The 225325-nt window shown below is 66.4% G+C and carries 213 protein-coding genes and 1 pseudogene (1 of these 214 cut by a window edge); 108 read left to right on the forward strand and 106 right to left on the reverse strand.

Annotated features, from left to right (window positions below; translation table 11 throughout):
• Nucleotides 1–274, reverse strand: a 274-nt coding sequence (locus tag QZ471_RS15160; protein WP_295465946.1) for a DegT/DnrJ/EryC1/StrS family aminotransferase, incomplete at its 3' end; no start/stop codon positions are given.
• Nucleotides 275–574: 300 nt separating this feature from the next.
• Between QZ471_RS15160 and QZ471_RS15165 the strand changes: the two genes are divergently transcribed.
• The 5 genes from QZ471_RS15165 (at nt 575) to QZ471_RS15185 (ending at nt 4099) form a co-directional block, all read left to right on the forward strand.
• Nucleotides 575–850: a hypothetical protein gene (locus tag QZ471_RS15165; RefSeq protein WP_295465197.1), complete on the forward strand. Its 276-nt coding sequence runs from the start codon at nt 575–577 to the stop codon at nt 848–850.
• Entirely contained in the window at nt 847–1137 is a 291-nt protein-coding gene (zapA, locus tag QZ471_RS15170; protein WP_295465199.1) for a cell division protein ZapA, read from the forward strand. Before QZ471_RS15165 ends, zapA begins: the two co-directional genes overlap by 4 nt.
• Before the next feature lie 327 nt (nt 1138–1464).
• Nucleotides 1465–2016, forward strand: a complete 552-nt coding sequence (locus QZ471_RS15175; RefSeq protein WP_295465201.1) for a chorismate mutase — start codon at nt 1465–1467, stop codon at nt 2014–2016.
• 11 nt (nt 2017–2027) lie between these two features.
• Nucleotides 2028–2705: a response regulator transcription factor gene (locus tag QZ471_RS15180; protein ID WP_295465203.1), complete on the forward strand. Its 678-nt coding sequence runs from the start codon at nt 2028–2030 to the stop codon at nt 2703–2705.
• Complete coding sequence (locus tag QZ471_RS15185; RefSeq protein ID WP_295465205.1) at nt 2702–4099, forward strand: sensor histidine kinase; 1398 nt, start codon at nt 2702–2704, stop codon at nt 4097–4099. The genes QZ471_RS15180 and QZ471_RS15185 overlap by 4 nt, the downstream gene beginning before the upstream one ends.
• 252 nt (nt 4100–4351) lie before the next feature.
• Here the strand turns inward: QZ471_RS15185 and QZ471_RS15190 are convergent, their stop codons facing one another.
• The 3 genes from QZ471_RS15190 to QZ471_RS15200 are packed head-to-tail and all read right to left on the reverse strand — an operon-like array spanning nt 4352 to nt 8292.
• Entirely contained in the window at nt 4352–5593 is a 1242-nt protein-coding gene (locus tag QZ471_RS15190) for a thiolase family protein (RefSeq protein WP_295465207.1), read from the reverse strand.
• Entirely contained in the window at nt 5586–6818 is a 1233-nt protein-coding gene (gene mhpT / locus QZ471_RS15195; protein WP_295465209.1) for a 3-(3-hydroxy-phenyl)propionate transporter MhpT, read from the reverse strand. Before mhpT ends, QZ471_RS15190 begins: the two co-directional genes overlap by 8 nt.
• Nucleotides 6819–6828: 10 nt before the next feature.
• Nucleotides 6829–8292 carry an alginate export family protein gene (locus tag QZ471_RS15200; protein WP_295465211.1) on the reverse strand — a complete coding sequence of 488 codons (1464 nt, stop codon included), beginning with the start codon at nt 8290–8292 and terminating at the stop codon, nt 6829–6831.
• Nucleotides 8293–8685: 393 nt separating this feature from the next.
• On the opposite strand from QZ471_RS15200, the gene QZ471_RS15205 reads away from it, so the two are divergent.
• The gene (locus QZ471_RS15205; protein ID WP_295465213.1) at nt 8686–9024 is read left to right on the forward strand and encodes an I78 family peptidase inhibitor; all 339 of its coding nucleotides are present in this window, start codon (nt 8686–8688) and stop codon (nt 9022–9024) included.
• Between the two features lie 48 nt (nt 9025–9072).
• Here QZ471_RS15205 and QZ471_RS15210 read toward each other — a convergent pair whose 3' ends face one another.
• Nucleotides 9073–9720, reverse strand: coding sequence for an HAD hydrolase-like protein (locus QZ471_RS15210; RefSeq protein WP_295465215.1), 648 nt, complete (start codon nt 9718–9720; stop codon nt 9073–9075).
• Between the two features lie 99 nt (nt 9721–9819).
• On the opposite strand from QZ471_RS15210, the gene QZ471_RS15215 reads away from it, so the two are divergent.
• The 5 genes from QZ471_RS15215 (at nt 9820) to QZ471_RS15235 (ending at nt 14867) form a co-directional block, all read left to right on the forward strand.
• Nucleotides 9820–10722 carry an alpha/beta hydrolase-fold protein gene (locus QZ471_RS15215; RefSeq protein WP_295465217.1) on the forward strand — a complete coding sequence of 301 codons (903 nt, stop codon included), beginning with the start codon at nt 9820–9822 and terminating at the stop codon, nt 10720–10722.
• 108 nt (nt 10723–10830) lie between these two features.
• Entirely contained in the window at nt 10831–11832 is a 1002-nt protein-coding gene (locus QZ471_RS15220) for a TRAP transporter substrate-binding protein (RefSeq protein ID WP_295465219.1), read from the forward strand.
• A gap of 3 nt (nt 11833–11835) precedes the next feature.
• Complete coding sequence (locus QZ471_RS15225; RefSeq protein ID WP_295465221.1) at nt 11836–12330, forward strand: TRAP transporter small permease; 495 nt, start codon at nt 11836–11838, stop codon at nt 12328–12330.
• A complete protein-coding gene (locus tag QZ471_RS15230; protein WP_295465222.1) occupies nt 12327–13613 on the forward strand; it encodes a TRAP transporter large permease in 1287 nt (428 codons plus the stop codon). Before QZ471_RS15225 ends, QZ471_RS15230 begins: the two co-directional genes overlap by 4 nt.
• 27 nt (nt 13614–13640) lie before the next feature.
• Nucleotides 13641–14867 carry an aminotransferase class III-fold pyridoxal phosphate-dependent enzyme gene (locus tag QZ471_RS15235; protein WP_295465224.1) on the forward strand — a complete coding sequence of 409 codons (1227 nt, stop codon included), beginning with the start codon at nt 13641–13643 and terminating at the stop codon, nt 14865–14867.
• Between the two features lie 52 nt (nt 14868–14919).
• Here QZ471_RS15235 and QZ471_RS15240 read toward each other — a convergent pair whose 3' ends face one another.
• Nucleotides 14920–15789: a LysR substrate-binding domain-containing protein gene (locus tag QZ471_RS15240; protein ID WP_295465226.1), complete on the reverse strand. Its 870-nt coding sequence runs from the start codon at nt 15787–15789 to the stop codon at nt 14920–14922.
• A 910-nt stretch (nt 15790–16699) separates the two neighbouring features.
• Here QZ471_RS15240 and QZ471_RS15245 point away from each other — a divergent pair.
• Both QZ471_RS15245 and QZ471_RS15250 read left to right on the forward strand, forming a co-directional pair.
• Nucleotides 16700–17506: a hypothetical protein gene (locus QZ471_RS15245; RefSeq protein ID WP_295465227.1), complete on the forward strand. Its 807-nt coding sequence runs from the start codon at nt 16700–16702 to the stop codon at nt 17504–17506.
• 3 nt (nt 17507–17509) lie between these two features.
• Nucleotides 17510–18076, forward strand: a complete 567-nt coding sequence (locus tag QZ471_RS15250) for a LemA family protein (protein WP_295465229.1) — start codon at nt 17510–17512, stop codon at nt 18074–18076.
• Between the two features lie 226 nt (nt 18077–18302).
• On the opposite strand, the gene QZ471_RS15255 is transcribed toward QZ471_RS15250, so the two are convergent.
• Together QZ471_RS15255 and QZ471_RS15260 are read right to left on the reverse strand one after the other, a co-directional pair.
• Entirely contained in the window at nt 18303–18785 is a 483-nt protein-coding gene (locus tag QZ471_RS15255; RefSeq protein WP_295465231.1) for a GNAT family N-acetyltransferase, read from the reverse strand.
• 37 nt (nt 18786–18822) lie between these two features.
• The gene (locus QZ471_RS15260; RefSeq protein WP_295465233.1) at nt 18823–19413 is read right to left on the reverse strand and encodes a TetR family transcriptional regulator; all 591 of its coding nucleotides are present in this window, start codon (nt 19411–19413) and stop codon (nt 18823–18825) included.
• A gap of 77 nt (nt 19414–19490) precedes the next feature.
• On the opposite strand from QZ471_RS15260, the gene QZ471_RS15265 reads away from it, so the two are divergent.
• The 4 genes from QZ471_RS15265 to QZ471_RS15280 all read left to right on the forward strand — a co-directional run bounded on the left by QZ471_RS15265 (nt 19491) and on the right by QZ471_RS15280 (nt 24748).
• A complete protein-coding gene (locus QZ471_RS15265; RefSeq protein ID WP_295465235.1) occupies nt 19491–20126 on the forward strand; it encodes a glutathione S-transferase family protein in 636 nt (211 codons plus the stop codon).
• A gap of 208 nt (nt 20127–20334) precedes the next feature.
• Entirely contained in the window at nt 20335–23028 is a 2694-nt protein-coding gene (gene mgtA, locus QZ471_RS15270) for a magnesium-translocating P-type ATPase (RefSeq protein WP_295465237.1), read from the forward strand.
• A 388-nt stretch (nt 23029–23416) separates the two neighbouring features.
• Nucleotides 23417–24175 (forward strand): SDR family oxidoreductase, encoded by a 759-nt coding sequence (locus QZ471_RS15275; protein WP_295465239.1) that lies wholly within the window; start codon nt 23417–23419, stop codon nt 24173–24175.
• 39 nt (nt 24176–24214) lie between these two features.
• Nucleotides 24215–24748: a DUF924 family protein gene (locus tag QZ471_RS15280; protein ID WP_295465241.1), complete on the forward strand. Its 534-nt coding sequence runs from the start codon at nt 24215–24217 to the stop codon at nt 24746–24748.
• Between the two features lie 11 nt (nt 24749–24759).
• On the opposite strand, the gene QZ471_RS15285 is transcribed toward QZ471_RS15280, so the two are convergent.
• On the reverse strand, nt 24760–25707 hold the full coding sequence (locus tag QZ471_RS15285; protein ID WP_295465244.1) for a GlxA family transcriptional regulator: 948 nt from the start codon (nt 25705–25707) through the stop codon (nt 24760–24762).
• Between the two features lie 97 nt (nt 25708–25804).
• Between QZ471_RS15285 and QZ471_RS15290 the strand changes: the two genes are divergently transcribed.
• Genes QZ471_RS15290 through QZ471_RS15300 form a run of 3 tightly spaced genes read left to right on the forward strand, consistent with a single transcriptional unit; the run spans nt 25805 to nt 28621 of the window.
• Nucleotides 25805–26605 carry an SDR family oxidoreductase gene (locus QZ471_RS15290; RefSeq protein WP_295465948.1) on the forward strand — a complete coding sequence of 267 codons (801 nt, stop codon included), beginning with the start codon at nt 25805–25807 and terminating at the stop codon, nt 26603–26605.
• A 27-nt stretch (nt 26606–26632) separates the two neighbouring features.
• Nucleotides 26633–27397 carry an SDR family NAD(P)-dependent oxidoreductase gene (locus QZ471_RS15295; RefSeq protein ID WP_295465246.1) on the forward strand — a complete coding sequence of 255 codons (765 nt, stop codon included), beginning with the start codon at nt 26633–26635 and terminating at the stop codon, nt 27395–27397.
• A gap of 51 nt (nt 27398–27448) precedes the next feature.
• Nucleotides 27449–28621 carry an MFS transporter gene (locus QZ471_RS15300; protein ID WP_295465248.1) on the forward strand — a complete coding sequence of 391 codons (1173 nt, stop codon included), beginning with the start codon at nt 27449–27451 and terminating at the stop codon, nt 28619–28621.
• A 34-nt stretch (nt 28622–28655) separates the two neighbouring features.
• Here the strand turns inward: QZ471_RS15300 and QZ471_RS15305 are convergent, their stop codons facing one another.
• Nucleotides 28656–29324 carry a nucleoside/nucleotide kinase family protein gene (locus QZ471_RS15305; protein WP_295465250.1) on the reverse strand — a complete coding sequence of 223 codons (669 nt, stop codon included), beginning with the start codon at nt 29322–29324 and terminating at the stop codon, nt 28656–28658.
• Nucleotides 29325–29599: 275 nt separating this feature from the next.
• On the opposite strand from QZ471_RS15305, the gene QZ471_RS15310 reads away from it, so the two are divergent.
• Nucleotides 29600–31063: a YdgA family protein gene (locus QZ471_RS15310; protein WP_295465252.1), complete on the forward strand. Its 1464-nt coding sequence runs from the start codon at nt 29600–29602 to the stop codon at nt 31061–31063.
• Between the two features lie 31 nt (nt 31064–31094).
• Here QZ471_RS15310 and QZ471_RS15315 read toward each other — a convergent pair whose 3' ends face one another.
• The 5 genes from QZ471_RS15315 to QZ471_RS15335 form a co-directional block, all read right to left on the reverse strand.
• Entirely contained in the window at nt 31095–33035 is a 1941-nt protein-coding gene (locus QZ471_RS15315; RefSeq protein ID WP_295465950.1) for a DUF4105 domain-containing protein, read from the reverse strand.
• A gap of 17 nt (nt 33036–33052) precedes the next feature.
• On the reverse strand, nt 33053–33373 hold the full coding sequence (locus tag QZ471_RS15320; RefSeq protein WP_058763100.1) for a DUF2388 domain-containing protein: 321 nt from the start codon (nt 33371–33373) through the stop codon (nt 33053–33055).
• 34 nt (nt 33374–33407) lie between these two features.
• Entirely contained in the window at nt 33408–33707 is a 300-nt protein-coding gene (locus QZ471_RS15325) for a DUF2388 domain-containing protein (RefSeq protein WP_295465255.1), read from the reverse strand.
• Nucleotides 33708–33809: 102 nt separating this feature from the next.
• Nucleotides 33810–34130 (reverse strand): DUF2388 domain-containing protein, encoded by a 321-nt coding sequence (locus tag QZ471_RS15330; RefSeq protein WP_295465257.1) that lies wholly within the window; start codon nt 34128–34130, stop codon nt 33810–33812.
• Between the two features lie 73 nt (nt 34131–34203).
• A complete protein-coding gene (locus tag QZ471_RS15335) occupies nt 34204–34413 on the reverse strand; it encodes a DUF1127 domain-containing protein (RefSeq protein WP_295465259.1) in 210 nt (69 codons plus the stop codon).
• Nucleotides 34414–34672: 259 nt separating this feature from the next.
• On the opposite strand from QZ471_RS15335, the gene argC reads away from it, so the two are divergent.
• On the forward strand, nt 34673–35626 hold the full coding sequence (gene argC, locus QZ471_RS15340) for an N-acetyl-gamma-glutamyl-phosphate reductase (RefSeq protein ID WP_295465261.1): 954 nt from the start codon (nt 34673–34675) through the stop codon (nt 35624–35626).
• A 198-nt stretch (nt 35627–35824) separates the two neighbouring features.
• Here argC and yihA read toward each other — a convergent pair whose 3' ends face one another.
• Complete coding sequence (yihA, locus tag QZ471_RS15345; RefSeq protein WP_295465263.1) at nt 35825–36463, reverse strand: ribosome biogenesis GTP-binding protein YihA/YsxC; 639 nt, start codon at nt 36461–36463, stop codon at nt 35825–35827.
• A 202-nt stretch (nt 36464–36665) separates the two neighbouring features.
• Between yihA and QZ471_RS15350 the strand changes: the two genes are divergently transcribed.
• The 3 genes from QZ471_RS15350 (at nt 36666) to QZ471_RS15360 (ending at nt 40046) form a co-directional block, all read left to right on the forward strand.
• On the forward strand, nt 36666–37295 hold the full coding sequence (locus QZ471_RS15350; protein ID WP_059230338.1) for a thiol:disulfide interchange protein DsbA/DsbL: 630 nt from the start codon (nt 36666–36668) through the stop codon (nt 37293–37295).
• Nucleotides 37296–37474: 179 nt separating this feature from the next.
• Nucleotides 37475–39235 carry a diguanylate cyclase gene (locus QZ471_RS15355; RefSeq protein ID WP_295465264.1) on the forward strand — a complete coding sequence of 587 codons (1761 nt, stop codon included), beginning with the start codon at nt 37475–37477 and terminating at the stop codon, nt 39233–39235.
• Between the two features lie 25 nt (nt 39236–39260).
• Complete coding sequence (locus QZ471_RS15360; protein WP_295465265.1) at nt 39261–40046, forward strand: N-acetylmuramoyl-L-alanine amidase; 786 nt, start codon at nt 39261–39263, stop codon at nt 40044–40046.
• A 15-nt stretch (nt 40047–40061) separates the two neighbouring features.
• Here QZ471_RS15360 and QZ471_RS15365 read toward each other — a convergent pair whose 3' ends face one another.
• Nucleotides 40062–41159: a GlxA family transcriptional regulator gene (locus QZ471_RS15365; RefSeq protein ID WP_295465267.1), complete on the reverse strand. Its 1098-nt coding sequence runs from the start codon at nt 41157–41159 to the stop codon at nt 40062–40064.
• Nucleotides 41160–41626: 467 nt separating this feature from the next.
• On the opposite strand from QZ471_RS15365, the gene choX (QZ471_RS15370) reads away from it, so the two are divergent.
• From choX (QZ471_RS15370) to choV, 4 genes and pseudogenes are all read left to right on the forward strand, one after another.
• Nucleotides 41627–42568: a choline ABC transporter substrate-binding protein gene (choX, locus tag QZ471_RS15370; RefSeq protein WP_295465268.1), complete on the forward strand. Its 942-nt coding sequence runs from the start codon at nt 41627–41629 to the stop codon at nt 42566–42568.
• A gap of 285 nt (nt 42569–42853) precedes the next feature.
• A pseudogene (locus tag QZ471_RS15375) lies at nt 42854–43108 on the forward strand (glycine betaine ABC transporter substrate-binding protein); the annotation flags it as partial.
• Between the two features lie 116 nt (nt 43109–43224).
• Complete coding sequence (gene choW, locus QZ471_RS15380) at nt 43225–44067, forward strand: choline ABC transporter permease subunit (protein WP_295465270.1); 843 nt, start codon at nt 43225–43227, stop codon at nt 44065–44067.
• 3 nt (nt 44068–44070) lie between these two features.
• Nucleotides 44071–45303, forward strand: a complete 1233-nt coding sequence (choV, locus tag QZ471_RS15385; RefSeq protein ID WP_295465273.1) for a choline ABC transporter ATP-binding protein — start codon at nt 44071–44073, stop codon at nt 45301–45303.
• A gap of 619 nt (nt 45304–45922) precedes the next feature.
• Here choV and QZ471_RS15390 read toward each other — a convergent pair.
• The 6 genes from QZ471_RS15390 to glyA all read right to left on the reverse strand — a co-directional run bounded on the left by QZ471_RS15390 (nt 45923) and on the right by glyA (nt 53436).
• The gene (locus QZ471_RS15390) at nt 45923–46780 is read right to left on the reverse strand and encodes a formyltetrahydrofolate deformylase (protein ID WP_295465275.1); all 858 of its coding nucleotides are present in this window, start codon (nt 46778–46780) and stop codon (nt 45923–45925) included.
• 100 nt (nt 46781–46880) lie between these two features.
• Nucleotides 46881–47510: a sarcosine oxidase subunit gamma family protein gene (gene soxG / locus QZ471_RS15395; protein WP_295465277.1), complete on the reverse strand. Its 630-nt coding sequence runs from the start codon at nt 47508–47510 to the stop codon at nt 46881–46883.
• A 15-nt stretch (nt 47511–47525) separates the two neighbouring features.
• Nucleotides 47526–50546, reverse strand: a complete 3021-nt coding sequence (locus QZ471_RS15400; protein ID WP_295465279.1) for a sarcosine oxidase subunit alpha — start codon at nt 50544–50546, stop codon at nt 47526–47528.
• Nucleotides 50543–50842 (reverse strand): sarcosine oxidase subunit delta, encoded by a 300-nt coding sequence (locus tag QZ471_RS15405; RefSeq protein WP_017639232.1) that lies wholly within the window; start codon nt 50840–50842, stop codon nt 50543–50545. The genes QZ471_RS15400 and QZ471_RS15405 overlap by 4 nt, the downstream gene beginning before the upstream one ends.
• Before the next feature lie 11 nt (nt 50843–50853).
• Nucleotides 50854–52104, reverse strand: coding sequence for a sarcosine oxidase subunit beta family protein (locus tag QZ471_RS15410; protein ID WP_295465281.1), 1251 nt, complete (start codon nt 52102–52104; stop codon nt 50854–50856).
• A gap of 78 nt (nt 52105–52182) precedes the next feature.
• A complete protein-coding gene (glyA, locus tag QZ471_RS15415; protein WP_295465283.1) occupies nt 52183–53436 on the reverse strand; it encodes a serine hydroxymethyltransferase in 1254 nt (417 codons plus the stop codon).
• 212 nt (nt 53437–53648) lie between these two features.
• Here glyA and QZ471_RS15420 point away from each other — a divergent pair, with 212 nt between their 5' ends.
• Together QZ471_RS15420 and QZ471_RS15425 are read left to right on the forward strand one after the other, a co-directional pair.
• Complete coding sequence (locus QZ471_RS15420; RefSeq protein WP_295465285.1) at nt 53649–55007, forward strand: PAS domain-containing methyl-accepting chemotaxis protein; 1359 nt, start codon at nt 53649–53651, stop codon at nt 55005–55007.
• Between the two features lie 85 nt (nt 55008–55092).
• On the forward strand, nt 55093–55521 hold the full coding sequence (locus tag QZ471_RS15425) for a universal stress protein (RefSeq protein WP_295465287.1): 429 nt from the start codon (nt 55093–55095) through the stop codon (nt 55519–55521).
• Between the two features lie 53 nt (nt 55522–55574).
• On the opposite strand, the gene QZ471_RS15430 is transcribed toward QZ471_RS15425, so the two are convergent.
• Nucleotides 55575–56354 carry an exodeoxyribonuclease III gene (locus QZ471_RS15430; RefSeq protein ID WP_059228839.1) on the reverse strand — a complete coding sequence of 260 codons (780 nt, stop codon included), beginning with the start codon at nt 56352–56354 and terminating at the stop codon, nt 55575–55577.
• A gap of 80 nt (nt 56355–56434) precedes the next feature.
• Here QZ471_RS15430 and pyrE point away from each other — a divergent pair, with 80 nt between their 5' ends.
• Nucleotides 56435–57076, forward strand: a complete 642-nt coding sequence (gene pyrE, locus QZ471_RS15435; protein WP_295465290.1) for an orotate phosphoribosyltransferase — start codon at nt 56435–56437, stop codon at nt 57074–57076.
• Between the two features lie 17 nt (nt 57077–57093).
• The gene (locus tag QZ471_RS15440) at nt 57094–57678 is read left to right on the forward strand and encodes a DUF4124 domain-containing protein (protein WP_295465292.1); all 585 of its coding nucleotides are present in this window, start codon (nt 57094–57096) and stop codon (nt 57676–57678) included.
• Between the two features lie 42 nt (nt 57679–57720).
• Here QZ471_RS15440 and argB read toward each other — a convergent pair whose 3' ends face one another.
• The 4 genes from argB to coaBC all read right to left on the reverse strand — a co-directional run bounded on the left by argB (nt 57721) and on the right by coaBC (nt 62981).
• Nucleotides 57721–58626, reverse strand: coding sequence for an acetylglutamate kinase (gene argB / locus QZ471_RS15445; RefSeq protein WP_295465294.1), 906 nt, complete (start codon nt 58624–58626; stop codon nt 57721–57723).
• Nucleotides 58627–58700: 74 nt separating this feature from the next.
• Entirely contained in the window at nt 58701–60095 is a 1395-nt protein-coding gene (gene algC / locus QZ471_RS15450; protein WP_205894681.1) for a phosphomannomutase/phosphoglucomutase, read from the reverse strand.
• Between the two features lie 1214 nt (nt 60096–61309).
• Entirely contained in the window at nt 61310–61765 is a 456-nt protein-coding gene (gene dut, locus QZ471_RS15455) for a dUTP diphosphatase (protein ID WP_295465296.1), read from the reverse strand.
• Nucleotides 61758–62981 (reverse strand): bifunctional phosphopantothenoylcysteine decarboxylase/phosphopantothenate--cysteine ligase CoaBC, encoded by a 1224-nt coding sequence (coaBC, locus tag QZ471_RS15460; protein WP_295465298.1) that lies wholly within the window; start codon nt 62979–62981, stop codon nt 61758–61760. Before coaBC ends, dut begins: the two co-directional genes overlap by 8 nt.
• 133 nt (nt 62982–63114) lie before the next feature.
• Here coaBC and radC point away from each other — a divergent pair, with 133 nt between their 5' ends.
• The 20 genes from radC to QZ471_RS15560 all read left to right on the forward strand — a co-directional run bounded on the left by radC (nt 63115) and on the right by QZ471_RS15560 (nt 89124).
• Nucleotides 63115–63789, forward strand: coding sequence for a DNA repair protein RadC (radC, locus tag QZ471_RS15465; RefSeq protein WP_295465300.1), 675 nt, complete (start codon nt 63115–63117; stop codon nt 63787–63789).
• 338 nt (nt 63790–64127) lie between these two features.
• Entirely contained in the window at nt 64128–65678 is a 1551-nt protein-coding gene (tssA, locus tag QZ471_RS15470) for a type VI secretion system protein TssA (protein ID WP_295465302.1), read from the forward strand.
• Between the two features lie 29 nt (nt 65679–65707).
• Complete coding sequence (tssB, locus tag QZ471_RS15475) at nt 65708–66202, forward strand: type VI secretion system contractile sheath small subunit (protein WP_295465304.1); 495 nt, start codon at nt 65708–65710, stop codon at nt 66200–66202.
• A gap of 14 nt (nt 66203–66216) precedes the next feature.
• Nucleotides 66217–67695 carry a type VI secretion system contractile sheath large subunit gene (tssC, locus tag QZ471_RS15480; protein WP_295465306.1) on the forward strand — a complete coding sequence of 493 codons (1479 nt, stop codon included), beginning with the start codon at nt 66217–66219 and terminating at the stop codon, nt 67693–67695.
• A gap of 6 nt (nt 67696–67701) precedes the next feature.
• Nucleotides 67702–68106, forward strand: a complete 405-nt coding sequence (gene tssE, locus QZ471_RS15485; protein ID WP_295465308.1) for a type VI secretion system baseplate subunit TssE — start codon at nt 67702–67704, stop codon at nt 68104–68106.
• A 4-nt stretch (nt 68107–68110) separates the two neighbouring features.
• Nucleotides 68111–69895, forward strand: coding sequence for a type VI secretion system baseplate subunit TssF (tssF, locus tag QZ471_RS15490; protein WP_295465310.1), 1785 nt, complete (start codon nt 68111–68113; stop codon nt 69893–69895).
• On the forward strand, nt 69859–70869 hold the full coding sequence (gene tssG, locus QZ471_RS15495; protein WP_295465312.1) for a type VI secretion system baseplate subunit TssG: 1011 nt from the start codon (nt 69859–69861) through the stop codon (nt 70867–70869). The genes tssF and tssG overlap by 37 nt, the downstream gene beginning before the upstream one ends.
• Nucleotides 70870–70884: 15 nt before the next feature.
• Nucleotides 70885–73413 (forward strand): type VI secretion system ATPase TssH, encoded by a 2529-nt coding sequence (tssH, locus tag QZ471_RS15500; protein ID WP_295465314.1) that lies wholly within the window; start codon nt 70885–70887, stop codon nt 73411–73413.
• The gene (locus QZ471_RS15505; RefSeq protein WP_295465316.1) at nt 73410–74906 is read left to right on the forward strand and encodes a sigma 54-interacting transcriptional regulator; all 1497 of its coding nucleotides are present in this window, start codon (nt 73410–73412) and stop codon (nt 74904–74906) included. Before tssH ends, QZ471_RS15505 begins: the two co-directional genes overlap by 4 nt.
• Nucleotides 74907–74918: 12 nt before the next feature.
• Complete coding sequence (locus QZ471_RS15510) at nt 74919–75047, forward strand: hypothetical protein (RefSeq protein WP_295465318.1); 129 nt, start codon at nt 74919–74921, stop codon at nt 75045–75047.
• Between the two features lie 14 nt (nt 75048–75061).
• Nucleotides 75062–76249, forward strand: a complete 1188-nt coding sequence (tagH, locus tag QZ471_RS15515) for a type VI secretion system-associated FHA domain protein TagH (protein ID WP_295465320.1) — start codon at nt 75062–75064, stop codon at nt 76247–76249.
• A 1-nt stretch (nt 76250) separates the two neighbouring features.
• Nucleotides 76251–76721, forward strand: coding sequence for a type VI secretion system lipoprotein TssJ (gene tssJ / locus QZ471_RS15520; RefSeq protein WP_295465322.1), 471 nt, complete (start codon nt 76251–76253; stop codon nt 76719–76721).
• 3 nt (nt 76722–76724) lie between these two features.
• Entirely contained in the window at nt 76725–78056 is a 1332-nt protein-coding gene (gene tssK / locus QZ471_RS15525; protein ID WP_295465324.1) for a type VI secretion system baseplate subunit TssK, read from the forward strand.
• Between the two features lie 2 nt (nt 78057–78058).
• Nucleotides 78059–78946, forward strand: coding sequence for a type IVB secretion system protein IcmH/DotU (gene icmH, locus QZ471_RS15530; RefSeq protein ID WP_295465326.1), 888 nt, complete (start codon nt 78059–78061; stop codon nt 78944–78946).
• A gap of 14 nt (nt 78947–78960) precedes the next feature.
• Nucleotides 78961–82389, forward strand: coding sequence for a type VI secretion system membrane subunit TssM (gene tssM, locus QZ471_RS15535; protein ID WP_295465328.1), 3429 nt, complete (start codon nt 78961–78963; stop codon nt 82387–82389).
• Nucleotides 82389–83120, forward strand: coding sequence for a PP2C family serine/threonine-protein phosphatase (locus tag QZ471_RS15540; RefSeq protein ID WP_295465330.1), 732 nt, complete (start codon nt 82389–82391; stop codon nt 83118–83120). Before tssM ends, QZ471_RS15540 begins: the two co-directional genes overlap by 1 nt.
• Nucleotides 83117–84085, forward strand: coding sequence for a serine/threonine-protein kinase (locus QZ471_RS15545; protein WP_295465332.1), 969 nt, complete (start codon nt 83117–83119; stop codon nt 84083–84085). The genes QZ471_RS15540 and QZ471_RS15545 overlap by 4 nt, the downstream gene beginning before the upstream one ends.
• Nucleotides 84086–84113: 28 nt before the next feature.
• Entirely contained in the window at nt 84114–86153 is a 2040-nt protein-coding gene (gene tssI / locus QZ471_RS15550) for a type VI secretion system tip protein TssI/VgrG (protein WP_295465334.1), read from the forward strand.
• Nucleotides 86154–86210: 57 nt separating this feature from the next.
• A complete protein-coding gene (locus QZ471_RS15555) occupies nt 86211–88622 on the forward strand; it encodes an N-acetylmuramidase domain-containing protein (RefSeq protein WP_295465336.1) in 2412 nt (803 codons plus the stop codon).
• Nucleotides 88603–89124, forward strand: a complete 522-nt coding sequence (locus tag QZ471_RS15560) for a hypothetical protein (RefSeq protein ID WP_295465338.1) — start codon at nt 88603–88605, stop codon at nt 89122–89124. The genes QZ471_RS15555 and QZ471_RS15560 overlap by 20 nt, the downstream gene beginning before the upstream one ends.
• A 121-nt stretch (nt 89125–89245) precedes the next feature.
• Here the strand turns inward: QZ471_RS15560 and QZ471_RS15565 are convergent, their stop codons facing one another.
• Entirely contained in the window at nt 89246–89923 is a 678-nt protein-coding gene (locus tag QZ471_RS15565) for a uracil-DNA glycosylase family protein (RefSeq protein WP_295465340.1), read from the reverse strand.
• 140 nt (nt 89924–90063) lie between these two features.
• Between QZ471_RS15565 and QZ471_RS15570 the strand changes: the two genes are divergently transcribed.
• Nucleotides 90064–90441 carry a glutathione S-transferase N-terminal domain-containing protein gene (locus QZ471_RS15570; RefSeq protein ID WP_295465342.1) on the forward strand — a complete coding sequence of 126 codons (378 nt, stop codon included), beginning with the start codon at nt 90064–90066 and terminating at the stop codon, nt 90439–90441.
• 61 nt (nt 90442–90502) lie between these two features.
• On the opposite strand, the gene QZ471_RS15575 is transcribed toward QZ471_RS15570, so the two are convergent.
• The 11 genes from QZ471_RS15575 to QZ471_RS15625 all read right to left on the reverse strand — a co-directional run bounded on the left by QZ471_RS15575 (nt 90503) and on the right by QZ471_RS15625 (nt 99841).
• Entirely contained in the window at nt 90503–91051 is a 549-nt protein-coding gene (locus QZ471_RS15575; protein ID WP_295465344.1) for a DUF3299 domain-containing protein, read from the reverse strand.
• A 167-nt stretch (nt 91052–91218) separates the two neighbouring features.
• Nucleotides 91219–91467 carry a GlsB/YeaQ/YmgE family stress response membrane protein gene (locus QZ471_RS15580; protein ID WP_295465346.1) on the reverse strand — a complete coding sequence of 83 codons (249 nt, stop codon included), beginning with the start codon at nt 91465–91467 and terminating at the stop codon, nt 91219–91221.
• A gap of 128 nt (nt 91468–91595) precedes the next feature.
• Entirely contained in the window at nt 91596–92678 is a 1083-nt protein-coding gene (locus QZ471_RS15585; protein ID WP_295465348.1) for a 5-(carboxyamino)imidazole ribonucleotide synthase, read from the reverse strand.
• Nucleotides 92675–93169, reverse strand: a complete 495-nt coding sequence (purE, locus tag QZ471_RS15590) for a 5-(carboxyamino)imidazole ribonucleotide mutase (RefSeq protein ID WP_027598658.1) — start codon at nt 93167–93169, stop codon at nt 92675–92677. The genes QZ471_RS15585 and purE overlap by 4 nt, the downstream gene beginning before the upstream one ends.
• 442 nt (nt 93170–93611) lie before the next feature.
• Nucleotides 93612–94532 (reverse strand): dihydrodipicolinate synthase family protein, encoded by a 921-nt coding sequence (locus QZ471_RS15595; protein WP_295465352.1) that lies wholly within the window; start codon nt 94530–94532, stop codon nt 93612–93614.
• Entirely contained in the window at nt 94529–95320 is a 792-nt protein-coding gene (locus QZ471_RS15600; protein ID WP_145008166.1) for an AraC family transcriptional regulator, read from the reverse strand. The genes QZ471_RS15595 and QZ471_RS15600 overlap by 4 nt, the downstream gene beginning before the upstream one ends.
• On the reverse strand, nt 95317–96552 hold the full coding sequence (locus QZ471_RS15605; RefSeq protein WP_295465355.1) for an FAD/NAD(P)-binding oxidoreductase: 1236 nt from the start codon (nt 96550–96552) through the stop codon (nt 95317–95319). Before QZ471_RS15605 ends, QZ471_RS15600 begins: the two co-directional genes overlap by 4 nt.
• Nucleotides 96549–96785, reverse strand: coding sequence for a (2Fe-2S)-binding protein (locus QZ471_RS15610; RefSeq protein ID WP_295465357.1), 237 nt, complete (start codon nt 96783–96785; stop codon nt 96549–96551). Before QZ471_RS15610 ends, QZ471_RS15605 begins: the two co-directional genes overlap by 4 nt.
• A complete protein-coding gene (locus tag QZ471_RS15615; protein WP_295465358.1) occupies nt 96779–97894 on the reverse strand; it encodes an FAD-dependent oxidoreductase in 1116 nt (371 codons plus the stop codon). The genes QZ471_RS15610 and QZ471_RS15615 overlap by 7 nt, the downstream gene beginning before the upstream one ends.
• Nucleotides 97891–98829: a 4-hydroxyproline epimerase gene (locus QZ471_RS15620; protein ID WP_295465359.1), complete on the reverse strand. Its 939-nt coding sequence runs from the start codon at nt 98827–98829 to the stop codon at nt 97891–97893. The genes QZ471_RS15615 and QZ471_RS15620 overlap by 4 nt, the downstream gene beginning before the upstream one ends.
• A 106-nt stretch (nt 98830–98935) precedes the next feature.
• Complete coding sequence (locus tag QZ471_RS15625) at nt 98936–99841, reverse strand: LysR substrate-binding domain-containing protein (RefSeq protein WP_295465361.1); 906 nt, start codon at nt 99839–99841, stop codon at nt 98936–98938.
• A gap of 154 nt (nt 99842–99995) precedes the next feature.
• On the opposite strand from QZ471_RS15625, the gene QZ471_RS15630 reads away from it, so the two are divergent.
• From QZ471_RS15630 to QZ471_RS15640, 3 genes are all read left to right on the forward strand, one after another.
• A complete protein-coding gene (locus QZ471_RS15630) occupies nt 99996–101429 on the forward strand; it encodes an aspartate ammonia-lyase (RefSeq protein ID WP_295465363.1) in 1434 nt (477 codons plus the stop codon).
• Between the two features lie 265 nt (nt 101430–101694).
• The gene (locus QZ471_RS15635; RefSeq protein WP_295465365.1) at nt 101695–102054 is read left to right on the forward strand and encodes a cupin domain-containing protein; all 360 of its coding nucleotides are present in this window, start codon (nt 101695–101697) and stop codon (nt 102052–102054) included.
• Between the two features lie 189 nt (nt 102055–102243).
• Nucleotides 102244–103452 carry a GGDEF domain-containing protein gene (locus QZ471_RS15640; protein WP_295465368.1) on the forward strand — a complete coding sequence of 403 codons (1209 nt, stop codon included), beginning with the start codon at nt 102244–102246 and terminating at the stop codon, nt 103450–103452.
• On the opposite strand, the gene QZ471_RS15645 is transcribed toward QZ471_RS15640, so the two are convergent.
• Nucleotides 103449–104237, reverse strand: a complete 789-nt coding sequence (locus QZ471_RS15645; protein WP_295465370.1) for a helix-turn-helix transcriptional regulator — start codon at nt 104235–104237, stop codon at nt 103449–103451. The two genes, QZ471_RS15640 and QZ471_RS15645, sit on opposite strands and share 4 nt — an antisense overlap.
• A gap of 276 nt (nt 104238–104513) precedes the next feature.
• Here QZ471_RS15645 and QZ471_RS15650 point away from each other — a divergent pair, with 276 nt between their 5' ends.
• Together QZ471_RS15650 and QZ471_RS15655 are read left to right on the forward strand one after the other, a co-directional pair.
• Nucleotides 104514–105968 carry an alanine/glycine:cation symporter family protein gene (locus tag QZ471_RS15650; protein WP_295465372.1) on the forward strand — a complete coding sequence of 485 codons (1455 nt, stop codon included), beginning with the start codon at nt 104514–104516 and terminating at the stop codon, nt 105966–105968.
• An 85-nt stretch (nt 105969–106053) separates the two neighbouring features.
• Entirely contained in the window at nt 106054–107037 is a 984-nt protein-coding gene (locus QZ471_RS15655) for an asparaginase (protein WP_295465374.1), read from the forward strand.
• Nucleotides 107038–107340: 303 nt separating this feature from the next.
• Here QZ471_RS15655 and QZ471_RS15660 read toward each other — a convergent pair whose 3' ends face one another.
• Nucleotides 107341–108243 (reverse strand): D-hexose-6-phosphate mutarotase, encoded by a 903-nt coding sequence (locus QZ471_RS15660; RefSeq protein ID WP_295465377.1) that lies wholly within the window; start codon nt 108241–108243, stop codon nt 107341–107343.
• Between the two features lie 173 nt (nt 108244–108416).
• Here QZ471_RS15660 and ampC point away from each other — a divergent pair, with 173 nt between their 5' ends.
• Nucleotides 108417–109565, forward strand: a complete 1149-nt coding sequence (ampC, locus tag QZ471_RS15665; RefSeq protein WP_295465379.1) for a class C beta-lactamase — start codon at nt 108417–108419, stop codon at nt 109563–109565.
• 212 nt (nt 109566–109777) lie between these two features.
• Here ampC and QZ471_RS15670 read toward each other — a convergent pair whose 3' ends face one another.
• The 4 genes from QZ471_RS15670 to QZ471_RS15685 all read right to left on the reverse strand — a co-directional run bounded on the left by QZ471_RS15670 (nt 109778) and on the right by QZ471_RS15685 (nt 115001).
• Nucleotides 109778–111448 (reverse strand): Na/Pi cotransporter family protein, encoded by a 1671-nt coding sequence (locus tag QZ471_RS15670; protein WP_295465381.1) that lies wholly within the window; start codon nt 111446–111448, stop codon nt 109778–109780.
• 164 nt (nt 111449–111612) lie between these two features.
• Entirely contained in the window at nt 111613–112365 is a 753-nt protein-coding gene (locus tag QZ471_RS15675; RefSeq protein ID WP_145008193.1) for a TerC family protein, read from the reverse strand.
• Between the two features lie 116 nt (nt 112366–112481).
• On the reverse strand, nt 112482–113816 hold the full coding sequence (locus QZ471_RS15680; protein ID WP_295465384.1) for a CitMHS family transporter: 1335 nt from the start codon (nt 113814–113816) through the stop codon (nt 112482–112484).
• A gap of 243 nt (nt 113817–114059) precedes the next feature.
• Nucleotides 114060–115001 carry a LysR family transcriptional regulator gene (locus QZ471_RS15685; protein WP_295465386.1) on the reverse strand — a complete coding sequence of 314 codons (942 nt, stop codon included), beginning with the start codon at nt 114999–115001 and terminating at the stop codon, nt 114060–114062.
• Between the two features lie 99 nt (nt 115002–115100).
• Here QZ471_RS15685 and QZ471_RS15690 point away from each other — a divergent pair, with 99 nt between their 5' ends.
• Nucleotides 115101–115853 (forward strand): SDR family oxidoreductase, encoded by a 753-nt coding sequence (locus QZ471_RS15690; RefSeq protein WP_295465388.1) that lies wholly within the window; start codon nt 115101–115103, stop codon nt 115851–115853.
• 69 nt (nt 115854–115922) lie between these two features.
• On the opposite strand, the gene QZ471_RS15695 is transcribed toward QZ471_RS15690, so the two are convergent.
• Nucleotides 115923–116825, reverse strand: a complete 903-nt coding sequence (locus tag QZ471_RS15695; RefSeq protein WP_295465390.1) for a homocysteine S-methyltransferase family protein — start codon at nt 116823–116825, stop codon at nt 115923–115925.
• A gap of 99 nt (nt 116826–116924) precedes the next feature.
• Here QZ471_RS15695 and QZ471_RS15700 point away from each other — a divergent pair, with 99 nt between their 5' ends.
• Both QZ471_RS15700 and QZ471_RS15705 read left to right on the forward strand, forming a co-directional pair.
• On the forward strand, nt 116925–117746 hold the full coding sequence (locus tag QZ471_RS15700; RefSeq protein ID WP_295465392.1) for an ABC transporter substrate-binding protein: 822 nt from the start codon (nt 116925–116927) through the stop codon (nt 117744–117746).
• Nucleotides 117743–118549 carry an amino acid ABC transporter permease gene (locus QZ471_RS15705; RefSeq protein WP_295465394.1) on the forward strand — a complete coding sequence of 269 codons (807 nt, stop codon included), beginning with the start codon at nt 117743–117745 and terminating at the stop codon, nt 118547–118549. Before QZ471_RS15700 ends, QZ471_RS15705 begins: the two co-directional genes overlap by 4 nt.
• On the opposite strand, the gene QZ471_RS15710 is transcribed toward QZ471_RS15705, so the two are convergent.
• Nucleotides 118546–119970 carry a PLP-dependent aminotransferase family protein gene (locus QZ471_RS15710; RefSeq protein WP_295465396.1) on the reverse strand — a complete coding sequence of 475 codons (1425 nt, stop codon included), beginning with the start codon at nt 119968–119970 and terminating at the stop codon, nt 118546–118548. The two genes, QZ471_RS15705 and QZ471_RS15710, sit on opposite strands and share 4 nt — an antisense overlap.
• 80 nt (nt 119971–120050) lie before the next feature.
• Between QZ471_RS15710 and QZ471_RS15715 the strand changes: the two genes are divergently transcribed.
• The 5 genes from QZ471_RS15715 to QZ471_RS15735 all read left to right on the forward strand — a co-directional run bounded on the left by QZ471_RS15715 (nt 120051) and on the right by QZ471_RS15735 (nt 123956).
• Nucleotides 120051–120683 carry an FMN-binding negative transcriptional regulator gene (locus QZ471_RS15715; RefSeq protein ID WP_295465398.1) on the forward strand — a complete coding sequence of 211 codons (633 nt, stop codon included), beginning with the start codon at nt 120051–120053 and terminating at the stop codon, nt 120681–120683.
• A gap of 14 nt (nt 120684–120697) precedes the next feature.
• Entirely contained in the window at nt 120698–121147 is a 450-nt protein-coding gene (locus QZ471_RS15720) for a GNAT family N-acetyltransferase (RefSeq protein WP_295465400.1), read from the forward strand.
• Nucleotides 121144–121809 carry a GNAT family protein gene (locus QZ471_RS15725; RefSeq protein WP_295465402.1) on the forward strand — a complete coding sequence of 222 codons (666 nt, stop codon included), beginning with the start codon at nt 121144–121146 and terminating at the stop codon, nt 121807–121809. The genes QZ471_RS15720 and QZ471_RS15725 overlap by 4 nt, the downstream gene beginning before the upstream one ends.
• Before the next feature lie 66 nt (nt 121810–121875).
• Nucleotides 121876–122598 (forward strand): response regulator transcription factor, encoded by a 723-nt coding sequence (locus QZ471_RS15730; RefSeq protein ID WP_295465404.1) that lies wholly within the window; start codon nt 121876–121878, stop codon nt 122596–122598.
• Nucleotides 122599–122600: 2 nt separating this feature from the next.
• Nucleotides 122601–123956 (forward strand): HAMP domain-containing sensor histidine kinase, encoded by a 1356-nt coding sequence (locus QZ471_RS15735; RefSeq protein ID WP_295465406.1) that lies wholly within the window; start codon nt 122601–122603, stop codon nt 123954–123956.
• A 430-nt stretch (nt 123957–124386) separates the two neighbouring features.
• Here the strand turns inward: QZ471_RS15735 and QZ471_RS15740 are convergent, their stop codons facing one another.
• The 8 genes from QZ471_RS15740 to QZ471_RS15775 form a co-directional block, all read right to left on the reverse strand.
• Complete coding sequence (locus tag QZ471_RS15740; protein WP_295465408.1) at nt 124387–126330, reverse strand: TonB-dependent receptor; 1944 nt, start codon at nt 126328–126330, stop codon at nt 124387–124389.
• Nucleotides 126331–126412: 82 nt separating this feature from the next.
• Nucleotides 126413–126847: a CBS domain-containing protein gene (locus QZ471_RS15745; protein WP_295465410.1), complete on the reverse strand. Its 435-nt coding sequence runs from the start codon at nt 126845–126847 to the stop codon at nt 126413–126415.
• Nucleotides 126848–126913: 66 nt separating this feature from the next.
• Nucleotides 126914–127759: a metal ABC transporter permease gene (locus tag QZ471_RS15750; RefSeq protein WP_295465411.1), complete on the reverse strand. Its 846-nt coding sequence runs from the start codon at nt 127757–127759 to the stop codon at nt 126914–126916.
• Nucleotides 127759–128613, reverse strand: coding sequence for a metal ABC transporter permease (locus QZ471_RS15755; RefSeq protein ID WP_295465413.1), 855 nt, complete (start codon nt 128611–128613; stop codon nt 127759–127761). The genes QZ471_RS15750 and QZ471_RS15755 overlap by 1 nt, the downstream gene beginning before the upstream one ends.
• Entirely contained in the window at nt 128613–129374 is a 762-nt protein-coding gene (locus QZ471_RS15760) for an ATP-binding cassette domain-containing protein (RefSeq protein ID WP_295465415.1), read from the reverse strand. The genes QZ471_RS15755 and QZ471_RS15760 overlap by 1 nt, the downstream gene beginning before the upstream one ends.
• Nucleotides 129371–130264, reverse strand: coding sequence for a metal ABC transporter substrate-binding protein (locus QZ471_RS15765; protein ID WP_295465417.1), 894 nt, complete (start codon nt 130262–130264; stop codon nt 129371–129373). The genes QZ471_RS15760 and QZ471_RS15765 overlap by 4 nt, the downstream gene beginning before the upstream one ends.
• Before the next feature lie 196 nt (nt 130265–130460).
• Nucleotides 130461–130592 (reverse strand): hypothetical protein, encoded by a 132-nt coding sequence (locus tag QZ471_RS15770; protein ID WP_295465419.1) that lies wholly within the window; start codon nt 130590–130592, stop codon nt 130461–130463.
• A 145-nt stretch (nt 130593–130737) separates the two neighbouring features.
• Nucleotides 130738–131787: an AraC family transcriptional regulator gene (locus QZ471_RS15775; protein ID WP_295465421.1), complete on the reverse strand. Its 1050-nt coding sequence runs from the start codon at nt 131785–131787 to the stop codon at nt 130738–130740.
• Between the two features lie 171 nt (nt 131788–131958).
• On the opposite strand from QZ471_RS15775, the gene QZ471_RS15780 reads away from it, so the two are divergent.
• Nucleotides 131959–133347: an NAD(P)-binding domain-containing protein gene (locus QZ471_RS15780; RefSeq protein WP_295465423.1), complete on the forward strand. Its 1389-nt coding sequence runs from the start codon at nt 131959–131961 to the stop codon at nt 133345–133347.
• A gap of 12 nt (nt 133348–133359) precedes the next feature.
• Nucleotides 133360–134226 carry an SDR family oxidoreductase gene (locus QZ471_RS15785; protein ID WP_295465425.1) on the forward strand — a complete coding sequence of 289 codons (867 nt, stop codon included), beginning with the start codon at nt 133360–133362 and terminating at the stop codon, nt 134224–134226.
• 56 nt (nt 134227–134282) lie between these two features.
• On the opposite strand, the gene oadA is transcribed toward QZ471_RS15785, so the two are convergent.
• Both oadA and QZ471_RS15795 read right to left on the reverse strand, forming a co-directional pair.
• Complete coding sequence (oadA, locus tag QZ471_RS15790; protein WP_295465426.1) at nt 134283–136088, reverse strand: sodium-extruding oxaloacetate decarboxylase subunit alpha; 1806 nt, start codon at nt 136086–136088, stop codon at nt 134283–134285.
• A 13-nt stretch (nt 136089–136101) separates the two neighbouring features.
• Nucleotides 136102–137517 (reverse strand): acetyl-CoA carboxylase biotin carboxylase subunit, encoded by a 1416-nt coding sequence (locus QZ471_RS15795; RefSeq protein ID WP_295465428.1) that lies wholly within the window; start codon nt 137515–137517, stop codon nt 136102–136104.
• A gap of 138 nt (nt 137518–137655) precedes the next feature.
• Here QZ471_RS15795 and QZ471_RS15800 point away from each other — a divergent pair, with 138 nt between their 5' ends.
• A complete protein-coding gene (locus QZ471_RS15800) occupies nt 137656–138630 on the forward strand; it encodes a LysR family transcriptional regulator (protein ID WP_295465954.1) in 975 nt (324 codons plus the stop codon).
• Here QZ471_RS15800 and QZ471_RS15805 read toward each other — a convergent pair.
• Together QZ471_RS15805 and hexR are read right to left on the reverse strand one after the other, a co-directional pair.
• On the reverse strand, nt 138560–138781 hold the full coding sequence (locus tag QZ471_RS15805) for a PA3496 family putative envelope integrity protein (protein WP_295465430.1): 222 nt from the start codon (nt 138779–138781) through the stop codon (nt 138560–138562). The genes QZ471_RS15800 and QZ471_RS15805 overlap by 71 nt on opposite strands.
• A gap of 74 nt (nt 138782–138855) precedes the next feature.
• Nucleotides 138856–139725, reverse strand: a complete 870-nt coding sequence (gene hexR, locus QZ471_RS15810) for a transcriptional regulator HexR (protein ID WP_295465432.1) — start codon at nt 139723–139725, stop codon at nt 138856–138858.
• A 344-nt stretch (nt 139726–140069) separates the two neighbouring features.
• Between hexR and QZ471_RS15815 the strand changes: the two genes are divergently transcribed.
• The 3 genes from QZ471_RS15815 to QZ471_RS15825 all read left to right on the forward strand — a co-directional run bounded on the left by QZ471_RS15815 (nt 140070) and on the right by QZ471_RS15825 (nt 143329).
• A complete protein-coding gene (locus QZ471_RS15815) occupies nt 140070–140588 on the forward strand; it encodes an Hcp family type VI secretion system effector (protein ID WP_059228695.1) in 519 nt (172 codons plus the stop codon).
• Nucleotides 140589–140730: 142 nt separating this feature from the next.
• Nucleotides 140731–142899, forward strand: coding sequence for a DNA helicase II (gene uvrD, locus QZ471_RS15820; protein WP_295465435.1), 2169 nt, complete (start codon nt 140731–140733; stop codon nt 142897–142899).
• Between the two features lies 1 nt (nt 142900).
• Entirely contained in the window at nt 142901–143329 is a 429-nt protein-coding gene (locus tag QZ471_RS15825; RefSeq protein WP_295465437.1) for an EamA family transporter, read from the forward strand.
• Between the two features lie 180 nt (nt 143330–143509).
• Here the strand turns inward: QZ471_RS15825 and QZ471_RS15830 are convergent, their stop codons facing one another.
• A complete protein-coding gene (locus QZ471_RS15830) occupies nt 143510–145270 on the reverse strand; it encodes a cation:proton antiporter (RefSeq protein ID WP_295465439.1) in 1761 nt (586 codons plus the stop codon).
• Between the two features lie 269 nt (nt 145271–145539).
• Between QZ471_RS15830 and QZ471_RS15835 the strand changes: the two genes are divergently transcribed.
• The 5 genes from QZ471_RS15835 (at nt 145540) to ybaL (ending at nt 150172) form a co-directional block, all read left to right on the forward strand.
• Nucleotides 145540–146400, forward strand: coding sequence for a TIM44-like domain-containing protein (locus tag QZ471_RS15835; RefSeq protein ID WP_295465441.1), 861 nt, complete (start codon nt 145540–145542; stop codon nt 146398–146400).
• A gap of 181 nt (nt 146401–146581) precedes the next feature.
• The gene (locus tag QZ471_RS15840; protein WP_007160107.1) at nt 146582–146983 is read left to right on the forward strand and encodes an SMI1/KNR4 family protein; all 402 of its coding nucleotides are present in this window, start codon (nt 146582–146584) and stop codon (nt 146981–146983) included.
• A gap of 69 nt (nt 146984–147052) precedes the next feature.
• Nucleotides 147053–147811: an SDR family oxidoreductase gene (locus tag QZ471_RS15845; RefSeq protein ID WP_059312981.1), complete on the forward strand. Its 759-nt coding sequence runs from the start codon at nt 147053–147055 to the stop codon at nt 147809–147811.
• A gap of 64 nt (nt 147812–147875) precedes the next feature.
• A complete protein-coding gene (locus tag QZ471_RS15850) occupies nt 147876–148358 on the forward strand; it encodes an acyl-CoA thioesterase (RefSeq protein WP_295465446.1) in 483 nt (160 codons plus the stop codon).
• A gap of 74 nt (nt 148359–148432) precedes the next feature.
• Nucleotides 148433–150172, forward strand: coding sequence for a YbaL family putative K(+) efflux transporter (gene ybaL / locus QZ471_RS15855; RefSeq protein ID WP_295465448.1), 1740 nt, complete (start codon nt 148433–148435; stop codon nt 150170–150172).
• Here ybaL and QZ471_RS15860 read toward each other — a convergent pair.
• Both QZ471_RS15860 and QZ471_RS15865 read right to left on the reverse strand, forming a co-directional pair.
• Complete coding sequence (locus QZ471_RS15860) at nt 150153–151121, reverse strand: energy transducer TonB (protein ID WP_295465450.1); 969 nt, start codon at nt 151119–151121, stop codon at nt 150153–150155. The genes ybaL and QZ471_RS15860 overlap by 20 nt on opposite strands.
• A gap of 131 nt (nt 151122–151252) precedes the next feature.
• Nucleotides 151253–152209: a CobW-like GTP-binding protein gene (locus QZ471_RS15865; protein WP_295465452.1), complete on the reverse strand. Its 957-nt coding sequence runs from the start codon at nt 152207–152209 to the stop codon at nt 151253–151255.
• Nucleotides 152210–152260: 51 nt separating this feature from the next.
• Between QZ471_RS15865 and QZ471_RS15870 the strand changes: the two genes are divergently transcribed.
• Nucleotides 152261–152611, forward strand: coding sequence for an NADH:ubiquinone oxidoreductase (locus QZ471_RS15870; protein WP_295465454.1), 351 nt, complete (start codon nt 152261–152263; stop codon nt 152609–152611).
• Between the two features lie 38 nt (nt 152612–152649).
• Here the strand turns inward: QZ471_RS15870 and QZ471_RS15875 are convergent, their stop codons facing one another.
• The 22 genes from QZ471_RS15875 to rpmH all read right to left on the reverse strand — a co-directional run bounded on the left by QZ471_RS15875 (nt 152650) and on the right by rpmH (nt 173624).
• Entirely contained in the window at nt 152650–153285 is a 636-nt protein-coding gene (locus QZ471_RS15875; protein WP_295465457.1) for a LysE family transporter, read from the reverse strand.
• Nucleotides 153286–153521: 236 nt separating this feature from the next.
• On the reverse strand, nt 153522–155357 hold the full coding sequence (gene glmS / locus QZ471_RS15880) for a glutamine--fructose-6-phosphate transaminase (isomerizing) (protein ID WP_295465459.1): 1836 nt from the start codon (nt 155355–155357) through the stop codon (nt 153522–153524).
• Nucleotides 155358–155424: 67 nt separating this feature from the next.
• Nucleotides 155425–156195 (reverse strand): DeoR family transcriptional regulator, encoded by a 771-nt coding sequence (locus tag QZ471_RS15885; protein ID WP_295465461.1) that lies wholly within the window; start codon nt 156193–156195, stop codon nt 155425–155427.
• 54 nt (nt 156196–156249) lie between these two features.
• Nucleotides 156250–157617 (reverse strand): bifunctional UDP-N-acetylglucosamine diphosphorylase/glucosamine-1-phosphate N-acetyltransferase GlmU, encoded by a 1368-nt coding sequence (glmU, locus tag QZ471_RS15890; protein WP_295465463.1) that lies wholly within the window; start codon nt 157615–157617, stop codon nt 156250–156252.
• Nucleotides 157618–157772: 155 nt separating this feature from the next.
• The gene (locus QZ471_RS15895; protein ID WP_007160117.1) at nt 157773–158198 is read right to left on the reverse strand and encodes a F0F1 ATP synthase subunit epsilon; all 426 of its coding nucleotides are present in this window, start codon (nt 158196–158198) and stop codon (nt 157773–157775) included.
• A 38-nt stretch (nt 158199–158236) separates the two neighbouring features.
• Nucleotides 158237–159613 (reverse strand): F0F1 ATP synthase subunit beta, encoded by a 1377-nt coding sequence (atpD, locus tag QZ471_RS15900; RefSeq protein ID WP_140219704.1) that lies wholly within the window; start codon nt 159611–159613, stop codon nt 158237–158239.
• Between the two features lie 30 nt (nt 159614–159643).
• Entirely contained in the window at nt 159644–160507 is an 864-nt protein-coding gene (gene atpG, locus QZ471_RS15905; RefSeq protein WP_058761371.1) for a F0F1 ATP synthase subunit gamma, read from the reverse strand.
• Nucleotides 160508–160555: 48 nt separating this feature from the next.
• Entirely contained in the window at nt 160556–162100 is a 1545-nt protein-coding gene (gene atpA / locus QZ471_RS15910) for a F0F1 ATP synthase subunit alpha (protein WP_058761370.1), read from the reverse strand.
• 18 nt (nt 162101–162118) lie between these two features.
• The gene (locus QZ471_RS15915; RefSeq protein ID WP_059228660.1) at nt 162119–162655 is read right to left on the reverse strand and encodes a F0F1 ATP synthase subunit delta; all 537 of its coding nucleotides are present in this window, start codon (nt 162653–162655) and stop codon (nt 162119–162121) included.
• 12 nt (nt 162656–162667) lie between these two features.
• Entirely contained in the window at nt 162668–163138 is a 471-nt protein-coding gene (locus QZ471_RS15920; RefSeq protein WP_059228655.1) for a F0F1 ATP synthase subunit B, read from the reverse strand.
• A gap of 55 nt (nt 163139–163193) precedes the next feature.
• Entirely contained in the window at nt 163194–163451 is a 258-nt protein-coding gene (atpE, locus tag QZ471_RS15925) for a F0F1 ATP synthase subunit C (RefSeq protein ID WP_003097235.1), read from the reverse strand.
• A 138-nt stretch (nt 163452–163589) separates the two neighbouring features.
• Nucleotides 163590–164453 carry a F0F1 ATP synthase subunit A gene (gene atpB, locus QZ471_RS15930; RefSeq protein ID WP_059228653.1) on the reverse strand — a complete coding sequence of 288 codons (864 nt, stop codon included), beginning with the start codon at nt 164451–164453 and terminating at the stop codon, nt 163590–163592.
• A 17-nt stretch (nt 164454–164470) separates the two neighbouring features.
• Nucleotides 164471–164875, reverse strand: a complete 405-nt coding sequence (locus QZ471_RS15935; RefSeq protein ID WP_295465530.1) for a F0F1 ATP synthase subunit I — start codon at nt 164873–164875, stop codon at nt 164471–164473.
• Between the two features lie 146 nt (nt 164876–165021).
• On the reverse strand, nt 165022–165894 hold the full coding sequence (locus QZ471_RS15940) for a ParB/RepB/Spo0J family partition protein (protein WP_295465532.1): 873 nt from the start codon (nt 165892–165894) through the stop codon (nt 165022–165024).
• A 9-nt stretch (nt 165895–165903) separates the two neighbouring features.
• Entirely contained in the window at nt 165904–166698 is a 795-nt protein-coding gene (locus QZ471_RS15945; protein WP_295465534.1) for a ParA family protein, read from the reverse strand.
• 9 nt (nt 166699–166707) lie between these two features.
• Complete coding sequence (gene rsmG / locus QZ471_RS15950) at nt 166708–167352, reverse strand: 16S rRNA (guanine(527)-N(7))-methyltransferase RsmG (protein ID WP_295465536.1); 645 nt, start codon at nt 167350–167352, stop codon at nt 166708–166710.
• Nucleotides 167352–169244, reverse strand: coding sequence for a tRNA uridine-5-carboxymethylaminomethyl(34) synthesis enzyme MnmG (gene mnmG / locus QZ471_RS15955; RefSeq protein WP_295465538.1), 1893 nt, complete (start codon nt 169242–169244; stop codon nt 167352–167354). Before mnmG ends, rsmG begins: the two co-directional genes overlap by 1 nt.
• 443 nt (nt 169245–169687) lie before the next feature.
• Nucleotides 169688–171052 (reverse strand): tRNA uridine-5-carboxymethylaminomethyl(34) synthesis GTPase MnmE, encoded by a 1365-nt coding sequence (gene mnmE, locus QZ471_RS15960; RefSeq protein ID WP_295465540.1) that lies wholly within the window; start codon nt 171050–171052, stop codon nt 169688–169690.
• Nucleotides 171053–171116: 64 nt separating this feature from the next.
• The gene (gene yidC / locus QZ471_RS15965) at nt 171117–172832 is read right to left on the reverse strand and encodes a membrane protein insertase YidC (RefSeq protein ID WP_295465542.1); all 1716 of its coding nucleotides are present in this window, start codon (nt 172830–172832) and stop codon (nt 171117–171119) included.
• 2 nt (nt 172833–172834) lie between these two features.
• Entirely contained in the window at nt 172835–173083 is a 249-nt protein-coding gene (gene yidD / locus QZ471_RS15970) for a membrane protein insertion efficiency factor YidD (protein WP_295465544.1), read from the reverse strand.
• On the reverse strand, nt 173076–173477 hold the full coding sequence (gene rnpA, locus QZ471_RS15975; RefSeq protein ID WP_295465956.1) for a ribonuclease P protein component: 402 nt from the start codon (nt 173475–173477) through the stop codon (nt 173076–173078). Before rnpA ends, yidD begins: the two co-directional genes overlap by 8 nt.
• 12 nt (nt 173478–173489) lie before the next feature.
• Nucleotides 173490–173624: a 50S ribosomal protein L34 gene (rpmH, locus tag QZ471_RS15980; protein ID WP_007160134.1), complete on the reverse strand. Its 135-nt coding sequence runs from the start codon at nt 173622–173624 to the stop codon at nt 173490–173492.
• 525 nt (nt 173625–174149) lie between these two features.
• Between rpmH and dnaA the strand changes: the two genes are divergently transcribed.
• The 4 genes from dnaA to gyrB are packed head-to-tail and all read left to right on the forward strand — an operon-like array spanning nt 174150 to nt 180288.
• On the forward strand, nt 174150–175619 hold the full coding sequence (gene dnaA, locus QZ471_RS15985) for a chromosomal replication initiator protein DnaA (protein ID WP_295465547.1): 1470 nt from the start codon (nt 174150–174152) through the stop codon (nt 175617–175619).
• Nucleotides 175620–175647: 28 nt separating this feature from the next.
• A complete protein-coding gene (gene dnaN / locus QZ471_RS15990; protein ID WP_058761357.1) occupies nt 175648–176751 on the forward strand; it encodes a DNA polymerase III subunit beta in 1104 nt (367 codons plus the stop codon).
• Nucleotides 176752–176761: 10 nt separating this feature from the next.
• Nucleotides 176762–177871 carry a DNA replication/repair protein RecF gene (gene recF, locus QZ471_RS15995; RefSeq protein WP_295465550.1) on the forward strand — a complete coding sequence of 370 codons (1110 nt, stop codon included), beginning with the start codon at nt 176762–176764 and terminating at the stop codon, nt 177869–177871.
• Nucleotides 177868–180288: a DNA topoisomerase (ATP-hydrolyzing) subunit B gene (gene gyrB / locus QZ471_RS16000; protein WP_295465552.1), complete on the forward strand. Its 2421-nt coding sequence runs from the start codon at nt 177868–177870 to the stop codon at nt 180286–180288. Before recF ends, gyrB begins: the two co-directional genes overlap by 4 nt.
• Nucleotides 180289–180671: 383 nt before the next feature.
• Here the strand turns inward: gyrB and QZ471_RS16005 are convergent, their stop codons facing one another.
• The 4 genes from QZ471_RS16005 to glyQ are packed head-to-tail and all read right to left on the reverse strand — an operon-like array spanning nt 180672 to nt 184989.
• Entirely contained in the window at nt 180672–181421 is a 750-nt protein-coding gene (locus QZ471_RS16005; protein ID WP_295465554.1) for a lysophospholipid acyltransferase family protein, read from the reverse strand.
• Nucleotides 181421–181963, reverse strand: a complete 543-nt coding sequence (gmhB, locus tag QZ471_RS16010) for a D-glycero-beta-D-manno-heptose 1,7-bisphosphate 7-phosphatase (RefSeq protein ID WP_295465556.1) — start codon at nt 181961–181963, stop codon at nt 181421–181423. Before gmhB ends, QZ471_RS16005 begins: the two co-directional genes overlap by 1 nt.
• A gap of 3 nt (nt 181964–181966) precedes the next feature.
• Complete coding sequence (glyS, locus tag QZ471_RS16015; RefSeq protein ID WP_295465558.1) at nt 181967–184024, reverse strand: glycine--tRNA ligase subunit beta; 2058 nt, start codon at nt 184022–184024, stop codon at nt 181967–181969.
• The gene (gene glyQ / locus QZ471_RS16020) at nt 184024–184989 is read right to left on the reverse strand and encodes a glycine--tRNA ligase subunit alpha (protein ID WP_295465560.1); all 966 of its coding nucleotides are present in this window, start codon (nt 184987–184989) and stop codon (nt 184024–184026) included. The genes glyS and glyQ overlap by 1 nt, the downstream gene beginning before the upstream one ends.
• A gap of 426 nt (nt 184990–185415) precedes the next feature.
• On the opposite strand from glyQ, the gene QZ471_RS16025 reads away from it, so the two are divergent.
• The 3 genes from QZ471_RS16025 (at nt 185416) to QZ471_RS16035 (ending at nt 187382) form a co-directional block, all read left to right on the forward strand.
• On the forward strand, nt 185416–185976 hold the full coding sequence (locus tag QZ471_RS16025; protein WP_295465562.1) for a DNA-3-methyladenine glycosylase I: 561 nt from the start codon (nt 185416–185418) through the stop codon (nt 185974–185976).
• Between the two features lie 114 nt (nt 185977–186090).
• Complete coding sequence (locus QZ471_RS16030; RefSeq protein ID WP_295465564.1) at nt 186091–186978, forward strand: lysophospholipid acyltransferase; 888 nt, start codon at nt 186091–186093, stop codon at nt 186976–186978.
• A 131-nt stretch (nt 186979–187109) separates the two neighbouring features.
• Nucleotides 187110–187382, forward strand: a complete 273-nt coding sequence (locus QZ471_RS16035; RefSeq protein ID WP_059228619.1) for a PilZ domain-containing protein — start codon at nt 187110–187112, stop codon at nt 187380–187382.
• Here the strand turns inward: QZ471_RS16035 and QZ471_RS16040 are convergent.
• On the reverse strand, nt 187373–187690 hold the full coding sequence (locus QZ471_RS16040) for a tetratricopeptide repeat protein (RefSeq protein WP_295465566.1): 318 nt from the start codon (nt 187688–187690) through the stop codon (nt 187373–187375). The two genes, QZ471_RS16035 and QZ471_RS16040, sit on opposite strands and share 10 nt — an antisense overlap.
• Before the next feature lie 217 nt (nt 187691–187907).
• Here QZ471_RS16040 and QZ471_RS16045 point away from each other — a divergent pair, with 217 nt between their 5' ends.
• The 3 genes from QZ471_RS16045 to QZ471_RS16055 are packed head-to-tail and all read left to right on the forward strand — an operon-like array spanning nt 187908 to nt 189709.
• Entirely contained in the window at nt 187908–188882 is a 975-nt protein-coding gene (locus QZ471_RS16045; protein ID WP_295465568.1) for a M23 family metallopeptidase, read from the forward strand.
• On the forward strand, nt 188863–189222 hold the full coding sequence (locus tag QZ471_RS16050) for a hypothetical protein (RefSeq protein ID WP_295465569.1): 360 nt from the start codon (nt 188863–188865) through the stop codon (nt 189220–189222). The genes QZ471_RS16045 and QZ471_RS16050 overlap by 20 nt, the downstream gene beginning before the upstream one ends.
• 16 nt (nt 189223–189238) lie before the next feature.
• Nucleotides 189239–189709, forward strand: coding sequence for a polymer-forming cytoskeletal protein (locus QZ471_RS16055; RefSeq protein ID WP_295465571.1), 471 nt, complete (start codon nt 189239–189241; stop codon nt 189707–189709).
• Here the strand turns inward: QZ471_RS16055 and rsmB are convergent.
• The 3 genes from rsmB to def are packed head-to-tail and all read right to left on the reverse strand — an operon-like array spanning nt 189693 to nt 192502.
• A complete protein-coding gene (gene rsmB / locus QZ471_RS16060; RefSeq protein ID WP_295465573.1) occupies nt 189693–190994 on the reverse strand; it encodes a 16S rRNA (cytosine(967)-C(5))-methyltransferase RsmB in 1302 nt (433 codons plus the stop codon). The two genes, QZ471_RS16055 and rsmB, sit on opposite strands and share 17 nt — an antisense overlap.
• A complete protein-coding gene (gene fmt, locus QZ471_RS16065) occupies nt 190991–191935 on the reverse strand; it encodes a methionyl-tRNA formyltransferase (RefSeq protein WP_295465575.1) in 945 nt (314 codons plus the stop codon). Before fmt ends, rsmB begins: the two co-directional genes overlap by 4 nt.
• Nucleotides 191936–191995: 60 nt before the next feature.
• Complete coding sequence (def, locus tag QZ471_RS16070) at nt 191996–192502, reverse strand: peptide deformylase (RefSeq protein WP_007160149.1); 507 nt, start codon at nt 192500–192502, stop codon at nt 191996–191998.
• Between the two features lie 233 nt (nt 192503–192735).
• On the opposite strand from def, the gene QZ471_RS16075 reads away from it, so the two are divergent.
• The 3 genes from QZ471_RS16075 to QZ471_RS16085 all read left to right on the forward strand — a co-directional run bounded on the left by QZ471_RS16075 (nt 192736) and on the right by QZ471_RS16085 (nt 195523).
• On the forward strand, nt 192736–193767 hold the full coding sequence (locus tag QZ471_RS16075; protein WP_295465578.1) for a LysM peptidoglycan-binding domain-containing protein: 1032 nt from the start codon (nt 192736–192738) through the stop codon (nt 193765–193767).
• A 53-nt stretch (nt 193768–193820) separates the two neighbouring features.
• Nucleotides 193821–194906 (forward strand): DNA-processing protein DprA, encoded by a 1086-nt coding sequence (gene dprA, locus QZ471_RS16080; protein ID WP_295465580.1) that lies wholly within the window; start codon nt 193821–193823, stop codon nt 194904–194906.
• 62 nt (nt 194907–194968) lie between these two features.
• Complete coding sequence (locus tag QZ471_RS16085; RefSeq protein WP_295465583.1) at nt 194969–195523, forward strand: Sua5/YciO/YrdC/YwlC family protein; 555 nt, start codon at nt 194969–194971, stop codon at nt 195521–195523.
• A gap of 2 nt (nt 195524–195525) precedes the next feature.
• Here the strand turns inward: QZ471_RS16085 and QZ471_RS16090 are convergent, their stop codons facing one another.
• Nucleotides 195526–198912 (reverse strand): PAS domain S-box protein, encoded by a 3387-nt coding sequence (locus QZ471_RS16090; protein WP_295465585.1) that lies wholly within the window; start codon nt 198910–198912, stop codon nt 195526–195528.
• A 168-nt stretch (nt 198913–199080) separates the two neighbouring features.
• Nucleotides 199081–200058: an NADPH:quinone reductase gene (locus QZ471_RS16095; protein ID WP_295465958.1), complete on the reverse strand. Its 978-nt coding sequence runs from the start codon at nt 200056–200058 to the stop codon at nt 199081–199083.
• 117 nt (nt 200059–200175) lie between these two features.
• On the opposite strand from QZ471_RS16095, the gene hemF reads away from it, so the two are divergent.
• Together hemF and aroE are read left to right on the forward strand one after the other, a co-directional pair.
• Nucleotides 200176–201105 carry an oxygen-dependent coproporphyrinogen oxidase gene (hemF, locus tag QZ471_RS16100; RefSeq protein ID WP_295465587.1) on the forward strand — a complete coding sequence of 310 codons (930 nt, stop codon included), beginning with the start codon at nt 200176–200178 and terminating at the stop codon, nt 201103–201105.
• Between the two features lie 5 nt (nt 201106–201110).
• The gene (gene aroE, locus QZ471_RS16105) at nt 201111–201926 is read left to right on the forward strand and encodes a shikimate dehydrogenase (protein ID WP_295465589.1); all 816 of its coding nucleotides are present in this window, start codon (nt 201111–201113) and stop codon (nt 201924–201926) included.
• Nucleotides 201927–202141: 215 nt separating this feature from the next.
• On the opposite strand, the gene QZ471_RS16110 is transcribed toward aroE, so the two are convergent.
• Complete coding sequence (locus tag QZ471_RS16110; RefSeq protein WP_295465591.1) at nt 202142–202567, reverse strand: hypothetical protein; 426 nt, start codon at nt 202565–202567, stop codon at nt 202142–202144.
• A 71-nt stretch (nt 202568–202638) separates the two neighbouring features.
• On the opposite strand from QZ471_RS16110, the gene QZ471_RS16115 reads away from it, so the two are divergent.
• A complete protein-coding gene (locus QZ471_RS16115; RefSeq protein WP_295465594.1) occupies nt 202639–202989 on the forward strand; it encodes a MerR family transcriptional regulator in 351 nt (116 codons plus the stop codon).
• A gap of 285 nt (nt 202990–203274) precedes the next feature.
• On the opposite strand, the gene QZ471_RS16120 is transcribed toward QZ471_RS16115, so the two are convergent.
• Nucleotides 203275–203826: a gamma carbonic anhydrase family protein gene (locus QZ471_RS16120; protein ID WP_295465596.1), complete on the reverse strand. Its 552-nt coding sequence runs from the start codon at nt 203824–203826 to the stop codon at nt 203275–203277.
• A 92-nt stretch (nt 203827–203918) separates the two neighbouring features.
• On the opposite strand from QZ471_RS16120, the gene prlC reads away from it, so the two are divergent.
• The 5 genes from prlC to QZ471_RS16145 all read left to right on the forward strand — a co-directional run bounded on the left by prlC (nt 203919) and on the right by QZ471_RS16145 (nt 209094).
• Complete coding sequence (prlC, locus tag QZ471_RS16125; protein ID WP_295465598.1) at nt 203919–205967, forward strand: oligopeptidase A; 2049 nt, start codon at nt 203919–203921, stop codon at nt 205965–205967.
• A complete protein-coding gene (locus tag QZ471_RS16130; protein WP_295465600.1) occupies nt 205964–206236 on the forward strand; it encodes a YheV family putative zinc ribbon protein in 273 nt (90 codons plus the stop codon). Before prlC ends, QZ471_RS16130 begins: the two co-directional genes overlap by 4 nt.
• A 365-nt stretch (nt 206237–206601) precedes the next feature.
• Nucleotides 206602–207066: an anti-virulence regulator CigR family protein gene (locus QZ471_RS16135; protein WP_295465602.1), complete on the forward strand. Its 465-nt coding sequence runs from the start codon at nt 206602–206604 to the stop codon at nt 207064–207066.
• Between the two features lie 272 nt (nt 207067–207338).
• Nucleotides 207339–208505 (forward strand): lactonase family protein, encoded by a 1167-nt coding sequence (locus QZ471_RS16140; protein ID WP_295465604.1) that lies wholly within the window; start codon nt 207339–207341, stop codon nt 208503–208505.
• Between the two features lie 199 nt (nt 208506–208704).
• Entirely contained in the window at nt 208705–209094 is a 390-nt protein-coding gene (locus QZ471_RS16145) for a VOC family protein (protein WP_295465606.1), read from the forward strand.
• A 7-nt stretch (nt 209095–209101) separates the two neighbouring features.
• On the opposite strand, the gene QZ471_RS16150 is transcribed toward QZ471_RS16145, so the two are convergent.
• Complete coding sequence (locus QZ471_RS16150) at nt 209102–210076, reverse strand: LysR substrate-binding domain-containing protein (protein WP_295465608.1); 975 nt, start codon at nt 210074–210076, stop codon at nt 209102–209104.
• Between the two features lie 105 nt (nt 210077–210181).
• Here QZ471_RS16150 and betC point away from each other — a divergent pair, with 105 nt between their 5' ends.
• The 3 genes from betC to QZ471_RS16165 all read left to right on the forward strand — a co-directional run bounded on the left by betC (nt 210182) and on the right by QZ471_RS16165 (nt 214482).
• Nucleotides 210182–211693 carry a choline-sulfatase gene (gene betC / locus QZ471_RS16155; protein ID WP_295465610.1) on the forward strand — a complete coding sequence of 504 codons (1512 nt, stop codon included), beginning with the start codon at nt 210182–210184 and terminating at the stop codon, nt 211691–211693.
• A 23-nt stretch (nt 211694–211716) separates the two neighbouring features.
• Nucleotides 211717–212640 (forward strand): choline ABC transporter substrate-binding protein, encoded by a 924-nt coding sequence (choX, locus tag QZ471_RS16160; protein WP_295465612.1) that lies wholly within the window; start codon nt 211717–211719, stop codon nt 212638–212640.
• Nucleotides 212641–212841: 201 nt separating this feature from the next.
• On the forward strand, nt 212842–214482 hold the full coding sequence (locus tag QZ471_RS16165; RefSeq protein WP_295465614.1) for a methyl-accepting chemotaxis protein: 1641 nt from the start codon (nt 212842–212844) through the stop codon (nt 214480–214482).
• Between the two features lie 9 nt (nt 214483–214491).
• Here QZ471_RS16165 and norR read toward each other — a convergent pair whose 3' ends face one another.
• Entirely contained in the window at nt 214492–216030 is a 1539-nt protein-coding gene (gene norR / locus QZ471_RS16170) for a nitric oxide reductase transcriptional regulator NorR (RefSeq protein WP_295465616.1), read from the reverse strand.
• Nucleotides 216031–216161: 131 nt separating this feature from the next.
• On the opposite strand from norR, the gene hmpA reads away from it, so the two are divergent.
• On the forward strand, nt 216162–217331 hold the full coding sequence (gene hmpA, locus QZ471_RS16175; RefSeq protein ID WP_295465618.1) for an NO-inducible flavohemoprotein: 1170 nt from the start codon (nt 216162–216164) through the stop codon (nt 217329–217331).
• An 86-nt stretch (nt 217332–217417) separates the two neighbouring features.
• On the opposite strand, the gene QZ471_RS16180 is transcribed toward hmpA, so the two are convergent.
• Nucleotides 217418–217645 (reverse strand): DUF1161 domain-containing protein, encoded by a 228-nt coding sequence (locus QZ471_RS16180; protein ID WP_059228574.1) that lies wholly within the window; start codon nt 217643–217645, stop codon nt 217418–217420.
• A 38-nt stretch (nt 217646–217683) separates the two neighbouring features.
• The gene (locus QZ471_RS16185) at nt 217684–217899 is read right to left on the reverse strand and encodes a dodecin (RefSeq protein ID WP_007160169.1); all 216 of its coding nucleotides are present in this window, start codon (nt 217897–217899) and stop codon (nt 217684–217686) included.
• Between the two features lie 219 nt (nt 217900–218118).
• On the opposite strand from QZ471_RS16185, the gene QZ471_RS16190 reads away from it, so the two are divergent.
• Complete coding sequence (locus QZ471_RS16190) at nt 218119–218442, forward strand: DUF883 family protein (RefSeq protein ID WP_059228573.1); 324 nt, start codon at nt 218119–218121, stop codon at nt 218440–218442.
• A 46-nt stretch (nt 218443–218488) separates the two neighbouring features.
• Here QZ471_RS16190 and QZ471_RS16195 read toward each other — a convergent pair whose 3' ends face one another.
• Complete coding sequence (locus tag QZ471_RS16195) at nt 218489–219385, reverse strand: LysR family transcriptional regulator (protein ID WP_295465622.1); 897 nt, start codon at nt 219383–219385, stop codon at nt 218489–218491.
• A 92-nt stretch (nt 219386–219477) separates the two neighbouring features.
• Here QZ471_RS16195 and trpB point away from each other — a divergent pair, with 92 nt between their 5' ends.
• A complete protein-coding gene (gene trpB / locus QZ471_RS16200) occupies nt 219478–220686 on the forward strand; it encodes a tryptophan synthase subunit beta (RefSeq protein WP_295465624.1) in 1209 nt (402 codons plus the stop codon).
• Nucleotides 220683–221489 carry a tryptophan synthase subunit alpha gene (gene trpA, locus QZ471_RS16205; protein WP_295465626.1) on the forward strand — a complete coding sequence of 269 codons (807 nt, stop codon included), beginning with the start codon at nt 220683–220685 and terminating at the stop codon, nt 221487–221489. The genes trpB and trpA overlap by 4 nt, the downstream gene beginning before the upstream one ends.
• Nucleotides 221490–222208: 719 nt before the next feature.
• Here the strand turns inward: trpA and QZ471_RS16210 are convergent.
• The 4 genes from QZ471_RS16210 to QZ471_RS16225 form a co-directional block, all read right to left on the reverse strand.
• Nucleotides 222209–222619, reverse strand: coding sequence for a DUF2141 domain-containing protein (locus tag QZ471_RS16210; protein ID WP_295465628.1), 411 nt, complete (start codon nt 222617–222619; stop codon nt 222209–222211).
• A gap of 10 nt (nt 222620–222629) precedes the next feature.
• On the reverse strand, nt 222630–223262 hold the full coding sequence (locus QZ471_RS16215; RefSeq protein WP_295465630.1) for an HAD-IA family hydrolase: 633 nt from the start codon (nt 223260–223262) through the stop codon (nt 222630–222632).
• Nucleotides 223263–223359: 97 nt separating this feature from the next.
• The gene (locus QZ471_RS16220; protein WP_295465632.1) at nt 223360–224985 is read right to left on the reverse strand and encodes a methyl-accepting chemotaxis protein; all 1626 of its coding nucleotides are present in this window, start codon (nt 224983–224985) and stop codon (nt 223360–223362) included.
• Nucleotides 224986–225110: 125 nt separating this feature from the next.
• A protein-coding gene (locus tag QZ471_RS16225) for a methyl-accepting chemotaxis protein (RefSeq protein ID WP_295465634.1) crosses the window boundary here: on the reverse strand, nt 225111–225325 show its end. 1411 nt of this gene lie beyond the right edge of the window; only the last 215 of its 1626 coding nucleotides appear in the window; its start codon lies beyond the right edge, outside the window — the gene reads right to left on this strand; the stop codon is at nt 225111–225113.

Genomic DNA, 225325 nt, shown 5'->3' on the forward strand with positions numbered 1-225325 from the left:
TGATCATGTTGGCGGTGGAGACCCAGGTCAGCGAGGGGGTGATCACCTCGTCGCCGGGGCCGATGTCCAGCGCCAGCAGGGTCACGTGCATGGCCGCGGTGGCCGAGCACAGAGCCACGGCGTGGGCCGCGCCCACCGAGGCGGCGAAGCGCTCCTCCAGCAGGTTGGCCTGGGGGCCGGTGGTGATCCAGCCCGAGGTGAGCACCTGGCTCACCGCGGCTACCTCCTCCGCACCGATGCTGGGGCGGGAGAACGGCAGGAAAGGCTCGTCCAGTACGCGCGGGGTAGCGTTCTTGGGCAGATCGGTCATGGCGGCTCATCCGAAACGAGGGGCGCCGGGGCAGGACAGCCGACGCGATGAGCCCAGACTAAGGCGTATCGCCTTACGGCCCCCTTAGCGCAACCTGACAACTGCCTGACAGCCGGTCAGGTCCCTGTCCACCCCCGTGAACTCCTTGGCAAAACAAGGGCTTAGCCCACGACGAACGGGGTGTCGGTGATCGGTGAGAAGCCTAGAATGTTCCCCCTGCCGCCCTTGGCAGCCCCGAACCTGACACGAGAGACGACCGCGCCCATGCTGGACAAGACCCTGAGCGAACTGGAAACCGCGATCCGCGACCTGCTGCAACGCAACCAGCGCCTGACCGCCCGGACCCAGGAGCTGGAGCAAGCCCTGGCGGCCGCGCGCGAGGAAAACGACACCCTGCAACTGAGCCTGATGGAGCAGGAAGAAGCCGGCGCCGGCACCCGCCAGCGTGTGGAAGGCTTGCTGGCCCTGCTGTCAGCACAGTCGGTCGAGCAGGCCGTGGCCGCCGACGCCGAGCAACGCCACGCGGCCAGCGTCGAGTGAAGAGCGCCAACCCGGGCGCCGACGACGAGGTAGAGGTGCTCGGTCGCCGCTATCGCTTCAAGGTGGCCGAAGGCGATCGCGCCGCCCTGCAGCAGGCCGCCGCCCGCCTGCGCGACGAATTGGTCGCCATCCAGGGCGACCGCCGCCGCGGCGATGCCACCGAACTGCTGGTGCTGGCCGCCCTACGCCTGAGCCTGGACACCGCCGCCGACGCCGGCGCCCTGAGTGCCCTCGACGCCCGCCTCCAGCTCCTCACTGCCGAGATGCGTGCAGCGCAGGAGGCCTAGGGCCTATCTATGCCCCCTGTTCCCCCTGGGAGAGGCTGGGGTGAGCCGCGTAGCCGCGCATGGTAGGTGACGCCACAGCCTCATCCACCGGGACATCGCCATTCGCGGCACGGCCCTTCGCGTGGAAAACGCGGCGCGGTTTTCCACCCTACCCCAGCCCAAATCCCGATACCGCTCCGCCCCCTTTCCCCCTGGGAGAGGGCTGGGGTGAGGGCAGCCCCAACGCCCCCGCCGTCCTCCCACGCAACCGCCCTCCCTCGCCAGCTTGACCACCCCGCCGCCCCGTGCGAGTTTCGATGCCCTTTTCCTTGCGCCCTGGAGGTCGTCATGTGTGGCGTTCGCTGGCTCGCCATCCCGCTCTTGAGCATCGCCCTGCAGGCCCAGGCCGCACCTGCGCCCCTGTCCGACCTGCTGGAGGCCATGGCCCAGCGCCTGGCCGTGGCCGACCAGGTGGCCCGCAGCAAGCACGACAGCGGCAAACCGGTACTCGATGAAGCCCGCGAGCGCCAGGTACTGCAGGACGTCGCCCAGGCCGCCCCGGGGGCACGGGTGAATCCGGCCACCGCCCAGACCTTCTTCGCCGCCCAGATGGAAGCCAACAAGCTGGTGCAATACGGCCTGCTGGCCGCTTGGCGCCGCGGCGAGCGCCCGCTGCCCGCCGCGAGCATCGATCTGGCCGCGCTCCGCACCCAGCTCAATGACCTGCAGGCGCGCCTGCTCGCCGGTCTGGCCGCCACCGGCGGGCTGCGCGCGGCCGCGGATTGCCCGGCGCAACTGGACCGCGCCCTCACCGCCCACCTCGCCGCCGCGCGGCCCGACGACCTCCACCGCCTGGCGCTGCTGCGGGCGCTGGGCGATTTCTGCGCCTTGCCGGACTAAGGACTTTCCCCATGCACATCCTGCTCGTCGAGGACGACGCCACCCTGGCGGACGGCATCCGCCGCGTCCTGGAAGGCCATGGCATGCAGGTCGACCTGCTGCGCAACGGCGCCGAGGCCGACGCCTGGCTGCGTACCACCCGCTTCGCCGTGGTGGTGCTGGACATCGGCCTGCCCGGCGGGCTGGACGGCTTCGAGGTGGTCCGTCGCCTGCGCCAGCGTGGCAGCGATCAGCCGGTCCTGCTGCTCACCGCCCGCGACGCCATCGACGACCGGGTGCACGGCTTCGAGGTGGGCGCCGACGACTACCTGGTCAAGCCCTTCGCCGTGCCCGAGCTGGTGGCGCGGATCAAGGCCCTGGCCCGCCGCGCCGGCGGCCAGAACAGTGCCGATCTGGTCCTGGGCGCCCTGCGTCTCGACACCGCGGCCCATCAGGCGCGCCTGGGCGATACGCCGCTGGATCTCTCCGCCCGCGAGTGGGCGGTGCTCGAGCACCTGCTGCGTCAGGCCGGCAAGGTGGTCTCCAAGCAGCAGATCATCGACGCCCTGGCGCCCTGGGGCAGCGAAGACCTGACCCATAACGCGGTGGAAGTCTATGTTTCGCGGCTGCGCCTGAAGCTCGCCGACTCCGGCGTCGGCATCCGCACCGTGCGCGGCTTCGGCTATCGCCTGGAGGAAGCCGCACCATGACCAGCGCCGCGCCCAGCCTGCGCCGCCGCCTGCTGAAATGGCTGGTGCTGCCGGTGCTGCTGGTCAACCTTGGCGGCGCGGTGATCAGCTATCAGTTCGCCCGCAAGCCGGCGTTCAGCGCCCTGGATGGCGACCTCACCGACGCCGCCATCCTGCTGCTGGAACAGCTGGAGGTGGATGGCAACGGCCGGCTGTGGCTCCCGGCGGAGGCCGACTATCTGCTGCGGCACAACAGCCACGACCACGTCTGGCTGGCGGTGCGTTCCCTCGATGGTCGTTTGCTGTTCGGCGACGAAGCTGTGCCGGCGCAGGAGGTGACCGACGAGATGCGCGATGGCCACACTACCGCCAGGCGCGCGCGCATCAACGATCGCTCCGTCTTCATGGTCGGCCGCCTCGGCAATGTGGCGGGCCAGCCGGTGGTGGCCAGCGTCGCCCAGACGCTCAGTCGCCACACCGCCGCCCTGCATCGCATGGTCATCACCCTGGTGGTGGTGCAGTTGCTGGTCGCGCTGCTGATCGCCGCCCAGCTGCTGTGGGCGGTACGCCGCGGCCTGAAACCCCTGGAGCGGCTGGAGCGCCAGCTCGACAGCCGCCACTACGACGACCTCGCGCCCCTGCGCGAGGAAGGGGCGCTGCGCGAGCTGGCGCCCTTCGTCACCGCCCTCAACAACCTGCTGCTGCGGGTGCGCGACGGCGCACGCAACCAGCGCGCCTTTCTCGACGACATGGCGCACCAGCTGCGCACCCCGCTGGCCGGCATCAGCACCCTGACCCAGTGGCTGCGCCAACGCCACGCCGGCGATGCCGACAGCGCTGCCGCCCTGGCCCAGCTGGAAGCCGCCACCGAACGCATGACCCGGCAGACCAACCAGCTGCTGACCCTGGCCCGGGCCGCCACCGCCCGCCTGGAAAGCCCGCCGCGCGAGCCTCTGCAGCTGGACGACCTGATCAACGAGGCCATGCCCAGCCAGCTGGCCGCGGCCGATCACCACGGTATCGACCTGGGCTACGAACTGGAACCGCAGACCATCCTGGGCAACGCCTTCCAGCTGCGCGACCTGCTCGACAACCTGGTGGACAACGCCCTCAGATACACCCCGCGCGGCGGCCAGGTCACGGTTCGCCTGCGCAGCCACGCCGGAGCGACCCTGCTGGAGGTGGAAGACGATGGCCCGGGGATACCCGAGGCCGAGCGCGAACGCATCTTCGAGCGCTTCTACCGCCTCGACCGCGGCATTCACGGTACCGGCCTGGGCCTGGCCATCGTCCGCGACATCGCCACCGCCCATGACGCCGGCATCGAATTGGCCACCCCGGCCAGCGGTCGCGGATTACGCGTGGCCATTCACTTCCCGCCACTGGTCCCGCTGCCCATGGAGGCAGTTCCCTAGGTGGGAGCCGAACGTCGCGAAGCCCGACAAGGGTGTCGCCATCCTGTACGCCTGCAAAGCCATCGCGGCCGCTCCTACAAAAGCATCACCCCCTGTAGGAGCGGCCGCATCGGCGGACCGCCATGGCCGCGATCAGTTCCCTAGCTTGGCGCTGAGCCCCGCGAAGCCCAACACACCGCAATCAATCCCTGGCACCTGCCCCTCACCCCAACCCTCTCCCCGAGGGAGAGGGAGCCCTCTAGCGCAACCGCCCTACTCCCGCCAACCCGGATTCTCCAGCAACACCGCCATCCCCTGACCGCCGCCGATGCACACCGCCGCCACCCCGTACCTGAGCCCCTCGGCGCGCAGCTGTCGGGCCAGGGTGATGGCCAGGCGCAGCCCGGTGGCGGCCAGCGGATGGCCGAGGGCGATGGCGCCGCCGTGCACGTTGAGCCGTTCCGGGTCCAGCTCCAGGGACCGCTGCACCGCCAGCAGCTGGGCGCCCTGGGCCTCGTTGATCTCCAGGCGGTCGATGGCGTCCAGGGTCAGGCCGGCGCGGTCGAGCAAGCCCTGGATGGCCGGCACCGGACCGCTGCCCATGAGCGCGGGCGGCACCCCCACCACGCAGGAGCCCCGCACCCAGGCCAGCGCCTGACCCGGCGCAGCGTCGGCGCCCCGCGCCAGCAGCACGGCGGCGGCACCATCGGCCACCGCGCAGCTGTTGCCAGCGGTCTGGACGCCGCCCTCGTGCACGGGAACCAGACGCGCCAGGGCCTCCCGCGAGGTCTCCCGCGGATGGCTGTCGCTGTCGACCACCGCGCAGCCGCGCGGCAGGCGCAACTCCCGTGGCTCCAGCCCGGCGCATTCGAAGCGTGCCGCCGCCACCGGTACGATCTCGTCCCGCCACCAGCCGCTGCGCTGGGCCGCCAGAGCCCGCTCGAAACTGCGCCACGCCCAGGCATCGACGTCTTCACGGGCGATGCCAAGACGCTGCGCCAGCCGCTCCGCAGTGGCGATCATGTCCAGTCCGGCCGCCGGATCCTTGAGCGCCTCCCAGAGAAAGTCGTGGAATTCCACCGGCGCGCCGAGGCGAAAGCCACTGCGGTGGGTATAGGCGGCGATGGGATTGCGCGTCATGGATTCGGCCGCCACGCACAGCACCTGGCTGGCCTGGCCGCTCTGCAGCTGGTCGCCAGCCTGGCGCAGCAGCTCCAGGCCGGTGCCGCAGACCCTTTGCACCTGCAGCGCCGGCACCGCCTCGGGCACCCCGGCATAGAGGCCGATATGCCGCGGCAGCAGATAGGCATCGAAGCTGGCCTGGGCCACCGCGCCGGCCAGCACGCTGTCCACCGCCTCGGCGTCATGCCCGCGCGCCAGCAGCGCCCGCGCCACGGCAATGCCCAGGTCGGTGGGCGACACCTGGCCGAGGGCACCATTCAGATCGGTCCAGGGCGTGCGCACGCCGTCCAGCAGCAGGACATCGTCGTACAGCGCGCTCAGGCCGTTACGCATGACCAGGCGCCTCTGCGGTGGTGGTGGCGGTCGGCGCCGGTGCCCGCCGGTGCAACAGGGCCAGCACCGCGCCCGCCGCCACCAGCACTGCCGGGGTGGTGGCCACCACCAGGGTCGCCGCACCACCGCCCAGGGCCAGGACCTGTCCCGCCAGCAGCGGTCCGGCCATGGCCCCGAGGCGCCCGACCGCCACCGCCGCACCGGTCCCGGTGGCCCGTACCGCCGCTGGATAGAGTTGCGGCGCCAGGGCATAGAGCACCAGCTGGCCGCCGACCACGAACAGCCCGGCGGTGAAACCGGCCAGGGCCACCAGCGGATAGGCCTTGGCCAGCCCCAGCCCGGCGAGGCCGAGCAGGATGCCCAGGTAGATGGCCAGCACCGTCAGCCGCGGCCGCCAGCGATCCATGAGCAGGCCGAACAGCACCGAGCCGATGCCGCCGCCGAGGTTGAAGAGGATCTGCACCCCCACCGCCTGGCCGCGGCTGAAACCCTGCCCCACCAGCAGCGACGGCAGCCAGTTGAGCAGCATGTACATCACCGTAAGGGTGAAGAAGTAGCCCAGCCACAGCAGCAGGGTGGTCGACAGCGGGATGGCGCCGAGCCAGGCCCCGCGCGGACCGCCCGCCTGAGTCCCGCCTCGATTGCGCAGAAAGCCGGCGGTCTCCACCAGGTAGCGCCCGAGCAGCGGCGCCACCAGCAGGGGGGCCAGGCCGCCGACGTAGAACACCGTCTGCCAGCGCCCCACGTCCAGCAGCCCCACCACCGCTGCCAGGGCACCGCCCAGGGGCACGCCGCAGTACATCAGGCTGACCGCCGTGGCCCGGGCGCGCTCGTCCACCGATTCGGCGGACAGGGCGATCAGATTGGGCAGGGCACCGCCCAGGCCGATGCCGGTGAGCAGCCGCGCCAGCAGCAGGCTCTCCAGACTCCAGACATGGGCGGTGGCCACCGAGAAGACGCCGAAGATCAGCACGCAGGCGATCAGCACCCTCTTGCGACCGATACGGTCGGCGCACCAGCCACCGATGAAGGCGCCGGGCAGCAGGCCGAGGATGCTGGCGCTGAACACCAGGCCCATCTGCCCCGGCTGGAAGCCGAAGGCCTTGGCCATGGCCGGGGCGGCGATGCCCATGGCCTGGAGATCCATGCCCTCCAGCAGGGCGACGATGAAGCACAGTACGAGGGTCAGGCGGGCCCCGGGCGGGGCGGTGGAGAGCAGGCGCATGGTGGACTCCTCAGAAGCGGAAGGTGGTAGCGACCATCAGGAAACTGGTGTCGTCGCCGTCGGCCTGGCGCACCGCGGCGCCGGCCTGGAAGTAGCTGTATTCCAGGTCCAGGGTCAGATTGGCGGTGGGCATCCAGCGCAGGTTGTTGCGCCAGAGATTGCCGGCCTTGCGCGCCGAGCTGGCGACGGTGCCCGGCACCGTGGTCATGCCCGGCAAGTAGACGCCGTCTTCGGTACTCTGCCGCCAGACGCCGAACAGGCCGCTCTCCAGCTGCAGGGTCGGGTGCGGCGCCAGGGTCAGCAGCGGCCCGACCAGGTAGAGATTGGCGAGGGTGGTGAGGCCGGAGTCGCCATAGAAGCCATTCTTCGGGTAGAGCGGATCGAAGGTGCCGACACGGTCGTCACCCAGGCCGTGATCGCCACTGGCGGCGTCCACCCGCAAGGCCAGGCGCGGCTTCCAGGCGCCGGTGAAGCGATAGCCGGTCTCGCTGCTCAGGCCCCAGGCACGGATCTGCGCCCCGGCCAGATGCCCGGTCTGCCCCGCCAGGTCCCAGGTCCAGTCCCAGGGACCGGCATTGCCGAACAGGCGGATGCCGGCGGTGTAACGCTTTTCCGCGCCGGTCAGGCCATCCAGGGTGCGCTGGTCGGTCTCCAGGCCGAAGCCATAGACATCCAGCTTGAGCGGCCCGGTCAGCGGCAGGGTGCCGTAGAGGCCGTAGAACTTGACCGCGTTGTTGGAGCCGTCGTCGAAGCTGTCTTCGCCGGTCACCACGGGTCGCAGGCCGAAGGCGTCCAGTCGATAGCCGTCCGGGCGACTCCAGGCCAGGCGCAACCCGTCGAAGTTGAGGCGGATATTGCGGGCATCGCGGTAGGTGACGAAGGCCTGGTTGCCGTAGCCCAGCTCTTGGCGGCCGACCCGGGTCATCAGCTTGCCGCCGGCCAGCGGCGTGTTGAGGTCGATGAAGGCCTGGTGCAGCTCGGTGCGGCTCTGGTCATAGGGGCCGTAGAGCGCCTTGTTCCAGGCGCGGGTGTTCTCCAGCTGGACGAAGGCACGCACGGCATCATCGAACAGGTGCAGGTCGGCGTGCAGCTGCAGACGCTGCTGGATGTAGTGATCGGTCGCCACCCCGCGCCGGCCGAAGACCGGATTGCGGATGGTGTCGAAGCGGTAGCGCGCCTCGGCACCGGTCTGCAGCCAGGCCGAATCGCTCAGCCGCTGGTAGCGCAGCCCATCGAAGGGATCGGTGCGCTTGGCCGGATCGTCGAGGAAGCGATAGTCCTCGACCCAGCGCGGTGGCCCGGGCGGCAACGGCCGCGCCGTCTCCAGGTTGTTGAGGGGTTTGGGCCGGGCGCTTTCCAGCGTGGTGGAAGGCGCAGCCAGGGCTCCCTGGCCGATCAGCAGGGAGGTGAGAGAGGCAAAGGCGAGGCACGAGCGAGCCCGTGCGCAGGCCTGGGGCGAGCGCGATGCTGACATGGAGTGACCGTCCTGACGAAAGAGGCGGAAGGCGCCGCGGGGCGCGTGGATCAGGGCCTAGCGGGCACGGATCGGATGAGGGTCAGGAGGCAAGACGGATGGATAGCGAGCTGACATGGCGGGTGTCCCTTTGTTGTTGTTGTCGTCACCTTTGGGGGCCGGGCGGCCCTGGTTCGATGATGGTCGATGGCAAAAATGGATCAAGCCATCCCGCGCGAATCTGGCCGATTACCGAACGTTATATTTATTAACTTTATCTGCCCAAGGCACCTCGCACGGGCCGCCATCGGCGTTGCCTGGCTCGCGATTTGTAACAATGCCCACCCTGGAGGGGTCCATGCAGAAGCCCGTACGGGTTAAGGTTCCTCCTCTCACGATCGAAAAGGCGAACTCATGAGCTTCAAGACCCCTCTCCTGCTGGCTGGCGCTGCGTTCTTCACCCTGCTGGCCGGTTGCAGCTCGCAGGCAACGCAGGACACTCCGGCAGCGGCGACCAGCCCGACCACGAGCGGTGCCGCCAGCAGCAGCGGCCGTTGCAACTCCGACCTGGTCCAGGATCTGGTCGGCAAGGCCCTGACCCCGGCCCTGGCCGAGGAAAGCCGTCAGCGCGCGGGTGCCCAGGTCGTCCGCGTGGTCCGTCCGCAGGACCCGATGACCATGGACTTCAACTCCCAGCGCCTATCCATCACCACCAGCGCCACCCTGGTGGTGCAGACCGCTACCTGCGGTTGAGCCATCGCACCGACCTGCCGGCTCAGGCCGCGCAGGTCGCGCCGTGCCCTACAGCCCGAAGCCCCGGCGCAAGGCGTCCACGCTGTGGAAGTGAAAAGCTGGGCACTGCCGCTCCAGCTCTTCCTGGCTGCCGAAGCCATAGCCCAGAGCCACCGCCGCCACACCGTTCGCCCGCGCAGCGATAAGATCGTGCTCGCGGTCGCCCAGCATCAGGCAGGTCTCCGGCGCAAGCCCTTCCGTCGCCAGCACATGGCGGAGCAACTCGGTCTTGTCACCGCGGGTGCCGTCCAGTTCGCTGCCGTGCAGGGCGGTGAAGAAGTCCGTCAAGGCGAAGTGCCTCATGATTTCCACGGCGAATACTCGCGGCTTGGCCGTCACCAGGTAGAGCTGTCGCCCGGCTGCCTGCAGGTTGGCCAGCAAGTCGCGGATGCCGGCATAGAGTTCGTTCTCGTACAGACCGGTCGCCCGGAAATACACCCGGTAGGCCTCCACCGCACGCCAGGCGCGCGCCTCGTCGAAGCCGTAGTGGGTCATGAAGCTCTGCAGCAGCGGTGGGCCGATGAAGACCTCCAGCCTGCGCAGATCGGGCTCCTCGATCCCCTCGGCGCGCAGCGCCACCTGAATCGCCCGGGTGATGCCCAGGCGTGAATCGGTGAGGGTGCCGTCGAGATCGAACAACAGGTGGGGATGATGCATGAAGCCTCCTGGGGTCACGTAGACGCCTGGCCAGTATGGCCAGGCCAGCCGGACATCGGTAGGCTCGCCCTTCTTTATGAAAACGAGTCTCGTTCGCCAATGCTCCCTGCGCTTTCCCGCTGCATGCCGCGCCTGTCCGCCGGGCTGGTCCTCGCCCTGCTGCTCCTAGTCCCTTGCGCCCAGGCCCGCCCCGTCGACGAACCCATGGATGCCAGCGTCCTCGTCCACCCCGGCCAGGGCTACACCTTCAGCGACCTGCGCCTGGATTCCGCCGACGGCGAGCGTCACTACCAGGTCTGGATCGCCCGCCCCGCCAGCCCGGCGCCGGCAACCGGCTATCCCGTGCTCTATCTGCTCGACGGCAACGCCGCCCTGGGCGGCCTGAATGCCGAGCTGCTCGATGACCTGGCCCGGCGCCCGCACCCGCCAGTGCTGGTCGCGGTGGGCTATGCGGGCGGCAAGCGCATCGATGGCCCTGGGCGGGCCTACGACTACACCCCCACTGCGCCCACCAGCGATCGCTTTCGCCAGCTGGCCACCGGCGGCGCCGATGGTTTTCTCGCCTGGCTGCTGGAGCGCCTGGAGCCAACAGTGGCGCAGCAGGTGCCCCTCGACCGCAGTCAGCGCGCACTCTGGGGCCATTCCCTGGGCGGGCTGTTCGTCCTTCACGCCCTGCTCACCCGCCCGGACGCCTTCGTCCGTGGCTACGCCGTCAGCCCCTCGCTGTGGTGGAGCCCCGCCGCCCTGCCCCCGGATGACCAGGCCCTGGCGCAACGCCTCCAAGGACATCCCGCCGAACTCGTTCTGCTGCAAGGCGGCAACGAGCGCGAGCTGCCCGCCCACTTCCAGAGCCAGGTCCCGGCCGACGCCACGCAACGCCTGGCCGACCGACTCGGCCAGGTCCCGGGCATAGCGGTGCACTTCGAAACCCTGCCGGATCTGGGTCATGGCCCCATGCTCCCGGCGTCGCTGCGCTGGGTGGTGGGCCACGTCGGACGCTGACGGCCGCTTATCCCAGCATTACGCATCTTTATCCAGCACAGCGGCAAAGCTTGGCAGTATCCCTGAGCAAGGGCGCCACCCCCGGCCCCCTCCCTCAGGAGCAGCACCATGCCGCAACGCCGGACCAAGGCGCGCCTCAGCTGGCTCGCCATCGCCCTCTCCACCACCCTGGGTCTGCTCGACCTGCAGAGCGCTTCCGCCGCCCGCGCCCTGCGCCTGGCCCACGCCTCCAGCAGCGACAGCCTGATCAACCAGGCGGTGCAGCGCTTCGCCGAGGAACTCAAGACCGAGTCCAAGGGCGAGCTGACCGTCAAGGTCTTCCCCGATGGCCAGCTCGGTGACGAAGGTCCCATCGCCGAGGGGGTCGGCAACGGCTCCATCGACATCGGCCTGGGCGGCGCGGTGGACGCCATAGATCCGCGTCTCAACGTGGTCTCCCTGCCCTTCCTGTTCCGCGACGCGGCCAACGTCCACGCCTTCCTCGACGGCCCCCAGGGCAAGGCCCTGCTGGGCCTCGGCCAGGACCATGGCTACGTGCTGCTGGGCGCCCTGGATTCGGGTTTCCGCCAATTCGCCAACAGCAAGCACCCCATCGTCGCCCCGGCCGACCTGGCCGGCCTGAAGATCCGTACCCCGCCGAATCCGGTCATCCTCGCCACCCTCAAGCAACTCGGCGCCCTGGCCCAGTCGATCCCCTTCGGCGAGGTCTACAGCGCCCTGCAATCCGGCGTGGTGGATGGCGTCGAGCCGGAAATGCGCGATTTCTACGACCAGAAATGGTTCGAGGTGGCCAAGTACCTGTCGCTGTCCAACTACATCTGGTCGGCCAACTACTGGTTCATGAACAAGGACACCTACGACAGCCTGAGCGAACCCCAGCGTGAAGCGCTGCGCAAGGCGACGCAGGACACCGTGACCTGGTATCGCGGCCAGCTGGACGCCACCTACGCCAAGGTCCTCGCCGAACTCAAGGCCAAGGGCGTGCAGGTCAACAGCGTCGACGGGGCGCCCTTCCAGGCCCTGGTCGATCCGGTCTACACCCGCTTCGCCGGTGAATGGGGCCAGGCCTTCGTCGACCAGACCCGCAGCGCCGCGCGCGAGGCCCGCTGAGCCATGAGCGATCCGACCCACGTACCGCACCGTCCCGCGCGACCCGAGCGCCTGTTGCAGGCCGTGGGCGTCCTCCTGTTCCTCGCCACCTTCGGCGCCATCACCGGCGGGGTGGTGGCGCGCTACTTCCACCTGCCCGGCTTCGAATGGTCCTTCGAGATCGCCGCTCTGAGCTTCGTCTGGGTCACCTTCGTCGGCTGCGTGCTGGCCGAGCTACGGGGCGAGAACGTGCGCTTCGTCGGCGTCCTGCTGCTCCTGCCACCCGCCGGCCAACGCGCCCTGCAGGTGTTCGGCTGCCTGGTGCTGCTGGGCGTCAGCCTCTGGCTGCTGACCAGCGGCTGGGCGGTGCTGGAGCGCTCCGGCCGGGTACCGACCCCGGTGCTGCGCTGGCCCTCCGGCCTGATGACCCTGGCGCTGGTCAGTGCCGCGGCCATGCTCGTCATCATTGCCCTGCTGCGGCTGTGGCGCCTCTGTATCCGCCGGGAGCCCCAGGCATGACCGTCCTCGCGCTGTTCCTCGCCTTCATCGTGCTGTTGCTGACCGGCATTCCCATCGTTTGGGCCATGGCCGGCGCCAGCATCGTCGCCCTGCTGGTGGGCGACCTGAGCATGCCGCTGGCCTGGCTCGCGCAGCAGACCATCCGTGGTGCCGATTCCGCCACCCTGAGCTCCATCCCGCTGTTCCTGCTGGCCGGCGAGCTGATGAATCGCGGCGGCCTGACCCGGCGCATCATGCGCATCGCCGAGCACTTCCTCGGTCGCTTCCGCGGCGGCCTGGGCCTGGTCAACGTCGCCACCGCCTTCGTCTACGGCGGCCTGACCGGCTCCGCCACCGCCGACACCGGCGCGGTGGCCAAGGTGATGATCCCGGCCATGGAAGAACGAGGTTATCCGCGCGCCTTCGCCGCCGCGGTCACCGCCGCCTCCGGCACCCTGGGCATCATCGTGCCGCCCAGCGTCATCCTCATCCTCTATGGCGTGCTGACCAATACCTCCATCGGCGGCCTGTTCGTCGCCGGCCTGATCCCCGGTGTGCTGCTGGCGCTGACTTTCATGGTCACCGCCTATGTGGTCGGGGTGCGCGAGAACTTCCCCAAGGTCGACGAGCGCCTGCCGCTGCGCGAGCTGCTGCGCGACTTCGGCTACGCCCTGCCGGCGCTGCTGATGCCGGTGCTGGTGCTCGGCGCCATCGTCAGCGGCTTCGCCACCGCCACCGAGGCCGCCGCCGTCTCGGTGCTCTATGCCCTGGCCGCCGGCGCCCTGGTCTATCGCGAACTGCGCTGGCGCGACCTGCTGCCGGCAATCCACGAAGCCGTGGTCACCACCGGCTCGGTGATGATCATCATGGCGGTGGCCATGCCCTTCGGCTGGATCCTCACCGTGGAGCAGGTCCCCCACACCGTGGCCGGCTGGATCGTCGACCTCCACACCGGCCCCTTGCTGACCATGCTGATGATCGTGCTGGCGCTCAAGGTGGTGGGCTTCTGGCTCGACCTCGGCCCGGCCATGATCATCCTCGCGCCCATCCTGGTGCCCATCGCCAAGGCCGCCGGCTTCGAGCCCTACCAGATCGGCCTGATCTTCACCGTGACCCTCGGCTGGGGCCTGTTCACTCCACCGATCGGCACCAACATCTTCGTGGTCTGCAACGTCGCCCGGCTGTCCATCGGCGAGGTCTCCTGGCGCCTGGTGCCCTTCTGGATCGCCACCGCCGTGGCCGTCGCCCTGCTCGTGCTCTTCCCTTCCCTGAGCGGCTGGTTGCCCCGCCTGCTCGGTTACTGATCAACCCGCAATCCGAGTATCCCTGTCATGACCTTTCTCGTGGGTGGAATCTCCAGCGCAGGACGCGCCCTGCCCGATCTCCAGGGCCACGCCTTTCGGGTTATCCGCTCCGCGGGCGCCTATCTCTGGGATGACCGTGGCCAGCGCTATCTCGACACCGCCATGGGCTTTGGCGCCACCCTGCTCGGCCATGCCCCGCCCCCGGTGCTGGAGGCGGTCGCCCAGGCCCAGGCCGACGGCCCCATGCCGTCCTTCGCCCATGCCCGCGAAGAAGCCGCCGCCGCCGCCCTGGCCGCTCGCTGCGGTGACCTGTCGCGGGTGATCTTCCTCAACACCGGCAGCGAGGCCGTGCACCTGGCCTGCCGCACCGCGCGCAGCGCCACCGGTCGCGGTCGCATCGTCAAATTCGCCGCCGCCTACGACGGCTGGTACGACCCGGTGGCCTTCGGCAACGTCCAGTCGCCCGCTGCGCGCATGACCGGCGCCCGCCCCGAGCGCGACGGCATGCTGCTGCTGCGCTACAACGACTTCGCCGACGTGGAGCGGCTGTTCACCGAATACGACGACATCGCCGCCATCCTCATGGAGCCGGTACTGGCCAACGCCGGTTGCCTGGAACCCGCCCCCGGCTACTTGCAGTACGTCACCGAGCGCGCCCATCGCCATGGCGCCCTGGTGATCCTCGACGAGGTGCTGATGGGCTTTCGCCTGCACGCTGGCCTCACCGGGCATTACCTGGGCGTGGACGCTGACCTCGCGGCAGTGGGCAAGGCCATCGGCAGCGGCATTCCGGTCGCAGCGTTGCTCGGCAAGCCGGCCATCATGGACCTGTTCGAGCGCGGCCAGGTGGTACGCGCCGGCACCTACAGCGGCAATCCGCCGGCCTGCGCCGCGGTGCTTGCCACCCTCGAGCTGCTGGTCAAGCAGGACTACTTCGCCCTGCTGGCCCGCGGCGACGCCCTGCGCGCCCGGCTGGTCAGCACCTTCGCTGCCCAGGGCCTGACCTTTTCCAGCAGCGGCTACGGCAGCGTCTTCACCCCCTGGGACCGCGCCCAGGCCCCCAGCGACTATGCCCAGGCCGAAACCAGCGTCGATGCCGAATGGACCCGCGCCCTGCACTTCGCCCTGCGCGCCCGCGGCGTACTGATGATGCCCGTCGCCTATGGCCGTCTGTACCTGACCTTCGCCCATACCGATGCGGTCCTGGCGGAGCTGGAAGCGGCCTTCACCGACGTGGCCCGGACCTGGGCGTAGGGATGGGACTGGTCCGAACAGTGCCGGCGCTTGGCGACTGTTCGGACAACGTCTAGGCGATCGCGGCGCGCTGCCGCTCCTGATAGCGATCACGGATGAAATTGGCCAGCCGCCGGGTGCTCAGCCGGGCCCCAGACGGCACCAGCAGCGCCAGCTCCAGTTGCGGCAGGGGTGGCAAGCCCTCGCCCACGCCCAGCACACGCCACCCCTCGGGTACCACCGAGGCCGGCAGCACCGTCACCGCCGCGCCCAGGCGCACGGCGGCGAGCACCCCGGGCAGATGAGACGACGAAGACACGATGCGCCAGGGCCGCCCGACCTCGTCCAGTGCCGCGAGGATGCCGGGGCGGGCGCGACAGCTGTCGGCGAACAGCGACAGCGGTAACACCTGCTCCCGTTCCGGACGTTTTCCCACCACGCTGCACCACACCTGGGCTTCTGCACAGAGCAACTCGCCGCTAGGCCGCCCGGCCTCGCGGGTGACGATGGCCAGGTCCAGATCCCCCATTTGCACCTGGGGCTCCAGCCGCTTGGAAAAGTCGCAGAGGATCTCCACCTGGATTTCCGGATGCTGCGCCGAGAAGGTCTGCAACAGCCAGGCGCCGAGGCTGTCCAGGTAGTCGTCGGGCATGCCGATGCGCACCCGGGTCGCCTCCAGCTTGCACTCCAGGGCGCACAGCGCCTCGTCTTCCAGGATCAGCATGCGCCGCGCATAGCCCATCAGGATCTCGCCCTGGGCGGTCAGGCGTACCCCCTTGCGACTGCGCTCCAGCAGTCGCTTGCCCACCCGCTCTTCCAGTCGGCTGACGATCAAACTTACCGCCGCCTGGGTCTTGCCAATCCGCTCGGCAGCCGCCGTGAAACCACCGTGATCGATCACCGCGATGAAGGTAGCAAGGGCATCGGTATCGAAATGGCGCATGGCGGGCTCGTAACGGCGGGAGACGATGAGCTCTGGCACGCAAATTACGTTCCGTTGTGGGCAGGTCTTTCGGTGGCTACCCCCAAGGCAGGAAGCTTCATGCCTGATCGCTTCACAGTTTCTGACTCGGCTACCAATCACGAGTCACGCCGTCACCATAGTCGAGGCGAGCGCGACAGAGGTGGCACTAGTGACCGCAATCCTGGGCTCCGTCTAGACAGCAAAGCCAAACCAGACCGGCCTCCTTGGGCTTAGCCGCTTGAATTTCCAAACACTTCTGCCCCTCAACAAAAATGCGTGCTGCGTCACGTATCTTCGTTACAATCCCCCGGTGACCTACAAGCAGGATGCTCAGCGAAGCCGAGGAAAGGCCAGTCACCCTCTCGCTACTCCTCATCTCTTTCAACTCATGCGCCGAACCTCGCGTACCGAGGCCATGCCTCCGCCTCGATATATCAGGCCATCGGCCGACCGCAATACGGAAAGCGGCCCGGTAGTGACCTGACCGGAGAAGAAAGTGACCCGTGAAAAGTTTGTGCCGGCTCGTACGGCCAACAGGCAATCCATCCGCGCCGAGACAAGCGCTTGCGGCCTGCTGAGCGCTCCTTTATCCACTCATCAAGCGTAAGAGACCATGGGCAGCCGTACACACAATAGTCGCTTATCGAAATTGTTGGCCGACACCTCCACGGCAGTGGCTGCAGCCACTACAAAGGATGAACTTCTTTCGGCCACCCAAGGCCTACGTGACTTCGAGGGGCCGCTCAGATTTTACAACGCTAGGCTGTGGGTCGTATCGGTAGTCCTGATAATGGCGGCGCTGGGATGCTGCGGGGTAACGCCAGAGTCGAAGCTTTGGCTTAGCCAATGGATAACGTGGGACCCGAGCTTGGTCTTGCTAGGTCTTTTCATGGTTTTCGTCGTCGCTGGATGGGCATGTATCGCCTTCATACGAAGGCGTAACAAATTGGTGCCGAAACTTGCAGAGGACATAACCTGGCGCGCTGCTGCACTCACCAATGGACTTGAGCCGACCGCCGCTTCCCTCGATTATCTATCTAGCCAATTCGGAGATTATCATCGAGGTAATTACAGCCGTGAAATCAACTATGCATTGGAGGGCACTTCACTGGGCCGAATGCATGAGCTGAAATATCACTACTACCAGTTACACTATGTTGACGAACAGATCGTATACACTAGAGTTTCAGATGGCAAGGGTGGTAGTAAGACGCGAAAGAGAAAAGTCTATCACCACTATTATCGCTACAGCCTAGTGATGGATTTCCCTTGGATCGCCAACATAGCGGTACGCGCCAGCAGCCATAAAGCGGTCGATCTGCGCCAGGTCTTCGAGCCCACCTCCAGCGATTTCAACAGTGCCTTCACGCTGACGGGCAGCGAAACCTTGGCTTGCGCCAAATTCGCCAAGCCAATCACCCTCCTGACGCTACTACGTCTGAACGAAAGATTAGTTGAGCTCAACCTGGAATTTTCAGCCGAAGGCCTGCTATGCCTTAGCTTTGATAATAAGAAGTTGCTCGAGCCGGATATGCCCTATGACCTGACCACACCAGAAGAGTTTTTCAAAGCCATAGAAGCTGGAGTCCAACTACCCAAGCTAATTGCCATCTTGTCCATCGTGCACGAACTCGCGGAGCAGCATGATGACAACTTCAGTCCTGCCACCCCATCCGCGGCTCTTCAAGGAGATTGAACAATGGACCCCATCGTTATCTTTGGCTTGATCCTAGTTGTCTTGGTGATCAGCCTGATCGTGCTCTACAACGGCATCATCGGCGCACACAACCGCGCCCAGCGGGCCTGGGCAGACGTGCTGACCTATGAGCGCCAGAAAACGAAGGTGCTCGATGCGCTTCAGCCACAGGTCGGTAATTACCAAGACTACGAGCAGAAGCTGCTGACCGACATCACTCAGCTGCGTAGCGCCATTGCGGGTCTCCCTGCCGAGGCGGATGGGCGGGCGCTCGTCACTACCGAAAAAGCCACCCTGGCGCTGCTGGATAGTCTGCGAGTGACCTATGAAGCCTATCCAGACCTAAAAGCCGCCGAGATCGTGACCTCTTTCATGCGCGAAATCGCCGAGCAGCAGGAGAACATCGGCGCGGCTGTCACGGTCTTCAACCGCGAAGTAGAGCTGTTCAACAACAAGATTCAGATGTTCCCGGGCTCGTTCGTCAATGGAACATTCAACAAGAAGAGCCCGATCACGCCCTTTTCCGACGCTGAGGCGCAAAAGGGGTTCGAATACAAACCGAACTTCTGAAGGCATACGACTGAACATGTTCGAAGCATAAGTTTCGCTATCTCGTGACACGCCGGGCTGAAGTCGTCTTCAGCACCGGCCCCCAGCTTCGCCCCTGCTGGAAGTCATTGTTTGGACTCATCCAGCTGGCTGCGTTTGCACGCAACAGCCGTGACGAGGCTCATTCAAAGCCGAACGAGCCCGTGGCTGCGGTCTTGGCAAAGAGCCCTCACCTGTCGGCCAGAACTCACAACCACCGATACATCACATAGCAATCCACCAACCCCAGACTCCTGTGCCGATAGGCCCTGGGCAGGGTGCCGACGATGGCGAAGCCATGCTTCTGCCACAGCCGCACCGCCACCTGGTTGCTGGCCACCACCGAGTTGAACTGCATGGCCTGGAAACCCAGCTCGCGGGCCACCTGTAGCGAATGCTCGCAGAGGGCGCCGGCCACGCCCTGGCCGCGGGCGGCGGGGGCGACCATGTAGCCGCAATTACAGACGTGATCGCCGGGGCCCAGGGCGTTGGCCTTGAGGTAGTAGCTGCCGAGGATCTGGCCGTCGCGCTCGGCGACGAAGGTCGCCCGGGGCAGTTCGACCCAAAGGCGCCAGGCGTCATCGCGGCTCATGTCCGGGTCGTAGGCATAGGTTTCCTGCGCCTGGGCGACCTGTTGGATCAGCGGCCAGACCTGGTCGAAATCGGCGGTTTCCAGGGGGCGAATCTGCATGGGTGACTCCGGCGAGTGATAGAGCCGCCAGTGTCGCCTAGCCCTCCGTGCCTGCCAAATCCTCGTCCGTTGCCAAGAGCGCCTGACCGCCCTGGCGACAGGCCGCCAGCAATTCCTCGGCGAGGCTCTCGTCATCCAACGCCCGCGCCAGGGCCACGCCGCCGATCAGGGTAGTGGCCAGTTGCAGCGCACGACGGCGACGCTGCGCCGACGCTCCGGGCAGATCGCGGGCGAGGCGCTGTACGAAGCGTTCGAAGAAGCGGGTGTAGCTATCACGAATAGCGGCCTCGCGGTGGGTGACGTCGGCCGCCAGGAAGGCCAGCGGACAGCGCAGCGCTTCGCCCTCGGCGTGCTCGCGACTCAGGTAGTGCTCGATCAGTTGATCAAGCCCCCGCTCGCCGAGGTCGTCGAGCCGAGCGCTGCCGACCCGTGCGGCATGGGCGATGGCCTGGTCGTAGACCTCGGTCTTGGTACGAAAGTGATGATAGAAGGCGCCGCGGGTGAGACCGGCATCGGCCATCAGCTCATCGAGGCCGACCGCATCGAAGCCCTTCAAGGCGAACAGGCGGGCGGCGCTGTCGAGGATGCGCTGGCGGGTCTGTTCGCGCTGATCGAGGGGCCAGGCCATGGTTGCTCCGGATTATGTTCTTGAACATAAGGTCTCCTTTGCCAGCATCGGGGCTTCTTTGCAAGGAGCCTTGAACCATGACGCCCTATCTCTTCGGTCCCGCCTTCAGCACCCTGGTCCGTAGCGTGCGCCTCCACGCCCTGGAAGGGGGCCTGGACCTGCCCTGTGGGCTCGCCCCCGCCGGCCAAGCCATCGCCTGGCGCAGCGAGGCCCATCTGGCGCTGCACCCCTTCGGCCAGGTGCCGGTACTGCTCGACGGCGAGCGCCGGATCTTCGAGACCCTCGCCATCTGCCGTCATCTCGATCGTCAGCGACGACCGGCGCGCGAGCTCAGCGCCGATCCGGAGCAGGACACCTGGGTCAGCGCCCTGCTCACCACGGTGGATACCCGCCTGGTCCGTCGCTATCTGCTGCGCGTCGCCGGGCCTCGCCCCGATCCTTTCCGCACGCGAGAAGAACAGCAGCACGCCAGCGCCGAGGTCAGCGCGACCCTGGCCGTGCTCGATCGCCAACTGGGCGAGCGGGATTTTCTTTGCGGCCCCGACTTCGGCCTGCCCGATGCCCTGCTGGCGCCGATGCTGGACTACCTGGAGCGCTTGCCGGAGCCGCGTTGGCTGACCGCCTGGCCGCGGCTTGCCGCCTATCTCGAGCGCCTGCGTCAGCGACCCTCCGGCCAGGCGATCCTGGTGCCGACCGACGTCGCCCTGCGTTAAGCCAGCCTTAACCCGCCTTTGCTGCAATCTTCGCGCGCCTGCGGCGTGCCCCCTTTGCCGCTTGGAGGCTACTGCAGCCGATGCGTCCCGACTCCAGTTCGTCATCGATCGCCAGGTAGCTGCCCATGGCCGCCTGGCGCGCCAGGCAGCCGCGACTCCCGCGCGCCACCGCCCGCAGATTCGTGGCCCCGCCACGGGGAGTCTTCCCATGTTCAAAGCCGTTACCCAGCCGCTCCTGGCCTTCTTCAGCCAACGCCTCGATCAGCGCCTGTTCCGTCGCCCCGCCCTCTGGCAGCGTTCAGCGGTGGACCAGGATCGTAGCGAGCCGAGCGCCGACTTCAGTCGCCGCCTGCACGAGGCGGCCGGTCTTGCCGAAGGTGAACTGCTGCGACGCCACCGTAGCAGTCCGCTGGGCCTGTCCGCGGCAGAGGCTGCCAAGCGACGCCTCGCCCAGGGTTTCAACGAGGTGGAACAGCAGCGCCGGCTCGGCGCCTGGCGCCATCTCTGGCTGAGCTATCGCAACCCCTTCAACCTGTTGCTGACGCTACTGGCCGGCGTCTCGGCGCTCACCGACGACCTGCCCGGCGCCGCTGTGATCGGCACCATGGTGCTGGTATCCACGGTGCTGCGTTTCGTCCAGGAATCGCGCTCCAATCACGCCGCCGAGCGGCTCAAGGCACTGGTCAGCACCACGGCCACGGTGCTGCGTCCGGAAGCCGGCAATCCCTTCGGCGTCGAGGTGCCGATTCGCGAGCTGGTGCCCGGCGACATCGTGCGGCTGGCGGCCGGCGACCTGATCCCGGCCGACCTGCGCCTGCTCAGCGCCCGCGACCTCTTCGTCGCCCAGGCCGCCCTCACCGGCGAATCCCTGCCGGTGGAAAAGCGCGCCCTCACCCTGACTGCCAGCGGCAGCGCCCTGGAGCTGGATAACCTCTGCTTCATGGGTACCACCGTGGTCAGCGGCGCCGCCACCGCCCTGGTGGTGGGCACCGGAGTCGGCACCTACTTCGGCAGCCTGGCCGAGCGGGTGGCCCACGTCACCGAGGAACCCAACGCCTTCCAGCAGGGGGTCAACCAGGTCAGCTGGTTGCTGATCCGCTTCATGCTGGTGATGGCCCCGCTGGTGCTGCTGATCAACGGCCTGACCAAGGGCGACTGGCTGGAGGCAGCGCTGTTCGCCCTCTCGGTGGCCGTTGGCCTGACGCCCGAGATGCTGCCGCTGATCGTCACCTCCACCCTGGCCAAGGGCGCCGTGGTGCTGGCCCGGCAGAAGGTGGTGGTCAAGCGTCTGGACGCCATCCAGAACTTCGGTGCCATGCAGGTGCTGTGCACCGACAAGACCGGCACCCTGACCCAGGACCGCATTGTCCTCGAACGCCATACCGACAGCCACGGCCGCCCCAGCGACGCCGTGCTGGAATACGCCTATCTCAATAGCCATTACCAGACCGGGCTGAAGAATCTGCTCGACGTGGCGGTGCTGGAGCACGCCGAACTGCGCGGCCTCAGCCTGGCCTATCGCAAGGTGGACGAATTGCCCTTCGACTTCGAACGCCGGCGCATGTCGGTGGTGGTGGCCGAGGGGCAGCGTCACCTGCTGGTGTGCAAGGGCGCCCTGGAAGAGCTGCTCGCCGCCTGCAGCCACGTCCGCGAAGACGGCGGCGACCGGCCGCTCACTGCCGAGCGCCTGGCGCACATCCGCGCCCTCACCGCCGCACTCAACGACGAAGGCCTGCGCGTGGTGGCCGTGGGCATCCGCGAACTGCCGGGCGACCAGCTCGACTATAGCGTCGCCGACGAGCGCGACCTGGTGCTGATCGGCTACATCGCCTTCCTCGATCCGCCCAAGGAGACCGCGGTGGCCGCCCTGCGCGCCCTCGCCGATCACGGTGTCGCGGTCAAGGTGCTCACCGGCGACAACGAGCGCGTCACCCGGCGGGTGTGCCGCGAGGTCGGCCTGAACGTCGACGGCCTGCTCACCGGTGCAGAACTCGACACCCTGGACGATCCCGCCCTGAGCGCGCGACTCACCACCACCACGGTGTTCGCCCGCCTCACCCCGGCCCACAAGGAGCGACTGGTGCGGCTGCTGCGCGACCAGGGTCTGGTGGTGGGCTTTCTTGGCGATGGCATCAACGACGCCCCGGCCCTACGCGCGGCCGACATCGGCATCTCGGTGGATTCGGCGGTGGACATCGCCAAGGAAGCCGCCGACATCATCCTGCTGGAAAAGAGCCTGCTGGTGCTGGAAGAAGGGGTACTGCAGGGCCGCAAGACCTTCGCCAACCTGCTCAAGTACCTCAAGATCACCGCCAGCTCCAACTTCGGCAACGTCTTCAGCGTCCTGGTGGCGAGCGCCTTCCTACCTTTCCTGCCGATGCTGCCGCTGCAGCTGCTGGTGCAGAACCTGCTGTACGACCTGTCGCAGACCGCCATCCCCTTCGATCACGTCGACGCCGAGCTGCTGGAGCGTCCGCAGCGCTGGCAGGTGGAGGACCTCGGCCGCTTCATGCTGTTCTTCGGGCCGCTGAGCTCCCTCTTCGACCTCATCACCTTTCTGATCCTGTGGCACCTCTTCGGTGCCGACAGCCCGGCCCAGGCGACGCTGTTCCAGACCGGCTGGTTCGTCGAGGGACTGCTGTCCCAGACCCTGGTGGTGCATCTGCTCCGCACCCGCCGCCGGCCCTTCGTGCAGAGCCGCGCCGCTGCCCCGCTGCTGCTCATGACCGGCGCCATCGTCGCCATCGGCCTGCTGCTGCCCTGCTCGCCCCTGGCCGGTTACTTCCACCTGCAACCCCTGCCGCTGGGCTACTTCCCCTGCCTGGTACTGCTGCTGGCGGGCTACGCCCTGCTGGTCCAGGAGATGAAGGGCTGGTTCTTGCAGCGCTACGGCTGGCAGTAAGGAAGGCGCACGGAGACCCGATGACCATCCCCTCCTCTCGGGAGAGCTGGAACGAGGACTGCCCAGCTCGATAACTGCAGGCTGACTGCGCCGCTTCCCCAGCCCACCCAACCATCCCCTCTCCCTCTGGGAGAGGGCTAGGGTGAGGGCCGCCAAGCTAGATAGCCAAGGGCTGACTCCACACCTTCCCCAGTACCCAACCACCCCCTCTCCTTCTGGGAAAGAGCTAGGGCAAGGGCGAGGACCGCCACCGGCTGACTCCAGCTTCGCCTCAGAGCACCTGAACCAACCCCCTCTCCCTCTGGGAGAGGGCTGGGGTGAGGGCACCCCCCACACTCCTCACGACCTGCTAGCCTTGGCAGCACCTTCGCCAGCCCAAGGATCACCCATGACCACCGCTCGCCCCATCGCCCTCGTCACCGGTGCCTCCCAGGGCATCGGCCGCGCCGTCGCCCTTGGCCTGCTGCAGGACGGCTTCCGCGTGGTCCTTGCCGCCCGCCGCGCCGAGCCGCTGGAGGCCCTGGCGGAGGAAGCCCGGCAGCAGGGTGGCGAAGCCCTGGCGGTCCCCTGCGACGTCACCGACGCCGCCAGCGTCGCAGCCCTCTTCGCTCGAATCCGCGACACCTACGGCCGCCTCGACCTGCTGTTCAACAATGCCGGCGTCGGTGCCCCGGCGGTCCCCATCGACGAACTGGACCTGGACGCCTGGCACCGCGCGGTCAACACCAACCTCACCGGCGTCTTTCTCTGCAGCCGCGCCGCCTTCGCCCTGATGCGCGAGCAGTCGCCCCGCGGCGGACGCATCATCAACAACGGCTCCATCTCCGCCCATACCCCACGCCCCTTCAGCGCCCCCTACACGGCCACCAAGCATGCCGTCGCCGGCCTGACCAAGGCCCTGGCTCTGGATGGCCGCGCCTTCGACATCGCCTGCGGCCAGATCGACATCGGCAACGCCGCCACCGAAATGACCGAGCGCATGGCCAACGGCGTCCTCCAGGCCGACGGCAGCACCGCCGTGGAGCCGCGCATGGACGTCAAGCACGTGGCCGACGCCGTCCGCTACATGGCCAGTCTGCCGCTGGACACCAACGTCCAGACCCTGACGGTGATGGCGACCAAGATGCCCTATATCGGACGGGGCTGAGGGGTTCCACGTGAAACCCGATCGGACAGGAAGCAGGAAATGAATCCAGCCGAGATCGTCTCCTTCTGGCGTGCCGCCGGTCGCCGCCAGTGGTTCAACGGCGGCCCCGCCTTCGACGTCGAGTGCCGCAAACGTTTCGAGACCACGCACCTGGCCGCCAGCCGCCGCGAGCTCGATGACTGGGCTAGCAGTGCCGAAGGCGCCCTGGCCCTCTGCCTGCTGCTCGACCAGATCCCACGCAATATCTTCCGCAACAGCGGTCACGCCTTCGCCACCGATGGCCTGGCCCTGCAGCACTCGCGCCAGGCAGTCGACGCCGGCCTTGATCAACAGATCGAAGCCGAGTTGCGCGCCTTCTTCTATCTGCCGTTCGAGCATTCCGAAACTCTGGCCGACCAGCACCGGGCGCTCGAATTGTTCGAGGCCCTGGGTATCGAGCACTACCGGCGTTACGCCGAGGCACACCTGGAGGTGATCGAGCGCTTCGGCCGCTTTCCACACCGTAACCGGGCGCTGGATCGGATCAGTACAGCAGAAGAGCAGGCGTGGCTGGATGCAGGCGGAGGTTTTTGAAGACCTGGGGCTCAGGCCAGGCGGCGGGCATCGCGGCGGATCATCTGGGGCGGCACACCGAAGCCGCGCACGAACACCTCGCGCAGGTGGCGACGATCGCGAAAGCCGGTCTCGCGGGCGACCGTTTCCAGCGAATGACGGGTCTGCTCGATCATCAGCCGCGCCGCCTCCAGGCGCAGTCCCTCGATGGCCTTGGCCGGCGACTGCCCCGTCTCCGCGGTAAATACCCGGCTGAATTGCCGCGGGCTCAGATGAGCCACCTCGGCCAGCTCCTCGACGCTCAGGGCACGATTCAGGTGCTGGCGGGCATAGGCCAGGGCCGTCTGGATGCGATCCGACTTGGGCGCCAGCGCCAGCAGCTCCGAATGCTGGGTCTGGCCGCCCGAGCGGAATTGCTGCATGACCAGCCGGTGCGCCACCGAGCGCGCTACCTCCATCCCCAGGTCCTTTTCCACCATGCCTAGCGCCAGATCCAGGCCAGCGGTCATGCCAGCGGAGGTCCACACCGGGCCATCGACGATGAAGATGCGGTCTTCCTCGACGCGGATCTTGGGATAGCGCTCCTGCATGGCCCGGGCGAAGGACCAGTGGGTGGTGGCCCGGCGTCCGTCAAGCAGGCCGGCCGCCGCCAGGGCGAAGCCGCCGGTACAGATACCAGCCGTACGGCGTGCCTGGGCGCCGGCCTGACGAACGAAGTCCAGCAGCGCTGGCGACGGCTCGGTGGCCAGGGGCGTCAGGTTGCCGACGATGAACCAGGTATCGGCGCGGCCCGGCGCAGTCAGGGCTTCGGTCTCCACCAGCAGCTGCTGCGAGGAACGCACTAGGCCGCCTTGCTCGGAAAAGATCGCCTGGGTGTAGAAGGCTTCCCCCAGAACCAGATTGGCGAATTCGAAGACGCTCTGGGTCGCCAGCGCCATCACCTGGAAGCGCTCGCCCAATACATAGCCGATCCGATGCATGGCCCGATCTCATGTCCTAAAACATGACTATAAGCGTCATTTGCGCCATCGACCAGGGCGCTCATCATGGCCTCACACCCACCCCGGAGACCTGATGATGACCCGCTCCCCGCAAGGTACTGCCCTGATCACCGGCGCCTCGTCCGGCATCGGTGCCCACTACGCCGAACAACTGGCCCAACGCGGCTACGACCTGATCCTGGTCGCCCGGGATCGCCAACGCCTGGACGCCCTCGCCCAGTGCCTGACCGACGCCACTCGCCAAAGTGTACAGGTCCTGCCGGCCGACCTGGCCGACCCTGCCGCGCTGGCCGAGGTCGAGCGCACCCTGCGGGAAGACGCCAGCCTCACCCTGCTGGTCAACAACGCCGGAATGGGCACCCATACCCCGCTGCTGCAGAGCGATCCGGCGCAGATGCTGCGGATGATCGCCCTCAACGTCACCGCTCTCACCCAATTGACCTATGCCGCCGTACCGGCCTTCGTCGCCCGCGGTCGCGGCGCCATCATCAACATCTCTTCCATCGTCAGCCTGGCGCCGGAGTTGCTCAACGGCGTCTATGGCGGCAGCAAGGCCTATGTCACAGCCTTTACCCAATCCTTGCAGCGCGAGCTGGCCGGGACCGGCGTGCGCGCCCAGGCCGTGCTGCCCGGCGCTACCGCCACCGACTTCTGGGAGCGCGGCGGCCTGCCGCTGGCGCACCTCGATCCAGAGATCGTCATGAGCCCGGCCGACCTGGTCGCCGCTGCCCTGGCCGATTTCGAGCGCGAGGTCGCCATCTCGATTCCCTCGCTGCATGACCTGTCCCGCTGGGAGACCTACGAAGCCAGTCGCCTGGCCATGGCCGACCAGTTGTCCAGCCGCCAGCTCGCCCCCCGTTATCACACCGCCCATTGATCTTGACCCCTGAGAGGAGCACACCCCATGAAACTGACCGACAACACCGTCTTCATCACCGGCGGCACCTCCGGCATTGGCCGCGCCCTGGCCGAGGCCCTGCACCGTCGCGGTAACCAGGTGATCGTCGCCGGTCGCCGCCAGGCGCTGCTCGACGAGATCGCCGCCGCCAATCCCGGCCTGGATACCGTGCTGCTCGACATCGGCGACCCGGCGCAGATCAAGGTCGTCGCCGCCGAAGTCATCGCCCGTCACCCCAACCTGAACGTGGTGATCAACAACGCCGGCATCATGCCCTTCGACGATGCCGGTGCCGGCGACCTGGACGATGCCCAGGCGGTGCAACTGGTCACCACCAACCTGCTCGGCCCGGTGCGGGTGAGCGCCGCCTTCATCGAGCACCTCAAGCGGCAGCCGGAAGCCACCCTGATCAACAACACCTCGGTACTGGCCTTCCTGCCGCTGGCGGCCACGGCGCTCTACTCGGCCACCAAGGCGGCCCTGCACTCCTACACCCTGTCCCAGCGCTTCCAGCTGCGCGACACCTCGGTGCAGGTGCTGGAGATCGCCCCGCCGTGGGTGGACACCGACCTGGTCCACAAGAGTGGCGACAGCCGCGCCATGCCCCTCGACGATTTCATCGCCGAAACCCTGGACAAGCTGGCCAGCGCCGAGACCGAGGTACTGGTGGATCGCGTGGTGCCGCTGCGCGCCAACCCCGGTCCCCAGGAGCATGCGCTGATCAACCAGTTCAACCTCTCGCTGGTCGAGAATCCCATCCCCGTCGCCTGACCTCGACACGCCGGCCGCCTCCTGCGGTTGGCGTGCGCTCTGGAGCCTCCCATGTCCTCATCTCCTTTGCCCGGCGCCCTGCGGCCCCTGAGCCTGGCCTACTTCGTCCAGGCGGTCGGGGCGCTGTCGGTCGTCGGCTGCCTGCAGGCGATCTCCCGCGAGTGGCAGCTCAGCGACAGCCAGAGCGCCTACCTGCTCAGCCTCTTCGGTGTCACCTTCGCCCTGGCGGCGCCCCTGCTGCAGATCCTGCTGGGCCATTGGCCGCGGCGGACCCAGGTGCTCGGCGGGCTGCTGCTGTTCAGCCTGGCCGCCCTGCTGCTCGCCTGCGCAGCCAATTACCCCACCCTGCTGGTCAGCCGGGTGTTGATGGGCGTAGGCGCGGGTTTCATCGGTCCGGTGCTGGGCGCGCTGGGCGCCGGTCTGGTCAGCCGCGAGCAACAGGGCAGCGCCATCGCCACGGTGCTGCTGGGACTGAGCCTGGCCAGCCTGGTGGGTCTGCCGCTGAGTGCCTGGGTCGCGACGGCCCTTGGCGTGCGCCCGCTGTTCGCCGGCATCGGCGGACTGGGGCTGCTCACCGCCGGGCTGATCCTCCGTCAGGTGCCCGACCGGGTCCCGGGCGAGCGCATCGCCCCAACCGTCGTGGTTCGGCTGCTGACCACCGCTCACTCGCTGCATGCCTTTCTGGTGGTGTTCTTCATCGCCGCCGGGGTGTTTTCCACCTACGCCTTCCTCACTCCCATCGTGCGCCAGGACTTCCACGGCAGCGCCGCCACCGTCTCCCTGGCGCTCGCGGTACTGGGTGTGGCCGGGGTGCTGGGCAACCTGCTGGTGATCCGCGCCGCCCGCCGCTTCAGTGCCGAACGGCTGCTGCTCGGTGGTCTCCTGCTACTGGCCCTGGCACTCTCGATCCTGGCCCTCGGCCAGGGCCGCTTCGCGGCGCTACTCCTGGGCCTGGTGGTCTGGGCGGTGGCCACCGACATCCTCTGGCCGTCCCAGCAGAGACGCATCCTCGAACAGCTCGCCGAGGTACGGGGCATCGCCCTGGCGCTGACCGCCTCCTTCATGTTCTGCGGCATCGGCGTCGGCACCTTCGTCGCCGGCCAGGTGTATCCCCGTCACGGCTTCCAGGGGCTACTGCTGACATCGCTGGGTTTCCTGCTGCTGGCGCTGTTCAGCCTGCAACGCTCCAATCGAGCCGCGGCTGCCCCGCCCCTGTCGGCGTGACTCCAGGCCCGCACGGGCAGCGACTGGCGGCGTGCTAGCCCTGGGCAGCCGCCCCATCCCGCCACTCCACCACCAGATCCGCCCGCGCCCGATCGCCGTCGATCAGTCGGGCATTGGGCTCGTCGGTACTTTCCACCCAGGCTTCGGCGTCCGCGCGGCTGCGGCCGAAGTGCATGTGGCGGGCGACCAGGCGAGCGCGGCGCTCCTCGGGGTCGACGCGTACGTACCAGCACTCGTCGAAGACTTCCGCCACGTCGCCCCAAGGCGCCTGGGTCAGCAGCAGGTAGTTGCCTTCGCTGATCACCAGTTGCGTCTCCGCATGGACCGGGATCGCGTTGGCGATAGGCTCCTCGATCTCGCGATTGAACAGCGGCGCATAGACGGTCTCGCCTGCCACTGGAGACTTGAGTCGCTGCAGCAGGGCGCGATAGCCACGGGCGTCGAAGGTGTCCGGAGCGCCCTTGCGCTGGGCTCGGCCCAGGCGAGCCAGTTCGCGGTTGGCCAGGTGATAGCCGTCCATGGGCACCACCACCGCCCGTTCGCCCAATGCCGCCGCCAGCAGCTCGGCCACCGTCGACTTGCCCGCACCGGGCGTGCCAGCAATGCCCAGCAAGCGGCGCCCGCCCTGGGCCAGCAGCGCCTCGGCGCGGGCCAGGAGTTCGGCGGGGAGTTGCAGGCCATCGACCGGACGCTGGCTGCTCATGCCGATATCCCCGGGAACGAATACGAAGGGCGGGCAAGCGAGGAAACGAAGACGGTCATGCAGCAGGCTCCGACAGGGGGAATCGCGGCACGCTAGCACCCACCGAATCGGCCGTCGACTCGGCACGCACATCGCTGGAAAGCCATCACAGTCTACCGCCCTCCGCGCGAACGGCCCGGCTTGCCCCTCGGCATCCGCCAGGCGCTCTCGTACACTCCGCTTCCGACTCGCCGCGGATTGCCTCCGCGCCTCGCTCACAAAGGGATTTGTCACCTATGCAGAAAACCCTCCTCACCACCCTGGCCGGACTGGCCCTGGTGGCCGTCGGCACCGGCATCGGCGGCGCCTGGTACACCGGTGGGCGCCTGGAAGGCGAATTGCGCCAGGCCGCCAGCCAGGCCCAGGCGGCGCTGCAGGCGCAGATGCCGGAGTATCCGCTGCAGCTCCAGCTGGCCGACTTCCAACGTGGCCTATTCAGCAGCACGGCCGTGTTCAGCCTCAGTCTGCAACCCGAAGGGAGCTCCTCCCCCGTGGAACTGCTGCGGGTGCAGGACAGCATCCAACACGGCCCCTTTCCGCTCGCGCGGCTCGGATCCCTGAAACTGGCCCCGGTCATGGCGGTCAACCGCTTCACCCTGGCCGAGACACCCGCCGCGACGGCCCTGTTCGGACTGACCAAAGGCGCCGATCCCGTGCGCCTCGATGCCACCCTGGGTTACGACCGCGGCATCGACGGCCAGTTACTGCTCGCCCCGCTGCACCTGGACCAACCCCAGGGCGCCGTGGCCTTCTCCGGACTGAACGCCAGCTTCCGCACCGACATGGACGGCCGCCAGTTGCGCCTGGAAGGCACGGTGGGGCAATTCAGCGTCAACGTCCACACCCCCGAGGGCTGGACCAAGCTGGAACTGGAAGGCTTCGCCCTGACCGGCGACAACCGCCGCAATGCCGATGGATTCTGGCTCGGCCCGGGCCAGCTACGCCTGGGACGGGTCTCGCTGGCGATGCCCGGCAGGCCCGAGGTGCAGCTGCAGGACCTGAGCCTTCAGGGTGACACCCAGCAACAGGGACAACGCCTGTCCGGGACGCTGAACGCCAGCCTCGCTCGCCTCGACATCGCCGGCCAGACCCTGGGCAAGGCCACCCTGAGCAGCCATTACAGCAATCTCGACAGCCCCGCCCTGGCGCAGCTGAACACCCTGCTCCAGCATCTGCAGCTGGATACCGAGGAAGGCCTCGATCCCACTACCCAAGCGACCCTGCAGCAGCAGTTGAACGACGTACTCGCCGCGCGCCCACAGCTGGTGGTGGACGAGTTGCGCTTCGACACGGCAAACGGCAGCAACCTGCTGCGGCTGGACCTGACGCTGGACAAGCCGGCGACCTACGACCTGCCGCCGGAGCAGTTGCTCGCCCAGATGCTGACTCGCCTCGACGCCCGTCTCTCGCTGGCCCGTGGCAGCCTGGTGGATGCCGTCCTGTTCCAGACCGGCGCCCCGCGCGACCAGCCCGCGTTGCGCCAACAGGCCCAGGCCACCGCCGAAGCCTTGGCCAGCATCGGGCTGAACAGCGGCCTGCTCAAGGCCGAAGGTGACGATCTGGTGGCCAGCCTGGCCTACGCCACCGGCCGCCTGACCCTCAATGGCCAGGAGGTGCCGCCGGAGCGGCTACTGGCACTGCTGGAGCGTCCGCAACCGCCGGCACCGGTCAAGCCCCAGGCGAAGCCGCCGAAGCGTTAGCGGCGCGGCGCTGAGCGCCCGCGCCGTTCGGCTACTTCAGCTCCAGGCCGCCGCTGGCCTTGTTCAGCTCGCGCAGATGCTTGCCCAAGAGGTCGAGGTTGGCCTCGGTGAGATCCAGCCCGCTGCGCGTCGCTGGCGAGAGCAGCTGGCGCACCTCGTCGTTGAGGGTATCCCTGAGACTGCGCAGATGGGCCTGGCGCTTCTGGCTCTCGGCGGTCAGCTGGTCCCACTCGCCGGGTTGCGGCAAGCCGTAGCCGTCGGTGCCGAGCAATTCGGCGGGGCGGCTGAGGTAGCCGCTGTCCTTGAGAATCTGCTCCAGGGCGCCACCGGCCTTGCCGAAGCGCGCCTTGTCCGCGGCGTCCTGGCCCAGGTAGCGATCCTTCAGTTCGGTCTGGGCCTGCAGCAGCGCCCGGCGATAGGCTGCCTGCTCCAGCAACAGCAAAGCCGCGCTGGCCCGCAGATCGGCGCGCTGGAATTCGGCACGGCGCTGCTGCGGGGTCAAGGCCAGCCAGGCCTCGACATCGGCCTGGGGCAGGTTCAGGCGCTCCTTGGCCACCTTGAACATGGCCTGGAAGCGCTCGCGGAAGCTGTCGAAGCGATAGCCCAGGCGCAGCGCCTCGCGTGGATCGTCCAGCACCGAGGTGTCCACCAGCCCCTTGATCCGCAGCGCATCCATCAGCCCGGTCGGGGTGATGACATCGAGCTGGGCCTGGGCCAGTCGCGGCACCCCGTCGTGCAGCAGCTTGAAGGTCTCCACCGCGCAGTTGTTGGTGATGAAGTAGTAATGACCGTCGTAGCTCCAGTGCACTTGGGCGGTGCGCTCGAGGAAGTCGGCGATTTCCGGACGGGTCAGCTTGAGCGGTACGGATTGCAGCCCCCGTAGCTCCACCTTGGTGTATTCGTCCACCACCTGGGCCAGCGGCAGCACGAACAGCCGCGAAGGATAGGAGCCGGTCAGGCCGCGCCAGCTGGAGAGTTGGACGTCGTTGACGAAGGCACGGAACGACAGCACCAGGTGATACTGCAGGTCCAACCGGCAATCCGGGCCGAGCGGCCGGCCAGGGGCGCAGACCACCAGCCGCAGCATGCTGTGGCCCCAGCGACTCATGACCTGTTCGTTGCCTTCGGCGAGCAGGTAGTCCACCGCGTAAACCCGCGCCGGATCGAGCCAGCCCAGGGGTGCCTCGCCGAAGTCGTTGCCGGCGTTGAGATAGGGATAGCGACCGGGGCAGGCATCGTGCGGTGGCGACCAGCCGAAGTGCTCGGCGAAGTAGCGCTGCAAGGCCGGCCGCCGGCAGGCATAGCTCGGATCGAGCAGGAAGTACTCCATGTTCACCGCCACAAATTCCTTCGGGTTGGTGAGTTCATAGAGATCCGGGCTGCGGGCGATGAAGAGATTCTTCGACTCGCGATTGCCGTGCTTGCGGGTCTTCACCTGCCAACCGGCCAGGTCCAGCAGGCGGGGATCGTCGGACAGGGTATAGCTGCGCCCGGCCTGGCCCTGGCACTTCAGCGGCAACTGGTCGGAATTCAGTCCCAGGCCGCCACAGGAGAGGATCAGATGGCGCTGTGCAGGCGTCCAGACCTGCTCGCGATCGTAGAAGTGGGTCAGTTCATGGAGCACCGTGGCCAGCAGCTCGCGGTGCTGGGTGCCGTGGGGGCGACCGGTCTGGATACGGGTGTCGCTGCCATCCACCAGGCTCGGCAGCAGCCGACGGTTGAGCAGCAGGTTGCGGCGATCCGCCTCGCCATAGGCATCGGTACGCAGCTCGTCGCTCCAGCGCACCGGGATGCGCTCGTCCAGCGCGGCCTTGAATTTGGGCGGCAGGTGCGCCTGGGCCTCATCCAGCAGGTGCTGGGTGGCCTGGATCTGCGCGGGCGTCAGCCCTTGGGTATCGAGTTCTAGATGCAGGGCGGCCTGGGCCCCGCCGAGGGCCAGGCCGGCCGTGAGGCCGGCCAGCCACTGCCGCAGCCGGCCGGCGCGGTTCTTCACAGTGCCAAGATGGCCTGGGCCAGCTGCAGATCGTTGGCTTCGCGTGCCGCCGGGAGCTGGTCGCGCAGGCTGCGGAAGGCTTCTTCCAGTTGCACGCCACGGATATCGCCGTTGCTGGCGACGAAGCTGGCGGCATCGCCGCGGGCAGCCTGGATCATCTTGGCGTCGCGGATGGAGGTGGTGGTATCGGAGGTGAAGTCGATGCTGCGCTGCAGCGCCCGCACCACGATGTTACTGGTGGCCACCAGGGTCTGGGCCTGAGCCAGGCTGGAAACGCCGAGGGTCAGGGCGGCGGCGATAAGCAGTGAACGGCGCATGGGTACTCCAGGGATGTCACGGAATTGAAACGGACTACTGACTCAGAATGGCCTCGGCGAGTTCCCGATCGCTGGCCTTGAGCGCCGGATCGGCCGCTCGTAGCGCCCGCAAGGTCTCTTCCAGTTGCGCGCCGCGCAGGGCACCGTCGGTGGCGACAAAGGCCGCGGCATCGTCACGCGCCGCCAGGACCAGCTTGTTCTGGAAGGGGGCGGTGGTGATCTGGCTGGTGCCATAGATGGTCTTCACCAGACCCTCGGTGGTGGAGTCGAACGCCAGGACCGGCGTGGCGAGGCAGAGACCGAGCAGCAGCCCGGCAGAACGACGGAAATACATGGATGGCGACCCTCCGGTGGCAGATGGTCGCCAAGGCTAACGCAGCCCCCCGCTCCGGGCTAGCCGGCACGCGCTGCAGGGGGTATTTCGCGGTGTTGCGACTCAGATGGCGAGGATTGCCTGGGCCAGTTGGGCATCGCTGGCCTGGCGCAATTCCGGTGCCTGGCTGCGCAGATGGCCCAGCGCCGCCTCCAGCCGTGCGCCGCGGATGTCACCGGCGCTGCCGACGAAACTGGCCGCATCGTCGCGGGCAGCCAGGACCACCTTGTCGTTCTTGAACGAGCCGGTGATGGCCGAGGTGGCATCGGACGTGGCGTCGATGGCGTCGACGATGATGTCCGTGGTGACGTAGAAACTCGACGCCGAAGCGGCGGTGGACAGGCAGAACAGCGCCGCGGCGGCGCCCAGGTGCAGGCTTTTCATGGGGGGCTCCCGTCTGGATGTGCCTGAGTGAGACTGCCGTCGACGCCGAGAAGTCTCAAGGCACCGCGCAATTTCATTCGCGCCAGAAGGGCTTGCCTCCTTCGTGATGCTGATCCGCCAGATTCAGACCCAGATCGGCCAGGGCACGGCCGTCCAGTCGCTGCAGCTGCCGACGCGAGGCGTAGCGCCGTTGCCAGGCAGCGAGCACCGCGAGCAGGCGGCGCAGACCGCAGCGACGCTCAGGCGACCGGGCGGATGAGGTAGCGAGTGGCAGGCTGTCCATGGCGATCTCCAGGGCCGCGAGAAAGGAGAGACCAGCTTCGCCGTTGCGCAGCGAACAGACCACTTACAGCCAGGAGTTACTGTACCTATACAATTAAACAGAAAATTCGTCTGTACCCATCCGGATCAGGAAGACCTGTCTATTCGGCCACTCTGCACCGGTCCGCCGCCGGACGACTGTATCCCCGCTCGACGTACCCCTGACCGAGACGAATCGCTACAATCGAGGCTTTCAGCGCCCATCCGCGAGAGGCACCGCCATGAGCTTCAAAGTTTTCGTCGACGGTCAGGAAGGCACCACCGGCCTGCGTCTGCTGGACTACCTGACCGGTCGTTCGGACATCGAACTGCTGCGCATCGACGAGAGCAAGCGCAAGGACCCGGTCGAGCGCGCGCGCTTCCTCAACGCCGCCGACGTGGCCTTCCTCTGCCTGCCCGACGCGGCCTCCCGCGAAGCGGTCAGCCTGGTCACCAATCCCAACACCTGCATCATCGACGCCAGCACCGCCTTCCGCACCGACAGCGGCTGGACCTATGGCCTGCCCGAACTGGCCCCGGGTCAGCGTGAAGCCCTGCGCGCCAGCAAGCGCATCGCCAACCCCGGTTGCCACGCTACCGCCTTCATCCTGTTGGCCCGCCCGCTGGTGGATGCCGGCCTGCTGGCCCCGGAAACGCCGCTCTCGGCCTTCTCCCTCACCGGCTACAGCGGTGGCGGCAAGCAGATGATCGCGGCCTATGAAGCCGGTGGCGACGCGCGCCTGCAGAGCCCGCGTCCCTACGCCATGGGCCAGGGCCACAAGCACCTGCCGGAAATGCGCGTGCAGAGCGGTCTGGCCGCGGCGCCGGTGTTCAGCCCCATCGTCGGCCCCTTCCTCAAGGGCCTGGCGGTGACCATCCCGCTGCACGCCAGCCAGCTGCGCCCGGGCACCACTGCGGCCGACCTGCAGGCGGCCCTGGCCCGTCACTACGAGGGTGAAGCCTTCATTCGCGTGGCACCGGTGGCTGCCGAGGAGGAGCTGGACAATGGCTTCTTCGACGTCCAGGCGTGCAACGACACCAACCGCGCCGATCTATTCGTCTATGGCAATGCCGAGCGCCTGACGCTGGTGGCGCGCCTGGACAACCTGGGCAAGGGCGCGGCCGGCGCAGCGGTGCAGTGCATGAACGTGCACCTGGGCGCCGACGAGGGCCTGGGGCTGGCCAGCGGGCGCTGAGCACCGCCCGGGCTTTAGTCCGATTTTTCGTGGCCGGGGCGAACCTTTTTCCCGGTGCCCCGTCTGAACAGCTGAACGGTTCGGATAGCCGTTCTGCTCCTTTGCTGTTTAGTGTTGGCAGATGCTGGACCGCCCTTTTGCGGTCCAGTCTTGAACTCCGGACTTCTCCCCTCCCCCCGATGGAAGTCCGGAGTTTTTTTATGCCTCGGCGACGGGCTCGTCCAGGCCCAGCCAACCGGCCAGCACCCGCTGGGCATCTTCCACCCCCTGGCGCTTGGGCGCCGAGAACAGCTGGATGCTGGCGGTATCGCCCCAGCCCTGGCGCAACTCGCGCTGCACCTTGAGCAGTGCGTTCTTCTGGGCGCCGAAGGCCAGCTTGTCGGCCTTGGTCAGCAGGATGTGCAGCGGCATGGAGCTGGCCTGGGCCCAGTCCAGCATCAGGCGGTCGAATTCGGTCAGCGGATGGCGGATGTCCATCATCAGCACCACGCCGCTGAGCGAATGACGGCTGCTCAGATAGGCCTCCAGGTGCTCCTGCCAGTGCTGCTTGAGCGGAATCGGCACCTTGGCGTAGCCGTAGCCGGGCAGGTCCACCAGGCGCCGTTCTTCGTCGAGCGAGAAGAAGTTGAGCAACTGGGTGCGGCCGGGCGTCTTCGACGTCCGCGCCAGGCTGGCATGGGTCAGGGTATTGAGGGCGCTGGACTTGCCGGCATTGGAGCGCCCGGCAAAGGCCACCTCGCGGCCGCTGTCGGCCGGGCACTGCTCGACCTTGGCGGCGCTGATGAGGAAGGACGCCTGCTGGCACAGACCGACGATGGGATTCTTGAAGCTGGACATGGGCGTACTCGCGACCGCGCGGCAAAGCCGGCAGTATATCGGATGCGCCCGGCCAGGACCGTGCCCTCTGGCAACCTGAACGAAGCCTGAACACGGCCGGCGTCCGGCGGACGGGCGACTAGGCGTGGCGGTGCGCCCGGCTACAATGCCCGCAATCCGTAACGCCCGGTTGGTGGGCGTGTCACCCTCCAGGAGTAGCCCCATGCGCAACCTGCTTTTCTCTGCCGTGTTCGCCGCCGCCAGCCTGTTCGGCGCGGCCGCCCATGCCGACGACATCCAGGCCGGCAAGCAGTACACCGAACTGAGCAGTCCGGTTCCGGTGTCCGAGCCCGGCAAGATCGAAGTGGTTGAGCTGTTCTGGTACGGCTGCCCGCACTGCTACGCCTTCGAACCTACCCTGAACGCCTGGGCCAAGAAGCTGCCCGCCGACGTCGCCTTCAAGCGCGTACCGGCCATGTTCGGTGGCATCTGGAACGTCCACGGCCAACTGTTCGTGACCCTGGAAGCCATGGGCGTGGAAGCCAAGGTGCACGACGCCGTCTTCGCCGCCATCCACAAGGAGCACAAGAAGCTGGCCACCCCCGAAGAGATGGCCGACTTCCTCGCTACCCAGGGCGTGGATCGCGACAAGTTCCTCAGCACCTACAATTCCTTCGCCGTGAAAGGCCAGGTGGAAAAGGACAAGAAGCTGGCCATGGCCTACCAGATCACCGGCGTACCGACCATGGTGGTCAATGGCAAGTACCGCTTCGACCTGGGCTCCTCGGGTGGTCCGGACGAGACCCTGAAGGTCGCCGACTTCCTGATCCAGAAAGAACGCGCCGCCAAGTAAGATCCTGCCGCCGCCGCGTCCTGCGGCGGCGGTTCCTCAGCTCGTCCCTCTCAAGCGGCCTCCGGTCGTCCTGCTCAAACTTTCCCCGTCCTGGCCGATACCCTAGCCACTAGCAAGTCGGCTGGCCGCCTCGTCGTGTGCCCGCCTGCTGGCCACCCTCAAGCCTTTGGAGCGGGCGGATGGAGCGCGCGGACGTCGAACGCTGGAAAAGCAAATACCTGGAAAGCCTCGAGAACCTGGAACGCCTGGAAAGCCGGTGGGAAAACCGCCTGGACCTGGTGCGCCGCGGTCTCGTGCGCAGCAGCCTGGCCGCCGAAGGCAACGATGTGGCGGTGGATGCCTGCCTGGTCGAATTGCGCGACATCCTCAGGCGCGACGACAGCGACGCCGACCTCGCCAAGCTCATTCCGCGCCTGGAACGCACGGTGCTCGACTCCGAGCAGCGCCGCGAACTGCGCACGCGGCAGGTCGCCGAAGCCTTCGCCGAACTCTGCCGCCTGCTGCTGAACCTGGAATTGCCGCGGGAACTGCGCAAGGCCCTCAAGGGCTTCGCCAAGCGCGCCCAGGCCGCCGCTGGCCAGCCCGGCGAGCTGCCCGCCCTGCTGGGTGAATTCAGCCGCCTGCAGCAACAGGCCCTGACCCACCTGCAACCCGAGCAACCTGCCCGCCCCGGTCTGCTGCAACGCCTGTTCGGCGAGCGCGGCGAAGCGGGTCCCGATACCACTGCCGAGCAGGCGACGCCGGCCGCGACCAGCGAACCGCCGGTGGCTACGCCCGCCCATACAGCGGCGGACGACGTACCGCCTGCCGTCGAGACCGCGCCGCGCACCGCGGAATCCGCGTCAGCGACGGCCGCCGATCCCGCCTATGCCCTGCCACCGGTCCCCGAGCCCGGCTACAGCGCCATCGCCCCGCATTTGGAAGCCACCCTGCTGCGGCTGCTCGACGATCTGGCCCTGCCCGACAGCCACAAGCCCCAGGCCGAGATCCTGCGACAACGCATCCAGGGTAGCCTCAACTGGTACGAACTGGTACCAGTACTAGACGACCTGTCGGTACTGGTCCTGGCGCTGAATCATTCCGGCCAGAGCGAATTCCAGCTTTACCTGCGCCAGCTCAATGAGCGGCTGGCCACCTTCCAGGCCGGCCTGGAAGACGTCCACGTCCATCGCCAGGACGGCCAGACCCAGGAGCGCGCCTTCGGCGATGCCCTGCGTGGCCAGGTCAACGAGCTGCAGAGCGAAGTGCAGGAGGCCACCGACCTGGACAGTCTCAAGCTGTCGCTGGACAGCCGCCTGGAAGGCCTGCTGACCAGCCTCGCCGAGCAGCAGTCGCAGCGGGAAACGCGCGAGCAGGACGCCGGTGCGCAACTGACCGTCCTGACCGAACGCGTCGCGACCATGGAGCGCGAAGCCCAGCAATATCGGGGTCATCTGGAAGAGCAGCGGCAGAAGGCTCTATGCGACCCGCTCACCGGCCTGCCCAACCGCGCCGCCTGGAGTGAACGCCTGGACCTCGAGGTGGCGCGTTGGCAACGTCATGGCGGTGACCTGCTGCTGGCGGTGCTCGACGTGGACCTGTTCAAGCGCATCAACGACGGCTACGGCCACCTGGCGGGCGACAAGGTGCTGAAGATCATCGCCAACGAATTGCAGCGCCGCCTGCGCAAGACCGACTTCATCGCTCGCTTCGGCGGCGAGGAATTCGTCGTGCTGCTGGGCGCCACCCCGGTCGCCGGCGCGGTCACCCTGATCGAACAACTGCGCGCTGCCGTGGCCGCCTGCCCCTTCCATTTCAAGGGCGAACGCGTGGTGGTCACCCTGTCCGCCGGTCTTGCAGCCTTTGCGCCGGGCGAAGATGCCGATACCGTATTCGAGCGTGCCGACCAGGCGCTCTACCGCGCCAAGCGCGCCGGACGCGATCGCCTGGAAGTGGCCTGACCCTTCCCATCCTCGCGAGGTAACCGTGCGCAACCTGTTCAAGCCCCTTTCCTGGCTGCTCTGCGGTCTGCTCCTGGCCGGCTGTTCCAGCGGGCCGCGTATCAACGACGACTACACCTCCCGTGACCAGGACAGCCGGGTGCAATACATCGTGCTGCACTACACGGCAGCCAATTCCCAGCAGTCGCTCAAGCTGCTGACCCAGGCCGGGGTCAGCGCCCACTACCTGATCGATACCGACGGCACCGTCTACCGCCTGGTGGACGAGAATCGCCGCGCCTGGCATGCCGGCGTCAGCGAGTGGGAAGGTCGCACCTGGCTCAACTCCAGCTCCATCGGCATCGAGATGGTCAACCTGGGCTTTCGTGACACCCCGGCGGGACGCCAGTGGTATCCCTTCAGCGAAGCCCAGATTCAAGCGCTGATTCCGCTGCTCAAGGACATCGAGCAGCGCCACGGCCTGGATCGCCACGCCATCGTCGGGCACAGCGACATCGCCCCGGGTCGCAAGCAGGACCCGGGCCCCCTGTTCCCCTGGGCGCGTTTGGCCGCCGCTGGACTGATCAACTGGCCCGACCCGGCCGTAGTCGCCCAGCGCCAGGCGAGCCTCGGCGGCGTGTTGCCGCCGCCGGCCTGGTTCCAGGATCAGTTGGCTCGGATCGGTTATGCGGTACCCCGTACCGGTGTACTGGATGCGGCGACCCGCGACGTCATCGGCGCCTTCCAGATGAAGTACCGGCCGGGCCGTTTCGACGGCCAGCCGGACCTGCAGACGGCGGCGCTGCTGCTCAGCCTGCCCAGCGGCCGCTAGGCAGGCTACGGCAGGTTACAGCCGCACGCTGGCGAAGGTGGACTCGCCCTGCGCCTGACTCAGGGCAGCGAGCGCCGAGGACGCCGGCATCAGCGACAGTTCCTGGGACAGCGGCATCAGCGCGATGGGCTGCTGGATGGTCGGGCCCTGGCGCTCGTCACGCGGCGGGATACCGAAGTATTCGCGATAGCACTTGGAGAAGTGCGGCGTGGAGACGAAACCACACACCGAGGCGACCTCGATGATCGACAGGGTGGTCTGCTTGAGTAGCTGCCGAGCGCGGATCAGGCGCAACTTGAGGTAGTAGCGCGACGGCGAGCAGTGCAGGTACTTCTGGAACAGTCGCTCCAGCTGGCGCCGGGAGACGTCCACGTAAACCGCCAGTTCGTCGAGGTCGATGGGCTCTTCGAGATTGGCCTCCATCAGCGCGACGATCTCCTGCAGCTTGGGCTGGTTGGTGCCCAGCATGTGCTTGAGCGGCACGCGCTGATGATCCTGCTCGTTGCGGATGCGCTCGTAGATGAACATTTCCGAGATGGCCGCCGACAGCTCGCGACCGTGCTCGCGACCGATCAGGTGCAGCATCATGTCCATCGGCGCGGTACCGCCCGAGGCGGTGCAGCGATTGCGATCAATGGTGAACAGGCGGGTGCTGAGCACCACCCGCGGATAGGCTTCCTGCAGGGCCGCCAGGGTTTCCCAGTGCACGCTGCAGTCGTAGCCATCGAGCAGGCCGGCACGGGCCAGGGCCCAGCTGCCGGTGCACACCGCGCCAAGCTTGCGCCCCTGGCGCGCCTGGCTCTGCAGCCAGGTGCAATGCTCGCGCGAAACGCTGCGCTGGATGCCCACGCCACCGCAGACGATCACCATGTCCATGGCCGGGGCGGCGCTCACCGCGCTGTCCGGAGTGATCTGCAGGCCATCGCTGGCCCGTACCGGGCGACCGTCCAGACTCAGGGTGCACCAGCGATAGAGCTCGCGCCCCGACAGCTGATTGGCCATCCGCAGCGGCTCCACGACTGACGCCAGGGAGATGAGCGTGAAATTGTCCAGCAGCAGGAAGCCGATGGACTGGATGGCACGGGGCTGGGCGGGGGACGGACTGGGCGACATGGTAGGACTCTCCTTCACGCAGGCTGAGGCCCTTTTTCTGGGCTCTTTTGAACTCCGACGAACGGCTGGCCAATAGGCGAGGTGTCGCGGACGCGTAAGTCATGTCGCAAATCCCATGCCGACATCGGGCGAACCTCCCACTTTGCGCGTTGTCTGGAACGGGCAACCCGCGGCCCAGGGCGAAATGCCCTTGATTAGATAAGGATTTATTTGCGACCAAACGGATCCGATACCGACCATCAGGCTGCTGGCACTTCGCCATAAGCCGGGGAGCGGTAACACCTGCACGTAACGGTCGCGCGCCAAAATGTAGCAACGCCACTCAGCCAGCACGGTTCTAGGTCAGGGCCGGCGACCGTTCGTCGCCCTTCTGCCCGCATGCGGCGCAAAGCGGTAAATCCCCGAACCAGACGGCGCGGTACATGCAGCACGACGGTTTCAACCCTTCTCGATCCTTGGAGTCCAGGATGAAGATCGTCCCCTGCGTTCTGCTGTCCGGCCTGTTGCTGGGCGCGACGGCCCAGGCCGCCACCGAACCCGAAAGCTGCCGCAACGTCCGCTTCGCCGACGTCGGCTGGAGCGACCTGGTGATCACCAACTCGATGGCTCGCTATCTGCTCAGCGCGCTCGGCTACGATACCGAGGTCATCCGACTGTCCCTGCCGAACAGCTATACCGCCCTGGCCAAGAACGATGCCGACGTCTTCCTCGGCAACTGGATGCCGGCCCAGGCCAAGGTCAGCCAGCCCTTCGTCGACAACGGTAGCGTCGAACGGCTGCGCAGCAATCTGGAAGGGGCTCGCTACACCCTGGCCGTGCCCCAGGACGTTTACGACGCCGGCGTGAAGACCTTCGCCGACATCGCCCGCTTCGGCGATCGCTTCGGCCACACCATCTACGGCATCGAGCCAGGCAACGACGGCAATGGCCTGGTCAAGAAGATGATCGCCACCAACGCCTTCGGCCTGGGCGGTTTCAAGCTCGACGAGTCCAGCGAGAAAGGCATGCTGAACCAGGTGCGGATGAAGGAGCTGCTGAAGGATCAGTGGATCGTCTTTCTCGGTTGGGAACCGCACCCGATGAACATCAGGCACAAGCTGGCCTATCTCGATGGTGGCGACGACTACTTCGGGCCCAACCAGGGCGGGGCAACGGTCTATACCGTGGTACGCAAGGGCTACGCCCAGCAATGCGCCAACGTCGGCAAGCTGCTGTCCAACCTGGTCTTCACGCCGGCCATGGAGAACATCCTCATGGATCGGGTGGCCAACGAGCAGGAAAACCCCCGGCGAGCCGTACGTAACTGGCTCAAGCAGAACCCCGATCAGCTGGACGCCTGGCTCAAGGGCGTCAGCACGCGCAGCGGCACTCCGGGCAACGTCGCGGTCAAGGCTAGCCTCGCCAACTGACCGCTGCCACGGGGACACCGCCCTGGGGGCGGAATCCTGCTCGGTCGCCGCCAGGCACCCGCGGATCATGGAAACGCGCCGACGATACCGACCCGCAGGACCGGGGTCCGTGGCGTTCAAGCTGGATACGACATTTCCACTTCTGGTTACGACGCTGCGCGCTCTGGTAGCGACGCAGGCGGTAGGCGAGCTTGGGGGGATAGGTTACAGATAAATACACGCGGGGCTGAGCGAAGGACACCCGCAAACGCGAGGGGATAGGTCATGAAAGGTTTTTCACGTTGGCTCCTGACCAGCGTACGCAAGGGCTACGTCCAGGAATGTCCCAACCTGGGCAAGCCGCTGACCCATCTGTCCTTCACCCTCGGCATGGAAAATCCGTTGATGGACAAGGTCCTCGACGACAAGCAGAACGCGAATGCGGCGGCCAAGGTGTGGCTGAAGGCGCATCCGCAGGTGCTGGATCAGTGGTTGGCCAGCGTGACCTCACGCAAGGGCAAACCTGCTGTACAGGTGGCCCAGGCCACTCTGGCACCCTAGTAGACCAAAACATCAGACTGACTCGCGCCGGTTCGGGCGGGTCTTGCCGCAGCCGCCGCACGAATTCCCCCGATCTCGTGCGTCGACCTGTCCACTCCTAGCTGACGGGCACCGTTATGTTGCTAACAGACCACAAACTTCCTCTTGGCCAGCAGATCGCTGACTTCATCGACTGGCTGACGCTGCACGGCGCCGGCGTCTTCGACAAGATCTCCGACGTCCTGTCCGGCCTGATCCATGGCCTGACCGCCGGCCTGATGTGGTTCAACCCCCTGGCCTTCATCGCCCTGGTCGTCGTGGGGGTCTACCTGTTGCAACGCAGCATCGGCCTCACGCTGTTCGCCCTCGCGTCGCTGCTGCTGATCCTCAACCTGGGTTACTGGCAGGAAACCATGGAAACCCTGGCCCAGGTGGTGTTCGCCACCCTGGTCTGCATCGCCGTCGGCGTGCCCCTGGGCATCCTCGCCGCACACAAACCTTGGTTCTACACCGGCCTGCGCCCGGTACTGGACCTGATGCAGACGGTTCCCACCTTCGTCTACCTGATCCCCACCCTGACCCTGTTCGGCCTGGGCGTGGTGCCCGGTCTGATCTCCACGGTGGTGTTCGCCATCGCCGCGCCGATCCGCCTGACCTGCCTGGGCATCCAGGACGTCCCGGCGGAGCTAATGGACGCCGGCAAGGCCTTCGGCTGCTCGCGCTGGCAGCTGCTGACCCGCATCGAGTTGCCCCACGCCATGCCCAGCATCGGCGCCGGTATCACCCAGTGCATCATGCTGTCGCTGTCGATGGTGGTGATCGCCGCCCTGGTCGGCGCCGACGGCCTGGGCAAACCGGTGGTGAACGCCCTCAATACCGCGGACATCGCCCTGGGCTTCGAAGCCGGCCTGTCCATCGTCCTGATCGCCATCCTGCTCGACCGGGTGTGCAAGCAGCCCGCCCCACGCGAGGTTAAATAAGTCATGACCGCCATTCGTTTCGAACACGTCGACGTCATCTTCGGCAAGCAGAACAAGCGTGCCCTGGAGCTGCTCGACCAAGGCAAGGGCCGTAGCGAAATCCTCCAGGAGACCGGCCAGGTGCTGGGCGTCGAGGACGCCTGCCTGGAGGTCCAGAAGGGTGAGATCTGCGTGCTCATGGGCCTGTCCGGCTCGGGCAAGTCCAGCCTGCTGCGCTGCATCAATGGCCTCAACACCGTGAGCCGCGGCAAGCTGCTCATCGAGCACCAGGGCAGTGAGGTGGACATCGCCAACTGCTCGCCCGCAGTACTCAAGGACATGCGCACCACCCGCATCGCCATGGTGTTCCAGAAGTTCGCCCTGATGCCCTGGCTGACCGTGGCCGAGAACGTCGGCTTCGGCCTGGAGATGCAAGGTCGCTCCGCGGCCGAACGCAAGAAGCTGGTCGACGAGAAGCTGGAGCTGGTGGGCCTGACCCAGTGGCGCAACAAGAAGCCCGACTCCCTTTCCGGTGGCATGCAGCAGCGCGTCGGCCTGGCCCGCGCCCTGGCGATGGATGCCGACATCCTGCTGATGGACGAACCCTTCTCCGCCCTCGATCCACTGATCCGCCAGCAGTTGCAGGATGAATTGCTGCAGCTGCAGGCCAAGGTCAACAAGACCATCGTCTTCGTCAGCCACGACCTGGACGAGGCACTGAAGATCGGTACCAACATCGCCATCATGAAGGACGGCCGCATCATCCAGCACGGTCGCCCTGAGGACATCGTCCTCAACCCGGCGGACGAGTACGTGCGCACCTTCGTCGCCCATACCAACCCGCTCAACGTCCTCAGCGGCTACAGCCTGATGCGTGGCCTGGACAAGTGCGGTCGCGAGGGCAACGAGATCTGCCTGGAGCGCAGCCACGACATCTGGCTGGCACTGGATGGCCAGAAGGTCAAGGCGCTGCGGCGCGGTGGCGAGAGTCTGGCCCTGCAACGCTGGACCCCGGGTACCCCGGTCACCAGCCTGCAACGCCAGCCGACCCTGGCCCCGGCCGATATCCGCATGCGCGATGCCCTGGAGATCCGCTATCACACCGGGCACAAGCTGGTGCTGGAAACCGATGGCCATGCCGTGGGCATCCTCGGCGACAAGGAGCTCTACCACGCCCTGCTGGGCAAGAATCTGGAAAAGGCCGGCGAAGACGTCGAACCGCCCGCGGTCCACTCCCCCCTGTCACAGGCGGGTTGATACCACGGCCCGGCACCCCGTCTACTGGAAAGGCGCGGGTGCCGGGCCCTCTCTCCTGCTGGCCACCACAACGGCCCTGCTCTCGCGCCCCTGCCACGCCCCACGGTCACGACCCCGTCCCCTGGCTCTTGCCATATGATCTACCCGTAGGAGCCACTGTCTTTATCGCGGCCATGGCGGTCCGCCAATGCGGCCGCTCCTACGCTTACATCGAGCCTGTAGGAGCAACTGTCTCAATCGCGTATCGCGGCCATGGGCCGCTCCTACAAAAGCATCCCCCCCTGTAGGAGCGGCCCATGGCCGCGATAAGACAGTTGCTCCTACAGGCGAGCCTCGTACCCGTAGGAGCGGCCACTGCGACGGACCGCCAGGGTCGCGCCCAGGCAGTTGCGCCCAAGGCGGGGGTACGATGATCGATCATGATCTTGCCGGTGCTGCTGGAGATGAATGCCCGCTCGGCTAGCCCCCTCCCCCCTTGGGAGAGGGTTGGGGTGAGGGCGTGCCGCAGGGCCACCAGCGGAAAAGGCCTGTATCACCAGCCGGGTCGTCAGGCCAGGCTGGCGATCCAGGGCATGTTCAACGCCGCTTGGCCGACGCGCAGCAGGTCGTGAACGGATTCTTACAGCACCACCGTCCTTCCGGCGTTGAGGAAGACCCGGCGATCCAGGTGGAAGCCCACCGCCCGGGCCAGGGTCAGGCACTCGATGTCACGGCCCTTGGCGACCAGATCCTCGGCGTAGTGGGCATGATCCACCGGCTCGACGCCCTGGGCGATGATCGGCCCCTCGTCCAGGTCGTTGTTGATGTAGTGCGCCGTGGCGCCCACCAGTTTCACGCCCTTGGCATAGGCCTGATGATAGGGCCGCGCACCCTTGAAGCCCGGCAGCAGCGAGTGGTGGATGTTGATCGCCCAACCATCCAGGCGGCGGCACAGTTCGGGCGACAGCACCTGCATATAGCGGGCGAGGATCACCAGCTCCGCACCGGTCTCCTGCAGTACCTGCCAAACCTTGGCCTCCTGGGCCGGCTTGTCCTGGGGATCCAAGGGGAAATGGTGATAGGGAATACCGTGCCAGGCCGCCAGGGGTTCGAGATCCGGGTGGTTGGAGATGACCGCCACCACGTCCATGGGCAACTGGCCGATGCGCTGGCGATAGAGCAGGTCGTTGAGGCAGTGGTCAGCCTTGGAGACCATGATGGCGACCTTGGCTCTATAGCCGGGCGGCACCAGCTCGAAGGTCATGTCGAAGGGCGTGAAGCGCAGGTCCAGGCCGACCCGGAACAGGCCCTCGTTGAAGTCGCTGGGCACCTGGAATTCCACCCGGATGAAGAAGCGCTGGGCTTCGCGATCGTCGAAGCTGTGGTGCTGGGTGACATAGCAACCCTGCTCGAACAGATAGCGCGTGACCACGTCCACGGTGCCGAGGCGACTCGGGCTCTGGGCGGTGAGAATCCAGGTATCGGGCGTGCGACTCATGATGAATTCCTTTGCATGGAGATGAAGCCAGAATCACAAAACCCGACCTGCGCTTCACGCAGGTCGGGTTCGATGGAGCGCGACTGAACGCAGCGACCGATCAGGCCTCGATGCGCAGTCCGTACTCGGCGCTCGCGTCCTGCAGCCACAGCCAGACGTAGTCGGCGAAGCTACGGCGCACCACCAGCTCCCAGGTGTCTTCCGCCACGTGGCGAATCATCAGCTGGGACTTGGCGAACACCGTACCCACCGCCTTGCCCACCGGGAAGTTGCTCGGGTGGACGTCGTAGGAGGTGGACTTCATCAGCACCTCGCGAACCTTGGGGCCCTTCAGCTCGACCAGCGTCTGGCCACCGCCAACGTTGACGATGGCGACATGGCGCTCGCCCAGGGCCTGGCGCAGGGCCTGCTCGGTGGCGAACTCGCTGCCACCGGGCACTACCAGCAGCCACTCGTCCGGGCCGAGCCACTGCAGCGAGCTCTCACCCTTCTGGGTCAGGGCCAGCGGACCGGGCACTTCCAGGCCGATCACGCTCTGCACGGCGCCGGTGAAGCCTTCGTCGTGGGCGTCGCCACGGATCACCAGGTGCCCCAGCAAGGCCCGCTCGCGCAGGGTCACCCCGGCGGTAGCCGGGCCCCGACCGACGAGCTTGTTCAGCTCGGCGTGGAACAGCGGGGACTCGGCGCGCGCCGTGGCGGAGTATTGGTCGTACACATTGATGTCGTTCATGGGGCGCTATCCTCGTTAGGCGACGTTCTGCCGCTCACCCTTGGGGTCGTAGAACACCGGCGAGACGATCTCGGCAGCGATGTAGCGGCCATCGGCCAGCGGGGCGTAGACGGTCTGGCCCATGCGGCCCAGACCACCCTTGACCATCGCCATGGCGAAGCCATAACCCAGGGTCGCGCTGTAGTAGCTGGAGGTCACGTGACCCACCATGTCCATGGGGATCGGCTGGTTGCGCTCGAACACCAACTGCGCACCTTCCGGCAGGACGTCGCGGGCATCCAGGGGCTTGAGGCCGACCAGTTGCTTGCGGTTCTCGCGCACGCAGTCCTGGCGATGCATGCCGCGCTTGCCGATGAAGGAGAAGCTCTTGTTCAGGCTAACTGCCCAGCCCATGCCCAGATCCTGGGGCGTGACCGAACCGTCGGTGTCCTGACCGATGATGATGAAACCCTTCTCCGCCCGCAGCACGTGCATGGTCTCGGTGCCGTAGGGGGTGAGGTCGAATTCCTTGCCCGCGGCGACCACCTGCTCCAGCACGCCCATGGCGTAGTTGGCCGGCACGTTGATCTCGTAGGAGAGTTCGCCGGTGAAGGAGATACGGAACACCCGTGCCGGTACGCCACCTACCTGACCTTCCTTCCAAGCCATGAAGGGGAAGGCGGCATTGTCCAGATCGATGTCGGTCAGCTTGGCCAGCAGCTTGCGGCTGTTGGGGCCGGACAGGGTCAGGGTCGCCCAGTGGTCGGTGACCGAGGTGAAGTACACCTCCAGTTCCGGCCATTCGGTCTGGTGGTAGAGCTCCAGCCATTCGAAGACGCGCGCGGCGCCGCCGGTGGTGGTGGTCATCAGGAAGTGGTTGTCGGCGAGACAGGCGGTGACGCCGTCGTCGAAGACCATGCCGTCTTCCTTGCACATCAGGCCGTAGCGGGCCTTGCCGATGTCCAGCTTGGTCCAGGCGTTGGTGTAGACGCGATTGAGGAATTCCCGCGCATCCTTGCCCTGGATGTCGATCTTGCCCAGGGTCGAGGCGTCGAGTAGACCGACGCTACGGCGTACGGCCAGACACTCGCGGTTGACCGCGGCATGCAGATCCTCGCCGGCCTTGGGGAAGTACCAGGGACGCTTCCACTGGCCGACGTCTTCGAACAGCGCACCCTGCTTGAGGTGCCAGGCGTGCAGTGCGGTGTAGCGCTTGGGCTCGAACAGGGCACCGCAGTGGCGACCGGCGATGGCGCCGAAGGTCACCGGGGTGTAGTTCGGGCGGAACATGGTGGTGCCGACTTCCGGGATGGCCTTGCTCTGCACGCGAGCGGCGATGGCCAGGCCGTTGATGTTGCCCAGCTTGCCCTGGTCGGTGCCGAAGCCCATGGCGGTGTAGCGCTTGACGTGCTCGATGGACTCGAAGCCCTCGCGGCAGGCCAGTTCGATGCCGGCGGCGGTGACGTCGTTCTGCAGGTCGACGAATTGCTTGGGGGCCCGCGACGACGGCTTGTCGTGGGGCACCTGGAACAACGCCAGACTCGGTTCTTCCTGGCGGAATTCGGCCTGGGGCAGCTCGCCGCTGACCACCTTGGCACCGGCTTCGGCCGCGGCGGTCGCGCCGGCTTCGAAGCCATCGGCGAGGACGTCGCCCAGGGCGAAGACGCCATTCACGCCACCGGCGCAGAGGCGCTTCTGCGGCGCCGGACCGGGGACGAAGGCCTGGATGTCATCGCGCCACAGCGGACGACCGCCCAGGTGCGAGGCCAGGTGGACCACCGGGCTGTAGCCACCGGAGGTGGCGATGAGGTCGCAGTCCAGCCACTCGCCGCCGCCCAGGGTACGGAAGGCGGTCAGGTCGATGGTGGCGATCTTGGCGCCGGTCACCCGGGTGTTGCCGCGGGCTTCGCTCACGGCGGTACCACCCATGACGCGCACGCCACGCTTGCGCACTTCCTCGACCCAGGCGCCGCGCGGATTGGGCCGCGCATCGGCCACGGCCACCACCTGGCGACCGGCTTCGAGCCAGTCCAGGGCCACGCGGTAGGCGTAGTCGTTGTTGGTGGACAGCACCAGGCGCTGCCCCGGAGCCACGGCGTAGCGGCGGATGTAGGTGGAGACAGCACCGGCCACCATGTTGCCCGGCAGGTCATTGTTGGCGTACACCAGCGGCCGCTCGTGGGCACCAGTGGCCAGCACCACCCGGGTGGCCCGGACGCGGTGCAGGCGCTGACGCACCTGGCCATGGGGCGCGCGATCGCCGAGGTGGTCGGTCAGGCGCTCGTGAATGGTGAGGAAGTTGTGGTCGTGATAGCCGTTGACCGTGGCACGCGGCAGCAGGACCACGTTGTCCAGGCCCTGCAGCTCGGCCACCGCCTTGGCCACCCAGTCGGCTGCCGGGGCGCCATCGAGACGCTCACGGCTATCCAGCAGGCTGCCACCGAATTCTTCTTGCTCGTCGGCGAGGATCACCCGGGCGCCGCTGCGACCGGCGGCCAGCGCGGCGGCCAGGCCGGCGGCACCGCCACCCACCACCAGGACATCGCAGTGCTGGTTGAAGTTGTCGTAGGTATCCGGATCGACCTGGGTCGGCGCGCGGCCGAGGCCGGCAGCCTTGCGGATGTACTTCTCGTAGGTCATCCACAGGTTCTGCGGATACATGAAGGTCTTGTAGTAGAACCCGGGCGGCATCATCTTGCCGCCGACCTTGCCGAGGATGCCCATGAGGTCGTTGTTGACGCTCGGCCAGCCGTTGGTGCTGGCGGAGACCAGGCCCTGGTACAGCGCCTGCTGGGTCGCCCGCACGTTGGGCACCTGGGTGGCCTCGGTGGCGCCGATCTGCATGATGGCATTGGGCTCTTCGGCACCGGCGGCGACGATGCCGCGCGGCCGGGAGTACTTGAAGCTGCGACCGACCACGTCCACGCCATTGGCCAGCAGCGCAGAGGCCAGGGTGTCACCCTTGAAGCCCTGGTAGGTCTGACCGTTGAAGGTGAAGGTGATGGCCTGGCTGCGGTCCAGGCGACCGCCCTGGGTGAGTCGATGGACCTGGCTCATGTGCGCTCTCCTCGCTCGGCGGTGAAGCGGGGTTGCTCGCCGATCGGATAGGTTTCGAGAATTTCGTAGGTCTCGGTGTTGCGGGTCGCGTTGAAGTACTGGCGGCAACCCGAGGCATGGACCCACAGCTCGTGACGCAGACCGCGCGGGTTGTCACGGAAGAACATGTAGTCGCCCCACTCGGCGTCGCTGCACGCCTCGGGGTCGAGCGGACGCGGGATGTGCGCCTCGCCGGCAGCGTGGAATTCTTCTTCGGAGCGCAATTCCCCGCAGTGGGGGCAATGGATGTACAACATGCTCGTGCTCCTTAGTGCGCGACGGCCGCTGCGCCGTGTTCGTCGATCAGCGCGCCGGTGTGGAAACGGTCGATGGAGAAGGGCTTGGCCAGCGGGTGCATCTCGCCGGACGCCAGGGATGCCGCGAAGACGTTGCCCGAGCCAGGGGTGGCCTTGAAGCCGCCGGTACCCCAACCGCAGTTGAAGAACAGGTTTTCCACCGGGGTCTTGGAAATGATCGGGCAGGCGTCGGGCGAGGTGTCGACGATGCCGCCCCATTGGCGGTTCATGCGCACCCGCGAGAGGATCGGGAACATCTCGACGATGGCCTGCAGGGTGTGCTCGATCACCGGGTAGGAGCCGCGCTGGCCGTAGCCGACCCAGCTGTCGATACCGGCGCCGATCACCAGGTCGCCCTTGTCGGACTGGCTGATGTAGCCGTGCACGGCGTTGGACATGATGACGCTGTCGATGATGGGTTTGATCGGCTCGGAGACCAGCGCTTGCAGCGGGTGGGATTCCAGCGGCAGGCGGAAACCGGCCAGCTTGGCCATGTGCCCGGAGTTGCCGGCGGTGACCACGCCGACGCGGCGGGCGCCGATGAAGCCACGGTTGGTTTCCACACCGATCACCTTGCCGTCCTGCTTGCGGAAGCCGGTGACTTCGGTCTGCTGGATCAGATCCACGCCCAGGGCGTCAGCGGCGCGGGCGAAGCCCCAGGCCACGGCGTCGTGACGGGCCACGCCACCGCGGCGCTGCACGGTGGCGCCGAGGATCGGGTAGCGGGTGTTCTTGCTGCAATCCAGGTAGGGGATCTCTTCGGCCACCTGGCGGGTGTCGAGCAATTCGCCGTCCACGCCGTTCAAGCGGTTGGCGCTGACCCGGCGCTCGGAATCGCGCATGTCCTGCAGGGTGTGACAGAGGTTGTAGACGCCGCGCTGGGAGAACATGACGTTGTAGTTGAGGTCCTGGGACAGGCCTTCCCACAGCTTCATGGCGTGTTCGTAGAGGTGCGCGGACTCGTCCCACAGGTAGTTGGAACGGACGATGGTGGTGTTACGAGCGGTGTTGCCGCCACCCAACCAGCCCTTCTCGATCACCGCGACGTTCTTCACGCCGAATTGCTTGGCCAGGTAGTAGGCGGTGGCCAGGCCATGACCGCCACCACCGACGATGACGACATCGTAGACCGGCTTGGGCGTCGGGGTACGCCACATCCGCTGCCAGTTCTCGTGATGGCTCAGGGAGTGCTTGAAGAGGCCGAAGCCGGAATAGCGTTGCATCTGGAGACTCCTGCAGACGACTACCCTTTCCCGCTACCGGGAAAAGGGTTGGATAGGGGGTGCGCCGGATCGGAGCGGTTAGCGATACACCGGATAGTCACGGCACAGGTCGGCCACCTGACGCGCCACCTGGGCTTCCACGTCGGCATCGCCGAGATGGTCGAGGATGTCGCAGATCCAGCCGGCCACCCGCTCGCTCTCGCTCACGCCGAGGCCGCGGGTGGTCAGGGCCGGGGTACCGATGCGCAGACCCGAGGTCACGAAGGGCGACTGGGGATCATTGGGTACGGCGTTCTTGTTCACGGTGATGCAGGCGCGGCCCAAGGCGGCGTCCGCGTCCTTGCCGGTGATGCCCTGCTTGATCAGGCTGACCAGGAACAGGTGGTTGTCGGTGCCGCCGGAGACCACGTCGAAGCCACGGGCCTTGAACACCCCGGCCATGGCCTGGGCGTTCTTGATCACCTGCTGCTGGTAGGTCTTGAACTCGGGTTCCAGGGCTTCCTTGAAGCACACGGCCTTGCCGGCGATGACGTGCATCAGCGGGCCGCCCTGGGCGCCCGGGAAGACGGCAGCGTTGAGCTTCTTCTCGATGTCGGCGTTGGCCTTGCACAGGATCAGGCCGCCACGGGGACCGCGCAGCGTCTTGTGGGTGGTGGTGGTCACCACGTCGGCGAAGGGCACCGGATTCGGGTAGACACCGGCGGCGACCAGACCGGCCACGTGGGCCATGTCGACGAACAGCAGGGCACCCACGCTGTCGGCGATGTCGCGGAAGCGCTGGAAATCCAGGGTCTTGGAATAGGCGGAGAAGCCCGCCACGATCATCTTGGGCTTGTGCTCCCGGGCCAGGCTCTCGACTTCGTCGTAGTCGATCAGGCCGGTGTCGGTGTTCAGGCCGTACTGCACGGCGTTGTACAGCTTGCCGGAGGAGCTGACCTTGGCGCCGTGGGTCAGGTGACCGCCATGGGCCAGGCTCATGCCCAGTATGGTGTCGCCGGGCTGCAGCAGCGCCAGGTACACGGCCGAGTTGGCCTGGGAGCCGGAGTGCGGTTGGACGTTGGCGTAGTCGGCGCCGAACAGTTGCTTGGCGCGGTCGATGGCCAGTTGCTCGACCTTGTCGACGTACTCGCAACCACCGTAGTAGCGCTTGCCCGGATAGCCCTCGGCGTACTTGTTGGTCAGCACGCTGCCCTGGGCTTCCATGACCCGTTGGCTGGTGTAGTTCTCGGAGGCGATCAGCTCCAGGTGATGTTCCTGGCGCCGCGCTTCCTCGCCCATGGCGGCGAACAACGCGTCATCGTAGCCCTGGATTCGGTCCTGCTTACTGAACATCGCGGCGCTCCTAAAGTTGTATGGCGGTGAAGACCACCCCCTTAGCCGCGATGTTAGGCCCGGGAACTTCCCCCAAGATGCCTGTTTACGCCCCGGGCCGGCGCGTTTGCGACAGCCGCTGGGCGCTCCATTTCTACCACTCTTCAGCGCGCATAAAGTCTGCCAAATCCAAGTCGATAAGGCGTCTATACCCCTGCCGACTGAGGCCTATCATGTTCAACGCACACTACAAGAAGACTATTGCCCAGTTACAGGGGGAGCTGGCCGCGAGCCGTGGCCTGATCCAGGCCGTGGAGCGCTCCATGGCCGTGATCGAATTCGATCTCACCGGCAAGATCCTGAGCGCCAACGACACCTTCTTGCGGCTGACCGGCTACCGTGCCGAAGCCCTGATCGGCCAGCATCACCGCAGCCTCTGCCCGCCCGCCGTGGCACAGGGCCGCGACTACAGCGAGTTCTGGGCGCGCCTGGGGCGTGGCGATTTCGTTTCCGGCACCTTCCAACGCCTGGATGCCCAGGGCCGGACGCTCTGGCTCGAGGCGAGCTACACCCCGGTGCCCGATGCCAGCGGCCGCCCGGTCAAGGTGGTGAAGTACGCCCTGGACGTCACCCGCCAGGTCGAGCGCGACCACGATGCTCAGAGCAGGCTCAAGGCGCTGGATCGCGCTCTGGCCTGCATCGAGTTCGATCTCGACGGCCGCATCCTCACCGCCAACGACAACTTCCTCGCCACCCTCGGCTACAGCCTAGGCGAGATCCAGGGCCAGCATCATCGACTGTTCTGCGAGCCCACCCTGGTCAACAGCAGCGAATACGCCGACTTCTGGCGGCGACTGAATGCCGGCGAATTCTTTCGCGGCCAGTTCAAGCGCCTGGGCAAGCACGGCCGGGTGGTCTGGCTGGAGGCGAGCTACAACCCGGTGTACGACGCGACCGGACGCCTGTGTAAGGTGGTCAAGTACGCCAGCGACATCAGCGAGCGGGTGGAGAAGCACGAAAGCGACGGGCGTAGCGCCTCACGGGCCTATCACATCTCCGCCGAGACCGAGAAAGTCGCCGAGCACGGCACCCAGATCATCCAGGCCGCCACCAGCGAGATGCGCGAGATCGCCCAGAACGTCAGCGCCTCGGCCAAGGTGATCGGCCAGCTCGGCGAGCGTTCCGAACAGATCACCGCCATCGTCAACACCATCCGCGGCATCGCCGACCAGACCAACCTGCTGGCGCTCAACGCTGCCATCGAGGCCGCTCGCGCCGGCGATCAGGGCCGTGGCTTCGCCGTGGTGGCCGACGAGGTGCGCCAGCTCGCGGGGCGCACCAGCGGTGCCACCGCGGAAATCGCCGAGATGATCGGCAAGATCCTGGGTGAAACCCAGCAGGCCGTCGCCAGCATGGAAAGCACCCAGGAGCGCGTCGCCAAGGGCGTCGAACTGGCCGACCAGGCCGGCGCAGTGATCGTGCAGATCCGCGATGGCGCCAGTGACGCCGTGGAAGCGGTCAGCATGTTCGCCACCAAACTCGATGAATCCGAGGTGATGCCCAAGGCCGCGCGCAACTGGGTGGGCCATTGAGCTGCGGCCGGCGCTTGACCTGAATCAAGCGCCCCTGGCGTCCCGGGTCTAGCATGAAGGCATATTCCTTTCGCGGAGAAGCCCCATGCACAACGTCCTGGTCGCCTACGATGGTTCTCCCAGCGCCGACAACGCCCTGCGCTATGTCCTCGACCTGGTGAAGGCAGGTTTGTCGCTGGAACTGCACCTACTCAACGTGCAGAACGAGCCGGAGATCTACGGCGCGCCCTTCGATGACCGCATCCTGCGCGAGTGGCGTGGCAGCCTGCAGGACAAGGCCGAGGACATTCTGGCCAGGGCGCGCCCGGCCTTGCTGGAAGTCGGCATCGAGGCCAAGACCCACGTCGGCTTCGGCGGCATCGCCGAGACCATCGGCGAGATGGCCCGGCAACTCCAGGTGGACACCGTGGTGATGGGTACCCGCGGCCTGGGCTCGCTGAGCGGACTACTGCTCGGCTCGGTGGCCCATCGCGTGGTGCATCAGGTGCCGCTCCCGGTGATCCTGGTGAAATAGCCGCCCAACAAAAAACCAGCCCGCGGGCTGGTTTTTGCGTTTCAGGACCCGGCTCAGATGCTCAGGGTCCAGTCGTAGTCGACGATCAACGGCGCGTGCTGAGAGAAGCGCGGTTGCCGCGGCAGGCGCGCGGAACGCACGAAGCGGCGCAGTCCCGGGGTGAGGATGTTGTAGTCGAAACGCCAGCCCAGGTTCAGGTGCTCGGCCTGGTCGCTGTCCGGCCACCAGCTGAACTGGTCGCCTTCCCGGCTGACTTCGCGCAGGGCATCGACGTAACCCATGTTGCCGATCACCTCGTCCATCCAGGCCCGCTCCGGGGCGAGGAAGCCGGGGATCTGCTGGCAGTCGCGCCAGTTCTTCACGTCCTGCTTCTGGTGCGCCACGTACAACGAGCCACAATAGATGTACTCGCGACGCTTGCGCCGCTGCTTGTTCAGGTAGTGGGTGAAGTCGTCCATGAACTTGAACTTCATGTTCAGGTCTTCGTCGCCGCGCTTGCCCGAGGGCAGCAGCAGGGTGGCGATGCTGACCTTGTCGAAGTCCGCCTGCAGATAGCGACCGAAGCGATCGCAGGACTCGAAGCCCAGACCGCTGATCACCGCTTTCGGCTGGACCCGCGTGTAAAGCGCGACCCCGCCCTGGGACGGCACTTCGGCGTCGCAGGCATAAAGGATGTAGCCGTCCAGCGCATAGGCCGGATCGTCCATGTCGTAGGAAGAGGCGCGGGTATCCTGCAGGCAGATCACGTCGGCATTCTGCGCCTTCAACCAGGGCAACAGGCCCCGCTCGACGGCGTCCTGAATACCATTGACGTTCAAGCTGATGATCCGCATAAATGGCCCCCAAAAAATCGTGGATGTATGATACCCGAGCTAAACCGGTTTAGCTAAATACAAGCCGCGCAAGGACTTATATGCAGGCGTATCAGCGTAATTTCATTCGTTTCGCCATCGAGCGCGGAGTTCTGCGTTTTGGCGAATTCACCCTGAAATCGGGTCGTATCAGCCCCTATTTCTTCAATGCCGGCCTGTTCCACAGCGGCTCGGCCCTGGCTGAGCTCGGTCGCTGCTACGCGGATGCGCTGGTCGCGGCCAAGCTGCCGTTCGACGTCCTCTTCGGTCCGGCCTACAAGGGCATCCCCCTGGCGGCCGCCACGGCGGTGGCCCTGGCCGAGCACCACGGGCAGGACACGCCCTGGTGCTTCAACCGCAAGGAGGCCAAGGACCACGGCGAAGGCGGTCTGCTGGTGGGCGCCCCGCTGACCGGCCGGGCGCTGATCATCGACGACGTCATCACCGCCGGCACCGCCATCCGCGAGGTCATGCAGATCATCCAGGCCCAGGGTGCCAGCGCGGCCGGGGTGCTCATCGCCCTCAACCGCCAGGAACGTGGTCGCGGCGAGCTGTCGGCCATCCAGGAAGTCGAGCGTGACTACGGCATCCCGGTGCTGAGCATCGTCGCCCTGGATCAGGTACTGGAGTACCTGACCGAAGATGCCGAGCTCAAGCGTCATCTGCCCGCGGTACAGGACTACCGCGCCCAATACGGGATCTAGACCCAGGAGAGACGGTCATGGTCGTACGTCGCGCTGCCGCCAGCCTCGTGCTGCTCGTCCTCCCGCTGGTCAGCCAGGGTGCCGAGTTGTATCGCTACGTGGACCGCAACGGGACCCTGGTCATCGACCGTCAGGGCGTGCCCCCGGAATATGCCGGCAAGGGCTACGACGTGCTCAACGAGCAGGGCCGGGTGATCCGCAAGGTGGCGCCGGCACTGCCCGCGGAAGAGCTCGAGCGCCGCGAGCGGGCAAGGCAGCAGGCGCTGGCCGACGAGCAGTTGCGCAAGCTCTACAGCAGCGTCGAGGACGTCGACCGGGCCAAGGCCCGCAAGCTCTCCGAACTGGAAGGCCTGATGCAGATCAAGAAGGCTAACCTGGAATCGGCCCGGCAGGTGCAGACGCAACTGATGGAACAGGCAGCGGTACTGCAGCGCAATGGCCAGACCCTCCCCGCCGACATCCAGGCGCGGCTGGATGCGGCAGCGGCCGATCAGGTACGGCTGCAGGCCGACCTGGACCGCTACGAGACCATCAGGCGCAAGACCACCGCGGCCTTCGACAGCGATCGCGCGCGGATGCAGGAGCTGGAAGGACAGCCATGAGGCAGGCCCCGGCGACGGCTCGACCGCCGCCGGGGTGACCGCTCAACCGCGCTTGCGGTTGGTGATCAGGGTACCGACGCCAACATCGGTGAAGATTTCCAGCAGCACTGCATTGGGCACCCGGCCATCGATGATGTGGGCGCTCTGTACGCCGCCCTGCACCGCTTCCAGCGCGCAACGGATCTTCGGCAGCATGCCGCCGTAGATGGTGCCGTCGGCAATCAGACCATTGACCTGCTCGGTGGATAGCCCGGTGAGCACCTGGCCCTGCTTGTCCATCAGGCCGGCGATGTTGGTCAGCAGCATCAGCTTCTCGGCCTTGAGCGCCTCGGCCACCTTGCCCGCCACCAGGTCGGCGTTGATGTTGTAGGACTCGCCGTCCGGACCCACGCCGATGGGCGCGATGACCGGGATGAAGTCGCCGCGCACCAGCATGTTGATCAGGTCGGTGTTGACCCCGGTGACCTCGCCGACGTGGCCGATATCGATGATCTCAGGCTTGGTCATTTCCGGCGTCTGCCGGCTGACCTTGAGCTTGGTGGCGCGGATCAGGCCCGCGTCCTTGCCGGTCAGGCCGATAGCCTTGCCGCCATGGCGGTTGATCAGATTGACGATGTCCTTGTTGACCTGACCGCCGAGCACCATCTCCACCACATCCATGGTCTGGGCGTCGGTGACGCGCATGCCATCGATGAAGTGGCTCTCGATGGACAGCCGCTTGAGCAGGTCGCCGATCTGCGGACCGCCGCCGTGCACCACCACCGGGTTGATGCCCACCGCCTTCATCAGCACGATGTCACGGGCGAAACCGGCCTTGAGCTCGTCGCTCTCCATGGCGTTGCCGCCGTACTTGATCACCAGCGTCTTGCCGACGAACCGGCGGATATAGGGCAGCGCCTCGGACAGCACCTCGGCGACGTGCGAGGCATCCTCGCGGCTCAGGGTCATGGCTCACCTCTCAAGGTCGACTAAGAAAAGACAAAGGGCGCCTAAGCGCCCTCTGTACTACCGCTGACGCAGGGTCAGAACGGCAGGTTCAGATCCGGTTGCACCGCCAGCAACTGCTTGCGGAACACCGTCTTGATGCGCTCCAGCTCTTCGAGGGTTTCCGCCTCGAAACGCAGTACCAGCACCGGCGTGGTGTTGGACGCCCGCACCAGGCCCCAGCCGTTCTGGTAGTCGACGCGGACGCCGTCCAGGGTGGTGATCTGGGCATCGCCCCACTGGGCGTCGCGCTGCAGGGTCTCGATGATGCCGAACTTGTTCTCTTCGGTCACCTGGATATTGATCTCCGGGGTGGAGATGTCTACCGGGAAGGTATCGAACACCTGTTGAGCGCTGCCCTTCTCCTGGCTGAGGATCTCCAGCAGGCGCACGGCGCTGTAGATGCCGTCGTCGAAACCGAACCAGCGCTCCTTGAAGAACACGTGGCCGCTCATCTCGCCGGCCAGTAGGGCGCCGGTTTCCTTCATCTTCTTCTTGATCAGCGAATGGCCGGTCTTCCACATGATGGGACGACCGCCGTAGCCGGCGATGAGGTTGTTCAGGCGGCGGGTGCATTTGACGTCGAAGATGATGTCGGCGCCCGGATTACGGGAGACCACGTCCTTGGCGAACAGCATCAGCAGTTGGTCGGGATAGATGATCTTGCCTTCGTTGGTCACCACGCCGACACGGTCGCCGTCGCCGTCGAAGGCCAGGCCCAGGTCGGCCCCGGTTTCCTTGACCTTGGCGATGAGGTCTTCCAGGTTCTCGGGTTTGCCCGGGTCCGGATGGTGGTTGGGGAAGTTGCCGTCCACCTCGCAGAACAGCGGGATGACCTCACAGCCCAGGGATTCGATCAGCTGGGGCGCGTTGACCGCGGCCACGCCGTTGCCGGCGTCCACTACCACCTTGAGCTTCTTGGCCAGCACCACGTCGTTGCGGATGTAGTCGGCGTAGCTCTTGAGCACGTCGACCTGCTTGATCTGGCCCTGGCCGCTGGCCACGTCGCCGGTTTCGATGCGCTGGCGCAGGCGCTGGATGGACTCGTTGGCCAAGGTCTCGCCGGCGATGACGATCTTGAAGCCGTTGTAGTCCGGCGGGTTGTGGCTGCCGGTCAGCATGACGCCGGACTTACCTTCGAGCACGTTGGCCGCGTAGTAGAGCACCGGGGTCGGCACCATGCCGACGTCACTGACATTGGCGCCGCTGTCGGCCACGCCCTTGATCAGTTGGGCGACCAGCTCGGGGCCGGACAGGCGGCCATCACGGCCGACGGCCACGTTGGGCTCGCCACGCGCCAGGCTCTCCGAGCCGATGGCGCGCCCGATCCAGTAGGCGGCTTCGGCGGTCAGGGAGTCACCCACCACGCCACGGATGTCGTAGGCGCGGAAGATGCTGGCGTTGAGTTGGGGGGCTTGCGGGGTAGTGCTCATCGGGGGTTTCTCCAATCCCAGGAGATCCTGGTCTTCGTCGAGGATACTGATGTCGAGGATGTCGGTGGTCTGGAACAGCGGCTCGCTCTGGGGTGAGCGGCCTCTGTCGGCAAACTCCGCCAGGGTCTTGGCCACGGCCGCAGTCGGCGCCGTGGCATAGAGGTCCGGCGACGATCCGGTCGAAGGATTCACCGACCGGGCCGTCGCCCTGGCCAGGGGTTCCATTACCGCCAGGCGCAAGGCCGGGCTTTTGGCTGCCGGATTGGTTTCAAGTTCCTCGCTGTAGGCGACCAGACTGCGGACGTCGTCACGGAGCCGTCGTGACAGCTCCCGGGAAAACAGCCAAAAGCCCGCCAGCAGGCCGAACAGGGCGAGCAGTAGCGCAACCAGCGGGGCCAGCAGGGGCGTGTCCGCCGCGGCGCTGGCAGCAGGCGCCAGCTCCAGCGTCCAAAGGGTGCTGCCGGTGGGCAGGCGACGGGCCAGGGCCGCGTCACCGGGGCTGCCGCCCTGGCTCAGGACCTGGACCTGGCCCCCGGGAAACTGCTGCAGCAGGCGCCACTGGCCAATCTCCGCGGGCGGCACCGCCCAGCCCTGGAGCACCGTCGAGAGCTCCTCCACCAGCACGGCGCTCCCCAGCAGTTGATCGCCCCGGCGGATCGGCTGGGCGCTGTAGACCAGCCAGCGATCACCCAGGCGATAGGCTTCCGGGGGCGTACGCTGGCCGCTCTCCACGCGCTTGAGCAGATCGAGGGCGGCGTAGTTGAGGGGACCGGGACGGTCGTCTTCGATCTGGCGCATGCCAGCGGGCACCACCAGTACATCGACCACCCCGAGGCGCTCGCGCAGTTGCCTTTCCGCCGCCTGACGGGCCGTGGGGTCGTCGCCCTGCAGGGCCTGCAGCACCAGCGCATCGCCAGCGACACCCTGCAATCGACGGGTCAGGCCGACCAGCAACTGGTTGAGGGACGCGGCCTGGCTCTGCAAGGCGCGTTCGGCCTGCTGCTCCTGGGTGCGCGCGCCCTGCGGCTCCAGCACCAGGAACCAGAGCAGCGCCGCAGCCAGTAGCCAACCGGCGAGCGCCAGCAGCAGACCGCCACCCAGGCCGGGCAAGGGCGCGCTCTTCAGCGTGTTCTTGCGTTCTTCCTTGCCGTTGTTGCGCCTAGCCATGCCGTTCCTCTCCTTTATGTCACGGCGCGCCCTGAATGCCTCTGGCGTCAGCGGGTACCGGAATGGCCGAAGCCGCCGGCACCGCGCTCGGTCTCGGTGAAGCTCTCGACGATATCGAAGTGCGCCTGTACCACAGGGACGAGCATCAGCTGGGCGATACGCTCGCCAACGCTGACGGTGAAGCTACTCTGCCCACGATTCCAGCAGGACACCATCAGTTCGCCCTGGTAATCCGAATCGATCAGGCCGACCAGGTTGCCCAGCACGATGCCGTGCTTATGACCCAGGCCCGAGCGCGGCAGGATCAGCGCCGCCAGTCCGGGATCGGCCACGTGGATGGCGAGACCGGTGGGAATCAGCGTGGTCTGCCCCGGCTCCAGTACCAGGTCCTCTTGCAGCATGGCGCGCAGGTCAAGACCGGCGGAACCGGGGGTGGCGTAGGACGGCAGCGGAAAATCGCGCCCCAGGCGCGGGTCGAGGATCTTGGCTTGAAGGCTATGCATGGGTCTGAGCGGTGTCTTTCAGGTGGGTGGAAATCAGCGCGATGAGCTGGCGGGCGATCTTGCCCTTGCTGGTCTGCTCGAAGCGGATCTCGTGCAAACCACGGTCGATCACGGTGACCGCGTTGTCTTCGCTGTTGAAGCCGATGGCTGGGTTGGCCACGTCGTTGGCGACGATGAGATCGAGGTTCTTGTCGCGCAACTTGCGCTGGGCGTACTCCAGCAAATTCTGGGTCTCAGCGGCGAAGCCGACGCTGAAGGGACGATCCGGGCGCCCCGCCAGGGTGGCGAGGATGTCGGGATTGCGCACCAGCTCCAGCAGCAGACCGTCGCCGCGGGTGGGGTCCTTCTTCAGCTTGTGCGGGGCGATCACCTCGGGGCGATAGTCCGCCACCGCCGCCGAGGCGATGAGCACGTCGCAGGGCATCAGCGCCTCGCAGGCCGCCAGCATGTCGCGGGCGCTGACCACGTCGATGCGCTCGACACGGTCAGGGGTGGCGAGATGCACCGGGCCACTCACCAGACTGACGCGTGCGCCCGCCTCCGCTGCCGCTTCCGCCAGGGCGAAGCCCATGCGGCCGGAGCTGTGGTTGGTGATGTAGCGCACCGGGTCGATATTTTCCTGGGTCGGCCCGGCGGTGATGACCACATGGCGGCCGGTCAGGTCCAAGCGCTGGAAGCAATCGGCGGCGAGCTGGGCCAGGTCGGTGGCCTCCAGCATCCGGCCCGGGCCGACGTCGCCACAGGCCTGGCTGCCGCTGGCCGGGCCGAACAGCTTGATGCCGCGGCTGCGCAGCAGCTCGGCATTGGCCTGGGTGGCCGGATCGCGCCACATGGCCTGGTTCATGGCGGGCGCCAGGGCGACTCGGGCATCGGTGGCCAGCACCAGGGTAGTGAGGAGGTCGTCCGCCACGCCCTGGGCCAGGCGCGCCATCACATCCGCAGTAGCCGGGGCGACCAGCACCAGATCGGCCCAGCGGGCCAGCTCGATATGGCCCATGGCCGCTTCGGCGGCCGGGTCCAGCAGGTCGAGGTGCACGGGTAGCCCGGACAGGGCCTGAAGGGTCAACGGCGTGATGAATTCGCGCCCGCCGCGGGTCAGCACCACCCGCACCTCGGCGCCCTGGTCCTTGAGTCGGCGCACCAGCTCGGCGCTCTTGTAAGCGGCGATGCCACCTCCGACGCCCAGCACGATGCGTTTACGATGGAGCCGCTGCATACAGTCTTCCGCTTCGAAACCGTCTAGAACGGGCTTCGCCGACGCTCTAAGCTGGCGCAAACCCGCGAATCATCCGGTTAAGATAGCACAGCGCCTGCAGGACGCAGGCGCCAGCCCACACAAGGAGCGTCCCATGAGCATCAAGCACTGGCCGGCCCAGGAGCGGCCGCGAGAGAAACTGCTGGAACGGGGCGCCCAGGCCCTCACCGACGCCGAGCTACTGGCGATCTTCCTGCGCACGGGCGTGGCCGGGCGCAGCGCCGTGGATCTCGCCCGTCAGCTGCTCGGCGAATTCGGCAGCCTGAGGGCGCTGCTGGAGGCGGATCTGGCGTCCTTCAGCGCCCACCTCGGCTTGGGGCCGGCCAAGTACAGCCAGTTGCAGGCGGTCCTGGAAATGGGCCGTCGCCACCTGGCCGAGGGCCTCAGGCGCGACTCGGCACTGGAAAGCCCGCAGCAGGTCCGCGATTACCTCAAGGCGCGCCTGCGCCACGAGCCCCATGAAATCTTCGGCTGCCTGTTCCTCGACACCCGCCACCGGGTGCTGGCCTTCGAAGCCCTGTTCCACGGCACCATCGACGGCGCCAGCGTCTATCCGCGGCAAGTCGTCAAGCGCGCCCTCACCCACAATGCCGCGGCCGTCATCCTGACCCACAATCATCCTTCCGGCGTCGCCGAACCCAGCCAAGCCGATCGCCTGCTCACCGGTCGATTGAAGGACGCGCTGGCGCTGGTGGATGTACGGGTGCTGGATCATTTCATCGTGGGAGATGGAGAGCCGCTGTCGATGGCGGAATATGGCTGGCTCTAGCGTTGGTTTCTTCAATGTAAGGCGCCTATATAGGCGCCATATTTTTCTCGTCAAAATTATCACACCCGAACAACTGACCATGACGGTCACTTTTCCAGGCTTAATTAGGACAAATTTTGTCACCTCATTTAATACTCTGATTTTTTAGTTATCACCCTTAGCAAAAAATCAGCTATCGATCACATTTCTCACGCTACCCAAGCCCAGCCAACGGCTTTAGGATGCGCCTCACAGCGTGGATGCGCCATTAACTGCCCAGCGCTGAGCGAAAACTGTTACAGCAATTTCTCGCGCCGCGAAGTTCAAGGACTAGAACTTTACGCCCTGTGAGGTCATGGATGACTTTATTGCCCCCGCTCGCCTCCAGCTATATAACTATCGCTGAGCAGGCTATTAAAGAAGACAACTTTGCCGGTGAAGATTGCCGGTATAGCCCGGAATTCGAACGCCTTGAGCAGGCCTGCCACAACAACCAGGTGCTGCATCGCGACGTCATTCCCGACTGGGCCGATATCGCCGCGCAGGCCACGCTCTTTCTGCGTGAGCAATCCAAGGATCTGCGGGTCGCCGCCTGGCTGACCTGGGCGCTGCAGCGGACTCACGGCTGGCCGGGTCTAGGGGCAGGTTTGACGCTGCTCGAACGCCTGATCGAGGCGCACTGGGATGTCCTGCATCCCCGCAAGGAGCGCACCCGTGCCGCGGCCTGCAGCTGGCTCTGCGGACGGCTGGACGGCCTCTTCGACAGCACCACCCTGAACACCCTGGACCTGTCCTGGCTACAGACCTTCAGCGCCCAACTGGCCAGACTGGAAAGCCTGCTGCAACCGCGCCTGGGTGACGCCACACCCCTGCTGCTACCCCTGGTCCGCCGCCTGGACGAACAGCAACGGCGCCAGGCCCAACCGAGCGCGGCGACCCCGTCCACGAACACAGCCAGCGCGGCCGCCGCCGCGGTGGCCAGCACCGCCCAGCCACTGCCCCAGGGCCCGCTGGAGTCGGACAGGGACGCCCATCGCCTGCTGCGTCAGCTGCAGGAGGGCGCTCGCAGCCTGAGCGCCTGGTGGCTGCGCCAGCGCGCCGGCGATCCACGGGCCCTGCGGCTGAATCGCACCCTGCTGTGGAGCGGCATCGACAGCCTGCCCGCCCACGACACCCAGGGCGTCACCGGCTTGCGGGGCCTGCCGGCCGATCGCCTGAAGTTCTTCCAGGAACTCCAGGCCGCCGGGGACACGGCAACCCTGCTCGGCGAACTGGAGATCAGCCTGGCCCGCGCGCCCTTCTGGCTGGACGGTCAGCGCCTGGCCTGGGAATGCCTGCAGACCCTCGGCGCCGAGGCAGCCTCCCGCGAGATCGAATGGCCGCTGGTCCTGCTGCTGGAGCGCCTGCCCGGACTCGAAGCCCTGGCCTTCCATGACGGCCAACCCTTCGCCGATGCCCAGACCCGCCTTTGGCTGGCCAGCCTGGCGACCCGGAGCGCTCCGCAGGCCGCCGTCGCCACCGAAGGTGATACCCCAGAGGAAGACTGGCGCGCGGCCCTGGCCGAGGCGCTCACGGAACTGCGCGGCAGCGGGCTCAAGAGCGCCGTGCGTCTCCTGCAGGCCGGTCGCCTCGGCGCTCAGGGCGAACGCCAGCGCCTGCTCTGGGACCTGGCCAGCGCCCAGTTGCTGATCCACGCCCGCCAGTTCGAGCTGGCCCACTACCAGCTCGCCGAGCTGGACGCCGAACACGGCGCCCTGCTGGCGCACTGGGAGCCGCAGCTGGCGCTGGAAATCTTGCAGGCGCGGCGCCAGTGCCTGGAAGCCCTGCCCGTCACCGCCGACAGCCGGGCGCAGCTGCAACAGCTGCGCCCAAGACTCTGCCGTCTCGACCTCGAAGCGGCACTCGACTGAGGCTCGCCCTCACCCATCAGGAGAAAGACATGGCCAAAGAAGGCTCGGTTGCGCTGAAAGAACGCATCAACGTCACGGTAAGACCCGCCACCGGCGGTGCCGAGGAAGAACTGGAACTGCCCCTCAAGCTCATGGTGCTGGGCGATTTCACCCAGCGCGCCGACGACCGCAAGCTCGAAGACCGCAAACCCGTGGCCATCGACAAGGACAACTTCGACGAGGTGATGGCCAAGCAGCAGTTGGGCCTGACCCTGGCAGTGCCCAACCGCCTGCAGGAAGGCAGCGAAGACGACCTCGCCATGCAACTCGACATCAAGGCCATCGCGGACTTCAGTCCTGCGCGGCTGGTGCAGCAGGTACCCGAACTCAAGCAGCTGATGGACCTGCGCGACGCCCTGGTGGCGCTCAAGGGCCCGCTCGGCAACGCCCCGGCCTTCCGCAAGGCCATCGAGCAGGTGCTCGCCGATCCGGTCGCTCGCGAGCAGGTGCTCGGCGAACTCGGCCTGCCCCAACAAGACGTCTGACCAGGAAGCCCATCATGACCGATACCCTGCTCCAGCATCGCCCAGCGGAGGTCGCCGACGACAGCGGCATCCTCGACCGCATCATCGCCGAGACCCGCCTGGCGCCCCAGGACGAAGGCTATGGCGCGGCCAGGCGTGGCGTCTCCGCCTTCATCGAGGAACTGCTCAAGCCGCACAACGCCCAGCAGCCGGTGAAGAAGGCACTGGTCGACCGCATGATCGCCGAGATCGACGAGAAGCTCAGCCGCCAGGTGGACGAGATCCTGCACCACCCGGAATTCCAGTCGCTGGAAGCGGCCTGGCGCGGCCTACGGCTGCTGGTGGAGCGCACCGATTTCCGCGAGAACAACAAGATCGAGCTGCTCAACGTCTCCAAGCAGGACCTGCTGGAAGACTTCGAGGACGCGCCGGAGATCGTCCAGTCCGGGCTCTGCAAGCACGTCTACACCGCCGAGTTCGGTCAGTTCGGCGGCGAGCCGGTCGGCGCCATCATCGCCAACTACGACTTCGACCCCACCGCGCCGGACATCCGCACCCTGCAGCAGGTGGCGGCGGTCTCGGCCATGGCCCACGCCCCCTTCATCGCCGCCGCCGGGCCGCGCTTCTTCGGCCTGGAGAGCTTCACCGGCCTGCCTGATCTCAAGGACCTCAAGGATCACTTCGACGGCCCGCAGTTCGCCAAGTGGCAGAGCTTCCGTGAACAGGAAGACGCCCGGTACGTCGGCCTGACCCTGCCGCGCTTCCTGCTGCGCACCCCCTACGATCCGGAAGAGAATCCGGTGAAGACCTTCGCCTATCGCGAGAACGTCAGCCAGAGCCATGGTCACTACCTCTGGGGCAACACCGCCTACGCCTTCGCCACCCGCCTGACCCACAGCTTCGCCAAGTATCGCTGGTGCCCAAACATCGTCGGCCCGCAGAGCGGCGGCGCGGTGGAGGACCTGCCGCTGCATCATTTCGAGAGCATGGGCGAGATCGAGACCAAGATCCCCACCGAGGTGCTGATCTCCGATCGCCGCGAATACGAACTGGCCGACGCCGGCTTCATCGCCCTGACCATGCGCAAGGGCAGCGACAACGCGGCCTTCTTCTCCGCCTGCTCGACGCAGAAGCCCAAGTTCTTCGGCACCAGCGAGGAGGGGCGCGCCGCCGAGCTGAACTATCGGCTGGGCACCCAACTGCCCTACCTGTTCATCGTCAGCCGCCTGGCGCACTACCTCAAGGTGCTGCAGCGCGAGCAACTGGGCGGCACCAAGGAGCGCACCGACCTCGAACTGGAACTCAACAAGTGGATCCGCCAGTTCGTCGCCGACCAGGAGAACCCCAGCGCCGAGGTGCGCGGCCGCCGGCCATTGCGCGCCGCCAGCATCCGCGTCAGCGACGTGGAGGGCAATCCGGGCTGGTTCCGCGTCGGCCTCAGCGTGCGCCCGCACTTCAAGTACCAGGGCGCCGATTTCACCCTCTCGCTGGTCGGCAAGCTGGACAAGGAGTAACGGGCCATGAGCCACGGCAGTCTGTTCGAACGCCTAGCCGGCACCCGCAGCGCGCGTACCCCGGGTTCGCCCTTCGAGGCCCTGAGCGCCTCGGTAGCGGCGCACCTGGCGAAGATGCTCAGCACCCGCGCCGGCAGCGTGCCGATCCAGGCCGACTACGGACTGCCCGATCTCAACGACCTGCGCCTGTCGCTGCACGATTCGCTGCAACGGGCGCGGCTGGCCATCGAACACTTCGTTGCCACCTACGAGCCGCGCCTGTCGGGGGTGAAGGTGCTGCCGCTGCCGCGGGAAGGCACCACCCTGGCCTTCGCCCTGGAAGGCCAGCTCGAACTCGACGGCCAGCGGCGCCCCATCCGTTTCACCGCGAGCCTGGATGGCAGCGGTCAGGTCAAGGTCAGCCAGGGATAGGTCCATGTCCTTCAATCACTACTACCAGAGCGAGCTGGCGGAATTGCGCCAGTTGGGCGCGCGCTTCGCCGAGCGCAACCCCGCCCTCGCCCCCTTCCTCGGCCAGGGTGGCCAGGATCCGGACGTCGAGCGGTTGCTGGAGGGCTTCGCCTTCCTCACCGGCCGCTTGCGGCAGAAACTCGACGACGAATTGCCGGAGCTGACCCATTCACTGCTCAACCTGTTGTGGCCGCACTACCTGCGGCCGCTGCCGAGTTGCGCCATCCTCGAATTCGATCCTTTGCCCGCGCCGGGCGCAGCACTCGAGGTTCCACGTGGAACGGAGGTGGAGTCACGCCCGCTGGACGAGGTGAGCTGTCGCTTCCGCACCTGTTTCACCGCCCAAGTCCAGCCGTTGCAGGTGGACGAGGTGAGCTTCGCCGCCCAGGGCGACGGCGCCCGCCTGACCCTGCGCCTGGGGCTCACCGGCAGCGGTACCCTGGCCGCGTTGGAGCTGCACCAGTTGCCTCTGCACCTGGCAGGCGACCGCGCCCTTAGCCAGGATCTCTACCTGGCGCTGCTGCACAACCTGGCTGGCCTGAGTCTCGTCCCGCTGAACGCCCAGGGCGAGCCGCTGACCGATGCCCAGGATCGCGAGCGCGTCCTGCCACTGGCCGCCGATCAGGTCCAGCCGCTCGGCTTCGGCGAGGACGAGGCGCTGCTGCCCTATCCGCCCAATGCTTTCCGCGGCTATCGACACCTGCAGGAATACTTCGCCTTTCCGGAGAAATTCCTCTTCGTCACGGTGCAGGGGCTGACGGTCTTGCAGGCCCTGCCCGAGGAGGTGCGCCGCCAGGCCCGCGGCCTGGAGCTGCGCTTCGAGATCCGCCGCATCGCCCGTCAACCGCGCCTGCCCAGCCGCGACAACCTGCGGCTGCACTGTGTGCCGGTGGTCAACCTGTTCCGCCACGACGCCCTGCCGATTCGCCTGGACGGCAAGCGCGACGAATACCCACTGTTCCCCGCCGGCCAGGGCCGCGAGCACCTGGGGGTGTTCGCTGTGGAACGGGTGACCGGCTGGCAACCCGGCGGGCTCGGCCATCGCGACTACCTGCCCTTCGAGTCCTTCGCCCATGACCTGAGCTTCGGCGGCCAGAGCGGCCGGCCGCACTACAGTGTGCGCCAGCGCACCGCCCTGCTGCATGGCGGCATCGACACCTACCTGGCCTTCGGCGATCCGGGCAACGACCAGGACACCCTGTCCATCGAGCTGACCTGCACCAACCAGAACCTGCCGCAGCGCCTGCGCGCCGGCGATCTCTGCCGGCCCACCGAGAACACCCCGGGCGGCCTGGCCTTCCGCAACCTGGCCGCGCCCACCGCCAGCCATGCGCCGGTGCTCTCCGGTGATCGCCTGTGGCAGCTGGTTTCCAACCTGTCGCTCAACTACCTGTCGCTCACCGACGTCGACGCCCTGCGCACGGTGCTGGCCAGCTACGACCTGCCGCGCCAGCACGACCGCCAGGCCGAACGGGTCAGCCGCCAGCGCCTGGCCGCGTTGCAGGCCATCAGCCATCGCCCGGTGGACCGCCTCTATCGCGGCCTGCCGATCCGCGGCATCGCCACCCAGTTGGTCATGGATGCCAGCGGCTTTCGCAGCGAGGGCGAGCTGTATCTGTTCGCCAGCGTGCTCAACGAGTTCTTCGCGCTCTACGCCAGCCTGAACTCTTTCCATCAACTCAGCGTTCGCAGCCTGCAGGGAGAGGTGTACCTATGGACACCGCGCATGGGTCAGCAGCCGCTGATCTGAACCGCTCGGCGCTGTGCCGGGAGATTCGCGAATATTCGCTGTTCCAGGGCATCCAGCAGGTGCTCGGGCAGTTGCAGCGCCTGGAGCCGGGGCTGGCCGAGGAGGCCCTCTACGAGCGCCTGGAATTCCAGGCCAACCCGAGTCTGGCCTTCCCCGGCAGCGACATCGAGCGGCTGGAATTCGTCGAAGAGGCCGATGGCCTGCGCGCCCGCCTGCAACTCAACCTGGGCGCCCTGATGGGCAGCGGCTCGCCGCTGCCGGCCTTCTACAGCGAGCAGGCCCTGGGCGATGGCGAGCAGCATCGCACCACCCGCGACTTTCTCGACCTCTTCAACCATCGCCTGCATCGGCTGCTGCTGCCGATCTGGCGCAAGTATCGCTATCACGCCCGCTTTCGCGAGGGCGCCCGCGATGCGCTGTCGGCCCGGCTGTTCAGCCTCATCGGCCTGGGCGACAGCAGCCTGCGCCAGGCCCCCGAGCTGAACTGGAAGCGCCTGCTGCCCTACCTGGGCCTGCTCAGCCTCAAGGTGCATTCGGCAGCGCTGATCGAGGCCGTGCTGCGCTATTACTTCGCACAGCCCGCCCTGCGCCTGGAGCAGTGCCTGGAGCGCTGCGTCGCCATTCCCGCCGAGCAACGCTCGCGCCTGGGCCAGGGCACCGCCCAGCTCGGCCAGACGGCGGTGCTGGGCGTGCAGGTGCGGGATCGCGGCGGCAAGTTCCGGCTGCACCTACTGGAGCTGGACTGGGCTGCATTCCACACCTTCCTGCCGGCGGGTACCCAGCAGGCGGCCCTGCGCGCCCTGCTGCGTTTCACCCTGCGCGACCAGCTGGACTACGACCTACGCCTGCACCTGCGCCGGGATGAATTGCGGGAATGGCGCCTCGGCGCTGACAGCCCCTGCCGCCTGGGCTGGACCACCTGGCTCGGCCTCACCTATGCCAATGGCCAGGTCACCCTGGCCTGCCACCGTTAATCAAGGACGATCGACATGCTCACCCTGGACCTGAATCACCTCATCGACAGCCTGGCCGCCACCACGCGCCAGGACCTGGAACAGGCCGCCCAGCGCTGTGTGCGTCGTGGCGGCCGGCAGATCCTCATCGAGGACCTGCTGGCCGTGCTGCTGGACACCCCCGATGGCCTGCTCGGCCTCGCCCTGAGCGCCGCCGAGGTCGACCCCCAGGCCTTCGCCGCCACCCTGCAGCCACGCCTAGGGGATGGCGAGGGCGGCGACCCGGTGTTCAGCCCGGAGTTGCTGCTGTGGCTGCAGGACGCCGTGCTGCTGGCGCGTCTGGAGTTGCAACAGCCGGCGACGGACAGCGCCGCCCTGCTACTGGCACTGCTGCGCCATCCCGAGCGCCTCCTGGGCACTCGCTACGGGCGCCTGCTGGAGCGGGTGGATGCTGCCCAGTTGCTGGCGTTCGTCCAGGCGCAACAACCGGCCGCGCCGAGCGCCACCGGCGATTCGCCACTGAGCCGCTTCACCCATGACCTCAGCGCCCAGGCCCGCGCCGGGCGCCTGGACCCGGTACTGGGCCGCGATGTCGAGATCCGTCAGCTGGTGGACATCCTCTCCCGGCGGCGCAAGAACAATCCCCTGGTGGTGGGCGAAGCCGGGGTTGGCAAGACCGCCCTGGTCGAAGGCCTGGCGCTGCGCATCGCCGCGGGCGAGGTCCCCGACAGCCTGCGCCGGGTGACGATACGCACCCTCGACCTCGGCCTGCTGCAGGCCGGCGCCAGCGTCAAGGGCGAGTTCGAGCGTCGCCTGCAGGGGGTGATCGATGCCGTGCGCCAGGCGCCGGACCCCATCGTCCTGTTCATCGACGAAGCCCACACCCTGATCGGTGCCGGCGGGCCGGCAGGGGGTTCCGATGCCGCCAACCTGCTCAAGCCGGCGCTGGCGCGCGGCGAGCTGCGCACCCTCGCCGCCACTACCTGGGGCGAATACAAGAAGTACTTCGAAAAGGACCCGGCACTGGCCCGCCGTTTCCAGCCGGTGAAGCTGGACGAATTCGACGTCGCCACCGCCATCGCCGTGCTGCGCGGCCTGGCGCCGACCTACGCCGCGAGCCATGGCGTCTACCTGCGCGACGATGCCGTGGTGGCCGCCGCGGAACTGGCCGCACGCTACCTCAGCGGACGCCAACTGCCCGACAAGGCGGTGGACGTGCTCGACACCTGCTGCGCCCGCGTCCGTATCAGCCTGGCCAGTCCGCCGGCGGCGCTGGAGCGGCTGCGCGAGCGCCTGGCCGCCAACGAGCGCGCTCTGGCCGCCGCTCAATGCGATGCCGGCCACGGCCTGCCAGTCGAGGTGGCCACCCTGCACGAGCTGACCGCCAGACTGGCCAGTGATCGCCAGGCCGCCAGCGCCCTGCAGGAGGCCTGGGACCAGCAGCGTGCCCTGGCCACCCGCATCCTCGAGCTGCGCGCCGCCGAGGGTGGCGAGGAACTGGCCGCCACCCAGGCCGAACTGGCGCGGCTGCAAGAGCAGGGTAAGCGCCTGGTCCATTTGGAGGTCTGCCCGCAGCTAGTCGCCGAGGTGATCGGCGCCTGGACCGGCATCCCGGCGAACCAGCTCGCTCGCCGTCACGACGAACGCATCGCCCGTTTCGCCAGCGACTTGCGCGCACGCCTGCGCGGCCAGGAGCAGGCGGTGGTGGCCCTGGATCGCGCCCTGCGCGCCGCCGCCGTGGGCCTCAATGCTCCCGAGGCGCCGGTCGGGGTCTTCCTGCTGGTCGGCCCCAGCGGCGTCGGCAAGACCGAAACCGCTCTGGCCCTGGCCGAGTTGCTCTATGGCGGCGAACGCTTCCTCACCACCCTCAACCTGTCGGAATTCGCCGAGAAGCACAGCGTCTCCCGATTGATCGGCGCCCCGCCCGGCTATGTCGGCTATGGCGAGGGCGGTCTGCTCACCGAGGCGGTCCGCCGCCAGCCCTATTCGGTGGTACTGCTGGACGAGGTGGAAAAGGCCGATCCGGAGGTGCTCAACCTCTTCTACCAGATCTTCGACCGCGGCCAGGCCACCGACAGCGAAGGTCGCCAGGTGGACTTCCGCAACGTGCTCTTCCTGCTCACCTCCAACCTGGCCAGTGGCGAGATCCAGCGCCTCTGCGCCGATGGCCGCCCGGACGTGGCCAGCCTCACGGAGGCGATCCGTCCCACCCTCAGCCGGCACTTCAAGCCGGCGCTGCTGGCGCGACTACGCGTGGTGCCCTACTACCCGCTGGATGCCGCACTGCTGCGCGAGCTGATCGTGCTCAAGCTCGACCGCCTCGGCGCCCGGCTGGCCGCTCGCCGAGTCGCCTTCAGCTATGCCCCGGCGCTGCTGGACGAATTGGCAGCACGCGGCCTGGACGCCGACAGCGGCGCCCGCCGGATCGATCTGCTGCTGGAGCAGCGGGTATCGCCGCTGCTCACCGATCAGTTGCTCGACGCCCTGGCCCGGGGCCAGACGCCCCGCCGGTTGCATCTCGCCTGCAACGACCAAGGCGACTTCCACTGCGAGGTGACGGCATGACCCTGTCCAGCGCTCCAGAGGCGGTCCTGCCGCTGTTCATCGAACTCGGCCAGCACGACGATCCTGCCCGGCTCGCCCTCGGTCTAGTCGAGGGTATCCAGCGCCTGGCCCGGCTCGACCTGGTGCAGTACTACCGCCTGGACGCCACCCATACCCAGCTGGTGCGCCTGGCCCAGAGCCTGGACGGCGTCACCGACCTGCCTGGCGACAGCCTACCGCTGGAGCAGGAAAGCCTGCTGCACTATTGCCTCTCGCAGCATCGCAGCCTGCACCTGCGCGAGCTGGACCCGCTGCTGCACAGCACTGCCTTCCTGCCCGGCGACGGCTGGCGCAGCCTCGGCTGCCTGCCCCTGACCGGACCGGGTGGCGGCGTCGAAGGTCTGCTGGTGCAGGCCAGCCGTACCCGCCGCGAGCTGGAGGCCAATGCCGAGGTGCTGGCCCCGCTCGGCCGCTTCGCTCTGGCGCAGAGCCAGTTGCTGGAGCGCGCCCAGGCCCAGCCGCTGGGCGCCGCCGTACAGACCCCGGCCGCGCCGGCCCCGGGCGACGGCTTCGGCATGATCGGCAACGGTGACGCCATGCGCCAGGTACACCGGCTGATCGGCAAGGTGCTGCACACCCCCATCACCGTGTTGCTGACCGGCGAGACCGGCACCGGCAAGGAACTGGTGGCCCGCGCCATCCACGAGCGTGGCTCGCGGCGTACCCAGGCCTTCGTGGTACAGAACTGCGCGGCGCTGCCCGAGCACCTGCTGGAAAGCGAACTCTTCGGCTATCGCAAGGGCGCCTTCACCGGTGCCGAGCGTGATCGCGCCGGCCTGTTCGACGCGGCCAACGGCGGCACCCTGTTCCTCGACGAGATCGGCGACATGCCGCTGACCCTGCAGGCCAAGCTGCTGCGGGTGCTGCAGGAAGGCGAGGTGCGCCCCCTGGGCAGCGCCGAAACCCACAGGGTCGACGTGCGCATCGTCGCGGCCACCCACCGCAACCTGCTGCGCCTGGTGGAACAGGGCACCTTCCGCGAAGACCTCTACTACCGCCTCACCCACTTCCCCATCCAGCTGCCGCCCCTGCGCGAGCGCGGCGAGGACCTGCCGCTGCTGGCCCGCCACTTCGCCGACCAGGCCTGCGCCTGCCTGCAGCGGTCGCGCTGCCGCTGGTCCAGCGCTGCCCTGGATCTGCTCGCCGGCTATGCCTTTCCCGGCAACGTCCGCGAACTCAAGGGCCTGGTGGAACGCGCCGTGCTGCTCTGCGAGGGCAACGAACTGCTGCCCGAGCACTTCGCCATCCGCCCCACCACCCTCGCCGCCAGCTCCAGTGGCCTGACCCTGCGCGAACGCCTGGACCAACTCGAACGCGGCCTGCTGGTGGACTGCCTGCGCAAGAACCGCGGCAACCAGACCCAGGCCGCCCAGGAGCTGGGCTTGCCCCGCCGCACCCTGCTCTATCGCCTGCAGCGACTGAGCATCCGCAGCGCCGATCTGCAACTTTCCTGAAGAGGAGTCGCCATGACCTCGTCACTTCGCCCCCTGCTGCTGCTGAGCCTGCTGACCCTGACGGCCTGCCACGCCGCGCCCAAGGACCTGCAGGACTATCGCCCCCTGGGCGAGCCCCAGACACCCCATCGCCTCACCTAGGACAGGAAGTCACCATGGAACTGGTATTCGACCTGGTCGGCAGCCGTCAGCACCCGCCCGGACTGCTCACCCAAAAGACCTTCCGCCACGTCGGCGGACTCATCGGCCGCAGCGAGGACTGCGACTGGTACCTGCCCGATCCGCAGCGGGTACTCTCCGGCCAGCACGCCCGCATCAGCTACAGCGAGGGGGACTACTTCCTCACCGACCTGAGCAGCAACGGTGTCCAGCTCGCCGACGGCCAGCGGCTGAACAAGGGCGAGCCCTGGCGCATCCAGCATGGCCAGGCCTTCATCCTTGGCAGCTTCACCCTCGCCGCCCGGCTGATCCGCGATCCCGCCCGCTTTGCCGACGACTTCAGCGTCCCCGGCGGTCACCAGGGCCTGATCCCGGATGACGCCTTCCTCGAACTGGACCCGCTGCAGGCCCTGGAGCGCCGCGATCCCCACGGTCTCGACGAACTGGATGGCCAGGATCCCTTCGCCAGCGACGCCACCCGCAGTGACTACGCCCGGGTGGATCTGGACAGCCTGGGCATTCCCGCCCTGGTGCCGGAAACGGCCGCCCCGGCGATGGAGCGTCCGGCGGCGCCCCAACGCCAGGCGCCGGCCTTCTGGCAGCGCTTCGGCGACGTCCTCGGACTGGACCTCGCCACCCTCGACGACCAGGCTCGCGAAGCCCTGGCTCTGGAAGTCGCCCGCCTGCTGCGCCTGGCCACCCAGGGCCTGCACGGCTGCCTGCGCACCCGCAACGAAACGCGCAACGAACTGCGCCTGCCGCTCACCACGGTGCAGAGCAGCGGCAACAACCCGCTCACCTTCGCCGCCGATGGCGATGCGGCCCTGGCGCAGCTGTTGCGGCCGACCGCGGCCGGCCAGCTGCCGGCGGACCTGGCCGTGGCGCGTGCCTGTCGCGAACTCCAGGCCCATCAGGTCGGCCTGGTCGCCGCCAGTCGCCAGGCGGTCCTGGCCACCCTCGAACAGCTGGCGCCGGCCCAGTGCGAGGCCCGTCTCGAACGCGAGGATCGCCTGCCGCGCTGGGGCCGCGACGCCACCCTCTGGCGCGCCTGGCAACGCCAGTACCGCGACCTGCGCCAGGACGAAGACTGGCGCGAACGGCTGTTCGCCAAGGACTTCGCCCAGGCCTACACCGATCAGGTGCGCCTGATCGCCACCCTCGACCCCACCTCACAAGGACGCTGACATGCCCCGCCTCCAGCACCTCTGCGCCTTCGGCCTGGCCCTGCTGCTGGGCGCCTGCGCCAGCCAGAAAACCCCGGACCCGACCCTGCTCGACCTCACCCTGAAGGGCGGCGAAGACCTCAACCCCGACCTCAACGGGCGGCCCTCGCCGCTGGTGGTGCGGCTGGTCGAGCTGAAGAATCCGGTGGGCTTCGAGAACGCCGACTTCTTCCCGCTCTACGACAATGCCAAGCAGGTCCTGGCGCCGGACTGGGTGGCCGAGGAAGAGATCGAACTGCGTCCGGGCGAATCCCGCGAACTCAAGCTCAAGGTGCAAGACGACAGCCGCTACGTCGGCATCTACGGCGCCTACCGCAACCTCGCTGGCAGCCAATGGCGCCAGGTCATCCAGCTCAAGCCCAGCGCCCTGGCCCAGGTACGGCTGACGCTCGGGGCCGATGGCATCCAGCCCGCGCCGAAGGCCAAGGAGTAGGCCATGCAGCAGCTCAAGGTGATCTGGCAGGAAGGCATGCTGCTGCGCCCGCAGCACTTCCAGCAGAACGACCGCTACCACGCCCAGCAATTGCAGACCCGCACCCGGCGCCTGGGCGAGCCGGCCTGGGGCTTCTTCGAGCTGACCCTCGACCGGCAATTCCTCGCCATGGGCAAGCTGGTGGTGAGCCAGGCCAGCGGCATCCTGCCCGACGGCACCCTGTTCGAACTGGACGCCGACAGCTCACCCCTGGCCCTCGACGTCCCGGCCAACACCCGCGACAGCGCGGTCTGGCTGGCGCTGCCGCTCACCAGCGGCCAGCGCGTGGAAAGCCGCCCGGCCGACCAGGACGAGATCATCGCCCGCTACCTCATCGTCGACAGCGAGATCCCCGATTCCCACGCCGGCTTCGGCGAGCCCGGCACGGTCACCTGTGGCCGGCCCGACTTCCGCCTGCTGCTGGACGATCATCCGCGGCTGGACGCCTATGTCCGCCTGCAGGCCTGCCAGATCCTGGAGACCGCCCCGGACGGCAGCCTGGAACTGGATGAGCGCTTCACCCCCAGCGTCATCCAGGTGCGCGCCGCCGAACCCCTGCTGGCGGGACTCAAGGAAGTCGTCACCCTGCTCGCCCACCGCGGCGAGGTGCTGGCCCAGCGACTGCGCCAGGCTGGCAGCCTGGGCACCGCGGAAATCGGCGACTTCCTGCTGCTGCAACTGGTCAATCGCCACGAGGCAGTACTGCGCCATTGCCTGGACTACGAACAGCTGCATCCGCGCAGCCTGTTCCGCGAACTGCTCGCCCTGCACGGCGAGCTGGCTACCTTCGCCGCCGCGGAGAAGCGCCCCACCCAGGAACTGCACTATCGCCACGCCGACCAGGGCGGCAGCTTCGCGCCGCTGTTCCAGGCCCTGCGCCAGGCGCTGTCGATGGTTCTCGAACAGCACGCCCTGCCCTTGTCGCTGCAACAACGCCAGTACGGCATCCAGGTCGCGCCGCTGCAGGATCACGGTCTGCTGGCCACCGCCAGCTTCGTGCTCATCGCCGGGGCCGACTGCAGCACCGAGGACCTGCGCCAGCGCCTGCCGGCGCACCTCAAGGTAGGGCCGGTGGAGCGCATTCGCCAACTGGTCAACCTGCATCTGCCGGGCCTGGCGCTCAAGCCGCTGCCGGTGGCGCCACGCCAGTTGCCGTTCCACACCGACAAGGCCTACTTCGCCCTCGAACTCACCCCCGCCGACATCGCCCTGCTCGAGCAGTCCGGCGGCTTCGCCTTCCATGTCTCCGGCACCTTTCCGGGGCTCGACCTCGCCTTCTGGGCGATCAGGAGCTAAGCATGCACACCGCAACCGACTACGGCCGGGACGACAAGACCGTGGTGCTCAGCCGCCACGGCCAGGGCCCGGACGCCCCGCGCAGTCCGCTCACCGACTTCAGCGAGCCGCCACGCTATGCGCAACTGGAAGAGCGCATGGTGCAGGCCGCCCGCCTGCGTCCGGGCGAGGCCCTGAACCTGAGTATCAATCCGCTGGTGGGCGCCGCCGCACCCTTGCTGTCCGAGGTGGTCCGCCTGCGCCAGAGCTACGCCGCCGAAGACCTGCACGTGCTCAAGGAGCGCCTGGCCGCTACCCTGCGGTTGTTCGAACAGCGCGCCCTGGCCGATGGCCTGGACAGCGGCGAAGTCATGGCGGCGCGCTACGCCCTCTGCACCACGGTCGACGAAGCCGTGGTCACCACCCCCTGGGGCACTGCCGGCGATTGGTCGCAATTCAGTCTGCTGAGCAGCTTCCACAACGAGACCTTCGGCGGCGAGAAGTTTTTCCTGCTGCTGGAACGTCTCAGCCGCAATCCGGCCAAGCACCTGGCCCTGCTGGAACTGCTCTACCTCTGCCTGGCGCTGGGTTTCGAGGGCAAGTACCGCGTGCTGCCGCGCGGCATGCTCGAACTGGAAGCCATCCGCGACAGCCTCTACCGGCAGATCCGCCAGCTGCGCGGCGACGTGCCCCGCGAGTTGTCACCGCACTGGCAGGGCCTGGATGCCAAGCCGCGACGACTGGTGCGCCTGGTGCCCTGGTGGCTGGTCGGCCTGTTCACCCTGATCTGCCTGGGCAGCCTCTACGGCGGTTTCCGCCTGGTGCTGGACCAGCAGCGCGACAGCCTGCTGGAACACTATCCGGGGCGTCCCGCCGCCACCGCGACCACAACCACCGCTCATCCCGCCTGACACGGATCGCCGTCATGAAAGGACTCATCATCGCACTCGGGCGCAGCCTGCGCCGTCCCTGGACCTGGACCCTGCTGCTGACCCTCGGCCTGGGCAGCCTGGTCTGGACACTCGGCCCGTTGCTGGCCTTCGCCGGTCACAGTCCCTGGGCCTCGGTCAGCCACCGCCTGGCCACCCTCTGCGGCCTGTTCCTGGCCTGGGGCCTGCTGCAGGGCTGGCAGCAGCGCAAACAGCGGCAGCGCCTCGCCACCGTGGAGGGCCAGGACGACCAGCTGCGCGCCGAGCGCATCGACGACGAGGCCCACGAGCTGCAGACCCGCGCTCGCGATGCCCACCGCACCCTGCACGGCGCCGGTCTCTATCACGGCCGCAGCCAACGCTGGCGCCGCGAATTGCCGCACTACCTGCTGCTGGGCCCGGAAGGCGCCGGCAAGACCTCCTTGCTGGATTTCTCCGGCCTGGACTTCCCGCTCAACCTCGAGAAGTCCAGGCTGACCCGGGATGTCAGCGGCACCCGCCACTGCGACTGGTACTTCGCCGAACAGGGCGTGCTGCTGGATACCGCCGGTCGCTACCTGACCCAGGGCGATGCCCCGGTGGACGGCAGCGCCTGGCTGACCCTGCTGCAGCTGCTGCGCCGCCAGCGCCGCACCCGCCCGCTCAACGGCATCCTCGTCGCCCTGCCGGTGGAGCGCCTGGCCAGCGGTAACGAGGTTGAGCTGGAAACCCTGGCGCGCCAGGTCCGCGCCCGGCTGCAGGAGGTCTCCCGCGAACTCCGGGTGCAGGTCCCCGTCTACCTGGTGCTGACCCAGGCCGACCGGCTTCCCGGCTTCGGCGCCTTCTTCGACGGACTCTCCCGCGAGGACAGCGAACAGGTCCTCGGCACCACCTTCCGCGAAGCCCAGAACGGCACCGATACCGCTACCCTGCGCCAGGAATTCGAGGAACTGCTGCGCCGCCTCAACAGCCAGGTCATCCCGCGCATCCACCAGGAACGCGACGGCCAGCGCCGCGGCCAGATCCTCGACTTTCCGCACCAGTTGGGTCGCCTGGGCGACGGTCTCATCCTCTTCGTCGAACTGGCCTTCTCCGGCAATCGCTACCAGCGTGCGGCCCAGCTGCGCGGCTTCTATCTCACCAGCACCCCGGCGCTGACCCAGACGCTCGACGCCCAGACCCAGGGCATCGGCGACCAGCTCGGCCTGCCCAGCACCCTGTTGCCCCAGTACCGCAACGGCCAGCCGCGTTTCATCCGCCAGCTGTTCAGCCGGGTGATCTTCCCCGAAGCCAGCCTGGCCGGGCTCGACCAGCGCGAAGTGCGGCGGCTGAGCTGGGGGCAGCGCAGCCTCTATGCCGCCGCCCTCGCCGGCTTGGCCGTGGGCGCGGCGCTCTGGACCTCCAGCTTCGGCAACAACCACGAACGCCTGGAACGCCTGCGCGACCTGGCACAGCACGGCCTGCAGGCACGCAGCCAGCTCAAGCCCGGCGCCGATGCCCGCGCCCTGCTGCCGGTGCTGGACAATGCCTACGCCGGCACCCAGGTGTTCCCCGCGGCCGGCGCCACACCCCTGCGCGAGCGCACCGGGCTCTATCAGGGCGACGTGGTGCGGCCCACCACCGAAGCCGCCTATCGCCAGGCGTTGCAGAGCGACCTGCTGCCCCGCCTCAAGAGCCAGCTGGAAGAACGCATCCGCGGTAGCCTCGGCGATCGCGAGCGGCTGCTCGGCCATCTGCGCGCCTACCTGATGCTGCAACTGCCCGAGCGCCGCGACAACCGTGCCCTGCGCGACTGGGCCGCAGCGGACTGGTCGCAACGCTATCCCGGCGATGCCCTGACCCAGAACAGCCTCGATAGCCATCTGGCCCGCCTGCTCGAACAGGGCTTCGGCGCCTACCCGGTGGACGCTCAGTTGGTCAGCCAGGCGCGCCAGGTGCTGCGCAGCGAATCCCTCGCCGCGGTGGTGTATCGCATCCTGCGCGACCAGGCCAGCGGCCTGCCGGTCTATCGCCTGAGCCAGCACCTGGGCCCCCAGGCACTGGCCTTCGAAGGCGCCGACTATCCCATCCCCGGCTTCTATACCCGCCAGGGCTACGAGCAGACCTTCTCCACCCAGGGCCTCACGGTGATCCGCGAGCTGGCCGCCGACAACTGGGTGCTGGGCGATGGTGACGGCATCACCGGCATGGACCTGCGCCATCTGCAGGTGGAACTGGAGCAACTCTACTTCCGCGACTACGCCAATCTCTGGAGCGAAGCACTCGCCCGCGTGACCCTGCAGCCCGTGGGTGATGCCAACCAGGGCGCGCTACTGCTGGCCGGCCTGACCTCGGCCAACTCGCCGCTGCTGCAGCTGCTGCGGGAAGTGCGCGACAACACTCGCCTCGCCGCCGTCGCCAGCGATGGGGCGGGCTCGGGCGAGCCCCTGCCAGACAGCGCCCGGCGCAGCCTGCAGACCCGCTTCGAGAATCTGCACCAGCTAATCGACGACCAGGGCACGGCCGTGGCCGACCTCGCGCCGGCCATGGCCGCGCTCAACGATCTCCAGCAGCAACTGGCGGGCCTGGTCCACGCCAGTGCCCCGGAGCAGGCCGCCTTCGACCTGGCCAAGGCGCGCATGGCCGGCAACCGCGATGCGCTGAACGGCCTGCGCACCACTGCCAGTCGCCTGCCGGTCCCGGTCAACGGCTGGCTCGGCCTGCTGGCGGACGACAGCTGGAACCTGATCCTGGCCGGCGCCTACGACTACCTCAACGACCGCTACCAGAGCGAATTGCTGGCGAGCTATCGCAACGGTCTCGACAAGCGTTATCCGTTCAAGGCCGACAGCGAGAGCGACGTCGCCCTGGCCGATTTCCGCGAGTTCTTCAAGGCCCAGGGCATCGCCGACACCTTCTTCGACACCTACCTCAAGCCCTTCGTGATTCGCAGCGACACTGCCTATCGCCTCCGTGCCATCGACGGCCACAGCCTGCCGCTGTCCCGCGAATTCCTCGCCCAGATGGGGCGCACCCAGCAGATCCGCCGCGGCTTCTTCGCCGAGAATCCGGCCGAGCCGGGCATCGTCTTCAAGCTCGAACCCTACTCCCTGGACCCGAGCCTGACCCGCGCCGACCTCAGCATCGGCAAGGAGCGCCTGGAGTACCGCCACGGCCCCATCGTCGCCGCCACCTTCCGCTGGCCGCAGAACGACGCCCTGAGAACCACCCTGGTATTGGAAGAACTCGGCGGCCGTCGCGTCGGCCTGGAGCAGGACGGCAGTGCCTGGTCGCTGTTCCGCCTGCTGGATCGCCTGAAGCTGCAGCAGCACAGCGCTCGCGACGTCATGCTGGTCCAAGCCGATCTCGACGGGCGCCATGCCGGCTACCTGCTGTCCAGCCAGCGTTCGCCCAACCCCTTCGACCTGGCCACCCTGCGCGGCTTCAAGCTACCGGAGCGGCTGTGATGAGCCTGGCCCTGAGCAGCGCCCGCAGCCATCCCGGCAAGGTCCGGGCGCAGAACGAGGATGCCCTGCTGGAGCGCACCGACGACGGTCTCTGGGCCGTCGCCGACGGCATGGGCGGCCATCAGGAAGGTGCCCGCGCCAGCCGCCTGGTGGTGGAACGCCTCGCCGAACTGTCGCTGGGCGACAGCCTGGACGAGCGCCTGGAGCAGGTCCGCCAGGTGCTGCACGGCGTGAATCGGCGCCTCACCCAGGACCTCACGGTGCTCGCCGACAGTGCCGAGCGCCTGGTCGGCACCACGGTGGTAGCGCTGCTGCTCGCTGATGGCGAAGCCGCCTGCGTCTGGGCCGGCGACAGCCGCGCCTATCTATGGCGCGGCAACCAGCTCTACCAGCTGACCCGCGATCACAGCCTGCTGGAGCGACTCGTCGAAAGCGAAGGCCTCACGCCGCGACAGGCGACCCGCCATCCCAGCGCTCGCGCCCTGACCCGTGCCTTGGGCGCCCAAGACGAACTGGCGCTGGACATCGTCCGTTTCGAACTGCTGCCCGGCGATCGCCTGCTGCTCAGCAGCGACGGCCTGCACGGCGCCCTGGAAGAACGCGCCCTGGGCGCTGCCCTCTCTTTGCCCTCGCCAGCCGTGGCGCTGGAGCGTCTGCTCGATGGCGTCCTCCAGGGCCCGGCGCGGGACAACCTCACCGCCATCGTCATCCACCCGCAGGAGGCGGCATGAACGACCAAGAGCTTGCCCTGGACGAAGGCCTCACCCACTTCGCCTTCGCCCAACCCACCGCGGTGCCCGTCACCCGTCAGCTGGCGCCCCTGCCGGAACTGCTCGGTGGTCGCTATCACCTGGAAACCCTGCTGGGCGTCGGCGGCATGGGCGCCGTCTACCGCGCCCGCGATCTGCTCCGTGAGCAGTACGGCGATCCGGCGCCCCAGGTGGCGGTCAAGGTGCTCAACGACGACTTCGCCGAATACAGCGATGCCAATGCCCTGCTCTACGGTGAGTTCGCCCTCACCGTACGGCTACGCCATCCCCACATCATCCGGCTGCATGGCTTCGAGGTGGATCGCGCCAGCGAACGCGCCTTCATCACCCTCGAACTCCTGCGCGGCCCGACCCTCGACGATCTGCTGTGCGACCGGCCTGAAGGCCTGCGCTGGGCGGAACTGCAGGAAATCGCCCTGCCGCTGCTGGACGCCCTGCACTTCGCCCACGTCAACGGCGTACTGCACGGCGACATCAAGCCCAGCAACGTGATCCTCACCGACAACGGCCTGCGTCTGTTCGACTTCGGTCTCGGTCAGCCCTGTGAAGACCTGCTACCTGGTCTGCCGCGGCTGAGTCGCAATCGCTTCAATGCCTGGACGGTGCGCTATGCCTCCCTCGAATTGCTCGAAGAGGGCCTGCTGACACCGGCCGGCGACCTCTACGCCTGCGCCTGCGTGCTCTACGAACTGGCCACCGGCAAGCACCCCTATCGCCGCCTCAGCGCCAAGCAGGCGCGCAGTCTGCAGATCGAGCCCGAACGGCCGCCGGACATGCCCGTCGCTGCCTGGCGGGTCCTGCGGCGGGCACTGGAGATCGATCCTGCCCAGCGCCAGCAGGACCTCGGCGAATGGCACGCACTCTGGCAGACAGCCGCTCAACCGGTACGGCGCTGGTGGCAGCGGCTGAGCCCACGTTCCACGTGAAACCCTTACCACGTCAGGAAGACTCGTTATGTTCAACCCGGCCAATACCCCCGGCTTCACCTTCACCCTGCCGGGCCTCGCCCATGATTTCCAGGTGCTGGCCTTCCAGGGACAGGAAGCCCTCAACCAGCCTTACAGCTTCGAACTGGAACTGGTCAGCGAAAAGGCCGACTGGTCCTTGGAGCAGTTGCTGCATCGTCCGGCCTGGCTGAGCCTGGCACCCGGCGGTCCGGGTATCCATGGCCTACTCGGCGCCATTGCCCAGGGCGATTCGGGCAAGCGCCTGACCCGCTATCGCGTCGAGCTGGTCCCGCGCCTGGCCTACCTGGCCCAGCGCACCAATTCGCGCATCTTCCAGCATCTCAGCGTGCCGCAGATCCTCGTTCGCCTCCTCGAAGAGCACGGCATCCTCGAGGGCGCCTACCGGCTGGCGCTGGGCCCAACGCCCTATCCCGCCCGCGACTACTGCGTGCAATACGGCGAAAGCGACCTGCACTTTCTCGATCGCCTCTGCGAGGAAGAAGGCATCCACTACCACTTCGAACACCAGCCCGAGGGCGCCGTGCTGGTCTTCGGCGATGACGCCACCAGCTTTCCGCGCCTCGCCGCCACCGCCTATCACCCCGGCAGCGGCCAGGTCGCCGAGCGTCCGGTCATTCGCCGTCTGCAGGTGGGCCTGCAGACCCGCAGCAGCCAACTGACCCTGCGCGACCAGGACCCGCTGCAACCCCGGCTGCGCCTGGAAAGCCGTAGCGACGCCGAGCAGCGGCCGACGCTCGAACACTACGCCTTCCCCGCCGGCTTCCGCGACCGCACCCGCGGCAAGCAACTCAGCGCCCGGGGGCTGGAAGCCCTGCGCGCCGACAGCCAGGCAGCCGAGGGTCAGAGCGACCAGCCAACCCTTTCCACCGGTCACTTCCTGCCCCTGACCGAGCATCCCCGCGCGGACTGGAACCAGCTCTGGCTGCTCACCCGCATCGACCACCAGGGCCTTCAGCCCCAGGTGCTGGAAGAAGGCCTGGGCACGCCCAGGTTGCTGCCCGCGCCTGGCGACGACGGCTGGACCCAGGGCTATCGCAACAGCTTCCAGGCCATCCCCTGGCAACTGCCCTTCCGCCCGGCACGGCGCCATCCCAAGCCGTGCCTGCTCGGCCAGCAGAGCGCCGTGGTCACCGGGCCGGCCGGCGAAGAAATCCATTGCGACGCCCTGGGCAGGGTCAAGGTGCAATTCCACTGGGATCGCGAGAGCCAGGCCGACGAGCGCACCAGTTGCTGGCTGCGGGTCGCCAGCGGCTGGGCAGGCAACGGCCACGGCGCCCTGAGCGTGCCACGCATCGGCATGGAGGTGCTGGTCGGCTTTCTCGAAGGCGATCCCGACCAGCCGCTGATCCTCGGCTGCCTGTACCACGCCGAGCATCGGCCGCCGCTGGAGCTGCCCAGGGACAAGACCCGCAGCTCCTTCAAGAGCCTGAGCAGCCCCGGCGGCGGTGGCTACAACGAACTGCGCGTAGAGGATCGCCAGGGTCAGGAAGAGATCCACGTCCACGCCCAGCGCGACTGGGACGAACACATCCGCCACGACCACCGCAGCGAGATCGGCAATGAAAGGCACCAGCGCATTCGCGGTAACAGCCACAGCGAACTGCACGCCGAAGAGCACCGCCTCGTCCACGGCGCACGCAAGGCCGAGGTCAAGGCCAGCGACCACCTGCTGATCGGTGGCAGCCAGCACCTCAAGCTGGGCACGAGCCAATTCGTCGAAGCCGGCCAGGAGATCCATATCAAGGCCGGCGACAAGGTCGTCATCGAAGCCGGCACCGAACTGACCCTGAGCGCCGGCGGCAGCTTCATCAAACTCGATCCCAGCGGCATCACCCTGGTCGGCCCCCTCGCCCGCCTCAACGCTGGCGGATCGCCTACCAAGGGTTCAGGCATCGCCCTGCAACTGCCGCGGCCGCCGGGCGTTACCGAGCAGGGAGCTGCTGGCGAGCCGAACCAGTTGGCGCTGGCCAATGAGCTTGAACGCCAGGATGTGAAGCCGCAGCGAATGCTCAAATTTTCCGTTTGATCCCGCACCACTGAAAGGACCGACCGCGGCGACGCGGTCCCTGCCAAGGACAGCAAAATGACTACCACTCCCACCACAGCAACCCCCAAGGTGGAAAACTGGGCCTATCCCTTCAAGGCGAAGGGCGGCCAGGACGTCACCGATCCCCGGCTCTACCAGCAAGCCCTGGCGCATGCCCGCGGCGGCACCTACCTGCTGGGCAGCAACGGCCTCTGGCACGGCGGCGTGCACTTCGACGAAGGCACCGCCGCCTACCTGGACCAGTCCCGCATCCACTGCATCGCCGACGGCGAGGTGGTGGCCTATCGTATCGACGACAAGGTCCACCGCTTAGCGTCCGAGGAGGGCCTGGCGCCGGAGGACAAGACCTACTCCACCAGCTTCGTCCTGGTCCGCCACCGCCTGGAAGCGCCGCGACTGCCCGACAACCCCGAAGCCCCGCCTTCGCTGGTGTTCTTCAGTCTTTACATGCACCTGCTCGACTGGGCCGGCTACGAGGCCAACCCCGCCTTGCCGCGCCCGTCTTTCTGGGGTAGCGACCGCTTCCGTGTGCATACCCAGGGCGGCAAGCTCAACGTCAGGCAGAAGCCCAGCAGCCAGGCTCTCGTCCAGGCCGAGCTGAACAACGGCAGCCAGGTCCGCATCTTGGGTACGGGCGACTGGTGTCAGCTGATCGAGATACTGGACAACGGCTTGAGGCCCCTACCGGGACGGGCACAGGTCGACCTGGGCTACGTCGCCCGCCGCTATCTCAAACCGGAGGCTGCACCCAAGGCCCAGAACAGCGTGGTGGTCCTGGACCATCCCTTTCCCATCAAGGCTGGCGAGCTACTTGGCCATCCGGGGCTTTACGAAGGCCAGCAGCAGATCCACCTGGAAACCTTCAGCTGCGACGACCTCCCCGCCTTCATCGAACGCAGCCGCGCCTGGGCCGCTCGTTTGCCGGACAGCGAAAGAACCCTGCTGAAAATCCACGCCGGCGCCAGCAAGCTGATTACCCACAGGCCCAATATCGACGCCAGCCATCCTCCGAAGATCAGCGATCCAGGCGTTCAGGTGGGCGTGGACCTCATCCTCAGCCTGGCTCAAATGGATGCCCTGCCCGCTGCCGACAAGATCGTCGTAGCCGCGCGAAACGAAGGGGGTGTTCGCACAGAGGAACAGCGCTGGTGGCATCTGAAAGGCCTGCTGGCGGATGCTGAAGGAAAGCCAATAGAAGGGTGGCTTTGTGAGCAGGAGTTTATTACTAGCCGGCATAGTCCGTGGGAGTGGGTTGATCATGAGTTAATTTACGACTCAACTCCTCCTAAAGCACGCCTTGCTTATCATCTACAAGCTTTACACCTTCTAACCCAAGATGAAAGTATCGTCTACAAATCCGAGATTACTGAATGCAGCCAAAGCCCTGTAATCTCTAGATTCTACAGCGTAATTGACGAGAACAAAGATAAATCATTAAGCAGCCATGAATTGCAAAAATTCCTTTCGAAACCCTGGCTAGCTCAGAAACTAGAGAAAACCTCAGTATTATCTAAAAGCGAGTGGGCGTGGGACGCTAACACCTGGAACTCTTTAGATAGACTTTTGACTCCTGAATTGGGAAAAGAAAACGAAAAGTGGGAAGATGAAAAGAGAAAAATAGAAATTTTATCTTGGTGGAAACAAACGCACTCAATAGAGTGCCTTTCTACGTCCTCAATATTTTGGCATATCCATACTCTAGATTTAGAAAATATCTTTTCGAGACAGAGCATTCATCCCATTGTAAATCTCTTTGGAGAGAGAATAGAGTTCAAATTTCTACTAAAACATCAAGAAAAAAAGTTAGAAGACACAGACATCAGAGAAGCTGCTGCTGAATTAGAGTGTGAACCTGGATTAGTGTATGCGATTGCAAAACAGGAATCTTCTCACTCTTCCTTCATTGAAATAGACGGAGAAAAAATCCCTTCAATTCTGTACGAGCGTCATCATTTTAGAAAGCTGGTTCGCAATGAGACTCTTGAACACACCCATAGTGACATATACGGTAGCCCCTATAGAAGAGCTAAAAAACTAAAAGATGGGTCTTATATAGACATCAAGACACAAGAAAAGATACAGTTGGTGGATACCTATGGGCCTTCAGGACGTTTTCAATACGAACGTCTTATCCGCGCATACTTTCTAAACGAAGACGCCGCACTTAAGGCTGCGTCCTGGGGTAAATTCCAGATAATGGGATTTAACTATAATGTAGCGGGCTACAATACAGTTAAAGAGTTCACGCAAGCTATGTCTAAGGGCGACAGCGAACACATCAAAGCCTTTTTAAAATTTGCAAAAAGTAATCGTACCCTTATAAAAGGACTCAGGACAAGAGATTTTGAAATGATTGCGCAAGGGCACAATGGAGAAAATTGGAAAGATATAAATCCGGATTACGCAAAAAATATAGAGGCTTTCTACAATGACTATAAAAACAACTGAGAAATCGGTAGCTGCTTTACTTTTTTTTGTATGCAGCTGCTCATTTGCAGCAGAACAACCTAATTATATTGAAACCAGCCTTTGCCTACCAAAAGAAAATATTGTCTTTTCGTTCAAAACAAACCCAAAGGAAAAAATCGCATCTATTTGTATGGGTCCTCAAAGAAGCTACCTTGTATACAGATACGGAACCCAAAACCGTATAGAACTAAACTATCCTACCAACCCTAATTTCAGCTCATGGAAAAGCTTTTGTTTCAATAGTTATGTGAGAGCAGGAGGAGAGCTAAATGACCCTAAGGGGGAGCGCGAAATCTCATTCAGCAATAGCGGAACTGATTACTCAGTCTATCAAAACTGGGGATCAGAAAATAACTATGAGATTGGCATCCTAATCATAAGCAAAGGTAAGAGCTATAGAATATCTGGAATTCCCAAAAGCCAAATAGGATCGCTTTCTCGCTTAGAAAACTCCAAAGACCTGCTGAGCATAAGAGAATAGATAACGTTCAAATCAGTTAAGGTGAGATACCCGAAACAGATAGTGCTGGATAGACAGTGACCTCTTTTATCCATCAAATAACAAATAGTCCCCGCCGCATAGAAATACTACTGTCGGACCGTTATTCTCGCTTGAGCAGCACCTTTACCCTACTCTCCAACAACCCCGGAAACCTCCCATACCACGTCTGATTCAACGGCGACGGATGCGGCAGCGGATAGAGAGTCAGCGTCTTGCGGGTGCCCTCCTCCGTTTCCAGGGTGACCTCGATGCTGCTTTCGAAGCGGTCTTCGCTTTTCCAGAAGGCTTCCAGGCGGGCGCGTTCGGTCTTGGGTTGGTCGATGCCGAACCAGAGGAAGGCTTCGCGGCCGAGGGTGATGAGCTGGGTGCCGTGCCAGTGGTCGACCAGCAGGCGGCGCATCAGGGGGTGGAAGGTTTTCTTCACTCGCTCCGACCAGGCTTTGTTGCCGAGCGGCTTGTAGGGCACGGTGTTGGCCCAGAAGAATTGCTGGCTGAGGCTGCGGGTGGCTTCGAAATCGGCCGGGGGTTGGCCGTGCAGGTGCTGGTAGAGCACCTTGCGGGCGATCTGGCCGCCGCTACCGATGAAGGGCTCGCCGTACTTGACCTCATCCCGCCCCGGATCGCGACCGAAGAAGCCCAGGGGCGCATCCGGGTCGCCCAGGCCGATGATGGGGTCCAACGGGTCCTTGGCGAATTGTTCGTAGACCGGAAGATCGACGCCCGGAAGATCGGCGGCGAGCTGGCGAAAGGCCTCGCGCTCTGTGGAAGACAGCGGCATGCAATGGCTCTCCATCGAGGAATTAATCCCTCTTGTAGAGCCCTGCCCTGCGGGTGACGTTCCGTTACGACTGGCGGAAGGGCGGCCCTGGAGCGATAGGGTAAACTGCCCGGCTCGAACGACCTTCAAGGTGAATCCCGTTGATCAATCTGCTACGCAACGGCCTCGGCCAGGTGATCGTCGGCCTGGATCTGGTGACCCGGCCGCGCAAGCTCAAGCGCACTGAGCAGGCCCAGGCCGCCATCGAGGCGGAGCTGGCGCAGCTGTCGCTCTATCAATTCCAGGCCTGCCCCTTCTGCGTGAAGACGCGTCGGGCGCTGCATCGGTTGAACCTGCCGATCCGACTCAAGGACATCAAGAAGGACCCGCAGCTGCGCGCCGAGCTGGAACAGGGCGGCGGTCGGGTGAAGGTGCCCTGCCTGCGCATCGACGAAGGCACCCAGAGCGTGTGGATGTACGAGTCGGACGACATCATCGCCTATCTGGAGCAGCGCTACGGCGAACGGCCGGCGGCCTAACTTCCTGGTTGAAGCGACTGGCGGACAAGCTTGTCCGCCCTACCGACCGTCTCAGTCCAATCTAGAGATCGCTTTCCTCGACCTTGCGCACCTTGCTGGCATCCAGAGTGTAGGAGGCTTCGGCCAGGTCGTTGTCGACCGCCTCGGTGTGCAGGGTGCCGATGACCCAGTAGGGCTCGTAGATGTCGGGTAGCGGCACGCCCTTGGGATAGCGCACCAGCACGATCTGGTTCGGTGGGGGCGGCGGGACGTGGATGCAGGCGCCCGGATAGGGCACCAGGAAGAATTCGCGGAAATTACCCTTGGCATCGGTCTCCAGGGGCACCGGGAAACCACCCAGGCGGATGGTCTTGCCATTCAAGGCCGCTACGGTGCGGGTGGAGTGCATCACCTCAGGTAACCTGCTGTCCTTTTGCTTGAGTCCGCCCGGCGAGCCGAAGCCGCCCGGTGCCTCGGGGCTGTCGTGGCTGATCTCGGGCATGGTTTCCAAGGCATGGCGATCCTCTGCGGTGAGGAGGTCGAGCCAGTTGGTTTCCGGGGGTTCGCCCTTGGCGGCGTGGGCCAGCAGCGGCAGGCTAGCGAGCAACAGGGCGATGAGCAGTCTGGGCATGGTCGGCAGGTCGGACGTAAAAGTTCGAGTGTGAGACGCGCCAGGCTTGGGGTCCAGTCTCAAGGCTGCAAAGCAGGGCCTCTCCCATGAAAAAGCCCCTGGGTCGACGGGCGACACCAGGGGCGGAAACGCTGTGCTACTGGGCTTCGCTGAGGCGAAGCGGCGTCTTAGCGACGCTTGGTGACCATGCCGTAGATGAACAGCACGATGATGGCACCGATCACGGCACCGATGAAGCCTGCGCCTTGACCGGCCTGGTAGATACCCAAGGCCTGGCCCAGGTAGGTGGCGACCACGGAGCCGACGATGCCCAGGATGATGGTCATGATCCAGCCCATGCTGTCGTCGCCCGGCTTGAGGAAGCGGGCAACCAGGCCGACGATGAGACCGATGATGATGGTTGCGATGATGCCCATGTGAAGAATCCCCTGTTTGAGTGCTGGTAGGACGACGCGCGTCAGCAGGCGTCGTTGTACTCTCCGACCATCGGTGATCCGCCGAGGTTCAGGGGAAAACGGCTTCCGTGCGCGGAAGCCGTCTGGCATCAGTCCTGGATCAGGGCTTCCAGGGCGGCGATGCGGGTCTGCAGGGTCGCGGCATCGGTGCAGCGCAAGGTAGCGTGACCGACCTTGCGCCCGGCCTTGAAGGCCTTGCCGTAGTGGTGCAGGTGGCAGTCTTCCAGGGCGGTGACGGCGGCCACCGGCGGTACCGAGCCGATGAAGTTGACCATGGCGCTCTCGCCCACCTTGGCGGTGGAACCCAGCGGCAGGCCGGCCACGGCGCGCAGGTGATTCTCGAACTGGCTGCACTCGGCGCCTTCGATGGTCCAGTGCCCGGAGTTGTGCACCCGCGGGGCGATCTCGTTGGCTTTCAGGCCATCCTCGACCTCGAAGAACTCGAAGGCCAGCACACCGACGTAGTCGAGCTGTTCCAGCACGCGACGGGCATAGTCTTCGGCCAGGGCCTGCAGCGGATGGTCGGAGCTGGCTACCGACAGCCGCAGGATGCCGCTCTCGTGGGTGTTGTGCACCAGGGGATAGCAGGCCACCTCGCCATCGCGACCACGCACGGTCACCAGGGAGACCTCGCCGGTGAAGGGCACGAAGCCTTCCAGCAGCAGGGGCACGCTGCCCAGCTCGGCGAAGGCGTCGGTGACGTCTTCCGGCTGACGCAGGACCTTCTGGCCCTTGCCGTCGTAGCCCAGGGTACGGGTCTTGAGCACGGCCGGCAGACCGATGCGCGCCACGGCGGCATCCAGATCGGCCTGGGAGAGGACGTCGGCGAAGGCCGGGGTGGGGATGCCCAGGTCGCGGAACATGGACTTCTCGAACAGCCGGTCGCGGGCGATGCGCAGGGCTTCGGCGGACGGATAGACCGGCACGAATTGCGCGAGAAAGGCTACGGTCTCGGCCGGGACGCTCTCGAATTCGAAGGTGACCAGGTCGACTTCATCGGCCAGTTGACGCAGGTGATCCTGGTCGCCGTAGTCGGCGCGCAGGTGCTCGCCCAGGGCGGCGGCGCAGGCGTCCGGCGCCGGATCGAGGAAGGCGAAGTTCATGCCCAGCGGCGTGCCGGCCAGGGCGAGCATGCGGCCCAGCTGGCCGCCACCGATGACGCCGATCTTCATGCCTGCTCCCTCGGATCGGGATTGTCCAGCACGGTGCGGGTCTGCTCTTCGCGGAAGGCGTTGAGCCGCTCGTGGTACTCGGGGTACTTGCCGCCGAGGATGCTGGCGGACAGCAGCGCCGCGTTGATGGCACCGGCCTTGCCGATGGCTAGGGTGGCGACCGGTACGCCCGCGGGCATCTGCACGATGGACAGCAGGGAGTCGACGCCCGAGAGCATGGAGGACTGCACCGGCACGCCCAGCACCGGCAGGTGGGTCTTGGCGGCGCACATGCCCGGCAGGTGGGCGGCGCCACCGGCACCGGCAATGATCACCTCGATACCGCGACCGGCAGCCTCTTCGGCGTACTGGAACAGCAGGTCGGGGGTGCGGTGGGCGGAGACCACCTTCACTTCGTGGGGAATGCCCAGCTTGTCCAGCATATCGGCGGTGTGGCTCAGGGTGGACCAGTCGGACTTGGAGCCCATGATCACGCCTACGAGTGCGCTCATCGTCGTGCCTCTGAAATGAAGAAGCCACGCGGTGGACGTGGCTTGGGAAATGAGCGGCCTAGTATAGACGAAAGCGGGGCGCAGCGTGCTCCTGCGCCGGGTATCGCCTGTCGGTTGGAGGACAGGATGTGGCGCCCGGGAGATGGGTGGTGGTTTGGGGCGAGAGATGCGGGCTAGATGCTTGGCTGATTCGGGCTGGATCGTGCGAAGAGCGCCCTCACCCCAGCCCTCTCCCGCAGGCGGGAGAGGGAGTGGATTGGCATAGCTTGAGAGCGCGGGTGTCTATTGACGTCTGCCGATCTGACCTCGCCTGCAGAACTGTTTTATCGCGGCCATGGGCCGCTCCTACGGGGACATCGAAGCCTGTAGGAGCGGCCGCGTCGGCGGACCGCCATGGCCGCGATTAATGCAGAGCGGCCGCGTCGGCGAACCAGGCTTCGCCTCAGATCCCCACGTCCGGCAGTTGCGGGCGGGTTTCCAGGGCCTTGGCCATCAGGCGTTCGACGAAGGTGCGGTCCGCTTCCGGCAGGGCCAGGCGCGGCGGGCGGGTCAGGGCGCTGCCGCGGCCGGCGAGTTCTTCGCAGAGCTTGATGCACTGCACCAGGTCCGGGCGGGCATCCAGGTGCAGCAGCGGCATGAACCATTCGTAGAGCGGCATGGCCTCGGCGAAGCGGCCGGCCTTGGCCAAACGGAAGATGGTTTCGCCTTCGGTGGGGAAGATGTTGGACATGCCCGAGACCCAGCCCTCGGCGCCCACGGCGATGCTTTCCAGCACCACGTCGTCGAGGCCGGCGAACAGGACGAAGCGGTCGCCCACCTCGTTGCGCACGTCGATGAAGCGGCGGGTGTCGCCGGAGGAGTCCTTGAAGCAGACGATGTTGTCGACGTCGGCCAGGGAGATGAGGATGTCCGGAGTGACATCGTTCTTGTAGATGGGCGGGTTGTTGTAGACCATCAGCGGCAGGTCGAGGGCGCTGGCCACGCTGCGGAAGTGGGCGGCGGTCTCATGGGGCTTGGCCGAGTAGACCAGGGCCGGCATGAGCATGATGCCGTCGGCACCGGCGCGACCCACCGCCTGGGCGGTGCGGGTGGCATTGAGGCTGGTGAATTCGGCCACGCCGCAGATCACCGGTACGCGACCGCCGGCGGCGTCCTTGGCCACTTCCACCAGGGAGATCTTCTCGTCCAGGGTCAGGGAGGTGTTCTCGCCCACGGTGCCGCACATCACCAGGCCGGAGACGCCATCGCGCACCAGGTTGGCGATCACGCCGTGGGTCTTCTCCAGGTTGATCGAGAAGTCGTCGTTGAATTGGGTGGTGACGGCGGGAAAGACGCCGCTCCAGTTGACGCGGGGAGTGCTCATGCGGGGGTTTCCTCCAGACGGGAACGGGGCTTGAGAGAGTCGCGGTATTGCCGGGGCGACAGGCCGGTGAGACGGCGGAACTGGCGACTGAAGGCGCTGTGGTCGGTATAGCCACAGGCCAAGGCCACCTCGGTGACGGGCAGATCGCGGGCCAGCAGGCGCGAGGCGGCGTCGAGCCGGGCCTTGTGCAGCAACTGCTGGGGCGTGAGGCGCAGGATGCGTTTGCACTGGCGTTCCAGCTGGGAGACCGACAAGCCCACCCGCTGGCTCAGTTCGCCCACCGAGAGCGGCTGGGCATAGTGCTCGCGCAGGTAGCGGTCGACCTCGGCCACCTTGGCGTGGGCCGGATGATCGGCGGCCGGCGCCTGGAGATCGTGGGAGATGCCGGCCATGCCCATGAGTCGGCCCTGGGCGTCGTGCAGCGGCAGCTTGCGGGTCAGGCACCAGCCCGGGGTACGGCCGGCATAGAGGTGCAATTCCAGTTGGTCGTCCAGCGCCAGGCCTTCGCGCAGCACGCGGCGATCCTGCTCGGCATAGGCGCCGCCCAGGGGCGCGGGAAAGACTTCCTCGGCGGTCTTGCCGAGCAGTTCGGCGACGCTCTCGTAGCCGCAGCGCTGGGCCAGGGTCAGGTTGACCAGCACGTAGCGCGCCTCCAAGTCCTTGACGAAGAACACCACGCCGGGAATGGCGTCGAGCAGCGGCGCCACCAGGCTCAGGCTGGCGAGCAGCGCCGGCAGGTCGGCGGGCCGGGCGCGACTCAAGGCGTCCAGGTGGGCGGCGGCGTTCATTTCTCGTCCTCGGTCAGGGTCAGGAGGCTGTCGATACGGGTGGGTTGCAAGGGAAAGCGCGGAATCGGCGGCGTCCAGCCCAGCAGGACGCGAGTGGCCTGGCCGCAGATGCGGCCCTGGCAGGCGCCCATGCCACAGCGACTGCGCAGCTTGGCCTGGGTCCAGTCGGCGTGGCCGACCAGGGCGCCGAGGGAGACATCCTCGCAGCGGCAGACCAGGGTGTCCGGTTGGGCCAGGCGGGCGATGGCGGGATTCAGGGCGAAGGTGCGCGCCAGCTGCGCCGCGAAGCGGCGCCAGGCACGGGCCTCGGTCTGCACGCGGGCAGCGGCACCGAGCTGGTCGCTGGCGACCAGGCCGGCGATCCGTCCGGTGGCCTGGGCCAGTTCGTTGCCGCCGATGCCAGTGCATTCGCCGGCGGCCAGGATATGCGGTTGGCTGGTGCGCTGGTGGTCATCTACTGCCACGGCGCCATCCAGGGTCGCGCAGCCCAGGCTCTGGGCCAATTCGACATTGGGTACCAGGCCATAGCCACAGGCCAGGCGGTCGCAGGCCACGTCCCAACGACGCTCGCCCTGGCGCAGGCGCACGCCTTCGAGGCGATCGCTGCCGAGTGCAGCCTCGACCCAGGTGCCGGACCGGTAGCGGGGCGTGGCCAGGGTCAGCGCCTGGCGCAGCTTGTTCGGCCAACGCCAGAGTCCCAGGCCGAAATCGAGTACGGCGCGGCGGTCAGCCTGTTCGGCGACCAGGGCGACGTGTCCGCCGGCCTGGCGGGCGGTGGCAGCGCTGGCCAGCAGCAGCGGACCGGTGCCGGCGACGACGATGCGCTCCTCGGCGACTTCGACGCCGCCCTTGATCAACGCCTGCAGGCCGCCAGCGCCGGTCACCCCAGGCAGGGTCCAGCCGGGGAATGGCAACAGCAGTTCGCGAGCACCGGTGCAGAGGATGAGCTTGTCGAAGCTCAGCGTCCGGCTGACAGTGGCATCTTCCAACAACAGCTGGCGTGGCCCCAGGACCGCGGCAACGCGGGTCTGGGTGAGCAGGGTGACGTCTGCCGGCAACTGGCCGACTTCGGCGGCGACCTGGCCCGCCCGAGCACGCCAGATCTGGCCGCCCGGCAGAGGATTGTCGTCCAGCAGCACCAGCTTTAAGCCCTGGCCACTGGCGGCGCGGGCGGCGGCGAGTCCGGCCGGGCCGGCGCCGACGATGAGCAGGTCGCAGTGAGTGAGGGTCATGGCAGTCGCTCCACCTGCATGCCGTCCTGGCAGGGGGTCTGGCAGGCCAGGCGCCGGACGCCATCGACCTGCACGCGGCACTCCTGGCAGACGCCCATGCCGCAGAAGGGCGCGCGGGCTTCGCCAGTCACCGAGCGGCGTGCCGTGGGATTATGACTCTTGGCCAGAGCCGCGGTGAGCAGGCTGCCGGGATGGATCTCCAGGCGCTCGCCATCGATGAACAGGGTCAGCATGCCTGGCTCCTTGCGGCAGTCGCGAAACGGGCCGGGGCGAAGGGTTCCACGTGGAACGTCGGCTGCTCGTCGAACAGTCCGGCGACGATGGCTTCGGCGGTGGCTGGCGCGGTGGTGACGCCCAGGCCTTCATGACCGACCGCCAGCCACAGACCGGGCTGGTCGGGATGGACACCGATCAGCGGCAGGCCATCGGGGCTGGCGGCGCGCTGGCCGGTCCAGCCGCGGATCAGCGAGGTATGGCTCAGACCAGGCAGATAGTCCAGGGCGCGGCGCAGCAGCTGACCGACCACCGCGGGTTCCACGGCAGGATCCGGACGCTCGAACTGTCGCGCGGAGCCGATCAGCAACTGGCCGGTGGGTCGTGGCTGGACGTTGAAGGCTACCGAGGCGCCGCTGCTGGCATGGGCACTGGCGCCATAGCCAATCTCCACCAGTTGATGGCGGACCTGCTCGGGGTAGCGGTCGGTGATCAGCAGATGGCCCTTCTTGGGCACCAGCGGCAGGTCCGGGCAGAGACTGGCGGCCTGCAGGCCGGCGGCGAGTATCACGGCGTCGGCGGTCAGCCAGCGGCCATCGTGCAGGCGCACCCGTGTGCCTTCGACGGCGCTTACCCGGGCACGCTGGAATTCGATCAGCGGCGAGCGCTGCAGCAGCCAGGCGGCCACCACCGGGGCATAGAGCAGACCGTCGCCGGGCACCTTGAGGCTGCCAGCCAGAGCGGTCAATGCGGGCTCGGCGGCGGCAGTCGCCGCAGCGTTCAGCGGCTGGTTGGCGATGCCCTGGGCGTCGAGGCGCTGGCGCTTCGCTTCGATGAGATCGAGTTCGGCGGCATCGCGGGCCAGCCAGAGGGTGCCGCAGTTGCGGTAGTCGGCGGCGCTCGGCAACTGGGGGACCAGCTCGCGCCAGAGCGCCAGGGAGCGGGCGCTCAGGGTCAGTTCGGCGGGGTCGTCGTCCATCACCACCAGGTGGCCCATGCCGGCGGCGGAGGCACCGGGCAGGCCGGCGTCCAGCACCCGCACACGGCAGCCGCGCGCGGCCAGGGCCGCCGCGCAGCTGGCACCGATGATGCCGGCGCCGACGACGAGGACGTCCGCCACCGGCTTCACCCCGGGATACCCCAGGCAAAGGGATCGTCCGCGGCCAGCAGCAGGGTCGCTTCGGCCATGACGTGAGCGCGGCCGCGGATCACCGGCAGGATGCGGCCTTCGTCGCCGGGCTGGTAATGGGCCTCGAAGCGACTGCCGATGACGCTGGCCTGGCGCCAGACGGCGCCGGGCGCCAGGTCGCCATCGGCCGCGAGGCAGGCCAGCTTGGCACTGGTGCCGGTGCCGCAGGGCGAGCGGTCATAGGCACGCCCTGGGCAGAGCACGTAGCTGCGGCTGTCGGCGCCGTCCGGGTCGTCGGCGAAGAGTTCGATGTGGTCGATATGGCCGCCCTGGTCGCCGGTGATGCCGGCGGCCTCCAGGGCGCCACGCAGGGCCAGGCTGAAGGTAAGCAGCTCGTCGAGGTTGTCGGCGGCGATGCGTTGGCCGTGATCGGCACAGAGGAAGAACCAGTTGCCGCCCCAGGCGATGTCGCCGCTGACCGGGCCATGGCCGGGAATCTCTACCTGGACGGCGTGGCGATAGCGATAGGCCGGGACGTTGCGCACGCTGACGCTGCCGTCCTGATGCAGGGTGGCGGTGACGTCGCCCACCGGGGTTTCAATCAGGTGGTCGCCCGGGCCGATCCGGCCCAGATGGGCCAAGGACACCACCAAGCCGATGGTGCCGTGGCCGCACATGCCGAGGTAACCGACCTCGTTGAAGAACACCACGCCAGCGCTGGCCGCGGGGGATACCGGCTCACAAAGCAACGCCCCGACCAGCACCTCGTTGCCACGCGGTTCGCGCATGCAGGCCCGGCGGAAGGCATCGTGCTCGCCCGCCAGGAGGCTTCGGCGTTCGGCCATGCTGCCGTGGCCCAGCTCGGGAAAACCGTCCAGCACCAGGCGGGTGGGTTCGCCGCCGGTATGGGAGTCGATGACGCGGATGCGCTGCATGGCTGACCTCCGTGAGAGAGATCCCAGTGTCGCGCAGAAAGGCGGAAAAGGCTTGCAGGACGTCGGCTATTGAAATGCCGAAATCAGCACAATCTAATACTGTCGATTAGCCGCTGTGGCTCTGGCTTTCGAGATGCCGCCAAACCTGTTGCACCAGCCGCTTGCGCAACAGGGCACAGCGATAGAGGCGGATCTCCAGGCCGACCTGCCAGGCGGCGTCGCCGCAAATGGCCAATTCGCCGCGGGCCAATTCCGCGGCTACCGACAGCTGCGGCACCCAGGCCACGCCCAGGCCCTGCAGCGCCATGGTCTTGAGGCTGTCGGCCATGGCGGTTTCGTAGAGGGTGACGGCGCGCAATTTGCGCTGGCGCAGCAGCAGATTCACCGAGCGACCGAGGAAGGCGCCGGCGCTGTAGGCCAGCAAGGGCACGCTGCCCTCCCCGTCCAGCTGGAACAGCGGCTGACCGTCGCCATCGGTGGCGCAGACCGGCAGCATGGCGGTGTGCGCCAGGTGCAGCGAGGGAAACAGTTCCGGGTCCATCTGCAGGGCGGCGTCGGGATCGTGGAAGGCCAACATCAGGTCGCAGGCGCCGTCGCGCAGGGCGTGGATGGCATCGCCGACGTTGGTGGCCACCAGGCGACTGGCCAGCGCCAGGCCCTGGCCGCGCAGGCCAGCGATCCATTGCGGGAAAAAGCCCAGGGCCAGGGAGTGGGCGGCGGCGAATTGCAGCACCTCGCCCTGCCCGCCTTCCAGGTGGTGCAGATGGCGTACCGTCTCACCCAGTTGCTCCACCACGCTGCGCGCCGTGACCAGGAACAGCTGGCCGGCTTCGGTGAGGCTGACCGGCGTATGGGATCTGTCGACCAGGGTCAGGCCGACGCTTTCCTCCAGGGCGCGGATGCGCCGGCTGAAGGCCGGCTGGGTGACGAAACGCTTTTCGGCGGCCTGGGAAAAACTGTAGGTGGCCGCCAGGGCGACGAAGTCTTCCAGCCATTTGAATTCGATGTTCATGGCACCCATACGTCGTCGGATCTCACGAGGTCACAACGGAAGTTATGCCGATCCGGCATGAGGCTTGGCGGATCGGCATTGGCCGAGAGCGGCTGGCAGGCCTAGATTTTAAGGCATCGCGGCGCCTGCCGCTTGATCGAAGCCTAACGCTATCATGTCCGACTCTGCATCATCCGTCCGCCTCGAAAAAGATCTCCTCGGTACTCTCGACGTCCCTGCCGATGCCTATTACGGCATCCAGACCCTGCGCGCCGTGCAGAACTTCCGCCTCTCCGGCGTGCCCCTCGGGCACTATCCGAAGCTGGTGGTGGCCCTGGCCATGGTCAAGCAGGCCGCGGCCGACGCCAACCACCGCCTCGGCCACCTGCCGGCGGAAAAGCACCAGGCGATCAATGAGGCCTGCTCGCGCATCATTCGCGGCGAATTCCATGACCAGTTCGTGGTGGACATGATCCAGGGCGGCGCCGGCACCTCGACCAACATGAACGCCAACGAGGTGATCGCCAACGTGGCCCTGGAGATCCTCGGCCACGCCAAGGGCGAGTATCGCCACCTGCACCCGAACAACGACGTGAACATGGCGCAGTCGACCAACGACGCCTACCCCACCGCCATCCGCCTGGGCCTGCTGCTCGGCCACGACGCCCTGCTCGCCAGCCTGGACAGCCTGATCACCGCCTTCGCCGCCAAGGGTGTGGAATTCGCCGAGGTGCTGAAGATGGGCCGCACCCAGCTGCAGGACGCGGTGCCCATGACCCTCGGCCAGGAATTCCATGCCTTCGCCACCACCCTGGGCGAGGACCTGGCGCGGCTGAAGAGCCTGGCGCCGGAGCTGCTCACCGAGGTCAACCTCGGCGGTACCGCCATCGGCACCGGTATCAACGCCGACCCCGGCTACCAGCTGCTGGCCGTACAACGCCTGGCCGACATCAGCGGCCAGCCGCTCAAGCCCGCCGCCGACCTGATCGAGGCCACCTCGGACATGGGCGCCTTCGTGCTGTTCTCCGGCATGCTCAAGCGCACCGCGGTGAAGCTGTCGAAGATCTGCAACGACCTGCGCCTGCTCTCCAGCGGTCCGCGCACCGGTATCAACGAGATCAACCTGCCGCCGCGCCAGCCGGGCAGCTCCATAATGCCGGGCAAGGTCAATCCGGTGATCCCCGAGGCGGTCAACCAGGTGGCCTTCGAGATCATCGGCAACGACCTGGCGCTGACCCTGGCGGCCGAGGGCGGCCAGCTGCAGCTCAACGTCATGGAGCCCTTGATCGCCTACAAGATCTTCGACTCCATCCGCCTGCTGCAGCGCGCCATGGACATGCTGCGCGAGCATTGCATCACCGGCATCACCGCCAATGTCGAGCACTGCCGCCGCCAGGTGGAACACTCCATCGGCCTGGTCACCGCGCTCAACCCCTACCTCGGCTACGAGACCTCCACCCGCATCGCCAAAACGGCGCTGGAAAGCGGTCGCGGCGTGCTGGAACTGGTGCGCGAAGAGAACCTGCTGGACGAGGCGACCCTGGACGACATCCTGCGCCCCGAAAACATGATCGCCCCGCGATTGGTGCCGCTCAAAGCCAAGGTCTGAGCCCCACGCCGGACCTGAGCGCTACCCCACAGCGACTCCCCGTGGATGCCCTGTCTTTCCTGCGTGGAAGGCAGCCATCGCCCCGAGGAGTTTCGCCGGTGTCCGTCCGGTGTGGGACTGCAGCCATCATCGGTACCGACGAAACACAGGGACTCGCCGAGCGTCAGCGAAGCGCCTCGCTTTCCTGGCGGCGCGGATAGACGCCGCGGTCATCGGTCTCGCAACCTGACGTATGCTGGGCGCACCAACGCCTTGGAGAACGCCCATGCCCTCGCTGACACTGCTCGAAGCTCGCGGCCAACCTACCGAGCAGTACCGACTGCCGGCGGAGAAGCTATTGGCCGGTGATCCACTGCAGACGCTCTGGCTCGACTACGAGGATGGCAGTGGCGTCTTCGCGGTGGGCCACTGGCACAGCGAGGTGGGTACCTGGCGGGTGAACTACACCGAGGAAGAGTACTGCCAGATCCTCGAAGGGCTGAGCCTGGTCACCGATGATCAGGGCCACGCCACACGCCTGGGCCCTGGCAGCAGTTTCGTCGTACCGCGCGGCTTCCAGGGCACCTGGGAGGTGCTGGAGCCAACCCTGAAGCGTTTCGTAGTGTACGAAGCCAAAGGCAGCTGACGCCGGTACCGGAGGCGCTCCGAGCCAGGGCAACGCCGGCGGTTGAGCGTTGAGAGGTTCACAATGGACCGAATGGTAGCCATTGGCTACCATTCGGCGCCTGCTCGACTCCACCTGGGAACCATGCTTCGCACCCAGGGCCTGACTGTGCTCAAGTGAACCATCGGATCACTGCGCCAGGTACGGCCCATGTCCCTCAGCTTCTCTCTCGACCGGGCGCTGGCCCGCCCCTTTTGGGCGCTGGGCTTCGAGCCGGTATTGGAACAGCGCTACCAGCTCGAGATCGCCCGCTCGCGCCGCCGTCATCTGCGCATCAGTCTCACGGTCGCCATCCTGGCCTATGCCAGTTTCTCGATCTGGGACTGGATCCTGATGACCGACGCCTTCTGGGTCATCACCCTGCTCACCGGCCTGGTCATCCTCGGCGGCGGTGCGGTGCTGCTGGCGCTCAAGCTGATGCCGGCCGAGCACCCGGCGCGCGAATGGCTGGGTATCCTGCCCAGCCTGCTGGCCTACGGACCGCCGCTGTTCGAGGTGGATACCAACGACGCCGCGCACCGCGCGCTCTGGCTGGCCACCCTGCCGCTGCTGACTCTCTACACCAACAGTTGCATCGCTCCGCCCCTGCGCCAGGCCGCGGTGCACAGCCTGGTCGGCCTGCTGGCCATCACCCTGGCGACGCAGCTGCACGGCCTGCCCGCGGTGGAGGCCTCGCTGGTACTGACGCTGGCCTTCGCCACCGCTACCTTCACCCTGCTCGCCAACTTCTGGATGGAAAGAGCTCGCCGCCAGGGCTATCTGCTGATCCTGCGCGATCGGCTGCGCAACGAGGAGCTGGCCACCGCCAACCGCTTCCTGGAACAGCAGTCCACCACTGATCCCCTGACCGGCGTGGCCAATCGCCGGGCGCTGATGCAGGCGCTCACCACCGCCTTGTCGCGGCGGCACCCCAGGGGGTTGATCCTGCTGATGATCGACGTCGACCACTTCAAGGCCTTCAACGACCGCTACGGCCATCCGGCCGGCGACCGCTGCCTGAAGCAGGTCGCCACCGCCCTCGCCGGCCCCTTGCGCGCCGGGGACTGCCTGGCCCGCTATGGGGGCGAGGAGTTCGCCATCCTCCATACCCCCGCCGCCGATGAGGATCAGGGTCAGATCGTCCAGCGGCTGCTCGAGGCGGTCCGTCAGCTGGAGATCCCCCACCCAGGCAATGTCGCCGCCGGCCGGCGGGTCACCGTCAGCATCGGCGGGGCCTGCGCCGGACCGCGCCATGCCAGCGCCGAGGCCCTTCTCGAGGCGGCAGATCGACAGCTCTACTGGGCCAAGCAGGCAGGACGCGACCAGGCGCAGCTGGAGTGCCACGACGAGCACCTGGCGCTCGCCGAGCCGCGCGGCTAGCCCAGGCGATAGACCCGGTCGACCAGGGTCGTGTTGGCCAGGCGCTGGCGCAGGTCGTCGTCCAGCCGCGGGTCCTGCCAGTCGTACAGGCCGATCCGGCCATAGGCTGAGCCACGCCGCGGCCGGTCACCCAAGTATTCCCAAACCACCCGGGTGCAGGCCGGCTCGCGGCGGTCGGAAGCACTGACGCCCAGCTTGAGGCCGTTGAGACGGTCGATGCGATTGCGCGCGCTGGGCAGTAGCACCGTCTGCGACAGCTCGTTGCCGGTGAGGGATTCGTAGTCGGTGAAGAACAGTCGGCTCTCCAGGCTCATGGCCAGGCCGAGGTAGCGAAAGCGCGCCTGGCTGACCGCCTCGCCCTGGCGGCGCAGGCGCTCGAAGCGCACGTAGCGGAACGCCCCCTGCTCCTCGAACAGCAGCACCAGGCCACAGAGCACCACGCCAGGCGTGGACAGCGAGGGGTAGTACTCGTGGTAGTAGCCCTGGTAGCGCGCCAGGCCCTCCTGGCGACCGGCGAACAGCGCCAGGGCCTGCCCCGCCCAGCCACTCTCCTGACTCACCGGCGCACCCAGGCGGGCTTCGAACTGACGCTGGGGCAGCAGCAGCTCGGCCACCGGCAGAGCGAAGAAGTCGGCCAGGCGTTGCAGGTTGTAGGCCGACGGACGGCTCTGGCCATTGAGGTAGCGATTGAACTGGGCGCGGTTGATGCCGACCGCGCGACAGACGGCCGCAATCGAGCGGTGGCGCCGGCAGAGCAGTTGCAGATTGGCGGAAAAGTCGCTCATGACGGGCGCCCGAACTTGACAGACGGCCGGAAAACTAGCATCAAGTCGCGCCATTTTGAAGCGAGGCGCGGAATTGTCCACGTCGTTGGGATAGCCGAATCTAGGCGCCCGGTCCTATTCACTGCCCGATCCGCCCGGACCGACGCGTTCCAGAGCCTGCTCCCGGTCATCTCCGCATGACCTGGCGCGCGAACTGGCAACGGTATATCCCACAATAATAGCCCCACGGCGTGCGAGCCGGCCTTGGGGCATCACTAGCATGCTCGAGGATCCTCCATGCACTACCTAGAAATGCTCAACGACTTCCTGTCCGGCCACGTACTCATCGTGCTGATCGTCGGCCTGGGCAGCTATTTCACCCTGCGCTCGCGATTCGTGCAGGTGCGTCATTTCCCGCACATGTTCACCGTGTTCAAGGAATCCCTGCGCAACAGCGGCGACGGCCTGAGCTCCTTCCAGGCGCTGATGCTCAGCCTGGCCGGCCGCGTGGGTGCCGGCAACATCGCCGGCGTGGGCCTGGCCGTGACCCTGGGCGGCCCCGGCGCGGTGTTCTGGATGTGGGTAACCGCCCTGGTCGGCATGGCCAGCAGTTTCTTCGAGTGCACCCTGGCGCAGGTCTACAAGCGCGCCGACGGTGAGGGCCTCTATGTGGGTGGTCCGGCGTACTACATCCAGCACGGCCTCAACAAGCGCTGGATGGCGCTGGCCTTCTCGGCACTGCTGCTGGTGACCTACGGCTTCGCCTTCGTCGGCCTGCAGTCCTTTACCGTGACCCATTCGCTGGAAAACGCCTTCGGCCTGCCGGTGCAGTACACCGGGATCGCCCTGGCCATCCTGCTGGGCCTGGTGTTCATCGGTGGCATCAAGCGCATCGCCGCGGTCTCCGACATCCTGGTGCCGGTCAAGACCCTGGCCTACATCGCCGTGACCCTCTATGTGATCGTCACCCAGATCGACCTGGTGCCCGGCACCCTGCTGACCATCGTCAAGAGCGCCTTCGGCCTGGAACCGGCATTCGCCGGCCTGCTCGGCGCCGCCATCACCATGGGCGTCAAGCGCGGCGTCTTCGCCAACGAAGCCGGCCTGGGCGCCGCGCCCAACGTCGCCGCCGTGGCCGCGGTCAAGCACCCGGCCGCCCAGGGCGTGGTGCAGGCCTTCAGCGTCTTCCTCGACACCTTCGTCATCTGCACCTGCACTGCGCTGCTGATCCTGTTGTCAGGTTTCTACACCCCGGGCTTCGAAGGCGACGGCATCGTCCTGACGCAGAACTCCCTCGCCGCAGTGGTCGGTGACTGGGGCCGTATCTTCATCAGCGTCGCCCTGTCGCTGTTCGTCTTCACCTGCATCCTCTACAACATCTACCTGGGCGAGAACGGCCTGCGCTACCTGCTCGGCCGTGGCAAGGCCGTGCTGCTCGGCTATCGTGGCCTGGTGCTGGTGCTGATCTGCTGGGGCTCGATGCAGAACCTGGCCACGGTGTTCGCCTTCGCCGACATCACCATGACCTGCCTGGCCTTCGTCAACTTGATCGCCCTGGCCATGTTGATCAAGGTCGGCATGCGCGTGCTCAACGACTACGACGCCCAGCGCAGCGCCGGTGTCGACCAGCCGGTGTTCGATGCCGACCAGTTCCGCGACCTGGACCTGGATCGCCAGGCCTGGCCGGCGCTGGATCGCCTGGAAGAGACCGTTGCCGAAGCCCGCGCCGCCCAGCCGCGCCAGGCACACTGACCCTCGTGCCGGGTCAGCCTGACCTGGCTCGCGCTCGCTCTCCTGCCCCCACCTCGCGTGGGGGCAGTCCTATCAGGAAGTCCCCATGAGCTCACCCTACCTGCATATCCTCTACACCGGCGGCACCATCGGCATGCAGCAGACCGCCGCCGGCCTGGCCCCGGCTGCAGGTTTCGAGGCGCGCATCGACGCCTTGCTGGCCAGTCGTCCGGAGCTGGGCGATCCGGCCTGGCGCCTGCAGGAGCTGCTGCCGCTGATCGACAGCGCCAACATGACCCCCGCCGCCTGGGCGCGCATGGCCGAGGCCATCCTCGCCGCCGCCGCGGACCCGGCCTGCCGCGGCGTGCTGGTGCTGCACGGCACCGACACCCTGGCCTACAGCGCCGCCGCCCTCGCTTTTCGCCTGCTCGGCCTCGGCATCCCGGTGCTGCTGACCGGCTCCATGCTGCCGGCCGGCGTGCCGGACAGCGATGCCGATGGCAATCTGGCCGACAGCTTCGCCGCCTTCGCCAGCGGACTGGCGCCGGGGGTCCAGGTGCAATTCCATGGCGAACGCCTGCCCGCGGCGCGCTGCACCAAGCAGGCCAGCAGCGGCTGGAAAGCCTTCGTGGAAAGCGCCCGGCCCCGCAGTGGCGAGGCCTTGGTCGCAGCGCCTGCCGCGCTGCGCTTCGACCAGCCGCGCCAGCCGGTACGGGTGGCAGTGCTGCCGCTGTTTCCGGGCGTCGACGGCGCGACCCTGCGCGGCCTTGCTGGCAGCGGCCTGCACGGCCTGGTACTGGAATGCTATGGCAGCGGTACCGGTCCGGCGGACGACGCCGACTTCCTCGCCGCCCTGACCGAGCTGCGCGATGCCGGCACCCTGGTGGTCGCCCTCAGCCAGGGCGCGCGCGGGACGGTGGAACTGGGTACCTACGCCGCCGGCAGCGGCCTGGCCGACGCCGGAGTGATCTCCGGCCGCGGCATGACCCGCGAAGCCGCCCTGGGCAAGCTGCACGCCCTGCTCGGCGCCGGCCTGGACCGCGCGACAGCGGCCGAGTGGATCGGGCGGAATCTGTGCGAGGAGCTGTGATGGTCGGCTGAGTGCTGGCTGCTCCCTCACCCCGGCCCTCTCCCAGGGGGAGAGGGGGCGCTCCGATAGGCTTTGGCGAGTTGGGTATTGGAGCGTGCGCAGGGCTCACGCTTGGCTTGGCAGGGTCACTGCCTTGCTGCGGCGTCTACCCAAACGCCCCCTCTCCCCCTGGGAGAGGGTCGGGGTGAGGGCCCGCTTGACGCCTAACAACCTCAGGCACCTCGCACCAAACTCCCCCTGAACGCCCCCTCTCCCTCCGGGAGAGGGCCGGGGTGAGGGCCACCCCTAGCACCTAAACCATCCCTACAGCGCCTCGCGCCACAGGCTAACCGCCATCTCGGCCGTCGCCCCCGGCGCCACCGTGAGGACGTCGTCCATCACCCGGGCGGTCTCGATGCACAGCATGCCAGTCCAGGCGTCGTCGGCGAACTGGCTCAGGCGCGCGGCCTTGTCGATCCAGGGATTCCACAGCACCGCCGAATGGCTGTTGCGGGTCTCGACGAACAGCCGACGCTGCCACTGAGTATCGCGGATCGCCAGGCGGGCCGGCAGACCGACGTAGACCCGGTCGGTCTCGCCGGTGATGGTCGGCTCGCCGTTCTGCCGCTTGCGCGCCCAGCCGTCCAGGCAGTCGTAGTAGTCGGCATTGGCCAGGCCTTCGATGCCCACCTCGCGCACGTCGCTCACGGCGAAGTAGGTGTGCAGCGCCTGACTCAGCACCAGCGGCTGATCGTCCAGGTTGCGCACGCTCAGGGTCAGTTCCAAACGTTCACCCACGCTCAGACTCAGGGTCAGCTCGGTGGCATGGGGCCAGCCGGGAGTGGTCTCGGCGGAGGTACGGTGATGGAAGTCCAGGCGCACCCGGTTGGTGTCCACCTCGACGCCGCCGGCCTGCCAGGCCACCTGCCGCGCCAGGCCGTGGGCCGGGGCGTCCGCGGTGGTGGTGCACATGGCCTGGACCTCGGCCGGATTCTTCAGCAGGTCGCCGAACCAGGGCCAGCAGACCGGGATGCCGCCACGGATCGGGGTACCGGGCTCGAACACGGCCTCCGGATTGCCCCAGACGATGTCCGGTTCGCCGTCGAAGCCGTAGCGCAGCACATGGGCGCCCTGGCAGGCCACCAGGGCTTCGGCCTGGCCGACGCGGATGCGCCAGACGGGCAACTGGCCCAGTTGGATCTGTTCGACGAGGGGGGCAGCGGACATGGGGCGACTCCTGAAAAAAGGGAAAGGGCGACTGTAGTCCAGTCCATGACCGGGCTCCAGCCAGCCATGGACAGCATCGGCGGCAAAATCTTCCAACGCTGGCCGCGTCTCACACCCAGGCGACAACGCTCGGCTAGACTCCTGGCCTCCCTCTCCTCAGGAATGGCTCCCGCATGTCGGCTTTCCCGCGTCTTTCCCTGCTGCTCGGCCTGGCCCTGCCGCTCCTGGCCAACGCGGCCAATCCCCTCGACGACGAGGTCCGCGCCGCTGCCCATGACGTGATGGCTGCGCAGGACATCCCCGGCCTGGCCATCGGTGTCAGTGCCCCGGGCCTGCGCCGGCTCTACTACTTCGGCACCGCCGATCGCCGCAGCGGCCAGCCGGTGGACGCCGCCACCCTGTTCGAGATCGGCTCCCTGAGCAAGACTTACACCGCCACCCTGGGTGGCTACGCGGTGGCGACCGGTCGCCTGCGGCTGGACGAGTCCGCCGCTCAGGTCCGCCCGGCCCTGGCCAGCAGCGCTATCGGTCAGGCCAGCCTGCTGCAATTGGCGACCTACAGCGCGGGAGGCTTGCCACTGCAATTCCCCGACAGCGTCACCAGCGAAGACCAGGCCAACGCCTTCTACCGCGCCTTCCAGCCGCCCTTCCCCGCCGGCAGCCGGCGTCTCTATGCCAATCCCAGCATCGGTCTGTTCGGTGCCCTGGCCGCCCAGCGCCTCGACGAGCCCTTCGCCACGGCGCTGCAACGTCACGTACTGACACCGCTAGGCCTCAGTCACACCTATCTGCAGGTACCGGCGGCGGAGCAAGCTCACTACGCCTGGGGTCACGGCAAGAACGGCGAACCGCTGCGGGTCAATCCCGGGGTCTATGCGGAAGAGGCCTACGGCATCAAGACCACCGCAGGCGATCTGCTCGCCTTCGTCGAGGCGAATCTGAATACTGGCCGGCTCTCGACGCCCCTGGCCAAGGCGCTCGCCACCACCCAGCAGGGCTACTACCGCACTGGACCCATGACCCAGGGCCTGGGCTGGGAGGCCTACGCCTATCCGCTACCCAAAGCCCAACTGCTGGCCGGCAACACCCCGGCCATGGCCCTGGAGCCGCAACCGGTGGACTGGCAGCACCCGCCACTACCCGCCAGCGGCGCCCGCCTGCTGAACAAGACCGGCTCCACCAACGGCTTCGGCGCCTATGCGCTGTTCATCCCCGAGCGCCACATCGGCCTGGTGATCCTGGCCAACCGCAATTATCCGATCCCAACGCGGATCGAGGCGGCCTGGCGGATTTTGCAGAAGCTCGATAGCCGGGTGCAGTGAGGTACCCCAACCGCGGCCATGGCGGTCCGCCGATGCGGCCGCTCCTACGGGTGGATGACGCTTTTCTGTCCGCTCACCTTATCGCGGCCATGGGCCGCTCCTACAGGGTGTGATGCTTCTGTAGGAGCGGCCCATGGCCGCGATAAGGCCTAGACGCGCAGCGTGAATGGCGGCGCAGCCTCATCCACGAACCCGCGCGTCAAACCTCGGACTCAAACCCCATCCGCCTCTTCCCTTCCCTCCACCGGCAGCTCGTGCTCGGTGGCATAACCGGCGTCGGCTGCTTCCAGCACGCCGTGGGCGATGCTGCAGAACAGCGAGTTGACCCGGCGCATGTCGCTGAGCAGGCCCAGGTGCAGGGCGCTGGTCTCGAAGCTTTCCACCACCTGCTGGTGCAGCCGCTCGACGTGGGCATGGGCATAGCGCCGCTCCAGCAGGCGGAAGCGCTGCTTGAGCCGGCGCAGACGCCGTGCGGCGTCCAGGTCGCCGGACAGGTAGACCGACAGGCACAGCCGCAGGCTGTCGACCAGCAGTCGGTGCAGGGCGGTGAGTTCGTCCACCCCGGAGGCCGAGAAGGAGCGGCGGGCGGCGATCTTCTTGCTGTCCACGTCACTGGCCATGCGCTCGATCAGATCACCGGCCTGTTCCAGGTTGATGGCCAGTTCGATGGTCTCGGCCCAGCGGCGGCTATCGCGCTCGTCCAGATCCTCGCGCGGCATGCGCGCCAGGTATAGCTTGATCGCCGTGTAGAGGGCATCAACGTCGTCATCGAGCCGGCGCACCTCGCGGGCCAGCTGCTTGTCACCGGCGTTGATCAGCATCAGCAGGTGCTGCAGCATCTGCTCGATGACGTCGCCCATGCGCAGCACCTCGCGGGAGGCGTTGGTCAGCGCCAGGGCCGGGGTATCCAGGGCGGCGGTATCCAGGTGGCGCGGCCGCAGGATGGTCTCGGCGCTCTCGCGCGCCGGCATCAGCGCGGTACAGAAGCGCGCCAGCGGACCGGTCAGCGGCAGGAACAGCAGGCAGCGCACCAGGTTGTAGGCGACATGGAAGCCGATCACCACCTCGGCCTCGTTGAAGTCGTAGCCCTGCAACCAGTCCGCCAGGAAGCCGATCCAGGGCAGCACCAGCAGGCAACCGGCGAGCTTGAACAGCAGACTGCCCAGGGCCACCCGCCGCGCCTCCACGCCCTGCTTGGCGGCGCCGATCATGGCCAGCACCCCGCTGCCCAGGTTGGCGCCGACCACCAGGCACAGTGCCACCTTCAACGAGATGACCCCGGAACCTGCCAGGGTGGCGGTCAGCAGCACCGCCGCCAGGCTGGAATAGGAGACCATGGCGAAGACCGCGCCGGTCAGGGCATCGAGCAACTGGTCACCGGTCAGGGAGGAGAACAGCACCTTGACCCCGGCGGCATGGGTCATGGGCGAGGCCGCCTCGACGATCAGCTGCAGCGCCAGGATGATCAGCCCCAGGCCGATGGCGACCCGGCCTAGCTGACCGGCGCGGGTCTGCTTGCGGCCGAGGAAGAACACCACGCCGAGGAAGATCAGCAGCGGCGACAGCCAGGACAGATCGAAGGTCAGCACCCGCGCCATCAGCGCGGTGCCGACGTCGGCGCCGAGCATGATGGCCAGCGCCGGGGTGAGCGGCACCAGGCCCTGGGCAACGAAGGAGGTCACCAGCAGCGCGGTGGCGTTGCTGCTCTGCACCAGGGCAGTGACGGCGATACCGGAGAGGAAGGCCAGCGGCATGCGCTGCATGCTGCGGCTGAGTACCCGGCGCAGGCTGGCACCGTACACCCGCAGGATGCCGGTGCGCACGATATGGGTGCCCCACACCAACAGGGACACGGCGGATAGCAGATTGAGCAGTGTCAGCATCGTGGCGCCCTCCCGGCGCGTGTCCAAGAGCTCCTGGCGAGCTTGTCACAAAATTGTAACTACCGTTCTGCACAGACGCACGAGCCCGAAGGTGAGGCACCTTCGGGCTCGCGGGGACTTGCTGGTTTAGGCGGCGGGGACCGGTGTGGGTTCCGCCGCGGCGATCAGATCTGTTCCTTGCGCAGCTTGACCGCCTCGCGGGCCTTGGCCTTGCCGCGCAGGCGGATGTTGATGGCTTCCACCGCCAGCGAGAAGGCCATGGCGAAGTAGACGTAGCCCTTGGGCACGTGGACTTCGAAGGCTTCGGCGATGAGCACGGTACCAACCACGATCAGGAAGGACAGCGCCAGCATCTTCAGACTCGGGTGCTTGTCGATGAAATTGCTGATGGCGCCGGCCGCCAGCATCATCACCAGCACCGCGACGATGATCGCAGCCACCATCACCGGTACGTGGCTGACCATGCCCACCGCGGTGATCACCGAATCCAGCGAGAAGACGATGTCGATGATGGCGATCTGGATGATGGTGCCGATGAAGCCACTGCCCTTCTTCGCCGGGGCGTCTTCGTCCTGTTCTTCCTCGCCTTCCAGGCCGTGGTAGATCTCGGCGCTGCTCTTCCACAAGAGGAACAGGCCGCCGAAGAAGAGGATGAGGTCACGCCCGGAGATGCCCTGGCCGAAGACGAAGAACAGATCGGCGGTGAGGCGCATCACCCAGGTGATGGACAGCAGCAGCAGGATACGGGTGACCATGGCCAGCGCCAGGCCGAAGAAGCGGGTCCGCGCCTGCATGTGCTTGGGCATGCGGCTGACCAGGATGGAGATCATGATGATGTTGTCGATCCCCAGGACGATCTCCAGGGCCGTCAGGGTAAAGAAGGCGACCCAGATTTCCGGGTTGGTCAACCACTCCATTGCAAATCCTCTCGTAGCGAAGGCGCGTCTGGCTGCGCGCTCTAAAGGAAAAGGCGCGCCGAACGACGCACCCTTTTCGAACAGCCGGCAAGGCTAGTCGTACAGTTGGTAAAACTCTAGCGGCTGTACAGCGGAAACACACCCAGTAACAAAGCACCGACCAGCAGGAACATGCAGGTCACGGTGGCCCATTTCAGGGTGAAGCGCTGATGGTCGCCGAACTCCACCTTGGCCAGGCCCACCAGCAGGTAGGTCGAGGGCACCAGGGGGCTGAGCAGGTGCACGGGCTGACCGACGATGGAGGCCCGAGCGATCTCCACCGGGCTGATGCCATAGGCCGCGGCGGCCTCGGCCAGCACCGGCAGCACGCCGAAGTAGAAGGCGTCGTTGGAGATGAAGAAGGTGAATGGCAGGCTGACCAGGGCGGTGATCACCGCCATGTACGGCCCCAGGGCGTCCGGGATCACCGCCAGCAGGCCCTTGGACATGGCGTCGACCATGCCGGTACCCGAGAGGATGCCGGTGAAGATGCCCGCGGCGAAGATCAGCGAAACCACCGCCAGGACGTTCTCGGCATGGGCGGCGATGCGCTGCTTCTGCATGTTCAGGCAGCGATAGTTGACGATCATGGCGATGCCGAAGGCGATCATGAACAGCACCGGCATCGGCAGCACCCCGACGATCAGCGCGGCCATCAGCGCCAGGGTCAGCAGGCCGTTGAACCAGCGCAGGTGCGGGCGGCGGGCCTCGGCGCACTGGGAGACGGTGACATCGGCGCCTTCGGTCTCGCCGATCTGCAGGATGCCCAGACGGGCGCGTTCGCTGCGGCCATAGAGGTAGGCGAGGAAGAACAGCCAGGCGATGGCCAGCAGCATGGGCGCGATCATGGGCACGAAGACGTCGGCCGGGTCCACGTGCAGGGCGCTGGCGGCGCGGGCGGTCGGACCGCCCCAGGGGGTCAGGTTCATCACCCCGCTGGAGAGCAGCATCAGGCAGGTCATGATCAGCGGATTCATGCCCAGGCGCCGGTACAGCGGGAACATGGCCGCCACGCAGATCATGTAGGTGGTCGAGCCGTCACCGTCCAGGGACACCACCAGGGTCAGAAAGACGGTGCCCATGGCTACCTTGAGCGGATCGCCCTTGACCAGCTTGAGGATCCAGCGCACTGCCGGATCGAACAGGCCGGTGTCGATCATCACCGCGAAGTAGAGGATGGCGAACAGCAGCATCACGCCTGTGGGCGCCAGCTTGCGGATGCCGTCGAGCATCATCGGACCGAGGGCGTCGAGCTTGACGTGGCCGAGGCTGGCGAATTCGCTGGATAGCGCCCAGGCCAGCACGGCGAAAGCGATCGGCACCATGGTCAGGGCGATCAGCGGAGACAGGCGCTTGGTCATGATCAGGTACATGAAGGTCATGACCATGGCGAAGCCGAGGAAAGTCAGCATGGGGAGTACCTCTGGATGTTCGCGAAAAGGAAGAGGGTTCAGCCGCGGCGCAGGGGCGCGGTGAGAGCGAAGATCCAGGGGAGGCGGGCGCGCGGGGACGCCGAGAAGGACAGATACGACATGGCGAGAATCCTGGTTATTTTTGTAGGCACGTCGCCCGCTCACGGAGGCGGGTCTTGAGGGGATCCTAAGCCGTCAACCTTTCGCCAGCCTTGCGTGGCGAAAGGCGGATGTTGCGGGATGTCACGAAGCGGACGGGGGTAGCGCCGCGGTGCTCGTCTGCCAGCCTGGGGCGCTCAGGTGCTCGACGAAGAAATCGAGCAGGACCTGGATCTTGGTCGGGCGACTGCGCGCCGAGGGCGTCACGAAGTAGAGCCCGCCACGGGTCAGGTGCCAGTCCGGTAGCAGTCTTACCAGGCGGCCATCGGCCAGGTACTCGGCGGCGATGAATTCCGGCAGCTCGGCGATGGCCAGGCCTTCCAGCAGCACCGGCAGCAGGGCCTCGGAATTGGTGACGCGCAAGGGGCCGCGGGGCAGCACGCTTTCCTCGCGACCGTCGGCGTGGGTGAAGCGCCACACCTGGCTGCGCGCTCGATAGGCATAGCTCAGGCAGGCATGCCCGGTCAGCTCGGAGGGGTGGCCAGGATGGCCGTGGTGCGCCAGATACGCCGGCGCCGCCACCAGCAATTGGCTGACTGCGCAGAGACGCCGGGCAACCAGCGACGAGTCGGGCAAGGCGGCGATACGCAAGGCGGCGTCGAAACCCTCCGCCACCAGGTCGACGGTAGCATCGGACAGGTGCAGATCCACCGTCAGCTGGGGATAGCGGCGCAGCAGCTCGGGCAGCAGCGGCGCGACCCAGCGCAGGCCGAAGGCCATGGGTACCGCCAGCCGTACCTGGCCTCGCGGCTGGACCGCACGCGCCTGGGCTTCGCTCTCCATCGCTTCCGCCTGGCAATAGAGCTCGCCAGCCCGGGCGGCCAGATCGCGGCCGAATGCGGTCAGCGACAGCTGACGCGAGGTGCGATTGAGCAAGCGGCTGCCCAAGCGCTCCTCCAACCGCGCCACCGCCCGCGACACGGTGGCTACCGATACCCCAAGTACCCGTGCGGCGGCAGCGAAGGAACCCTCCTCGGCAACCTTGGCGAACATCGCCAGGCCTTCGAAATCCGGCAATCTGCTCATTTCATTTCTGCAACGGTGACTTGCCAATCATTCTATTTTGCAAGACAGGGCAGGTCGATAGGCTGACTCCACCTGATCACAACCTCTTGGAGATTCAGCATGACCCTCAAACTCACCGACAAGATCGCCCTCGTCACCGGCGCCACCAGCGGCATCGGCCTGGCCACCGCCAAACTCTTCGCCCAACAGGGTGCCCACGTCATCCTCACCGGACGGCGGCAGGCCGCGCTGGACGCCGCCGTCGCCCAGGTCGGCAACGCCACCGGCATCGCCGTGGACTCCTCGCGACTGGACCAGCTCGATGCCCTCTACGAGCGCATCCGCCGCGAACACGGACGCCTCGATGTGCTCTTCGCCAATGCCGGCGGTGGCAGCATGCTGCCGCTCGCCGAGGTGACCGAAGCCCACTACCACGACACCTTCGACCGTAACGTCAAGGGCACGCTGTTCACCGTACAGAAAGCTCTGCCGCTGCTGGCAGACCAGGCCTCGGTCATCCTCACCGGCTCCACCGCCGCCAGCACCGGCACCCCGGCCTTCAGCGTCTACGGCGCCTCCAAGGCCGCCATCCGCGCCTTCGCGCGCAACTGGATCCTGGAGCTGCAGGGCCGCGGCATCCGCGTCAACATCCTGAGCCCCGGCGCCACCCGCACTCCGGGCCTGGTGGAACTGGCCGGGCCGGACGCCGCCCAGCAGCAGGGCCTGCTGGACCACCTCGCCAGCCAGATACCCCTGGGTCGTGTTGGCGAGCCGGAGGAGATTGCCAGGGTCGCGCTGTTCCTGGCCTCTAGCGATTCCAGCTTCGTCAACGGCGCAGAGCTGTTCGCCGATGGTGGCCAGGCGCAGGTCTGAGCGGCGCGTTGCGGCAAGAAAAAAGCGGACAGTGCCGGGGGCGCTGTCCGCTCTTTTTTACCTCTGGCGTCAGCCACGCAACCGCTGGTCGAGCACCGCGATATGCTCCGGGCCGATGCCGCAGCAACCGCCGATCAGACTGGCACCACGGGCCTGCCAGTCCTGGGCGAAGCTCAGGTAGCCGGGCGGATCCAGGTCCGGCCGTAGGGGGTCGAGGCCGTCGTTGGCGGTGGCCTCTGCCGGCTGGGGCGGAAAGGCGTTGGCATAGGCGCCAAAGGGAATCTCGACTCCCGCCGCGGCAAAGGTCGTCCGCGCGGTATCCAGCGCCGCCGCCATCACCTCGGGCTGGCTGCAATTGAACAGTAAGGCTCCGGCGCCCAGCGCCACGGCCAACTGCGCGGCCGCGGCCACCGGCTCGCCCGAACGCAGCCGCGGCACCTCATCCACATCTTCATCTTTCAAGGTAAAGGACAGCCACAGCGGCTTGCCATCGTCCGGCAGCCCGGCGGCGATGGCCCGTACCTCCGCCAGCGAACTCTGGGTTTCCGCCAGCCAGAGATCGACATGGGGCGCCAGACCGCGGATCAGCGGCTGCAGCACCTCGTCCACCCGCGCCGGCTCGAACAGGTCGGGACGGTAGGAGCCGAACAAGGGCGGCAGGGAGCCTGCCACCCGTACCGGCTGCCCGCTGGCCGTCACCGCTTGCCGTGCCAATTGGCCAGCCCGCGCGGCCAGGGCCTCGCCTTCGGCGGCGAAGCGCTCTTCGCCGATATGGAAGGGCACCACCGCATAGCTGTTGCTGGTGATCACCTGGGCGCCGGCCTCGATATAGGCACGATGCACGGCTTCCACCTGCTCCGGTGCCTCGCTCAGCGCCAGGGCCGACCACTCCGGCTGGCGGAAGGGCGCGCCGCGGCGCTGGAGCTCACGGCCCATGCCGCCGTCGAGAAGAACGAGATTCACGTTAGCCATATAGCTCTTTCACTTTCCCTTATAACCAAAACAGAGTTCAATATCGGTTCTCATATCTCTCTAATACCAGGCCCTCTTAACCTTTGCAAAGGACGCCCCATGAGAAACGCTCTGCTATCGGCCCTAGGCCTGACCCTGGCGCTGGTCGCCACCTCGGCCTCGGCCGGCGCCACCCTGGAGCGCATCAAGGCCAAGGGCGAGCTGGTCAATGTGCTCATGGAAAGCTATCCGCCCTTCTCCCAGCTCAACGCCCAGAATCAGCTGGAAGGCTTCGACGTGGACGTGGCCAAGGCGGTGGCCGACAAGCTGGGCGTCAAGCTGCGCCTGGAAACGCCGTCCTGGGACGTGATCGCCGCCGGCCGCTGGAGCGGTCGCTACGACGTCTGCATCTGCTCCATGACCCCCAGCCAGGCCCGCGCCCAGGTGTTCGACTTCCCGGTCAACTACTACGCCTCGCCGGCGGTGATCGTGGTCAACGCCGGTGACGAGCGCATCCACGGCGCCAAGGACCTCTCCGGCAAGAAGGTCGGGGTCACCAGCGCCTCCTCCTACGAGAGCTACCTGAACAAGGACCTGACCATCGAGGGCCAGGAGGACAAGCCGCTAAGTTATCCCTTCGATGATGTCCAGGTGGTGCCCTTCCCAGACGACAACGTCGCCTTCCAGGACCTGGGCCTGGGCGCCGGCAAGCGCCTGGACGCGGTGCTGACCAACCTGGTGACCGCCCAGCCGCGCCTGGCCCAGGACAGCAAGTTCAAGCTGGCCGGCGCGCCGCTCTATGCCGAGCCCAACGCCGTGGCCATCGAGAAGGGCGATCCGGAATTCGCCGCCAAGCTGCGCGAGATCGTCGACGGGCTGCGCCAGGACGGTACCCTGAAGCGCATCTCCGAGAAGTGGATCGGCGCCGACATCACCCAATGACTGAGCTACCGCCCCCGGACCAGCGCCGCCCCCTGCTGAGCTTTCGTACCCGCGTCTGGCTGACCTGGCTGGCGCTGCTGGCCGGGGGCGTGGTCTTCGTGCTCGGCTTCGATCTCAAGTTCGCCAGCGTCTGGCCGCGGCTGCCCAACCTGGTGGGCTGGCGCCTGGGCCCCAATGGCTTCCTGCAGGGCGCGGCCCTGACGCTGTTCCTCAGCCTCTGCTCCATCGCCGTCTCGGTGCTGCTGGGCTTCGCCGCGGCGCTGGGGCGACTGTCGTCCAGCGCCCTGGCCTATGGCGTGGCCACCTTTTACGCCTCCTTCTTTCGCGGCACCCCGCTGCTGATCCAGATCCTGCTGATCTACCTGGGTCTGCCACAGATCGGCGTGGTACCCGGCGCCATCAGCGCCGGCATCCTCGCCCTGTCGCTGAACTATGGCGCCTACCTCAGCGAGATCTTTCGCGCCGGCCTGCTCGGCGTCCCCGCCGGCCAGCGCGAGGCGGCCCTGGCCCTCGGCCTGGCGCCACGGGTGATCTTCTGGCGCGTCACCCTGCCCCAGGCCATGCGCAGCATCATCCCGCCCACCACCAGCCAGTTCATCTCCATGCTCAAGGACTCCTCCCTGGTCTCGGTGATGGGTGTCTGGGAAGTGATGTTCCTCGCCCAGTCCTACGGCCGCTCCAGCTATCGCTACCTGGAGATGCTGACCACCGCGGCGGTGCTCTACTGGCTGATGTCGCTGGCGATGGAGTTCATCCAGTCGCGCCTGGAACAGCATTACGGGAAGGCGTATCGGGGGCGTTAGGCCCAGGCGCTACGCAATCGCACCAGGGCTTGGCCGATCCGCACCTCCGGTACCGCCGCGAAGCCCAGCACCAGCCCGGCGCGGGCGTCGGGCGAAAGCGGGCCTTCGGGTAGCCAGTAGCGCGACAGGGCGTTGAGCTCCACGTCCACGGCTGCCGCCTGGGCCACCAACTCGGCTTCCCGGGCCAGGTTCGTCACCGGCAGGCAGAGGTGCAGCCCGGCAACCGGCACGCTGGGCGTGGCGCAGCCGGCGACCTGGGGCCAGCCGGCCAGCAAGGCATCGCGGCGCGCCCGGGCGGCACGCCTCATCCGGCGGATATGGCGCTGGAAGTGGCCCTGCTCGATGAAGTCGGCCATCACCGTCTGGGTGGCGCTGTCGAGATGGCGAATTCCGGCGCGCTGCAAGGCCAGCAGCGCCGGCACCAGGGCCGGGGGCGCCACCAGATAGCCCAGGCGCAGACCGGGAAAGGCGATCTTCGAGAAGGTGCCGACATAGAGCACCCGGCCATGGCGATCCAGCCCAGCCAGGGGTGCCAAAGGCGCGCCCTGGTAGCGGTACTCGCCGTCGTAGTCGTCCTCGATGATCCAGCCATCCGCCTGCCGGGCCCAATCCAGCAGTGCCAGCCGTCGTGGCAGGGAGAGCACGGCGCCGGTGGGATACTGGTGCGAGGGCGTGACATAGACCAGCCGGCAGTCTCGCTGACCGGCCAACTGCTCCACCACCAGTCCTGCCCCATCCACCGGCACTCCCAGCAACCGCGCCCCACCACTCTGCAACGCCAGGCCCGCGGCGCGATAGCCGGGGTCCTCCATCGCCGCCAGGGCACCGGGTGCCAGCAGCAACCGGGCGCACAGTTCAATGGCCTGCTGCGCCCCGCTGGTGATGAGGATCTGCTCGGGTGTGCAGACCAGCCCGCGCGCCTGGCGCAGATAGGCGCTCAGCAGCCGCCGCAGGCGCGGCTCACCGCCGGGTTCGCGATAGCCCAGCAGTGCCGCGTCCGGATTGCGCCAGAAGCGCTGTTGCAACCGCGCCCAGGTGGCGAAGGGAAACAGATCCACCGCCGGCAACCCGACCCGGAAGGCGCGCGGGGCGCCAGGCGGAACGCTGGCAGGGGCTGGCGATGCCGTCGGTACGGCACTCGTTTGAGGCGCCAGCGCCTGGGTTATACCAGCCACGTAGGTGCCGTCGCCCTGGTGACTGTCGAGAAAGCCTTCGGCCAGCAGTTGCTCGTAGGCGGCGGTCACGGTGTTGCGCGAGACGCCCAGCAATCGCGCCAGTTCGCGACTGGCCGGCAGCCTTACCCCAGCCGCCAGCTCGCCGGCCAGGATGCGCCCGCGCAAGCCTTGATAAAGCTGGCGGGCCAGGCCCTGGCCCGGTTCCAGCAGCAGGCCCGAGGGATCGAATCCCAGCATGATTGGCACCCTAGAAGTCGCAGGAATTGGCTCTTACAGGGAGCCAAAGCCGACCTTAGCATGACGAGACGCTACTGGAGACTTCAGTCTTGTACCCCAATCCCGCTTTCCGTCTAGACGACGTGCCGAGGTTGCACCAGCACCTGCGCGACCAGGCCCTCGCCCTGCTGGTCAGCCAGACCGCCAGCGGCCCCTTGGTCAGCCATCTGCCGCTCTGGCTGGACCCTGCCGAAGGTCCCTATGGCACCCTCTATGGTCATCTGGCGCGCAGCAATCCCCAGGCCGAGGCGCTGGTCGAGGATGGGCGGGTGCTGGCGGTGTTCCAGGGTCCCCAGGCCTATGTCAGTCCGTCGCTCTATCCAGGCAAGGCCGAACATGGCCGGGTGGTGCCGACCTGGAACTACCAGGCGGTGCACGCCCGCGGCACGGTCGAGGTGTTCGACGACCCCGAGCGCCTGCTGCCCTTGCTGGAGCGCCTCACCAACCAGCACGAAGCCGGACGGCCCCTGCCCTGGCGGGTGGCGGATGCACCGGCGGATTACCTGCAGGGCATGCTGCGCGCTATCCGCGGCCTGCGCCTGCCCCTCGACAGTCTCGCCGGCATCGCCAAGCTCAGCCAGAACCGCAACGCCGCCGACCGCGAAGGCGTCCGCCAGGGCCTGGCCGCCAGCGCCGATCCGAGCGACCAGGCCGTAGCCGAGCTGATGACCGCCCCGTCCTGACCTCGGAGCCAACCATGACCATCCGCCCCCTCACCCCGCACGACCACGCCGTCTGGCACGAGCTCTGGCAGGCCTACCTGGCCTTCTACGAAACCGTCCTGCCGGAGACCACCTATGCCAGCACCTGGCAGCGTCTGCTCGACCCACACGAACCCGTGCAGGGCGCCCTCGCCTGGGAGGGCGACCGTCCCCTGGGGCTGGTGCACTTCATCTATCACCGTTCCTGCTGGACCGAAGCCGACTACTGCTACCTGCAGGATCTCTATGTCGCTGCGGGTCATCGTGGCGGCGGCCTGGGGCGTGCCCTGATCGAGCATGTCTACGCCCAGGCTGCGGCCGCGGGCTGCGACCGGGTGCACTGGCTGACCCAGGAAACCAACTATCCGGGGCGCCAGCTCTATGATCGCATCGCCACCCGTTCCGGCTTCATCCAGTACCGCCACCTGTTGGGAGACCGCCCATGACCACCCTCGCCTGGACCCCGGCCCGCATGCCCCAACCTCGCCTGCTGCAGGGTCAGCATGGCCGCCTGGAGCCCCTCGATCCGGCACGCCACGGTGCCGACCTCTGGCACACCCTGCATGCCGACGACCCGGCGCTGTGGGACTTCCTGCCCTACGGCCCCTTCGCCGAGCGGGCCGCCTTCGACGCCTGGTTGGCCAGCCTGGCCCAGGGCCGCGATCCGCTGTTCTATGCAGTGGTGGACCCGCGCGACGGCCGGGCCGTGGGGCAACTCAGCCTGATGAGCATCGTCCCGGAGCACGGCAGCATCGAGATCGGCCATGTCGCCTTCGGTGGACGGATGCAGCGCACACCCCTGGCCACCGAGGCCGTGTACCTGCTGATGCGGGAAGCCTTCGCTCTGGGCTATCGCCGGCTGGAGTGGAAATGCGACAACGCCAACACCCGCTCGAAGCGCGCCGCCGAGCGGCTGGGCCTTAGTTACGAAGGCATGTTCCGCCAGCACCGGGTGGTCAAGGGCCGCAATCGCGACACCGCCTGGTTCAGCTTGCTGGACGGGGAATGGCCGCAGGTGCAGGCCGGCTTCGAGCGTTGGCTGGCGGCGGACAACTTCGATGCCGAAGGCCGACAACGCAGCGCCTTGGCGGTCGCTCCCGGCAAATGAGAAGCAATACCAAGCGGACCGGCAAAGCGTTATCCTAGAGCGCTCGCTGCCACCGCCCCCATTGCCGTGACCGCCATCCACGTCCTTCTCGTCGACGATCACCGAAAGCTGCGCGAACCCCTGGCCACCTACCTGCGACGCCAGGGGTTCGAAGCTACCCCCGCGGCCGACGCTACGCGGATGAAGGCCTTGCTCGCCGAGCAGCGTTTCGACGTCATCGTCCTCGACGTGATGCTGCCGGATGGCGACGGCTTCAGCCTCTGCCGCGAACTGCGCGAACGCAGCGACACGCCGGTGATCCTGCTCACCGCCTGCGGTGAGGTGGATGACCGCGTGCGCGGCCTGGAACAGGGCGCCGACGACTACCTGACCAAGCCCTTCGAACCGCGCGAGCTGGTGGCACGGATTCGTACCCTGCACCGGCGCTACCAGGCGACCGCCCCGGCGCTCCCAAGCGAGCCCGCACCGGCGGCGGCCTATCGCTTCGCCGACTGGCACTACATCCCCCTCACCCAATGCCTGCGCCATCCCGACGGCAGCGCCCGGCGCCTGGGCCAGGCCGAGGCTCGGCTGCTGCTGGCCTTCCTGCGCCAGCCCCAGGCCGTGCTGCATCGGGATCGACTGCTGGCCCAGGTGCGAGCGCCCGACCGCGAACTGGAAGACCGCTCTCTGGATCGCCAGGTCAGTCGCCTGCGGCTGCGCCTGGCCGATGCCGCCGGCGAGTCGCCACTGCGTACCGTCTGGGGCCGCGGCTATCTGCTGGATTGCCCGGTAGAGGCGCTGGACTAGCCTTGGTCACGCCCTGGCGGAGTTGGTTGCAGGGCATCACGCCGCGCCTCTGTCTGCTGTTCTGCGCCACCCTGCTGCTGGCGCATGCCGCCGCGGCACTGGTGCTGCACCAGACCGGCTCGCTGGTCCATCCGTTGTCCTACGGCCAGGCCCTGGAGCGCCTGGCGGTCGCTCGGACCGCGGTGGATCGTCTGCCCGCGGCGCAGGCGGACGCCCTGCTACGGGTACTGGCCGAACCTCCGGCGCGACTCTGGATGGCCACCACGCCCGAGGTGGCCCCCTTCCCCATGCTCAGCGAGGAACGGCGCCTGGTCCGCGATCTGGCGCGGCGCCTGGGGCAATCCGAAGCCGGCCTGGTGATGCAGCTGGAAAGCATCGCCGGCGAGGCCGCCCGTGCCTCGCCGCTGACCGCCGCCGGCTGGGCGCCCCTGCAGCTGCGCAGCAGCCTGGCCCTGCCCGACGGCCGCTGGCTCAATGCCGTGCAATACCCGGCGCGCAGCGATGGCTGGCTGACGGCCCTGGGCTGGTCGCTGCTGCTGGGCGCCGTGCCGGTGCTGCTGCTCGGTTGGCTGCTGATCGGGCAACTGGTGCGACCGCTGCGGCAACTCACCCGTGCCGCCGAAGGACTCAGCCGGGGCGAGCGCAGTCGCCTGGACGTCCGCCGGGGGCCGCGCGAGGCGCGGGAGCTGGCGGCGGCCTTCGAATTGATGCAGGAGCGGCTGCTGCGCCATCTGGACGACCGGGTGCGCATGCTGGCGGCCATCAGCCATGACTTCAACACCCCGCTGGCCGCGCTGCGGGTCCAACTGGCCCTGCTGGAGCCCTCGGTCGAACGCGACGACATGGAAGAAAGCCTGGGCGAGCTGGACGCCATGGTGCAGGAGACCCTCGACTTCATCCGTGGCGAGCGCCAGACCGAAGCCCACCAGGATGTCGACCTGAGCGCCCTGCTGCAGGACCTGCACCAGCGCTACCGGGCGCTGGGCCAGCCGGTGACCTGGTCGGGCGCCGGATCGACCCTGCTGCGGGGTCGCCCGCTGGCGCTCAAGCGCGCCCTGGGCAATCTGCTCGACAATGCCCTGCAGCACGGCGGCAGCGCCACGCTCGAACTGTCGCGCCCCGCGCCCCAGCTACTTCGGCTGGACATCCTCGACGACGGTCCCGGCCTGCCGGAGGACCAGTTGGAACGGGTCTTCGAGCCCTTCTACCGACCGCCGGGCCAAGACTCCGCCCGCGGGCTCGGCCTCGGCCTGGCCATCGCCCGGGCCTGCATCCTCGCCCATGGCGGCGAGCTGCAGCTGCACAATCGCCTGCAAGGCGGACTCTGCGCCCGGGTGCTGCTGCCGTCAGCCACCTAGTTCGGGGCGTGCATGACGAAGTCCAACCGTCCTTTTTGTTGGGGCAGCCAATATCGGGTTTCGGCGTCTGAATCCTCTCAGCTGATCGTGGCCATGGCGGTCCGCCGATGCGGCCGCTCCTACAAAAGCATCACTCCCTGTAGGAGCGGCCCATGGCCGCGATAGCCCAAGCCAGAGCAGCGGACCACCCTGATCGCGTCAAGACTGTGGCTCCCAAACTGGCGACACCCTGATCGATAGGGATCTCACTGGTACTGGAGACAAACGCCTGCCCGGCTGGCCCACTCTCCCTTTGAGAGAGGGTTAGGGTGAGGGCATGCCTTACAGAGGCCTCCCTAGTGGAAAAGGCTACGCCGTTTTTCACGCTACGGCTCCGGCAGCGATCTTGCGCTCACCACGCAGAGGTTCCACGTGGAGCATCCGAGTCCCCTTAGAAGCTCAGGGTCGCGCTCACCCAGAGATGCCGGCCGTAGTTCACCGTGCCATAGGTCTCGTCGTCCAGGCGGCGGTCACTGAGGTTGCGGATCGCAGCATTGAAGCTCAGGTTGCGCGTCGCCACGAAGCCGCCGCCTACGTCCCAGGTGGTGTAGGCCGGTGCAGCCTCGCCGGTAAGGGTGGCGTCGTATTCCTCGCCATAGTAGTCCAGCGCCGTCCACAGATTGAGGCGCTCCGACAGGGTCCAGTCCAGCCGCAGATTGGCCTTGCGCTCCGGAGTCAGGGCCAGGGGAGCGCCCTGGTTGGGGCCGCTGCGCTGCTCGGAATCCAGGTAGGTGAAATTGCCACCCAGGCGCAGGGCGTCGGTGATGTCCCAGCCACCGCTGAGCTCCACGCCGCGCATCACCGCCTCGTCGACGTTGATGCGATCCATGCGGATGTAGCCGTTCCAGCGCTCGGTGGTGGTTACCGTGGACAGCTTGTCCTGGAAGTCGTTGTAGAACAGCGTCGCCGCGGCGTCGAGGTTGCGGCGGTTGGACCAGAGCGCCGCCACCTCGTAGTTGGTGCTGGTTTCCGGCTTGAGATCCGGGTTGCCGAGCATGACGAAGCGATTGCGCCGCAGATAGGCGTAACCCGGCGCCACGGCGCGGATTTCCGGTGCCTTGAAGCCGCGCGAGACACCGCCCTTGAAGGTCCACTCGGGAGTGGCGTGCCAGACGCCATAGAGGCGCGGACTCCAGTGGTTGCCGTACAACTCGTGGTGATCCAGGCGCAGGCCGCCGGTGAGGGCGAAGCTGTCGGTGATGGCCCACTCGTCCTCGGCGAACAGCGCCTGCTGGGTCACCGCGAAGGAATACTGGCGGCGATCGTTCAGCCCCTGGTTCCAGTCCTGCACCTCGCCGCGGTTGTATTGCAGGCCGGTGGTGAGCAGGTGGTCGTCCAACGGGGTCACCAGCTTGGCGTCGAACACGGTGTTCTCGACCTTGGGCTTGCGCCCATAGACATCGGTCTGCGCCGGCGTAGCCAGGCCTTCGCGGGAGGTCTGCTCGTGCAACAGCGAGACGTCCGAACGCATCCCGCCCGTCCAGTGACCGGTGTGGCTCAGCGACCAGTGATCGCGGTCGTTGTCCTGCTGGCGGGTTGCCCAGTTGTCGCTCAGGCCATCACCGTTGCGCAGGCGCGTCTGCCCGGCTTCGAGCAGGAACTCGTGATCCTCGTTCGGGGTGAAGACCAGGCGCCCGGTCAGGTCGCGGTGGCGTGCCTTGCTGAAGCCCTGGGTCTGCTCCACGTCATCGTCGGCCTGGCGATCCAGGTAGCGGCCCCAGAGCTGCAGGCCGAGCAACTCGCTGTGCAGCGGACCGCTCAGGTAGAACTGGCTTTGCCGCGAATTACCCTGGTTGCTGTGCTGCTGGGCGAGGTAGTCGGTGGTCAGGGAGCCGTTCCAGGTGGCGGCATTCTTCTTGGTGATGATGTTGATCACCCCACCGATGGCATCGGAGCCGTACAGCGAGGACATCGGCCCGCGTACCACTTCGATGCGCTCGATGGCGGCGGCCGGCGGGATGAAGCTCTGCTCGTAGCCGCGGTTGCCGTTGACCCGGGACTCCCGGCCGCTCTGGCGCTTGCCGTCGACCAGGATCAGGGTGTAGTCGCCGGGCATGCCGCGGATGGAGATGTCGGCCTCGTTGGCCGAGCCGTTGACCACTACGCCCTCGACGTCGCGCAGGGCATCGCCCAGGTCGCGCACCGGACGCTTGCGCAGGGTCTCGGCGTCGATCACCGTGACCGAAGCCGGGGCGTCTTCCAGCCGCTGTTCGAAGCCGGATGCCGTGACCACCGTGGTCTCGAGTTCGGTGACCTCTTCGGCGCCGGCCGCGAGGCTGGTCGCGACCAGGCCGAGCGCCAGGGGCGCGGGGATGAAGCGTTGCAGCCTTGCCATGTAACGTGCCCTCCAACTGGGAAAGGGCACGAATGGTAATGATTGTCGTTACCGCATTTGGGACAGGTTGAGACAGCCGTCCTCACTCGCCGCGGATGTAGCCTTCCAGCTGGCGGATCAACTCGGCCTGTTCGACCATGGTTTCCTTGACCAGGTCGCCAATGGACAGCAGCCCGATCAGCCGACCATTGCCCATCACCGGCAGGTGGCGCAGGCGGTGCTCGGTCATCAGCGCCAGGCACTCGGCGACGGTCTGCTGCGGCAGGATGATGATCACCGCGGCGGTCATGATGGCGCTCACCGGGGTGGCATAGGAGGAACGCCCCTGCAGCACCATCTTGCGCGCATAGTCGCGCTCGCTGACGATGCCCACCAGTTCGTTGCCGCGCAGCACCGGCAAGGCGCCGACGTTCTTGTCGGCCATCAGTTGCAGGGCTTCGAGTACCGAGGCCTCCGGCGTGGTGGTATAGACGTCTTGCTGGGTTTTGGCGGCGAGCAACTGGGCGACGGTTTTCATGATTGTTCTCCTGAGGGAAGGCGAGCGTGACCGGGAGCGCCTGGCCAGGCCAGTCAACCGATTACATCAGGCCGATTGAACGCCCTTATCGCCCGAGCGACGTCGATCCCGCCACAGGCGCCATGTCAGGGCCAGCAGAAAGCCCGCGGTCAGCAACACCACCAGGGTCGGCGCCGGGGCGCTGTCCCAGGCCAGACTCAGCAGCACGCCGCCCAGGGCCGCCGTCACCGCCAGCGCCGTGGCCACCAGCAGCATCATGCCAAAGGAGCGGGTCAGCAGAAAGGCAGTCGCCCCCGGGGCGATCAGCAGCGCCACCACCGGTACCATGCCCACTGCCTGCAGAGCGCCGACCACGGTCAGGGCGATGAGGCCGAGCAGGCCGTAGTGCAGCAGCGCCACCGGCAGCCCCAGCGCCCGCGCCTGGGCGGCATCGAAGGCCAGCACCAACAGGTCACGCCAGCGGCAGGCCAGCGCCACCACCACCACGGCGGCAATCACCGTCATCTGCCAGAAGGCCGCCGGGGTCACTCCCAGCAGATCGCCGAGCAGGATGTGGTCCAGGTGCAGCTCGGTAGGCAGCCTGGCGTGCAGCACCAACCCCAGGCCAAACATGCCGGAAAAGACCACGCCCATCAGACTGTCCTGCTTCACCCGGCTGTGGCGCTTGAGATAACCGGTGGCCAGGGCGCAACCCAGCCCGGCGACGAAGGCCCCTACCACCAGCGGTGCGCCCAGCGCCGAGGCCAGCACCAGGCCGGGAAAGACCGCGTGGGCGATGGCGTCGCCCAGCAGCGCCCAGCCCTTGAGTACCAGGAAGCACGACAGCAGCGCCGTGGGCACCGCCACCAGCACGGCCATCAGCAGCGCCTGGCGCAGGAAATCGACCTCGACGGTCAGCCGCAGCCACTCCATCAGCCCGCCTCCGCCGTCTGCCGTGCCCGCCGTCGGTTGGCCAGCAGGCCGTGACGCGGCGCCAGGACGAAGGCCAACAGGAACACCAGCGTCTGCAAGACCACCACGCAGCCACCGGTGGCGCCATCGAGGAAGTAGCTGAGGTAGGTGCCCAGCAGCCCGCTGCCGACGCCGATGGCCACGCTGATCAGCACCACCCGCGAGAAGCGATCGCTGAGCAGATAGGCCGTCGCCCCCGGCGTCACCACCAGCGCGATGACCAGAAAGGCGCCCACCGTTTGCATCGCCGCCACGGTGCTCAGCGCCAGCAGGGTAAAGAACAACAGCCTGTATGCCTTGGGATTGAGACCGCAGGCGCGCGCCTGGCCCTCGTCGAAGAACACCAGCAGCAGATCGCGCCACTTCAGCAGCAGCACCAACAGGGAGACGGCGGCGACGATCAGCAACTGGCGACTGGCCTCGGGGGTGATCGCCAGGATGTTGCCGAAGACGATGGTCTGGATGTCCACCGCCACTGGCGCCACGGACACCAGGAACAGCCCGCCGCCAAAGAAGGCGCTGAAGATCAGCCCGATGATGACGTCTTCCTTGAGCCGGGTGTAGTGCCGCAGCCCGAGCATGGCCCCGGCCGCCGCGCCGCCGGCGAGAAAGGCGCCCAGGGCCAGCGGCAGGCCGAGCAGATAGGCGCCGGCCACGCCGGGCACCACTGCATGGGACAGGGCATCACCGATCAGCGACCAGCCCTTGAGCATCAGGTAGGCGGAGAGAAAGGCGCACAACCCGCCCACCAGCGCCGCCGCGCCCAGGGCATTCCTCATGTAGCCGTAGGCCAGGGGTTCCAGCAGCCCTTCCATCAGGCACGCTCCCGCCGCCGCGGCGCCGATCGAGCGCCGTCGAACAGCCGCAGGGCGCCGCCAAAGGTGCGTTCCAGATTTTCCTGGGTAAAGACCTCGGCGGTCGGTCCCTGGGCCAGTACGGTACGGTCGAGCAGCACGGTGCGGTCGCAGAAGCGCTCGATGCTGGCCAGGTCGTGGGTCGAGACCAGCATCGAACGCCCTTCGGCGCGCAGCGCCTGGAGCAGTTCGATGATGGCGCGCTCGGAAGTGGCGTCCACGCCAGTGAAGGGTTCGTCCAGGAGGATCACCCGGCTGTCCTGGGCCAGGGCGCGGGCGAGGAAGACGCGCTTCTTCTGGCCCCCGGAGAGTTCGCCGATCTGCCGCTTGCGCAACTCGGTCAGCCCCACCCGGGCCAGGGCGGCATCTACCGCCTGATGATCGGCGGCGCGGGCAAGGCGGAGGAAATTCATCCGTCCATAGCGGCCCATGAGCACCACGTCTTCCACCCGTACCGGAAAGTCCCAGTCCACGTCTTCGCTCTGGGGCACATAGGCGATCAGGTTACGCTTGAGCGCCTGGGCCACCGGCAGGTCAGCGACCCGCACCTGGCCGGAACGGACCGGCACGAAGCCCATGATCGCCTTGAACAGCGTCGACTTGCCGCTGCCGTTGACGCCCACCAGGGCGGTGATGGAGCCGCCGGGGACCACTAGGCTGGCCTCGCGCAGGGCGGTATGGCCGTTGCGATAGGTCACGCTGACCCCGTCGAGCACGATCATGGCGCCAGCCCCTGCACCAGGGTTTCGGTGGTCACTCGCAGCAGGTCGAGATAGGTGGGGACCGGGCCGTCGGCCGCGCTCAGGGAATCCACGTAGAGCACCCCGCCGTAACGGGCGCCGCTCTCCCGCACCACCTGTTCGGCTGGTGCGGCAGAGACGGTGCTCTCGCTGAACACCGCCGGAATCCGCTCGGCGCGCACCGTCTCGATCACCCGGCGGACCTGCTGCGGGGTGCCCTGGGCATCGGCGTTGATCGGCCAGAGATAGAGCTCCTTGAGCCCCAGGTCGCGCGCCAGGTAGCTGAAGGCGCCCTCGCTGGACACCAGCCAGCGGCGCGGTTCGGGAATCGCCTGCAACTGCTGGCGCAGGGGGTCGAGGGTGGCGGTGATGCGCGTCTTGTAGGCCTGGGCGTTACGCCGGTAGGTCTCGGCATTGGCCGGATCGTGCTGCACCAGGGCATCGCGGATGTTGTCGATGTAGACCAGCGCCGCCTGCGGCGACATCCAGGCATGGGGATTGGGCTTGCCGGCATAGGGACCCTGGGCGATGGCGATGGGCTCAATTCCCTCGGAAACCACCGCACTGGGCACGTCCTTCATGCGGCTGAAGAAGCGCTCGAACCAGAGCTCCAGGTTCAGGCCATTCCACAGCACCAGCTGGGCATCGCGGGTCTTCAGCAGATCGCCCGGAGTGGGCTGGTAGTTGTGGATCTCGGCGCCGGGCTTGGTGATGGATTCCACCCGCGCGGCGTCGCCCGCCACGTTGCGCGCCATGTCGGCGATCACCGTGAAGGTGGTCACCACCTTGAACGGCTCGGCGGCCTGGGCGGCATTCCCCAGCAGCAATCCCAGCAGACCCGCCAGGGTCCAGCGTCTCGTCTTCTCCAGCATCCGGCCCGCCTCTCGGTGGTTATAGCCTTGGCTAAATTAGATAGCACAACCTATCAGAGGTGCAGGGAGACTTTGTAACCTGGGATGAGAGGGGTGAAGGACAAAGACATACAGGGCAAGGCGCCTCGTTCAAGACATGATCAAGGCGCTGATGAGGAGTGCAGAGGCCAGGCGGCCTGTGCCTGATCGGCAGGAATCAGTGTGCAGCCTGGGCCGTCATGCCGCGCGAGCGCTCGGGCTGGGTCTCCAGCGGACGACGTCCGACAGGCTGGTCGAGCAGCTTGTCCAGCAGACCACGCAGGGCGCGTTTCTTGAGATCTTTCAGCATCGCGAATCCTCCCGGGATCGTTATAGCCTTGGCTATATTAAATAGCAGACCCTATCGAGAGGTGTTAGTGCTTTTTCTCAATCGGATAAATAGAGATGACCTAAACCTCTTGGGCGCGAGAGATCCGACGAGCCAGGAGCGATGCTTAGTCGCCCTCCTCTAACGGCGTCCTCAGGCGGCGACGGGCTTCCTGCGGCGCCAGGCCCGTCCAGCGTCGGAAGGCCCGGCGGAAGTTGCGCAGATCGCCAAAGCCGGTTTGGAAGGCCACCTCGGCCAACGCCAGGTCAGCCCGGCCGAGCAGCGTCAGGGCGCGATCACGACGTGCTTCGTCGACCAGCGCCTGATAACGGGTACCCGCCGCTTCGAGCCGGCGTCTCAGGGTCCGTTCGCTGAGATTGAGCGGCGCGGCCAGTTGCGCCAGGGTCGGCGGCGCATCCAGCCGCTTGCGGATCTCGCGCTGTAGGCCCTCGACCAGATCTGTTCGCAGCGGATCGCAACCGCCAGCCGCGCCCAGCAATTCGATCACCTCGGCGGCCACGGCGTCGTCGCGGGTGGCGAGGGGCAGGTCCAGCCAGGCAGGGTCGAATTCGATGGCGGTCGCCGGCGCGGCGAAACGCACCGGGCACTCGAACAAGGCCGCATAGCGCTCGCCATGTGGCGGAGCGGGATAGTCCAGGCTCAGCGCCCGCGGCGGCAGTCGGGTCCCGGCCAGGTGGCGGGCGACACCCAGTACGCTGGCCAGCCCTTCCTCCATGTAGAAGGCGGTCACCGCCGGCTCGTGGAAGCGTGGCGTCAGCACCAGCCGCACCGCCGCCGTCCCCTGCTCCAGGCCGTAGTCGAGCATGGCGCCGGCCTGCTGCTGGTAGTGCAACCCCAGCTCCAGGGCCGCACCCAGGGTGGCACAGGCCTGCATGCCGAGGCCGACCAGACCGAGCGAGACGCTGGTCTGCCGGGCGCCGACCGCCAAGCCCAGGCCGTCGTCACCCAGCTGCGCCAGGCAGCGCCTGACCAGCAGATAGCCCTGCCGGTGCGATAGGCGAAAGCCCGGTCGCTGCACGTCGGCCGCCGTGAACCCCAGGCCACGGCAGAGTCGCTCCACGTCAGCGTGGCGTTCGGCCGCCACGCGCAGCAGCAGCCGTGACACCTGGGGCGGCGCCGAGGCACGGGAAAAGCGCGGATCGACGGGGTCCGGCATGACGACGCTCCTCGGGCGAGAACCTGGCCGGACGTTAACCCAGTGGCGAGCGGACGAAAATCCCTCGGCAACGGCTGTCCGTTTCGGCCCCCTTCCCTGGCCGCCGCCACCCTGCCGTGGCCTCTCCACCCGCCGCTAAGGTTGCCTCGACACCCACGCCTGGAGACCCGCATGAACGACGACCTTCCCTACCAGGACTGCGGCGAGCGCATCTGCATCGTCGGCGGCGGCCCCGGCGGCCTGTGCATGGCCCGCGCCCTCAAGCGCCGCGGCCTGGACTACGAGCAATTCGAGCGCCACAGCGACTTCGGCGGCGTCTGGGACCTGGATAACCCCGGCACGCCCATGTACGAATCCGCCCACTTCATCTCGTCGCGAGACCTCTCGGGCTTTCTCGACTATCCGATGCCCCGCGCCTTTCCCGACTATCCCGGCAATCGCCAGATCCTCGACTACCTGCGCGCCTTCGCCCGCACCTTCGGCCTCTATGCCCAGGCCCGCTTCAACACCGCCGTCGAACGGGTCGACAAGGATGCAGATGGCCGCTGGATCGTCACCCTCGACAGCGGTGAACGCCGCCGCTATCGGGCACTGATCTGCGCCACCGGCTGCAACTGGGACCCCAACCTGCCGGAGATTCCGGGGCACTTCAGCGGCGAGATCCGCCATGCGGTCAGCTACCGGCGCGCGGCGGAATTCCAGGGCAAGCGGGTGCTCATCGTCGGTGCTGGCAATTCCGGGGCCGACATCGCCTGCGACGCCGCCGCCAATGCCGAGCGCGCCTTCATCAGTCTGAGGCGCGGCTACCACTTCATCCCCAAGCACCTCTTCGGCGTGCCGGCGGACGTCTTCGGCGAACGCGGTCCGCGCCTGCCGCTGTGGCTGGAACGGCCGCTGTTCCAGGGGCTGCTGCGCCTGCTGCAGGGCGACCTGACCCGCTTCGGTCTGCCCAAGCCGGACCATCGCCTGTTCGAGAGTCATCCGTTGCTCAACAGCCAGCTGCTGCACCACCTGCAGCACGGCAATATCCAGGCGCGTCCGGATGTCTCCCACTTCGAGGGCGACCAGGTGGTGTTTCGCGATGGCAGCCGGGAGAGTCTCGACCTGGTGCTCTATGCCACCGGCTATCGCTGGAGTTGCCGCTACGCCGCCGACTATTTCACCTGGCAGCACGGCCGCCCGCAGCTCTATCTGTCCATCTTCAGTCGCGAGCACGCCAATCTATTCGGCATCGGCTATCTGGAAACCAACTCCAGCGCCTACAAGCTGTTCGACCAGGAGGCCCACCTGATCGCCTGTCACCTGGCCGACCAGCTCCAGCGCCCGCATCAGGCCCGCGAATTCCAGGCGCTGATCCAGCAGGACGATCCGGACCTCTCCGGCGGCATCCGCTTCGTCGACTCGCCACGCCACGCCGTCTACCTGGAGGTGCACGCCCTGCAGAACTACCTGCGCCAGCTGCGGCGCCGGCTGGGCTGGAGCGCGTTGACCCCGGGCTATTTCGATCCCCTGCGCCAGGCGCCCGAGCCGCTTCCGGCCAGCCTGCCCACCCCGTCCTGAGCGAGCCTGCCCATGAGCGACGTTATCCTGATCACCGGTGCCGCCGGCGGCATCGGTCAATGCCTGGCGCGGCAACTCAGCCGCCGGCCGGTCCAGCTGGTCCTGGTGGATCGCGACGCCAGGGGCCTGGCCGCCCTGCGCGCCGAGCTGGGCGAAGCCACCCTGACCTACGCCGCTGATCTCTGCGACGAAGACCAGTTGGCCGCCCTGATCGACTTCGTCCAGCAGCGCTGCGGTCGCCTCGACGCCCTGGTCAACAACGCCGCCATCGTCCGCGTTGGCCCCCTGACCGAACGCAGTCCGGCCAGCATTCGCCAGGAACTCGACATCAACCTGCTGGCCCCCCTGCTGCTCTCGCGGCTGGCTATCCCCCTGCTCCGACGCTCGACCAATGCCCGGCTGGTCACCACCGTCTCCCTGGCGGGCATCTTTCCCACCCCGGAGAGCCCCGTCTATTGCGCCAGCAAGTTCGGCCTGCGCGGCGCCATGCTCGCCCTGGCCCAGGATCTCGCGCCCCAGGGCATCCGCGTCTGCTGCGTCCTGCCGTCGGCCACCGACACCCCGATGCTGCGCCACGAGGCCATCGCCGGCGGCAATGCCCTGCAATTCATGGATCCGCCCCAGTCACCCGAGACGGTGGCGCGGTTGCTGGTCCGGGTGCTGGATCGACCGCGTCTGGAAAGCGCCCCGCGCGCTGGCGAACTCTGGCTGAGTCGCCTGGCGATGCTGGTGCCCGATCTGCTGCCGCGCCTGTTGCCGTTCTTTCAGCGCCGTGGCGAGCGTGGCCTACGCCGCTATCTAAGCGACCTGGAGCAACGCGGCCTGGCCGAACGGCACGAGGGCGCCTGGCGCCTGCGTCCGGACGACCAGCCCGACTAGCCTTCTTTCGGAAACAAAAAAGGGGCCCGAGGGCCCCAAGGGAAATCGAAGTGATCTCAGCCTTCGATTTCGATCAAGACTTCGCCCGGATTGACCCGGTCACCCTTGGCCACCCGCACCGCGGTGACCGTGCCGGCGATGGGCGCCTGGATCTCGGTTTCCATCTTCATGGCTTCGGTGACCAGCACGCCCTGCCCGGCCTTGACCTGGTCGCCCTCCTTCACCAGCACCTCGACGATGTTGCCCGGCATGGTGGTGCTGACGTCGCCCGGACGCTCCGCCTGGCGCCGCCGCTGGCCGCCATCGGCGACGAAGTCGCCACTGGCCTCGAACACCACCTCTTCCGGCACCCCGTCGATGGACAGATAGAAGTGCCGCTTGCCCTCGGTCTTCAGGCCGATGCCAGTGATGTCTACCTGATAGGTCTCGCCATGCACGTCGACGCTGAAGGCGGTCGGCACGCCCTGGCCGCCCACTGCCGCCACGCCATCCGCACTGGGGATGGGCAGCAAGGCTTCCGGCACCAGGGTGCCGGCTGCGCGTTCCTCGAGGAACTTGCGGCCGATGTCGGGGAACATGGCGAAGGTCAGGACGTCTTCTTCGCTCTGGGCCAGGTCACCGATGTCGGCCCGCAGGCGCGCCAGTTCCGGGCTGAGCAGATCGGCGGGACGGACGTCGATGACCTCTTCCTGGCCAATGGCCTGCTTGCGCAACTGCTCGCAGATCTCGCCCGGCGCCTTGCCGTAGCGGCCCTGCAGATAGAGCTTCACCTCGTTGGTGATGGTCTTGTAGCGCTCGCCGGCCAGCACGTTGAAGAACGCCTGGGTACCGACGATCTGCGAGGTCGGGGTGACCAGGGGCGGATAGCCCAGGTCCTTGCGCACCCGCGGGATCTCTTCCAGCACCTCGTTCATGCGATTGAGGGCGCCCTGTTCGCGCAACTGGTTGGCCAGATTGGAAATCATCCCGCCCGGCACCTGGTTGACCTGCACCCGGGTGTCGACGCCGGTGAACTCGCTCTCGAACTGGTGGTACTTCTTGCGCACCGCATGGAAATACAGGCCGATCTCCTGCAGCAGCTCCAGGTCCAGGCCGGTGTCATAGGGCGTGTCGCGCAGGGCCGCGACCATGGATTCGGTCCCTGGGTGGCTGGTGCCCCAGGCCATGCTGGAGATCGCCGTGTCGATGCGATCGGCGCCATTCTCCACCGCCTTTAGCTGGCACATGGCGGCCACCCCGGCGGTGTCGTGGGAATGCACCACCACGTCCAGGGTCAGGGCCTCCTTGAGCGCCTTGACCAGCTCGCCAGTGGCATAGGGTGTCAGCAGACCAGCCATGTCCTTGATGGCGATGGAATCCACGCCCAGGTCAGCCATGCGCCGCGCCTGGTCGACGAAGGCCGCCACGGTATGCACCGGGCTGGTGGTGTAGCAGAGGGTGCCCTGGGCGTGCTTGCCGGTCGCCTTGACCGCGCGGATGGCGGTTTCCAGGTTACGCACATCGTTCATAGCATCGAAGATGCGGAAGACGTCGGTGCCATTGGCCGCGGCGCGCTCGACAAAGGCCTCGACCACGTCGTCGCTGTAGTGCCGGTAGCCCAAGAGGTTCTGGCCACGCAGGAGCATCTGCAGGCGGGTATTGGGCAAGGCCTTGCGCAGCTGGCGCAGGCGCTCCCAGGGATCTTCTTTGAGAAAGCGCACGCAGGCGTCGAAGGTGGCGCCGCCCCAGACTTCCAGCGACCAGTAGCCGACCTGGTCGAGCTTGGCGCAGATCGGCAGCATGTCTTCGGTGCGCATGCGGGTCGCCAGCAGCGATTGGTGGGCGTCGCGCAGGATGGTGTCGGTGATCTGGATGGTTTTCATTGTTCTGTCGTCCTTACAAACCGGCATGGGCGGCGATGGCGGCGGCGATGGCGATGGCCAGGTGCGTCGGGTTGCGCTTGATCGAGTACTGGGTCAGCTCCGGATGGCTTTCCACGAAGCTGGTGTTGAAGCGCCCGCTGCGGAATTCCGGATCGCGCAGGATGGCCTCGTAATAGGGCGCGGTGGTCTTCACCCCCTGCACGCGCATGTCGTCCAGGGCGCGCAAGCCGCGATCCATGGCCTCTTCCCAGGTCAGCGCCCAGACGATCAGCTTTAGGCACATGGAGTCGTAGTACGGCGGGATCACGTAGCCGGTATAGATGGCCGTGTCGGTGCGTACCCCCGGTCCGCCGGGTGCGTAGTAGCGGGTGATCTTGCCGAAGCTCGGCAGGAAGTTGTTCTTCGGATCTTCGGCGTTGATGCGGAACTGCAGGGCGAAGCCGCGGTGCTGGACGTCTTCTTGGGCAAAGGACAGCGGCAGGCCGGAGGCGATGCGGATCTGCTCGCGGACGATGTCGATGCCGGTGATTTCCTCGGTGATGGTGTGCTCCACCTGCACCCGGGTGTTCATCTCCATGAAATACACCTCGCCCTCGGCGAGCAGGAATTCCACGGTGCCGGCGTTCTCGTAGCCCACAGCCTTGGCCGCGCGCACGGCGAGATCACCGATATAGGCGCGCTGCTCGGGGGTGAGCTGCGGGCTGGGCGCGATCTCGATCAGCTTCTGGTTGCGGCGCTGGATGGAACAGTCGCGCTCGAACAGGTGCACGGTGTTGCCGTGGCTGTCGGCGAGGATCTGCGCCTCGATGTGCTTGGGATTGACGATGCACTTCTCGAGGAACACCTCGGCTGAGCCGAAAGCCTTGGTCGCTTCGGAGATCACCCGCGGATAGGCCTGCTCCAGCTCTTCGCGGGAATTGCAGCGGCGGATACCGCGCCCACCGCCGCCGGAGGTGGCCTTGAGCATCACCGGATAGCCGATGCGATCCCCTTCGCGCAGGGCCTCGGCGAGATCCGCCACATTGCCTTCGGTGCCGGGCGTGCAGGGTACGCCAGCAGCCATCATGCTGCGGCGCGCCTCGGTCTTGTCACCCATGCGGCGGATGACCTCGGCGGACGGCCCGATGAATCTGATGCCGCGCTGGGCACAGATTTCCGCCAGCTCGGCGTTTTCCGAGAGGAAGCCATAGCCGGGATGCAGGGCATCGCAGCCAGTCTCCACGGCGAGGTTCACCAGCTTGCGCGGATTGAGATAACCCTCCAGCGGATCGCTGCCGATGCCATGGGCTTCGTCGGCACGTTTCACGTGGAGCGCCTGGCGATCGGCATCGGAGTAGACCGCCACCGAGCGAATGCCCATCTCGGCACAGGCCCGCACGATACGCACGGCAATCTCGCCCCGATTGGCGATGAGTATCTTCTTGATCACACCTGGCTCCTTGTCTGCTGCAGCCTGCAGCCGCTTGTTATTGCCGGTGCCTTGAAGCTACGCCTAGGCCTCTCTTATGGAAAATAAATAATTGTTGGATACTCCATAAGTCATAACTTATGGATGCAGCCGATGCCCATGCGCAAGCCGTTGATGCGGCTTACTTTTCGCCAATTGCAGGTATTCGAGGCCGTCTGCGAAGCGCGCTCCTACAGCCGGGCAGCCGACATCATGGCGCTGACCCAACCGGCGGTGAGCCTGCAGGTCCGCCAACTCGAAGAGGTGGTGGGCACGCCGCTGTTCAACTACGTCAATCGCACCCTCTACCTCACCGAAGCCGGCGAAGCCCTGCGCCAGACCGGACGCGATCTCTTCGCCCGTCTGGGCAGCCTGGACATGCAGCTGTCGAATCTGCGCGGCGCCCTGCACGGCCAGTTACGCCTGGGGGTGGAAAGCAGTGCCCAGTACCTGGCGCCACACCTGTTCGGCCAGTTCCGCAGCAGTCATCCCCAGGTCAATCTGGCGTTGACCGTGGGCAACCACGCCCGGGTGCTGCGGCGATTGACGGAAAATCGCGAGGACGTGGCGCTGATGTCCGGGGTGCCGAGCGGCGCGGACCTGGAGTTCCTGCCCTTGCTGGATAACGCCATCGTCGCCGTGGCGCGCCCGGGCCACGCCCTGGCCGGGCGCAACGGCCTGACCCTGCGCGAGCTGACGGCCTATCCGCTGCTGGTCCGCGAAGTCGGCTCGGGCACGCGCCAGGCCTGCGAGGACTATCTCAAGCAGAAACGCGCCCACTTCGCCGAGCAGTTGGAGATCGGCGCCTTCGAGGCGCAACGCGAAGCGGTCCGCGCCGGCCTCGGCCTGGCCCTGCTGCCGCGCCAGGCCATTCGCAGCGATCTCGCCGCCGGCAGCCTGGTCGAACTGGACGTCACCGACCTGCCGCTACGGCGCTCCTGGTGCGTGGTCCATCCACGCAGCAAGCCGCTGTCGCCGGTGGCGCGAGCCTTCGTCGACTATCTGCGCAGTCAGCGCAGCCTGATCAATGCGTTAGGTATTGCGCTGGAGCCGGCTGCCGGCGCTGGGCCTGGCGCTCGTCCAGCAGCTGATTGAGAAACAGCAGCTCATCGAGTTCCACCGCCAGGCGCTGTTCTTCGGCACGGGCTTCGATGGCGCGGCGAAACTTCATCCGCCGTTGATCCTGTAGCTTTCTGCGAGTCTTGCTGTCGAGACGAAGGCTGGATTCCTGGACGAGAGCGGTCATGCCTATTCCTCCGGGCTGGGATCGGAATGGGCAGCTTCCCCCTTACAGGTGACCGTTTGGCGACAGTAAGACGACTATTGGGTGTCGCTGTGCTTGGTCGATTTCGACGACAGCCGCAGGCTGCGCAAGCTGCGCTTCACGCCCTTGAGATGCTCGACCAGCGCCGGTCCGCGCGACATAGCCACGCCCATGGCCAGGACGTCGATCACCACGAGGTGGGCGATGCGCGAGGTCAGGGGCACATAGATGTCGGTGTCTTCGTGCACGTCGATAGCGATGTTCACCGTCGACAGATCGGCCAGCGGCGTCTGTCCCGGGCAGATGGTGATCAGCGCGGCGCCATTGTCGCGCACCAGGTTGGCGGTGATCAGCAGGTCCTTGGACCGCCCCGACTGGGAGATGCAGATGGCGGCATCGGAGGGCGTCAGGGTCGCCGCCGACATGGCCTGCATGTGCGGATCGGAATAGGCGGTGGCGCTGAGCTGCAGGCGGAAGAACTTGTGCTGGGCGTCGTTGGCCACCGAGCCCGAGGCGCCGAAGCCGTAGAACATCACCCGCTGCGCCTTGGCGATGGCCTCGATGGCCGTCTCCAGGGCGCGCATGTCGAGGCGCTCACGTACGTCCATCAGGGTATGCAGGGTGGTGTCGAAGATCTTCAGGCTGAAGTCCTCCACCGCATCGTTCTCGTGGATGGCGAACTGGCCGAAACTGGCCCCCGCCGCCAGGCTCTGCGCCAGGCGCAGCTTGAGATCCTGGAAGCCATCGCAACCAATCGCGCGGCAGAAACGCACGATGGTGGGCTCGCTGACGCCGACGTTGTGGGCCAGATCGGCCATGGAGCTGTGCATGACGGCAGCCGGATCCACCATGACCTGCTCGGCGACCTTGAGCTCCGACTTGCGCAGCAGGTGGCGGGATTGAGCAATGTGTTGCATGAGGTTCACAGGCGTATCTCGTCTAGCAGAGGGGATGTAGTGCCTGGCACTTATACTACATAACGTCTGCCAAGGCTCTTGCTCATTACGATTCAGCACGGCCGCACGGGGCGTCGCGCCTGGCTTCGCGTAGTCTTCACCGGACCGGACTACCGGCTGCAGGTCAACTTTTTCCAGCGGCGCGCAAGCTTCTGCGCAACTCCTTGAGCACCCGCGCACAGTCGCCCTGCCACGGCGCCGCCGATTTTTAGCAAGTCAATGATTTTGAAAGATTTTTCACGAGCTGGCATGGCGTTTGTCTGATCACTGCTCACCCGGGCCATGAAGCCCATCCACCAGGCAAGGAGAGCACCATGCCAACACCCGCGTATCTGTCCCTCGAAGGCACCAAGCAAGGCTTGATCACCGCCGGCACCTTCACCGAGGACTCGGTCGGCAACATCTTCCAGGAAGGTCACGAAGACCAGATCCTGGTCCAGGCCTTCAACCACCAGGTGATCATCCCGCGCGATCCCCAGTCCGGCCAGCCCACCGGCCAGCGCGTGCACAAGCCGCTGATGATCACCAAGGTCTTCGACAAGGCCTCGCCGCTGATCTTCAACGCCCTGACCTCCGGCGAACGCCTGAACAAGTGCCGCCTGGAGTGGTACCGCACCTCGGCCACCGGCACCCAGGAGCACTACTTCACCATCGAACTGGAAGACGCCATCATCGTCGACGTCCAGTCGCGCATGCCCAACTGCCAGGACCCGAGCATGGCCCACTTCACCCACCTGGAAGACGTCTACTTCACCTACCGCAAGATCGTCTGGACCCACGAAGTCTCCGGCACCTCCGGCTCTGACGACTGGCGTTCGCCGATCGCCGCCTGATGGCCCGGCCGTTACGGCCACGCGCGTTTCCTACCCGCTCCGGCCAGCCCTGCTGGCCGGAGGCTCTTGCGCCCCGCCCTGCCCCTCCGCCTCCCATCCGTCTGGTTTGGCGCTCCTTTCCCCGCGTCGGTAGAATGCGGCGATGAACGACGACATCTCGCTGCTGCTCAACTCCCTCAACGACGCCCAGCGCCAGGCCGTGGCCGCGCCCCTGGGGCGGCAATTGGTCCTGGCCGGTGCCGGCTCGGGCAAGACCCGGGTGCTAGTGCACCGTATCGCCTGGCTGATCCAGGTCGAGCGCGCCTCGCCGCACTCCATCCTCTCGGTGACCTTCACCAACAAGGCCGCCGCCGAGATGCGCCATCGCATCGAGCAGCTGCTGGGTATGAGTCCGCAGGGCATGTGGGTCGGTACCTTCCACGGCCTGGCCCATCGGCTACTGCGTGCTCATTGGCAGGAGGCCGGCCTGGCACAGAATTTCCAGATCCTCGACAGCGACGACCAGCAGCGCATCGTCAAGCGGGTGATCCGCGAGCTGGGCCTCGACGAGCAGCGCTGGCCGGCGCGCCAGGCGCAGTGGTTCATCAACGGCCAGAAGGACGAAGGTTTGCGGCCGCAGCACATCCAGGCCGCGGGAGACCTCTTCCTCAGCACCATGCGCAGCATCTACGAAGCCTATGAGGCGGCCTGTGCCCGCGCCGGGGTGATCGATTTCTCAGAGCTGCTGCTGCGCGCCCTGGATCTCTGGCGCAACAATCCCAGCCTGCTGGAGCACTACCAGCGGCGCTTCCAGCACCTGCTGGTGGACGAATTCCAGGACACCAACGCCGTCCAGTACGCCTGGCTCAAGCTGCTCGCCCAGAATGGCGCCAGCCTCATGGTGGTAGGTGACGACGACCAGTCCATCTACGGCTGGCGCGGTGCCAAGATCGAGAACATCCAGCAGTTCAACGAGGATTTCTCGGCGGAGATCATCCGCCTGGAGCAGAACTACCGCTCCACCGACACCATCCTCAAGGCCGCCAACGGCCTGATCGCCCACAACTTCGGCCGCCTGGGCAAGGAGCTGTGGACCGATACCGGCGAAGGCGAGGCCATCACCCTCTACGCCGGCTTCAACGAACACGACGAGGCGCGCTACATCGTCGAGACCATCGAGAGCGAATTCAAGAAGGGCACCCAGCGCAGCGAGATGGCCATCCTCTATCGCTCCAACGCCCAGTCGCGGGTGCTGGAAGAGGCGCTGCTACGGGAGAAGATCCCCTATCGCATCTATGGCGGCCTGAGATTCTTCGAGCGCGCCGAGATCAAGAACGCCATGGCCTACCTGCGGCTGATCCAGCATCGCCACGACGACGCCGCCCTGGAGCGGGTGATCAACGTGCCGCCGCGGGGCATCGGCGAGAAGACCGTGGAAGCCCTGCGCAGCGCCGCGCGCGCCCAGAACACCTCGCTGTGGCAGGCGCTGCACGACCTGGTCGGCGCCCGCGCGGTCTCCGGTCGCGCCGCAGCGGCGCTCAACGCCTTCGTCGAATTGGTCGACACCCTGGCGCTCAAGGCCGAGGACCTGTCGCTGCACAACCTGGTGCAGCAGATCATCGAACAGACCGGCCTAGTCACCTTCCACAAGGAAGAAAAGGGCGAAAAGGGCCAGGCTCGGGTAGAGAACCTGGAAGAACTGGTCAGCGCCGCCCGCTCCTTCGACTTCAGCGGTGACGAGGAGATGACGCCCCTGGCGGCCTTCCTCGACCACGCCGCCCTGGAGTCTGGCGACACCCAGGCCGACAGCCACGAAGACAGCGTCCAGCTGATGACCCTGCACAGTGCCAAGGGCCTGGAATTCCCCCTGGTGTTCCTCGCCGGCATGGAAGAAGGCCTGTTCCCGCACAAGATGAGCCTGGAGGAGCCCGGCCGTCTGGAAGAGGAACGCCGCCTGGCCTACGTGGGCATTACCCGCGCCATGCGCCGGCTGGTGATGAGCTATGCCGAGACCCGTCGCCTCTACGGCAGCGAGACCTACAACAAGGTTTCGCGCTTCGTCCGCGAGGTACCGGACGGCCTGATCCAGGAGGTGCGGCTGTCCAATGCGGTCAAGCAGCCCTTCGCCGGCAGCCGCCCCAGTCCCTTCGCCCAGGCACCGGTCCCGGAAACCACCTTCAGCCTCGGCCAGCCGGTGCGCCACGCGCTGTTCGGCGAAGGCGTCATCCTCAACTACGAAGGCTCCGGCGCCCATGCCCGGGTGCAGGTGAACTTCACCTCCGAAGGCAGCAAGTGGCTCATGGTGAGCTACGCCAAGCTCGAGCCGCTCTAGGATGACCACCTCCTGGCTGTTCTGGGCGCTGCTGGCGGCGGCCTTCGCCGCCCTCACCGCCATCTTCGGCAAGCTGGGCGTGGAGCACGTCAACGCCGACTTCGCCACCCTGCTGCGTACCCTGGTGGTGGTCGTGGTCCTGGCGGCCATCGTCGCCGCTACCGGCCAGGCACAGCCTCTGGCCAGCATCACGGGTCGGACCTATCTGTTCCTGCTGCTCTCGGGCGTGGCGACCGGCCTGTCCTGGCTGTGCTACTACCGGGCGCTCAAGCTGGGCCCTGCTTCGCTGGTGGCGCCAGTGGACAAGCTGAGCGTGGTATTGGTGGCCATCTTCGGTGTGGCGCTGCTCGGCGAGCGCCTGGACCTGCGCCAGTGGTGCGGCATCGCGGCCATAGGGGGCGGTGTACTGCTGCTGGCCTGGCGGCCCTGAAAGGGCGCAGGAAACGGGCTTGACCACCGGTGGGAGATTGCCGGACGGCAGAAGGCAGCCAAGCCCATTTCCTGCATTGCGCATTCCTTTGCCATCGGACCGCTCATTCAAACGGCCGACTTAGAGCGATTCTGCCGCGTCGATTCCCGGGCGGCAATGCCTGCGAATGGGAAATGCGTCCTAGTGTTGGCCGCCCTTGTCCTGCTCCAGCGTCTCGATGAAGGCGATCTGCAACCGCGAGTGCACGCGGATGAACCAGCGCCACAGCAGGGCGATCACCCCCACTGCCACCGCTGCGATCAGCAGCAGCCACTCGCCGCGCGGCAGGATGTTGCTGCTCAGGGCGGCGAGCAGCACCAGGATGGCCGCCAGCGACAGTAGCGGGATCAGCTCGCTGACCAACCGTCGCACCGGCTGGGTGTAGCGCCCGGCCTGGGTCTGGCGCACGCTGAGTTCGGCCATCAGCATGGCCAGCGCCTTGAGCTTGCGGTAGGCGGCGATCAGGCAGGGCAGCGAGAGCAGTAGCGCGCCACCCCAGATGCAGGCCTTCTGCATGTCGGCGTCGGAAATCCAGGTGCTCAGCCAGCCGGCCAGGCCACCGGCGAAATAGGTACCGCCGAGGAAGATGGCGATGACCAGCGACAGGTTGATACCGACCTGCAGCAGGATGCGTCTCATCATCCCGGCCAGTATCGCCTTCTCCCCCTGGGGCTGGATGCTGCGCAGCCACTCGCCATAGACCCCCAGTACCCGTTGCAATGGCTGCGGCAACCAGCTGCCGATCCACAGGGCCAGCGGATCGGCGGCTCTGATCAGATAGGGCGTGAGCAGGGTGGTGACCGCCGAGACGGCCACCGCCACCGGATAGAGGAAATGACTGGTGACGCCCAGGGTGATGCCCAAGGTGGCGATGATGAAGGAGAACTCGCCGATCTGCGCCAGGCCCATGCCCACCCGCAGCGAGGTACGGCCATCGTTACCGGCGATCAGGGTACCCAGGCTGCAGGCGAGGATCTTGCCCAGTACTACGACCACGCTGATCACGGTGATCGGCCAGGCGTACTCGATCAGCACCTTGGGATCGAGCAGCAGGCCGATGGCGACGAAGAAGATGGCGCTGAACATGTCGCGCAGGGGCTCCACCAGCTTCTCGATCTGCAGCAGCTGGCGTGACTCGGCCATGATGGCGCCGATCAGGAAGGCGCCCAGCACCACGCTGTATTCCAGCTTGGCCACCAGCAGGCAGAAGCCGAAGCACAGGCCCAGCACCGTGATCAGTAGCATCTCGTTGCTGTCGAAGGTGGCCACGTAGGCCAGCAGGCGCGGCACCAGCAGGATGCCGATGACCAAGGCCACGATCATGAACAGGCTCAACTTGCCCAGGGTCGCCGCCACTGCGCCCGGCTCCACCGAGCCGCTCACTGCCAGGCCCGATAGCAGGGCGATGATGCCGATGCCGAGGATGTCCTCGACGATCAACACGCCGAAGATCTGCTGGGCGAAGCGCTCGTGCTTCATCTTCAGCTCGTTGAGCGCCTTGACGATGATGGTGGTCGAGGAAATGGCCAGGATGGCGCCGAGGAACAGCGAATCCATGTGCGACCAGCCGAACAGCTGCCCCACCTGGTAGCCCAGCCAGAGCATCAGGCTGATCTCCAGGAAGGCGGCGATGAAGGCCGTGGCACCGACGCGGAACAGCTTGCGCAGGGAGAATTCCAGGCCAAGGCTGAACATCAGGAAGATGACCCCCACCTCGGCGAGGGTCTTGATGCTTTCTTCGTCGTGGATCAGACCGAAGGGCGGGGTATGGGGTCCGATGATGAAGCCGGCGAGGATATAGCCCAGGACCACGGGCTGCTTGAAGCGATGGAAGAGGATGGTCACCACGCCGGCCACCAGCATGATGACCGCCATGTCCTGAATGAAAGCTAGAGCATGCATCGGCCGGGCCCTCCTTTGACGGGCCGGGCATTCTCCCGACACCTGCGCTGACTGGAGTTCAAGACTAGCATCTGCAACCTCTTGTGACGGATGCTGCAAAAATCTGTAATAGATTGATGTGCCTGGAAATTTCTGCCAGGAACGGCCCGCTTCGGCCGCTGCGCCGGAAAACCGACAGGGCAAAATACCGAAACAATTCACGCTGGCTGTACTTGACCGGGCAGCGCAAGATGTATCCAACACCAGACTCTTCACTGAGAGAACACCACATGCAACGCCTGATGAGCTTCTTCATGATCCTCTGCCTGGGCCTCACGCTCAGCCTGGACGCCAACGCCAAACGCATGGGCGGCGGCAAGTCCGCTGGCGCCGCGCCCATCCACCAGACCCGCCAGGCTGCGCCGCCGCAGCAACCCGGCATGGCTGCACCCGCCGCCGGTGCTGGCGCCGCCGCTGCTGCCCGTCCCAGTGGTGCCTCGCGCTGGCTCGGCCCGCTGGCCGGTATCGCCGCCGGTGGCCTGCTGGCCTCCATGTTCATGGGTGACGGCTTCGAAGGCTTCCAGTTCTTCGACTTCCTGATCCTGGCGCTCATCGCCTTCGTCATCTTCCGCCTGATCGCCCGGCGCAAGCAGCAGGCCGGCCCGCAACCCGCCGTCGCTGGCCATGCCCCCATGCAGCGCGAGATGCCGAACCAGCCCAACAACAATGGTGGCCTGTTCGGTGGCGCCGCTGCGGGTGCCGCCCCGGTGATTAACGCGCCGAGCTGGTTCAATGCCGAGCGCTTCGTGGCTGCTGGCCGCGAGCACTTCATGAGCCTGCAGCAGCATTGGGACGCCAACGAGATGGACAAGATCGCCGAGTTCGTCACCCCGCAGATGCTGCAGTGGCTGCGTGACGAGCGCGCTGCCCTGGGCGAAGGCTTCCAGTCCACCTACATCGAGAACCTCAACGCCACCCTGGATGGCGTCGAGGATCTGCAAGGCAAGACCATCGCCACCATCACCTTCAGCGGTGTTTCCAAGGAATCGCGCTTCGACCAGGGTCAGCCGTTCAGCGAGAGCTGGCGTATGGAGCGCATGGCCGGTGAGAACCAGCCCTGGCTGCTGGCCGGTATCCGTCAGAACGCCTAAGCGAAGGCGCCATCGAGAAGCCCGGCTCTACGCCGGGCTTTTTCATGACCACGCGACGCCGACCATCTCTCGAAAACGCTATCAAGTCCGCAGGGAAACTGCCGTTATCCCGAACTGAACTGCTAACCTTGCGCGCCTCTTGCCCTATTCCATCCGGTGCGCATTTCGAGAGAGGCCTGCTATGGAAGACGTCATCGAACGCCTGCGTGAAGAAAACGAACCCGTTCCGGTGCCCCTGGAGCTGCCCGACGAAGACCTACTGGTCGAGATCGAGGAAGAACTGCTCATCAGCCTGCCGCCGGAATTCCGCGAATTCCTGCTCACCGTCAGCGATGTGGTCTATGGCCGCATCGAGCCGGTGACCGTTACCGATCCCCAGTCCCACACCTATCTGCCGGAAGTCGCCGCCACCGCCTGGGACGAAGGCCTGCCGCGCGAGTACATCCCCCTCTGCGCCAGCGACGACGGCTACTACTGCGTCAGCCAGGAAGGCGAGGTGCTGCTATGGGAAGACGGCGACCTGACCGACGAGTCCTGGGATTCGGTCTGGGTCTGGGCCCGCGACGTCTGGCTGGAAAGCTGACGAGACCGGCACTGAACGACCCTGCCCTGCGCGGGTCTGGATAAGGCCATCACTTCCGGAGGATGCGTCATGAGCACTCCCGTCGTCCTGATCACCGGCGCCGCTGGCGGCCTCGGCCGCGCCCTGGCGCAGCGTTTCGCCCAGAGTCGCTGGCGCGTCGCCGCGGCCGACCGCGATGCCGAGGGCCTGCACGGCCTGAACGGCATCGTCGGCCTGGACTCCAGCGTGACCGCCGATATCTCCAGTGCCGAGGGCTGCCGTAGCCTGGTCAGCAAGGTGATGGCCCGCACCGGGCGGCTGGACGCCCTGATCAACGCTGCCGGCATCTGGCGCGAAGGCGAGGTGGAAACCTTCAGCGAAGAGGACTACGACCTGGTGATGGCGGTCAATCTCAAGGCCACCTTCTTCATGTGCTCGGCAGCCATTCCCTTCCTCAAGGAAAATCGCGGCGTCATCATCAACGTGGCCAGCGGCGCCGGTCGCCAGCCCATCGCCGGGGCGGCCGCTTACGGCGCAGCCAAGGCCGCCGTGCGCTTCTTCAGCCAGAACCTGGCGGTGGAACTCGCCCGCGACGGGGTACGGGTCAATGCCGTCTCCCCCGGCGACATCGACACCCCCATGTTGGACTTCCAGGCTGCCCACTATGGCAGCGGCGATCCCGCCGGCTACCGCCGCAACTTGCTCAATCGCTATCCCCAGGGCGATACCGCTCGCTTCATCCAGCCCGAGGAAGTGGCCGAGTTCGTCTATTTCCTCTGCCAGCCCCAGGCGGCAGCGATTTCCGGAGCCGATCTGCCCATCGACTTCGGTCTTTCCGCCGGTCGCTGAAAGGCGTGTGACAGGCGGCGCCAGCGCGCCGTCTACAGGATTTCCCCCTTTGAAGGATTCGCCCATGGAAGCCGGCAACCACCAGTTGAGCATGACCATCCTGATGACTCCGGACCTGGCCAACTTCTCGGGAAAGGTCCATGGGGGTGCCCTGCTCAAGTACCTCGATGAAGTGGCCTACGCCTGCGCCAGCCGCTATGCCGGCCGCTATGTGGTCACCCTGTCGGTGGACCAGGTGATCTTCCGCGAACCTATCCATGTCGGTGAATTGGTGACCTTCATGGCGTCGGTGAACTACACCGGCACCACCTCCATGGAAATCGGCATCAAGGTCATCACCGAGAATATCCAGCAGCGCTCGGTACGCCATACCAACAGCTGTTTCTTCACCATGGTCGCCGTGGATGAAGACGGCAAGTCCTGCCCGGTGCCCCAACTCGAACCCGCGACGGCGGACGAGAAGCGGCGCTGTGTGCAAGCCCAGCAGCGGCGGCAGATTCGTCGGGAACTTCAAGAGCGCTATCAGGCACTCAAGGAAACCCTTTGAGTTTTGCCGGCTAGGTCGCCGTCGTTCGACGGCAGCGGCTCCAGGATCTGGCAACTCCCCTCCCGGAGCCTGCCATGCCGCACGACACCCCCCTACTCTCCACCCTGGCGATCGGCCTGGTCCTGGCCTTCGCCTTCGGCACTCTGGCCACCCGGCTGAGACTGCCACCGATTGCCGGCTACCTGCTCGCCGGCGTCGCTGCCGGCCCCTTCACCCCCGGTTTCGTCGCCGATCCCGAGTTGTCCAAGGAATTGAGCGAGATCGGCGTCATCCTGCTGATGTTCGGCGTGGGCCTGCATTTCTCCATCAAGGATCTGCTGGCGGTCAGGCGTATCGCCATCCCCGGTGCGATCGTCCAGATCGCGGTCGCCACCCTCATGGGCATGGGCGTCAGCCATTTCCTCGGCTGGAGTCTGGGCAGCGGTCTGATCTTCGGCCTGTCGCTGTCGGTCGCCAGTACCGTGGTACTGCTGCGGGCGTTGGAAGAACGCCAGATGGTAGAAAGCCGTCGCGGTCGTATCGCCGTGGGTTGGCTGATCGTCGAAGATCTGCTGATGGTAATGGCGCTGGTGATCCTGCCGGCACTGGCCGGACCGCTGGGCGGGCAGGCCGAGGCGCAGGGAAACAACAGCCTGGTACTCGAACTGGGCCTTACCGCCCTCAAGGTAGGAGCCTTCATTGCCCTGATGCTGGTGGTGGGTCGGCGGGCCATTCCCTGGCTGCTGGCCCGGGTGGTCCGCACCGGCTCCCGAGAGCTGTTCACCCTGGCGACCCTGGCCATCGCCATGGGTATCGCCTACGGCTCGGCGGCGCTGTTCGGCGTGTCCTTCGCCCTGGGCGCCTTCTTCGCCGGGGTGGTGCTCAATGAATCCGAACTCAGCCACGATGCCGCGGAAAACTCGCTGCCCCTGCGCGAAGCCTTCGCCGTGCTGTTCTTCTTCTCGGTGGGTAGCCTGTTCGATCCCGAGATCCTGTTAGAGCAGCCTTGGGCGATACTGGCCACGGTGGCAGTGATCGTCTTTGGCAAGTCCATCGCCGCGGCCCTGATCGTGCTGGCCTATCGTCGACCGCTGAGCGTAGCCCTGACCATCGCCGCGAGCCTGGCGCAGATCGGTGAATTCTCCTTCATCCTCGCCAGCCTCGGCCTGTCGCTGAAGCTGCTCGACCAGGGCGCCCACGATCTCATTCTGGCTGCGGCGATCATTTCCATCATCCTCAATCCGCTGCTGTTCCATGGCATCGACCTGCTGCAGCCCTGGATGGAACGTCGTGAAGGGCGTCGGCTGGTCAACGTCAAGGGCAAGCATGCGCCGGAACTGGACGACGACGAGCTCGACACCGGCGCGCAACAGGGTCACCTGGTACTGGTGGGCTATGGCCGGGTTGGCCGCTACATCTGCGAGCGCCTGGATGACATGGGGCCGCCGCTGCTCGTCATCGCCGACGAACCCGAGCATGTTACGGCGCTACGCCAGAAGGGATTAAAGGCGATCCTGGGCAATGCAACCCAGGAAAAGGTGCTGGCCCGGGCGAAGCTCCCGGAAGCCCGGGCGCTGCTGCTGGCCATTCCCAACGGCTTCGAAGCCGCGGAGATCGCCCGCCGCGCACGCGAGTTGGCGCCAGGCCTGCACATCCTCGCCCGCGCTCATCACGACGACGAGATTCGTCACCTGGAAAACCACGGGGTGGACGAAGTGATCATGGGTGAACGCGAGATCGCCCATGGCATGTTCCGCTACCTGGGCCTGGAACGACCCGGTGAACACGAAGCGGAGCCCCAAAGGGCTCCGCGACCTAGCGGCGCTGGATCTTGAAGTTGAAGGTCTTGGTGGCCTTGCGCGGCACGATCTGACCGCCGGAGACGCTGGGCGCGAAGCGCCACTCGCCGAGCACCTCCAGTACCGCACGCTCCAGCTGCTTGTTGGAGGCTTCCAGCACCTGAATATCGGCCAGCCGGCCCTCGGCGGTGACGGTGAACATCACCCGTACCTCGCCGCCCACGCCGCGACGACGCAGCATCTCCGGATACTCCGGCGCCGTCATCTTGATCGGCCGGATATCGGCGTCGTCGATGCTGCCGGTAGGAATACCCGCGGTCTTCGGCGGACCGGAAGGCGCGGCGGCCGGAGACGCTTGGCTGGATGCGGCCGGGGCAGCAGGTGCAGGGGTCGGAGCCGGCGCGGGCGCGGCTGTCGCCACCAGTTCAGGAGCCGGCTCGACCTTCTTTGGCAACGGCTTCTGCTGGCTATGCTCGACCGGCTTGGGTTTCGGCTTGGGCTTGGGTTTTTCCACCACCGGCTTGGGCGGCTCCACCGGTTTCGGCGGTTCCACGGGCTTGGGCGGCTCGGGAGGCGGCGGTTCGGGTTGCGGTGGCGGCGGAGCGGGCGGTGCCGGACTGGGCGCGGGCGGCTCGGGGGTCGGCTTGGGGAGCTGGATGAAGCTGACCTGCATGGGCTCGTCGCCCTTGGCGATCTTCAGCTCCGGAGGCGCCTGGACCACCAGGAACAGTGCCACCGCCATGCTGGCATGCATCAGCAGCGACAATACCGAGGCGACACCCCAGCCACGACCGCGTGGTGGCTGCTCGCTCGGTTCGGCCGCGCCCACCGAAGTCAGTACCGGGGTAAGGATCTCTTCGTTACGCTCCGGCATCCGGAACGACAGGATGGTAGCCGAGGGTTCGCTACGCTTGGCCTTGACCCCTGCCACGGGCTCCACGTCACCGGCCAGGGCCGCCCTGACGGGGCCCGGGACGGATTCCACTTCATCACCATCGGCATGCGCAGCGACTACGAGAGGTTCAGGCTTGGCAAGAGACGTCGGAGCCATGGGAGCAATACGCAGAGGAAGTAAATTTAATAATCATTATCATTAGCTAAACAAATTTGGCAACCTCAAATGTCGCGAATGGTCCCGCGCAGGCCTTTTTCGAGGGCCTCCAGATCCGGCATCTCCTCCAGGATCAGCTCCAGCCGATTATCGCGTCGCCACAGAGTAGGCTCCCAGCTACCTTGTCCGGCCAGACCGTTGTAGGCCTGCCAGCCGTCTTCCAGTTGCAGGACAGCTTTCAGCCTGAGCAGACCGGGGAGACCACCCAGCAGCGCCAGCAATGCCGAGCCGTCGAAGCTATGACTGGGATGCCAGCGCCAACCGACGGCGTGGTGGCCCTCCAAGGTATGGCTGAAGCGCAGCGGGCGCTCGGGCAGCACCAGCATCTGCGGAGCGGCCGCCGCCAAGGGCTCGGGCAACTCGCCGTCGGTCGAGATTTCACCGTCGGCCTGGGGCAGTTCGGCCAATCCGATCTGGCCGCCTTCGGTCCAGTACAGCGGCCGGTCACCCAGTGATACCAGCAAGCCTGTCCGGTCCAGGCCCGCGCTCTTGTTGAGCACGATCAGACCGGCCTGGCCCAGCGCCTGCTGCTGGGCGTCCGGCAAGGCCTGACCCTCCAGCAGTTGCCTGGCATCCACCACCCAGATCAGCGGTTGCAGGCTCAGCACCCCGGTCCAGGGCGGCGCCTGGAGTTGCCGATAGAGACTGGCGGGATGGCCCAGGCCGGAAGGCTCAATGAACAGCCGCTGCGGTCGTGCCCGTCTGAGCAGTCGTGTGAGGGCTACCTGCAGGGGCACGCCCTGGACGCAGCACAGGCAGCCACCCGGGACTTCGGCGATCGCAAGACCGTCGTCGTCCCGGGTCATGAGCGCCGCATCGAGGCCGACCTGGCCGAATTCGTTGACCAGGATCGCCCAACGCTCATTGCTGGGCCGCTGGGCGAACAGTTGACGGATCAGGGTGGTCTTGCCGGCCCCCAGCGGACCGGCGATCACATGGGTCTTGATATTGGCGAGGCGCATGGTGGGAGGTCGAATGCTAGAGTGGCGACTTTGCGTAGGAGGATGGATGGAATGCGGCGGTTGCTGATCACCCTGGTGCTGTTGCCGTCATTGGCGCTGGCCGACGCCTGCGTGATTCGCAGCCGTCAGGGCAGTGTGGACGTGCAGATCTGCCAGAGCAACATCGACATCCCCACCAAACTGTTCCGCGAAGGTTTCTGCCAGCCGCAGCTCAAGGATCAGCAGATCAAGGTGAGCTTCGTCGAGCGCTGCCCGGTAGGCGAGATCGGCATCTGCCAGGGCGCACGCAGCCCCGGCGTGCCCTACCGGCAGGATATCCACTACTACGGCGAACCCGGCGATGGTCGCTTCCTGGCCGTCGCCTGTCGCCAGCAGAATCAGGGCAGCTGGCGCGTACCCTGAACGAATCCTGCCCGGAGAAGAGAACCTCTGCCCGACACTCAGGCTACCTTGGCTTGAACGGTGAACAGGCTTGCCCCCAGCGCCACGAACGAGGCGCCGAACAGCCGGTTCAGCAACCGTGCACGATGGGGCGCGGCAAGCGTGCGCCTTAGCATCTGGGCCAGGGTCACATAGAAAAGGTGAGAAAGCACCGAGCAGGCTGCAAACGTCAGTACCAGAATGCCCAACTGCCTGTGCGAATCACCACCCGGGCGGATGAATTGCGGCAGGAAGGCAGCGAAGAACAGGATCGCCTTGGGGTTGGTCAGCGCCACGAGCGTGCCGTTGAAGAGCAATCTGTGGTTGGTGAGGACACGTCCTCCCGACTGATCCAAGGTATCGAAGGCGCTGCCGCGACTTCTCCATTGCTTGATGCCCAGGTAGATCAGATAGCTCGCGCCTAGCACCTTGAGCAGCAGGAAGGCAGTAGCTGAGGCCTGCAGTATTACCCCTAACCCGGCGCTGGTCGCGGTCGAGATCACCAGCAGACCGCAGGCATTGCCGACCGAGCCGAGCATCGCCCGCCGCGGCCCGTAGGCTACCGAATTGGATAGCGCCATGATTACGCCAGGACCGGGGGTCAGGCTAACCAGCATGGCTACTGCGACAAACCCGAACCAATCGTGGAGCGACATCCTCGGACCTCACCTTGAGACTCCAGCAACCAGCGGGCAGCAACCGTCCACTATTCTGCTGATACATGGCCGGCAAACTACCGGCCCAATTTTTCTTCCAGGCCCGCTCTACCGGTGGGCGAGCCCAGTTACAGGCGCTGAAGATTGCTCACTAGCCGCGCAGAAAGGGATAGCAAGCTCCTATCCCCTGCGACGGCATCTTTCTCGACCAGCAACAAGGTTCCACGTGAAACCTGTTACTCCACGGTCACCGACTTGGCTAGGTTACGCGGCTGATCCACGTCGGTGCCCTTGAACACAGCCACGTGATAGGACAGCAACTGCAACGGGATCGTATAGAGGATCGGCGACAGGGCGTCGTGGATGTGCGGCATGGGCACGATGCGTGTGCCTTCGCCTTCTTCGAAGCCGGCACGCTCATCGGCGAAAACGATCAGCTGACCGCCGCGCGCCCTCACCTCCTGCAGGTTGGACTTGAGCTTCTCCAGCAGTTCGTTGTTCGGCGCCACGGTCACCACCGGCATATCGGCATCCACCAGTGCCAGCGGACCGTGCTTGAGCTCGCCGGCCGGATAAGCCTCGGCGTGGATATAGGAGATCTCCTTGAGCTTGAGCGCCCCTTCCATGGCGACCGGATATTGCTCGCCACGCCCCAGGAACAGGGTGTGGTGCTTCTCGGCGAAGGATTCCGCCAGCTTCTCCACGGTCTTGTCCATGGCCAGGGCTTCATCCAGGCGAGCCGGCAGACGGCGCAACTCGGCCACCAGTTCGGCTTCGATACCCGCATCCAGGCGCCGTTGGCAGCGGCCCAGGCTCAGGGTCAGCAGCAGAAGCGAGACCAGTTGGGTGGTGAAGGCCTTGGTGGAGGCCACGCCGATCTCAGGACCGGCCTGGGTCAGGAAGCTCAGTTGGGATTCACGGACCAGGGAGCTGGTCGCCACGTTGCAGATCGCCAGGCTGCTCAGGTAGCCGGATTGCTTGGCCATGCGCAGGGCAGCCAGGGTGTCGGCGGTTTCGCCGGACTGGGAGATGGTGACGAACAGGGTATCGGGGCTGACGGCGACGCGGCGATAGCGGAATTCGCTGGCCACCTCGACCTGGCAGGGAATGCCGACGTACTCCTCGATCCAGTAGCGCGCCACCGAACCAGCATGGAAGCTGGTACCGCAGGCGACGATCTGTACCTGACGAACCTTGGCGAACAACTCCGCAGCGGCTGGACCGAAGGCTTCAGGCAGCACCTGACCGTCACCCAGGCGACCTTCCAGAGTGCGCTGGACCACGCTGGGCTGCTCGTGGATCTCCTTGAGCATGAAGTGGCGATAGGCGCCCTTGTCAGCCGCCTCGCTGCCTTCATGGTACTGCACCGTCTCGCGCTGGACCGGCGCGCCGGTCACGTCCCAGAGCTTGACCTGATCCAGGCGGATCTCGGCCACGTCGCCCTCCTCCAGGTAGACGAAGCGATCGGTCACCTGGCGCAGCGCCAGCTGGTCGGAGGCCAGATAGTTCTCACCCAGACCCAGGCCGATGACCAGGGGGCTGCCACTGCGGGTCGCCACCAAACGATCCGGTTGCTGGCGCCAGACCGCCGCCAGGCCATAGGCGCCGTGCAGCTCCTTGACCGCCGCCTGGAGCGCCATGGTCAGGTCGCCACTGTCCTGTAGCTTGAGGTGCAGCAGGTGGACGATGACCTCGGTGTCGGTCTGGGAGGTGAAGATATAGCCCCGCTCCTTGAGCTGGGCGCGCAGGGCTTCGTGGTTTTCGATGATGCCGTTGTGCACCACCGCCACATCACCCTGGGAGAAATGCGGGTGGGCATTGGCCTCGGTGGGCGCACCATGAGTCGCCCAGCGGGTGTGGGCGATGCCCAGGCGACCGGCCAGGGGATCGGCCAGCAGGGCCGCTTCCAGTTCGCTGACCTTGCCGATGCGGCGCAGGCGCTGCAACTCACCCTGGGCGTCCAGCAACGCCAGGCCGGCGCTATCGTAGCCGCGGTACTCCAGGCGCTTGAGGCCCTCGATCAGAATGGCGGTGATGTTACGCTCGGCAATGGCGCCGACGATTCCACACATGCTTACCTCCCGTTGCCTGTCTTATCCACAGCGACCCAACGGAGCCGGCTGTGGATGACCTGATTGTCTAGTTTTCCACCGGGGCGCAGATGACCTGCACCCCTTGGGTTTCAATCGCCCGGGCCGCCTCGGCAGGCAGTCGCTCATCGGTGATGAGCACGTCCACCCTTTCCCACGGTAGTTCCAGATTGGGAATTCGCCTGCCCAGTTTGTCCGCTTCGGCCATGACCACTACCTCGCGCGCCACCTCGGCCATCACTCGCGACAGCGACAGGTGCTCGTTGAAGGTGGTGGTGCCGCGCTCCGGATCGAGGCCATCGGCGCCGATGAACAGTTGGTCGAAGTCGTAGGATCTGAGCACCTGCTCGGCGACCTGACCCTGAAAGGATTCCGAATGGGGATCCCAGGTGCCGCCGGTCATCAGCAGCATGGGTTCCTGTTCCAGCTCGCGCAGGGCCATGGCCACCTGCAGAGAATTGGTCATCACCACCAGGCCGGGGCGACGATCAAGTTGCGGGATCAGCGCCGCGGTGGTGCTGCCGCAGTCGACGATGATCCGCGCGTGTTCGCGCAGGCGCTGGGCGGCAGCCCGAGCGATGGCCTGCTTGAAGGGCGACGCCTGGGGCGGGGCCTCGGCCAACAGCTCCTGGGGCATGGCCACCGCGCCGCCATAGCGACGTAGCAGCAGGCCATTGCGCTCGAGGGCGGCCAGGTCCTTGCGGACGGTCACCTCGGAGGTCTCCAGCTGGCGAGCCAGTTCGTCCACGCTGACCTCGCCCTGCTCCTGGAGCTGAGCGAGGATGGCGTGGCGACGCTGAGCGGTGTTGCGACGAGTCATAAATTTCGATTCGAAAGATAATGGATCGAATCAAAACCTAATAGCTGACCGTCGTCAAGTCTTGGGAGTCTTTTTCGGACGCTGCCAGCCACTCTTGTTGACTTGGCGTGCACGTCCCAGCGCCAAGTTTTCCGCTGGTACATCCGCAGTGATAACCGAGCCTGCCGCCGTGGTTGCCCCTGCGCCGAGGGTGACCGGGGCCACCAGTGAGCTGTTGGAGCCCACGAAGACATCCGCGCCGATTTCGGTTCGAAACTTGTTGGCGCCGTCATAGTTGCAGGTGATGGTACCCGCACCTATGTTGCTGCCGGCACCGATGCTGGCGTCGCCCAGATAAGTCAGGTGACCGGCCTTGGCGCCGTCCTGCAGATGGGCGTTCTTCAGCTCGACGAAGTTGCCCACATGGGCCTTGGCACCCAATTCGCTCCCGGGCCGCAGACGGGCGAAGGGACCGACGTCGGCGCCCTCCCCTACCACCGCGCCATCCAGATGGCTATTGGCCTTGATGATGGCGCCGCGCTTGAGCACGCTGTCCTTGATCACGCAATTAGGACCGATGCTCACCCCATCCTCCAGCACCACCCGGCCTTCGAGGATGACGTTGACGTCGATGGAGACATCGCGGCCGGCCTCGACCTGGCCACGCTGATCGAAGCGCAGGGGATCCAGCAGGGTCACGCCCTGCAGCATCAGGCGTTCGGCGGCGCGCTGCTGGAAGTGTCGCTCAAGCTGGGCCAGTTGCCGGCGATCATTGGCGCCCTGCACTTCCATGGCGTCCGCCGGCTGGCTGGTGGCGATGGTCAGGCCGTCCGCAACCGCCAAGGCGATGACGTCGGTCAGGTAGTACTCACCCTGGGCGTTGCTGTTGGACAGGCGACCCAGCCAGTCCGCCAGCCGCCGACCGGGTACCGCGAGGATGCCGGTATTGCCTTCGCGGATGGCGCGCTGGGCGTCGCTGGCATCCTTGTGCTCCACAATGGCGGTCACCTGCCCCTGTTCATCGCGCAGGATGCGGCCATAGCCGGTGGGATCTTCCAGCTCCACCGTCAGCAGCGCCAGATGGTCATCGTCCACCTGTTGCAGCAGGCGCTGCAGCGTCTCGGTCTGGATCAGGGGCACGTCGCCATAGAGGATCAGCACCCGCTCCGCTGTCAGCGCCGGCGCTGCCTGGGCCACGGCATGGCCGGTACCGAGTTGCTCGGCCTGGACCACGAAACTCACGTCGGCGGCAGCCAGCTGGCTGCGGACCTGGTCGGCACCGTGGCCGATGACGACGTGGATGCCGGCCGGCTGCAATTCGCGGGCGCGGTCCAGGACATGTCCCAGCATGCTGCGACCGGCCACGGGATGCAGCACCTTGGGTAGAGCGGATCTCATGCGGGTGCCCTGGCCAGCAGCCAGGATGACGATTTCCAGGGACATCGGAACCTCGGAGACAGGAGGAAGAGACGGGCCGCAGACCAAGGGCAACAGGTACCCCCAGAGTCCGACCACGTGGAATTGCGCGCCCCACTTTTCGGGCGACAAAAGAAAAGGGTAGCCGAAGCTACCCTTGTCGTTACAGCCTGACCTTGCGCTTAGCGCTTGGCCTGCCGCTTGAGCTGCTGGATGGTGCGCAGCTGAGCGGCGGCTTCGGCGAGCTGAGTCGCGGCAGCGGTGTAGTCGAACTCCGTGCCCTTGTCGCTCAGGGCTGCCTCGGCGCGCTGCTTGGCTTCCAGAGCGGCAGCTTCGTCGATGTCACCGGCGCGGCTGGCGGTATCGGCCAGCACCTCGACGACATTCGGCTGCACTTCCAGGAAACCGCCGGAGATGTAGAACACCTCCTCGGCGCCCCCGGCCTTGACCAGGCGGATGGGGCCCGGCTTCAGATCGGTGAGCAGCGGCGCATGGCCCGGGGCGATACCCAGATCACCCAGGTGGCCGTGGGCGATGATCATCTCCACCGCGCCGGAGAAGATTTCCCCTTCCGCGCTGACGATGTCGCATTGGACTGTCTTGGCCATAGCGTGCCTCTAAGAGCGCCCGTCGCCGGGCGCGGCAGTTACAGTTTCTTGGCTTTCTCGATGGCTTCGTCGATGCTGCCGACCATGTAGAACGCCTGCTCGGGCAGGTGATCGTAGTCGCCGCGCAGAATCCCGGAGAAGCCGGCGATGGTGTCCTTGAGGGACACGTACTTGCCGGGCGAACCGGTGAAGACTTCGGCCACGAAGAACGGCTGGGACAGGAAGCGCTGGATCTTACGAGCACGGGATACCAGTTGCTTGTCGGACTCGGACAGTTCGTCCATGCCCAGGATCGCGATGATGTCCTTCAGCTCCTTGTAGCGCTGCAGCACGTACTGGACGCCGCGGGCGGTGTCGTAGTGCTCCTGGCCGATCACGTTCGGGTCCAGCTGACGCGAGGTGGAGTCCAGGGGATCGACCGCCGGGTAGATACCCAGGGAGGCGATGTCACGGGACAGAACCACGGTGGCGTCCAGGTGGGCGAAGGTGGTCGCCGGGGATGGGTCGGTCAAGTCATCCGCAGGGACGTAGACGGCCTGGACGGAGGTGATCGAGCCCAGCTTGGTGGAGGTGATGCGCTCCTGCAGGACACCCATCTCCTCGGCCAGGGTCGGCTGGTAGCCCACCGCGGACGGCATACGACCCAGCAGCGCGGACACTTCGGTACCGGCCAGGGTGTAACGGTAGATGTTGTCGACGAACAGCAGGACGTCACGGCCTTCGTCACGGAATTTCTCGGCCATGGTCAGACCGGTCAGGGCCACGCGCAGACGGTTGCCCGGCGGCTCGTTCATCTGGCCATAGACCAGGGCGACCTTGTCCAGAACGTTGGAATCCTTCATCTCGTGGTAGAAGTCGTTCCCTTCACGGGTACGCTCGCCCACACCGGCGAACACGGAATAACCGCTGTGCTCGATGGCGATGTTACGGATGAGTTCCATCATGTTGACGGTCTTGCCCACGCCGGCGCCGCCGAACAGGCCGACCTTGCCGCCCTTGGCGAAGGGGCAGACCAGGTCGATGACCTTGATGCCGGTTTCCAGCAGGTCGTTACCACCGGCCTGCTCCGCATAGGACGGGGCCTTGCGGTGGATTTCCCAGCGCTCTTCCTCGCCGATGGGGCCGGCTTCGTCGATGGGGTTGCCCAGCACGTCCATGATGCGGCCGAGGGTCTTGACGCCGACCGGGACCTTGATGGCCTCGCCGGTGTTGCCCACGTCCAGACCACGCTTGAGGCCTTCGGTGCTACCCATGGCGATGGTACGAACCACGCCGTCGCCCAGCTGCTGCTGGACTTCCAGGGTGGTTTCGGCACCCTGCACCTTGAGGGCGTCAAAGACGCGCGGTACCGCGTCGCGCGGGAATTCCACGTCGATCACGGCGCCGATGATTTGTACGATACGTCCGCTACTCATTTCGCGTTCCTCGAATGTTTAAGCTGTCCGTCAGACCGCGGCGGCGCCGCCGACGATTTCCGAAATTTCCTGGGTGATCGCAGCCTGGCGAGCCTTGTTGTAGACCAGCTGCAGCTCCTTGATGAGATCGCCGGCGTTGTCGGTGGCGTTCTTCATCGCGATCATCCGCGCGGCCTGTTCGCTGGCAGCGTTCTCGACCACGGCCTGGTACACCTGGGATTCCACGTAGCGCACCAGCAGACCGTCGAGCAGGGTCTTGGCGTCGGGCTCGTAGAGGTAGTCCCAATGCTTGCCCTGCAGCTCACCGCCCTCGGTCGCAACCAGCGGAACCAGCTGCTGGATGGTCGGCTTCTGGGTCATGGTGTTGACGAAGACGTTGGATACCACGTACAGACGGTCGATACGGCCGTCCAGGTAGGCATCCAGCATCACCTTGATGCTGCCGATCAGATCGCCGATCGCCGGGGCTTCGCCGAGGTGGCTGATGGCCGCGACCACGTTGCCGCCGAAGCTGCGGAAGAAGGAGGCACCCTTGGCCCCGATCACCGCCAGATCGATTTCCACACCCTTGCCGCGCTGGTCGCTCATGTCGCGAACCAGAGCCTTGAACAGGTTGGTGTTCAGACCACCGGCCAGACCCCGATCGGAGCTGACCACGATGTAACCGACGCGCTTGACCTCGCGTTCCACCATGAAGGCATGGCGGTACTCGGGGTTGGCGTTGGCCAGGTGGCCGATCACAGCGCGGATGCGCTCGGCATAAGGCTTGCTGGCAGCCATGCGGGCCTGAGCCTTACGCATCTTGCTGACCGCAACCTTTTCCATGGCGCTGGTGATCTTCTGTGTGCTTTTGATGCTCGCGATCTTGCCGCGAATCTCTTTTGCGCCTGCCATGTGACACCTATCGGGTTGGCAAACGGGGGCTGGCGCCCCCGTCGCGGCTTACCAGGTTTGCGTGGCCTTGAACTTCTCGATTCCCGCCTTGATGCCGGCGTCGATCTCGTCGTTGAAGTCGCCCTTCACGTTGATCTTGGCCATCAGGTCGGCGTGATCGCGGTTGAAGTAGGCGATCAGGGCCTGCTCGAAGCTACCGATCTTGTCCAGGGACACATCGCTCAGGAAACCACGCTCGGCGGCGTACAGGCTCAGGGACATCTCGGCGATGGACATGGGCGCGTACTGCTTCTGCTTCATCAGCTCGGTGACACGCTGACCATGCTCGAGCTGCTTGCGGGTGGCTTCGTCCAGGTCCGAGGCGAACTGGGCGAAGGCCGCCAGTTCACGGTACTGGGCCAGCGCGGTACGGATACCGCCGGACAGCTTCTTGATGATCTTGGTCTGGGCCGCACCACCCACACGGGATACCGAGACACCGGCGTTGACCGCCGGGCGGATGCCCGAGTTGAACAGGCCGGCTTCCAGGAAGATCTGGCCGTCGGTGATGGAGATCACGTTGGTCGGAACGAAGGCGGACACGTCGCCGGCCTGGGTCTCGATGATCGGCAGCGCGGTCAGCGAGCCGGTCTTGCCGGTCACGGCGCCGTTGGTGAACTTCTCGACGTAGTCGGCGGAGACGCGGGAGGCGCGCTCGAGCAGACGGCTGTGGAGATAGAACACGTCGCCGGGATAGGCTTCGCGGCCCGGCGGACGACGCAGCAGCAGGGAGATCTGGCGATAGGCCACGGCCTGCTTGGACAGATCGTCATAGACGATCAGGGCGTCTTCACCGCGGTCGCGGAAGTATTCGCCCATGGTGCAACCCGAGTAGGGCGCCAGGAACTGCAGGGCAGCCGATTCGGACGCACTGGCAGCCACCACGATGGTGTTCTGCAGAGCGCCGTGCTCTTCCAGCTTGCGCACCACGTTGGCGATGGTCGACTGCTTCTGACCGATGGCGACGTAGACGCAGCGGATGCCGCTGTTCTTCTGGTTGATGATGGCATCGATCGCCATGGCGGTCTTGCCGATCTGACGGTCACCGATGATCAGCTCACGCTGACCGCGGCCAACCGGGATCATGGCATCGACGGCCTTGTAGCCGGTCTGCACCGGCTGGTCGACCGACTGACGCCAGATCACGCCCGGTGCGACCTTCTCGACGGCGTCGGAAGCGCTGGCGTTCAGCGGACCCTTGCCATCGATGGGATTGCCCAGGGCGTCGACGACGCGACCCAGCAGTTCCGGACCGACCGGGACTTCCAGGATGCGGCCGGTGCACTTGGCACTCATGCCTTCGGCCAGACCCAGGTAGCTACCCAGAACCACGGCGCCGACGGAGTCCTGCTCCAGGTTCAGTGCCATGCCGTAGATGCCGCCGGGGAATTCGATCATTTCGCCGTACATGACGTCGGCCAGACCGAAAATGCGCACGATACCGTCGGAGACGCTGACGATGGTGCCTTCGTTGCGGGCTTGCGAGGTCACGTCGAGTTTCTCGATGCGACCCTTGATGATTTCACTAATTTCGGAAGGATTGAGTTGCTGCATGCTACTGCCCCTTCAAACTCAAGGTTTCAACGCTTCGGCCAGTTGCGCGAGCTTGCCGCGAACGGAGCCATCGATTACCAAGTCGCCGGCGCGGATAACCACACCACCGATCAGGCTCGCATCCTCGGATGCATTTAGTCGCACCTGGCGACCTAGCCTTGCGCTGAGAGCCTTGGCGAGTTTGTCTTGCTGTTCGTCGCTCAAGGCGAAAGCACTGGTGACTTCCGCCTCAATGGATTTTTCCTGTTCGGCCTTGTACGCCTCGTAAATCTCGGCGATGGCCGGGAACAGGTCGATCCGGTCGTTTTCTGCCACGGTCCGAACGAAGTTCTGGGACTGTGCATCCAGCTGATCGCCACATACGTCGATGAGCAATCCGGCCTTGGCGTCCGCGGTCAACTGCGGCTGCTGAAGCAGCTGGCGCACGGTCCCGTCCTGGGATACCGCGGCGAGCAGCCCGAGCGCTGCCGACCATTGGGTCAGCTGCTGCTGGGCCTGTGCGAACTCGAAAGCCGCCTTGGCATAGGGCCGGGCCAGCGTGTTCAGTTCTGCCATTGGTGGCCTCGCTTAGATTTCCGCTGCCAGTCGGTCGACCAACTGGGCATGAGCATTGGCATCAACGGTCGATCCGAGGATCTTCTCGGCGCCGGCCACGGCCAGCAGACCGACGCGAGCACGCAGGGCGTCCTTCGCGCTGTTGATTTCCTGCTCGATTTCAGCCTGAGCCTGCGCCTTGATCCGCTCGCCTTCGACACGGGCCTTGGCCTGTGCGTCCTCGACGATCTGGGCGGCACGCTTGTTGGCTTGCTCGATGATCTCGGCTGCCTGGCCCTTGGCTTCGCTCACTTTCTGGTTGGCTTGCTGCTGTGCCACTTCCAGATCACGAGCCGCGCGGTTGGCAGCGTCAAGGCCATCGGCAATCTTCTTCTCACGCTCACGCAGCGCCGAGATGATCGGCGGCCACACGTACTTCATGCAGAAGAGCACGAAGATGAAGAAGGCAACGGACTGGCCTATCAGGGTTGCATTAATGTTCACGCCAACACCTCGCTCGTTCGTTGTCCATCAGTCCTGCCTGCACCCCGAAGGGTGATCAGCCGGCGATCTGACCAACGAAGGGGTTAGCGAAGGTGAAGAACAGGGCGATACCAACACCGATCATGGTCACGGCGTCGAGCAGACCGGCGACGATGAACATCTTGACTTGCAGCATCGGAACCATTTCCGGCTGACGAGCGGCGCCTTCGAGGAACTTGCCACCCAGCAGACCAAAGCCAATGGCGGTACCCAGAGCGCCCAGGCCAATCAGCAGAGCAACGGCGATCGCGGTCAGACCAACTACAGTTTCCATCTTTCCTCCCGACTTTTTTAGTCGTCTTGGTTAAGGTTGAAGCGAAAAAGTTTTCCCAAGTTACCCGGCGGACAGAGCCCCCGGGACTCACGGCAGAACCGCCTCCGGACGCCGTCAGCAGCGTCCGGGGGCCATTCCTTAGTGACTTTCTTCGTGCGCCATCGACAGGTAGACGATGGTCAGCATCATGAAGATGAACGCCTGCAGGGTGATGATCAGGATGTGGAACACCGCCCAGGCCCAATGCAGCACGATACCCAGACCACCCAGTGCCAGACCGTTGGCGAACATGATGGCGATCAGGATGAAGATCAGCTCGCCAGCATACATGTTGCCGAACAGTCGCAGTGCCAACGAAATCGGCTTGGCGATCAGGGTGACGAATTCGAGCAGGAAGTTGATCGGAACCAGGATGATCTGCAGCAGCATGTTCTTGCTGCTGAACGGGTGCAGGGTCAACTCGCCGAAGAAGCCGCCGATACCCTTCATCTTGATGCTGTAGAAGATGATCAGGGCGAACACCGACAGGGCCATGCCCAGGGTGGCGTTCGGGTCGGTGGTGGGCACGACGCGGAAGTAGGTGTGGTCACCACCGATGGCCATGGCCAGCATCGGCAGCCAGTCCACCGGTACCAGGTCCATCAGGTTCATCAGGAAGATCCAGACGAAGATGGTCAGGGCCAGAGGCGCGATCAGGGCATTCTTGCCGTGGAAGGTGTCACGGACGCTGCCATCGACGAACTCGACCAGGATCTCGACCAGATTCTGCACACGACCGGGCTGGCCGCTGGTGGCCTTCTTGGCAATGCTGCGGAAAATGAACAGGAAGATCAGGCCGAGGGCGACCGACCAGCCCAGGGTATCCAGGTTGAAGGCCCAGAAGCCCATGGCCTTGGCCTCGGCGGGGGTATGGGCGAAGCTCCAGCCGTTCACCGGGTGCAGGCCATAGGTCATGTTCTGCAGGTGGTGCTGGATATAAGCCGAAGCGGAGTCTGCTGCCATGTGTGCCTCGAATGCCTTTAAGGTCTAGTCGGTTTTTTCAGTAGCAGGGGAGCGCCGGCGTTGACCATCAGCGTCAACAGATAGACGCCGAACAGTGCGGGAGCCGAAAGCGGTTTTACCCCAGCAAACGTCAGTGCAAAGAGCACTGCCGTGAGAATCAGTTTGCCCGCCTCGCCCGAGTAGAAAGAACGGACGATGGCTTGGGCGGCATGGGCGCCGCGATAGCGGAACGCCTTGAACGAAAAATACAGATTAGGCAGCCAGGCAATCAGCCCGCCCAACAATCCGGAATAACCGGCGACCTTACCGACGAAGCAAAACAAGACGACGGCGGCACACGACGCGACAGCCAGTTGGACGAGCAGCAGGCGAAAGGCAGGCTGGTGATGGAAAGGCAGGCGTTTGGGCGTGCGGCGGTCCATCGGCTCGAAGTCCTCTGGTGTCGGCTTAATAGTTGTTTTCACTGGCATGCTTTGTGCCGACAAAAAGCGGGCAAAGTATAGGGGCGCGTCAGGGGTGGTTCAAGCCACCCCGGACAGATTGCCGCCCAGGCTGACAGCCATTTGTGTCAGCGAATGTGCGCCAGTACGCCTTGAAGTTCGTCCAAAGAGGTATAGCGGATCACCAGCTGGCCCTTGCCCTTCTCGCCGTGACGGATCTGCACGTTGGCGCCCAAACGCTCGGCCAGCCGCTGCTCCAGACGGCTGATGTCGGGATCGACGACCGCCGCCTTCTCACTGGGTTCGGCTCCGCTCAGCCACTGGCGTACCAGGGCCTCGGTCTGGCGTACCGTCAGACCCCGTGCGACAACGTGCCGCGCCCCTTCGGCCTGGCGTTTCGCCGGCAGCCCCAACAGGGCACGGGCATGGCCCATTTCCAGTTCGCCCTTGGCCAGCAGCTCCTTGGCCTCGTCGGCCAGGGCCAGCAGGCGCAGCAGGTTGGTGACCCCCGAGCGCGACTTGCCGACGGCCTCGGCCACCTGGGCCTGGGTCAGCTCGAATTCATCCTGCAACCGCTGCAGGGCCATGGCCTCTTCCAGCGGATTGAGGTTCTGCCGCTGGATGTTCTCGATCAGCGCCAGGGCGATGGCCACCTGGTCGGGCACGTCGCGTACCAGCGCCGGGATACGGTCCAGGCCGGCCTGCTGGCTGGCCCGCCAGCGGCGCTCGCCGGCGATGATCTCGTAGCGACCCTCGCCGATGGCGCGTACCACGATGGGTTGCATCAACCCCTGGGTGCGGATGGAGTTGGCCAGCTCTTCCAGGGCGACCGGATCCATGTGCCGGCGCGGCTGATACTTGCCGCGCTGGATGATGTCCACCGGCAGCGATTGCAGTTCGCTGACCGGCGCGGCGGCGGCCTGCTCCTGCAGGACCTTGACGCTGGCGCCACCGAGCAGGGCATCGAGGCCGCGGCCCAGTCCTCGTTTCTTCACAGCCATGGGGATTCCTTAGGCGGTCTTGGCGGTACGAGCCGCCTTGCGCTGACGTTTGACCAGCTCGCTGGCCAGCTCCAGATAGGCCACGGCGCCCTTCGAACTCTTGTCGTAGACCAGGGCGGGCATACCGTAGCTGGGCGCTTCGGCCAGACGGACGTTGCGCGGAATGATGGTTTCGTACAGCTGGTCGCCGAAATGCTGCTTGAGCTGGGCGGCGACGTCGTTGGCCAGGCCAATGCGCGGATCGAACATGGTGCGCAGCAGACCTTCGATCTTCAGCTGCGGATTGAGCCGCTGGGCGATGTGCTGGATGCTGCCGATCAGGTCGGTCAGGCCTTCCAGGGCGAAGTATTCGCACTGCATGGGGATGATCACGCCATCGGCGGCCACCAGGCCGTTGATGGTCAGCATGGACAGCGACGGCGGGCAATCGATGAGCACGAAGTCGTAATTGTCCCGTACCGGTGCCAGGGCGTCGCGCAGGCGACTCTCGCGGCCGGGCAGTTCCAGCAGCTCGACTTCCGCGGCGGTGACATCGCGGTTCGAGGGCAGCAGCTGGTAGCCGCCGTGCTCGGAGAAGTGCATGGCGTCGATCAGGCCACAGGTGCCGGTGAGGACGTCCAGTACCGAATGCTCCAGGGCGTGCTTGTCCACTCCGCTGCCCATGGTGGCGTTACCCTGGGGATCGAGGTCGATCAACAGCACCTTGCGTCTGTTGGTGGCGGCCAGAGAAGCGGCGAGATTGATGCACGTAGTGGTCTTGCCCACTCCGCCCTTCTGGTTGGCTATCGCGTAAACCTTGGCCATGTCCCCGCCTTACCCCTCTCCAATCGTGCGGCGCAGTATCAGCAAGTGCCGCTGGCCTTGGCAACCGGGAACGGCGAGGACGTGCGCCGCCGCAACCCGGAAATCCGCTGGTAGCTTGGCCAGCTCGTCGTCGGGGTGCAGCCCCTTCATCGCCAGCCACTGTGTTTCCTGGTCGCCCAGATGCCGCGTCCAGTTGGCGAAGTCGTCGATGGCACTGAAGGCTCGCGAGACGATGCCGGTGAAGGGCGTGTCGGGCTGGTAGGCCTCGACGCGGGCGTGGACCACCTCGAGATTGGCCAGACCCAGCTCGATCTTGGCCTGGGTCAGGAAGCGGGTCTTCTTGCCGTTGCTGTCGAGCAGGGTGAAGCGCGACTCGGGAAAGAGGATCGCCAGGGGGATGCCGGGCATGCCGCCGCCGCTGCCGACGTCCAGCCAATTCCCTGCGGTAACGTAGGAAACGATGCTGAGACTGTCGAGCAGGTGCCGCGAGACCATCTCGTTGGGATCGCGCACCGCGGTGAGGTTGTAGGCCTTGTTCCACTTGACCAGCAGGTCCAGGTAGCCCAGCAGACGCTCTTCCACCGCGGTGGAGAGCGTCACGCCCAGGATCGCGGCACCTTCGCGCAGTTCTTTGGCTTGGATCGCGCTGGCCATCAGGCACTGTGCTCCAGGCTGCGACCGGCGCTGCGCTTCTTCAGATGGATCAGCAGCAGCGAGACCGCCGCCGGCGTGACGCCGGGGATGCGCGAGGCCTGGCCCAGGGTCTCGGGCCGCGCCTGGGCCAGCTTGTGCTGGATCTCCTTGGACAGGCCGGAGATGCTGGCGTAGTCGAGCTCCGCCGGCAGTGCGACGGCGTCGCTGGCGCGCAGGCGCTGGATCTCGTCCTGCTGGCGATCGATGTAGCCAGCGTACTTGGTCTTGATCTCGATCTGTTCGGCGACCTGGGTCTCGGCCGGCGTCTCGCCCACCGCAGCCATCAGCCCGGCATAGTCAATCTCCGGCCGGGCCAGCAGATTCTGCAGGTTGTATTCGTGGTTGAGCGGGGTGCCGAAGCGCTCGGCCACCGCCATGCCCTGAGGGGTGCCCGGACGGATCCAGGTCGCCTTGAGGCGCTGCTCTTCCAGGGCGATGCCCTCGCGCTTGGCCTCGAACAGCGCCCAGCGCTGGTCGTCCACCAGGCCCAGCTCGCGGCCCTTTTCGGTCAGGCGCAGGTCGGCGTTGTCCTCGCGCAGGATCAGCCGGTATTCGGCGCGCGAAGTGAACATCCGGTAGGGCTCCTGGGTGCCCAGGGTGATGAGGTCGTCCACCAGCACGCCGAGGTAGGCCTCGTCGCGGCGCGGACACCAGGCCTCGCGGCCCTGGGCGCGCAGCGCGGCGTTGGCACCGGCCAGCAGCCCCTGGGCACCGGCCTCTTCGTAGCCGGTGGTGCCGTTGATCTGGCCGGCGAAGAACAGGCCGGCGATGACCTTGGTCTCCAGGCTGTACTTGAGATCCCGCGGGTCGAAGAAATCGTATTCGATGGCGTAGCCGGGCCGCAGGATGTGGGCGTTCTCCATGCCGCGCATGGAGCGCACCACCTCGAGCTGCACGTCGAAGGGCAGCGAGGTGGAGATGCCGTTGGGATAGAGCTCGTGGGTGGTCAGGCCTTCGGGTTCGAGGAAGACCTGATGGCTGTCCTTGTCGGCGAAACGATGGATCTTGTCCTCGATGGACGGGCAGTAGCGCGGCCCTACCCCTTCGATCACCCCGGAGTACATGGGCGAACGATCCAGGTTGGCGCGGATGATGTCATGGGTGCGGGCGTTGGTATGGGTAATCCAGCAACTGACCTGGGCGGGATGCTGCTCGCGATTGCCGAGGAAGGACATCACCGGCAGCGGGGTATCCCCAGGCTGTTCGGTCATCACCGAGAAGTCCACCGAACGGCCGTCGATGCGCGGCGGCGTGCCGGTCTTCAAGCGGGAGACGCGCAGCGGCAATTCGCGCAGGCGCTGGGCCAGGGCGATGGCCGGCGGATCTCCCGCTCGTCCACCGCTGTGGTTCTGCAGACCGATGTGGATAAGACCACCGAGGAAGGTCCCCGCGGTCAGCACCACGTTGTCCGCATGGAATTTCAGGCCCATCTGGGTGACCACGCCGGCGACGCGGTCGCCCTCGACGATGAGGTCGTCGCAGGCTTGCTGGAATATCCACAGGTTGGGCTGGTTTTCCAGGGTGTAGCGAATGGCCGCCTTGTACAGCACGCGATCGGCCTGGGCGCGAGTGGCGCGCACGGCAGGGCCCTTGCGGCTGTTGAGAATGCGGAACTGGATGCCGGCGAGATCCGTCGCCGCGGCCATGGCGCCGCCCAGGGCATCGATCTCCTTGACCAGATGGCTCTTGCCGATGCCGCCGATGGCGGGGTTGCAGCTCATCTGGCCGAGAGTTTCCACATTATGCGTGAGCAGCAGGGTACGCACCCCCATGCGGGCGGCCGCCAGGGCCGCTTCGGTACCGGCATGGCCGCCGCCGATCACGATGACGTCGAAACGGGAAGGAAAGTCCACCACGCACCTCGTGCCTGTTGGCAGGAATTCAAAGGAAAGCCGGCAAGTATAAGGCTTGCACCCGGCTTGCAGAAGGGGCTCTGGCCAAAAAATGACCAGTCGGCAACGGAGACACCCAATATAAACAATAGGGAAGAAATGTTTAAAAGGACTGATATAGAGCTTATGTATATGCAGACCCTTTGCTGTGGATAAGCCTATGTAGCCCTTGTCAGCACTGGGCTGGGGACAACTTGAACATGGTGGATGTCGTGTGCTGCGGATGAATACAAGCTCTCAGCATCCTGTGGATCCTTTACTGGTTTATCCACAGCGGCAACCATGAACCGGTCATGCACCGATTTATGGGCAGACCTCAGGCAGGGTTATCAACAGAGCTCTGGAAGGGAGGGAGGAGGATAGACCAGGCCTGCGTTGCACAGGCCTGGAGCAGCAGCCAGTGACTACTTGCCGATGCAGAAGCTGGAGAAGATGCGACCGAGCAGATCGTCGGAGCTGAAGGCACCGGTGATCTCGCCGAGCACCTGTTGCGCCTGGCGTAGATCCTCGGCCAGCAGCTCGCCGGAACCAGCCAGGGTGAGTTGCCGATAGCCGTGGTCCAGCGCACTGGCGGCTCGCTGCAGGGCGTCCAGATGGCGGCGCCTGGCGCTGAAGCCGCCCTCGGTGGTCTGCTCGAAGCCCATGCAGGCCTTGAGGTGCTCGCGCAGGGCTTCGACACCCTGGCCATCGGTGGCGCTGAGGGCGATCTCGACCGTTTCGCCGTGAGCGACCAGACCAGTGGCCTCGCCGGTGAGGTCGGCCTTGTTGCGGATCACCGTCAGCTTGTCCAGCGGTGGACGGGCGCTCAACAGTTCCGGCCAGAGCGCCTGGGGATCCCGGGCTTCCGGGGCGCTGGCATCCATCACCAGCAGCACGCGGTCAGCGCTGGCGATGGCGTCCAGGGCGCGCTGGACGCCGATCTGTTCAACCCGGTCGTCGGTATTGCGCAGACCGGCGGTATCGACCACATGCAGCGGCATGCCATCGAGGTGGATATGTTCGCGCAGCACATCGCGGGTGGTGCCGGCGATGTCGGTGACGATGGCGGCCTCACGCCCGGCCAGGGCGTTGAGCAGGCTGGACTTGCCGGCATTGGGTCGGCCGGCGATCACCACGGTCATGCCGTCGCGCAGGAGGGCACCGCGATTGGCCTCGCGCTGGACATCGCGCAGCTCAGCCTGGACGTCCTCCAGCAGCCCCTGCACCTTGCCATCGGCGAGGAAGTCGATTTCCTCTTCGGGGAAGTCGATGGCGGCCTCGACGTAGATGCGCAGGCGGATGAGTTGCTCGACCAGGCTTTCCACCCGCCGGGAGAATTCGCCCTGAAGTGAACGTAGGGCATTGCGTGCGGCCTGTTCGGTACTGGCCTCGATCAGATCGGCGATGGCCTCGGCCTGGGCCAGGTCGAGCTTGTCGTTGAGGAAGGCGCGCTCGCTGAATTCGCCCGGCCGGGCCAGGCGGGCGCCTTCTTCCAGGGTACGGCGTAGCAGCAGGTCGAGGATCACCGGGCCGCCGTGACCCTGGAGTTCCAGTACGTCCTCGCCGGTGAAGGAATTCGGGCCGGGAAAGAACAGCGCGATACCGGCGTCCAGGACGCTGCCGTCGGCGGCGAGGAAATTGCCATAGTGGGCATGCCGCGGCGGCAGGTCCCGGCCACAGATTACCCGCGCCAGGGGGGCGGCCAGGGGGCCGGACACGCGGACGATACCGACGCCGCCACGCCCGGTGGCGGTGGCGATGGCCGCGATGCTGTCGGAAGGCAGGGACATGACGATCCTCCAGAAAGCACGACGCCCCAATCAAGGGGCGTCGTGTGGATAGGTGTGAGCGAGATCAGGCCTTCTTGCTGGCCGCCTCGATCCTCCGGGTAATGTACCACTGCTGCAGGATCGACAGGCAGTTGTTGACGATCCAGTACAGCACCAGACCGGCCGGGAACCACAGGAAGAAGAAGGTGAAGACGATGGGCATCATCTTCATCACCCGTGCCTGCATGGGATCCGGCGGTGCGGGGTTCAGCATCTGCTGCACCAGCATGGTGGCGCCCATGATGATCGGCAGGATGAAGTAGGGATCCTTGGCCGACAGGTCGGTGATCCAGAACATCCAGGGCGACTGGCGCATCTCGACGCTTTCCAGCAGCACCCAGTACAGCGCCAGGAACACCGGCATCTGCACCACGATGGGCAGGCAGCCACCCAGCGGATTGATCTTCTCCTTGCGGTACAGCTCCATCATCGCCTGGGACATCTTCTGGCGATCGTCGCCGTACTGTTCCTTCAGCGCCTGCAGTCGCGGGCCGACGGCACGCATGCGCGCCATGGAGCGGTAGCTGGCAGCGGACAGCGGGAAGAACAGCAGCTTGATGATGATGGTCAGGACGATGATCGACCAGCCCCAGTTACCCAGGATGCTGTGGATATGTTGCAGCAGCCAGAAGATCGGCTGGGCGATGAACCACAGGAAGCCGTAGTCGACGGTCAGTTCCAGGCCGTGGGACAGGGTCTTCAGGTGCTCCTGGATCTTCGGACCGGCGTAGAGGGTGACCGAGGTCTCGCCCTTGCCACCCGCCGGTACGCTGAATTGCGGACCGGTGAAGCCGACGATGTAGTTACCCTGGCCGTCCTTGCGGGTATAGAGCTGGTCCTGCTGGTCCTGGTTCGGCACCCAGGCGGTGACGAAATAGTGCTGCAGCCAGCCGACCCAGCCACCCTGCACGGTTTCCTGCAGGCGGTGCTTGTCCATGTCGCTCATGGACACCTTGCGATAGGGCTCGGCGGGGGTGCCGACCGCGGCGCCCAGGTAGGTGGACACGCCGGTGGCGGTGGTGGCCGAGGGATCGCCGCTGTTGTCACGCTTGAGCTGGGCGTAGAGCACGCCGTTCCAGGGCTTGGCGCTCTGGTTGTTGATCAGGTAGCTGACCTGGATCTGGTAGGCGTCCGGGTTGATGCAGGTGATCTTCTTCTGCGCCTTCTCAGCATCCGAGCAATCGACCTTCAACCCACGGTGGAAGGTGAATCTCTTGATGTAATCCACGCCATTGGCCTGGTACTTCAGATCCACCACCAGCTGCTGCTGGCCATCGGCGAGCACGTAGCTGGACTGCGCCGAGGTGTAGAGCGGACGACCGGCGCTGTTGGCGTCGGGACCGTCGGTGCCGGTCAGGCCGCTCTGGGCCAGGTAGAGGCGCTCGTTGCCGTTGTCGAACAGCGCGAAGGGTACATCCGGGTGGTCCTGGCGACGCGGATACTGCACCAGCCCGAGCTGGACGATGTCGCCGCCGCGGGGATCGACGGCCAGATCCAGGACGTCGGTACGCACCTTGATGAGCGCGGTGCTCGGCTTGGCGGCCGAGTTATCCACCGGGGCGGCAGCCTTGGCATCGGCCGGCACGTCGGTGGGCACGTTGGGGGTATCGCCCGGCAGGACGCTGGTCTGCGTCTTGGCCGTAGGCAATTCGGCCTGGCCGTAATCCTTGTTCCATTGGAAAACCATGGTGTAGGACACGATCGCCAGGGCGGCAATGAGTAGCGGGCGCTTGATATCCATGTTTACTCGGCCATCGAAGAGGTCGGGGCTGGGTTCTTTGCGGGAGGAACGGGATCGTATCCGCCTGGATGCCAGGGATGGCACCGGCACAGACGCCGTGTGGTCAGCCAGCCACCACGCAGCAGACCGTGGCTCTCGATGGCTTCGAGGGCGTAACCGGAACAGGTCGGATAGAAACGACAGCGACTGGCCATCAGAGGGCTGATGGCGTAACGGTAGAAGCGAATCAGCAGCAGGGCCGGTTTACGCATGAGCACCGTCGGGACTGTCGGTTGGGTGGACAACGGCCTTGCTCGCCTGGCGATTGAGACGTTTCCACAGTTGCAGCAGCTGATCGTGCAATTCGGGATTGTCGACTTCACCGAGCCCTTTTCGAGCGACGAAGACGAGATCGAAATTGCCGAGGCGGTCCTGATTCAGACGGAAGGAATCACGGATGACCCGCTTGATGCGATTGCGCTCGACGGAAAGCTTGACGCTTTTCTTGCCGATCACCAGTCCCAGGCGGGAATGGTCGAGCCCATTGGCATGGGCGAGCAGCAGCAGGTGCTTGCCGGATGCCTTGTGGGTGGGAGAGTCAAAGACCGTCTGGAACTGTTGGGAGCTCAGTAAGCGCCTGTCCCGACCGAAACCCTGACTCACCACCTGACCGGGCAATCAGATCGCCAGACGCTTGCGGCCTTTGGCGCGGCGACGGGACAGAACCTGACGGCCGTTCTTGGTTGCCATACGAGCACGGAAACCGTGGACACGGGCGCGCTTCAGGGTGCTGGGTTGGAAGGTGCGTTTCATGGACTTTTACCTAGGTGTAAGCGGCAAGGCATGAGCGCCCCGCGCAAAGAGACCGGGGATTCTAGAGAAAGCCAAGATGCAGGTCAATTTCCAACCAATGCCGGTTGAAGGACCAGGGCGTAAACAAAATCAACAGGTCAGAAGGTTTTAAAGGACTGTTGAAGTGAATATGTATGGATCAGCCGTTTTCTGTGGATAGATCGTGCCAGGGCAGACCACTGCTGGGACGAAGGCGACAGGCAAGTCTGTTGTCAACAGGTGGGGCGAAGGTTGTCAGCCTGGGCAGAGGGTGTGGATAACAGCGGCATTTACGCACAGCGGGATTATCCACAGCGAAAAACCCCCAGCTGTCCAGAGTGGTCAGGCGGCGTTATCCACAGTGCTGACGGTAGCCGTTGCGGCGCAGGATGGCGAAGCGTCCATCCAAGGGGAAAGTACCTGGGCGTGTGGATAACCTGGGTGGGGAGGGATACAATGGGCGTTTGCTCATGGCCCGTCTGGGCCGCGAAAGTCCCGGGAGACGCTGTGTCGGTCGAACTCTGGCAACGTTGCGTGGAAGTACTGCGCGACGAGTTGCCCTCGCAACAATTCAATACCTGGATCCGGCCACTGCAGGTGGAAGCGGAAGGGGATGAGCTGCGGGTGTTCGCGCCCAATCGCTTCGTGCTCGATTGGGTCAACGAGAAATACCTGAGCCGGGTTCTCGAGTTGCTCGAGGAGCATGCCGACGACGGCATCGCGCCGGTGCTTTCCTTATTGATCGGCAGCAAGCGCAGCAACAAGCCGCGTCCGACGCAGACGCCCAGCAGTCAAGGCACGCCGCTGCCACCACCGGTACAGGCACCGCAGCCGATCCAGTCGGACATCGTCACCGCAGGCGTAGCCCTGGAAGACGTGACGGCGGAACTGGCCGAAGCCGACGAGCCAGCGGTCAAGACCGAACGTACCGTGCAGGTGGAGGGTGCGCTCAAGCACACCAGCTATCTCAACCGTACCTTCACCTTCGAGAACTTCGTCGAGGGTAAGTCCAACCAGCTGGCCCGCGCCGCGGCCTGGCAGGTGGCGGACAATCCCAAGCATGGCTACAACCCGCTCTTCCTTTATGGGGGCGTGGGGCTGGGTAAGACCCACCTGATGCATGCGGTGGGCAACCATCTGCTCAAGCGCAATCCGAACGCCAAGATCGTCTACCTGCATTCGGAGCGCTTCGTCGCCGACATGGTCAAGGCGCTGCAACTCAACGCCATCAACGAATTCAAGCGCTTCTACCGCTCAGTGGATGCCCTGCTGATCGATGACATCCAGTTCTTCGCCCGCAAGGAGCGCTCGCAGGAAGAGTTTTTCCACACCTTCAATGCCCTGCTCGAAGGTGGACAACAGGTGATCCTCACCAGCGACCGCTATCCCAAGGAGATCGATGGCCTGGAGGAGCGGCTCAAGTCGCGCTTCGGCTGGGGTCTCACCGTGGCGGTGGAGCCGCCGGAGCTGGAGACGCGGGTGGCGATCCTGATGAAGAAGGCCGATCAGGCCAAGGTCGACCTGCCCCACGATGCGGCCTTCTTCATCGCCCAGCGCATCCGCTCCAACGTGCGGGAACTGGAAGGGGCGCTCAAGCGGGTGATCGCCCATGCCCACTTCATGGGCCGCGATATCACCATCGAGTTGATCCGCGAATCGCTCAAGGACCTCCTGGCGCTGCAGGACAAGTTGGTCAGCATCGACAACATCCAGCGCACCGCGGCCGAGTACTACAAAATTAAGATCGCCGATCTGCTGTCGAAACGCCGCTCGCGTTCGGTGGCCCGGCCGCGGCAGGTGGCCATGGCGCTGTCCAAGGAATTGACCAACCATAGCCTGCCGGAAATCGGCGATGCCTTTGGCGGACGCGATCATACGACGGTGCTGCACGCCTGTCGCAAGATCGCCGAACTTCGGGAATCCGACGCGGATATCCGCGAGGATTACAAGAACCTGCTGCGTACCCTGACCACCTGACGGACGCGGCTCTGGCAAGGACCTGACCATGCATTTCACCATTCAACGCGAAGCCCTGTTGAAACCGCTGCAACTGGTGGCCGGTGTCGTGGAACGTCGGCAAACGCTGCCGGTGCTGTCCAACGTACTCCTGGTCGTGGAAGGCCAGCGCCTGTCGCTGACCGGTACCGACCTGGAAGTCGAGCTGGTTGGCCGGGTCGAGCTGGAAGAAGCCGCCGAAGCCGGCGAGATCACCGTGCCGGCGCGCAAGCTCATGGACATCTGCAAGAGCCTGCAGCCCGATGCGCTGATCGACATCCGCACCGAGGAGCAGAAACTGCTGATCCGTTCCGGCCGCAGCCGCTTCACTCTGTCCACTCTGCCGGCCAATGACTTCCCCACCGTGGAGGAAGGTCCGGGTTCGTTGAAGTTCAGCATTCCCCAGGGCCGCCTGCGCCGCCTGATCGAGCGCACCGGCTTCGCCATGGCTCAGCAGGATGTGCGCTACTACCTCAATGGCATGCTGCTGGAAGCCAGCACCGGTCGCCTGCGTGCCGTGGCCACCGATGGTCACCGCCTGGCCATGTGCATGCTGGAGGCCGATGTGGAACAGGCCGAGAAGCACCAGGTCATCGTGCCGCGCAAGGGCATCCTGGAATTGTCGCGCCTGCTCACCGAGCCGGAAGAGCCGGTCAACGTGGTCTTGGGGCAGCATCATATCCGCGCCACCACCGGTGATTTCACCTTCACCTCCAAGCTGGTGGACGGCAAGTTCCCCGACTACGAGCGCGTGCTGCCGCGCCATGGCGACAAGCTGGTGCTGGGTGAACGCCAGCATCTGCGCGAGGCGTTCAGCCGCACCGCCATCCTCTCCAACGAGAAGTACCGTGGCATCCGCCTGCAGCTGGAAAATGGCTTCATGAAGATCCAGGCCAACAACCCGGAGCAGGAAGAGGCCGAGGAAGAGCTGCAGGTCGACTACGACGGCGGCAGCCTGGAGATCGGCTTCAATGTCAGCTACCTGCTCGACGTGCTCGGTGTGATGACCACCGACCAGGTGCGCATCACCCTGTCCGATTCCAGCAGCAGCGCGCTGTTGCAGGAGGCGGGCAATGACGATTCCTCCTACGTCGTGATGCCGATGCGCCTCTGATCGCCGCTCGATGACGCTGATCCGCTTCAACGCCGACCGCCTGCGCAATCTGCAGGCGGTCGCGCTTCAGCCCTCGCCACGGGTCAACCTCCTGCACGGCGCGAACGGTAGCGGCAAGACCAGCCTGCTGGAGGCCATCCATCTGCTGGGGCTCGCGCGCTCCTTTCGCAGCACCAAGCTGGCGCCGGTCATCCAGCACGAGCAGGCCAGTTGCACGGTGTTCGGCCAGGTGCGGCTGCCCGGGGGCCAGGATTGCAACCTGGGCATCCAGCGCGAGCGCGGCGGCGACTACCAGATCCGCATCAATAGCGAGAATGCCCGTAGCGCGGCGCAGTTGGCCGAGGTGCTGCCGCTGCAGTTGATCAACCCCGATGGCTTCCGCCTGCTCGAAGGCAGTCCCAAGATCAGGCGGCAGTTTCTCGACTGGGGGGTGTTCCACGAGGAACAGCGTTTCCTACCCCTGTGGCAACGCCTGCAAAAGGCGCTCAGGCAGCGAAATCACTGGCTTAGACGTGGTAAAATCGACCCAGCGGCCCAGGCTGCCTGGGATCAGGAACTGGCCCTGGCCAGTGGCGAGATCGATGGCTTTCGCCAGGCCTACATCCAGCGCCTGAAGCCGGAATTCACCGCGGTGTTGGCCGAGCTGATCCAGCTCGACGGCCTGACCCTGAGTTACTACCGCGGCTGGGACCGCGAGCGCGATCTGCGCGAGGTGCTGGCGGACAGTCTGCCGCGGGATCTGCAGCTGGGGCATACCCAGGCTGGCCCGCAGCGCGCCGATCTGCGGATCCGCATCGGCAATCACAACGCGGCGGACATCCTGTCGCGCGGCCAGCAGAAGCTGGTGGTGTGCGCACTGCGCATCGCCCAGGGCCGGCTGGTCAACCAGGTCAAGCGAGGCCAGTGCGTCTATCTCATCGACGACCTGCCTTCGGAACTGGACGAGGGACACCGGCTGGCCTTGTGCCGGCTGCTGGAGGCACTGGAGTGCCAAGTCTTCATCACCTGTGTCGAGCGCGAGACGCTACAGGCCGCCTGGCGGCCGGAGACAGAGGTCAGCGTGTTCCACGTGGAACACGGCCATATCAAGCAGACCCACACTAGCGGGAGCCAAGCATGAGCGAGACCAATACCTACGACTCTTCCAGCATCAAGGTGCTGAAGGGACTGGATGCCGTGCGCAAGCGCCCCGGCATGTACATCGGTGACACCGATGACGGCACCGGCCTGCACCACATGGTCTTCGAGGTGGTGGACAACTCCATCGACGAGGCGCTGGCGGGCTTCTGCAGCGAGATCAGCATCACCATCCACATGGATGAATCCATCACCGTGCGCGACAACGGTCGTGGCATCCCGGTGGACATCCACAAGGAAGAAGGCGTCTCGGCGGCGGAGGTCATCATGACCGTGCTGCACGCCGGCGGTAAGTTCGACGACAATACCTACAAGGTGTCCGGCGGCCTGCACGGCGTGGGCGTCTCAGTAGTGAACGCCCTGTCCGAGGAACTGCGGCTGACCATTCGCCGCGCCGGCCAGGTGTGGGAGCAGGTCTATGTGCACGGCGTGCCCCAGGCGCCGCTGGCGGTGATCGGCGAGACCGACACCACCGGTACCCAGGTACACTTCAAGCCCTCGGCGGCGACCTTCAACAACATCCAGTTCAGCTGGGACATTCTCGCCAAGCGCATCCGTGAGCTGTCCTTCCTCAACTCCGGCGTCGGCATCCTGCTGCGCGACGAGCGCACCGGCAAGGAAGAGCTGTTCAAGTACGAAGGCGGTCTGCGCGCCTTCGTCGACTACCTGAACACCAACAAGAGCGCGGTGAACCAGGTGTTCCACTTCCAGGTGCAGCGCGAAGACGACGGCGTCGGCGTGGAAGTGGCGCTGCAGTGGAACGACAGCTTCAACGAGAACATCCTCTGCTTCACCAACAACATCCCGCAGCGCGACGGCGGTACCCACTTGGCGGGCTTCCGTTCGGCACTGACGCGCAACCTGAACAACTACATCGAGGCCGAGGGCCTGGCAAAGAAGTTCAAGGTGGCCACCACCGGTGACGACGCCCGGGAAGGCCTGACTGCCATCATCTCGGTGAAGGTGCCGGATCCCAAGTTCTCCTCCCAGACCAAGGACAAGCTGGTCTCTTCCGAGGTGAAGACCGCGGTGGAACAGGAGATGGGCAAGCACTTCTCTGACTTCCTGCTGGAGAACCCCAACGAAGCCAAGGCGGTGGTCGGCAAGATGATCGACGCCGCGCGGGCCCGGGAAGCGGCTCGCAAGGCGCGGGAGATGACCCGCCGCAAGGGCGCGCTGGACATCGCCGGCCTGCCGGGCAAGCTGGCGGACTGCCAGGAGAAGGACCCGGCGCTCTCCGAACTCTACATCGTGGAGGGTGACTCCGCCGGTGGTTCGGCCAAGCAGGGTCGCAACCGGCGCACCCAGGCGATCCTGCCGCTCAAGGGCAAGATCCTCAACGTGGAGAAGGCGCGCTTCGACAAGATGCTCTCCTCCCAGGAAGTGGGCACCCTGATCACCGCCCTGGGCTGCGGTATCGGTCGCGAAGAATTCAACATCGACAAGCTGCGCTACCACAACATCATCATCATGACCGATGCCGATGTGGACGGTTCGCACATCCGTACCCTGCTGCTGACCTTCTTCTTCCGCCAGATGCCGCTATTGATCGAGCGCGGCTACATCTATATCGCCCAGCCGCCGCTGTACAAGGTGAAGCGTGGCAAGCAGGAGCAGTACATCAAGGACGACGAGGCGATGGAGGAATACCTGACCCAGACCGCCCTCGAGGAAGCCAGCCTGCACGTCAACGAGAACGCCCCGGGACTGTCCGGCGTGGAACTCGAGAAGCTGGTGAACAACTATCGTCAGGTGATGAAGACCTTCAAGCGCCTGTCGCGCCTCTACCCGGCCGACATCAGCGAGCATCTGCTCTACCTACCTCGCGTGGGTCTGGAGCAGTTGGGCGACGAGGCTGCCATGCGTCAATGGCTGGCCGGCTTCGAAGCGCGTCTGAAGGCTGCCGAGCGTAACGGCACCACCTACACCATCAGCCTGCGCGAGGATCGCGAGCGCAGCCTGTGGCTGCCGGAAGTCGAGACCCGTGCCCATGGCCTGTCCAGCTACGTCACTTTCAATCGGGATTTCTTCGGCAGCAACGATTACCGCCTGGTGACCGAACTGGCCGCCCAGCTGGACAACCTGTTGGAGGAAGGCGCCTATGCCAAGCGCGGCGAACGCCGGCGCCCGGTGAGCACCTTCAAGGAAGCCTGGGAATGGCTGATGAACGAGACCAGCAAGAGATTCAACATCCAGCGCTATAAGGGCCTGGGTGAGATGAATCCGGATCAGCTGTGGGAAACCACCATGGACCCGAACGTGCGCCGTATGCTCAAGGTGACCATCGAGGACGCCATTGCTGCCGACCAGATCTTCAATACCCTGATGGGCGACCAGGTGGAGCCGCGCCGCGACTTCATCGAGAGCAATGCCCTGGCGGTATCCAACCTCGACGTCTGATCGAACTCGGTTATGCACAAGCCCCGCCATGCGGGGCTTTTTTGTGGAAAACATTCTGGCCAGAGAGGCTGGCCCTTTCGTTCCCAAAGCGGAACGCCGCTCATCTTATAGCCAGATGTTTTGTGGATAGTTTTGTTCAGCGTCTTTTCGCCACTCTGCCAAAAACACGCAAAGAGGCCGTGCCATGCGGCATAGAGACACAGGCTATAACGGAAGGCCCTGTGGATAAGCCTGGGAATAAGCTTGTAGGTACTTGTGGAATACGGTCCGTTAGGAGTAGGCAGCCGTCCGCGACGACCCTGGCGACTTGGGTAGAGTCTGTGGATAAGTCTGTGGGAAAGTAGAGGAAAACCGGGGGATCGCCAGGCCACGGGGCCTGGCGGTCAGGCCACGCAGCGCTGCGCCTGGCTGGCGTCGGGCTTGGGAGCGAGGGCCTGTTCGATGAAGGCGAAGCAGCGAGCATTGAGATCGACGATGGCACGCGGATCCTGGCCCTGGGGATAGAGCAACGGGCCGATGCTGACCTTGATGGTCCCCGGCGACTTGATCCAGGAGCGATTGGGCCAGTAGGCGCCAGCGTCATGGGCGATGGGCAGGATGGGTACGTTCAGGCTGCAGGCCAGGGCGGCGCCGCCGCGGGAGAACTTGCCCATCTGGCCGTGATCGATGCGGGTGCCCTGGGGAAAGATCAGCACCCAGCAACCCTGGGCCAGGTAGCGACCGCCCTGCTCCGTCAACTGCTGCAGGGCCAGCTTGCCGTTGTCACGGTCGATGGCGATCGGCTTGAGCAGCGAAAAGGCCCAGCCAAAGAAGGGAATCCGCAGTAATTCGCGCTTGATCACCTGGGAGGTGGGCTCGAACTGGGCGGACAGGAAGAAGGTTTCCCAGGTGCTCTGGTGATTGGCCACGATCACGCAGGGCTGTGCGGGGACGTTTTCCAGGCCTGAGATCTCGTAGCGGATACCGCAGATGACCTTGGCCAGCCAGACGGCGAAACCGGTCCAGGCCTTGACCACCAGCCGATAGCGGGCGCGATAGGCGAGGAAGGGCGCGATCAGCAGGCTGACGCAGGACCAGAGGATGCCGCTGGTGCCCAGCAGCAGGTAGAACAGCAGGGTACGCAAGAGCCGCATCAGGGCGCTTCCTCCAGCAGGTGATCGGCCACCGCGGCCAGGTCGGCGAAGACCCGGGTGCCGGATGGCAAAGGCTTGGCCAGGGTACGCTCGCCCTTGCCGGTACGTACCAGGTAGGGTGTGCAGCCGAGCGCCACGCCGGCTTCCAGGTCGCGCAGGCTGTCGCCCACTACCGGCACGCCGCTCAGGTCGGTACGGCCATAGTGCTGGGCGATGGCACGAAACAGGCCCGGCAGCGGCTTGCGACAGTCGCAGCCCGCTTCCGGGCCGTGGGGACAGTGCAGGACGAGGTCGACTCGACCGCCCTCCTCCGCCAGCAGGCGCTGCAGTTTCTCGTGCATGGCTGCCAGGTCGTCTTCGGTGAAGTAACCGCGGGTCAGGCCGGACTGATTGGTGGCCACGGCCACCTGCCAGCCGGCCCGGTTCAGCCGGGCGATGGCCGCGAGGCTGCCGGGCAGCGGTTGCCACTGCTCGGCGCTGCGCACGTAGTCATCGGAATCGACATTGATGACGCCGTCGCGGTCCAGCACGATCAACTTCATGACCTAGCCCAGCACCGAGATGTCGGCGATGCCGAGGAACAGGCCACGCAGGTGGGCGAGCAGCGCATAGCGATTGGCGCGGACGCGTTCGTCCTCGGCGTTGACCAGCACCTCGTCGAAGAAGGCATCCACCGGCGCCCGCAGGTTGGCCAGGCGCTCCAGGGCTTCGCGATAGCGGCGGGCGGCGGCCAGGGGCGCCGCGTCACGCTCGGCGGCGGCAATGGCTGCGGCCAGGGTACGCTCGGCGTCGGTTTCGAACAGCGCAGCATCGGCCTGGGTGGCGACCGTGCCCTCGAACTTGCCGAGCAGGTTGGAGACGCGCTTGTTGGCAGCGGCCAGGGCTTCGGCCTCGGGCAGGCGACGGAAGGCCTGTACGGCCTGGACGCGCTGATCGAAGTCCAGCGCCGAGGCCGGGCGCAGGGCACGGACTGCCAGGTAGGCGGCGGTATCGACGCCTTCATCCTCATAGCGTGCCCGCAGGCGATCGAAGACGAAGTCCAACACCTGCTCCTGCAGGCCCTCGGCCTTGACCCGCTCGCCATAACCGGCGATGGCGAAGGCGACGGCGGCCGGCAGATCCAGCTCCAGCTGCTTCTCGATGAGGATACGCAGCACGCCCAGGGCCTGGCGACGCAGGGCGAAGGGGTCCTTGCTGCCGGTGGGCAGCATGCCGATGCCGAAGATGCCGACCAGGGTATCGAGCTTGTCGGCCAGGGCCACGGCGGCCCCCGTCAGGGTCTGCGGCAATTCGGCGCCGGCGCCGCGCGGCATGTACTGCTCGTTGAGCGCCAGGGCCACGTCATCGGCCTCGCCGCCCTTCTTGGCGTAATAGTAGCCGGCGATGCCCTGCATTTCGGGGAATTCGCCGACCATCTCGGTGGCCAGGTCGCACTTGGCGAGGATGCCGGCACGGCGGGCACGCTCGGCGTCACCGCCGATCTGTTCGGCGATGAAGCCGGCCAGGGCGGCGACACGCTGGGCCTTGTCGTAGACGGAACCGAGCTGGGCCTGGAAGACCACGTTCTTCAGGCGCTCGTTGAAGCTTTCCAGCGGCTGCTTCTGGTCCTGCTTGAAGAAGAACTCGGCGTCGGTGAGACGGGGGCGGACCACCTTCTCGTTGCCGCTAACGATCTGCGCCGGGTCCTTGCTCTCCAGGTTGGCCACGGTGATGAAGCGCGGCAGCAGCTTGCCCTGGGCATCCAGCAGGCAGAAGTACTTCTGGTTGTCCTGCATGGTGGTGATCAGGGCTTCCTGGGGCACTTCGAGGAAGCGTTCCTCGAAGGCGCAGACCAGCGGCACCGGCCATTCCACCAGGGCGGTCACCTCGTCCAGCAGCGCGGGCGGCACCACGGCGCTGCCCTGCTCCGCCGCGGCCAGTTCGGCCACGCGGGACTCGATGAGCTGGCGGCGCTCGGTGAAGTCGGCCAATACATGGGCGGCGCGCAGGTCGGCGAGGTAGCTGGCCGGGGCATTGATGCGCACGGCGTCGGGATGGTGGAAGCGATGGCCGCGGGAGTCACGACCGGCGCGGCGGGTGAGGATCTCGCAATCGATCACCTGGTCGCCCAGCAGCATCACCAGCCACTGGGTCGGACGGACGAATTCCTCGCGGCGGGCGGCCCAGCGCATGCGCTTGGGAATCGGCAGCTCGGCCAGGGAGGCTTCGACGATACCAGGCAGCAGGCTGGCCGCCGGCTGGCCGGGGATGCTCTGGGAGAATCTCAGCTTGGGACCGCTGCGATCGATGGCGCTGATGTCGACGCCGCACTTGCGGGCGAAGCCCAGGGCCGCCTGGGTCGGTTGGCCATCGGCGCCGAAGGCGGCCTGGATCGGCGGGCCGTCCAGGTTGACGCTACGCTCGGGCTGCTGGGTCTGCAGGGCTTCGACCAGCACCGCCAGGCGGCGCGGTGCGGCATAGGCGCGGGCGCTGCTGTAGCCGAGGCCGGCCTGCTTGAGGCCTTTCTCGATTCCGGCGAGGAAGCTGTCGCCGAGGGTCTTGAGCGCCTTGGGTGGCAGTTCTTCGGTGCCCAGTTCGACCAGGAAATCCAGATGGGTGCTCATCATTCGCCCTCCTTGAGCAGCGCTTGGACGTCGTCGCGACCCAGGACCTCGTCACGCAGCGCGGCGGTGGCCAGCGGGAAGCCCAGGCGGGCACGGGCCTTGAAGTAGCCCTGGGCGACATTGCGCGCCAGGGTGCGCACGCGCAGGATGTAGCGCTGGCGCTCGGTCACCGAGATGGCGCGACGGGCGTCCAGCAGGTTGAAGGTGTGGGAGGCCTTGAGCACCATCTCGTAGGTGGGCAGCGGCAGGTCCAGGGCGATCAGACGATTGGCCTCGGACTCGTAGAAGTCGAACAGCTCGAACAGCTTGGGCACGTTGGCGTGCTCGAAGTTGTAGGTGCTCTGCTCCACCTCGTTCTGGTGAAAGACGTCGCCGTAGGTCACGGTGCCGAAGGGGCCGTCGGCCCAGATCAGGTCGTAGACCGAGTCCACGCCCTGCAGGTACATGGCCAGGCGCTCCAGGCCATAGGTGATCTCGCCGGTCACCGGGTAGCACTCGAGACCGCCGGCTTGCTGGAAGTAGGTGAACTGGGTGACTTCCATGCCGTTGAGCCAGACTTCCCAGCCCAGACCCCAGGCGCCCAGGGTGGGCGATTCCCAGTTGTCCTCGACGAAGCGCACGTCGTGCACCAGCGGGTCCAGGCCGATGGCGGCCAGGGAGCCCAGGTACAGCTCCTGGAAGTTATCCGGATTGGGCTTCAACACCACCTGGAACTGGTAGTAGTGCTGCAGGCGATTGGGGTTCTCGCCGTAGCGGCCGTCGGTGGGGCGGCGGCTGGGCTGCACGTAGGCGGCGTTCCAGGTCTCGGGACCGATGGCGCGCAGGAAGGTGGCGGTGTGGAAGGTACCGGCGCCGACTTCCATGTCATAGGGCTGAAGTACCACGCAGCCCTGCTCGGCCCAGTATTGCTGCAAGGCCAGGATCAAGTCTTGGAAGGTGCGCACGGTGGGCTTGGACTGGCTCACGAAAGATACCCGTTCGGCTGCGACGAAAAGCCGGGGAGTATAGCTGAAAGCCAGGGGTGATCGCATGGGCTCATAGGGCTGCCGGGCGGTATTTGGCGGGGCAGTTGCCTGCTCGGGTTATCGCGCCATAGCGGTTCGCCGATGCGGTCGCTCCTAAGAGAGGCATGTTTGTAGGAGCAACTGTCTTTATCGCCCTTAATCGCGGCCATGGGCCGCTCCTACTGCGGATGAGGCTTTTGTCGGAGCGGTCGCATCGGCGAACCGCCATGGCCGCGATACATGTGTAGCCCGTTGGTAGTGTGGAAAATCGCCTGGGAGAGGAATCTTCGCTGTCATGGTGGTCCGCCGATGAATCCGTTGGACTCGTCTCCTCTGCCTGGCAATTGCGCTAAGGTGTTGCCTTCCGCCCTCCTCCGAGCCGTAGCCATGCCGCGTTGCTTCTGGTGCACCGCCGATCCGCTGTACATCGACTACCACGACCGCGAATGGGGCGTACCCCAGCGCGATCCGGCGGTGCTCTTCGAATTCCTCTTGCTGGAGGGCTTCCAGGCGGGGCTGTCGTGGATCACCATCCTCAAGAAGCGCGAACGCTATCGCCAGGTGCTGCACGGCTTCGATCCCCAGCGCCTGGCGCGGCTCACCGACGCGGAGATCGAGGAATTGATGCAGGACCCGGGCATCATCCGCAATCGCGCCAAATTGCGCGCCGCCCGGCAGAACGCCCAGGCCTGGCTGAAACTGGACGACCCCGCTGGCTGGCTGTGGTCCTTCGTCGGCGGCGCACCGAAGATCAACCGCTTCCAGGATCGCAGCGAAGTCCCGGCCATCACCCCGGAGGCCGAGGCCATGAGCAAGGCACTCAAGAAGGCCGGCTTCACCTTCGTTGGCCCGACCATCTGCTACGCCTTCATGCAGGCCATGGGTCTGGTGATGGACCATACCCTCGATTGCGACCGCCATGCCGAACTGACCCACTCGTCGGCATGAGTGCAGCAAAAGGCGAATGTATCGTCGGCAGTAGAGGCGAACCTTAGGTTTTCTTAACGTTTCCAGGGTTTGTAGACGGTAAACTGTCCGTGCATTCAGACAGGAGCTCCTCTTTTGGAAAGATTCAAAGGCGCGCTGATGATCGCCTTCCTGCGCCTTTTCGCCCTGCTGCCCTGGCCGCTGGTCCAGCGTCTGGGCGGATTCATCGGCTGGTGCATGTGGAAGCTGCCGACCCGCGCCAGCAAGGTCACCCGCATCAATCTCGCCCATTGCTTCCCCGAACTCGATGCCGAACGCCTCGAGCGGCTGTCGCGCGAGTGCCTGCGCGGCATCGGCAAGACCTTGACCGAGAGCGCCTGCGCCTGGATCTGGTCGCCGCAGCGCTCCCTGCGCCTGGTGCGCGAGGTGGAAGGCATGGACGTGCTGCAGGAAGCCCTGACCTCGGGCGATGGCGTGGTGGGCATCACCAGCCACCTGGGCAACTGGGAATTGCTCAACCACTTCTATTGCTCCCATGCCAAGCCGATCATCTTCTACCGGCCGCCCAAGCTGAAGGCGGTGGACGAGTTGCTCAAGCGCCAGCGGGTACAGCTGGGCAACCGGGTGGCGCCGTCCACGCCGGAAGGCATCATCAGCGTGATCAAGGAAGTCCGTCGCGGTGGCGCCGTGGGTATTCCGGCCGATCCCGAGCCGAGCCGCAGCGCCGGCCTCTTCGTGCCCTTTCTCGGCACCACGGCCCTGACCAGCAAGTTCGTGCCTTCGCTGCTGGCGCGCGGCAAGGCGCGCGGGGTGTTCTTCCATGCGGTACGCCTGGAGGACGGTAGTGGCTACAAGGTGATCCTGGAGGCGGCGCCCCAGGCCATGTACGACCCGAACCCGGAAGTGTCGGTCGCCGCCATGAGCGAGGTGCTGGCCGGCTACGTGCGCCGCTATCCCACCCAGTACATGTGGAGCATGAAGAGATTCAAGAATCGCCCGGATGGCGAGGAGAAGTGGTACTGAGTCGCTGGCGGCGGGTCGACTGATCGCTCGGCTGGCCGTCGGGACCGTTCGGTCGGTGCGGGGCTGACAGCCGCTGGGCTTTGCCGGAAGCTGCGACGACCCAAGGAAGCGCCTAGCCAGGGAGTCAGGCGATGAATTCGCGCGACCAACGCCAGCATACCCGTACCCCGCTCAAGTGCCGGCTGTGGATCGCCTATCCGGATGGCGAGATCGTGGGCGAGACGCGCGACCTGTCCGACGGCGGCGTCTATGTGGTGCATCCCGAGCTGACCCGACTGGCGCGGGGGACCCGGGTTATCGGCCAGGTGCTCGACCTGCCGATGGAGGCGCCCAAGGTGACCATGGAAGTCATGCGTACCGATGGTCAGGGCGCTGGCTTGAGATTCCTGCGCGATCAGGACTGAGCGCGGCGCGCCAGGCGCTTGAGGAACACCGTCATCTCCTTTTCCGCCTGCTTGTCGCCCTTGGCCTGCGCCGCCTGCAGGCCCTGGGTCCAGGCCGCCCCGGCGCTGACCAGGTCGCCACTCCCCTCATGGGCCTTGCCCAGCAGCTTCCAGGCCGCTGAATAGGCCGGATCGAATTCGACGCAACGCGCTAGGTGCTCGATCGCCCGTGCAGGCTCTCCGGCATCCAGATAACCCTTGCCCAGGCCGAATCTCAGCAGGGCGTTGTCCTGGCCGCGGGCGAGCATCTTCTCCAGGGATTCGAGCATGGCGGGTTCCGATTAGGCAGATGAGGAAGGCTGATTAAGAGCCCTCGAGCCGGCCATTCTGCCTGGCGCTGTGGCGGACTGGCGAGCCGGTGTCCAGGTGCCATATGTCCGGTGGACGGTCGAGTTGGTCCGGAATAGGCCATTTCCGGGCAATGTGTGATGGCTTTCACCTTAAGCTATTCGATCTTTCGGCGTTCAGGATGGCCGCAGGATCTCGATGAAACTCTTTTCTTCCTCCAGTCGCAAACTCGTACGCGATGGCGCTTGCGTCGTCGATCCGCAGCGTGCGCTGGGTTCGCGGCTGTTACTGCTGGCAGCGAGCTGTCTGGCGACCTTCGCCCTGGGCTGCTGGTTCGGTGGACGGCTGCCACTGGACGGCCCGGCGGTTGCGCCGGTCGCCCTACCCGCCAGTGCTACCAGCGAGCCCCTGGCCCTGGAGCGGATGGGGACACTGGTCGGCCGGTTGCAATCCCTGGAGGCCGACACCCAGGCCCTGCAGCGCATGCTGGAACAGAACCAGGCCCTGCGCGACCAGGTGACTGCCGTTGATCCCTCGCTGTTGCCCGCCCTGCTCGCGGAGCCCCAGGCCCACCGCGCCCAAGGCGGCGCCTGGCTGCCTCCCCGTTCATGCAATGCCAACGCCGCTAGTGAGGGCCTACCGGTGCGGATGCTGGGCACCAGCGAGCAGGTGGCGCTGTGCCTGCGCCAGCAGCTGGATCTGCTGCTGAGCCGGGTGGCCAGCCGCAATGCCGCGCTGATGGCGGTTCCTTCGCAGCGGCCGGTGGTGCAGGCGCGCCTGGGCTCCCTGTTCGGCAATCGCGTCGATCCGTTCAATGGTCACCTGGCCTTCCACTCCGGCGTCGACTTCGCCGCGCCCACCGGAACCCAGGTGCGGGCCGCTGCGGGCGGCCGGGTCCAGGCTACGGGCGCCTTGGGCGGCTATGGTTATCGGGTGGAGGTCGATCATGGCAATGGCCTGGTCACCCGCTACGCCCACCTGAGTCGCACCTTCGTCAAGGAAGGCCAGGTGGTCACGCCCGGACAGCTCCTCGGCGCCGTCGGCTCCACCGGGCGTTCCACGGGGCCGCACCTGCATTTCGAGATCCTGCGCGAGGGGCAGTTCGTCGATCCCCAACGCTTCCTCGCCCTGGGCCAGCTGGAGCGTGACAGCGATGGCCCGGCGCGCGACTAGTCGTTCGTCGAGCCGGGATCTGCTGCGCGGCGAGGTGCGCCTGGAGCTGGGGCCGCGGCGGCGCCTGCTGGCGCGGCTGGGCCTTGGCCTGCTCTTGCTGCTGCCACTGCTACTGCTGGCCGTCGGCTACCGGCTCCAGTTGGTGCACCAGGCCGAACTGCAGCGGTTACAGGCCGAGAATCAGCGATTGAGCGATAGCCTGGCGCAACAGGCGCTGGATCTGCAGCTGGGCACGGCCACCGAGCGCCAGTTGACCGAGCGCAACGCCGCCTTGCTGGCGCAGATCGAGCGCCTGAGTGCGGAACTGGCCTTCTTCCGCCGCCAGAATCAGAAACCCTAGTCGGAGAGCAGCACGGATGTTCAACAGAAAGAAGGCGGCCCCCCGCCCCGCGGTGAATGGCTTTTCCAGCCTCATCGCCGACAACCTGTCGATCCAGGGTGATCTGGAATTCAGCGAGGGCCTGAAGGTGGATGGCCGGATCCGCGGCAGCGTCAGCTTCAAGGCCGGCACCACCAGCCTGCTGGCGATCAGCGCCAACGGCGTGGTGGAGGGCAACGTGAGCAGCTACGACGCCCTGATCGACGGCACCATCGTCGGCGATCTGCGGGTCGAGCACCTGCTCGAATTGCATTCCAACGCCCGGGTACGGGGCAACATCACCTACCGCCAGCTGAGCATGGAGAATGGCGCGGTGGTGGAGGGTACCCTGCGCCGCCTCGACGAAGAGGCGCCGGTGCTGGAACTGCCCAAGCCGGAAACGCCGACGCAGTTGCCGCAGCAGGAAGCAGATCAGCCGCCTACCGCCGAGACTAGCGAGCGATCTTGATCAGCTTGCAGTAGTAGAAGCCGTCGTGGCCTTCGGGCTGCGGCAGCAACTGGCGGCCATGGGGCTGGGCCAGGCCCCAGGGGGCGGGAATGTCCAGTTCGCGGGCGCCCGGGGTGCGGGCGAGGAAGGCGGCGAGGTTGTCGCTGTTCTCGTCGGGCAGCACCGAACAGGTGGCGTAGACCAGGATGCCGCCCACTTCCAGGGTCGGCCAGAGGGCATCGAGCAATTCGGCCTGCAGCTGCACCAGGGGCGCGATGTCACTGGCCTGGCGGGTCAGCTTGATATCCGGATGACGGCGGATCACCCCGGTGGCGCTGCAGGGGGCGTCCAGCAGGATGCGCTGGAAGGGCATGCCGTCCCACCAGTCGGCCACGGCGCGGCCATCGGCGGCCAGGGTACGGGCGCTGAGCCCCAGCCGGGCGAGATTCTGCTGGACCCGCTCCAGGCGGCCGGCGTCGGCGTCCAGTGCCACCACCTCGGCCAGGCCCGGCTCGCGTTCCAGCAGATGGCAGGTCTTGCCCCCCGGCGCGGCGCAGGCATCCAGCACCCGCTGGCCGGGCGCCAGCTCTAGGAGCTCGGCGGCCAACTGGGCGGCTTCGTCCTGCACGCTGAGACGCCCCGTGGCGAAGCCCGGCAGGGCGGTGACATCCTGGGGCTCAAGCAGGCGGATGCCATCGGCGCTGAAGGCGCAGGGCACGGCCTCGATGCCGGCCGCCGCCAGGTCGTCCAGATAGGCATCGCGACTGCCCTGGCGACGATTGACCCGGAGGATCAGCGGCGGGTGCAGGTTGTTGGCCGTGGCGATGGCTTCCCACTGCTCCGGCCAGCGTGCCTTGAGCGCCTTCTGCAGCCAGCGCGGATGGGCCAGGCGCGCGGCGGGGTCATGCTCCAGGGCCGGCAGCAGGCTGTCGTATTCGCGCTGGGCGCGACGCAGCACGGCATTGAGCAGACCCTTGGCCGAGGATTTCTTCAGTTTGTCGACGCAGCCCACCGTCTCGCCGATGGCGGCATGAGCCGGGATACGGGTGTGGAACAATTGGTAGAGACCGATCAGCAGCAGGGCTTCGAGGTCACGGTCGCTTGCCTTGAACGGCTTCTGCAGCAGCTTCTCTGCCAGCAGCGACAGGCGCGGTTGCCAGCGGGCGGTGCCGAAGGCCAGGTCCTGGGCCAGGGCGCGATCGCGCGGCTCCACCTTGGCCAGTTGCTCGGGCAGGCTGCTGCCCAGCGAGGCACGGCCGGCGAGGACCGCCGCCAGGGCGCGGGTCGCCGCCAGGCGCGGATTCATAGACCCAGCACCTGGCCAGGGGCGAAGCGCTCGCGGCGGGCGTTGTAGAGGTCGGCGAAGCCCAGCGGCTTGCCGCCGGGCAATTGCAGCCGGGTCAGGCGCAGGGCGCCCTCGCCGCAGGCCACCAGCAGGCCATGGCGGTCGGCATCCAGCACCATGCCGGGGATGCCCTGGCCTTCGGCCAGTTCGGCGGACCAAACCTTGAGCGGTTCACCGGCCAGGGCGGTGTGGCACAGCGGCCAGGGGTCAAAGGCGCGGATGCGGCGTTCCAGTTCCGCGGCCGGACGTTCCCAGTCCAGCCGGGCCTCGTCCTTGTTCAGCTTGTGGGCATAGGTGGCCAGGCTGTCGTCCTGCACCTCGCCGGCCAGGCTGCCAGCGGCCAGCCCCGGCAGGGCCTCGACTACGGCGGCGGCGCCCAGGGCGGCCAGGCGATCGTGCAGGCTGCCGCCGGTGTCTTCGGCGGTCAGGGGCGTGGCGACCTTGCTCAACATCGGCCCGGTATCCAGGCCGGCTTCCATGCGCATCACGGTGACCCCGGATTCGGCGTCACCGGCTTCCAGCGCGCGCTGGATGGGCGCCGCGCCGCGCCAGCGCGGCAGCAGCGAGGCATGGCTGTTGATGCAGCCCAGGCGGGGGATGTCCAGCACCGCCTGGGGCAGGATCAGGCCGTAGGCCACCACCACCAGCAGGTCGGGCTCCAGCGCCGCCAGGGTGGCCTGGGCGGCGGGATCGCGCAGGGTCAGCGGCTGCTCGACGGGGATGCCGTGGGCCAGCGCCAGCTGCTTGACCGGACTCATGGCCAGCTTCTGGCCGCGCCCGGCGGGGCGGTCCGGTTGGGTGTAGACGGCGGCGATGGGATAGCCGGCGTCGATCAGCGCCTGCAGGTGCACGGCGGCGAATTCCGGGGTTCCGGCGAAGACGAGGCGAAGGGATCTGGACATGGCGGACCTGGCGGAAAGGGCGAGCGGCGGACGCCGGATGCGCCGTCCGCCAGGACGATATCAGGCCTTGTGGCGCTGCTGCTTTTCGAGCTTCTTCTTGATGCGGTCGCGCTTGAGCGGCGACAGGTAGTCGACGAACAGCTTGCCGTCGAGGTGATCGATCTCGTGCTGGATGCACACCGCCAGGAGGCCGTCGCACTCCAGCTCGAAGGGTTTGCCGTCACGGTCGAGGGCTTTCACCCGGACGCGCTCGGGGCGGCAGACCTTCTCGTAGAAACCGGGAATCGACAGGCAGCCTTCCTGGTACTCGCCCAGTTCCTGGGTGAGCGGCTCGGCCTCGGGATTGATGAAGACCAGCGGCTCGCTCTTGTCTTCGCTGACGTCGATCACCACCAGGCGGCGATGGACGTTGACCTGGGTGGCGGCCAGACCGATGCCGGGCGCTTCGTACATGGTCTCGAACATGTCGTCGATGGTCTGGCGCAGGGCGTCGTCGACCGTGTCGATGGGCTTGGCGACGGTGCGCAGGCGGGGATCGGGAAATTCGAGGATGTCTAGGATCGCCATGGCGTTGAGGGCACTTGTGGAATACAGTCAAGGGGCGCTGCTAAGATGCGGCAGCGTTGCATCCGCCGGGCTCGGGCTGGACCCGGAGGGCGGATGACGTCGGTCGACGGGGCTTTGGCGACTGCGCTGCCCAGTGCCGACGTAAGGTGGCGATCAGGGCACGACAGGGGCGATTCCCCGACGTTTGCGTGAAGACGGTTCTTCAAGGCTCAGAGTGTAAAGGGATTCGGCGCATGAGGAAATCTTTGTTCGCCCTGCTGGTGGTTGCAGCGGGCGCCCTGCAGTCGGCGTATGCAGCTGTCACCCTGCGCCAGGATCATCCGCAAAGCTATACGGTGGTACGCGGCGATACGCTCTGGGACATCTCCGGCAAGTTCCTGAGCAAACCCTGGGAATGGCCCGAGATCTGGCAGGCCAATCCGCAGATCAAGAATCCCCATCTCATCTATCCCGGCGATACCCTGGTACTGAGCTACGTCGATGGCCAGCCGCGCCTGCAGCTCAACCGCGGCGCCTCGCGCGGCACGGTCAAGCTGTCGCCCACGGTGCGCAGCACGCCCATCGCCGAAGCCATCCCGACCATTCCGCTGGAAGCGGTCAACAGCTTCCTGCTGCAGAACCGCGCCTTCGATGCGGCGGAACAGTTCCAGACGGCGCCCTATGTGGTGGCCGGCAACGCCGAGCGCGTGGTGAGTGGCGCTGGCGATCGTATCTATGTGCGCGGCAAGCTGCAGCCGGGGGTCTCGGCCTTCGGTATCTACCGCCAGGGCAAGACCTACGTCGATCCCAAGACCGGCGCCTTCCTCGGCATCAACGGCGACTTCATCGGCAGCGCCGACCTGGTCGCCCAGGAGGGTGACATCAGTACCCTCAAGCTGACGCGTACCAATCAGGAAGTACGCCTCGGCGACCGACTTTTCCCTACCGAAGAGCGGCTGGTGAATTCCACCTTCATGCCCAGCGCCCCGGCGCGGGACATCGCCGGACTGATCCTCGACGTGCCCCGTGGCGTTACCCAGGTCGGCCAGTTCGACGTGGTGACCCTCAACAAGGGTGCCCGCGATGGCCTCACCGAGGGCAACGTGCTGGCGGTGTACAAGACCGGCGAGACGGTGCGTGACCGCATTACCGGCGAATCGGTGAAGATCCCCGACGAACGCGCCGGTCTGCTCATGGTGTTCCGCACCTACGACAAGATCAGCTACGGCCTGATCCTGACCGCCACTCGCCAGCTGGAGCTGATGGACAAGGTGCGCAACCCCTAACGCCACTACCCCGGTCGCCAGGAGGGCGACCGCCGACCTTCAAGGACGATCCCATGGCCAGCCTCTCCCCCGCCGAGCAGGAAGCTCGGCTCCGTCTGCATGCCCTGCCGGAAATCGGCGCCATGCGCCAGCGCCTCCTATTGGACGCCTTCGGCAGCGCCGCCGCGGCTCTCAGCGCCCCGGCATCCGCCTGGCGTGCCCTACGCCTGCCGGCGGTGGCCGCCGACGCCCGGCGCAGTGCCGAAACCCGTGAACGCGCCGCCCGGGCCCTGGCCTGGCTCGAGGCGCCCGACCGCCATCTGCTCTGCCTGGGCACGGAGGCCTATCCGGCCTTGCTCGCCGAAATCGCCGATCCGCCGCCGCTGCTGTTCGTCGAGGGATGTCTCGCCGCACTGGAGCGGCCCCAACTGGCCCTGGTCGGCAGCCGCCAGGCCAGTGCCCAGGGGCTGGACAACGCCCGCCGCTTCGCCCACAGCCTGGCCGCTGCCGGCTTCTGCGTGACCAGCGGCCTGGCGCTGGGCATCGATGGCGCGGCGCACCAGGGTGCCCTGGACGCCGGCGGTTCCACCGTGGCCGTGTTGGGCACCGGCCTGGAGCACCTCTATCCGCGGCGACACCTGAGCCTGGCGCGACGGCTGCTGGCCGGTGGCGGGGCGCTGGTCTCCGAATTGCCGCTGGACTGCACGCCCCAGGCGGCCAACTTTCCCCGACGCAATCGCATCATCAGCGGCCTCAGCCTGGGCACCCTGGTGGTGGAGGCCAGCCCGTCCAGCGGCTCCTTGATCACCGCGCGGCTGGCCGCCGAACAGGGGCGCGAGGTGTTCGCCCTGCCCGGCTCCATCCATCATCCGGGCGCGCGCGGCTGTCATCAGCTGATCCGCGAGGGTGCGCAGCTGGTGGAGAGCGTGGAGCATATCCTCGACGCCCTGCGCGGCTGGCAAGCCCTGCCGTCGACCACGGCACCGGTCCCGGTGGAGGACGATCCCCTGCTGCGCCACCTCGCCGCCGGTCCGTTGAACAGCGAGGAGCTGGCGCAGCTCTGCGGCCAGCCACTGCCCGAGGTGCTGGTGCGCCTGACCGAGTTGGAGCTGGGAGGCCGGGTGGCAGCCTTGCACGGCAGTTGGACACGCCTGAGCTGAGCGGACGACTGGCATCGCGGCCGCGCTCGGGTAGACTTCAGGGATTTGGCGGAGGCAAGGCGATGCACAACAGCTGGCGAGTGCGGCAGGCGGCGCGGATCGTACGCGAGGGGGGCGTGCTGGCCTATCCCACCGAGGCCGTCTGGGGCCTGGGCTGCGATCCCTGGGATCAGGCCGCGGTCCATCGCCTGCTGATGCTCAAGCAACGGCCGCTGGAGAAGGGACTGATCCTGGTCGCCGACAACATCCGTCAATTCGACTTTCTGCTCCATGACCTGCCGGAGGAATCCCTGGCCAAGCTGGCCAGCACCTGGCCGGGGCCGAACACCTGGCTGGTGCCCCATCACAACCGCCTGCCCGGCTGGGTCACCGGGGCCCACGCCACGGTGGCGCTGCGCGTCTCCGAGCATCCGTTGGTAGGCGAACTCTGTGCCCTCACCGGGCCGCTGATCTCTACCTCGGCCAACCCGGCCGGGCGGCCGGCGGCGCGCTCGCGGCTGCGCGTCCAGCAGTACTTTCCGGGTACCCTGGACGGCATCCTCACCGGTGAGCTGGGCGGGCGCAAGAATCCAAGCGTCATCCGCGACCTGGTCACGGGCAAGGTCTTCCGGCCTTAAGGTCAGTCCAGCAGCTGGCGCAGCCGCCGCGCCAGGGCGTCGATCTGGAATGGCTTGGCGAGCGACGGTTCGCCGTTCGGGGTCGGGCGCTCGGCGTGACCGCTGACGAACAGCACTGGCAGTCTGGGCCAGCGCTCGCGTAGCCGGGCCGCCAGTTCGCCGCCATCCAGATCGGGCAGCCCGACATCGGTGATCAGCAGGTCATAGCGCAGGTCACCGTCGACCAGCGACAGCGCCGCCGAGGCGGTGGCCGCCGTGCGCACGCGATAGCCCAGCTCGCTGAGCATTTCCCGCAGTAGCAGCCGCACCGAGACATCGTCTTCCACCAGTAGCAGGCGTTCGCCACGACTCTGGGCGATGGCCGCCTGGGGTTCGTTGGCCGGTGCCTGGGTGGCCGGTTCGGCGCAGGGCAGCCAGAGACTGACGCGGGTGCCGGCACCGGGTGCGCTCTCCAGGCTGACGTGACCGCCCGACTGCTTGATGAAGCCATAGAGCATGGACAGGCCCAGGCCGGTGCCCTGGCCGATGGGCTTGGTGGTGAAGAAGGGATCGAAGGCGCGATCCACCACCTCCGCCGGCATGCCGCTGCCGGTGTCGGCGATGGTCAGGCGTACGTAGTCGCCAGCGGGCAGCTCGTGCTCGGCGGCCAGCTCGTCGAGGTGATCGAGGGCGGTTTCCAGGGCCAGGCGACCGCCTTCGGGCATGGCGTCGCGGGCGTTGATCACCAGATTCAGCAGGGCGTTCTCCAGCTGGTTGGTGTCGGTCCGGGCCGGCGGCAGGTTGGGCGCGAGACTGCTGCGCAGGCTGATGCGCTCGCCCAGGGTGCGCTGGAAGAGTTCTTCAAGGGACAGGATCAGGGCGTTGACGTCCACCGGACGCGGGTCCAGGGTCTGCCGGCGGGCGAAGGCCAGCAGCCGATGGGTCAGGGCCGCGGCGCGGGTGGCGGACTGCTCGGCAGTGTCCAGGTAGCGCTGCAGGTTGTCGTGGCGGCCCTGGTCCAGGCGCCGCCGGAGCAATTCCAGGGAGCCGCTGATACCGGTGAGCAGGTTGTTGAAGTCGTGGGCGATACCGCCGGTGAGATGGCCGATGGCTTCCATCTTCTGCGCCTGACGCAGCGCCGCCTCAGCGTTCTGCAGGGCCAGGGAAGCCTCGTGCTCGGTGGTGATGTCGCGGCCGAAGACGTAGATGCGGCCGTCGTGATCGGCAGTGGCCTTCCACACCATGTGCCGCCAGTGACCGTCACGGGTACGCAGGCGACCGGGCAGGTCGCTGAGCACCTCGCCCTGGCGCAAGGCCGCCAGCCGGGGGAATACCGGCTCATCCTCGGGATGCTCCAGCGCCGTGGGCGGCTGATGACGCAGCTCCTCGTCGTCCCAGCCCAGGGCACGACCCCAGGCCGGGTTGCGACTCAACCAGCGCTGGCCCTGGATCACCCCGAGCAGGTCGTCGGCCACCCGCCACATGCGGTCGCGTTCCACGGTGCGCTCGTGGACCCGCTGTTCCAGCAACTCGGCCAGCCGGCGCAGGCGGTGCTCGGCCATGCGGATCTCGCTGACGTCGGTATGGACGCCCACCCATTCGCGCACCACCCCGCCCTCGCGCACCGGCAGGGCGCGGACACTGAAGGTGCGCCACTGGTCGTCGCGGCAGCGCAGCCGGTGTTCGTCGTGGAAATCCAGCTGCTGCTGCACGGCCAGGCGCCAGCGCCGCAGGGTGCGCGGGGCGTCGTCGGGATGCACGGCGTCGATCCAGCCTTCCTGCTGGTACTGGGCGTAGCTCTGCCCGGTCAGGGTGCTCCAGGCGGGTTGCTCACCCAGCAGGTGGCCATTGGCATTGGTGGTCCAGACCACGCCCTGTACCGCTTCCACGGCGTTGCGGAAGCGCTGGTTGGACAGGTGGAGCGCCGCCTCGGCCTGCTTGCGCTGGGTGAGGTCGACCACCACCAGGCTCACCGACAGCGGCTGGCCGACCTCCGATTGCAGGGGCGAGCCGTGCAGGCTGACCCACACCACCGAACCATCCGGGCGCTCGAAGCGTTGGTCCAGCTTGAAGCTCTCACCGCATTGACGCAGTACGTCGAGGCTGTGTTCGAGGGCGGCACGGTCGTCCGGATGAGTCTGGGCCTGCAGGGTCTGCTCCAGCACCCCGACCTCGTTGCGCCCGAGCAACTCGCAATAGCGCCGGTTGGCCAGCAGCAGCCGGCCGTGGGCGTCGGTCTGGCAGATACCCACGGCCGCCTGGTTGATCAAGCTGGCCAGGCGCGCGCTGTGCTCGCGCAGGGCGTTTTCCGCGTCGACCCGCTGTTGGACGTCGTCGAACAGGGTGACCGAGGCGATCACCTCGCCGCTGGCCGAACGTACAGGCGCGCTGGACACCTCCAGCAGGCGGATGCTGCCGTCCGGGCGGCGATAGCGCATCAACTCGGGCGGCACGGCTTGGCCACTGCGCAGGACGCGCACGGTGGGGTAGTCGTCTACCGCATAGGGCTGGCCGTTGCCGTGCAGGGCTCCCACCGCCTGGTAGCGCTCGTCCAGCGTCTCCCCTTCCGGACATTTGCCGAGCAGCACGCTGACGCGGTCGTTGAGCATCACCGCCTTTTCGCTGCCCGCCTCGGTGATGGAGATACCCAGGGGTGCCTGTTGCAGCACGCTGGCCAGCAGGCCCTGTTCCAGCGACAGGCGTTGCTCGAGCTGGCGGACCTGCTCCTGCTGGCGCTGGCGTTCGAGCAGGGCGGCGAGCAGCAGGGCCAGTTGGTCGAGCAGCAAACGGGTGTCGGCGTCCATCGTGGCGCTGCTCAAGTGCAGGTAGCCTAGCGGTTGCGCCGTCGAGCCGAGGGCGAGCCGCAGCTCACCGGGTGGCGCCTCATTGGCTTCGGCGGCCAGTAAAAGGCGGGCCTGGGGATCGTTGGCCAACTCGCGCAGCGCCTGGGTGGCGCAGAGGCGCAGGGCGGCCAGGTCCGGGGTGCCGCTGAGTCGGCGTGACCACTCGCCCAAGGCCTGCAGGCGCTGCGGCAGATCCCGTTCGGCGCCGCGCCAGGTGGCGAAGCGGCCCCGACTCGGCGGTGCCTGCCAGACGTGCAGCAGCCAGCCCACGGTCACGCTCGCCCGCCGCAGGGGCACCAGGTGCAGGTCGAGGCGGACCAGTTGGCCGTCGCGATGACGCAGGCCCTGGGCCTGACAGCGCTCCAGCAGCGCCAGCCACTGGTCGGCGGGTGGCTCCGGCACCAGTAGGCCGACGATGGCCTCACCGAGCTTGTCCTCGACCGTCCAGCCGAGCAGCCGGGCAACCTCCGGACACCACTGGGCGATCCGACCCTCGGCGGTCAGGGTGATCAGCGCCGTGTCCGTGGCGGTATCGAGCAGGCTGGCGAGGGGGCTGGAAATAGGCATGGCAAGAGCAGCGATCCGGCCGAGGCGTGGCAAGGCGTCGAGTTCGAAGCGACTCGACTGTCCGAGATAGACCGATGTTTACCCCCGACGTGCCGCTTTGCTCGCGGAAACTTAATGGCCGTCACGATTTGCCCGGAATAGGCGTGCCGATGACGGCCGACCGAAGGGTCAGGGCAACAGGATGGTCGAGCCGCTGGTCTCCCGCCCCGACAGCGCCCGGTGCGCCTCCTGCACCTCGGCCAGCGGGTAGCGACGGCCGATGTCCACCTGGATACGGCCATCGGTGATCAGCTCGAACAACTGGTCGGCCATGTCCTGCAGGGCCTCGGGCGAGGCGGCATAGGTCCCCAGGGTTGGCCGGGTGACGTAGAGCGAACCCTTCTGCGACAGGATGCCCAGGTTGACCCCGGTGACCGCGCCGGAGGCATTGCCGAAGCTGACCAGCAGGCCGCGCGGCGCCAGGCAGTCCAGGGACATCTCCCAGGTGTCCTTGCCGACGCCGTCGTAGACCACCGGCACCTTGGCCCCATCGGTCAGCTCGCGGACCCGCGCCGGCACGTCTTCCTTCCGATAGTCGATCACCGCCCAGGCACCCAGGGCCTTAGCCTTCTCCAGCTTCTCCGGCGAGCCGGCGGTGCCGATCAGGCGCACGCCCAGGGCCTTGGCCCACTGGCAGGCCAGGGAGCCGACGCCGCCGGCCGCGGCGTGGAACAGCACGGTGTCGCCGGCCTGCAGTGGATAGGTCTGGCGCAACAGGTACTGTACGGTCAGGCCCTTGAGCATCACCGCAGCACCCTGCTCGAAGGAGACCGCCTCCGGCAGGTGCACCAGATGGCGCTCGGGCAGCACATGGACCTCGCCATAGGCGCCCAGCGGACCGGTAGCGTAGGCCACCCGGTCGCCGGCCTTGAACCGGCTGACGGCGCTGCCCACCGCTTCCACCACTCCGGCCCCCTCGGTACCCAGCCCCGATGGCAAGGACGGCGGCGGATAGAGGCCGCTGCGGTAGTAGGTCTCGATAAAGTTGAGGCCGATGGCGTGGTTACGCACCCGCACCTCGTCGGGACCGGGCGCGGCGGGTTCGAAATCCACGAGTTCGAGTACTTCGGGACCACCGGTGCGGCTGAACTGGATGCGCTGGGCCATGTTGTCGTTTTCCTGGTTGGCGTGGTCCTTCATCCAAGCCGCAACCGCGCGCCGCGTCAACCGGTCGGATACGGGTGTTATGCTCTGCCCTCCCCGCCGTTGTGGAAAATGCTTGCGATGAATCCGTCCCTGGAGGCCGTCAAGGCCTATCTGCTCGACCTGCAGGAGCGCATCTGCGCCGCACTGGAAGCCGAGGATGGCGCCGCGCGTTTCGTCGAAGACGCCTGGACCCGGCCGACCGGCGGTGGTGGCCGCACCCGAGTGATCGCCGAGGGCGCCCTGCTGGAAAAGGGCGGTGTGAACTTCTCCCACGTGCATGGCGACAGCCTGCCCCCTTCCGCCAGCGCCCATCGGCCGGAACTGGCCGGGCGCAGCTTCGAGGCCATGGGCGTGTCCCTGGTCATGCATCCGCGCAATCCGCATATCCCCACCGCCCACGCCAACGTGCGCTTCTTTCTCGCCGAGAAGCCCGGCGAGGCGCCGGTCTGGTGGTTCGGCGGCGGCCTGGACCTAACCCCCTACTACGGCGACGAAGCCGACTGCGTGCACTGGCACCAGGTCTGCCATGACGCCTGCGCGCCCTTCGGCGCTGACGTCTATCCGCGCTACAAGGCCTGGTGCGACCGCTATTTCCACCTCAAGCACCGCGGCGAGCCGCGCGGTATCGGCGGCCTGTTCTTCGACGACCTCAACGACTGGGACTTCGCCACCTGCTTCGCCTTCCAGCGTGCCATCGGCGATGCCTTCGTCGAGGCCTACCTGCCCATCGTCCGGCGCCGTCGCGACCAGCCCTATGGTCAGGCCGAGCGGGAGTTCCAGGCCTATCGTCGCGGGCGCTACGTGGAGTTCAACCTGGTCTATGACCGTGGCACCCTGTTCGGCCTGCAATCCGGCGGGCGTACCGAGTCCATCCTCATGTCGCTGCCGCCCGAGGTGCGCTGGGGCTACGACTGGAAGCCCGCGCCCGGTTCGCCCGAGGCGCGGCTGACCGATTTCTTCCTCACCGACCGCGACTGGCTCGCCCTCGAACCCACGCCCGCAGGATAGTCTCCATGGATCGCTACGCCGTCTTCGGCAACCCCATCGCCCACAGCAAGTCGCCGCTGATCCACAGCCTGTTCGCCGACCAGACCGGTCAGCGGCTGCACTACGGTCCGCTGCTGGCGCCGCTGGACGGCTTCGCCGAGAGCGCCCGCAGCTTCTTCCAGAGCGGCCTGGGTGCCAACGTCACGGTGCCTTTCAAGGAAGAGGCCTATCGGCTGTGCGACGAACTCACTCCTCGTGCACGCCGCGCCGGGGCGGTGAACACCCTGAAACGTCAGGCGGATGGCCGCCTGTTGGGCGACAACACCGACGGCGCCGGCCTGGTGCGCGATCTCACCGTCAATGCCGGTCTGCAACTGGAGGGCCGGCGGGTCCTGGTGCTGGGCGCCGGTGGTGCCGTGCGCGGGGTGCTGGAGCCGCTGCTGGCCTGCAAGCCGGGGCAACTGGTGCTGGCCAACCGCACCGAGCTCAAGGCGGTACAGCTGGCGCGGGAATTCGTCGAGCTGGGCGTCATCGAGGTGGCCGCCTTCTCTACCCTGAGAGAGCCCTTCGACGTCATCATCAACGGCACCTCGGCCAGCCTCGGCGGGGGGCGTCCGCCGATCTCCGAAGCGGTGATCGGTCCGCAGACGGTGACCTACGACATGATGTACGGCAAGGACCTCACTCCCTTCAACCGCTGGGCCCTGGACGAAGGCGCCTTCCACAGCCTGGACGGCCTGGGCATGCTGGTGGAGCAGGCCGCCGAGGCCTTCGAACTCTGGCGCGGGGTGCGGCCGGACGGGGCGCCGGTGCTGGCGGAGTTAAGGCGGCAGTTGGGATAGGCCCGCGACGCTGTTGGACTTCGCTGCGCTCAGCGCAACCTACGGGCGTTTGCGGCCCTGGTGGGCCGCCGCTGCAGCCGCTGCTAGGGACTTCAATCGCGGCCATGGGCCGCTCCTACGGGTATGGATAGGGCCTGTAGGAGCAGCCCATGGCTGCGATCAGCCTGGTAGATTGGGCTAAGGCCGCCTTATCACCGAAGCCCAACACCCAGGAGTCAGCATGGGTGCAGCGGCGGGCTTCTTCGCGCGGCGGGTGACACCGGCCACGCCTGGGCTATACCGAAGCCGATTTCGAAGACCAGGAACCCCGCCAGCAAGGGGCTGGCGCCCTGGTACAGGGCCCAGGCCTGCCAGAGGGCGAACAGGCCTCTGGCCACGGCATCGTAGCGTCCCAACAGCAGCGACGGCCTGACCAGGCGCAGCACGGACCAGACGCACACCAGGGAGCCGAGCAGATTGCCCAGCAGCAGGGCTTCCGGAGGGAACACCGGCAGCGCGGCGAAGCCCAGCCACTGGCCCAGGGCGTCGAGTTGCCTCAGCAGCCAGGCAAGACTCCAGGGGGTGGCGAAGGGTGCGGTGACCAGCAGATCATAGAGGGCGCTGGCGCGGACCAGCCGCAGATAGACAGAGCGATTCCACATGGACGGACTTCCTTGAACGAGAGGAAGGCCAGTGTCGACCCTGGAGTAAGGTCCAGGGTCAAGGAGAACGGATGCGTATCGGTACCCTCGCCCAGGCCACCGGCCTGAGTCGCGACACCCTGAGATTCTACGAGCGGCAGGGACTGCTCACGGCCCACCGTCGAGCCAATGGCTATCGCGACTATCCGCCCGAGGCCGTGGAGTGGCTGGGCTACCTGCGTACCGCCCAGCGGCTGGGCTTCAGCCTGCAGGAGATCGCTGCCAATCTCGCAGAGGTCGAGCGCGCCGCCGATCCCGATGCCTACCTGAAAGGATTGCTGCGCGACAAGGTGGCGGTGATTGAGGCGCGTATCGAGGAATTGCGGGTCCTGCGTCAGACGCTTCATGCGCGGATCGGGGAGTCTTGTCCGCTGCGGGGTTAGCGGCTCTGGGCGTGTTGGGCTTCGATGGTGGAAATATCTCAGTCCAACGCAGGGCCATTCGCTGTCGTGGCGTTTGCCGATGGGGCTCTAATCGCGGCCATGGGCCGCTCCTACGGCTACGAGCTAATCTGTAGGAGCGGCCCATGGCCGCGATCAGCAAAACGCCAAAGCTCATCGGGAGTGGCCGCATCGGCGGACCGTCATGGCCGCGATCGGATGCTCCACGGATGGCCTTGGGTTGAACACCGCGAAACCCAACTGATGTGGGCGCCGAAAAGACTACCGCTAAGCCCCCTCCTCCCCATACCCCTCGGCCAGATGCTGGTCCTTGAGCTTCACGTAGTTGCCGGCGCTGTAGGTGAAGAAGGCCCGCTCCTTATCCTCCAGCGGGCGGATCTGCTTGACTGGGCGGCCGACGTAGAGGTGGCCGCTTTCCAGCCGCTTGCCCGGCGGGACCAGGCTGCCGGCGCCGATCACTACATCGTCTTCCACCACCGCGCCGTCCATGACGATGCTGCCCATGCCCACCAGCACCCGGTCGCCGATGCTGCAGCCATGCAGGGTCACCTGGTGGCCGACGGTGACGTCGTCGCCGATCAGCAAGGGATAGCCGTCCGGATTGAAGGGCCCCGCGTGGGTGATGTGCAGCACGCTGCCGTCCTGGATGCTGGTACGGGCGCCGATGCGGATGAGGTGCATGTCACCGCGGATCACCGTCAGCGGCCAGACTGAGCTGTCTGCGCCGAGCTCGACATCGCCGAGCACCACAGCGGTGGCATCGACGAAGGCGCGCTCGCCGAGTTGCGGGGTCTTACCCTGGAAGGTCCTTATGGTCACGATAGATACCTTTTCTCGTCGGAAGGGTCTTGAGACCTATTAGGATGGGCACCATATAGACCTGTCAAAGCCATCGCCCCGAGGGGAACGCCGTGAGCGCCAGCAATCCGCTGCTTCAGTCCTACGACCTGCCGCCCTTTTCCGCCATCAAGCCCGAGCATGTCGAGCCGGCCATCGACACCGTTCTCGCCGAGAACCGCGCCGCCCTGGCCAAGCTGCTTGAGACCCAGAAGGAGCACCCCACCTGGGCCGGCCTGGTGCTGGCGATGGACGAGCTGAACGATCGCCTGGGCCAGGCCTGGAGTCCCATCGGCCATCTCAATGCCGTGTGCAACAGCCCCGAGCTGCGCGCCGCCTACGAGGCCTGCCTGCCCAAGCTGTCGGCCTACTCCACCGAGATCGGCCAGAACAAGGACCTCTTCCAGGCCTACAGCCGTTTGGCCGAGAGCGAGGAAGCCAAGGGCTTCGACGTCGGCCAGAAGACCACCCTGGAACACGCCCTGCGCGACTTCCGGCTGTCCGGCATCGACCTGCCGCCGGCCGAGCAGCAGCGCTACGCCGCCATCCAGGCGCGCAAGTCCGAGTTGGGCAGCAAGTTCTCCAACCAGTTGCTCGACGCGACGCAAGCCTGGACCAAGCACCTCACCGACGAAGCGGCCCTGGCTGGCCTGCCGGAATCGGCCAAGGCGCAACTGGCCGCCGCCGCCCAGGCCAAGGAGCTGGACGGCTGGCTGGTGACCCTGGAATTCCCCAGCTACTACGCGGTGATGACCTACGCCGACGATCGCGCCCTGCGCGAAGAGGTCTATGCCGCCTATGCCACCCGCGCCTCCGAGCAGGGCCCCAATGCCGGCCAGTTCGACAACGGCCCGGTAATGGAAGAGCTGCTCGACCTGCGTCAGGAGCTGGCCCAGCTGCTGGGCTACGCCAACTATGCCGAGCTGTCCCTGGCCACCAAGATGGCCGAGAGCAGCGACCAGGTGCTGGGTTTCCTGCGAGACCTCGCCGTGCGCTCCAAGCCCTTCGCCCAGCGTGACCTGGAGGAACTGCGCGCCTTCGCCGCCGAACAGGGCGTACAGGATCTGCAGAGCTGGGACACCGGCTACTTCGCCGAGAAACTGCGCCAGCAACGCTATGCGCTATCCCAGGAAGAGGTGCGCGCCTGGTTCCCGGTGGACAAGGTGCTCTCCGGCCTCTTCGCCACGGTGCAGAAACTCTATGGCATCGAGATCGCCGAGCTGCGCGACTTCGAGAAGTGGCACCCCGACGTGCGGCTGTTCGAGATCAAGGAGAACGGCACCTCCATCGGCCGCTTCTACTTCGATCTCTATGCCCGCGCCAACAAGCGTGGCGGTGCCTGGATGGACGGCGCCCGCGACAAGCGCCGCGATGCCCAGGGCAAACTGATCGATCCGGTGGCCTACCTGGTGTGCAACTTCACCCCGGCCAGCCCCGGCAAGCCGGCGCTGCTCACCCATGACGAGGTGACCACCCTCTTCCACGAATTCGGCCACGGCCTGCACCATCTGCTGACCCGCGTCGAGCACGCCAGCGTCTCCGGAATCAATGGCGTGGCCTGGGATGCGGTGGAGCTGCCCAGTCAGTTCATGGAGAACTGGTGCTGGGAGCCCGAGGGCCTGGCGCTGATCTCCGGTCACTACGAGACCGGCGAGCCACTGCCCCAGGAACTGCTGGACAAGATGCTGGCGGCGAAGAACTTCCAGTCCGGCCTGATGATGCTGCGCCAGCTGGAATTCTCGCTGTTCGACTTCGAGCTGCACGCCACCCATGGCGACGGTCGCAGCGTACGCGAGGTGCTGGAAGGCATCCGCGACGAGATCTCGGTGGTGCGTCCGCCAGCCTACAACCGCTTCCCCAACAGTTTCGCGCACATCTTCGCCGGCGGTTATGCGGCGGGTTACTACAGCTACAAGTGGGCTGAGGTGCTGTCCGCCGATGCCTTCGCCAAGTTCGAGGAAGAAGGCGTGTTCAACCCGGAGACCGGGCGAGCCTTCCGCGAAGCCATCCTGGCCCGTGGCGGTTCCCAGGCGCCCATGGTGCTGTTCGTCGACTTCCGCGGTCGCGAGCCCAGCATCGACGCCCTGCTCCGCCATTCCGGGCTGAGCGAGGAGGCGGCGTGAGCGAGCCGATCCGCAAGAGGTTCATCGCCGGGGCCGTGTGCCCGGCGTGCCAGGCGCAGGACACCCTGAAGATGTGGACCCAGGACGGTACGCCCCATCGTGAGTGCCTGTCCTGCGGCTACAGCGATACCCTGGACGAGCGCGGCAATTCCGTTCCCAAGGAATTGCCGACGCGGGTCAATATTAGCGCGCTCAAGCCCAAGAAGCCCGATCCCAAGGTGCAGGCCGTGCAATTCTTTCCCAATCCCAAGCTGAAGAAGCCGGACTAGCGGCACGCCAGCCTGTGAAGACCGCGCCCGGTCCCTGACTCGGCGTGGTTTTTTTTTGTCAGAACCTCGGCAAGCCGTCCAGAAAAAGCAGGATGGGTCGCAGAAAACCGACTCGAAAAGGCTGGGGTCCAAAAGGTTATCCACAAAAACTCAATTCGTTAGCCAGCCGATCATCTTTTTAATGCATTGATAAATAACGGTTTTTAACGATACGTTAGACGGGTCAGGATATATTCCAAAGAGTTATACCGCTTTTGTCCCGGATTTATCCACAGGGTCAGAGGTCTGGAAATGACTCGGGAGTCTTTGTCACTGAACCGCGATCCAAAGCTGCAAGGCGTTCGTTCATCGTTCGAGGAGGCTCCATGCGTACCGCCCTGTCCATCGCGACGCTCTGTCTGTTCAGCAATCTGGCCCTGGCCGCGCCACCTGGCGGCGGACCCGGTGGACCCGATGATCATGGCCCGCGCGGTCCGGCCTGGCAGGAGCCGGACCAGGGGCACGGCAAGGACCATGGTCCTGAGCAAGGTCCGCCTGGGCATGCCGAGGGCGGGCCCGCGGCCAGGGGGCCAGGCGACCTGGGTCCGGCCCGGGAACGCATCCGGGCCTTGCGCGGCCAGATCGGCCCGGGCGGCGAGTTGCCGCCGGGCCTGCGGCTGGAGCGTGGTCGGCCGCTGCCATCCGGTTATGGACGGCCGCTCCCGCCCGGCATCGTCAAGCAGCTGCCGGACTATCCGGGCTACCAGTGGCGGCAGTTGGGTACTGACGTGGTGCTGATCGCCGTCGGCACCGGCCTGGTCTACGCCATCCTGCAGGGCGTGCTGGACTAGCGCTTCGTCGATCTTTCGCTCCTCTCCTTGGCAAGGTGAGGAGCGGCTAGGTCGGTCGTGACCGGCTCTGGCCCAGGCACCAGTGCGGGCCAGAGCCGAGCCGGGCGGCTTAGCAGGGCCGCCCTGGACATCGCTGGAAACCTCCCTGGCACAGTGCCAGCGTAGATTTCAGTAGAATGGCGCCCGCGCTATCCGGCCAGCCGCCTGGCTGGGCACGAAACCGGACCCTCTTCCAATCGGTCTCAACGCCAATCGCTCGTCAAGGATTTCCCATGAGAACCCTGCCCCGTCTGCTGCCGCTGGCCCTGTTCGCCTTGCTCATGGGGCAAGGGACGTTCGCTCGCGCCGAACCAGGCTTGTTCAATCTGCTGGTCGGCAGCTACACCGGCGGCAGTAGCCAGGGGCTGTACGTTTATCGCTTCAACAGCCGCAACGGCCAGATCGACGGCCCGCTGCGCATCGTCAAGGCGTCCAATCCGTCCTTCATTACCCTGTCGCGGGATGGCCGCACCCTGTTCACGGTCAACGAGAACGGCCGCGGCTCCAGCGGCGACACCATCGGTCGGGTCACCTCCTATCGCTTCGAGCCGGGCAATGGCCGCTTGCAGCAGATCAGCCAGGTGAAGAGCCTGGGTGACGAGCCGACTCATTCCAGCCTGAGCAACGATGGCAAGTATCTCTTCGTGGCCAACTACTCCAGCCTGCCGGAAGGCTCCCTGGCGGTGCTGCCGATCCAGGACGGCGGCGTGCTCAGTCCGGTGGCGCAGATCGAATTCCACCAGCCCAGCGAGCAGCATGCCCGCCAGCAGTCCAGCCATGTGCACGCGGCGGTCACTACCCCGGATGGGCGCTTTGTCTTCGCCCCCGACCTGGGTGCCGACAAGGTCTTCGTCTATCGCTATGTCCCGCAGCAGCCGGAGCGGCCGCTGGTGGCTGCCGAGACCCCCTTCGTGCCGGTACCGGAAGGCAGCGGGCCGCGCCACCTGGTGTTCAGCGCCGATGGCCGCTATGCCTACCTGACCCTAGAACTGGTCGGCCAGGTGATGGCCTTCGCCCACCAGGACGGCATGCTGCGCCAATTGCAGAGCTACAGCCTGACGCCCCAGGAATTCGCCGGCGAGCGTGATGCCGGCGCCCTGCACCTGTCCGGTGACGGGCGCTTCCTCTATGTCGCCAGTCGCGGTACCGACAACCAGCTGGCGGTGTTCGCGGTGAATCCCGATGGCACCCTGACCTTCGTCGAGCGCCATCCGGTCAACGGGCTGTCGCCGCGGGAATTCGCCATCGATCCGTCTGGCCGTTTCCTGCTGGTGGCCAACCAGAAATCCAATCAGCTCAAGGTCTTCGCCCGCGATCCCGACAGCGGCAGGCTCGGCGAGGAATTGCAGAGCCTGGACGTCGGGGCGCCGGCTGACCTCAAATTCGTAGCGGTACCCTGAGAAGCTGTTCACGATCTGCTGCGCGTCGGCCAACCTACGTTGAAAACGCCTTCGAAATGCTCATTTACCGCTCGTAAACTGCGCTTTCTCAGGCGTTTGATTCGCTGGCGCTCACCCTTCGGGCCAGCCTCTGGCTGTTACTCCCGTTGGTCGTTGCGCCTTGTTTGGCTCTAGCTCGCGAGATCGTGAACAGCTTCTTATGACCCACTTCGACCGTCTGCACCATGTGGCGCTGATCTGCGCCGACTACGAACGCTCCCGGCACTTCTACACCGAGATCCTCGGCCTGCCGGTGATCGCCGAGACCTATCGTGAGGCCCGGCGTTCCTGGAAGCTGGATCTGGCGGTGGGGGAGCATGCCCAGCTGGAGCTGTTCTCCTTTCCCGATGCGCCGCCCCGGCCCTCGCGCCCGGAGGCCCAGGGGCTGCGTCACCTGGCCTTCGCCGTGGCCGACCTGGACGCCACGGTCGCCCATCTGCAGCGCCATGGCGTGGTCACCGAGCCGATCCGTACCGACGAGCTGACTGGCAAGAGATTCACCTTCTTCGCCGACCCCGACGACCTGCCGCTGGAAGTCTACGAGCGCTGAGCGGCGTTCAGGTCGCTCCGGCTGGCGAATCCTGGGACGTTTCCAGCTCTTCCAGCAGCCAGTCGAGAAAGCGCTGCACCAGCCGCTGGCGCCGCTTGCGCTCGGGCAGGATGGCGTAATAGCCGTAGCGCGACGTGGCCAGACCGGCGAAGGGACGGCAGAGCAATTCCTGCTGCAGCAAGTCGTCCACCAGGTGCCGCCAGCCGATCGCCAGGCCCTGGCCGGCGATGGCCGCCTGGATCACCAGGGTGTAGTTGTCGAAACTCAGCACCGCGCCGGACGGCGCTGCGGGTAGGGGCGCCAGGTCCAGCGCCGGCAACAGGCTCTTCCAGTCGTACCAGCGGCTGTTGGACGCCGCCTTGAGGTGCAGCAGCGGCCAGCGCCCCAGTTCCGTAGCGGGCAGCGGCGGCTGCCGACCCTGGAGCAAGCGGGGGCTGCACACCGGAAAGACCTCTTCGCGAAACAGCGGCCAGGCTTCGCCATGCTTGAAGCGGCCGTCACCAAAGCCCAGGGTGATGTCGATCTCCGGGCCGGGCAGGGGTACCCGATCGCCGGTAACCAGGCTGACGTCCACTTCGGGATGACGGGCATGGAAGCGCGGCAGGCGCGGCAACAGCCAATAGGCAGCGAAGGCGAAGTCGGTGGCCACCTGCAGGACTTCATGGGCCGGCCGGGCAGTGACCAGGCGTACCCCTTCGTCCAGGGTGGCGAGTCCGGCCTCGACGTATTCCTGCAACAGCCGTCCGGCTTCGGTGAGCAGGATGCCGCGATGGACCCGATCAAACAGCCGTACCTGCAACTGGGCTTCCAGACGCTTGATCTGTTGGCTGATGGCTGGCTGGGTAGTACCCAGTTCGTTCGCTGCCGCGGTAAAGCTCAGGCGGCGCGCCACCACCTCGAAGGTACGCAAGCTGTCCAGTGCCAGGGCAGGGCGGTCGGCGGGGGTGGCGTCCAACAGGGTGTTTCCATAACGATTAGACATAAGCCCAGCTTATCCGAAACATTGTCCGCGATGGCCTTCACGCAGATTTTCCAGCGTCGGATGATGAGTCGTCCATAAGCAACCTTGATCCTAGCGGAGGCGCTCTTGTCCAAGCCGACGAACATCCTCTTTCTCATGGCCGACCAGATGGCAGCGCCTATCCTGCCGCTGTACGACGCCGACTCGCCGATCAAGCTGCCCCATCTGCAACGCCTGGCCGAGCGCGCCGTGGTGTTCGATTCCGCCTATTGCAACAGCCCGCTGTGCGCCCCCTCGCGCTTCACCCTGGTGAGCGGCCAGCTGCCGTCGAAGATCGGCGCCTACGACAACGCCGCCGATTTCGCTGCCGACATTCCCACCTATGCCCATCACCTGCGCCGCCTCGGCTATCGCACCGCGCTATCGGGCAAGATGCACTTCTGCGGCCCGGATCAGCTGCACGGCTACGAGGAGCGCCTGACCAGCGACATCTATCCGGCCGACTACGGCTGGGCGGTGAACTGGGACGAGCCGAACGTGCGCCCGAGCTGGTACCACAACATGTCCTCGGTGCTGCAGGCCGGGCCCTGCGTGCGCACCAACCAGCTGGATTTCGACGAGGAGGTGGTCTTCAAGGCGCGCCAGTACCTCTACGATCACGTGCGGCGCGGTGACGACCAGCCGTTCTGCCTGACCGTGTCCCTGACCCACCCCCATGATCCCTACACCATCCCGCGGGAATTCTGGGATCTGTATGCCGGGGTTGACATTCCCCTGCCCGACGACGCCATCCCCCAGGCCGAGCAGGACCCCCACAGCCAGCGGCTGCTCAAGGTGATCGACCTCTGGGACAAGCCCCTGCCCACGGCCAAGATCCGCGATGCCCGCCAGGCCTACTATGGTGCCTGCAGCTATGTCGACGCCCAGGTCGGCCATTTGCTCAAGACCCTGGAGGAGTGCGGCCTGGCCGAGGATACCGTGATCGTCTTCTCCGGCGACCATGGCGACATGCTCGGCGAGCGTGGGCTCTGGTACAAGATGCACTGGTTCGAGATGGCCGCCCGGGTGCCCCTGCTGATCCATGCCCCGGCACGCTTCGCCCCGGCGCGGGTGTCGGCCTCGGTATCGACGATGGACCTGCTGCCGACCTTCGTCGAGCTGGCCGGCGGCAGTCTGCCCGAGGACCTGCCCCTGGACGGGCGCTCGCTGCTGCCGCACCTGGAAGGACGCGGCGGGCACGACGAGGTCATTGGCGAATACCTGGCCGAGGGCACCGTCAGTCCGCTGCTGATGATCCGCCGCGGTGCTTACAAGTACATCCACTGCGAACTGGACCCGCCGCTGCTGTTCGACCTGCAGAACGATCCGCTCGAGCAGGAGAACCTGGCTGGCAGTACCGATTACGCCGAGCTGCTCGCCAGCTTCCAAGCCGAAGTCCACCAGCGCTGGGATCTCGCGCGCCTGCACGAGGAGGTACTGGCCAGCCAGCGGCGCCGCCGCTTCGTCGCGGCGGCCCTGACGCAAGGCGCACGGACCAGCTGGGATCACCAGCCCTTCGTCGATGCCAGCCAGCAATACATGCGCAACCACATCGACCTCGACGATCTGGAGCGCCGCGCTCGCTACCCGCAACCCTGAACCTCACTGGATGGAGAACGGCCATGCAACAAGGAATCATCGCGACCCTAACCCTGGGCCTCGCCCTGGCCAGCCTGGCGGCCCAGGCCGAGGAGCAGGCCTGCGCCACCGTCCGCCTCGCCGATCCGGGCTGGAGCGACATCGCTGCCACCAATGCCGTCACCGGGGTGGTACTGCAGGCCCTCGGCTATGGCGCCAAGGTCGAGACCCTGGCCGTTCCCATCATCTATGGCGGCATGGCCAACGGCCAGGTGGACGCCTTCCTCGGCAACTGGATGCCGGCGCAGCAGGCGCACTACGACCAGTTCGTGAAGAGCGGCCAGGTGACCGAGCTGGCGCAGAACCTCAGCGGCACCGAATTCACCCTGGCGGTGCCCACCTACGTCTGGGAGGCCGGGGTGAAGACCTTCGCCGACCTCGCCAAGCACGCCGACCAGTTCGACAAGAAGATCTACGGCATCGGCGCCGGCGCGCCGGCCAACCAGTCGCTGCAGAAGATCATCCAGGGCGATGAATATGGCCTGGGTGGCTGGCAACTGGTGGAGTCCAGCGAACAGGCCATGCTGTCCCAGATCGGGCGGGCGGTGAAACGGGACAAGTGGATCGTGTTCCTCGGCTGGACGCCCCATCCCATGAACGTCGACTACCCGATCAAGTACCTCAGCGGCGGCGAGCAATACTTCGGTACCGCCGGCACGGTGAATACCCTGACGCGCAAGGGCTACGCCGAGCAGTGTCCCAACCCGGCGCGGCTGCTGGCCAACATGAAGTTCACCCTGGATATGGAGAACGCCATCATGAGCGCCGCACGGGACAAGGGCGGCAGCTATCCGGCGGCGGCCAAGGCCTGGCTCCAGGCCCATCCCCAGGTGCTGCAACCCTGGCTGCAGGGCGTGACCACCCGCGACGGCCAGCCGGGTCTGGCGGCGGTCCAGAAGGCGTTCTGATCGCCTGGGGGTGGCGACGGCCTGTGCGCGCCGTCGCCCTGCTTAGGCGTCCAACCGCTCTGGAACGCCCGATAGACGTAGGTATCTGGCCGGCGAACCGGCTTGAGTTCAGGTGTAGAGCAGTTCTTAATTAAAGAGGTTAACTAAAGCAAAACCCACAATCGATCTCCCTTGCCGCTCGCGCGGTTGCGAGGCTTTTCCATGGAATGGTTTTCCCACCTGCGGTTGGGGCTGAAGCTACAAATCGCCTTCGTCAGCTGTGCGCTCATCACCTTGATCATCGGAGGGCTGGGCAGCCTCGGGACCACGCAGCTGTCCAGTAGCCTGCAGCAGGTGTTCGCCTACGACCTGGTGTCCTATGCCAAGGTCGCCGAGGCCAAGGCCGCGGCCATTTCCCACAACCGTGACATCTATGTGGTGCTGTCGATGACCTTTGGGGAGGCACCCAAGAGCGAGATCGCGGAGACGCTGACCGAGCTGGAAAGCTACCGGCGGACCAGCGAGCAGACCATCGCCAGCTATCGCGCCTTGCCAGTGCAGGCGGACGAACGCGCGCTGAGTGAGCCGCTGCAAGCTCAGTGGTCGGCCTACCAGGCCAGTTCGGCGAAGGTCCTCGCGGCCTTGGCCGCGGGCGACATGGCGGGCGTGCCCGATATCCTGCGCAATGAGTTCTTTCCTCTCTATCTGCAGCTGATGAATACCTTCGATAAGCTGAGCGAACTCAAGAACCAGCAGATCGGCGCCGGTGCCGAGCAGGCGGCCATCACCGCCGACAGCGTCAAGTCCAAGCTCTATGTCGGGATCGGCATCGCCTTCGTCGTGGCGATCGGCCTGGGGCTGCTGATCACCCGCTCCATCACAGCTCCCATCGGTGTCGCCGTGGCGACCGCGCGCCGCATCGCCGAAGGGGATCTGAGCGGATTGATCCACAGCACCCGCCGTGACGAACCCGGCCAGTTGCTGCAGGCGCTGGAGCGGATGCAGGGGCAGCTCAAGCTCACCCTGCAAGAGATCAACGCCGCCGCCAAGCGCCTGGCGGCGGCGGCGGGAGGCCTCGATCGCATCACCGACGAGAGCGCCCAGGGCACCGAGCGGCAGCACGATGAGATTCAACAGGCGGCCACCGCGGTCACCGAGATGACCACCGCGGTGGAAGAGGTCGCCCGCAACGCGATATCCACCTCCGAAGCCACCCGCGATGCCAGCCGGGGTGCCGAAACCGGACGCTCCCGGGTGCAGGAAGCCGTCGCGGCCATCGACGGCCTGAGTCAGGCTCTAGGGTCGTCCAGCGCCACCGTCGAGCAACTCGCCGAGCAGGTAAGCAGCATCGGCAACGTGGTGGACGTCATCCGCAGCATCGCCGAGCAGACCAACCTCTTGGCCCTGAACGCGGCCATCGAGGCGGCCCGGGCCGGTGATCAGGGCCGAGGCTTCGCCGTGGTCGCCGACGAGGTCCGGGCGCTGGCCGCCCGGACCCAGGCTTCCACCGGTGAGATCGAGCGCATGATCAATGGCGTGCAGCAGGGCGCCGTGCAGGCGGTCCGTGCCATGGGCGACAGCCAGGGACTGATCCAGGAAACCCAGGGCGCCGCGCAGCTGGCGGATCAGGCCTTGGCGCACATCACCCAGATGGTCAGTGGTATCAACGAGCGTAATCTGGTCATCGCCAGTGCCGCGGAGGAGCAGGCGCAGGTGGCGCACGAGGTGGATCGCAACCTGAACAACATTCAGCAACTGTCGACCCAGACCGCGCAGGTCGCGCAGCAAACCCGGCAGGCCAGCAAGGAGCTGCTGCAGGTTACCGATGTCTTTACCGGACTGGTGGCGCGGTTTCGTCTCTAGGGGCTGGTCCTACTTGAGCCCCAACCGCTTCGCCAGCCGGGCGAGGTTGGCACGGTCCAGTCCCAGGGCGGCGGCGGTCAGCGTCCAGTTCTGCTGGTGCTGTTCCAGGGCCAGGCTAATGGTCTGGCGCTGGAAGGCCTCGGTGGCCTCGCGCAGGGTGGCGCCGCTGTCTTGGTCGTCGGCCGCGGGCAGGGCAGCAGTGGCCACCGGCAGGCCGAGCTGATCGTTGTCCAGGGTCAGGATGCCGCCGAGTTCCGGGCGCTCGGCGTTGGCCTTGAGCGCCGCCCGGCTGATCAGGTGGGACAGCTCGCGCACGTTGCCTGGCCAGTCGTAGGCCAGCAGCGTCCGCTGCGCCGCCGGAGCCAGCCGCAGGCCGCGCAGACCCAGGCGTGCGCGATTCTGTTCCAGGTAGAAGCCGGCCAGCAGCAGGACATCGCGGCCGCGCTCGCGCAGCGGCGGTACCAGCAGTGGATAGACGCTCAGGCGGTGATAGAGATCGGCACGGAAGCGCCCGGCGCGCACCGCCTCGGCCAGGTCACGATTGGTCGCCGCCACGATGCGTACGTCGACGATGAGTTCGCGATCCGTGCCCAGGCGTTGCAGATGACCGCTCTGCAGCACCCGCAGCAGCTTGGCCTGGGCAGCGAGCGATAGCTCACCCACCTCGTCGAGGAACAGGGTGCCGCCATCGGCCAGTTCGAAGCGGCCACGGCGCTCGCTGACCGCGCCGGAAAAGGCGCCCCGGGCATGGCCGAACAGCTCGCTTTCCACCAGGGCCTCAGGCAGGGCCGCGCAATTGAGGCTGATCAGCGGCCGCTGCTGGCGCAGCGAGCGGGCGTGGACCGCCTCGGCCACCAGCTCCTTGCCGACACCGGTCTCGCCAGTGATGAGCACCGTCAGGTCGCTGGCCGCCACCGTCTCGATTTCCTGGCGCAGGCGCTGGCTGGCCGGACTCTGGCCGATGAGTTCGCGGGGACGTTGGTGCCCCACCGATTGCTGGTAGGCCACCGCCAGCTCATGCTCGCTGACCAGGCGCGCGGACAGCTGGCGGATGCGCTCGGCGGCGGCCACGGTAGCGGCCGCCAGGCCGGCGAAGGCGGCGAGGGTGGTGAGATCCTTGGGCTGGGCGTTCTGCGCCTGCAGCGAATCCAGGGTCAGCAGGCCCCAGAGCTGGTCCTGGACATAGAGCGGACAGCCGAGGCAGTCATGGACCACCAACTGCCCATGCAGGCCTTCCACCAGGCCGTCATAGGGATCGGGCAGGTCGCAGTCGGCGGCGAAGCGGGTAGGGGTGCGACTCGCCAGCAGCAACGCCAGGCGCGGATGCTCGGCGACCTTGAAGCGGCGGCCCAGGGTATCGGCATTGAGGCCGTGTACCGCCAGGGGCACCAGCACCTCGCCTTCCAGGCGCAGCAGGGCTACCGCATCGAAGGGCAGGATCTTGCGCAGCGCCGCCAGCAAGGTGGCGTAGCGCTGCTGATCGGGCAGGTCGCGGGCCAGATCGGCGACCAGCGGGATCATCACTTCGAGCAGGGTAGGGACAGTCAATTTGACCTCAGGGAGTCACAGGGACCTGGTCATTATGACCCGCCATTCCGGTAAAAGCCTGTATTGGCGCGACTTTTCACCTGGCATGACTCGTGAAAAGAGCAGGGCAGTCCTGTTTGGAGATTCTTGCCATGCCGTCACACGACCAACGCGCCATCATCAAGGCCACCATACCGCTGCTGGAAACCGGCGGTGAAGACCTGACCCGGCATTTCTACGACAAGCTGCTCGGCAACAACCCTGAGATCCGCCCGCTGTTCAATGGCGCCCACCAGGCCAGCGGTGCCCAGGCCCGGGCGTTGGCGCGGGCGGTCCTGCTGTATGCGCGGAACATCGAGCAATTGGATACCCTGGGGCCGCTGGTCGAGCAGATCGTCAACAAGCACGTCTCGCTGCAGGTCCAGCCGGATCACTATCCGCTGGTAGGCATCGCCCTGCTGCAGAGCATCCGCGAGGTACTGGGGGCCGACGTTGCCACCGACGCGGTGATCGACGCCTGGGCCGCTGCCTATGGCCAACTGGCCAACCTCCTGATCGGGGCTGAGGAGCGCAAATACGCCGCCCAGGCCGAGGCCGCTGGTGGCTGGCGCGGCGCCCGGCCGTTCCGCATCGCGCGGATCGAACCGGAAAGCGAGGAAATCAGCTCTTTCTACCTGGAGCCGGTGGACGGCTTGCCGACCAGCATCGCCCAACCCGGGCAGTACCTGGGGCTGAGCATCACTCTGGAGGGCGTCGAATACCGCCGCAACTATTCGATCTCGGCGGCCAGCCGCGGTCAGGGCTATCGAATCAGCGTCAAGCACCAGCCGGGTGGTGTGGTCTCGCGCTTCCTGCACAGCGAGGCCCACGAGGGCAGCGTGCTGCAGGTCTTCGCGCCGGCCGGGGAATTCGTCCTCAAGGCGTCGACCAAGCCACTGCTACTGATCGCCGGTGGCGTGGGCATCACACCCTTGCTGCCGATGGTCTCGGCGGCGCTGCCCAGTGGACGGCCGATCCAGGTCATCCACTGCACGCGCCACCCCGGGGCGCAGGCTTTCGGTCACTGGCTGGAACAGCTGGCCGCCCATCATCCGCAGCTGCAGCTGTATTTCTGCTACAGCCAGCCGCTGGCCGGCGAAGCCCTGGCGTCGCGCCTGGATCTGCTACGCCTGCAGCGCTGGCTGCCCAAGGAGCGCGACCTGGATGCCTATGTCCTGGGCCCGCAGCCCTTCATGGCCCAGGTGCGCCGCGATCTGCTCGAACTGGGGGTGCCGGCAGGGCAGATCCGCCACGAATTCTTCGGGCCGGCGACGGATCTCTGAAAAGGAAACGCCCGCGACCTGAAGGGCGCGGGCGTTTCATCGGCTGGCGAGGCGCACCGCCGGGCGGTGGCGCCTGCGGCCAGGAGCTAGCGACGCTGGTAGACGATGTCCTTGCTACCGGCCTCACAGCTACCCACTACCTTGGCGGATGCCGCGGCACTGCCCTTGTCCACCACCTCGAGGCTGTAGTTCGCCACGTGCTTGGCTTGCAGCTTGGCATCGATATCGGCCTTGACCGTGTCGCACGAGGTGCCTGCGGCGAAGGCGCCGCCGCTCAGGGCCAACAAACCGAGGGTCATCACGAGTCTACGCATCTTGCCTGTCCTTTTGCGGGGGAGGGAGGGATTACGGCTCAGCTGGCTTCGATACGGAAGCCGATCTTCAGCGTGACCTGATAATGCGCCACCTTGGCGTCCTGAATATGACCACGAATCTCGCCGACTTCGAACCATTCCAGATTCTTCACCGACTTGGCGGTTTCGGCCAGGGCGTTGTTGATGGCGTCTTCGACGCTGGTGGTGGAGGAGCCGACGATTTCCAGCTTCTTGTAGGTGTGGTGATCGGACATGAACTGTCTCCTGGGTCAGCAATGACGGGCGTCGCAGCCGTTGGCTGGCAACGCGTTGACCGGTGTCGCGGTCGACTCGCCGGGAAGGGTGCCGCTGACATTTCAGGCCGCGAAAAGCCCCGATAAGTTCACTGCCCGGGCTCTCGCGCAAGGCTTTGCTGCACTTTCAAGCGGCTCGGCAGTCACATTTCCTGAATCCGTCCACCTCAGGAGGTTGTCATGGCCCGTAATACCGATTACCAGGCGTCCATCGCCAGCATCGAGAACGAAATCAGCAGCCTGCTCGACTCGCTGGCGTCCCTGAAGAAGAGTGCCGCCCGCGAATCCCGTAGCGGCCTGCATTCCCTCAAGAGCACTGCCCGCGAAGCCCTGCATCACTCGGGTGATTCCCTGGAAGAGGTCTACGACGACGTACGCCGCCTGACCCGCCAGTATGGTCGTGCCGCCACCGGCGTCGCTCGCGAGCATCCCTGGGCTACCGTCGGCATCGCCGCTGGCGTGACCATCCTGGTCGGCTGGGCGCTGCTGCGCGGCGACCACTGATGGCCTGAGCGAAGGCATCCTCCGGGATGCCTTCCGCCTGTCACTTTCAGGCGTCGGCCAGCTCCGCCCTGAGCCAGGCCGCCAAGCGCTCCACCCGCTCATCCGCCAGCCGCCCCGGCGCCCACAGGGCCAACTCCGCGCCGGTCGCCACAAAGCCCCAGGGCGCCACCAGCCGCCCCGCCTTGAGATCCGCCGCCACCAAAGGCTCTGGTGCGATCGCCACCCCTAGCCCCGACAGCGCCGCCTCCAGCAGGTAATAGAGGTGCTCGAAGCCCTGCCCATCATTCAGCGCTGGTGCGTCCAGCCCCTGCAGCGCGAACCATTGCGGCCAGGCCTGGGGCCGCGACAGGGTATGCAGCAGCGGTTCCGCGCGCAGGGCCGAGAGCTGGCCCTCCTTTAGCCGCAGATAAGCCGGGCAGTAGGGACTCAGCACCGGCCCGATGCGCTCGGGGGCCAGGTGATAGGCGCGGACCTCCGCCGGAGGGTCGCTCTCGGTGAACAGCAGGGTGGCGTCCTGGCCGGCAGCGTGCAGCTCGGTATCGTCGGTGCGGGTCGACAGGTGCAGACGCAGCTCGGGCAGGTCGCGATTGAGCCGATCCAGCCGCGGGATGAACCAGCGGGCGACCAGGCTACCCGGGCAACCCAGCACGAAGGGTCCCTGGCGACTGCCAGCCTTGAGTTCCGCGCACAGTTCGCGCAGCCGGGTGAAGGTCTCGGCACTCACGTCGCGCAGTCGCTGGCCAGCCTCGGTCAGGGCCAGCCCCCGTCCTTCGCGGCGGAACAGGGCCACCCCGAGCTGTTCCTCCAGCACACGTATCTGTCGACTCACGGCACCGTGGGTCACGTGCAGCTCGTCACCAGCGCGGCTCATGCCGCCCAGGCGTGCAGTGGCCTCGAAGGCCCGTAGGGCATTCAGAGGGGGGAGGTCACGGGGATCGCTCATCTGTGAGATTTCCTGACGGGTCATCGCGATCTTATCGATTTATCGCCGGCACTCAAGCGGGTAAGGTAGACCTATCTTCGCAGGAGAACCCCATGAATCAGTTCGCTTATCGCCAGGGCCCCGACGCCCAGGGTATGTTCGGCCAGTTCGGTGGCCGCTATGTCGCCGAGACCCTGATGCCGCTGATCCTCGATCTGCAGCGCGAATACGAGACCGCCATGCACGACCCGGCGTTCCTCGAAGAGCTGGCCTACTTCCAGCGTGATTACGTTGGCCGGCCCAATCCGCTGTATTTCGCCGAGCGCCTCACCGAGCACTTCGGTGGCGCCAAGATCTATCTCAAGCGCGAAGAGCTGAACCACACCGGCGCGCACAAGATCAACAACTGCATCGGCCAGATCCTGCTGGCCAAGCGCATGGGCAAGACCCGCATCATCGCCGAGACCGGCGCTGGCATGCATGGCGTGGCCACCGCCACCGTGGCTGCCCGTTTCGGCCTGCCCTGCGTCATCTACATGGGCAGCACCGACATTGATCGCCAGCAGGCCAACGTCTTCCGCATGAAGCTGCTGGGCGCCGAGGTGATTCCGGTCACCGCCGGTACCGGCACCCTCAAGGATGCCATGAACGAGGCCCTGCGCGACTGGGTGACCAATGTCGCCGACACCTTCTACCTGATCGGCACCGTGGCCGGTCCGCACCCCTATCCGGCCATGGTCCGTGACTTCCAGGCAGTGATCGGTCGCGAGACCCGCGCCCAGATCCTGGAGAAGGAAGGGCGCCTCCCCGATAGCCTGATCGCCTGCGTCGGCGGCGGCTCCAACGCCATGGGCCTGTTCCATGAATTCCTCGACGACCCCGAGGTAGCCATCGTCGGCGTCGAAGCCGGTGGTCACGGTGTGGATACCGACAAGCATGCGTCCAGCCTCAACGGTGGCGTGCCCGGGGTGCTGCACGGCAACCGCACCTTCCTCCTGCAGGACGATGACGGCCAGATCATCGACGCCCACTCCATTTCCGCCGGCCTGGACTATCCCGGCATCGGCCCGGAGCACGCCCACCTGCACGACGTGAAGCGGGTGGAGTACGTGCCGATCAACGATGACGAGGCCCTCAAGGCCTTCCACCAGACCTGCCGTCTGGAAGGCATCATCCCGGCGCTGGAATCCGCCCATGCCCTGGCCGAGGCCTACAAGCGCGCTCCGCACCTGCCCAAGGACCACCTCATGGTGATCTGCCTCTCGGGCCGCGGCGACAAGGACATGCAAACCGTGATGAGCCACCTGGGAGACGCGCTATGAGCCGCCTGGAAACCCGTTTCGCCGCGCTGAAGGCCGAGGGCCGCGCGGCCCTGGTCACCTACACCACCGCCGGCGATCCGGATTACGCCACCTCCCTGGCGATCCTCAAGGGCCTGCCGGCCGCGGGTGCCGACGTGATCGAGCTGGGCATGCCCTTTACCGATCCGATGGCCGATGGCCCCGCCATCCAGGCCGCCGCCCTGCGCGCGCTGCACGCCGGCCAGAACCTGGCCAAGACCTTGGAAATGGTGCGTGACTTCCGTCGCGAGGAAGGCGAGACGCCGCTGGTGCTGATGGGCTACTACAACCCCATCCATCGCTATGGCGTGGAGCGCTTCCTGGCCGAGGCCGCAGAAGCTGGCGTCGATGGCCTGATCGTGGTCGACCTGCCGCCGGAGCACGACGCCGAGCTGGCGCTGCCGGCCCAGGCCGCTGGCATCGATTTCATCCGCCTGACCACCCCGACCACCGACGACGCCCGCCTGCCGCGGGTACTCAACACCAGCTCGGGCTTCGTCTACTACGTTTCCGTCGCGGGCGTGACCGGCGCTGGCTCGGCCACCACCGAGCACGTCGAGGCCGCCGTCGCGCGTCTGCGCCGTTTCACCGACCTGCCACTGGCCGTGGGCTTCGGTATCCGGACGCCGGAGCAGGCGCGGGTCATCGCCCGGCTCGCCGATGGCGTAGTGGTGGGCTCGGCGCTGGTGGACCAGATCGCCAAGGCCGATTCCAGCGGCGCTGCCATCGAGGGCGTGCTGGGCCTCTGCCGGCAGTTGTCGGAAAGCGTCCGCACCGCGCGGTGAGTAGCCGCCGCGACGAACAGGACCGCCCAGGCGGTCCTTTTTTCTGCTTGGGAAAAGCTCAAGCTGTGCATAACCCTGTGCACAGTCTGTTCGCCGTCGGCGCAAAACCTTGCTGCAGAAGGCTTTTATCCTCTTCTGGCTTGTTGATCGATTAGCGCGAGAGCGGCGTGCCCGACCCTTGGGTCCCCATTTCGTCCTTGCCTGAGAGGTAAAGGCTGTGGATAAGCCGGGGGCAAGTTGTCGGCAAGTCTTTCCCGACACCTTCCTGGGGTTTTGTACAAAAAATGATCGATTTTTCCGGCCGGGCCTAGGCCGTTCCATCCTCGGTAGCGCGGGTGGTTTTCCCACATCTACTGTGCGCGGGCTTGTGGAAAAGATGTGGGACCTACCGCCGATGCCAGGTCCGCCAAGGCCTGCAGAGAATCGTACAAAAAATGATCAGCGACTTTTTTACGCTTTTCCACAACCCACAATAGAACTGCATAGGGTTGTGGATAGGATGTTCGCTGACGGCTGGAGGCCAGTATCCATGCACCTTGCAGCCTATTGATCAAATTTTGAGCTATATCTGGGGATAACCGCAGGTCAAGGACTTTTTCTTGATGCTGCAAGGAGTTATCCACGCTTGCTCAGTGGCCAGGGGAGCTTTCGCCGCTAAACCGGCTTGTGGATAACTCTGTTGATTTTCTGTTTGGAAGCCTGTGCACGACGAAGAATGACTATCTCAGGGTCACCTGCTGCCGCAGGCCCTCCGCCGGCAGGAAGAAGGCGCATTCCTCGAAGGTGGCCATGCGCATGCGCAAGGGGGGATTGTTGCTGTAGCCGTATTGTTCGGTGGGCATGCCGATGAAGTTGGTGTCCAGTTGCTGGTTGCCGTTGCTGTCGTGGATCACCGAGACGGCATAGCGCCCGGGCGGCAGCTCGAAGCGCTGCTCCTGGGCGCCCGGTTGCGCCGCTACCCGCGCCTGGGCGACCGGCGTCTGGTGTTCCTTCCAGGCGTCTTCGCTGGCGAACACGGCCAGCAGCAGCTGGCCACCGGAGCCATCCACCGTTTCCACCCGCACCTGCAATTCGGCCGCCTGCAGCAGACCGCTCAGGCAGAGACCAGACACCAGCAACAGAGACTTCATAGGCTTTCCTTCAGGAGGGAGAGGACGTCAGCCGCAGCAGGTCGGCCGGTCGTTCGAAGAAGAGATCCGGCGCCTGGGCGCGCAGCGTCGCCGGGCAACCATAGCCCCAGGCGACGGCCGCACAGGCGAGACCGGCGCGGCGCGCGGCCTCGAGGTCGCGCAACTCATCGCCGACATAGAGTGAATGGCGCGCGGCGATCCCTTGCCGCCGGAGCAGGCGGGTCAGGCGCCGGGCCTTGCCGAGCAGGGGGATATCGTATTCGCCATCGCTGAACAACCGGATCGCCGCGGGCAACACCTGGTGCACGCTGGCGGCGGAATTGGAGGTCGCCAGGCCCAGGCGCACACCGGCAGCGCTCAGGCGTTCGAGGGCCGCCGGGATCTCGGCGAAGGGCGCGACGGCGCCGTCGCGCTGGGCCAGCAGGCGCCGATAGTGGCGCGCGATGCGGGGTACCTTCCACCAGGGTATGCCCAGGCTGTCCAGCAGATCGGGGAGGGCGGCGGCGCGTAGCCGGGGCAATTCGTCCGCGGCCGGTTCGCGAAAGCCGTGGCGGCGTGCCAGCACGCCCAGGCAACTGAGCAGGAAGGGCAGGCTGTCCGCCAGGGTGCCGTCGAAGTCGAAGATGACGTAGCGGTAGCTCATGCGAGGAGGACGCAGCTGGCGAAGGCGCCAGCGTAGCGGGCGCCTGGGGCTTTTGCCACCGCGTCGACGGCAGGGACGGGCGTCCCTGCCGGGTAGGTCACACGCGGAAGCGGCGAATCTGGCCGTTGAGCTCCACCGCCAGCTCGGAGAGCTGCTGGCTGGCGGCGCGGGTCTGTTCGGCACCGGCCGCGGTCTGCACCGAAAGGTCGCGGATGCGCACGAGGTTGCGGTCCACTTCACGGGCCACTTGAGCCTGTTCCTCAGCGGCGCTGGCGATTACCAGGTTGCGCTCGTCGATGCCCGATACCGACTGGGCGATGGCGGCCAGGGCGGCGTTGGCGGATTGCGCCTGCTCGCGGGTCTGGCGCGCCTGGTCGGCGCTGGTCAGCAGCGCATCAACGGTCTGGCCGGTGCCCTGCTGGATGCTGCCGATCATGCCTTCGATCTCGCGGGTGGATTCGCCAGTGCGATGGGCCAGGGCCCGTACCTCGTCGGCGACCACGGCGAAGCCCCGACCGGCATCGCCGGCCCGGGCGGCTTCAATGGCGGCATTGAGCGCCAGCAGGTTGGTCTGCTCGGCAACCGAACGGATCACGTCCAGCACCTGGCTGATGTTGCGGGTCTGCTCGGCCAGTTGGCGGGCCTGATCGCTGGCACCCAGTACGTTCTCGGTCAGCACCTCGATAGCGCCCAGGGTATCGCCCAGCTGACGCTGGCCCTGGCGAGCGGTATCGGCGGCCTGGCGCGATTCGGAGGAGGTGGAGGTGGCGTTGCCGGCCACCTCGTCCACCGCCTGGCTCATCTCGGTGACGGCGGTGGCCGCCATCTCGATCTCACTGTTCTGCTGCTGCAGGCCGGTGGCGCTCTCCTGCATCACCGCGGTCATCTCCTCGGCGGCCGAGGCCAGCTGCACGGCGGAGTGGCCCAGATGCGCCAGGGTATCGCGCAGGTTGGTCTGCATCTGCTGCATGGCCTGCAGCAGCTGGGCGGCTTCGTCGTGACCGCGGGTATCCAGGGTCTGGGTCAGGTCGCCGCTGGCGATGGTCTTGGCGGCGGCGACGGCCTCGGCGATGGGTCGGGTCATGCTCAGGGTCAGGCGCCAGGCCAGCAACACGGTCAAGCCCAGGGCCAGGGCGATGACGGTCCAGGTAATGGATTGCGCCTGGCCATAGGTGGCGCTGGACTGCTTGGCCGCCGCCTGGATGTCGGCCTGGTTGACCTTGCGCAGGGCTTCGGTGCGCTCGTTCATCTGGGTGCCGAGCTGGGCCATGTTGGACTGGATCAGGCTGCGCGCCTCGTCCAGCTTGCCAGCGTTGATGAGGTCGGCGAGCTGGCCGATGTAGCGCACGTAGTCGCGATGGATCTGGCGCAGGGCGTCGAAGGCCTGGCGCTCGCCATCGGTGCTGACCAATTGCTGATAACGACCGAAACCGGCTTCGACCTCGGCGCTCAGGCCGTCGATCTTCTTACGGGTTGCGGCGACCGTCGCCGCATCGGGAATGGCCAGCAGCCGCAGCACCTCGACCCGGGTACGGGCCAGTTGCAGCGCCAGGTTGTCGGCCTCGACGATGCTCGGCACGTTGTTGGTCTCGATCGCGAGACCCTGATCGCGGATCTGCGACAGTTGCAGCAGCCCGAACAGCCCCAGGCTGGCGACGAGCACGGCGAGGAGGCCGAAGCAGAGCAGACTGCGGATGGCGATGGAGAAGGATCGGAAAGTCACGGCGGCAGCCCCAAGTAGAAGTGAGGCCTCCTTTAACGGCTATCGTCCGCGTGACTTGACGGTCACCTGTCGCAAAATCTCATCGTGACTGCTCATTGGCGGCGCCAGCCGCCCTTGAGAAGGAGTCAGAACTGGAAGCGCTGCACCTGGCCACTGAGGGTCGCGGCCAGATCCGCCAGTTGCTGGCTGGCACCGCGGGTCTGCTCGGCACCGGCCGCGGTCTGTACCGACAGATCGCGGATGCGCACCAGGTTGCTGTCCACCTCGCGGGCCACCTGGGCCTGTTGCTCGGCGGCGCTGGCGATCAGCAGGTTGCGTTCGTCGATACCGGACACCGCCC

Origin of the sequence: uncultured Pseudomonas sp., assembly GCF_913774235.1 — a bacterium.
Lineage (GTDB): Bacteria > Pseudomonadota > Gammaproteobacteria > Pseudomonadales > Pseudomonadaceae > Chryseomonas.

Bases quoted from the DNA above. Each gene is read 5' to 3' on its own strand.
- QZ471_RS15330 (WP_295465257.1), bottom strand. From the start codon at position 34,130: ATGAAAAGCCTGCACCTGGGCGCCGCCGCGGCGCTGTTCTGCCTGTCC.
- pyrE (WP_295465290.1), top strand. From the start codon at position 56,435: ATGCAGGCGTATCAGCGTAATTTCATTCGTTTCGCCATCGAGCGCGGA.
- QZ471_RS15605 (WP_295465355.1), bottom strand. From the start codon at position 96,552: ATGACCCTCACTCACTGCGACCTGCTCATCGTCGGCGCCGGCCCGGCC.
- fmt (WP_295465575.1), bottom strand. From the start codon at position 191,935: ATGTCCAGATCCCTTCGCCTCGTCTTCGCCGGAACCCCGGAATTCGCC.
- QZ471_RS15215 (WP_295465217.1), top strand. From the start codon at position 9,820: ATGCTCCCTGCGCTTTCCCGCTGCATGCCGCGCCTGTCCGCCGGGCTG.
- QZ471_RS15320 (WP_058763100.1), bottom strand. From the start codon at position 33,373: ATGCGCCGTTCACTGCTTATCGCCGCCGCCCTGACCCTCGGCGTTTCC.
- tssG (WP_295465312.1), top strand. From the start codon at position 69,859: ATGGACACCGCGCATGGGTCAGCAGCCGCTGATCTGAACCGCTCGGCG.
- QZ471_RS15305 (WP_295465250.1), bottom strand. From the start codon at position 29,324: ATGAGCAGCCAGCGTCCGGTCGATGGCCTGCAACTCCCCGCCGAACTC.
- def (WP_007160149.1), bottom strand. From the start codon at position 192,502: ATGGCGATCCTAGACATCCTCGAATTTCCCGATCCCCGCCTGCGCACC.
- QZ471_RS16055 (WP_295465571.1), top strand. From the start codon at position 189,239: ATGTTCAACAGAAAGAAGGCGGCCCCCCGCCCCGCGGTGAATGGCTTT.
- QZ471_RS15180 (WP_295465203.1), top strand. From the start codon at position 2,028: ATGCACATCCTGCTCGTCGAGGACGACGCCACCCTGGCGGACGGCATC.
- QZ471_RS16005 (WP_295465554.1), bottom strand. From the start codon at position 181,421: ATGCGGCTCTTGCGTACCCTGCTGTTCTACCTGCTGCTGGGCACCAGC.
- QZ471_RS15720 (WP_295465400.1), top strand. From the start codon at position 120,698: ATGACCATCCGCCCCCTCACCCCGCACGACCACGCCGTCTGGCACGAG.
- QZ471_RS16095 (WP_295465958.1), bottom strand. From the start codon at position 200,058: ATGGCCCAGCGCATCCAGTTCAGCCGCACCGGTGGTCCCGAAGTACTC.
- QZ471_RS15660 (WP_295465377.1), bottom strand. From the start codon at position 108,243: ATGTCCGCTGCCCCCCTCGTCGAACAGATCCAACTGGGCCAGTTGCCC.
- QZ471_RS15250 (WP_295465229.1), top strand. From the start codon at position 17,510: ATGGACCCCATCGTTATCTTTGGCTTGATCCTAGTTGTCTTGGTGATC.
- QZ471_RS15850 (WP_295465446.1), top strand. From the start codon at position 147,876: ATGGAAGCCGGCAACCACCAGTTGAGCATGACCATCCTGATGACTCCG.
- QZ471_RS15800 (WP_295465954.1), top strand. From the start codon at position 137,656: ATGCGCAAGCCGTTGATGCGGCTTACTTTTCGCCAATTGCAGGTATTC.
- atpE (WP_003097235.1), bottom strand. From the start codon at position 163,451: ATGGAAACTGTAGTTGGTCTGACCGCGATCGCCGTTGCTCTGCTGATT.
- tssH (WP_295465314.1), top strand. From the start codon at position 70,885: ATGCTCACCCTGGACCTGAATCACCTCATCGACAGCCTGGCCGCCACC.
- ampC (WP_295465379.1), top strand. From the start codon at position 108,417: ATGTCGGCTTTCCCGCGTCTTTCCCTGCTGCTCGGCCTGGCCCTGCCG.
- QZ471_RS15645 (WP_295465370.1), bottom strand. From the start codon at position 104,237: ATGAGCGACTTTTCCGCCAATCTGCAACTGCTCTGCCGGCGCCACCGC.
- QZ471_RS15280 (WP_295465241.1), top strand. From the start codon at position 24,215: ATGAATCCAGCCGAGATCGTCTCCTTCTGGCGTGCCGCCGGTCGCCGC.
- QZ471_RS15310 (WP_295465252.1), top strand. From the start codon at position 29,600: ATGCAGAAAACCCTCCTCACCACCCTGGCCGGACTGGCCCTGGTGGCC.
- QZ471_RS16045 (WP_295465568.1), top strand. From the start codon at position 187,908: ATGAAACTCTTTTCTTCCTCCAGTCGCAAACTCGTACGCGATGGCGCT.
- QZ471_RS15775 (WP_295465421.1), bottom strand. From the start codon at position 131,787: ATGCCGGACCCCGTCGATCCGCGCTTTTCCCGTGCCTCGGCGCCGCCC.
- tssM (WP_295465328.1), top strand. From the start codon at position 78,961: ATGAAAGGACTCATCATCGCACTCGGGCGCAGCCTGCGCCGTCCCTGG.
- algC (WP_205894681.1), bottom strand. From the start codon at position 60,095: ATGAGCACTACCCCGCAAGCCCCCCAACTCAACGCCAGCATCTTCCGC.
- QZ471_RS16215 (WP_295465630.1), bottom strand. From the start codon at position 223,262: ATGAGCTACCGCTACGTCATCTTCGACTTCGACGGCACCCTGGCGGAC.
- QZ471_RS15770 (WP_295465419.1), bottom strand. From the start codon at position 130,592: ATGCTGAAAGATCTCAAGAAACGCGCCCTGCGTGGTCTGCTGGACAAG.
- QZ471_RS15845 (WP_059312981.1), top strand. From the start codon at position 147,053: ATGAGCACTCCCGTCGTCCTGATCACCGGCGCCGCTGGCGGCCTCGGC.
- choW (WP_295465270.1), top strand. From the start codon at position 43,225: ATGTTGCTAACAGACCACAAACTTCCTCTTGGCCAGCAGATCGCTGAC.
- mnmE (WP_295465540.1), bottom strand. From the start codon at position 171,052: ATGTCCCTGCCTTCCGACAGCATCGCGGCCATCGCCACCGCCACCGGG.
- tssF (WP_295465310.1), top strand. From the start codon at position 68,111: ATGTCCTTCAATCACTACTACCAGAGCGAGCTGGCGGAATTGCGCCAG.
- QZ471_RS15425 (WP_295465287.1), top strand. From the start codon at position 55,093: ATGCACAACGTCCTGGTCGCCTACGATGGTTCTCCCAGCGCCGACAAC.
- QZ471_RS16025 (WP_295465562.1), top strand. From the start codon at position 185,416: ATGCCGCGTTGCTTCTGGTGCACCGCCGATCCGCTGTACATCGACTAC.
- QZ471_RS15650 (WP_295465372.1), top strand. From the start codon at position 104,514: ATGCACTACCTAGAAATGCTCAACGACTTCCTGTCCGGCCACGTACTC.
- QZ471_RS15325 (WP_295465255.1), bottom strand. From the start codon at position 33,707: ATGTATTTCCGTCGTTCTGCCGGGCTGCTGCTCGGTCTCTGCCTCGCC.
- QZ471_RS15635 (WP_295465365.1), top strand. From the start codon at position 101,695: ATGCCCTCGCTGACACTGCTCGAAGCTCGCGGCCAACCTACCGAGCAG.
- choX (WP_295465268.1), top strand. From the start codon at position 41,627: ATGAAGATCGTCCCCTGCGTTCTGCTGTCCGGCCTGTTGCTGGGCGCG.
- QZ471_RS16050 (WP_295465569.1), top strand. From the start codon at position 188,863: ATGGCCCGGCGCGCGACTAGTCGTTCGTCGAGCCGGGATCTGCTGCGC.
- QZ471_RS15245 (WP_295465227.1), top strand. From the start codon at position 16,700: ATGGTTTTCGTCGTCGCTGGATGGGCATGTATCGCCTTCATACGAAGG.
- QZ471_RS16185 (WP_007160169.1), bottom strand. From the start codon at position 217,899: ATGTCCGATCACCACACCTACAAGAAGCTGGAAATCGTCGGCTCCTCC.
- QZ471_RS15390 (WP_295465275.1), bottom strand. From the start codon at position 46,780: ATGAGTCGCACGCCCGATACCTGGATTCTCACCGCCCAGAGCCCGAGT.
- QZ471_RS15600 (WP_145008166.1), bottom strand. From the start codon at position 95,320: ATGAACGCCGCCGCCCACCTGGACGCCTTGAGTCGCGCCCGGCCCGCC.
- atpD (WP_140219704.1), bottom strand. From the start codon at position 159,613: ATGAGTAGCGGACGTATCGTACAAATCATCGGCGCCGTGATCGACGTG.
- QZ471_RS16145 (WP_295465606.1), top strand. From the start codon at position 208,705: ATGACCCACTTCGACCGTCTGCACCATGTGGCGCTGATCTGCGCCGAC.
- QZ471_RS15580 (WP_295465346.1), bottom strand. From the start codon at position 91,467: ATGGGCATCATCGCAACCATCATCATCGGTCTCATCGTCGGCCTGGTT.
- QZ471_RS16075 (WP_295465578.1), top strand. From the start codon at position 192,736: ATGAGGAAATCTTTGTTCGCCCTGCTGGTGGTTGCAGCGGGCGCCCTG.
- yidD (WP_295465544.1), bottom strand. From the start codon at position 173,083: ATGCGTAAACCGGCCCTGCTGCTGATTCGCTTCTACCGTTACGCCATC.
- QZ471_RS15400 (WP_295465279.1), bottom strand. From the start codon at position 50,546: ATGAGCCAGGTCCATCGACTCACCCAGGGCGGTCGCCTGGACCGCAGC.
- QZ471_RS15655 (WP_295465374.1), top strand. From the start codon at position 106,054: ATGAGCTCACCCTACCTGCATATCCTCTACACCGGCGGCACCATCGGC.
- QZ471_RS15230 (WP_295465222.1), top strand. From the start codon at position 12,327: ATGACCGTCCTCGCGCTGTTCCTCGCCTTCATCGTGCTGTTGCTGACC.
- QZ471_RS15175 (WP_295465201.1), top strand. From the start codon at position 1,465: ATGTGTGGCGTTCGCTGGCTCGCCATCCCGCTCTTGAGCATCGCCCTG.
- QZ471_RS15430 (WP_059228839.1), bottom strand. From the start codon at position 56,354: ATGCGGATCATCAGCTTGAACGTCAATGGTATTCAGGACGCCGTCGAG.
- QZ471_RS15815 (WP_059228695.1), top strand. From the start codon at position 140,070: ATGCCAACACCCGCGTATCTGTCCCTCGAAGGCACCAAGCAAGGCTTG.
- yihA (WP_295465263.1), bottom strand. From the start codon at position 36,463: ATGTCCAGCTTCAAGAATCCCATCGTCGGTCTGTGCCAGCAGGCGTCC.
- QZ471_RS15565 (WP_295465340.1), bottom strand. From the start codon at position 89,923: ATGCCGCTGTCTTCCACAGAGCGCGAGGCCTTTCGCCAGCTCGCCGCC.
- QZ471_RS15255 (WP_295465231.1), bottom strand. From the start codon at position 18,785: ATGCAGATTCGCCCCCTGGAAACCGCCGATTTCGACCAGGTCTGGCCG.
- QZ471_RS16035 (WP_059228619.1), top strand. From the start codon at position 187,110: ATGAATTCGCGCGACCAACGCCAGCATACCCGTACCCCGCTCAAGTGC.
- recF (WP_295465550.1), top strand. From the start codon at position 176,762: ATGACGCTGATCCGCTTCAACGCCGACCGCCTGCGCAATCTGCAGGCG.
- QZ471_RS15300 (WP_295465248.1), top strand. From the start codon at position 27,449: ATGTCCTCATCTCCTTTGCCCGGCGCCCTGCGGCCCCTGAGCCTGGCC.
- QZ471_RS16115 (WP_295465594.1), top strand. From the start codon at position 202,639: ATGCGTATCGGTACCCTCGCCCAGGCCACCGGCCTGAGTCGCGACACC.
- tssE (WP_295465308.1), top strand. From the start codon at position 67,702: ATGAGCCACGGCAGTCTGTTCGAACGCCTAGCCGGCACCCGCAGCGCG.
- glyA (WP_295465283.1), bottom strand. From the start codon at position 53,436: ATGTTCAGTAAGCAGGACCGAATCCAGGGCTACGATGACGCGTTGTTC.
- tssJ (WP_295465322.1), top strand. From the start codon at position 76,251: ATGCCCCGCCTCCAGCACCTCTGCGCCTTCGGCCTGGCCCTGCTGCTG.
- QZ471_RS16195 (WP_295465622.1), bottom strand. From the start codon at position 219,385: ATGAGCGATCCCCGTGACCTCCCCCCTCTGAATGCCCTACGGGCCTTC.
- QZ471_RS15830 (WP_295465439.1), bottom strand. From the start codon at position 145,270: ATGCATGCTCTAGCTTTCATTCAGGACATGGCGGTCATCATGCTGGTG.
- QZ471_RS15505 (WP_295465316.1), top strand. From the start codon at position 73,410: ATGACCCTGTCCAGCGCTCCAGAGGCGGTCCTGCCGCTGTTCATCGAA.
- trpA (WP_295465626.1), top strand. From the start codon at position 220,683: ATGAGCCGCCTGGAAACCCGTTTCGCCGCGCTGAAGGCCGAGGGCCGC.
- QZ471_RS15760 (WP_295465415.1), bottom strand. From the start codon at position 129,374: ATGATCGTGCTCGACGGGGTCAGCGTGACCTATCGCAACGGCCATACC.
- dnaN (WP_058761357.1), top strand. From the start codon at position 175,648: ATGCATTTCACCATTCAACGCGAAGCCCTGTTGAAACCGCTGCAACTG.
- QZ471_RS16085 (WP_295465583.1), top strand. From the start codon at position 194,969: ATGCACAACAGCTGGCGAGTGCGGCAGGCGGCGCGGATCGTACGCGAG.
- QZ471_RS15420 (WP_295465285.1), top strand. From the start codon at position 53,649: ATGTTCAACGCACACTACAAGAAGACTATTGCCCAGTTACAGGGGGAG.
- QZ471_RS15705 (WP_295465394.1), top strand. From the start codon at position 117,743: ATGACTGAGCTACCGCCCCCGGACCAGCGCCGCCCCCTGCTGAGCTTT.
- QZ471_RS15945 (WP_295465534.1), bottom strand. From the start codon at position 166,698: ATGGCCAAGGTTTACGCGATAGCCAACCAGAAGGGCGGAGTGGGCAAG.
- glmU (WP_295465463.1), bottom strand. From the start codon at position 157,617: ATGTCCCTGGAAATCGTCATCCTGGCTGCTGGCCAGGGCACCCGCATG.
- QZ471_RS15265 (WP_295465235.1), top strand. From the start codon at position 19,491: ATGACGCCCTATCTCTTCGGTCCCGCCTTCAGCACCCTGGTCCGTAGC.
- choX (WP_295465612.1), top strand. From the start codon at position 211,717: ATGCAACAAGGAATCATCGCGACCCTAACCCTGGGCCTCGCCCTGGCC.
- QZ471_RS15675 (WP_145008193.1), bottom strand. From the start codon at position 112,365: ATGGAGTGGTTGACCAACCCGGAAATCTGGGTCGCCTTCTTTACCCTG.
- QZ471_RS15685 (WP_295465386.1), bottom strand. From the start codon at position 115,001: ATGAGCAGATTGCCGGATTTCGAAGGCCTGGCGATGTTCGCCAAGGTT.
- QZ471_RS15355 (WP_295465264.1), top strand. From the start codon at position 37,475: ATGGAGCGCGCGGACGTCGAACGCTGGAAAAGCAAATACCTGGAAAGC.
- QZ471_RS15725 (WP_295465402.1), top strand. From the start codon at position 121,144: ATGACCACCCTCGCCTGGACCCCGGCCCGCATGCCCCAACCTCGCCTG.
- QZ471_RS15935 (WP_295465530.1), bottom strand. From the start codon at position 164,875: ATGGACCGCCGCACGCCCAAACGCCTGCCTTTCCATCACCAGCCTGCC.
- QZ471_RS15540 (WP_295465330.1), top strand. From the start codon at position 82,389: ATGAGCCTGGCCCTGAGCAGCGCCCGCAGCCATCCCGGCAAGGTCCGG.
- QZ471_RS15755 (WP_295465413.1), bottom strand. From the start codon at position 128,613: ATGGAAGGGCTGCTGGAACCCCTGGCCTACGGCTACATGAGGAATGCC.
- soxG (WP_295465277.1), bottom strand. From the start codon at position 47,510: ATGAACGACATCAATGTGTACGACCAATACTCCGCCACGGCGCGCGCC.
- QZ471_RS15405 (WP_017639232.1), bottom strand. From the start codon at position 50,842: ATGTTGTACATCCATTGCCCCCACTGCGGGGAATTGCGCTCCGAAGAA.
- QZ471_RS15365 (WP_295465267.1), bottom strand. From the start codon at position 41,159: ATGTCGCCCAGTCCGTCCCCCGCCCAGCCCCGTGCCATCCAGTCCATC.
- QZ471_RS15210 (WP_295465215.1), bottom strand. From the start codon at position 9,720: ATGCATCATCCCCACCTGTTGTTCGATCTCGACGGCACCCTCACCGAT.
- gyrB (WP_295465552.1), top strand. From the start codon at position 177,868: ATGAGCGAGACCAATACCTACGACTCTTCCAGCATCAAGGTGCTGAAG.
- QZ471_RS15585 (WP_295465348.1), bottom strand. From the start codon at position 92,678: ATGAAGATCGGCGTCATCGGTGGCGGCCAGCTGGGCCGCATGCTCGCC.
- tssC (WP_295465306.1), top strand. From the start codon at position 66,217: ATGACCGATACCCTGCTCCAGCATCGCCCAGCGGAGGTCGCCGACGAC.
- QZ471_RS16150 (WP_295465608.1), bottom strand. From the start codon at position 210,076: ATGTCTAATCGTTATGGAAACACCCTGTTGGACGCCACCCCCGCCGAC.
- ybaL (WP_295465448.1), top strand. From the start codon at position 148,433: ATGCCGCACGACACCCCCCTACTCTCCACCCTGGCGATCGGCCTGGTC.
- QZ471_RS15220 (WP_295465219.1), top strand. From the start codon at position 10,831: ATGCCGCAACGCCGGACCAAGGCGCGCCTCAGCTGGCTCGCCATCGCC.
- QZ471_RS16190 (WP_059228573.1), top strand. From the start codon at position 218,119: ATGGCCCGTAATACCGATTACCAGGCGTCCATCGCCAGCATCGAGAAC.
- QZ471_RS15610 (WP_295465357.1), bottom strand. From the start codon at position 96,785: ATGCTGACCCTGTTCATCGATGGCGAGCGCCTGGAGATCCATCCCGGC.
- QZ471_RS15835 (WP_295465441.1), top strand. From the start codon at position 145,540: ATGCAACGCCTGATGAGCTTCTTCATGATCCTCTGCCTGGGCCTCACG.
- oadA (WP_295465426.1), bottom strand. From the start codon at position 136,088: ATGAAAACCATCCAGATCACCGACACCATCCTGCGCGACGCCCACCAA.
- QZ471_RS15225 (WP_295465221.1), top strand. From the start codon at position 11,836: ATGAGCGATCCGACCCACGTACCGCACCGTCCCGCGCGACCCGAGCGC.
- tagH (WP_295465320.1), top strand. From the start codon at position 75,062: ATGGAACTGGTATTCGACCTGGTCGGCAGCCGTCAGCACCCGCCCGGA.
- purE (WP_027598658.1), bottom strand. From the start codon at position 93,169: ATGAGCGCACTCGTAGGCGTGATCATGGGCTCCAAGTCCGACTGGTCC.
- choV (WP_295465273.1), top strand. From the start codon at position 44,071: ATGACCGCCATTCGTTTCGAACACGTCGACGTCATCTTCGGCAAGCAG.
- QZ471_RS15235 (WP_295465224.1), top strand. From the start codon at position 13,641: ATGACCTTTCTCGTGGGTGGAATCTCCAGCGCAGGACGCGCCCTGCCC.
- yidC (WP_295465542.1), bottom strand. From the start codon at position 172,832: ATGGATATCAAGCGCCCGCTACTCATTGCCGCCCTGGCGATCGTGTCC.
- QZ471_RS15625 (WP_295465361.1), bottom strand. From the start codon at position 99,841: ATGAACATCGAATTCAAATGGCTGGAAGACTTCGTCGCCCTGGCGGCC.
- QZ471_RS16180 (WP_059228574.1), bottom strand. From the start codon at position 217,645: ATGCGTAGACTCGTGATGACCCTCGGTTTGTTGGCCCTGAGCGGCGGC.
- QZ471_RS15190 (WP_295465207.1), bottom strand. From the start codon at position 5,593: ATGCGTAACGGCCTGAGCGCGCTGTACGACGATGTCCTGCTGCTGGAC.
- QZ471_RS15200 (WP_295465211.1), bottom strand. From the start codon at position 8,292: ATGTCAGCATCGCGCTCGCCCCAGGCCTGCGCACGGGCTCGCTCGTGC.
- tssB (WP_295465304.1), top strand. From the start codon at position 65,708: ATGGCCAAAGAAGGCTCGGTTGCGCTGAAAGAACGCATCAACGTCACG.
- QZ471_RS16210 (WP_295465628.1), bottom strand. From the start codon at position 222,619: ATGAAGTCTCTGTTGCTGGTGTCTGGTCTCTGCCTGAGCGGTCTGCTG.
- trpB (WP_295465624.1), top strand. From the start codon at position 219,478: ATGAATCAGTTCGCTTATCGCCAGGGCCCCGACGCCCAGGGTATGTTC.
- QZ471_RS15670 (WP_295465381.1), bottom strand. From the start codon at position 111,448: ATGCTGACACTGCTCAATCTGCTATCCGCCGTGTCCCTGTTGGTGTGG.
- QZ471_RS16140 (WP_295465604.1), top strand. From the start codon at position 207,339: ATGAGAACCCTGCCCCGTCTGCTGCCGCTGGCCCTGTTCGCCTTGCTC.
- glmS (WP_295465459.1), bottom strand. From the start codon at position 155,357: ATGTGTGGAATCGTCGGCGCCATTGCCGAGCGTAACATCACCGCCATT.
- QZ471_RS15575 (WP_295465344.1), bottom strand. From the start codon at position 91,051: ATGCCCAGACTGCTCATCGCCCTGTTGCTCGCTAGCCTGCCGCTGCTG.
- QZ471_RS15825 (WP_295465437.1), top strand. From the start codon at position 142,901: ATGACCACCTCCTGGCTGTTCTGGGCGCTGCTGGCGGCGGCCTTCGCC.
- QZ471_RS15290 (WP_295465948.1), top strand. From the start codon at position 25,805: ATGACCCGCTCCCCGCAAGGTACTGCCCTGATCACCGGCGCCTCGTCC.
- QZ471_RS15275 (WP_295465239.1), top strand. From the start codon at position 23,417: ATGACCACCGCTCGCCCCATCGCCCTCGTCACCGGTGCCTCCCAGGGC.
- rsmB (WP_295465573.1), bottom strand. From the start codon at position 190,994: ATGAATCCGCGCCTGGCGGCGACCCGCGCCCTGGCGGCGGTCCTCGCC.
- QZ471_RS15695 (WP_295465390.1), bottom strand. From the start codon at position 116,825: ATGGCTAACGTGAATCTCGTTCTTCTCGACGGCGGCATGGGCCGTGAG.
- mgtA (WP_295465237.1), top strand. From the start codon at position 20,335: ATGTTCAAAGCCGTTACCCAGCCGCTCCTGGCCTTCTTCAGCCAACGC.
- tssA (WP_295465302.1), top strand. From the start codon at position 64,128: ATGACTTTATTGCCCCCGCTCGCCTCCAGCTATATAACTATCGCTGAG.
- QZ471_RS15440 (WP_295465292.1), top strand. From the start codon at position 57,094: ATGGTCGTACGTCGCGCTGCCGCCAGCCTCGTGCTGCTCGTCCTCCCG.
- radC (WP_295465300.1), top strand. From the start codon at position 63,115: ATGAGCATCAAGCACTGGCCGGCCCAGGAGCGGCCGCGAGAGAAACTG.
- QZ471_RS15915 (WP_059228660.1), bottom strand. From the start codon at position 162,655: ATGGCAGAACTGAACACGCTGGCCCGGCCCTATGCCAAGGCGGCTTTC.
- tssK (WP_295465324.1), top strand. From the start codon at position 76,725: ATGCAGCAGCTCAAGGTGATCTGGCAGGAAGGCATGCTGCTGCGCCCG.
- rsmG (WP_295465536.1), bottom strand. From the start codon at position 167,352: ATGGCCAGCGCGATCCAAGCCAAAGAACTGCGCGAAGGTGCCGCGATC.
- QZ471_RS15545 (WP_295465332.1), top strand. From the start codon at position 83,117: ATGAACGACCAAGAGCTTGCCCTGGACGAAGGCCTCACCCACTTCGCC.
- QZ471_RS15295 (WP_295465246.1), top strand. From the start codon at position 26,633: ATGAAACTGACCGACAACACCGTCTTCATCACCGGCGGCACCTCCGGC.
- QZ471_RS15680 (WP_295465384.1), bottom strand. From the start codon at position 113,816: ATGCTGACTTTCCTCGGCTTCGCCATGGTCATGACCTTCATGTACCTG.
- QZ471_RS15165 (WP_295465197.1), top strand. From the start codon at position 575: ATGCTGGACAAGACCCTGAGCGAACTGGAAACCGCGATCCGCGACCTG.
- rpmH (WP_007160134.1), bottom strand. From the start codon at position 173,624: ATGAAACGCACCTTCCAACCCAGCACCCTGAAGCGCGCCCGTGTCCAC.
- uvrD (WP_295465435.1), top strand. From the start codon at position 140,731: ATGAACGACGACATCTCGCTGCTGCTCAACTCCCTCAACGACGCCCAG.
- QZ471_RS15620 (WP_295465359.1), bottom strand. From the start codon at position 98,829: ATGCAGCGCATCCGCGTCATCGACTCCCATACCGGCGGCGAACCCACC.
- glyS (WP_295465558.1), bottom strand. From the start codon at position 184,024: ATGAGCACCCATCTGGATTTCCTGGTCGAACTGGGCACCGAAGAACTG.
- QZ471_RS15205 (WP_295465213.1), top strand. From the start codon at position 8,686: ATGAGCTTCAAGACCCCTCTCCTGCTGGCTGGCGCTGCGTTCTTCACC.
- icmH (WP_295465326.1), top strand. From the start codon at position 78,059: ATGCACACCGCAACCGACTACGGCCGGGACGACAAGACCGTGGTGCTC.
- QZ471_RS15560 (WP_295465338.1), top strand. From the start codon at position 88,603: ATGACTATAAAAACAACTGAGAAATCGGTAGCTGCTTTACTTTTTTTT.
- QZ471_RS15350 (WP_059230338.1), top strand. From the start codon at position 36,666: ATGCGCAACCTGCTTTTCTCTGCCGTGTTCGCCGCCGCCAGCCTGTTC.
- dprA (WP_295465580.1), top strand. From the start codon at position 193,821: ATGGCCAGCCTCTCCCCCGCCGAGCAGGAAGCTCGGCTCCGTCTGCAT.
- QZ471_RS15750 (WP_295465411.1), bottom strand. From the start codon at position 127,759: ATGGAGTGGCTGCGGCTGACCGTCGAGGTCGATTTCCTGCGCCAGGCG.
- aroE (WP_295465589.1), top strand. From the start codon at position 201,111: ATGGATCGCTACGCCGTCTTCGGCAACCCCATCGCCCACAGCAAGTCG.
- QZ471_RS15185 (WP_295465205.1), top strand. From the start codon at position 2,702: ATGACCAGCGCCGCGCCCAGCCTGCGCCGCCGCCTGCTGAAATGGCTG.
- QZ471_RS15805 (WP_295465430.1), bottom strand. From the start codon at position 138,781: ATGACCGCTCTCGTCCAGGAATCCAGCCTTCGTCTCGACAGCAAGACT.
- QZ471_RS16040 (WP_295465566.1), bottom strand. From the start codon at position 187,690: ATGCTCGAATCCCTGGAGAAGATGCTCGCCCGCGGCCAGGACAACGCC.
- atpG (WP_058761371.1), bottom strand. From the start codon at position 160,507: ATGGCAGGCGCAAAAGAGATTCGCGGCAAGATCGCGAGCATCAAAAGC.
- QZ471_RS15335 (WP_295465259.1), bottom strand. From the start codon at position 34,413: ATGGACAGCCTGCCACTCGCTACCTCATCCGCCCGGTCGCCTGAGCGT.
- QZ471_RS16165 (WP_295465614.1), top strand. From the start codon at position 212,842: ATGGAATGGTTTTCCCACCTGCGGTTGGGGCTGAAGCTACAAATCGCC.
- QZ471_RS16110 (WP_295465591.1), bottom strand. From the start codon at position 202,567: ATGTGGAATCGCTCTGTCTATCTGCGGCTGGTCCGCGCCAGCGCCCTC.
- QZ471_RS15740 (WP_295465408.1), bottom strand. From the start codon at position 126,330: ATGGCAAGGCTGCAACGCTTCATCCCCGCGCCCCTGGCGCTCGGCCTG.
- tssI (WP_295465334.1), top strand. From the start codon at position 84,114: ATGTTCAACCCGGCCAATACCCCCGGCTTCACCTTCACCCTGCCGGGC.
- atpB (WP_059228653.1), bottom strand. From the start codon at position 164,453: ATGGCAGCAGACTCCGCTTCGGCTTATATCCAGCACCACCTGCAGAAC.
- QZ471_RS15260 (WP_295465233.1), bottom strand. From the start codon at position 19,413: ATGGCCTGGCCCCTCGATCAGCGCGAACAGACCCGCCAGCGCATCCTC.
- QZ471_RS15510 (WP_295465318.1), top strand. From the start codon at position 74,919: ATGACCTCGTCACTTCGCCCCCTGCTGCTGCTGAGCCTGCTGACCCTG.
- QZ471_RS15840 (WP_007160107.1), top strand. From the start codon at position 146,582: ATGGAAGACGTCATCGAACGCCTGCGTGAAGAAAACGAACCCGTTCCG.
- QZ471_RS15630 (WP_295465363.1), top strand. From the start codon at position 99,996: ATGTCCGACTCTGCATCATCCGTCCGCCTCGAAAAAGATCTCCTCGGT.
- hemF (WP_295465587.1), top strand. From the start codon at position 200,176: ATGAATCCGTCCCTGGAGGCCGTCAAGGCCTATCTGCTCGACCTGCAG.
- QZ471_RS15595 (WP_295465352.1), bottom strand. From the start codon at position 94,532: ATGAGCACTCCCCGCGTCAACTGGAGCGGCGTCTTTCCCGCCGTCACC.
- QZ471_RS15410 (WP_295465281.1), bottom strand. From the start codon at position 52,104: ATGCAACGCTATTCCGGCTTCGGCCTCTTCAAGCACTCCCTGAGCCAT.
- QZ471_RS15865 (WP_295465452.1), bottom strand. From the start codon at position 152,209: ATGCGCCTCGCCAATATCAAGACCCATGTGATCGCCGGTCCGCTGGGG.
- QZ471_RS15940 (WP_295465532.1), bottom strand. From the start codon at position 165,894: ATGGCTGTGAAGAAACGAGGACTGGGCCGCGGCCTCGATGCCCTGCTC.
- QZ471_RS15765 (WP_295465417.1), bottom strand. From the start codon at position 130,264: ATGCTGGAGAAGACGAGACGCTGGACCCTGGCGGGTCTGCTGGGATTG.
- QZ471_RS15895 (WP_007160117.1), bottom strand. From the start codon at position 158,198: ATGGCCAAGACAGTCCAATGCGACATCGTCAGCGCGGAAGGGGAAATC.
- gmhB (WP_295465556.1), bottom strand. From the start codon at position 181,963: ATGAAGTTGATCGTGCTGGACCGCGACGGCGTCATCAATGTCGATTCC.
- atpA (WP_058761370.1), bottom strand. From the start codon at position 162,100: ATGCAGCAACTCAATCCTTCCGAAATTAGTGAAATCATCAAGGGTCGC.
- QZ471_RS15875 (WP_295465457.1), bottom strand. From the start codon at position 153,285: ATGTCGCTCCACGATTGGTTCGGGTTTGTCGCAGTAGCCATGCTGGTT.
- QZ471_RS15555 (WP_295465336.1), top strand. From the start codon at position 86,211: ATGACTACCACTCCCACCACAGCAACCCCCAAGGTGGAAAACTGGGCC.
- QZ471_RS15285 (WP_295465244.1), bottom strand. From the start codon at position 25,707: ATGCATCGGATCGGCTATGTATTGGGCGAGCGCTTCCAGGTGATGGCG.
- argB (WP_295465294.1), bottom strand. From the start codon at position 58,626: ATGACCCTGAGCCGCGAGGATGCCTCGCACGTCGCCGAGGTGCTGTCC.
- QZ471_RS15700 (WP_295465392.1), top strand. From the start codon at position 116,925: ATGAGAAACGCTCTGCTATCGGCCCTAGGCCTGACCCTGGCGCTGGTC.
- argC (WP_295465261.1), top strand. From the start codon at position 34,673: ATGAGCTTCAAAGTTTTCGTCGACGGTCAGGAAGGCACCACCGGCCTG.
- mhpT (WP_295465209.1), bottom strand. From the start codon at position 6,818: ATGCGCCTGCTCTCCACCGCCCCGCCCGGGGCCCGCCTGACCCTCGTA.
- QZ471_RS15690 (WP_295465388.1), top strand. From the start codon at position 115,101: ATGACCCTCAAACTCACCGACAAGATCGCCCTCGTCACCGGCGCCACC.
- dut (WP_295465296.1), bottom strand. From the start codon at position 61,765: ATGCATAGCCTTCAAGCCAAGATCCTCGACCCGCGCCTGGGGCGCGAT.
- QZ471_RS16090 (WP_295465585.1), bottom strand. From the start codon at position 198,912: ATGCCTATTTCCAGCCCCCTCGCCAGCCTGCTCGATACCGCCACGGAC.
- QZ471_RS15885 (WP_295465461.1), bottom strand. From the start codon at position 156,195: ATGACTCGTCGCAACACCGCTCAGCGTCGCCACGCCATCCTCGCTCAG.
- coaBC (WP_295465298.1), bottom strand. From the start codon at position 62,981: ATGCAGCGGCTCCATCGTAAACGCATCGTGCTGGGCGTCGGAGGTGGC.
- QZ471_RS16135 (WP_295465602.1), top strand. From the start codon at position 206,602: ATGCGTACCGCCCTGTCCATCGCGACGCTCTGTCTGTTCAGCAATCTG.
- QZ471_RS15240 (WP_295465226.1), bottom strand. From the start codon at position 15,789: ATGCGCCATTTCGATACCGATGCCCTTGCTACCTTCATCGCGGTGATC.
- QZ471_RS15745 (WP_295465410.1), bottom strand. From the start codon at position 126,847: ATGAAAACCGTCGCCCAGTTGCTCGCCGCCAAAACCCAGCAAGACGTC.
- QZ471_RS15785 (WP_295465425.1), top strand. From the start codon at position 133,360: ATGAGCGACGTTATCCTGATCACCGGTGCCGCCGGCGGCATCGGTCAA.
- QZ471_RS15780 (WP_295465423.1), top strand. From the start codon at position 131,959: ATGAACGACGACCTTCCCTACCAGGACTGCGGCGAGCGCATCTGCATC.
- QZ471_RS15640 (WP_295465368.1), top strand. From the start codon at position 102,244: ATGTCCCTCAGCTTCTCTCTCGACCGGGCGCTGGCCCGCCCCTTTTGG.
- QZ471_RS15870 (WP_295465454.1), top strand. From the start codon at position 152,261: ATGCGGCGGTTGCTGATCACCCTGGTGCTGTTGCCGTCATTGGCGCTG.
- hmpA (WP_295465618.1), top strand. From the start codon at position 216,162: ATGCCGTCACACGACCAACGCGCCATCATCAAGGCCACCATACCGCTG.